Source organism: Massilia sp. UYP34 (genome assembly GCF_056279385.1).
Genome location: NZ_JBWBRF010000001.1, coordinates 56225 through 285307, shown reverse-complemented (window position 1 = coordinate 285307; position 229083 = coordinate 56225). Strand labels below are relative to the sequence as shown.

Annotated in this window: 193 protein-coding genes, 6 tRNA genes and 1 riboswitch (2 of these 200 only partly in view); of the genes, 133 read left to right on the top strand and 66 right to left on the bottom strand. The window is 65.8% G+C overall.

Annotation, left to right across the window (positions count from 1 at the left end; translation table 11 throughout):
* The 4 genes in view from gspD to ACZ9AQ_RS01240 are tightly spaced (at most 44 nt apart) and all read left to right on the top strand, a layout consistent with a single transcriptional unit that may run on beyond the window.
* Nucleotides 1-1231, top strand: partial view of a type II secretion system secretin GspD gene (gene gspD, locus ACZ9AQ_RS01255; RefSeq protein WP_429201392.1) — the 3' portion only. Its footprint begins 1223 nt before the window's first position; only the last 1231 of its 2454 coding nucleotides appear in the window; its start codon lies off the left edge, out of view; the stop codon is at nucleotides 1229-1231.
* A 3-nt stretch (nucleotides 1232-1234) separates the two neighbouring features.
* Nucleotides 1235-2656: a type II secretion system ATPase GspE gene (gene gspE, locus ACZ9AQ_RS01250; protein WP_429201394.1), complete on the top strand. Its 1422-nt coding sequence runs from the start codon at nucleotides 1235-1237 to the stop codon at nucleotides 2654-2656.
* 44 nt (nucleotides 2657-2700) lie between these two features.
* Entirely contained in the window at nucleotides 2701-3921 is a 1221-nt protein-coding gene (gene gspF, locus ACZ9AQ_RS01245; RefSeq protein WP_429201396.1) for a type II secretion system inner membrane protein GspF, read from the top strand.
* A gap of 4 nt (nucleotides 3922-3925) precedes the next feature.
* Complete coding sequence (locus ACZ9AQ_RS01240) at nucleotides 3926-4651, top strand: type II secretion system protein N (protein WP_429201397.1); 726 nt, start codon at nucleotides 3926-3928, stop codon at nucleotides 4649-4651.
* A 52-nt stretch (nucleotides 4652-4703) separates the two neighbouring features.
* Here ACZ9AQ_RS01240 and ACZ9AQ_RS01235 read toward each other — a convergent pair whose 3' ends face one another.
* The 11 genes from ACZ9AQ_RS01235 to ACZ9AQ_RS01185 form a co-directional block, all read right to left on the bottom strand.
* On the bottom strand, nucleotides 4704-5435 hold the full coding sequence (locus tag ACZ9AQ_RS01235; protein WP_429201399.1) for a helix-turn-helix domain-containing protein: 732 nt from the start codon (nucleotides 5433-5435) through the stop codon (nucleotides 4704-4706).
* 152 nt (nucleotides 5436-5587) lie between these two features.
* Nucleotides 5588-5791: a hypothetical protein gene (locus ACZ9AQ_RS01230; RefSeq protein WP_429201401.1), complete on the bottom strand. Its 204-nt coding sequence runs from the start codon at nucleotides 5789-5791 to the stop codon at nucleotides 5588-5590.
* A 31-nt stretch (nucleotides 5792-5822) separates the two neighbouring features.
* Nucleotides 5823-7163, bottom strand: a complete 1341-nt coding sequence (gene hslU / locus ACZ9AQ_RS01225) for an ATP-dependent protease ATPase subunit HslU (protein ID WP_429201403.1) — start codon at nucleotides 7161-7163, stop codon at nucleotides 5823-5825.
* A gap of 13 nt (nucleotides 7164-7176) precedes the next feature.
* Nucleotides 7177-7713, bottom strand: a complete 537-nt coding sequence (hslV, locus tag ACZ9AQ_RS01220; protein WP_429201404.1) for an ATP-dependent protease subunit HslV — start codon at nucleotides 7711-7713, stop codon at nucleotides 7177-7179.
* A 254-nt stretch (nucleotides 7714-7967) separates the two neighbouring features.
* Complete coding sequence (locus ACZ9AQ_RS01215; RefSeq protein WP_429201406.1) at nucleotides 7968-9245, bottom strand: STAS domain-containing protein; 1278 nt, start codon at nucleotides 9243-9245, stop codon at nucleotides 7968-7970.
* Nucleotides 9246-9451: 206 nt separating this feature from the next.
* Nucleotides 9452-9901 carry an RNA polymerase-binding protein DksA gene (dksA, locus tag ACZ9AQ_RS01210; protein ID WP_429201408.1) on the bottom strand — a complete coding sequence of 150 codons (450 nt, stop codon included), beginning with the start codon at nucleotides 9899-9901 and terminating at the stop codon, nucleotides 9452-9454.
* 261 nt (nucleotides 9902-10162) lie between these two features.
* Nucleotides 10163-11239 (bottom strand): CobW family GTP-binding protein, encoded by a 1077-nt coding sequence (locus ACZ9AQ_RS01205; protein WP_429201409.1) that lies wholly within the window; start codon nucleotides 11237-11239, stop codon nucleotides 10163-10165.
* A 155-nt stretch (nucleotides 11240-11394) separates the two neighbouring features.
* Nucleotides 11395-12315 carry a tyrosine recombinase XerC gene (locus tag ACZ9AQ_RS01200; protein WP_429201411.1) on the bottom strand — a complete coding sequence of 307 codons (921 nt, stop codon included), beginning with the start codon at nucleotides 12313-12315 and terminating at the stop codon, nucleotides 11395-11397.
* A gap of 10 nt (nucleotides 12316-12325) precedes the next feature.
* Entirely contained in the window at nucleotides 12326-12991 is a 666-nt protein-coding gene (locus tag ACZ9AQ_RS01195; protein ID WP_429201412.1) for a DUF484 family protein, read from the bottom strand.
* 118 nt (nucleotides 12992-13109) lie between these two features.
* On the bottom strand, nucleotides 13110-14390 hold the full coding sequence (locus tag ACZ9AQ_RS01190) for a porin (protein ID WP_429201414.1): 1281 nt from the start codon (nucleotides 14388-14390) through the stop codon (nucleotides 13110-13112).
* Between the two features lie 218 nt (nucleotides 14391-14608).
* On the bottom strand, nucleotides 14609-15658 hold the full coding sequence (locus tag ACZ9AQ_RS01185) for a porin (protein ID WP_429201416.1): 1050 nt from the start codon (nucleotides 15656-15658) through the stop codon (nucleotides 14609-14611).
* A 516-nt stretch (nucleotides 15659-16174) separates the two neighbouring features.
* Here ACZ9AQ_RS01185 and ACZ9AQ_RS01180 point away from each other — a divergent pair.
* Complete coding sequence (locus ACZ9AQ_RS01180) at nucleotides 16175-17878, top strand: tetratricopeptide repeat protein (protein WP_429201418.1); 1704 nt, start codon at nucleotides 16175-16177, stop codon at nucleotides 17876-17878.
* Nucleotides 17879-17896: 18 nt separating this feature from the next.
* Here ACZ9AQ_RS01180 and dapF read toward each other — a convergent pair whose 3' ends face one another.
* Genes dapF through ACZ9AQ_RS01165 form a run of 3 tightly spaced genes read right to left on the bottom strand, consistent with a single transcriptional unit; the run spans nucleotide 17897 to nucleotide 20567 of the window.
* The gene (gene dapF / locus ACZ9AQ_RS01175; RefSeq protein ID WP_429201420.1) at nucleotides 17897-18757 is read right to left on the bottom strand and encodes a diaminopimelate epimerase; all 861 of its coding nucleotides are present in this window, start codon (nucleotides 18755-18757) and stop codon (nucleotides 17897-17899) included.
* 17 nt (nucleotides 18758-18774) lie between these two features.
* Entirely contained in the window at nucleotides 18775-19638 is an 864-nt protein-coding gene (locus ACZ9AQ_RS01170; protein WP_429201421.1) for an LpxL/LpxP family acyltransferase, read from the bottom strand.
* Complete coding sequence (locus ACZ9AQ_RS01165; RefSeq protein ID WP_476108110.1) at nucleotides 19635-20567, bottom strand: lysophospholipid acyltransferase family protein; 933 nt, start codon at nucleotides 20565-20567, stop codon at nucleotides 19635-19637. Before ACZ9AQ_RS01165 ends, ACZ9AQ_RS01170 begins: the two co-directional genes overlap by 4 nt.
* A 117-nt stretch (nucleotides 20568-20684) precedes the next feature.
* On the opposite strand from ACZ9AQ_RS01165, the gene metK reads away from it, so the two are divergent.
* From metK to metF, 4 genes are all read left to right on the top strand, one after another.
* On the top strand, nucleotides 20685-21851 hold the full coding sequence (metK, locus tag ACZ9AQ_RS01160) for a methionine adenosyltransferase (protein WP_429201425.1): 1167 nt from the start codon (nucleotides 20685-20687) through the stop codon (nucleotides 21849-21851).
* A gap of 213 nt (nucleotides 21852-22064) precedes the next feature.
* Nucleotides 22065-22159: riboswitch (S-adenosyl-L-homocysteine riboswitch) on the top strand.
* Between the two features lie 29 nt (nucleotides 22160-22188).
* Nucleotides 22189-23613 carry an adenosylhomocysteinase gene (ahcY, locus tag ACZ9AQ_RS01155; RefSeq protein ID WP_429201427.1) on the top strand — a complete coding sequence of 475 codons (1425 nt, stop codon included), beginning with the start codon at nucleotides 22189-22191 and terminating at the stop codon, nucleotides 23611-23613.
* Between the two features lie 137 nt (nucleotides 23614-23750).
* Nucleotides 23751-24107, top strand: a complete 357-nt coding sequence (locus tag ACZ9AQ_RS01150) for a phage holin family protein (RefSeq protein ID WP_429201429.1) — start codon at nucleotides 23751-23753, stop codon at nucleotides 24105-24107.
* Nucleotides 24094-24924, top strand: coding sequence for a methylenetetrahydrofolate reductase [NAD(P)H] (gene metF / locus ACZ9AQ_RS01145; RefSeq protein ID WP_429201430.1), 831 nt, complete (start codon nucleotides 24094-24096; stop codon nucleotides 24922-24924). Before ACZ9AQ_RS01150 ends, metF begins: the two co-directional genes overlap by 14 nt.
* Nucleotides 24925-25034: 110 nt before the next feature.
* On the opposite strand, the gene ACZ9AQ_RS01140 is transcribed toward metF, so the two are convergent.
* Complete coding sequence (locus ACZ9AQ_RS01140; protein ID WP_429201432.1) at nucleotides 25035-25667, bottom strand: 5-formyltetrahydrofolate cyclo-ligase; 633 nt, start codon at nucleotides 25665-25667, stop codon at nucleotides 25035-25037.
* 113 nt (nucleotides 25668-25780) lie between these two features.
* On the opposite strand from ACZ9AQ_RS01140, the gene ACZ9AQ_RS01135 reads away from it, so the two are divergent.
* The 6 genes from ACZ9AQ_RS01135 (at nucleotide 25781) to ACZ9AQ_RS01110 (ending at nucleotide 33114) form a co-directional block, all read left to right on the top strand.
* Complete coding sequence (locus tag ACZ9AQ_RS01135) at nucleotides 25781-27766, top strand: lytic transglycosylase domain-containing protein (protein WP_429201434.1); 1986 nt, start codon at nucleotides 25781-25783, stop codon at nucleotides 27764-27766.
* 2 nt (nucleotides 27767-27768) lie between these two features.
* Nucleotides 27769-28749 (top strand): complex I NDUFA9 subunit family protein, encoded by a 981-nt coding sequence (locus ACZ9AQ_RS01130; RefSeq protein ID WP_429201436.1) that lies wholly within the window; start codon nucleotides 27769-27771, stop codon nucleotides 28747-28749.
* A gap of 114 nt (nucleotides 28750-28863) precedes the next feature.
* The gene (locus ACZ9AQ_RS01125; protein ID WP_429201438.1) at nucleotides 28864-29583 is read left to right on the top strand and encodes a glutathione S-transferase family protein; all 720 of its coding nucleotides are present in this window, start codon (nucleotides 28864-28866) and stop codon (nucleotides 29581-29583) included.
* Nucleotides 29584-29585: 2 nt separating this feature from the next.
* On the top strand, nucleotides 29586-30689 hold the full coding sequence (locus ACZ9AQ_RS01120; RefSeq protein ID WP_429201791.1) for a multifunctional CCA addition/repair protein: 1104 nt from the start codon (nucleotides 29586-29588) through the stop codon (nucleotides 30687-30689).
* 110 nt (nucleotides 30690-30799) lie between these two features.
* Nucleotides 30800-32431 (top strand): DAHL domain-containing protein, encoded by a 1632-nt coding sequence (locus tag ACZ9AQ_RS01115; RefSeq protein ID WP_429201440.1) that lies wholly within the window; start codon nucleotides 30800-30802, stop codon nucleotides 32429-32431.
* 32 nt (nucleotides 32432-32463) lie between these two features.
* Complete coding sequence (locus ACZ9AQ_RS01110) at nucleotides 32464-33114, top strand: GNAT family N-acetyltransferase (protein ID WP_429201442.1); 651 nt, start codon at nucleotides 32464-32466, stop codon at nucleotides 33112-33114.
* A 62-nt stretch (nucleotides 33115-33176) separates the two neighbouring features.
* On the opposite strand, the gene ACZ9AQ_RS01105 is transcribed toward ACZ9AQ_RS01110, so the two are convergent.
* The gene (locus ACZ9AQ_RS01105; protein WP_071360791.1) at nucleotides 33177-33686 is read right to left on the bottom strand and encodes an Lrp/AsnC family transcriptional regulator; all 510 of its coding nucleotides are present in this window, start codon (nucleotides 33684-33686) and stop codon (nucleotides 33177-33179) included.
* A gap of 171 nt (nucleotides 33687-33857) precedes the next feature.
* On the opposite strand from ACZ9AQ_RS01105, the gene ACZ9AQ_RS01100 reads away from it, so the two are divergent.
* From ACZ9AQ_RS01100 to ACZ9AQ_RS01090, 3 genes are all read left to right on the top strand, one after another.
* Nucleotides 33858-37448, top strand: a complete 3591-nt coding sequence (locus tag ACZ9AQ_RS01100) for an indolepyruvate ferredoxin oxidoreductase family protein (RefSeq protein WP_429201444.1) — start codon at nucleotides 33858-33860, stop codon at nucleotides 37446-37448.
* 143 nt (nucleotides 37449-37591) lie between these two features.
* Nucleotides 37592-39208, top strand: a complete 1617-nt coding sequence (locus tag ACZ9AQ_RS01095; RefSeq protein WP_429201446.1) for a S41 family peptidase — start codon at nucleotides 37592-37594, stop codon at nucleotides 39206-39208.
* Nucleotides 39209-39361: 153 nt separating this feature from the next.
* The gene (locus ACZ9AQ_RS01090) at nucleotides 39362-41131 is read left to right on the top strand and encodes a M14 family metallopeptidase (RefSeq protein ID WP_429201448.1); all 1770 of its coding nucleotides are present in this window, start codon (nucleotides 39362-39364) and stop codon (nucleotides 41129-41131) included.
* Nucleotides 41132-41183: 52 nt separating this feature from the next.
* Here the strand turns inward: ACZ9AQ_RS01090 and ACZ9AQ_RS01085 are convergent, their stop codons facing one another.
* The 5 genes from ACZ9AQ_RS01085 to ACZ9AQ_RS01065 all read right to left on the bottom strand — a co-directional run bounded on the left by ACZ9AQ_RS01085 (nucleotide 41184) and on the right by ACZ9AQ_RS01065 (nucleotide 44773).
* A complete protein-coding gene (locus ACZ9AQ_RS01085) occupies nucleotides 41184-41717 on the bottom strand; it encodes a SixA phosphatase family protein (protein WP_429201450.1) in 534 nt (177 codons plus the stop codon).
* Nucleotides 41718-41765: 48 nt separating this feature from the next.
* The gene (locus tag ACZ9AQ_RS01080; protein WP_429201451.1) at nucleotides 41766-42521 is read right to left on the bottom strand and encodes a 2'-5' RNA ligase family protein; all 756 of its coding nucleotides are present in this window, start codon (nucleotides 42519-42521) and stop codon (nucleotides 41766-41768) included.
* A 102-nt stretch (nucleotides 42522-42623) separates the two neighbouring features.
* Nucleotides 42624-43571 (bottom strand): tRNA 2-thiocytidine(32) synthetase TtcA, encoded by a 948-nt coding sequence (ttcA, locus tag ACZ9AQ_RS01075; protein ID WP_429201453.1) that lies wholly within the window; start codon nucleotides 43569-43571, stop codon nucleotides 42624-42626.
* Entirely contained in the window at nucleotides 43568-43966 is a 399-nt protein-coding gene (locus ACZ9AQ_RS01070) for a dihydroneopterin aldolase (RefSeq protein ID WP_429201454.1), read from the bottom strand. Before ACZ9AQ_RS01070 ends, ttcA begins: the two co-directional genes overlap by 4 nt.
* A gap of 9 nt (nucleotides 43967-43975) precedes the next feature.
* Entirely contained in the window at nucleotides 43976-44773 is a 798-nt protein-coding gene (locus ACZ9AQ_RS01065) for an SDR family oxidoreductase (protein ID WP_429201456.1), read from the bottom strand.
* Between the two features lie 57 nt (nucleotides 44774-44830).
* Between ACZ9AQ_RS01065 and ACZ9AQ_RS01060 the strand changes: the two genes are divergently transcribed.
* From ACZ9AQ_RS01060 to rpoC, 17 genes are all read left to right on the top strand, one after another.
* Complete coding sequence (locus tag ACZ9AQ_RS01060) at nucleotides 44831-45979, top strand: class I SAM-dependent methyltransferase (protein ID WP_429201458.1); 1149 nt, start codon at nucleotides 44831-44833, stop codon at nucleotides 45977-45979.
* 132 nt (nucleotides 45980-46111) lie between these two features.
* A complete protein-coding gene (locus tag ACZ9AQ_RS01055; RefSeq protein WP_429201460.1) occupies nucleotides 46112-47074 on the top strand; it encodes a J domain-containing protein in 963 nt (320 codons plus the stop codon).
* Between the two features lie 179 nt (nucleotides 47075-47253).
* Nucleotides 47254-48900 carry a response regulator gene (locus tag ACZ9AQ_RS01050; RefSeq protein WP_429201462.1) on the top strand — a complete coding sequence of 549 codons (1647 nt, stop codon included), beginning with the start codon at nucleotides 47254-47256 and terminating at the stop codon, nucleotides 48898-48900.
* Between the two features lie 13 nt (nucleotides 48901-48913).
* Nucleotides 48914-50458 carry an HDOD domain-containing protein gene (locus ACZ9AQ_RS01045; protein WP_429201464.1) on the top strand — a complete coding sequence of 515 codons (1545 nt, stop codon included), beginning with the start codon at nucleotides 48914-48916 and terminating at the stop codon, nucleotides 50456-50458.
* A gap of 320 nt (nucleotides 50459-50778) precedes the next feature.
* A tRNA-Tyr gene (locus ACZ9AQ_RS01040) sits at nucleotides 50779-50863 on the top strand.
* Between the two features lie 38 nt (nucleotides 50864-50901).
* Nucleotides 50902-50975 (top strand) — tRNA-Gly (locus ACZ9AQ_RS01035).
* 33 nt (nucleotides 50976-51008) lie between these two features.
* Nucleotides 51009-51083 (top strand) — tRNA-Thr (locus ACZ9AQ_RS01030).
* 85 nt (nucleotides 51084-51168) lie between these two features.
* Nucleotides 51169-52359: an elongation factor Tu gene (gene tuf / locus ACZ9AQ_RS01025; protein WP_429201466.1), complete on the top strand. Its 1191-nt coding sequence runs from the start codon at nucleotides 51169-51171 to the stop codon at nucleotides 52357-52359.
* A 108-nt stretch (nucleotides 52360-52467) separates the two neighbouring features.
* Nucleotides 52468-52543 (top strand) — tRNA-Trp (locus tag ACZ9AQ_RS01020).
* 36 nt (nucleotides 52544-52579) lie between these two features.
* Nucleotides 52580-52966 (top strand): preprotein translocase subunit SecE, encoded by a 387-nt coding sequence (gene secE / locus ACZ9AQ_RS01015; RefSeq protein WP_429201468.1) that lies wholly within the window; start codon nucleotides 52580-52582, stop codon nucleotides 52964-52966.
* 1 nt (nucleotide 52967) lies between these two features.
* Nucleotides 52968-53588 carry a transcription termination/antitermination protein NusG gene (gene nusG, locus ACZ9AQ_RS01010; RefSeq protein ID WP_429201470.1) on the top strand — a complete coding sequence of 207 codons (621 nt, stop codon included), beginning with the start codon at nucleotides 52968-52970 and terminating at the stop codon, nucleotides 53586-53588.
* A 111-nt stretch (nucleotides 53589-53699) separates the two neighbouring features.
* Nucleotides 53700-54131, top strand: a complete 432-nt coding sequence (gene rplK, locus ACZ9AQ_RS01005; RefSeq protein WP_429201472.1) for a 50S ribosomal protein L11 — start codon at nucleotides 53700-53702, stop codon at nucleotides 54129-54131.
* Nucleotides 54131-54832 (top strand): 50S ribosomal protein L1, encoded by a 702-nt coding sequence (rplA, locus tag ACZ9AQ_RS01000; RefSeq protein ID WP_429201473.1) that lies wholly within the window; start codon nucleotides 54131-54133, stop codon nucleotides 54830-54832. The genes rplK and rplA overlap by 1 nt, the downstream gene beginning before the upstream one ends.
* 327 nt (nucleotides 54833-55159) lie before the next feature.
* Nucleotides 55160-55690 (top strand): 50S ribosomal protein L10, encoded by a 531-nt coding sequence (gene rplJ, locus ACZ9AQ_RS00995; protein WP_429201475.1) that lies wholly within the window; start codon nucleotides 55160-55162, stop codon nucleotides 55688-55690.
* Between the two features lie 60 nt (nucleotides 55691-55750).
* Entirely contained in the window at nucleotides 55751-56128 is a 378-nt protein-coding gene (rplL, locus tag ACZ9AQ_RS00990) for a 50S ribosomal protein L7/L12 (RefSeq protein ID WP_290425720.1), read from the top strand.
* A 299-nt stretch (nucleotides 56129-56427) separates the two neighbouring features.
* Nucleotides 56428-60537, top strand: a complete 4110-nt coding sequence (gene rpoB, locus ACZ9AQ_RS00985) for a DNA-directed RNA polymerase subunit beta (protein ID WP_429201477.1) — start codon at nucleotides 56428-56430, stop codon at nucleotides 60535-60537.
* Between the two features lie 228 nt (nucleotides 60538-60765).
* Nucleotides 60766-65010, top strand: a complete 4245-nt coding sequence (gene rpoC / locus ACZ9AQ_RS00980) for a DNA-directed RNA polymerase subunit beta' (protein WP_429201479.1) — start codon at nucleotides 60766-60768, stop codon at nucleotides 65008-65010.
* A gap of 66 nt (nucleotides 65011-65076) precedes the next feature.
* Here rpoC and ACZ9AQ_RS00975 read toward each other — a convergent pair whose 3' ends face one another.
* Nucleotides 65077-65946, bottom strand: a complete 870-nt coding sequence (locus tag ACZ9AQ_RS00975) for a class I SAM-dependent methyltransferase (protein ID WP_429201481.1) — start codon at nucleotides 65944-65946, stop codon at nucleotides 65077-65079.
* Between the two features lie 372 nt (nucleotides 65947-66318).
* Here ACZ9AQ_RS00975 and sodC point away from each other — a divergent pair, with 372 nt between their 5' ends.
* Nucleotides 66319-66840 (top strand): superoxide dismutase [Cu-Zn] SodC, encoded by a 522-nt coding sequence (sodC, locus tag ACZ9AQ_RS00970; protein ID WP_429201793.1) that lies wholly within the window; start codon nucleotides 66319-66321, stop codon nucleotides 66838-66840.
* 61 nt (nucleotides 66841-66901) lie between these two features.
* On the opposite strand, the gene ACZ9AQ_RS00965 is transcribed toward sodC, so the two are convergent.
* The 4 genes from ACZ9AQ_RS00965 to ACZ9AQ_RS00950 form a co-directional block, all read right to left on the bottom strand.
* Nucleotides 66902-67750, bottom strand: a complete 849-nt coding sequence (locus ACZ9AQ_RS00965) for an alpha/beta fold hydrolase (protein ID WP_429201483.1) — start codon at nucleotides 67748-67750, stop codon at nucleotides 66902-66904.
* 169 nt (nucleotides 67751-67919) lie between these two features.
* Nucleotides 67920-69536 (bottom strand): M28 family peptidase, encoded by a 1617-nt coding sequence (locus tag ACZ9AQ_RS00960; protein ID WP_429201485.1) that lies wholly within the window; start codon nucleotides 69534-69536, stop codon nucleotides 67920-67922.
* Nucleotides 69537-69607: 71 nt separating this feature from the next.
* On the bottom strand, nucleotides 69608-71872 hold the full coding sequence (locus tag ACZ9AQ_RS00955; protein ID WP_429201487.1) for a M28 family peptidase: 2265 nt from the start codon (nucleotides 71870-71872) through the stop codon (nucleotides 69608-69610).
* Nucleotides 71873-71993: 121 nt separating this feature from the next.
* On the bottom strand, nucleotides 71994-72656 hold the full coding sequence (locus ACZ9AQ_RS00950; protein WP_429201488.1) for an energy transducer TonB: 663 nt from the start codon (nucleotides 72654-72656) through the stop codon (nucleotides 71994-71996).
* Between the two features lie 387 nt (nucleotides 72657-73043).
* Here ACZ9AQ_RS00950 and ACZ9AQ_RS00945 point away from each other — a divergent pair, with 387 nt between their 5' ends.
* The 4 genes from ACZ9AQ_RS00945 to ACZ9AQ_RS00930 are packed head-to-tail and all read left to right on the top strand — an operon-like array spanning nucleotide 73044 to nucleotide 77890.
* A complete protein-coding gene (locus ACZ9AQ_RS00945) occupies nucleotides 73044-73694 on the top strand; it encodes a response regulator (protein WP_123071681.1) in 651 nt (216 codons plus the stop codon).
* A 4-nt stretch (nucleotides 73695-73698) separates the two neighbouring features.
* Nucleotides 73699-74655, top strand: coding sequence for a hypothetical protein (locus tag ACZ9AQ_RS00940; protein WP_429201490.1), 957 nt, complete (start codon nucleotides 73699-73701; stop codon nucleotides 74653-74655).
* Complete coding sequence (locus ACZ9AQ_RS00935) at nucleotides 74652-76193, top strand: sensor histidine kinase (RefSeq protein WP_429201492.1); 1542 nt, start codon at nucleotides 74652-74654, stop codon at nucleotides 76191-76193. The genes ACZ9AQ_RS00940 and ACZ9AQ_RS00935 overlap by 4 nt, the downstream gene beginning before the upstream one ends.
* Before the next feature lie 5 nt (nucleotides 76194-76198).
* The gene (locus tag ACZ9AQ_RS00930) at nucleotides 76199-77890 is read left to right on the top strand and encodes a M14 family zinc carboxypeptidase (protein WP_429201494.1); all 1692 of its coding nucleotides are present in this window, start codon (nucleotides 76199-76201) and stop codon (nucleotides 77888-77890) included.
* Nucleotides 77891-78122: 232 nt separating this feature from the next.
* Here ACZ9AQ_RS00930 and ACZ9AQ_RS00925 read toward each other — a convergent pair whose 3' ends face one another.
* The 3 genes from ACZ9AQ_RS00925 to ACZ9AQ_RS00915 form a co-directional block, all read right to left on the bottom strand.
* The gene (locus ACZ9AQ_RS00925) at nucleotides 78123-79931 is read right to left on the bottom strand and encodes a DUF885 domain-containing protein (RefSeq protein ID WP_429201496.1); all 1809 of its coding nucleotides are present in this window, start codon (nucleotides 79929-79931) and stop codon (nucleotides 78123-78125) included.
* Between the two features lie 16 nt (nucleotides 79932-79947).
* Nucleotides 79948-81075: a branched-chain amino acid ABC transporter substrate-binding protein gene (locus tag ACZ9AQ_RS00920; RefSeq protein WP_476108109.1), complete on the bottom strand. Its 1128-nt coding sequence runs from the start codon at nucleotides 81073-81075 to the stop codon at nucleotides 79948-79950.
* Nucleotides 81076-81162: 87 nt separating this feature from the next.
* A complete protein-coding gene (locus ACZ9AQ_RS00915) occupies nucleotides 81163-81648 on the bottom strand; it encodes an Lrp/AsnC family transcriptional regulator (protein ID WP_429201500.1) in 486 nt (161 codons plus the stop codon).
* Between the two features lie 149 nt (nucleotides 81649-81797).
* Between ACZ9AQ_RS00915 and ACZ9AQ_RS00910 the strand changes: the two genes are divergently transcribed.
* The 3 genes from ACZ9AQ_RS00910 to ACZ9AQ_RS00900 all read left to right on the top strand — a co-directional run bounded on the left by ACZ9AQ_RS00910 (nucleotide 81798) and on the right by ACZ9AQ_RS00900 (nucleotide 92610).
* Entirely contained in the window at nucleotides 81798-83363 is a 1566-nt protein-coding gene (locus tag ACZ9AQ_RS00910) for an aminotransferase class V-fold PLP-dependent enzyme (RefSeq protein ID WP_429201502.1), read from the top strand.
* Nucleotides 83364-83552: 189 nt separating this feature from the next.
* A complete protein-coding gene (locus ACZ9AQ_RS00905) occupies nucleotides 83553-91730 on the top strand; it encodes a GH36-type glycosyl hydrolase domain-containing protein (protein WP_429201503.1) in 8178 nt (2725 codons plus the stop codon).
* A gap of 10 nt (nucleotides 91731-91740) precedes the next feature.
* Nucleotides 91741-92610: an outer envelope protein gene (locus ACZ9AQ_RS00900; protein WP_429201505.1), complete on the top strand. Its 870-nt coding sequence runs from the start codon at nucleotides 91741-91743 to the stop codon at nucleotides 92608-92610.
* A 10-nt stretch (nucleotides 92611-92620) separates the two neighbouring features.
* On the opposite strand, the gene ACZ9AQ_RS00895 is transcribed toward ACZ9AQ_RS00900, so the two are convergent.
* Complete coding sequence (locus tag ACZ9AQ_RS00895; protein ID WP_429201507.1) at nucleotides 92621-93604, bottom strand: LacI family DNA-binding transcriptional regulator; 984 nt, start codon at nucleotides 93602-93604, stop codon at nucleotides 92621-92623.
* Nucleotides 93605-93631: 27 nt separating this feature from the next.
* On the bottom strand, nucleotides 93632-95971 hold the full coding sequence (locus ACZ9AQ_RS00890; RefSeq protein WP_429201508.1) for a GH92 family glycosyl hydrolase: 2340 nt from the start codon (nucleotides 95969-95971) through the stop codon (nucleotides 93632-93634).
* A 408-nt stretch (nucleotides 95972-96379) separates the two neighbouring features.
* Between ACZ9AQ_RS00890 and ACZ9AQ_RS00885 the strand changes: the two genes are divergently transcribed.
* Both ACZ9AQ_RS00885 and ACZ9AQ_RS00880 read left to right on the top strand, forming a co-directional pair.
* Nucleotides 96380-96598, top strand: a complete 219-nt coding sequence (locus ACZ9AQ_RS00885; protein WP_429201510.1) for a hypothetical protein — start codon at nucleotides 96380-96382, stop codon at nucleotides 96596-96598.
* Between the two features lie 48 nt (nucleotides 96599-96646).
* Nucleotides 96647-98251: a CehA/McbA family metallohydrolase gene (locus ACZ9AQ_RS00880; RefSeq protein WP_429201512.1), complete on the top strand. Its 1605-nt coding sequence runs from the start codon at nucleotides 96647-96649 to the stop codon at nucleotides 98249-98251.
* A gap of 3 nt (nucleotides 98252-98254) precedes the next feature.
* Here ACZ9AQ_RS00880 and ACZ9AQ_RS00875 read toward each other — a convergent pair whose 3' ends face one another.
* Nucleotides 98255-98830, bottom strand: a complete 576-nt coding sequence (locus tag ACZ9AQ_RS00875) for a TMEM165/GDT1 family protein (RefSeq protein ID WP_429201513.1) — start codon at nucleotides 98828-98830, stop codon at nucleotides 98255-98257.
* A gap of 176 nt (nucleotides 98831-99006) precedes the next feature.
* On the opposite strand from ACZ9AQ_RS00875, the gene ACZ9AQ_RS00870 reads away from it, so the two are divergent.
* Both ACZ9AQ_RS00870 and ACZ9AQ_RS00865 read left to right on the top strand, forming a co-directional pair.
* Nucleotides 99007-100863, top strand: coding sequence for a M1 family metallopeptidase (locus ACZ9AQ_RS00870; protein WP_429201515.1), 1857 nt, complete (start codon nucleotides 99007-99009; stop codon nucleotides 100861-100863).
* Complete coding sequence (locus ACZ9AQ_RS00865) at nucleotides 100860-102485, top strand: serine hydrolase (RefSeq protein ID WP_429201517.1); 1626 nt, start codon at nucleotides 100860-100862, stop codon at nucleotides 102483-102485. Before ACZ9AQ_RS00870 ends, ACZ9AQ_RS00865 begins: the two co-directional genes overlap by 4 nt.
* Nucleotides 102486-102690: 205 nt before the next feature.
* On the opposite strand, the gene ACZ9AQ_RS00860 is transcribed toward ACZ9AQ_RS00865, so the two are convergent.
* Both ACZ9AQ_RS00860 and ACZ9AQ_RS00855 read right to left on the bottom strand, forming a co-directional pair.
* Nucleotides 102691-104313 carry a S1C family serine protease gene (locus ACZ9AQ_RS00860; protein WP_429201519.1) on the bottom strand — a complete coding sequence of 541 codons (1623 nt, stop codon included), beginning with the start codon at nucleotides 104311-104313 and terminating at the stop codon, nucleotides 102691-102693.
* 122 nt (nucleotides 104314-104435) lie between these two features.
* Nucleotides 104436-105221, bottom strand: coding sequence for a class I SAM-dependent methyltransferase (locus tag ACZ9AQ_RS00855; protein ID WP_429201521.1), 786 nt, complete (start codon nucleotides 105219-105221; stop codon nucleotides 104436-104438).
* 376 nt (nucleotides 105222-105597) lie between these two features.
* Here ACZ9AQ_RS00855 and ACZ9AQ_RS00850 point away from each other — a divergent pair, with 376 nt between their 5' ends.
* The 10 genes from ACZ9AQ_RS00850 (at nucleotide 105598) to ACZ9AQ_RS00805 (ending at nucleotide 118921) form a co-directional block, all read left to right on the top strand.
* Nucleotides 105598-107232: a TldD/PmbA family protein gene (locus ACZ9AQ_RS00850; protein WP_429201523.1), complete on the top strand. Its 1635-nt coding sequence runs from the start codon at nucleotides 105598-105600 to the stop codon at nucleotides 107230-107232.
* Nucleotides 107233-107245: 13 nt separating this feature from the next.
* A complete protein-coding gene (locus ACZ9AQ_RS00845; protein WP_429201524.1) occupies nucleotides 107246-108580 on the top strand; it encodes a TldD/PmbA family protein in 1335 nt (444 codons plus the stop codon).
* 150 nt (nucleotides 108581-108730) lie between these two features.
* On the top strand, nucleotides 108731-110368 hold the full coding sequence (locus ACZ9AQ_RS00840) for a TldD/PmbA family protein (protein ID WP_429201526.1): 1638 nt from the start codon (nucleotides 108731-108733) through the stop codon (nucleotides 110366-110368).
* A gap of 10 nt (nucleotides 110369-110378) precedes the next feature.
* Nucleotides 110379-111716: a TldD/PmbA family protein gene (locus tag ACZ9AQ_RS00835; protein WP_429201527.1), complete on the top strand. Its 1338-nt coding sequence runs from the start codon at nucleotides 110379-110381 to the stop codon at nucleotides 111714-111716.
* A 15-nt stretch (nucleotides 111717-111731) separates the two neighbouring features.
* Nucleotides 111732-112355, top strand: a complete 624-nt coding sequence (locus ACZ9AQ_RS00830; RefSeq protein ID WP_005663557.1) for a DUF4159 domain-containing protein — start codon at nucleotides 111732-111734, stop codon at nucleotides 112353-112355.
* A 3-nt stretch (nucleotides 112356-112358) separates the two neighbouring features.
* Entirely contained in the window at nucleotides 112359-113363 is a 1005-nt protein-coding gene (locus ACZ9AQ_RS00825) for an AAA family ATPase (protein ID WP_429201530.1), read from the top strand.
* Nucleotides 113364-113377: 14 nt separating this feature from the next.
* A complete protein-coding gene (locus ACZ9AQ_RS00820; RefSeq protein ID WP_429201531.1) occupies nucleotides 113378-114262 on the top strand; it encodes a DUF58 domain-containing protein in 885 nt (294 codons plus the stop codon).
* 18 nt (nucleotides 114263-114280) lie between these two features.
* On the top strand, nucleotides 114281-115264 hold the full coding sequence (locus tag ACZ9AQ_RS00815) for a BatA domain-containing protein (protein ID WP_429201533.1): 984 nt from the start codon (nucleotides 114281-114283) through the stop codon (nucleotides 115262-115264).
* Entirely contained in the window at nucleotides 115248-117353 is a 2106-nt protein-coding gene (locus ACZ9AQ_RS00810; protein WP_429201535.1) for a hypothetical protein, read from the top strand. Before ACZ9AQ_RS00815 ends, ACZ9AQ_RS00810 begins: the two co-directional genes overlap by 17 nt.
* Nucleotides 117350-118921 (top strand): hypothetical protein, encoded by a 1572-nt coding sequence (locus ACZ9AQ_RS00805; RefSeq protein WP_429201537.1) that lies wholly within the window; start codon nucleotides 117350-117352, stop codon nucleotides 118919-118921. The genes ACZ9AQ_RS00810 and ACZ9AQ_RS00805 overlap by 4 nt, the downstream gene beginning before the upstream one ends.
* A gap of 65 nt (nucleotides 118922-118986) precedes the next feature.
* Here ACZ9AQ_RS00805 and ACZ9AQ_RS00800 read toward each other — a convergent pair whose 3' ends face one another.
* The gene (locus ACZ9AQ_RS00800) at nucleotides 118987-121422 is read right to left on the bottom strand and encodes a TonB-dependent receptor plug domain-containing protein (protein WP_429201539.1); all 2436 of its coding nucleotides are present in this window, start codon (nucleotides 121420-121422) and stop codon (nucleotides 118987-118989) included.
* A gap of 349 nt (nucleotides 121423-121771) precedes the next feature.
* Between ACZ9AQ_RS00800 and ACZ9AQ_RS00795 the strand changes: the two genes are divergently transcribed.
* Together ACZ9AQ_RS00795 and ACZ9AQ_RS00790 are read left to right on the top strand one after the other, a co-directional pair.
* The gene (locus tag ACZ9AQ_RS00795; protein WP_429201541.1) at nucleotides 121772-121969 is read left to right on the top strand and encodes a hypothetical protein; all 198 of its coding nucleotides are present in this window, start codon (nucleotides 121772-121774) and stop codon (nucleotides 121967-121969) included.
* Between the two features lies 1 nt (nucleotide 121970).
* Nucleotides 121971-122477 carry a hypothetical protein gene (locus tag ACZ9AQ_RS00790; RefSeq protein WP_429201542.1) on the top strand — a complete coding sequence of 169 codons (507 nt, stop codon included), beginning with the start codon at nucleotides 121971-121973 and terminating at the stop codon, nucleotides 122475-122477.
* Here the strand turns inward: ACZ9AQ_RS00790 and ACZ9AQ_RS00785 are convergent.
* The 8 genes from ACZ9AQ_RS00785 to ACZ9AQ_RS00750 form a co-directional block, all read right to left on the bottom strand.
* Nucleotides 122440-123210, bottom strand: coding sequence for a spermine/spermidine synthase domain-containing protein (locus ACZ9AQ_RS00785; RefSeq protein ID WP_429201543.1), 771 nt, complete (start codon nucleotides 123208-123210; stop codon nucleotides 122440-122442). The two genes, ACZ9AQ_RS00790 and ACZ9AQ_RS00785, sit on opposite strands and share 38 nt — an antisense overlap.
* Before the next feature lie 44 nt (nucleotides 123211-123254).
* Nucleotides 123255-124625 (bottom strand): sensor histidine kinase, encoded by a 1371-nt coding sequence (locus tag ACZ9AQ_RS00780; protein ID WP_429201545.1) that lies wholly within the window; start codon nucleotides 124623-124625, stop codon nucleotides 123255-123257.
* A gap of 16 nt (nucleotides 124626-124641) precedes the next feature.
* A complete protein-coding gene (locus tag ACZ9AQ_RS00775; protein WP_429201547.1) occupies nucleotides 124642-125973 on the bottom strand; it encodes a sigma-54-dependent transcriptional regulator in 1332 nt (443 codons plus the stop codon).
* Nucleotides 125974-125998: 25 nt separating this feature from the next.
* Nucleotides 125999-127231, bottom strand: coding sequence for an ABC transporter permease (locus tag ACZ9AQ_RS00770; RefSeq protein ID WP_429201549.1), 1233 nt, complete (start codon nucleotides 127229-127231; stop codon nucleotides 125999-126001).
* 16 nt (nucleotides 127232-127247) lie between these two features.
* Complete coding sequence (locus ACZ9AQ_RS00765; RefSeq protein ID WP_429201551.1) at nucleotides 127248-128555, bottom strand: ABC transporter permease; 1308 nt, start codon at nucleotides 128553-128555, stop codon at nucleotides 127248-127250.
* 9 nt (nucleotides 128556-128564) lie between these two features.
* Entirely contained in the window at nucleotides 128565-129290 is a 726-nt protein-coding gene (locus ACZ9AQ_RS00760) for an ABC transporter ATP-binding protein (RefSeq protein WP_429201553.1), read from the bottom strand.
* A 25-nt stretch (nucleotides 129291-129315) separates the two neighbouring features.
* Nucleotides 129316-130581: an efflux RND transporter periplasmic adaptor subunit gene (locus tag ACZ9AQ_RS00755; protein WP_429201555.1), complete on the bottom strand. Its 1266-nt coding sequence runs from the start codon at nucleotides 130579-130581 to the stop codon at nucleotides 129316-129318.
* Nucleotides 130582-130740: 159 nt separating this feature from the next.
* Nucleotides 130741-132516, bottom strand: a complete 1776-nt coding sequence (locus ACZ9AQ_RS00750; protein ID WP_429201557.1) for a YbhB/YbcL family Raf kinase inhibitor-like protein — start codon at nucleotides 132514-132516, stop codon at nucleotides 130741-130743.
* A gap of 231 nt (nucleotides 132517-132747) precedes the next feature.
* On the opposite strand from ACZ9AQ_RS00750, the gene ACZ9AQ_RS00745 reads away from it, so the two are divergent.
* The 4 genes from ACZ9AQ_RS00745 (at nucleotide 132748) to ACZ9AQ_RS00730 (ending at nucleotide 136163) form a co-directional block, all read left to right on the top strand.
* Entirely contained in the window at nucleotides 132748-134337 is a 1590-nt protein-coding gene (locus ACZ9AQ_RS00745) for a MutS-related protein (RefSeq protein ID WP_429201795.1), read from the top strand.
* A gap of 122 nt (nucleotides 134338-134459) precedes the next feature.
* A complete protein-coding gene (locus ACZ9AQ_RS00740) occupies nucleotides 134460-134951 on the top strand; it encodes a hypothetical protein (protein ID WP_429201559.1) in 492 nt (163 codons plus the stop codon).
* A 22-nt stretch (nucleotides 134952-134973) separates the two neighbouring features.
* Complete coding sequence (locus ACZ9AQ_RS00735) at nucleotides 134974-135204, top strand: hypothetical protein (RefSeq protein WP_429201561.1); 231 nt, start codon at nucleotides 134974-134976, stop codon at nucleotides 135202-135204.
* The gene (locus ACZ9AQ_RS00730) at nucleotides 135201-136163 is read left to right on the top strand and encodes an alpha/beta hydrolase (RefSeq protein WP_429201562.1); all 963 of its coding nucleotides are present in this window, start codon (nucleotides 135201-135203) and stop codon (nucleotides 136161-136163) included. The genes ACZ9AQ_RS00735 and ACZ9AQ_RS00730 overlap by 4 nt, the downstream gene beginning before the upstream one ends.
* A gap of 20 nt (nucleotides 136164-136183) precedes the next feature.
* On the opposite strand, the gene metE is transcribed toward ACZ9AQ_RS00730, so the two are convergent.
* Nucleotides 136184-138475 carry a 5-methyltetrahydropteroyltriglutamate--homocysteine S-methyltransferase gene (gene metE, locus ACZ9AQ_RS00725; protein ID WP_429201564.1) on the bottom strand — a complete coding sequence of 764 codons (2292 nt, stop codon included), beginning with the start codon at nucleotides 138473-138475 and terminating at the stop codon, nucleotides 136184-136186.
* A 101-nt stretch (nucleotides 138476-138576) separates the two neighbouring features.
* Between metE and ACZ9AQ_RS00720 the strand changes: the two genes are divergently transcribed.
* From ACZ9AQ_RS00720 to ACZ9AQ_RS00685, 8 genes are all read left to right on the top strand, one after another.
* Entirely contained in the window at nucleotides 138577-139458 is an 882-nt protein-coding gene (locus ACZ9AQ_RS00720) for a LysR family transcriptional regulator (protein ID WP_429201566.1), read from the top strand.
* Nucleotides 139459-139777: 319 nt separating this feature from the next.
* Nucleotides 139778-140161 (top strand): 30S ribosomal protein S12, encoded by a 384-nt coding sequence (gene rpsL, locus ACZ9AQ_RS00715; protein ID WP_005663517.1) that lies wholly within the window; start codon nucleotides 139778-139780, stop codon nucleotides 140159-140161.
* A gap of 137 nt (nucleotides 140162-140298) precedes the next feature.
* Nucleotides 140299-140769, top strand: a complete 471-nt coding sequence (gene rpsG, locus ACZ9AQ_RS00710; protein ID WP_429201568.1) for a 30S ribosomal protein S7 — start codon at nucleotides 140299-140301, stop codon at nucleotides 140767-140769.
* A gap of 129 nt (nucleotides 140770-140898) precedes the next feature.
* On the top strand, nucleotides 140899-143004 hold the full coding sequence (gene fusA / locus ACZ9AQ_RS00705; protein WP_429201569.1) for an elongation factor G: 2106 nt from the start codon (nucleotides 140899-140901) through the stop codon (nucleotides 143002-143004).
* 74 nt (nucleotides 143005-143078) lie between these two features.
* Entirely contained in the window at nucleotides 143079-144269 is a 1191-nt protein-coding gene (gene tuf, locus ACZ9AQ_RS00700; RefSeq protein ID WP_429201466.1) for an elongation factor Tu, read from the top strand.
* Nucleotides 144270-144460: 191 nt separating this feature from the next.
* Nucleotides 144461-144778 (top strand): 30S ribosomal protein S10, encoded by a 318-nt coding sequence (gene rpsJ / locus ACZ9AQ_RS00695; RefSeq protein ID WP_010394389.1) that lies wholly within the window; start codon nucleotides 144461-144463, stop codon nucleotides 144776-144778.
* A 231-nt stretch (nucleotides 144779-145009) separates the two neighbouring features.
* Complete coding sequence (locus tag ACZ9AQ_RS00690; RefSeq protein ID WP_429201573.1) at nucleotides 145010-145876, top strand: hypothetical protein; 867 nt, start codon at nucleotides 145010-145012, stop codon at nucleotides 145874-145876.
* Nucleotides 145873-146463: a hypothetical protein gene (locus ACZ9AQ_RS00685; RefSeq protein WP_429201575.1), complete on the top strand. Its 591-nt coding sequence runs from the start codon at nucleotides 145873-145875 to the stop codon at nucleotides 146461-146463. Before ACZ9AQ_RS00690 ends, ACZ9AQ_RS00685 begins: the two co-directional genes overlap by 4 nt.
* A gap of 52 nt (nucleotides 146464-146515) precedes the next feature.
* Here ACZ9AQ_RS00685 and ACZ9AQ_RS00680 read toward each other — a convergent pair whose 3' ends face one another.
* From ACZ9AQ_RS00680 to ggpS, 9 genes are all read right to left on the bottom strand, one after another.
* The gene (locus ACZ9AQ_RS00680) at nucleotides 146516-147835 is read right to left on the bottom strand and encodes a TerD family protein (protein ID WP_429201577.1); all 1320 of its coding nucleotides are present in this window, start codon (nucleotides 147833-147835) and stop codon (nucleotides 146516-146518) included.
* On the bottom strand, nucleotides 147832-148746 hold the full coding sequence (locus ACZ9AQ_RS00675; RefSeq protein WP_429201579.1) for an HpcH/HpaI aldolase/citrate lyase family protein: 915 nt from the start codon (nucleotides 148744-148746) through the stop codon (nucleotides 147832-147834). Before ACZ9AQ_RS00675 ends, ACZ9AQ_RS00680 begins: the two co-directional genes overlap by 4 nt.
* Nucleotides 148739-149836, bottom strand: a complete 1098-nt coding sequence (locus ACZ9AQ_RS00670) for a cysteine protease StiP family protein (protein WP_429201580.1) — start codon at nucleotides 149834-149836, stop codon at nucleotides 148739-148741. The genes ACZ9AQ_RS00675 and ACZ9AQ_RS00670 overlap by 8 nt, the downstream gene beginning before the upstream one ends.
* Nucleotides 149833-150591: an HAD family hydrolase gene (locus tag ACZ9AQ_RS00665; RefSeq protein WP_429201582.1), complete on the bottom strand. Its 759-nt coding sequence runs from the start codon at nucleotides 150589-150591 to the stop codon at nucleotides 149833-149835. The genes ACZ9AQ_RS00670 and ACZ9AQ_RS00665 overlap by 4 nt, the downstream gene beginning before the upstream one ends.
* Nucleotides 150569-151768, bottom strand: coding sequence for a phosphoribosyltransferase domain-containing protein (locus ACZ9AQ_RS00660; RefSeq protein WP_429201584.1), 1200 nt, complete (start codon nucleotides 151766-151768; stop codon nucleotides 150569-150571). The genes ACZ9AQ_RS00665 and ACZ9AQ_RS00660 overlap by 23 nt, the downstream gene beginning before the upstream one ends.
* Nucleotides 151765-152796 carry an ATP-grasp domain-containing protein gene (locus ACZ9AQ_RS00655; protein WP_429201586.1) on the bottom strand — a complete coding sequence of 344 codons (1032 nt, stop codon included), beginning with the start codon at nucleotides 152794-152796 and terminating at the stop codon, nucleotides 151765-151767. Before ACZ9AQ_RS00655 ends, ACZ9AQ_RS00660 begins: the two co-directional genes overlap by 4 nt.
* Before the next feature lie 93 nt (nucleotides 152797-152889).
* Nucleotides 152890-153465: a TerD family protein gene (locus tag ACZ9AQ_RS00650; protein WP_429201588.1), complete on the bottom strand. Its 576-nt coding sequence runs from the start codon at nucleotides 153463-153465 to the stop codon at nucleotides 152890-152892.
* Nucleotides 153466-153873: 408 nt separating this feature from the next.
* Nucleotides 153874-154986, bottom strand: a complete 1113-nt coding sequence (locus tag ACZ9AQ_RS00645) for a mechanosensitive ion channel family protein (protein ID WP_429201590.1) — start codon at nucleotides 154984-154986, stop codon at nucleotides 153874-153876.
* A gap of 49 nt (nucleotides 154987-155035) precedes the next feature.
* Nucleotides 155036-157354, bottom strand: a complete 2319-nt coding sequence (gene ggpS / locus ACZ9AQ_RS00640) for a glucosylglycerol-phosphate synthase (RefSeq protein ID WP_429201592.1) — start codon at nucleotides 157352-157354, stop codon at nucleotides 155036-155038.
* A 404-nt stretch (nucleotides 157355-157758) separates the two neighbouring features.
* Here ggpS and ACZ9AQ_RS00635 point away from each other — a divergent pair.
* The 30 genes from ACZ9AQ_RS00635 (at nucleotide 157759) to dsbD (ending at nucleotide 174381) form a co-directional block, all read left to right on the top strand.
* Nucleotides 157759-157835, top strand: a tRNA-Val gene (locus ACZ9AQ_RS00635).
* A 273-nt stretch (nucleotides 157836-158108) separates the two neighbouring features.
* Nucleotides 158109-158765, top strand: a complete 657-nt coding sequence (gene rplC / locus ACZ9AQ_RS00630) for a 50S ribosomal protein L3 (RefSeq protein ID WP_290420458.1) — start codon at nucleotides 158109-158111, stop codon at nucleotides 158763-158765.
* A 2-nt stretch (nucleotides 158766-158767) separates the two neighbouring features.
* A complete protein-coding gene (rplD, locus tag ACZ9AQ_RS00625) occupies nucleotides 158768-159388 on the top strand; it encodes a 50S ribosomal protein L4 (protein WP_005663467.1) in 621 nt (206 codons plus the stop codon).
* Entirely contained in the window at nucleotides 159385-159702 is a 318-nt protein-coding gene (rplW, locus tag ACZ9AQ_RS00620; protein ID WP_123069936.1) for a 50S ribosomal protein L23, read from the top strand. The genes rplD and rplW overlap by 4 nt, the downstream gene beginning before the upstream one ends.
* Nucleotides 159702-160529, top strand: a complete 828-nt coding sequence (gene rplB / locus ACZ9AQ_RS00615; protein WP_429201594.1) for a 50S ribosomal protein L2 — start codon at nucleotides 159702-159704, stop codon at nucleotides 160527-160529. The genes rplW and rplB overlap by 1 nt, the downstream gene beginning before the upstream one ends.
* Nucleotides 160530-160538: 9 nt before the next feature.
* Nucleotides 160539-160814: a 30S ribosomal protein S19 gene (rpsS, locus tag ACZ9AQ_RS00610; RefSeq protein WP_123069938.1), complete on the top strand. Its 276-nt coding sequence runs from the start codon at nucleotides 160539-160541 to the stop codon at nucleotides 160812-160814.
* The gene (gene rplV, locus ACZ9AQ_RS00605; RefSeq protein ID WP_170976705.1) at nucleotides 160811-161143 is read left to right on the top strand and encodes a 50S ribosomal protein L22; all 333 of its coding nucleotides are present in this window, start codon (nucleotides 160811-160813) and stop codon (nucleotides 161141-161143) included. Before rpsS ends, rplV begins: the two co-directional genes overlap by 4 nt.
* Nucleotides 161144-161154: 11 nt before the next feature.
* Nucleotides 161155-161982 carry a 30S ribosomal protein S3 gene (gene rpsC / locus ACZ9AQ_RS00600; protein WP_123069939.1) on the top strand — a complete coding sequence of 276 codons (828 nt, stop codon included), beginning with the start codon at nucleotides 161155-161157 and terminating at the stop codon, nucleotides 161980-161982.
* A gap of 2 nt (nucleotides 161983-161984) precedes the next feature.
* Nucleotides 161985-162404 carry a 50S ribosomal protein L16 gene (rplP, locus tag ACZ9AQ_RS00595; RefSeq protein WP_005663456.1) on the top strand — a complete coding sequence of 140 codons (420 nt, stop codon included), beginning with the start codon at nucleotides 161985-161987 and terminating at the stop codon, nucleotides 162402-162404.
* 12 nt (nucleotides 162405-162416) lie between these two features.
* On the top strand, nucleotides 162417-162608 hold the full coding sequence (gene rpmC, locus ACZ9AQ_RS00590) for a 50S ribosomal protein L29 (RefSeq protein WP_123069940.1): 192 nt from the start codon (nucleotides 162417-162419) through the stop codon (nucleotides 162606-162608).
* Nucleotides 162605-162877 (top strand): 30S ribosomal protein S17, encoded by a 273-nt coding sequence (gene rpsQ, locus ACZ9AQ_RS00585; RefSeq protein ID WP_005663453.1) that lies wholly within the window; start codon nucleotides 162605-162607, stop codon nucleotides 162875-162877. The genes rpmC and rpsQ overlap by 4 nt, the downstream gene beginning before the upstream one ends.
* A 237-nt stretch (nucleotides 162878-163114) precedes the next feature.
* Nucleotides 163115-163483 carry a 50S ribosomal protein L14 gene (rplN, locus tag ACZ9AQ_RS00580; protein WP_005663451.1) on the top strand — a complete coding sequence of 123 codons (369 nt, stop codon included), beginning with the start codon at nucleotides 163115-163117 and terminating at the stop codon, nucleotides 163481-163483.
* Nucleotides 163484-163492: 9 nt separating this feature from the next.
* Nucleotides 163493-163807: a 50S ribosomal protein L24 gene (rplX, locus tag ACZ9AQ_RS00575; RefSeq protein WP_091877211.1), complete on the top strand. Its 315-nt coding sequence runs from the start codon at nucleotides 163493-163495 to the stop codon at nucleotides 163805-163807.
* A 6-nt stretch (nucleotides 163808-163813) separates the two neighbouring features.
* On the top strand, nucleotides 163814-164353 hold the full coding sequence (gene rplE / locus ACZ9AQ_RS00570; protein WP_005663447.1) for a 50S ribosomal protein L5: 540 nt from the start codon (nucleotides 163814-163816) through the stop codon (nucleotides 164351-164353).
* Nucleotides 164354-164357: 4 nt separating this feature from the next.
* Nucleotides 164358-164663: a 30S ribosomal protein S14 gene (rpsN, locus tag ACZ9AQ_RS00565; RefSeq protein WP_123069943.1), complete on the top strand. Its 306-nt coding sequence runs from the start codon at nucleotides 164358-164360 to the stop codon at nucleotides 164661-164663.
* Between the two features lie 14 nt (nucleotides 164664-164677).
* Nucleotides 164678-165073: a 30S ribosomal protein S8 gene (gene rpsH / locus ACZ9AQ_RS00560; RefSeq protein ID WP_123069944.1), complete on the top strand. Its 396-nt coding sequence runs from the start codon at nucleotides 164678-164680 to the stop codon at nucleotides 165071-165073.
* Between the two features lie 10 nt (nucleotides 165074-165083).
* Nucleotides 165084-165617, top strand: a complete 534-nt coding sequence (rplF, locus tag ACZ9AQ_RS00555) for a 50S ribosomal protein L6 (RefSeq protein ID WP_429201598.1) — start codon at nucleotides 165084-165086, stop codon at nucleotides 165615-165617.
* Nucleotides 165618-165628: 11 nt separating this feature from the next.
* Nucleotides 165629-165991, top strand: coding sequence for a 50S ribosomal protein L18 (gene rplR / locus ACZ9AQ_RS00550; protein ID WP_123069946.1), 363 nt, complete (start codon nucleotides 165629-165631; stop codon nucleotides 165989-165991).
* A gap of 12 nt (nucleotides 165992-166003) precedes the next feature.
* The gene (rpsE, locus tag ACZ9AQ_RS00545) at nucleotides 166004-166522 is read left to right on the top strand and encodes a 30S ribosomal protein S5 (protein WP_005663437.1); all 519 of its coding nucleotides are present in this window, start codon (nucleotides 166004-166006) and stop codon (nucleotides 166520-166522) included.
* 11 nt (nucleotides 166523-166533) lie between these two features.
* Nucleotides 166534-166713 (top strand): 50S ribosomal protein L30, encoded by a 180-nt coding sequence (rpmD, locus tag ACZ9AQ_RS00540; RefSeq protein ID WP_429201601.1) that lies wholly within the window; start codon nucleotides 166534-166536, stop codon nucleotides 166711-166713.
* A 28-nt stretch (nucleotides 166714-166741) separates the two neighbouring features.
* Nucleotides 166742-167173, top strand: a complete 432-nt coding sequence (gene rplO, locus ACZ9AQ_RS00535) for a 50S ribosomal protein L15 (RefSeq protein WP_137172335.1) — start codon at nucleotides 166742-166744, stop codon at nucleotides 167171-167173.
* A gap of 28 nt (nucleotides 167174-167201) precedes the next feature.
* On the top strand, nucleotides 167202-168536 hold the full coding sequence (gene secY, locus ACZ9AQ_RS00530; protein WP_429201602.1) for a preprotein translocase subunit SecY: 1335 nt from the start codon (nucleotides 167202-167204) through the stop codon (nucleotides 168534-168536).
* Between the two features lie 20 nt (nucleotides 168537-168556).
* Entirely contained in the window at nucleotides 168557-168775 is a 219-nt protein-coding gene (gene infA / locus ACZ9AQ_RS00525) for a translation initiation factor IF-1 (RefSeq protein WP_005663428.1), read from the top strand.
* A gap of 37 nt (nucleotides 168776-168812) precedes the next feature.
* Complete coding sequence (gene rpmJ, locus ACZ9AQ_RS00520) at nucleotides 168813-168926, top strand: 50S ribosomal protein L36 (protein WP_005663407.1); 114 nt, start codon at nucleotides 168813-168815, stop codon at nucleotides 168924-168926.
* Between the two features lie 14 nt (nucleotides 168927-168940).
* Nucleotides 168941-169306 carry a 30S ribosomal protein S13 gene (gene rpsM, locus ACZ9AQ_RS00515; protein ID WP_429201607.1) on the top strand — a complete coding sequence of 122 codons (366 nt, stop codon included), beginning with the start codon at nucleotides 168941-168943 and terminating at the stop codon, nucleotides 169304-169306.
* Nucleotides 169307-169320: 14 nt separating this feature from the next.
* The gene (gene rpsK, locus ACZ9AQ_RS00510) at nucleotides 169321-169725 is read left to right on the top strand and encodes a 30S ribosomal protein S11 (protein WP_005663404.1); all 405 of its coding nucleotides are present in this window, start codon (nucleotides 169321-169323) and stop codon (nucleotides 169723-169725) included.
* A 283-nt stretch (nucleotides 169726-170008) separates the two neighbouring features.
* On the top strand, nucleotides 170009-170632 hold the full coding sequence (rpsD, locus tag ACZ9AQ_RS00505) for a 30S ribosomal protein S4 (protein WP_429201609.1): 624 nt from the start codon (nucleotides 170009-170011) through the stop codon (nucleotides 170630-170632).
* A gap of 297 nt (nucleotides 170633-170929) precedes the next feature.
* Entirely contained in the window at nucleotides 170930-171907 is a 978-nt protein-coding gene (locus tag ACZ9AQ_RS00500; protein ID WP_005663401.1) for a DNA-directed RNA polymerase subunit alpha, read from the top strand.
* A 127-nt stretch (nucleotides 171908-172034) separates the two neighbouring features.
* Nucleotides 172035-172430 (top strand): 50S ribosomal protein L17, encoded by a 396-nt coding sequence (gene rplQ, locus ACZ9AQ_RS00495; RefSeq protein WP_005663400.1) that lies wholly within the window; start codon nucleotides 172035-172037, stop codon nucleotides 172428-172430.
* Between the two features lie 127 nt (nucleotides 172431-172557).
* On the top strand, nucleotides 172558-174381 hold the full coding sequence (gene dsbD, locus ACZ9AQ_RS00490) for a protein-disulfide reductase DsbD (RefSeq protein ID WP_429201612.1): 1824 nt from the start codon (nucleotides 172558-172560) through the stop codon (nucleotides 174379-174381).
* Nucleotides 174382-174418: 37 nt separating this feature from the next.
* Here the strand turns inward: dsbD and ACZ9AQ_RS00485 are convergent, their stop codons facing one another.
* Nucleotides 174419-174970 (bottom strand): Spy/CpxP family protein refolding chaperone, encoded by a 552-nt coding sequence (locus ACZ9AQ_RS00485; RefSeq protein WP_429201614.1) that lies wholly within the window; start codon nucleotides 174968-174970, stop codon nucleotides 174419-174421.
* A gap of 195 nt (nucleotides 174971-175165) precedes the next feature.
* On the opposite strand from ACZ9AQ_RS00485, the gene ACZ9AQ_RS00480 reads away from it, so the two are divergent.
* From ACZ9AQ_RS00480 to ACZ9AQ_RS00460, 5 genes are all read left to right on the top strand, one after another.
* Entirely contained in the window at nucleotides 175166-175894 is a 729-nt protein-coding gene (locus ACZ9AQ_RS00480) for a response regulator (RefSeq protein ID WP_429201615.1), read from the top strand.
* Nucleotides 175891-177261, top strand: coding sequence for an ATP-binding protein (locus ACZ9AQ_RS00475; protein WP_429201617.1), 1371 nt, complete (start codon nucleotides 175891-175893; stop codon nucleotides 177259-177261). The genes ACZ9AQ_RS00480 and ACZ9AQ_RS00475 overlap by 4 nt, the downstream gene beginning before the upstream one ends.
* Before the next feature lie 130 nt (nucleotides 177262-177391).
* On the top strand, nucleotides 177392-178606 hold the full coding sequence (locus ACZ9AQ_RS00470; protein WP_429201618.1) for an efflux RND transporter periplasmic adaptor subunit: 1215 nt from the start codon (nucleotides 177392-177394) through the stop codon (nucleotides 178604-178606).
* Nucleotides 178603-181737, top strand: a complete 3135-nt coding sequence (locus tag ACZ9AQ_RS00465; protein ID WP_429201620.1) for an efflux RND transporter permease subunit — start codon at nucleotides 178603-178605, stop codon at nucleotides 181735-181737. Before ACZ9AQ_RS00470 ends, ACZ9AQ_RS00465 begins: the two co-directional genes overlap by 4 nt.
* A gap of 201 nt (nucleotides 181738-181938) precedes the next feature.
* Entirely contained in the window at nucleotides 181939-182880 is a 942-nt protein-coding gene (locus ACZ9AQ_RS00460; protein WP_429201621.1) for a hypothetical protein, read from the top strand.
* 87 nt (nucleotides 182881-182967) lie between these two features.
* Here ACZ9AQ_RS00460 and hemB read toward each other — a convergent pair whose 3' ends face one another.
* Nucleotides 182968-183975 carry a porphobilinogen synthase gene (hemB, locus tag ACZ9AQ_RS00455; RefSeq protein WP_429201622.1) on the bottom strand — a complete coding sequence of 336 codons (1008 nt, stop codon included), beginning with the start codon at nucleotides 183973-183975 and terminating at the stop codon, nucleotides 182968-182970.
* 19 nt (nucleotides 183976-183994) lie between these two features.
* Nucleotides 183995-184741, bottom strand: coding sequence for a ribosome biogenesis GTP-binding protein YihA/YsxC (yihA, locus tag ACZ9AQ_RS00450; RefSeq protein WP_429201623.1), 747 nt, complete (start codon nucleotides 184739-184741; stop codon nucleotides 183995-183997).
* A 145-nt stretch (nucleotides 184742-184886) separates the two neighbouring features.
* On the opposite strand from yihA, the gene ACZ9AQ_RS00445 reads away from it, so the two are divergent.
* From ACZ9AQ_RS00445 to ACZ9AQ_RS00425, 5 genes are all read left to right on the top strand, one after another.
* Nucleotides 184887-185561: a c-type cytochrome gene (locus tag ACZ9AQ_RS00445; RefSeq protein ID WP_429201624.1), complete on the top strand. Its 675-nt coding sequence runs from the start codon at nucleotides 184887-184889 to the stop codon at nucleotides 185559-185561.
* 113 nt (nucleotides 185562-185674) lie between these two features.
* Complete coding sequence (locus tag ACZ9AQ_RS00440; protein ID WP_429201625.1) at nucleotides 185675-187768, top strand: cytochrome c biogenesis protein ResB; 2094 nt, start codon at nucleotides 185675-185677, stop codon at nucleotides 187766-187768.
* A gap of 24 nt (nucleotides 187769-187792) precedes the next feature.
* Nucleotides 187793-188971: a c-type cytochrome biogenesis protein CcsB gene (gene ccsB / locus ACZ9AQ_RS00435; RefSeq protein ID WP_429201626.1), complete on the top strand. Its 1179-nt coding sequence runs from the start codon at nucleotides 187793-187795 to the stop codon at nucleotides 188969-188971.
* 86 nt (nucleotides 188972-189057) lie between these two features.
* On the top strand, nucleotides 189058-190047 hold the full coding sequence (msrP, locus tag ACZ9AQ_RS00430) for a protein-methionine-sulfoxide reductase catalytic subunit MsrP (protein WP_429201627.1): 990 nt from the start codon (nucleotides 189058-189060) through the stop codon (nucleotides 190045-190047).
* Nucleotides 190047-190670, top strand: coding sequence for a protein-methionine-sulfoxide reductase heme-binding subunit MsrQ (locus tag ACZ9AQ_RS00425; RefSeq protein WP_429201628.1), 624 nt, complete (start codon nucleotides 190047-190049; stop codon nucleotides 190668-190670). The genes msrP and ACZ9AQ_RS00425 overlap by 1 nt, the downstream gene beginning before the upstream one ends.
* Nucleotides 190671-190761: 91 nt before the next feature.
* Here the strand turns inward: ACZ9AQ_RS00425 and ACZ9AQ_RS00420 are convergent, their stop codons facing one another.
* From ACZ9AQ_RS00420 to lptM, 3 genes are all read right to left on the bottom strand, one after another.
* Nucleotides 190762-192750, bottom strand: a complete 1989-nt coding sequence (locus tag ACZ9AQ_RS00420) for an acyltransferase family protein (RefSeq protein ID WP_429201629.1) — start codon at nucleotides 192748-192750, stop codon at nucleotides 190762-190764.
* Between the two features lie 346 nt (nucleotides 192751-193096).
* Nucleotides 193097-194380 carry a diaminopimelate decarboxylase gene (lysA, locus tag ACZ9AQ_RS00415; protein ID WP_429201631.1) on the bottom strand — a complete coding sequence of 428 codons (1284 nt, stop codon included), beginning with the start codon at nucleotides 194378-194380 and terminating at the stop codon, nucleotides 193097-193099.
* Nucleotides 194380-194571: an LPS translocon maturation chaperone LptM gene (lptM, locus tag ACZ9AQ_RS00410; protein ID WP_429201633.1), complete on the bottom strand. Its 192-nt coding sequence runs from the start codon at nucleotides 194569-194571 to the stop codon at nucleotides 194380-194382. The genes lysA and lptM overlap by 1 nt, the downstream gene beginning before the upstream one ends.
* A 41-nt stretch (nucleotides 194572-194612) precedes the next feature.
* On the opposite strand from lptM, the gene cyaY reads away from it, so the two are divergent.
* The gene (cyaY, locus tag ACZ9AQ_RS00405; RefSeq protein WP_429201635.1) at nucleotides 194613-194942 is read left to right on the top strand and encodes an iron donor protein CyaY; all 330 of its coding nucleotides are present in this window, start codon (nucleotides 194613-194615) and stop codon (nucleotides 194940-194942) included.
* A gap of 178 nt (nucleotides 194943-195120) precedes the next feature.
* Here the strand turns inward: cyaY and ACZ9AQ_RS00400 are convergent, their stop codons facing one another.
* Nucleotides 195121-197457 (bottom strand): penicillin-binding protein 1A, encoded by a 2337-nt coding sequence (locus tag ACZ9AQ_RS00400; protein ID WP_429201637.1) that lies wholly within the window; start codon nucleotides 197455-197457, stop codon nucleotides 195121-195123.
* A gap of 320 nt (nucleotides 197458-197777) precedes the next feature.
* Between ACZ9AQ_RS00400 and ACZ9AQ_RS00395 the strand changes: the two genes are divergently transcribed.
* The 9 genes from ACZ9AQ_RS00395 (at nucleotide 197778) to ACZ9AQ_RS00355 (ending at nucleotide 208892) form a co-directional block, all read left to right on the top strand.
* Nucleotides 197778-198845, top strand: coding sequence for a pilus assembly protein PilM (locus ACZ9AQ_RS00395; RefSeq protein WP_429201639.1), 1068 nt, complete (start codon nucleotides 197778-197780; stop codon nucleotides 198843-198845).
* Nucleotides 198842-199474, top strand: a complete 633-nt coding sequence (locus tag ACZ9AQ_RS00390) for a PilN domain-containing protein (protein WP_429201641.1) — start codon at nucleotides 198842-198844, stop codon at nucleotides 199472-199474. Before ACZ9AQ_RS00395 ends, ACZ9AQ_RS00390 begins: the two co-directional genes overlap by 4 nt.
* Nucleotides 199471-200184 carry a type IV pilus inner membrane component PilO gene (locus ACZ9AQ_RS00385; RefSeq protein ID WP_429201642.1) on the top strand — a complete coding sequence of 238 codons (714 nt, stop codon included), beginning with the start codon at nucleotides 199471-199473 and terminating at the stop codon, nucleotides 200182-200184. The genes ACZ9AQ_RS00390 and ACZ9AQ_RS00385 overlap by 4 nt, the downstream gene beginning before the upstream one ends.
* Nucleotides 200181-200732, top strand: a complete 552-nt coding sequence (locus ACZ9AQ_RS00380; RefSeq protein WP_429201643.1) for a pilus assembly protein PilP — start codon at nucleotides 200181-200183, stop codon at nucleotides 200730-200732. Before ACZ9AQ_RS00385 ends, ACZ9AQ_RS00380 begins: the two co-directional genes overlap by 4 nt.
* Nucleotides 200729-202936, top strand: a complete 2208-nt coding sequence (locus ACZ9AQ_RS00375; RefSeq protein ID WP_429201644.1) for a type IV pilus secretin PilQ — start codon at nucleotides 200729-200731, stop codon at nucleotides 202934-202936. The genes ACZ9AQ_RS00380 and ACZ9AQ_RS00375 overlap by 4 nt, the downstream gene beginning before the upstream one ends.
* A gap of 28 nt (nucleotides 202937-202964) precedes the next feature.
* Nucleotides 202965-204863, top strand: a complete 1899-nt coding sequence (locus tag ACZ9AQ_RS00370; protein WP_429201645.1) for an Ig-like domain-containing protein — start codon at nucleotides 202965-202967, stop codon at nucleotides 204861-204863.
* Nucleotides 204864-204926: 63 nt separating this feature from the next.
* Complete coding sequence (gene aroKB, locus ACZ9AQ_RS00365) at nucleotides 204927-206579, top strand: bifunctional shikimate kinase/3-dehydroquinate synthase AroKB (RefSeq protein ID WP_429201647.1); 1653 nt, start codon at nucleotides 204927-204929, stop codon at nucleotides 206577-206579.
* 4 nt (nucleotides 206580-206583) lie between these two features.
* Nucleotides 206584-207735 carry a deoxyguanosinetriphosphate triphosphohydrolase gene (locus ACZ9AQ_RS00360; protein WP_429201648.1) on the top strand — a complete coding sequence of 384 codons (1152 nt, stop codon included), beginning with the start codon at nucleotides 206584-206586 and terminating at the stop codon, nucleotides 207733-207735.
* A 140-nt stretch (nucleotides 207736-207875) separates the two neighbouring features.
* Complete coding sequence (locus ACZ9AQ_RS00355; protein ID WP_429201650.1) at nucleotides 207876-208892, top strand: Fe(3+) ABC transporter substrate-binding protein; 1017 nt, start codon at nucleotides 207876-207878, stop codon at nucleotides 208890-208892.
* Between the two features lie 89 nt (nucleotides 208893-208981).
* Here the strand turns inward: ACZ9AQ_RS00355 and ACZ9AQ_RS00350 are convergent, their stop codons facing one another.
* Complete coding sequence (locus tag ACZ9AQ_RS00350; RefSeq protein ID WP_429201652.1) at nucleotides 208982-210619, bottom strand: ABC transporter permease; 1638 nt, start codon at nucleotides 210617-210619, stop codon at nucleotides 208982-208984.
* A 118-nt stretch (nucleotides 210620-210737) separates the two neighbouring features.
* Here ACZ9AQ_RS00350 and ACZ9AQ_RS00345 point away from each other — a divergent pair, with 118 nt between their 5' ends.
* Together ACZ9AQ_RS00345 and ACZ9AQ_RS00340 are read left to right on the top strand one after the other, a co-directional pair.
* The gene (locus ACZ9AQ_RS00345; RefSeq protein ID WP_429201654.1) at nucleotides 210738-211706 is read left to right on the top strand and encodes an IS1595 family transposase; all 969 of its coding nucleotides are present in this window, start codon (nucleotides 210738-210740) and stop codon (nucleotides 211704-211706) included.
* Nucleotides 211707-211752: 46 nt separating this feature from the next.
* Nucleotides 211753-212802, top strand: a complete 1050-nt coding sequence (locus tag ACZ9AQ_RS00340; RefSeq protein ID WP_429201656.1) for an ABC transporter ATP-binding protein — start codon at nucleotides 211753-211755, stop codon at nucleotides 212800-212802.
* Nucleotides 212803-212811: 9 nt separating this feature from the next.
* Here ACZ9AQ_RS00340 and mutY read toward each other — a convergent pair whose 3' ends face one another.
* From mutY to mutM, 3 genes are read right to left on the bottom strand one after another with little or no spacing between them, the layout of a single operon-like run.
* Entirely contained in the window at nucleotides 212812-213936 is a 1125-nt protein-coding gene (mutY, locus tag ACZ9AQ_RS00335) for an A/G-specific adenine glycosylase (protein ID WP_429201658.1), read from the bottom strand.
* Nucleotides 213933-215867 carry a dynamin family protein gene (locus ACZ9AQ_RS00330; RefSeq protein ID WP_429201660.1) on the bottom strand — a complete coding sequence of 645 codons (1935 nt, stop codon included), beginning with the start codon at nucleotides 215865-215867 and terminating at the stop codon, nucleotides 213933-213935. Before ACZ9AQ_RS00330 ends, mutY begins: the two co-directional genes overlap by 4 nt.
* A gap of 26 nt (nucleotides 215868-215893) precedes the next feature.
* Complete coding sequence (gene mutM / locus ACZ9AQ_RS00325; RefSeq protein WP_429201662.1) at nucleotides 215894-216727, bottom strand: bifunctional DNA-formamidopyrimidine glycosylase/DNA-(apurinic or apyrimidinic site) lyase; 834 nt, start codon at nucleotides 216725-216727, stop codon at nucleotides 215894-215896.
* Between the two features lie 151 nt (nucleotides 216728-216878).
* Here mutM and ACZ9AQ_RS00320 point away from each other — a divergent pair, with 151 nt between their 5' ends.
* The 6 genes from ACZ9AQ_RS00320 (at nucleotide 216879) to ACZ9AQ_RS00295 (ending at nucleotide 222437) form a co-directional block, all read left to right on the top strand.
* Nucleotides 216879-218702, top strand: a complete 1824-nt coding sequence (locus ACZ9AQ_RS00320; RefSeq protein ID WP_429201663.1) for a tetratricopeptide repeat protein — start codon at nucleotides 216879-216881, stop codon at nucleotides 218700-218702.
* A 79-nt stretch (nucleotides 218703-218781) separates the two neighbouring features.
* Nucleotides 218782-219375 (top strand): lipoprotein insertase outer membrane protein LolB, encoded by a 594-nt coding sequence (lolB, locus tag ACZ9AQ_RS00315; protein WP_429201664.1) that lies wholly within the window; start codon nucleotides 218782-218784, stop codon nucleotides 219373-219375.
* 3 nt (nucleotides 219376-219378) lie between these two features.
* Nucleotides 219379-220278 carry a 4-(cytidine 5'-diphospho)-2-C-methyl-D-erythritol kinase gene (gene ispE / locus ACZ9AQ_RS00310; RefSeq protein ID WP_429201666.1) on the top strand — a complete coding sequence of 300 codons (900 nt, stop codon included), beginning with the start codon at nucleotides 219379-219381 and terminating at the stop codon, nucleotides 220276-220278.
* 78 nt (nucleotides 220279-220356) lie between these two features.
* Nucleotides 220357-220433 (top strand) — tRNA-Gln (locus ACZ9AQ_RS00305).
* 145 nt (nucleotides 220434-220578) lie between these two features.
* Nucleotides 220579-221529, top strand: coding sequence for a ribose-phosphate pyrophosphokinase (locus tag ACZ9AQ_RS00300; RefSeq protein WP_429201667.1), 951 nt, complete (start codon nucleotides 220579-220581; stop codon nucleotides 221527-221529).
* A gap of 320 nt (nucleotides 221530-221849) precedes the next feature.
* Nucleotides 221850-222437, top strand: coding sequence for a 50S ribosomal protein L25/general stress protein Ctc (locus ACZ9AQ_RS00295; RefSeq protein WP_429201669.1), 588 nt, complete (start codon nucleotides 221850-221852; stop codon nucleotides 222435-222437).
* Here ACZ9AQ_RS00295 and ACZ9AQ_RS00290 read toward each other — a convergent pair.
* Nucleotides 222385-222717 (bottom strand): hypothetical protein, encoded by a 333-nt coding sequence (locus ACZ9AQ_RS00290; RefSeq protein ID WP_429201671.1) that lies wholly within the window; start codon nucleotides 222715-222717, stop codon nucleotides 222385-222387. The genes ACZ9AQ_RS00295 and ACZ9AQ_RS00290 overlap by 53 nt on opposite strands.
* Here ACZ9AQ_RS00290 and pth point away from each other — a divergent pair.
* Complete coding sequence (gene pth / locus ACZ9AQ_RS00285; RefSeq protein ID WP_429201673.1) at nucleotides 222710-223294, top strand: aminoacyl-tRNA hydrolase; 585 nt, start codon at nucleotides 222710-222712, stop codon at nucleotides 223292-223294. The two genes, ACZ9AQ_RS00290 and pth, sit on opposite strands and share 8 nt — an antisense overlap.
* 32 nt (nucleotides 223295-223326) lie before the next feature.
* On the opposite strand, the gene ACZ9AQ_RS00280 is transcribed toward pth, so the two are convergent.
* Nucleotides 223327-225225, bottom strand: a complete 1899-nt coding sequence (locus ACZ9AQ_RS00280) for a DUF3857 domain-containing transglutaminase family protein (protein ID WP_429201675.1) — start codon at nucleotides 225223-225225, stop codon at nucleotides 223327-223329.
* A 95-nt stretch (nucleotides 225226-225320) separates the two neighbouring features.
* Between ACZ9AQ_RS00280 and ACZ9AQ_RS00275 the strand changes: the two genes are divergently transcribed.
* The 3 genes from ACZ9AQ_RS00275 to ACZ9AQ_RS00265 all read left to right on the top strand — a co-directional run.
* On the top strand, nucleotides 225321-226406 hold the full coding sequence (locus ACZ9AQ_RS00275) for a patatin-like phospholipase family protein (RefSeq protein ID WP_429201677.1): 1086 nt from the start codon (nucleotides 225321-225323) through the stop codon (nucleotides 226404-226406).
* Between the two features lie 150 nt (nucleotides 226407-226556).
* Entirely contained in the window at nucleotides 226557-227648 is a 1092-nt protein-coding gene (gene ychF / locus ACZ9AQ_RS00270; protein WP_429201679.1) for a redox-regulated ATPase YchF, read from the top strand.
* A gap of 124 nt (nucleotides 227649-227772) precedes the next feature.
* On the top strand, nucleotides 227773-229083 hold the start of the coding sequence (locus ACZ9AQ_RS00265) for a DEAD/DEAH box helicase (protein WP_429201681.1). 1797 nt of this gene lie beyond the right edge of the window; the window shows 1311 of its 3108 coding nt (coding positions 1-1311); its start codon is at nucleotides 227773-227775; its stop codon lies off the right edge, out of view.

Sequence of the window (229083 nt, the reverse complement as noted above, 5' to 3'; positions counted from 1 at the left end):
GGTGTACCGCAACCTGCGCTCCGTGATCGACCAGCTCGACGTGCGCCGGGCCCAGGTCTACATCGAGGCGCTGGTGGTCGAAGTCACCTCCAACAAGGCGTCCGAATTCGGCGTGCAGTGGATCGGCGCCACCGGCGACTCCGACAGCCGATACCGTTTCGGCGGCCTGCAGAACTTCACCGGCGGCGGCGCCAACAACAGCATCGTCAACCTGGCGCTGGCGGCGGCCCAGGGCACGGGCGGCACCAACGGCGCCGCGCCGCCGGTCTTGCCGACCGGCCTGACCTTCGGCCTGTTCCGCCAGGTGGGCGGCGAACTCGGCCTGGGCGCGGTGGCGCGTGCGCTGGAAACCGACGGCAACGCCAACATCCTGTCGACGCCGAACATGATCACGCTCGACAACGAGCTGGCGACCATCAAGGTCGGCCAGAACGTGCCGATCATCACCGGCTCGTTCGCCACCAACAGCACCACCGGCGGCGGCAACCCGTTCCAGACCGTCGACCGGCAAGACGTGGGCCTGCTGCTGCGCGTGCGGCCGCAGATCTCGGAAGGCGGTACCATCAAGATGGCGATCTACCACGAGAATTCGAGCGTGGACGCCTCGACCCGCAATGCCGAGTCGGGCCTGACCACGAACGTGCGCGCGATCGAGAGCAATGTCCTGGCCGACGACGGCCAGATCATCGTGCTCGGCGGCCTGATCGAGGACAGCGAAGGCGATGGCGAAGAGAAGGTGCGCGGCCTGGGCGACATCCCGGTCATCGGCAACCTGTTCAAGTACCGCACCCGCAGCCGCGTCAAGACCAACCTGATGGTGTTCCTGCGGCCGGTTGTGGTGCGCAGCAAGGAAGCCTCGAATTCGATCGCGATGGACCGCTACGACTACATGCGCGCGGCCGGCGCCGCCGCCCAGCTCGAATCGACGCCGGTGCTGCGCGACCTCGGCGCGCCGCAACTGCCGCCGCTGGTGGAAGGCCAGCCGCCGGTCGGCGGCGGCATGGCGACCGTGCCGGTCCAGCGCCAGCCGGCGCCGAACGCGGCGCCGGGCGCCTCCAACGATGGCGCGCCATCGCGCCATCAGGGCACTGCGCAGGGCACTGCGCAGGGCACTGCGCGGGGAACCGCGCCGGGTGCGGGCGTGTCTGAACCAGGATCGGGCGCAGTCATGCCCGGCGCTGCAGTGCCAAACGCGCCAACACGTCCGGTGCAGCAGCCGAACGGGGAGTGAATCATGAACAATCTCTTGCCCTACGCTTTTGCCCGCGACCACGGGGTGCTGGCGCGCGGTAATGGCGAACCGGGCCAGAGCGTCGAAGTGCTGGTGTCCGGCAACACGCAGCCATCCGCCATCGCCGAGGTGTCGCGCCGTTTCGGCCGCATCCAGCTGCGCCGCCTCGACCGCGACGAGCTCGATGCGGCCATCGCCGGCGCCTACGCCGGCGGCGGCGGCGACGCGTCGCAGGTGGTCGACGAATTCGACGCCGACCTCGACCTGACCAAGCTGCTGCAAGACGTGCCCGCCATCGAAGACCTGCTGGAATCGTCCGACGATGCGCCGGTGATCCGCATGATCAATGCGCTGCTGACGCAATCGCTGCGCGAAGGCGCGTCCGACATCCACATCGAGCCGTTCGAACAGACCTCGGTGGTGCGCTTTCGCATCGACGGCGCGCTGCGCGACATCGTGCGCCCCAAGAAGGCGATCCACGCCTCGCTGATCTCGCGTATCAAGATCATGTCGCAGCTCGACATCGCCGAGAAACGCCTGCCGCAGGATGGCCGCATCACCCTGCGCGTGGGCGGTAAACCAGTCGACGTGCGCGTCTCGACCCTGCCGACCGGCCACGGCGAACGCGCCGTGCTGCGTCTGCTGGACAAGGAAGCGGGGCGCCTCGACCTGTCGCACCTGGGCATGGCCGAAGACATGCTGCCGCAGTTCGACCGCCTGATCAACCAGCCGCACGGCATCGTGCTGGTGACCGGCCCGACCGGTTCCGGCAAGACCACCACCCTGTACGCGGCGCTGTCGCGCCTGAACGCGTCCACCACCAACATCATGACGGTGGAAGACCCGATCGAATACGACCTGAACGGTGTTGGCCAAACGCAGGTCAATGCCCGCATCGACATGACGTTCGCGAAGGCGCTGCGCGCCATCCTGCGGCAAGACCCGGACGTGATCATGATCGGCGAGATCCGCGACCTGGAGACGGCGCAGATCGCGGTGCAGGCCTCGCTCACCGGCCACCTGGTGCTGGCCACCCTGCACACCAACGATGCCGCCTCGGCAGTGACGCGCCTGCTGGACATGGGCATCGAACCGTTCCTGCTGTCCTCGTCGCTGCTGGGCGTGATGGCCCAGCGCCTCGTGCGCAAGCTCTGCTCGCAATGCAAGACCTTCGACGGTTCCGCCTGGCATGCGGTCGGCTGCGAGCGCTGCGGCCACACGGGCTATCACGGCCGGGTCGGCGTCTACGAGCTGCTCGAAACCACCGAAAAGATTCGCGCCCAGATCCACAACCGCGCCTCCGAGGCCGAGATCCGCGAAACCGCGCTGGGCACCGGCATGAAGACCATGCGCGACGACGGCGAACGCTGGCTGGCGGACGGCACCACCACGCGCGCCGAACTGGTGCGCGTGACCAAGGATTGACAGGCGAGCATGAGGATGGAATTCGCGAGGATGGGAACTGACTGATGCCGGCATTTCGCTACGAAGCCGTTGACCTGGGCGGCGCCACGCGCAAGGGCGTGGTCAACGCCGACAGCCCGCGCGCGGCGCGCGCCGACCTGCGCACGCAAGGCCTGACGCCTCTGAGCGTCGAGGCAATTGCTGCTCAGGTCGACGCGGCCGGCGTCGCCCGCGCGCGCGGCATCGGCGAGCGCCTGTCGCAGAACGAGCTGGCCCTGTTCACGCGCCAGCTGGCCAGCCTGCTCGAGGCCGGCCTGCCGCTCGAGCAAGCCTTCACCGCGCTGCTCGAGCAGGCCGAGCGCGCCTATATGCGCGACCTGATCGCCTCGATCCGCTCCGAAGTCATCGGCGGCTCGTCATTCTCCACCGCGCTGTCGCACCACCCGCGCGACTTCGCCGAGATCTACCGGGCGCTGGTCGCCTCGGGCGAGCAGATCGGCCAGCTCGCGCGCGTGCTGTCGCGCCTGGCCGACTACATCGAGCGCCGCAACGCCCTGGTGCAGAAGGTGCGGCTGGCGTTCACCTATCCGGCGATCGTGACCGTGGTCGCGTTCGCGATCGTGATTTTCCTGCTCACCTATGTCGTGCCGCAGATCGTCTCGGTGTTCGCCAACACCAAGCAGAAGCTGCCTTTCCTCACCGTGGTCATGCTGGCCGTGTCCGACTTCGTGCGCGCCTACGGCATCTATTGCGCGATCCTGATCGGCGGCGCGTTCTGGCTGTGGCGGCGCGCGCTGCGCAATCCCGACCTCAAGCGGCGCTGGCACACCTGGCTGCTGACGGCCCCCATCTACGGCAAGTTCGAGCGCAGCCTCAACACGGCGCGCTTCGCCAGCACCCTGGCGATCACCACCGGTTCCGGCGTGCCGATCCTGCGCGCGCTCGACACCAGCCGCGAAACCCTCTCCAACGTGGCGATGCGCGAACTGGTCGAGCAGGCCACCGCCAGCGTGCGCGAAGGCGTGAGCCTGGCGCGCGCGCTGTCGGCGCAAAAACACTTTCCACCGATGCTGGTGCACATGATTCGCGCCGGCGAGATCACCGGCGAACTGCCGGCCATGCTCGAGCGCGCCGCCAATGCGCAGCAGGCCGACCTCGAGCGCCGCACGCTTACCATCGCCGGCCTGCTGGAGCCGGTGCTGATCCTGGCCATGGGCCTGGTGGTGCTGCTGATCGTGCTGGCGGTGCTGATGCCGATCATCGAAATCAACCAGCTGGTGCAGTAAAACAATGGCAGTCAATACTATGAACAAGCGTTTGCCTCTTCTACTCAGCCTGCTTGCCCTGATTCTGCTGGCGGCCTCGATCGCCTTCTGGGTGCTGCAGCTGTACAAGCCGGAGCAGCGGCCGCTGGCGGCGGCGCCGGTCGCCACCCAGCCTCCGCCCAGCCCCGAGGCGGCGGCAACGCTGTTCGGTGGCCAGCCGAGCGCGGTGATTTCCAATTTCCAGCTTACCGGCGTGGTGTCGGCCGGCGCCGACAGCGCGGTCATCCTGGTGGCCGACGGCCAGCCGTCGAAGGCGGTGCGCGTCGGCCGCGAAATTGCGCCAGGCGTGACCGTGGCCGAAGTGCATCGGCGCTACGTGATGCTGTCGGATGGCGGCGTGATGAAGCGGGTGGAACTGGCGGTCGATACCGGCCAGTCGACCTCGGTCACGCCGCCGGAGCCGCGCATGATGCAGCAGATGCCCCAGCCGATGACTGGGGCGCCGGGCATGGAACCGCAGAGCGCGCCGGGCGTGGTCAGCGCACCGCCCGTCATGCACAGCGTGCCGCCACCGGGCGGCGGTCCGCAGGGCACGCCGACCACGCCGGAGAATGCGCAGCTGCCGCCAGAGTCGCAAGAGCCGCAGGATCCACCGCCGGAGCAGGGCGACCCGACCCAGCAAAGCGGCAATGTGCAGATGCCGCCGAATGCGCCGCCGATGAACCAGACCCAGCAGCCGATCACCCAGTAAGGACGGCGGCGTGGCGCCAGGCCGTTATCGCATCTTCAGCGCACCGCGCCCATCAGCGGCGCAGCGCGGTGAAGGCCGCCAGTTCCCATGACCTGAACCCCAGCAACAAGGTATAGCCCTCGCGTTCCCCGGCCGGCAGGCGCCGGTCGTTCAGGTGCAGCCGCGCCAGTTCGGCCGCCAGTTGCTCGATCTTGAGCGACAATTCTTTTGCGCTGGCATGCGACAGCCGCGCCGGCAGGCACATCAGCGCCTCGCCCGCGCCGTCGAAGCGGCCGGCAAAATAGTCCGGCACCACGTGTTCGCGGAAGAAGTGCTGCACCGGCCCATCCGGCAGCCAGCGGAATGCGTTCGACACCCGCAGCTGGTAACGGTTCAGCGGCTTGAGTTCGATCAGTCCCAGCCGGTCGAGTTCGGCGAGCAGGGTGATGCACTCGGCCTCGCTCAGCTTGTAGGTATCGACGACCTGTTCCACGTTCCAGTGGCCGAGGCAGCAGATCGCCATCAGCAGCAGGCGCGGATTGGCCACCAGCGAGCGCTCCTGCGGCAGGCTCAGGGCATCCAGCCGGGGCCGGGTATCGAGCGCGCCGCGCAGCAAGTCTTCCAGCGGGATCCCGGTCGCCTGGCAGATCTCGGCCAGCCGCGACAGCGCCATGTCCTTCTGGCCGAACATGCGTTTCACGCTCGATTCGCTCACGCCGATGCGCTCGGCCAGCAGCTTGTAGGTGATGCCGGCCGCGCGCAGGCGGGCGCGCAGGGCGTCGAGGATCAGGTCGGGTGAACTCATGGTATCCGTGGAAAATGGGGACGGTCGACTCTACCGTTGAATGGCAACGCGGACAAGGCGCATGCGACGAACGGCACGTCGGGCCGATGGACGAAAAAAAGCGGACACCGAAGTGTCCGCAAGGGGAAGGTATGTATCGTGTCGGCGCAGGTTCAGTCGTCCTCGTCCAGCACCAGCCTGGCTTTTTTGAGGGCCTGCCTGGCTGCATGCCGCTCGCTCGACAGCGGCTTGGCATGCGGCCCGGCCGCGCGCGCCTTGGCCAGCGCCGCGACCGGGTTGCGCGGCTTGCCGAACTGCTGCGAAGGCTCGACGCGCAAGCGCATCTTCTGCCGTGTCGCCAGTGCCTTGTTCGCCATGCGGCTTCCCTAAAAAAATTACAGCCGCTGCTTACAACACATAGCGCGACAGGTCTTCGTTGACCGCCAGCGCATCGAGCCGCTCGTTGACATAGGCCGCGTCGATCCGCACCACCTGGTCTTTCTCGGACCCGGCGCTGAACGAGATCTCTTCGAGCAGCTTTTCCATCACCGTGTACAGGCGGCGCGCACCGATGTTCTCGGTGCGTTCGTTGACCGAGAATGCGATCTCGGCCAGGCGGTGGATGCCTTCGTCCAAGAACTCGATCGTGACGCCCTCGGTCGCCAGCAGCGCCTCGTACTGCTTGGTCAGGCTGGCATGGGTCGAGGTCAGGATGCTCTTGAAATCGTCGATCGACAGCGATTCGAGTTCGACCCGGATCGGAAAGCGCCCCTGCAGTTCCGGGATCAGATCCGACGGCTTGGCCAGGTGAAACGCGCCCGAAGCGATGAACAGGATGTGGTCGGTCTTGATCATGCCGTACTTGGTGTTCACCGTCGTACCCTCGACCAGCGGCAGCAGGTCGCGCTGCACGCCAGCGCGCGAGACGTCGGCGCCGCCGTTCTCGGAGCGGGTCGCGATCTTGTCGATCTCGTCCAGGAACACGATGCCGTTCTGCTCGACGTTGGCGATCGCCTTCTGCTTGAGCTCGTCCTCGTTGAGCAGCTTGCCCGCTTCCTCGTCGACCAGGAGCTTCATCGCGTCCTTGATCTTGAGCTTGCGCGGCTTCTTGCGCGCATTGCCCACGCCGGCGAACATCGACTTGATCTGTTCGGTCATTTCTTCCATGCCCGGCGGCGCCATGATTTCCATCTGCGGCGCGGCATCGAGCACCTCGATCTCGATCTCGCGGTCGTCGAGCGACCCTTCGCGCAGGCGCTTGCGGAAGGTCTGGCGCGTGGCCTCGCCTTCCTTCGCGTCGCCGTTGCCGCCGCTGGTGTTGAAGCCGAAGTCGCGCGCTGGCGGCACCAGGATGTCGATGATGCGGTCCTCGGCCGCGTCCTCGGCGCGCTGGCGCACCTTCTTGGCTTCGCTGGCGCGGGTCTGCTTGATGCCGATGTCGATCAGGTCGCGGATGATGGTGTCGACGTCGCGCCCGACATAGCCCACCTCGGTGAACTTGGTCGCTTCGATCTTGATGAACGGCGCGTCGGCCAGCTTGGCCAGGCGGCGCGCGATCTCGGTCTTGCCGACGCCGGTCGGGCCGATCATGAGGATGTTCTTGGGCGTGATCTCATAACGCAGGCTCTCGTCGACCTGCTGGCGCCGCCAGCGGTTGCGCAGGGCGATGGCGACCGCCTTCTTGGCCTTGCCCTGGCCGACCACATGCTTGTCGAGTTCGGAAACGATTTCAGGAGGGGTCATGTTCATGATGCTGCTCATATCAATCCAGGGTCTCGATGATGTGGGACATGTTCGTGTAGATGCACAGCTCGCCGGCGATGGTGAGCGCTTTCTTGACGACTTCGGCTGGCAGCATGTCGGTGTTCTCATACAGCGCCTTGGCGGCGGACTGGGCGTAGACGCCGCCCGAACCGATGGCGCCGATGCCGTCTTCCGGCTCCAGCACGTCGCCGTTGCCGGTGATGATCAGGGTCGACTCGCGGTCGGCCACCAGCAGCATCGCTTCCAGGCGGCGCAGCACGCGGTCGGTGCGCCAGTCCTTGGCCAGCTCGACCGATGCGCGCAGCAGGTTGCCCTGGTGTTTTTCCAGCTTGCCTTCGAAGCGGTCCAGCAGGGTGAATGCATCGGCCGTGCCGCCCGCGAATCCGCACAGGACCTTGCCCTGGTACAGCTTGCGCACCTTGCGCGCCGAGCCCTTCATGACGACGCTGCCCAGCGTGACCTGACCATCGCCACCCAGCGCGACCTGGTTGCCGCGACGCACACTGACGATGGTTGTACCGTGAAATTGTTCCATTTTGACCTCGTGATGTTCTAGCCAACAGCAAGTGGGGATCGTGCGTGGGATTGCAAGATTAGCTCAGCCTTAAATGCTCCAGGCAAATGTGCGCCCGGCGCGGGCAGCGGGCTGTACGCTGTCCGCACGCCAATCAATGGAGCAGCCCACGATGTTCTTATTTTTCTCCAACAAGCTCGGTTGCCTCGGATCGATCCTGGTGTCGCTGGCCGTGACCTTGCTGCTGTTGCTCGCCTTCGGTTGGCTCTAAACTATCAATAGCGGTGCGGATACAGCCGCACGCCGTCGCCCGCGCCGAGCAGGCGCAGCAGGGTGGCGACGAGATGGCTCAGTTCGCGCAGCTCGACCGCGCGGCCGGCGGCGCCGTGCGCGTCCAGCCGCGCCAGCAGGCTCCCGGCGCCGGCATAGTCGATGCGCGCCAGCCGCGAGCAATCGAGCACCAGCGTCTCGCGCTCCTGGGCGTAGGCATCGATGGCCGCCAGCAGGGCGCCTTCCGCACCGCTCACGACGGCCGGCAACATGAAGCGGTCGCCATGGCCCGGCGCCGGCGCGGCGGTGGACACGTAGAGCGGCGCCTCGAACGAGGGCGGCGACACCTCGTAGGTGACGCAGTAATCCATCGCCGCTTCCTCGAACTGTTTTTCGCGGCGGGTCAACAGCAGCAGCTCGAGCAGCAGCAGCCAGGGCGCCGGGCTGGCGCCGCGCTGGCCGACGACCAGCGTCGGACGCAGGATATCGAGCAGGGTATCGGCGCCGGCCAGCACCAGCTCGCGGCCGTCAGTCTGCTGACGGCGCAGTGCCTGCAGCGCCGCCAGCAGGCTGGCGGCGCCATCGGCGTCGATCGCCGTTACCCGGCCGAAATCGAGGCGCACGACCGGCGAGCGCGCCTCGAGCACGCGCTTCAGGCGCCCGGCGACGCCGGCGTCGATCGCGGGGGCGAAGGCTTCGACCGCGGCCACGTTGGCGCCGGCGCTGGGGAGGGAACCCGGAGGAACCGTTTCAGGCGCGGCCGGCAGCGGCTTCCAGGCCGGCGGCGAGGTCTCGAAATGGCTGGCGTAGTCGATGGCCACGCTTTCGAACGCGGCTTCGCGGCCATCCGCCTGGTACAGGTCGAACAGCATCCACCACGGCAGGCGCTCGGCGCGGCCCAGGGTCGGCAGGCAGGCGCGCAGCAATTGTTCGGCGGCGTCCGACTGGCCGTTGGCATACAGGATGGCGCTTTCGTCGATTGCCGGCGCACTGGCGGGCGCCGCGCTCAGGGGCGGCGCGTCGGGTTCCGGATGCGCGATGCTGCCGGCAGGGCGCCGTACGCCGCTGCCCCAGGCCGGCTCGTCGTCGAACATGTCGGAAGCGAAGGCGAGCTCGATCTCGTCGATCTTGGCGGCGGTGGCGCGCGCGATCTCGCGCTGGCGTTCGCGCTCGGCCTCGGTGTCCAGGCGCGACGGCTCGCCGTGCAGGCGCGACTCGGGGGGCGGCCAGTCGCGCCCGTCCATGATGTCGTTCTTTCTCTTCAGGAAGGAGAAAAGCCCCATGCTCACCGTTGTCAATTAGGCCAGACGTGCTGACCATAGCACGAACCCCGGGCCTGTGTGCTGAGCACACACCGCCCAGGGTAGTGTATCCGATGGGAAACGATAGCATATGCATGGCGCCTGAAACGTGCGCGCTCATGCAGGACGCGCAAACAAAAAAAGCATGCGACGGGTCGCATGCTTTTTCTGGTAGGCACGACGATAAATCAGTCGCCGTACAGTTTTTGCTTCAGTTCACGGCGCTGCTGGGCTTCCAGCGACAGCGTGGCGGTCGGGCGGGCGATCAGGCGCGGAATGCCGATCGGTTCGCCGGTTTCTTCGCACCAGCCGTATTCGCCGCCATCGATCGACTGCAGCGATTGCTGCACTTTCTTGAGCAGCTTGCGTTCGCGGTCGCGGGTGCGCAGTTCCAGCGCATGTTCTTCCTCGATCGTCGCCCGGTCGGCCGGGTCGGGAACCAGGACGGTTTCGCGCAGGTGTTCCGTGGTTTCACCGGCGTTCTTCAGCAATTCCTTCTCGAGTTCCTGCAGACGGTTCCTGAAGAACGCGAGCTGGGCCGGATTCATGTAGTCGTCATCGCTCATCGCCCGAATCTCTTCTTCCGTCAGGAGGCGTTCTTCGGGCTGGGCGGTATTCGGTTTCGTTGTTTTAGTCATGATGCCTTCGATACGACAGAGGTTTTCATTTTATCAGTCTGCCAACTTCATCCCCGATAGGGTGTGCGTGAGGCAGGCTGCCTTGATGGCGACCTGGCGCCATCCCTTCTCTGGCCGCGCCGCATATGCAGCAAGGACAGTTCGCTACAGTAGGCTGGCGGCTAGTATATAGCGCACCGGTCCGTCCGGGGAGTCGGCCGCGACAAACTGTCGCGACGGGTCGTCATGTGACCTTGAACCGGCCGGGCAAACCGATATAGTTTATACCAAACATTGTTCAAGTCCGCGGATAAATACGTCTTTCGGTAAATTTTTACCAATAAAGACCATCTTGGTGGCGGGGGTCTCGCTCTCGCCCCATTTCGGTCCCACGTCGCTGCCCATGATCTGGTGCACGCCCTGGAACACCACCTTGCGGTCGACGCCTTCCATCCGCAGCACGCCTTTGTAGCGCAGCATTTGCGGACCGAATACCTGCACCAGGCTGCCCAGGAATTGCTCCAGGCGTTCCGGGTCAAAGGCGCGTTCGCTCTTGAACACGAAGGCGGCGATGTCGTCGGAGTGGTGGCCGTGGTGGTGGTCGTGGTTGCAGGCTTCGCCGTGCGCATGGTCGTGGCCGCAGTGAGCGTGGTCGTGACCGTGCTCATGGTCATGCTCACTGGCGTGATCGTGGTCTTCCTCGACCTTCAGGAAGTCGGGATCCAGTTCCAGCTTGTCGTTCAGGTTGAAGCCGCGCAGGTCGAGCACGTCCGAGATCGGCGCGCGGCCGAAATCGCTGGTCGCGATCGGCGCGCGCGGATTGATGCGGCGCAGGCGCGCCTTCAGGGTCTCGACGGCGGCGGCATCGACCAGGTCGGTCTTGGACAGCAGGATCTTGTCGGCGAAACCGACCTGGCGCTGCGCTTCCTCGTTCTGGGTCAGCTGGTCCATCGCATGGCGGGCGTCGACCACGGTCACCACGGCGTCGAGCAGGTAGTTGGCGCCCACTTCCTCGTCGACGAAGAAGGTCTGGGCCACCGGGCCCGGATTGGCCAGGCCGGTGGTTTCGATCACCACCCGGTCGAAACTGATCTCGCCGGCGGCGCGCTTCTGTGCCAGGTTGTTCAGGGCCACGATCAGGTCGCCGCGCACGGTGCAGCAGATGCAGCCGTTGTTCATCTCGACGATCTGCTCGCTCGAATCCTGCACCAGGATTTCGTTGTCAATATTCTCCTGGCCGAATTCGTTTTCGATGACGGCGATGCGCATGCCGTGCTCTTCCTGCAGGATACGGTTGAGCAGGGTGGTCTTGCCCGCGCCGAGGAAGCCGGTCAGGATGGTGCTGGGAATCAGGTCCATTGGTACGCTACTCGTGTTGGGGGGTTGGACAAAAGAACCGGGGGATTATGCCGCAATTCCTGCAAGCTCACCATCAACCGTGTACGGGCTTGATCGAGTTCAAACCATCAACCCGGGGATGTGGCCGGAATGGTGCGCCTGCGCCGGCCGGACGATTACTTGGCCTTGGCGCGCGGGTGGGCCGCGTCATATACCTTCGACAGGTGCTGGAAGTCCAGCGCCGTATAGATCTGGGTCGAGGTGATGCTGGCGTGGCCGAGCAATTCCTGCACCGCGCGCAGGTCGCCCGACGATTGCAGCAGGTGCGAGGCGAACGAATGGCGCAGCACGTGCGGGTGCACGTGGAGCGGCGTGCCGGCGCGCAGCGCATGCTGCTTGAGGCGGTTTTGCACCACGCGCGGCGAGATGCGGGTAGCGCGCGCCGACAGGAACAGGGCGGCGCTGCCGTCGCGCGCGGCGGGCCGCACCGCCAGCCAGGCCGCCAGCGCCGCGCGCCCCGGGGCGCCGACCGGCACCCGGCGCATCTTGTTGCCCTTGCCGGTCACCACCACTTCGCCGGCCTGCAGGTCGAGCCAGCCGAGCGAGGCCGGCTGTCCGGCGCGCGCATCCTGCCAGGCGAAGTCGAGGCCGGCCAGTTCCGACACCCGCAGCCCGCTCGAATAGAGCAGCTCGAACATCGCGCGGTTGCACAGCTCGAAGGGTTCGGCGTGGCCGCGCGTGCTTGCTTCCATCAACTGCACGGCATCGTCGACGGCCAGCGCCTTGGGCAGGCTGCGCGGGCGCTTGGGTGCGTGCACCCCATCGACCGGGTTGGCGGCCAGCGGGGTCTGATTGGACAGCCAGGCATAGAAACCGCGCCAGCCGGACAGCTTGCGCGCGATCGTGCGCGGCGACTGGCCGCCGGCATGCAGCCTGGCCGCGTAGCGGCGGATGTCGGCATGGGTCAGCCGGGGCCAGTCGACGTGGCCGGCAAGTGCGGCCAGCTCGGCCAGGTCGCGCCGGTAGGCGTCCACCGTGTGCGGCGACAGCTGGCGCCCGGTGGCCAGTTCGCCCAGGTAGCGCGCGGTCCAGTCCATGGCCCCTGGCTCAGGCGCGCAGCGGCGCCAGCGCGGTGGTCGAGGTGGCGGCGATGTGGACCAGGAAATCGGTCGCCATCGCGGTCGTGAAGCGCGCCGGGTCGGGCGAGCCCAGCACCAGCAGGCCGAAGCTCTGGCCCGGCGGGCCCAGCGGCAGCATCACGGTCGAGCGGATCGATGCTGCATCGTCCAGCCAGCGCACCGCCTCGAAGTCGTTGTTCGGGCCGCAGTACGGCGCGCGCAGGCTGTTGGCGAAGATGCGCGCGTCGTCCGACACGCCCTGGGCGAACCATTCGCCGGCATGGTCCGGTGCCACGTTCCACAGGCGCAAGGTCACTTGCGGCACGACGAAATGGGTGCGCAGGCCGTCGGTCAGGTCGCGCGCCATGGCCGCGCCACCCTTTGACACCAGCAAGGCCTGGGTCCAGGCGTGGAAGCGGTTGGCGATGCCGGCGTTTTCCTCGGCGCGACGGGACAGGTCCGACAGGCGCAGTTCGAGCGCGCGGAACTTGTCGCGCATTACTTCCATCTGCCGCTCCTGCAACGACACGGCGCGGCCGGTGAGAGGACTCGACAGTTTTACTTCACCCAGCAGGCCGGCGTGCTCCTGGAAGAATTGCGGATGATCGATCAGGTATTGCGCGACAGCGGCGGCGTCCAGTGGTGCGATGCTCATGGGGAATTGGGTGGTGGAATGAATCAAACCATTTTACCCGACGCGGGCATGGCGCCGAAGTTTTAACAGATGACAAAAAAAGACGCCCGCAGGCGTCTTTTCGGGGAGCGGGAAACGGTCAGAAGCGGTGACGGATACCCATTTGCAGGGCGCGGCCGTCGGCGCCCGGTGTTTCGGTGAAGCCGCCCGGGTTGCCCGAAGTGCCCGGCGAATACTGCGCCTCGTTGTCGTTCTTGATGAAGGCGAGCGCCGTGTACAGGTCGGTGCGCTTGGACAGGTAGTAGTTGTAGCCCACCGCGTACAGGTTGGCGTCGCTGTTCGATGCCGTGCGGTCGTTCTGGTGCGCGTACGAGGCCACGATGCGGCCATTGCCTACACGATAGTGAACGCCGACCTGGTAGCTGTTGGCATCCTGCTGGGTGTTGGCGCTGATATTGGTCTGGAAGATCCTGAGCAGGGCATTCCGGGTGCCCTCCGGCACGCCTTGCGCGATCAGCGCCGGCACCACGGCCTGGTTCCAGCCGGCCAGGTAATCGGGCAGCAGCGCCGAATTCTGGTTGCGCTGGCTGTGGAAGCCGGCGAAGAATTTCCAGCTCTCGCCCAGGGTGTAGGAACCGCCGACCGTCATGGTGCGCAGGCTTGGACGGTTCTGCATGTCGTAGCCGTGGTTGTAGCCGACGCCGACGTCGAAGCCATTGGCTTTATAGGTGATCGCGCCGCCGCGGAACTTGTAATAACGGCCGAGGTAGCCGGAATTGCGCGCGCCATACATGACCGAACCGCCCAGGCCGTTCGGCAGGGCGATCCGGTACTGGATCGATTCCTGCGAGCGGATGTCGGCGCCCAGCGCGGTGAAGCCGGCGGTGCCGCCGGTGATGTGGCCCCAGGAGCCGGCGGTGCCCGATTCGAAGGCGTCGGCCATGTTGAACACCTCGTAGCCCGGGGTGTACATGCGGCCCAGCATGACGGCGCCGATCGGGGTGATCAGGCCGACCATCGAGGTGCGGTCGAACAGGGCTTTTTCCTGGTTGACGGCGGGCGCGCCCGGCGGCTGGATGGCCGCCTGCAGGCGGTCGCGGATGGCTTGCGGAATCTGGTTCATGCCGCGCAGCAGGTAGACGCCCGGATTGTCGTTCATCAGGGCCGGCTGCTGCGAACCGTTATCGAGTTCGACACGGGCCTCGAGATTGAAGATGGCCTTGTAGCCATTGCCCAGGTCTTCGCTCCCCCGGAGGCCAAGGCGGGAGCCGTCGGCGCCGCCACTATAGATCTTGGTCGGTCCGCCTTTTTGCCACATTACGCCGGCATCGGCGATGCCGTAGATCTGGACGCTGGTCTGAGCCAGGGCGGAGGATGCAAAGGTCGCGCCGAGCAGGGCGGCAATCAGGCTTTTCTTCATCGTGTCTCCATATTATTTTCTTGTCGCGATGTATGAGCTCGCTCTACCAATATGCCATTGCCATGGCGCACTGTACAGAACGGTCGTTCGCGAAAACGCCGGGAACGATCAGACGTTGTGAAAACGCTACATGGAGGAGGGATGACCCGGCGGCCGATGGTTGCTCCACGCCGCCCTGCGCGAGCGGCGGCGCGCTGCTTCCGCCGGCCCGCCAGGGTTCAGAACGCGTGGTGGATGCCGATGTCGTACTGGTTGACGGTGCCTGGACTGGTCAGCAGGCCCTTCTTGCGCGAGGCGTCGATGTACAGATAGGTGCGCTTGGACAGGCTGTATTCATAGCCCAGCGACAGCTGCCTGACCTTCTCCAGGCCATCGATGTCTTTCTGTCCATAGCCGGCCAGGAACTTGCCGGGGCCCAGCGTGTAGTTGGCGCCCACTACCCACGCGCTGGTGTCGCTGTTGAACGGGCGGGTATGCTCTTCGTCCAGCCGGGTGAACGTGCCCATGAGCTTGAGTTCCGGGGTCGCCTGGACCGAGGCGCCGACCGACCAGACCTTCGATTCGATCGCATTGCGCTCGTAGGCCGCCATCAGGGCGGCGGGGCCATTGTTGTAGGTGGCCGAGACCGAGAACGGATTGGCCGAGGCTTCGGCGCCGGCCGGATACTGCGGTGCGCCGGCGCTGCCGCGGCCGATCACGGCGACGCCGCCGTTGTTTTCCCTGGTCGCGATCGCGGTATTGAGCTGGAAGCCATTGACGAGCGGCGAGTTGTACCAGATGGCGTTCGACCAGCGGTTGCCCGAGGCGCCGACTGGGTCGAGCGGCTGCGAACTGTAGCCGGCGACGCTCAGGTCGGTATAGAAGCCGCCCGCGGTCGGGATCGCATGGAAGGGTTCGAAGTTGCCGATGGTTTCATGAAACGGGGTCAGGCCGCGGCCGATGCGCAGCATGCCGAAGCCGCCCTGCAGACCGACCCGGCTCTGGCCCTGGAACAGCTGGCGCTGATTGCCGCCGGGACCGATCTCGCTGCTGCCGGTATCCGGCTCGTACCGCATTTCAAGGTGGAACAGGGCCTTGAAGCCATTGCCCAGGTCTTCGGCGCCCCGGATGCCGAGGGTATTGGCGGCGCGCTTGCCGATGCTGACGTTCTCGCCACTGCGCTTGACGATGCCGGCATCGAGGTTGCCGTAGATTTGCACCGACGTCTGCGCATGGGCCGCGCCGGCGCAAGCGCCAAGCAGTGCGACGGCCAGGAGAGATTTCTTCATGTTGGGCATTCCCGGGATCGAGGTGAGCGCATGCATGGCGTCGAAGCCGGCCGCTCGGGTCACCTGATTGTTTCAAACTTCAGGGCTGGCTATTTGGTCAATTATCAGTGGCACGCTTGGTACATCGCTAATAAATCGCATCGTACTGTTGTATTTTCGAAACGTATTCGATACGCATGCCATCTGCCACAAGGCCGGCGGTTTTTGCGTCCGAGAAAAGGACGGCGGTGTTTTTTCCATGAAGCGGCCTCGGGCATGCTTCAATGTCTTGCGGCTGGAGCGGCCGGTTTCATCCGCTTAAACCAGCTTTGCGCCCCGTCAACTCACCCCGGAATCGAATCGAATCGCCGGCGGCAGCGGCTTAGACTTTGGCCAAATTTGCATGAGCGGCGACAGGCCCCGTCAATATTTCATCGATTGGCAAGCTCGCCAGGCCGGCTGGCGCCTTGGGGCCGGGCGGTCGTGCTGCCGTCGCCGCTACGTGTTGCCGACTCACTTTTTTCATGTATTCCAACGATGGCTAACCGCGAAGAATTGGCGATCATTCGCAACGCCCGCGCCGGGCAGGCGACGGCCCAGCTCGAGCTGGGCAAGCTGTATTTGTTCGGCAGCGCCGGACTCCCGCAGAGCCTGCCAACGGCGCTGCACTGGCTTGAACGCGCGGCCCGACAAGACTGCCCACCTGCCTGGCAGTTGATCGGTAACCATATTCCTCTTGAGCTTGCCCAGCATAACGCCGCGGCCGTCGCCCAGTGGTACGAGCGCGCCTATGACGACGGCAGCCTGCATGCCGGCCTGGTGTTTGCCCAGTTGGTGCTCGATCCTGCGGCGGCGCCATCCCAGCAGCATCCGAAGGCCGTGCAGGCGCTCGAGGACGCGGCGCGCGCCGGCTTCCCGCATGCGCAATGGTTGCTGTCGCAGCGACAGGGCAAGCCGCCCACGGCGCAGCCCGGCATGCGGACGGCGCCGTCGAGCGGCGCGGCGCGTCCGGGGCCCGCGTCCGGCGCCGTCGAGCGTCCGCCGGCGCCCGCGCCGGCGCCCCAGTCTGGCCAGGAGCGGACGCTGCGTCCGCCAGGCGCCGGCGCGGCGCAATACGCCGCGCTCGACGAAGCATGGGCGGCGCGCCGCTGGGACGTCTACCTCGAGCGCGCGCTGCCGCAGGCGCGCGCGCTGATCGGCGAGCGCGGCGAACAGGGGGACATGCGGCGTTTCGCGCCCGACGAGATCACCCTGCTGTCGCGCTGCGCGCGCCTGCTCGACCCGGCGTTCGATGGGGTCCAGGGCGTGCAGGCCCTGGACCCCGGCGCGGCGGCGGCGCGCTGCCAGCCGGGCGAACCTGCCGTGTTCTGGGAGCTCGCCGCGGCCGAGCATGACCCCCACGCCCAGCTGGCGCTGGGTCTGCGCTATGCGCGCATGCGGATCGATGGCAGGCGGTGCGGCGCTGGCGGCGGGACGGCGAGCGGACAGGTCGCGGATGCGCAGGTCGCCCACGCGCCCGTCGCCAACTTCAAGAAAGCGATCCGCTGGCTGAACCTGGCCGGCGAGCAGGGCCTGGCCGAGGCCTGGTATGCGCTGTCGCGCATCTATATCAAGCCCGAGTTTTCGCAGCGTAACGTGGCCGATGCGCAGCGCTACCTGCAGCGGGCCGCCGAGATGGGGTATCGCGATGCCCAGCTCGAATGCGGCCACAATGCCTGGCGCGCGCGCCGCGAGAACGAGAACAACGACGTGCGCGCCGTGTACTGGCTGCAGAAGGCGGCGGCCCAGGGCTCGCCCGAGGCCGTCGAGCTGCTGCGCAAGATCGCGCCGCGCGCCACGGCCGCGCCGTACACCGAGACCGGGCGGCTGCTGGCCAGCCACGCCGATGCGCTGGCGGCGCATCCCTTGCTGGCCGCGCGCATCGAGCTGGCGGCGCTGTTCGGCCTGTCGCGCGCCGAGGCGCTGCTGCTGGACGTGGGGGCCGCCGACCAGGGCCATTGCCTCGTCATCGATATCCGCGCCAGCTACGGGCGCAGCAAGCGGCGACTGGTGATGGTGGAATCGGCGCAACAACGCGAGGCGCTGGATCGCATCGTGCGCCTGTTCGAGCAGGTCGACTGCGGCCCGGCTGGGCCGGAAGGAAATTATCGGCAGCGGCTGTACCGGCTGCGCACCCTGCTCAATGTGCCGATCTCCGGCAGCGACGCCGACGGCGGCGCCGACATCGAGCTGGCGGCTTGAAGCAGAGGGCCTGGCCGCTCAGATCTCGACTTCGCCCTCGAACACCGAGACCGCCGGTCCGCTGAGGTAGACCGGCTGGCCCGCTCCCGCCCAGGCGATGCTGAGTTCGCCGCCGCGGGCCGATACGCGCACCGGCGAATCGAGCAGGCCGCGCCGGATGCCGGCGACCACCGCCGCGCAGGCGCCGGTGCCGCAGGCCAGCGTCTCGCCGGCGCCGCGTTCGTGGACGCGCAGGCGGATATGATGGCGGTCGACCACCTGCATATAGCCGGCGTTGACCCGTTTCGGAAAGCGCTCATGGTGTTCGATCAGCGGGCCGGTCTGCTCCACCAGCGCCGTGTCGACGTTGCGCACCACCTGCACCGCATGCGGATTGCCCATCGAAACCACCGAGATCGGCACGGCCTCGCCGCCGACCGGCAGTGGCCACAGCGTGTCCTCGCCCTCCGGCTTGCCGTTCAAGCCCGCGCTGTCGAACGGCACCTCGGCCGGATCGAGGCGCGGCGCGCCCATGTCCACCGTCACGCTGCCGTCGTCCTCCAGGCGCGGGCTGATAACGCCCGACATGGTCTGCACGCGGATGCTGCGTTCCCGGGTCAAGCCCTTATCGACCACGAAGCGCACGAAGGCGCGCGAGCCGTTGCCGCATTGTTCGACTTCGCTGCCATCGTTGTTGAAGATGCGGTAGCGAAAGTCCACGCCGTCCTCGCTCGGGCGCTCGACGACCAGGATCTGGTCGGCGCCGATGCCGAAGCGGCGGTCGGCCAGACGCTGCCACTGCTCGGCGCTCATGCCGTCGACGTCGATCTTCTGGTTGATGGCGTCGATCACGACAAAGTCGTTGCCCGCGCCGTGCATCTTGGTGAATGTCAGTTTCATGCTTGGTTCGATCCTGTTCAATCGTACAGCGAAGGTTCACCCGGCGGCCGGGTCTTGAAACGCTTATGCGTCCAGAAATACTGCTCCGGCGCCTCGCGCACGCGCTCCTCGATGAAGGCGTTCATGCGGCGGGTCGCTTCGACCATGTCGTCGCCAGGGTAATTGTCCCACGCCGGGTAGAAGCGCACGCGCCAGCCCTGGTAGTTCGGCAGATAGGTCGCGATCACCGGAATCACCTTGGCGCCGGTGGTCGCGGCGATGCGTCCCAGCGCGGTCAGGGTCGCCGCCTGCACGCCGAAGAAGGGCACGAATTCGGCATCCTTCTCGCCGAAATCCATGTCCGGCAGCATGAAATAGGGCAGGCCGTCGCGCAGCGCGCGCAGGATCGGCTTGATGCCTTCCTTGCGCGTCACCAGGCGCACCGGACCGTAGCGTTCGCGGCCGTGGCGCAGCAGGCGGTCGAAGGCCTCGTTCTTTTGCGGCACGTACATGCTGCACACCGGGATCACACGCGAGGCGACGCCGGCCACGTCCAGGCACACGAAGTGCGGGCACAGCAGGATCGTGGGACCGGCTTCCATCTCGGCCTGCGGCACCGCCGGTTCGACCTGGATCAGGCTGCGCACCCGCTCCTCGGGCGCCCACCACAGGATCGAGCGCTCGACGATGCTGCGCGCGTAGGCGCGAAAGTGCTGGTGCGCGATGCGGCGCCGCTCCCGCTCGTCCAGCTCGGGCATGGTCAGGCGCAGATTGGTCAGCGCGATGTGGCGGCGCCGGCCCATGATGAGGAACATCAGGCTGCCGATCGATTCGCCGATGCGGCCGAGGATGGGCAGCGGCAGGAAATGCAGCAGCCACAGGATTGCCAGCAACACCCTCATGCCGCGGCCTCGCTTTCGGGACCAGCCACGCCGTCCGGCTGCTTGTAGCGGTTGTAGCTCCAGAAATACTGGCTGGGCGCACGCGCGATCAGCTGTTCCATGGCGCGGTTGATCGCCGCCGCCTGGTCGGCGGCGCTGCCGCTCAGGTCGCCGTCGAATGGCACGAAGCGCACGATGTAGCCGGCGCCGCCCGGGCGCCGCTCGGCGTACACCAGCAGGATGTCGGCCTTGCCCAGCTGGGCCAGCTTGGCCGGCAGGGTCATCGTATACGCGTTGCGGCCGAAGAAGGGCGCCCACACGCCTTCGCCTTCTTGCGGAACCTGGTCGGGCAGCAAGCCGATCGGCTGGCCGCTCTTGAGGGTCTTGGCCAGGATGCGCACGCCGGACAGGTTGGCCGGCGCCAGGTGCAGGTTGTGGCGCGCGCGCGCGCCTTCGACCAGCGGCCGCAGCGCGTCCTTGCGCGGCGGACGATACATGACCGTCAACGCCGTCTTGAGCGCGATCTGCTGCGCCGTCATTTCGAAGCAGCCCAGGTGCGGCGTCAGGAACACGATGCCGCGGCCTGCGTCGAGTTTTTCCTGGACCAGTTCCCAGTTTTCCACCGTGGCATGCCTGGCAACCCGTTCCGGTTTGGCGCACCACACGAAGGCGAGTTCGATCGCGGCCTTGCCGGCCTCGGACACGGCCTGTTTCCAGTGCGCGTCATAGCCGGCCTGGGCCAGGTTGGCGCGCAGGCGGCGCTTGTACGACGGCGACAGCCAGTACACGAGCCAGCCCAGCGCGGCGCCCAGGGCGTGCAGCAGTGGCAATGGAAAAATAGATAAGATACGGAAAATGACTACTAGCATGTCGATTGATGGGTGTCGGATCTCGTCCGTATTTGTACGTGCGTTTCCACACCAAAATTCCAAGGAAGCGTAAAATACCACTTTATGCTGGATCCGCCGAGTTAACAGACAACTTGCGAAGCGGAATATAAATGTCGCTAAAGCGTCGCAGGCAACAGTTTGCTGCGGCAATTCATGTGAACAGTAACTGGAGCCTACATGTCGAACGACTACCTCTTTACTTCCGAATCCGTCTCCGAAGGCCACCCGGACAAGGTCGCTGACCAGATTTCCGACGCCATCCTCGACGCCATCCTCGAGCAAGACCCGACCGCGCGCGTCGCCGCCGAAACCCTGTGCAACACCGGCCTGGTGGTGCTGGCCGGCGAGATCACCACGCACGCCAACGTCGACTACATCTCGGTGGCGCGCAACACCATCAAGCGCATCGGCTACGACAATACCGATTTCGGCATCGATTACAAGGGTTGCGCCGTCATGGTCTGCTACGACAAGCAGTCGCCGGACATCGCCCAGGGCGTGGACGAAGGCGCCGGCATCGATCTCGACCAGGGCGCGGGCGACCAGGGCCTGATGTTCGGCTATGCCTGCGACGAAACGCCGGAGCTGATGCCGGCCGCCATCTATTATGCGCACCGCCTGGTCGAGCGCCAGTCGCAGCTGCGCAAGGATGGCCGCCTGCCATGGCTGCGTCCGGACGCCAAGTCGCAAGTCACCCTGCGCTACGTCGACGGCCGTCCGGTCGCGGTCGACACCGTCGTGCTGTCGACCCAGCACCATCCCGACGTTACCCATTCGCAGATCGAAGAAGCCGTCATCGAAGAGATCATCAAGCCGACCCTGCCGCGCGAGTGGCTGGACAAGACCCGCTTCCTGGTCAACCCGACCGGCCGCTTCGTCATCGGCGGTCCGCAGGGCGATTGCGGCCTGACCGGCCGCAAGATCATCGTCGACACCTACGGCGGCGCAGCCCCACACGGCGGCGGTGCGTTCTCCGGCAAAGACCCGTCCAAGGTCGACCGCTCGGCCGCCTACGCCGCGCGCTATGTCGCCAAGAACATCGTCGCCGCCGGCCTGGCGCGCCAGTGCCAGGTGCAGGTCAGCTACGCCATCGGCGTGGCGCGTCCGATCAACATTACCGTGTATACCGAAGGCACCGGCGTGATCCCGGACGAGAAAATCGCCGCCCTGGTCAACGAACACTTCGACCTGCGCCCGAAAGGCATCGTCCAGATGCTCGACCTGCTGCGCCCGATCTATTGCAAGACCGCGGCTTACGGCCACTTCGGTCGCGAAGAGCCGGAGTTCACCTGGGAACGCACCGACAAGGCGGCCGAGCTGCGCGCCGCTGCCGGCCTGGCGTAATTCGCTCGCGCCGTGGTGGGCCCGGCGAACGCTCGGGCTGCGCGGCGAACTTGGGTCCCCACCTTCGTGGGGACGACGTGCTTGCGTGCGTGTCCGAATTCGACCTGCGATATTCACGCAATCGCCATCAACGTCGTCCCCGCGGAGGCGGGGACCCAAGTCATTCGCACGCCGGCGAAGTATCCATGGCCGTTCAAGCGTGCTAAACTACCCCGTTCCGAGGAGCGTTGCGACAAGAGCTTGTTCCCGCGTAGGCGGGAAACACGTTATTGCCAGGCTCGGATATTCAGCAACCGCGCTCACGTTACTTTTTTCTAAACATTGAAAGGAGGGCGTGATGAGCGCCGTACTCAAAAATTCCCAAGACTACATCGTCGCCGACATCTCCCTGGCTGCCTGGGGCGAGAAGGAAATCCGCATCGCCGAAACCGAGATGCCGGGCCTGATGGCGATCCGCGAAGAATACGCCGCCACCCAGCCGCTGAAGGGCGCGCGCATCGCCGGTTCGCTGCACATGACCATCCAGACCGCGGTCCTGATCCGCACCCTGGAAGCCCTGGGCGCGCAAGTGCGCTGGGCGTCGTGCAATATCTACTCGACGCAGGACCACGCCGCCGCAGCCATCGCCTCGGTCGGCACGCCGGTGTTCGCCATCAAGGGCGAGACCCTGGACGAGTACTGGGAATACACCCACCGCATCTTCGAATGGCCAGGTGACGCATCTGGCCAGACCCACGCCAACATGATCCTGGACGACGGCGGCGATGCAACCCTGCTGCTGCACCTGGGCGTGCGCGCCGAGAAGGATATCTCGGTGCTGGACAAGCCGGGTTCGGAAGAAGAAATCTGCCTGTTCAACGCGATCAAGGGCCGCCTGGCGCGCGATCCGTCGTGGTACTCGAAGCGCCTGCCTGAAATCAAGGGCGTGACCGAGGAAACCACCACCGGCGTGCACCGCCTGTACCAGATGCATCAGGAGGGCAAGCTGGCCTTCCCGGCGATCAACGTCAACGACTCGGTCACCAAGTCGAAGTTCGACAACCTGTATGGCTGCCGCGAATCGCTGGTCGACGGCATCAAGCGCGCCACCGACGTGATGGTCGCGGGCAAGATCGCCGTCATCGCCGGCTACGGCGACGTCGGTAAAGGTTCGGCCCAGGCCATGCGTGCACTGTCGGCGCAGGTGTGGGTCACCGAAATCGATCCGATCTGCGCACTGCAGGCGGCGATGGAAGGCTACCGCGTCGTGACCATGGACTACGCCGCCGAACACGGCGACATCTTCGTCACCTGCACCGGCAACTACCATGTCATCACCGAGCAGCACATGCTCAAGATGAAGGACCAGGCGATCGTCTGCAATATCGGCCACTTCGACAACGAAATCGAAGTCGCCGCGCTCAAGAAGTATGAGTGGGACAACATCAAGCCGCAGGTCGACCACGTGATCTTCCCTAATGGCAAGCGCATCATCCTGCTGGCCGAAGGCCGCCTGGTGAACCTGGGTTGCGGCACCGGCCACCCGTCGTACGTGATGAGCTCGTCGTTCGCGAACCAGACCATCGCCCAGATCGAGCTGTTCATGAACACCGCGCAGTATCCGGTGGGCGTGTACACGCTGCCGAAGAAGCTGGACGAAAAAGTCGCGCGCCTGCAGCTCAGGAAACTCAACGCCCAGCTGACCACCTTGACCGCCGAACAGGCTGCCTACATCTCGGTGAGCCAGGAAGGCCCGTACAAGCCGGAACACTACCGTTATTGATCGGTAGCGGGTTGTAGTCATGCGAAACGTCCTTCGGGACGTTTCGCCGGGACGTTTCGCTTATCTAATCATCGTGCGCCGCATTCCCGTATTCCCCTGGTGCGTGCGGCGTACGCGTACCACGAAAGTCTGTACCGATGCGCTTGCTGATTACCTGGCTGATCAACGCCGCGGCCCTGATGGCCCTGCCTTACCTGATGCATTCCGTCGAAGTCTCCAGCATCGGCGCCGCCCTGATCGCGGCGCTGGTGCTCGGACTGGTCAATACCCTGATCCGTCCGGTGCTGGTGCTGCTGACCCTGCCGGTCACCCTGATTTCGATGGGCCTGTTTATCCTGGTCATCAACGCCTTGCTGTTCTGGCTCGTGTCGAACGTGGTCGGCGGGTTCCAGGTGGCGGGTTTCTGGTCGGCCTTCCTGGCAGCCATCCTGTACAGCATCATTTCGTGGACGCTTTCTACCTTGCTTCTTTCCGACAAAGATGGAAACTCCTGATTTCAGTATCGAGTTCTTCCCGCCCAAGACGCCGGAAGGCGCCGAAAAACTGCGCATCGCGCGTGAAAAGCTGGCCGGCCTCAATCCGAAGTATTTTTCGGTGACTTTCGGCGCCGGCGGCAGCACCCAGCAGGGCACGCTGGCGACGGTGCGCGAGATCCAGGCCGCCGGCCATGAGGCCGCGCCGCACCTGTCCTGCATCGGCGCCACGCGCGACTCGATCCGCGAGGTCCTCAAGCAGTACCAGGACAGCGGCATCCGGCGCGTGGTGGCCCTGCGCGGCGACCTGCCGAGCGGCTACGGCGGCGCCGGCGAGCTGCGCTATGCCAGCGAACTGGTGGAATTCATCCGCCAGGAAACCGGCGACTGGTTCCACATCGAGGTCGCGGCCTATCCCGAGATGCACCCGCAGGCACGTTCGCCGCAGGACGACCTGCAGGCTTTCGCGCGCAAGGTGCAGGCCGGAGCGAATGCCGCCATCACCCAGTATTTCTACAATGCCGATGCCTACTTCCAGTTCGTCGACAATGCGCGCAAGCTGGGTGTGGATGTGCCGATCGTGGCCGGCATCATGCCGATCACGAACTACATGCAGCTGATGCGTTTCTCGGACATGTGCGGCGCCGAGATCCCGCGCTGGGTGCGCCTCAAGCTGGCCAGCTTCGGCGACGACAGCGCCTCGATCAAGGCCTTCGGGCTGGACGTCGTGACCGGGTTGTGCGAACGCCTGCTGGCGGGCGGCGCGCCGGGGCTGCATTTCTACAGCATGAACCAGGCGGCGCCGACCACGGCGATCTGGCAGCGGTTGCGGGGTTGATCCGCGGCTGCGCATTACCGGTTGAACGCGTCGGCGGCAAAGCCGCCAACCCTACGTGAAGCGCAAGGTTTACCGTAGGGTTGGCGGGTTCTCCCGCCGACGCGTTCACATCACCTTCGCTCTGCCGCGCCGTTGTATTCCTCGGTAATCACGCTATCCAACGGCACATCGTGCGCGTCGCCATCGAACGCCACCAACTGGCACGCATACGCGATTCCCACCGTCGCCGGCCTTGGCGCCGGCGCCAGTGTCCGGTCATAGAAACCCCCGCCATATCCCACCCGATATCCCCGCGCATTGAAGCCCAGGCAGGGCACCAGCAATGCCGGCGGGCGCGCGATCATGCGCAATGCGCTCGGAACCGCCACGCCCAGCCGGTCCGTCACCGTCGGCTCACCAGGTATCCACTCGGTAAATCCCAACGGCGCATCGCGTTCGATTACTACCGGCAATGCCAGCCGTACGCCTGCTTGAGCTAATTGCGCGTACGCTGGACGCAAATCCGGTTCGCCGGCCAGCGGCCAGTACACGGCCAGCGTGTCGTGGGGATGCGCCTGCCACCAGGCAAGCACCTGCGCGCCGATGCGATCGTCCCAGGCGTGTTTGGTCGCCGGATCGATTGCGCGCCGCAGTGCCTTGAGGGTGTTGCGCAGCAGTGCCTTGTCCTGTTGTTGGGCAACATTACTGGCTGCCGTGTCTGGTAGTGCCGCGATGGCGCGTGGTATTCTTTGATCGCCGGTCATGGTTTCAATGCAGCGTAATGTGAGAGTTGTGGATGTTTCAATCGAAATTGTCAGCCAGCTTGTGGCCGGCCGCTATTGCCCTTGTTCTGTCCTGCGCACTGCCCGCAGGCGTGATGGCCCAGGAAGACCCCGATGCCCCCGCGCCCGACGTGGCGCTGCCGCCGATACCGGCCGGTGCGCCGTCGGTTCCCGGCGCCGGCACGGTGGGCGTTCCCGCCGCCGGGCCGGCCTTGGTGGCCGACAGCCGCGCCGATGACGACAACTTCATGCTGCTGCGCGAAGCGGCGCGCCAGAACGACGGCGCGCGCGTCAATGCGCTCGCCTCGCGCCTGCCGTCGAATTACTCGCTGGCATCTTACGTCGACTATTATCGTCTGAAACCGCGCCTCTCCGATGCAATCCAGGATGAGGTGCTGCAGGTGCTGCGCCGTCACGACGGCACCGCTGTTGCCGAGCAATTGCGCACCGAATGGCTGATGGAGCTGGGCAAGCGGCGCGAATGGAATACCTTCGAGCGCGAAGCCGGCGCGCTGGCCGGTGCCGGCAGCCTGCAAGTGCGCTGCTACGCCCTGCTGGCGCGCGCCGAACGCGGCGAGCGGGTGGCCGACGAAGCGCGCGCGCTGCTGAAAACGCCGGCCGGCTATGGCGACGCCTGCGCCGCCCTGATCGCGCAACTGGCCGGCAACGGCCAGTTCACCCAGGCCGATCTGCTGTGGCAGCTGCGCATTGCCGGCCTGGACAATACCACCGGACCCGCGCGCCGCGTCGCCGTGCTGCTGGGCCTGCCCGAAACGCGCGCCGTCCAGGCGGTCGACATGCCGGCGGTGGCGCTGGCGCGCGGCATCGGCACGACCCGCGCCGAGCGCGAGCTCTACCTGGTGGCGCTCGGCCGCATGGCGCGCACCACGCTCAAGCTCGCCGTCGCGAGCCTGGAAAAGAACGCGCCACAATTGTCCAGTGAAGAGCGCGCCATCGGCTGGGCCAGCGTGGCGCTGGCGGCCTCGATCGCGCTGGCGCCCGAGGCGCATGGCTACTGGGACCGCGCCAGGGGCGCCACGCTCACCGAATTCCAGATGCAGTGGAAGACCCGCATGGCGCTGCGCCGCGGCGACTGGAAGGAAGTACGCACCACCATCGAGGCGATGCCGCCGAACCTGCGCGCCGACTCCACCTGGATCTACTGGCTGGGCCGGGCCCTGCAGGCCGAAGGCCGCACGCAAGAGGCGCGCGCCTTGTGGCAGGGCATCGCCGCCCAGACCACCTTCTATACCCAACTGGCCCACGAGGAGCTGGGCAGGCAGGTGGTCGCGCCGCCGCCGGTGGCGCCGATCACGGCGCCGGAACTGTCCCAGGCGACCAATAATCCGAGCCTGCAGCGTGCATTGAAATTCTACCGTTTGAGCCTGCGCGCGGAAGGCAACCGCGAATGGAACTGGGGCTTGCGCGGGCTGTCTGAACGTCAGCTGCTGGCTGCCGCCGAGCTGGCGCGCCGCAACGAGCACCTCGACCGCATGGTCGAAACCTCGCTGCGCACACGCACCGAACTGAGCTACGACCAGCGCTTCCCGGCGCCCCATCTCGAGGTCCTCAAGCCTACCGCCCAGGGCCTGAGCCTGGATAAAGCCTGGGTGTATGGCCTCATCCGGCAAGAGTCGCGCTTCATCCGCGACGCCCGTTCCGGCGTCGGCGCCTCGGGCCTGATGCAGGTGATGCCCGCCACCGGCAAGTGGGTGGCGGCCAAGATCGGCTTGAACAACTTCGTGCACACCATGCTCACCGACCTGCATACGAATATCACGCTCGGCGCCAACTACATGAATATGGTGCTCGAGAACTTCGAAGGCTCGCAGGTGCTGGCCACGGCCGCCTACAACGCCGGCCCGGGCCGCTCCCGCACCTGGCGCGGCCGCCTCGACGCGCCGATGGAAGGCGCGATCTTCGTCGAGTCCATCCCGTTTACCGAAACGCGCGGCTATGTGCGCAACGTCATGGCCAACGCCACCAACTATGCCTCGATCTTCGAGGGCAAGCCGCAATCGCTGAAGGCGCGCCTGGGCACGGTCAGCCCGCGCCAGAGCGGCGGCTCGGTGCTGGACTGAGCATGACGATGGAGACGAGCGCGCGGCCACTGAACGTGGTGCTGATCGGCGGCACCGGCTTCATCGGCCAGCACCTGGCCGCGCGGCTGTCCGACGACGGCGTGGGCGTGCTGGTCCCGGCGCGCCATTATGAAAGCGCGAAGCAGCTGACCCTGCTGCCGGGGGTCGACGTCGAAGTGGCCAATATCCACGACGACGCCGTGTTGCGCAAACTGCTGGCCGGGCGCGACGCCGTGATCAACCTGGTCGGCGTGCTGCACGGCGGCCACGGCCAGCCCTATGGCGAGCGCTTTCGCCACCTGCACGTGGAGCTGCCGCGCCGCATCGCCGCCGCCTGCGCCGACGTGGGCGTGCCGCGCTACCTGCACATGAGCGCGCTCGGCGCCAGCGCTGCCAGTCCCTCGATGTATGGCCGTTCCAAGGCCGACGGCGAACTGGCCGCGCGCAGCCAGCCGACGGTGGCGGCCACGGTCTTTCGTCCCTCGGTGGTATTCGGTCCCGGCGACCATTTCCTCACCATGTTCGCGCGCCTGCAGCGCCACCTGCCGCTGGTGCCGCTGGCGGCCAGCCGCGCGCGCTTCCAGCCGGTGTACGTGGGCGACGTCGGCGCCGCCTTTTCCATCGCCCTGGCCCGGCGCGATTTGCGTGACGCCACGATCGAGCTCGGCGGCCCGGCCGTGTACATCCTGGCCGACCTGGTGCGGCTGGCCGGCCGCTTCGCCGGCCGCGAGCGCCCGGTGGTGGGCTTGCCCGACTGGGTGGCGCGCCTGCAGGCGCGGCTGTTCGAGCTGTTGCCGGGCGATCCCATCCTCAGCCGCGACAACCTCGATTCGATGCTGGTCGACAATGTCGTGGCCGACGACACCCATGCCTTGACAGCCGAGTCGCTGGGGATCAAGCTCACGGCGATCGAAGCGGTCGCGCCGCACTACCTCAACCGGCACGACCGCCTCGACGCGTATCGCGCCCATGCCAGGCGCTGAGGGGCTCCGTTCCGGGCGCCGTTCCGGGCGCCGTTCCGGTGTGCGGGACGCCAGCGTCCTGGCATATCGACGAGCGGCCGGCTCATGCACAACGACCAACCACAACGACCCACCATGCAGACCATTGAACGCGACCCCATCCTCGCGCGCACGCTCGACCAGACGCGCAACCCCGGCCTGACCTTAATCATCGGCAACAAAAACGTGTCCTCATGGTCGATGCGACCCTGGGTCGCGGCGGTCGCCTTCGGCATTCCATTCACTGAAGTCAAGGTCTTGCTCGACCAGCCCGACACCGCCAACCAGATCGCGCGCTACTCGCACGCGGGCCGGGTGCCGGTCTTGATGGCGGGCGACATGACGGTCTGGGACAGCCTGGCCATCGTCGAATACCTGGCCGAGCAGTTCCCGGACAAGGCCATGTGGCCGCACGACGTGGCCGCGCGCGCGCTGGCGCGCTCGGTCGTGGCCGAGATGCATTCCGGCTTCGGCGAGCTGCGTAACAGCATGTCGATGAACATCCAGGCGCGCCTGCCCGGCCGCGGACGCACGCCCGGCGCCCAGGCCGACATCGGCCGCATCTGCGAGATCTGGGAAGACTGCCTGTCGCGCTTCGGCCACCACCAGTACCTGTTCGGGGAGTTCTCGATCGCCGACGCCTTCTATGCGCCGGTGGTGTGCCGCTTCAAGACCTATGGCGTGACGCTGGCGCCGGCATTGCAGGCCTATTGCGACCGCGTGCTGGCCCACCCCGCGGTGGCGCGCTGGGTCGCCGAGGCCATGGCCGAGACCGACCCGACCCCGCTGCACGACGTGGATCTGCCGGGCGCATGACGATGCGCAGCTACGTCGTCGGCGGGGCCGTGCGCGACGCCCTGCTGGGCCTGCCGGTGAAAGACCACGACCACGTGGTGGTCGGCGCCACCCCCGAGCAGATGATCAAGGCCGGGTTTCGGGCCGTCGGCAAGGACTTCCCGGTGTTCCTGCATCCCGAGACGCAGGAGGAATACGCGCTGGCGCGCACCGAGCGCAAGACCGCGCCGGGCTACCACGGCTTCGTGTTCCACGCCGCCCCCGACGTCACCCTGGAGCAGGACCTGGTGCGGCGCGACCTGACCATCAACGCCATGGCGCGGGCCGAGGACGGCAGCATCGTCGACCCGCACAACGGCCGGCAAGACCTGCAGGCGCGCCTGTTCCGCCACGTGTCCGACGCCTTCGCCGAAGACCCGGTGCGGATCCTGCGCATCGCCCGCTTCGCCGCGCGCCTGCCCGACTTCACGGTGGCCCAGGACACCAATGTCCTGATGCGCCGCATGGTCGACGAGGGAGAAGTCGACGCCCTGGTGCCCGAGCGCGTCTGGCAGGAGCTGGCGCGCGGCCTGATGGAGCGCCGGCCGTCGCGCATGCTCGAGGTGCTGCGCGACTGCGGCGCGCTGGCGCGCATCCTGCCGGAGCTGGACGCGCGGTGGAGCGAGCCGGTGCTGCGCACGATCGACCACGCCGCCGCGCTCGGCCACCCGCTGGAAGTGCGCTTCGCCGTGCTGATGCGCGGCCTGGCCGCCGTCCCGCCGATCGAGGCCGTGAGCAAGCGCCTCAAGGTGCCCAACGAGTGCCGCGACCTGGCCGTGATGACGGCGCGCGAGTTCGATCTGCTTGGCCGCGCCCTGGCGCTGCCCGCCGACGCCATCGTCACGTTGTTCGAGCGCTGCGACGCCTTTCGTAAGCCGGAGCGCTTCGCCCGGATGCTGCTGGCGGCCGCCTGCGGGGAAGGCGAGCGGCCCGAGGGGCCGACCCTGCTGCGCGCCCTGGATGCGGCGCGCGCCGTGGATGCGGGCGCGGTCGCCGCGCGCCATGCCGAGCAGAAGAGCGAGATCCCGGGCGCCGTCCACCGGGCACGGGTCGAGGCCGTCGCCGAGGTGTTGCACCAAACCAACTAATCAGCCGTGTATTTACGCTGTTGGTTACATGTCGTTACACGGTGCGTGCTGTGCGGCCCATCGTTTTGCTATCCTTCAGTAACTGAAAATTGTTGCTTTGGAGAAAAACGATGTTCACCTTGCTAGCACGGCGTGCTGCGAGCTGGTGCCGGCGCCGTCGCGTGCTGCTGGCGAGCCTGGCGGTCATCTTCATGAGTGCGGTGCTGGTGTTTCTCTATGTCCGCACCGATGCGGTGGACCCGGAAATCCGCAACAGTGTCATGCTCGACCTGCGCGAGCTCGAAAAGCTCGACGCCGAATGGGATGCCAGCATCCTGCGCGCGCATACCGGACGCGCCGTCACCCCGCTCGACCTCACTGCGCAACTGCCGCGCATGCGCGAGCTGATGGCGCGCCTGGGCGGGACCGTGCCGCTCACCGGCGATAGGGCCGCCCAGTCCGCCTATGCCGCGTTGCAGGAGGCGCTGCAGGGCAAGGAACAACTGGTCGCCCAGTTCGCCAAGCACAATCCGCCGCTGCGGGCGGCGCTGCTGCACATGCCGCCGGCCGTGGCCGACCTCAAGACCGAGATTTCGGGCATCGAAGGCGCGCTGGCGCCGGGCCGCATCGTGGTGCGGCTCGACACCACCCTGAACGCTCTGCTGACCGACACCCTGCGCTACAACATCGCGCCGAACCCGGCGCTGGCGGCGCGCATCGATGAAATCCTGGGCAACGTGGCGGCCCAGCAGATCGCGTTCTCGCCGGCCGTGAACGACAAGATGGATGCGGTGATCGCCAGTGGCCGCGTGATCCTGGAAAAACGCCCGCTGGAAAACATGCTCGAGGCGCAGATCGCCGCAGTCGGCAGCGACGCCGCGCTCGATCGCCTGGAGCGCGAATTCGACCGTTCCTTCAATGCCGTGCTGCTGGAGCGCCAGCGCTTTCGCGGCTACCTGTTCGCCTACAGCGCCGTGCTGATGGTGCTGCTGGTGTACGCCGGCGCGCGGCTGCGCCGCAGCTACCGCATTATCGGCGTCGTCAACCGCCGCCTGCAGTCGGCCAACGAGACGCTCGAACAGCGCGTGGCCGAGCGTACCGCCGAACTCGAAGCGCAATCGCGCCAGCTCGAGCGCCTGGCCCAGCATGACAGCCTGACCGGCCTGATCAACTATCGCCAGCTGACCCGCCTGCTGGAGCGGGCGCTGGCGCGCGCCGACCGCCGCGACAGCGTGGTGGTGCTGATGTTCATCGACCTCGACGGTTTCAAGGCGGTCAACGATACCTGGGGCCATGCGGCCGGCGACCTGGTGCTGCAGATGGTCGCGCGCCGGGTGCAGGCCAGGCTGCGCGCCGAGGATGCGCTGGCGCGCCTGGGCGGCGACGAATTCGTGATCCTGCTCGAAGACGTGGCCTCGGAGGCCGGCGCACTGCGGGTGGCGCGCCTGGCGTTGGCCGAGATCGAATCGATCACCGAGGCCGACGGCCACGCGGTGACGATCTCGGCCAGCATCGGCATCGCCAGCGCGCGCGGCCAGGCGGGCGCCGCGCGCGGGCAGGAAGCCTTGCTGGCCGACGCCGACAAGGCCATGTACGCGGCCAAGCAGGCCGGGAAGGGGCGTTTCGTGGTCTGCCCGCAATCGCAATGGCTGGAGCAGGACCATCCGTCGGGACAGGCGCCGGACCGAGCACGCGACAATAGGGCAAACCCCGCGGCAGCCAGCCGGACCGATCGCGCCGCCAATGCCGACCCGATCGGCTAGAATCCATATGTTGCAGTCGTAAAGGTATCGAGATGCTGGACAACCCGTTACGCCGCTGGATCCAGGGCCTGAGAGGCAAGAAGGGCCAGCCGCCCGTGCTGGTCAAGGAACTGGGCGAACGCGACCGCCGTCGCGTGCTGCGCCACCTGCTGTCGCTGGACCGGGACGATCGCCTGCTGCGCTTCGGCAGCATGATCCCGGACGAACAGATCGCGGCCTACGTCGACAAGATCGATTTCTCGCGCGACATCGTGTTCGGCGTGGTCAACAATGTATTCCAACTGGTTGGGATGGGCCACCTGGCGTTCGCCTCGGCCGACGGGCGCAGGTCGACGACCAAGGACCAGGTGGCCGAATTCGGCGTCTCGGTGTCGAAGTCGGCGCGCGGCCAGGGCGTGGGCACGCGCCTGTTCCAGCGCGCGGCGATCTACTGCCGCAACTCCGACGTCGACACGCTCTACATGCAATGCCTGACCTCGAACCAGACCATGATGCACATCGCCAAGAAGGCCGGCATGCGCATCAAGCGCGAGTACGGCGAGGCCGACGCCCACCTCGAGCTGCCGCCGCCCAGCCCGGGCAGCGTGATGGCCGAGGCGCTGGAAGAGCAGTTCGCGTCGATCGACTACACGGTCAAGGCCAACACCCGCGCGGCGGTGAAATTTTTCACGCCGAAGAAATAGAAGGAAACCCGGGTCTCCGCCGACGCGGGGAGTCATTTCTGCCAGTGACAGAAATGACGAGGTCACACCAACGGCATCGCCGTCGTTTCCTTGATACGCTGCAGCGCGAAGCTCGACTTCACGTCCAGCACCGCCGGGTGCTTGAGCAGGGTGCCCATCATGAAGCGCGAGAAATGGTCCATGTCTTCGACGTGCACGCGCAGCAGGAAATCCATGTCGCCGGTCATCGCGTAGCAGGCCACGACCTCGGGCCAGGTGCCCACCGACACCGCGAAATCGTTGCGCGGCGACGTCGCCGGCAAGCCCGGCTGGCGGGTGGCGCTGGCTACTTCGCTGTGCTTTTCCAGCCGCACATTTACGTAAGCCAATAGCCCAAGCCCGATCTTGTCCGGGTCGAGCAGCGCCACGTACTGGCGAATGACGCCCGCTTCTTCCAGGCGTTTGATGCGGCGCAGGCAGGGCGAAGGCGAGAGGTTTACCCTTTCGGCCACGTCCTGGTTCGACAGCCGTCCATCGCTTTGCAAGATTTCCAGAATCTTGCGGTCTGTTTTATCCAGCTCAATCTTCGACATATCCACCCCAATGCAGACTTTTGTATGGCAATTTTATTGCGCAATTCAAGAAGACGGGGGAATTGTTTGGAATTTAATGCTTGGGGGGCAGGACTATACTGGCTCGCATACGGTCAGCGAGATGCAGGAAATGCGCCGCGACGTATCCGCCATGAGAATCTTGGAGACACCATGAACGCACCCACGGAGCGCGCCCACCTGGCGCCGCCGGAGCCATCCCCGCCCGCGCCTTCGCAGCCCACCCAACCGCAACACGACATCACGCTCGACGACAAGTGGACGCTCGAGCGCGGCCGCGCCTTCATGACCGGCACCCAGGCCCTGATCCGCCTGCCGATGCTGCAGCGCGAGCGCGACCTGAAGGCCGGCCTGAACACTGCCGGCTACATCACCGGTTACCGCGGTTCGCCCGTCACCGCCGTCGACCAGACCGCGATGAAGGCGAAGAAACACCTCGACGCCCACCACGTCAAGTTCCACCCGGGCATGAACGAAGACCTGGCGGCGACCGCGGTCTGGGGCACCCAGCAGACCAACCTCTACAAGGACGCGAAATACGACGGCGTGTTCGCCATGTGGTACGGCAAGGGTCCGGGCGTCGACCGCTGCGGCGACGTGTTCAAGCACGGCAACAATGCCGGCTCCTCCCGGCATGGCGGCGTGCTGGTGCTGGCCGGCGACGACCACGCCGCAAAATCGTCTTCCACCGCGCACCAGTCCGACCACATCCTGACCCACTGCGGCATCCCGGTGCTGTACCCGTCCTCGGTCCAGGAATACCTCGACTTCGGCCTGCATGCCTGGGCCATGAGCCGCTACACCGGCCTGTGGGTGTCGATGAAATGCGTGACCGACATCATCGAATCGGGCGCCGTGGTCGATCTCGACCCGGACCGCGTGCAGATCGTCACCCCGCTGGACTTCCAGCTGCCGCCGGATGGCCTCAACATCCGCTGGCCGGACGCCGTGCTGGACCAGGAAGTGCGGATGAGCAACCACAAATGGTATGCCGCGCTGGCGTATGCACGCGCGAATAAACTGAACCGCATCATCTGGGACAGCCCGCGGCCGAAGATCGGCATCATCACCGCCGGCAAGAGTTACCTGGACACGCGCCAGGCGCTGGCCGACCTCGGCATCGACGAGCAGGCCGCGCGCGACATTGGCCTGCGCCTGTATAAAGTCGGCATGACCTGGCCGCTCGAGGCCGAAGGCGTGCACGAGTTCGCGCGCGGCCTCGACGAGATCCTGGTGGTCGAAGAAAAGCGCCAGGTGATGGAATACGCGCTCAAGGAAGAGCTGTACAACCTGCCGGACGGCGAGCGTCCGCGCGTGGTCGGCAAGTTCGACGATACCGGCGAATGGAGCAACAGGAACCGCATGGGCCATGGCGACTGGCTATTGCCGGCGACCTATGAACTCAATCCCGCCCAGATCGCGCGCGCCATCGCGTCGCGCATCTCGCACTACTGCGCCGGCCATCCGGTGGCGGAGCGGGTCAAGGAACGCATCGTCTTCCTGGAAGCGAAGGAGCTGGTGCTCAAGAATATTCCGGCGAAGCCGAATCCGCAGACCGACCGCATTCCTTACTTCTGCTCGGGCTGCCCGCACAACAGCTCGACCAAGGTGCCGGAAGGCTCGCGCGCCATGGCCGGCATCGGCTGTCACTACATGGTGCTGTGGATGGACCGCGAAACGTCGACCTTCACGCACATGGGCGCGGAAGGCACGACCTGGATCGGCCAGGCCCCGTTCACCGACGAGAAACACGTGTTCGTGAACCTGGGCGACGGGACGTACTTCCATTCGGGCATCCTGGCGATCCGCGCCGCGGTGGCGGCCAAGGTCAACATCACCTACAAGATTCTCTACAACGATGCGGTCGCGATGACGGGCGGCCAGAACGTCGACGGCCCGCTCGACCCGGGCATGATCAGCCGCCAGATCGCGGCCGAGGGCGTCAAGCCGATCATCGTCGTCACCGACGAACCCGATAAATACCCGAGCGACTATGCCTGGGCGCCGGGCACCACGGTGCGCCACCGCTCCGAGCTGATGGATGTGCAGCGCGAGCTGCGCGAGATGCCGGGCGTGTCGGCCGTGATCTACGACCAGACCTGCGCGTCCGAGAAGCGCCGCCGTCGCAAGAAAGGCGAGTTCCCCGACCCGGCCAAGCGCGTCGTGATCAACGAGGCCGTGTGCGAAGGGTGCGGCGACTGCTCGGTGCAGTCGAACTGCCTGTCGGTCGAGCCGCTGGAAACCGAACTGGGCCGCAAGCGCCAGATCAACCAGTCCTCGTGCAACAAGGACTTTTCTTGCGTGTCGGGCTTCTGCCCGAGCTTCGTCACCGTCGAAGGCGGCGGCTTGAAGAAACCGAAGAAAGCGACGAGTTCCGAAGCCGCTCCGCCAGCCTTGCCGCTGCCGGCCATTCCGTCGGTCGCGACGCCGTACGGCATCCTGGTCGCCGGCGTCGGCGGCACCGGCGTGGTGACCGTCGGCCAGATCCTGGCCGTGGCGGGCCACGTCGAAGGCAAGGGCGCGATCGTGCTCGACCAGAGCGGCCTGGCCCAGAAGGGCGGCCCGGTGATGTCGCACGTGCGCCTGGCCGAGCGCCAGGCAGACCTGCATTCGACCCGCGTCGGCACCGGCAGCGCCGACCTGGTGATCGGCTGCGACCAGATCGTCACCGCCAGCCGCGACGCCCTGAGCCGCATGGGCGAGGGCCGCACCTGGGCTGCGGTCAACGCCAGCGGCGCCACCACCGCGGCCTTCGTCAAGAACCCGGACTGGCAATTCCCGGCCGAGGGCTCGCGCGGCGCCATCGAGCAGGCCTGCGGCAAGGGCAACGTCGACTTCATCGACGCCGGCCAGATTGCCACCGCCTTGCTGGGCGATGCGATCGCCACCAATATGTTCATGCTCGGCTACGCCTTCCAGAAGGGCCACGTGCCGCTGCAGGAAAATTCGCTGCTCAAGGCGATCGAACTGAACGGCGTGTCGGTGGCCTTCAACCAGGCGGCCTTCAACTGGGGCCGCAGCGCCGCGCACGACCTGGCCGCCGTGAGCCGCGCCGCCTTGCCGTCGAAGGTGGTCGAGTTCAAGCGCATCCAGACCCTGGACGACATCGTCAGCCGCCGCATCGAGCTGCTCACCGCCTACCAGGACGCGGCCTATGCCGGCCAGTACAAGGACTTCGTCGACCAGGTGCGCGCGCAGGAAGAAAAGCTCGGCAAGGGCACGCGCCTGACCGAAGCCGTGGCGCGCTACTACTACAAGCTGATGGCCTACAAGGACGAGTACGAGGTCGCGCGCCTGCACGCCGACCCGGCCTTCCGCGCCAAGATCGGCGCCATGTTCGAAGGCGACACCAGGCTGAAGTTCCACCTGGCGCCGCCATTGATGGCCAGGCACGACAAGGAAGGCCGCGCCATCAAGCGCGAGTACGGCCCGTGGATGATGAGCGCCTTCGGCGTGCTGGCGAAGTTCAAGGGCTTGCGCGGCACCGCCTTCGACGTGTTCGGCTACACCGCCGAGCGCAGGACGGAGCGCGCCCTGATCGGGCACTACCGCGAGACGGTGACGGCCCTGCTGCCGAAGCTGACGCCCGAGAACCTGGCGCAGGCGGTGGCGATCGCCAGCATCCCGGAAGACATCCGCGGCTACGGCCACGTGAAGGAGCGCCACCTGAAGGCGGCCAGGGAGAAAGAGGCGGCGCTGGTGGCGGCGTTTCATGCGCCGGGGGCGGCGCCACAGGCGGCTTGAGCGTGAACGCGTGGATGGTGCGGCCATTCACGCGTTCAATGTCAGGCCAGCGATTGTTCGCTTGATATCGGTCGTTGTGTCCTAGCCTCAACCGTTACAGTTGGTTGTATTCGACCCGGATATCGGCGTCTATAATCGGACGCATGAGCTCGCTACCTACCTCCGGCAAGACCTTTCCATTGCGTTTGATTTCCAGCGCGCTCGCCGCGCTGTTCGTCCTCGCCGGTTGCGGCGGTGGCGGCGGTTCTCCGAGCGTCGGCGCGCCCGCGCCCGCGCCGGTGGCGCAAGATCCGGGGCCCACGACGCCGGTCCCGCCACCCCCGGTCGCCACCGAGCCGACCCCGGAAGACCTGAACCCGAACCTGCTGGGCGACGCCTACGGCAGCTACTGGAACAAGTGCGCCGTCCCGCGCGCGGGCCTGGATGCGAGCGGCAAGCCGTATCCCGACGTGCAGGGCACGCTGCTGGACGAACTGAAATTCCTGCGCGCCTGGGCCAACCAGTACTACCTCTGGTACGACGAGATCCCGAACACCTACAAGATGGCCGACTTCAAGAGCGCGCTCGACTATTTCGCGGTGCTCAAGACGCCGGCCCTGACGGCCAGCGGCCAGCCGAAGGACCGTTATCACTTCACCTACCCGACCGCCGAGTGGGAAGCGATGCAGACCCAGGGCATCGACCTGGGCTATGGCATCACCTGGAGCCGCAACGCCGACGGCCGGGCGCCGCGCACCTGGCTGATCACGGCGGTCGAGCCGGGATCGCCCGCCGCTGCGGCCGGCCTGCTGCGCGGCGACATGCTGCTCAAGGTCGATGGCGTCGACTTCGTCAATGCCACCGACAAAGACGCGGTCGACCGCATCAATGCCGGCCTGTTCCCGGCGTCCGCCGGCGCCACCCACAGCTTCACCCTGCAGCGCGGCGGGGTGGCTTTTGATGCGACGATGGCCGGAGCCGAGGTCGTGCTCGCGCCGGTGAAGAACGTCAAGGTGATCGAGACCGCCAGCGGCAAGGTCGGCTACCTGACCTTCGACAACTTCAACGCCGTGTCCGAGAAACAGCTGTACGACGCCTTTGTCACCTTCCAGCAGGCCGGCGTCAACGACCTGGTGCTCGACGTGCGCTACAACGGCGGCGGCTTGCTGTACGTCGCCAGCCAGCTGGCCTACATGATCGCCGGCCCCGCGTCGACGAGCGGCAAGGTGTTCGAGCGCTCGCGCTACAACGACAAGACGCCGGCCTACCAGCCGATCATGTTCCGCTCGACCGCCTGGGGCTTCGCCTCGAGCAATCCGCTGCGTACCGGCACACCACTGCCCAGCCTGGGCCTGAAACGGGTGACCGTGCTCAGCACGGCGGGCACCTGCTCGGCCAGCGAATCGGTGATCAACGGCCTGCGCGGCGCCGACATCGAAGTGATCCAGATCGGCGGCACCACCTGCGGCAAGCCCTACGGCTTCACGCCGGTGCCGAACTGCGGCACGACCTATTTCTCGATCGAGTTCCAGGGCGTGAACCACAAGGGCTTCGGCGACTTCACCGACGGCTTCACCCCCACCTGCCAGGCGAGCGACGACCTGTCGCGGCCGGTGGGCGACCAGAACGAAGGCTTGCTGGCCACGGCCCTGGCCTACCGCGCCAATGGCGCCTGCCCGGTCTCGACCACGGCCAGGGCCCGCGTCGTGCCGACGCGGATCGTGCGGCCGGAGGCCAGGGAGATCTCGATCCACACCACGCCGGGCGCGCCGCCGCGCTAAGAACCTGCCGGGATAGGTTCTAAGCAAAACCCCTGTATTGACGGGCGGGCGGCGCCGCATGCCGCCTGCCCGTCGGGTTTCCATGGCTGAACTGTTGCGCTAAGAACACGTCTATAATCATCGGCTTCCTTCTGTCCTTGCCGGAGCTTGTCGATGATCCGTTCTGCGTTACTGCTGGCCCTGTTGTCGGCCATTCCCCTCAGCCAGTCTGCCCATGCCGCCCCCGACCTGACCACCGTGTCGGAGCGCTCGGGCTTCACCGCTACCGGCCGCTACGACGAGACGATCGCGCTGTGCGCCGCGTACCAGCAGGCGTACCCGAAGCAGGTGCAGTGCATCGATTTCGGCATCACGCCGGAAGGCCGCCCGATGAAGGCGCTGGTCGTGAACGGCAAGGGCGTGTTCACCCCGCAGGCGGCGAAGCAGCAGGGCCTGCCCGTGACCCTGATGCAGGGCGGCATCCATGCCGGCGAGATCGACGGCAAGGACGCCGGCTTCCTGGCGCTGCGCGAAGCGCTCGAAGGCCGCGCGGCCAAGGGCGCGCTCGACAAGCAGGTGTTCATTTTCGTCCCGGTGTTCAACGTCGATGGCCATGAGCGCTTCGGCAAGTGGAACCGCCCGAACCAGCGAGGCCCGGTCGAGATGGGCTGGCGCACCACCGCCCAGAACTACAACCTGAACCGCGACTACCTGAAGGCCGACGCGCCCGAGATGCAGGCCATGCTGGCGCTGGTGAACGCCTGGGATCCGCTGGTCTACGTCGACCTGCACGCGACCAACGGCGCCAAGTTCCAGCACGATATCTCGATCCAGGTCGAGCCGGTGTATTCGGGCGACCCGGGATTGCGCAAGGCCGGCCTGGCTCTGCGCACCAACGTGATCAAGGACATCGCCAAAGAAGGCTCGACGCCGCAGTCCTATTACATGTCGTTCGTGAAGCATGACGACCCGATGTCGGGCTTCATGGACAACGTGTCCGATCCGCGCTTCTCGACCGGCTACTTCCAGCTGCGCAACCGCATGGCGATGCTGGTCGAAACCCACTCGTGGAAGGAGTACCCGGTGCGCGTGCGCATCACCCGCAACACCGTGGTGTCGGTGCTCGACCAGGTGGCGAAGAACGGCAAACAATGGCAGCAGGCCGCGTATGCGGCCGACGCGCGCGCCGCCAAGCTGGGCAACCAGCCGGTGGCGCTGTCGTACAAGGCCTCCGACAAGAAGGAGATGGTCGATTTCAACGGCTACGCCTACACCCGCACGCCGTCGGAAGTCTCAGGCGCCCTGATGACGCGCTACGACGAAACCCGCCCGCAGGTATGGCGCGTGCCGCTGTGGCAGGACATCGTGGCCGATTTCCAGATCACCGCGCCGCGCGCCGGTTACATCGTCCCCGCCGCCTACGCCGCGATCGTGGGCGAGAAGCTGCGCCAGCACGGCGTCGAGTTCCGCAAGCTGGACAAGACGGTCGAGCGCTACGAAGCAGAGACCTTCCGCGCCGCCAAGGCCACCCTGGCCGCCGCTTCGGTCGAAGGCCACCAGCGCCTGACGGTGGAAGGCAAGTGGACGGCGGAAGCGCGTCCGGTTGCGGCAGGCTCGCTGTTCGTGCCGATCGCGCAGCCGAAGGCGCGCCTGGTGGTGGCGATGCTGGAGCCGCAGGCGCCGGATTCGCTGCTGGCCTGGGGCGCGTTCAACACGGCCTTCGAGCGCAAGGAGTACCTGGAAGACTACGTGGCCGAAGAGGTCGCGCGCGAGCAGATGGCGGCCGATCCGGCCGTGGCCAAGGCTTTCCAGGAACGCCTGGACAGCGATCCGGCCTTCGCCAGGAACCCGCAGGCGCGCCTGGAATTCTTCGCCAAGCGCCATTCGTCGTACGACGAGCGCCTGAACCTGTATCCGGTGCTGCGCGCGAACGTCGCTCCCTGACCCGGTAGTGCGTCGTTTTCGGGCGTCACATCTGCAATGACGCTCTGGATATTCAGGGTGGGACGGCGGATGCGGGCGGCGAGCTCAGGATGATCGTCCTGACCGCGCCGCTGGCCTGCGGCGTGAGCTGGTAGAGACGGTCGTACTCGTCGTCCCCGATGTCGAGGCCGGGCTCGCCGCCGAACAGGCGCACCAGTTCCGGCAAGGTGTTCGAGTGACCGACCACCAGCACGGGTCCGCGCAGCGCCTTCACCTGGTCGACCAGCGCTTTGGGCAGGGCCGGGTCGTACTGCGCGACCTGCAACCCCAGCTGCTGCGCCAGCGGCTGCGCGGTCTGCAGCGTGCGCGCGGTCGGCGTGCTGAAAATGGCCTGGATGCCGGTGCGGTACAGGATCGCCGCGATGTGTTGCGCGCGCAGATGGCCTTGCGGCGTCAGGGCCGGGTCCTTGCCGATGCTGGCCTTTTCGCCATGACGCACGAGGTAGATCGCGCTGGGCTCGGCCAGCGCCGCGCCAGGCAGGAGCACGGCAAGGGCAATGGAAATATTTCGCAGCAGGCGTGGGGTTCGGCGCAAAGGCAGGCGCATCGCGGTTTTCTCGAAGGTGAAGGTGACGCCAGCGTAGCACGGCGGAACTCAGGCTTGGATATCTGGGAAAGGACCGTCATGGATCCTAGCATCCCACTGCGGCGCGGCGAGGGGCAGCGTTGCCACCCGGACCAGTGACTCACTGGACATATACCAGTCATTGACCACCAGTTCGGCCTGCTCGATGCGCATGACGCCCAGCGGTGCGTCGCGCAGTGCGTGGAGCAGTGCGGCAAATCGCGCCGCATCGCGCAAGGGCTCGGTGAAACGAAACAGCGTCATATGCGCGGTCACCAGGCGATAGCGCCGGTCGAGCGCGCCGTCGAGGCCCCGCTCGCGCAAGGCGGTGCGCAGACGCTCGCGCAAGATTTCCAGCACTGGTCCGCGTGCAACACCGCGCGCCATCACCGCGCCGCGCGACAGCGCGATGCCGCCGAAGTCGATGTCGATCGCCTCGATGCCGTCCACGGCGGCCCGGACCGCGGCCAGATAGTCGTCCACCAGCGCCGGGTGGATGGCGACGCCGGCGCCGGCGGTCAGCAGCGACAGGATCGTCATGTGCAGATCGGCTGCCGGGTAACGATACTGCCGCGGCTCGGCGCCCGCCAGGCGGTCCAGCAGGCTGTCGATGCGGGTTTGCAGCGAGGGGTCGGGACGCGCGATCAGGCTGATGCCGCGGCGCGGGTCGGGACCCGCGGCAAGACGCGTGTCGCAGTCCACCTCTCCACGCGCGATCGCGCCGAAAGCGTGCTCCCACATCGTGTCGTAATGGGCCTGCAGGCTGCTGCCGGAGATGTCAGTCATCGCTTCGTACGATCGAGACAAAAAACGGGGACAAAACACGGGACGAAAAACGGGACGAAAAAAAAGCAGAGGCCCGGCCTCTGCTTTCATCCTACGCGGTCGTCAGAGCTGCGTTAGCGAAATCGTGTTCGTGGCCGGCGTCGAACACGGCTCCTCGTCGAACGCGATGTCGCCCAGGGGATTGGGCACGCCATCGGTCTTGAGGCCAACGAAGTCGAACAGATCGCGGTCCTGCAAATGCGACGGCACCACGGTCGACAGCGACGAGAAGATATTCTCGACCCGGCCCGGATGCTTCTTTTCCCACTCGCGCAGCATGTTCTTGATTTGCTTTCTCTGCAGGTTTTCCTGCGAGCCGCACAGGTCGCACGGGATGATCGGGAAACCCTTCACTTCGGCGTAGCGCTCGGTGTCGGCTTCCTTCACGTAGGCCATCGGGCGGATCACCATGTGCTTGCCGTCGTCCGACACCAGCTTGGCCGGCATGCCCTTCAGCTTACCGCCGAAGAACATGTTCAGGAAGAAGGTCTCGAGGATGTCGTCGCGGTGGTGGCCCAGCGCGATCTTGTTGCAGCCGAGTTCATCGGCCACGCGGTACAGGATGCCGCGCCGCAGGCGCGAGCACAGCGAGCAGGTGGTCTTGCCTTCCGGGACCAGGCGCTTGACGATGCTGTAGGTGTCCTGGTTTTCGATGTGATAGGGCACGCCGAGCTTGTCCAGGTAGGCCGGGAGAATATGCGCCGGAAAGTTCGGCTGCTTCTGGTCGAGGTTGACCGCGACGATGTCGAAGTGGATCGGCGCGCGCTCGCGCAGCGTGAGCAGGATGTCGAGCAGGGCGTAGCTGTCCTTGCCGCCCGACAGGCAGACCATCACCTTGTCGCCATCCTCGATCATGTTGAAGTCGCCGATCGCCTGGCCCACCAGGCGGCACAGGCGCTTGTGCAGCTTGTTGTTCTCGTGCGCGATCTTCTCTTGCTTCTTGACGTCGACTTCGACGCCTGCGGTCGGGAAGTCCGCTTCCACGACGCGCTCGACTACGGTTTCGTTCATGCTGCTTCCTTGATCTGGAACACTTCAACGCCGACGCCTTCGCAGTCGGCATACACATCCGGCTTCATCGTCGAGACACCGGCGGCGCGCACGCGCGGGTGCGCCAGCATCGCCTTGACCACGTCGTCGCACAGGGTTTCCTGCAGGTGGATGTGGCCCTTGGCGATGCGCTGGGCAATGGTCTCGCGCATGAAGTCGTAGTCGACCACTTCCGCCAGCTGGTCGGCCTTCGGCGTCGACAGCTCCAGCGGAATGTACAGCTCGACATTGATCAGGACACGCTGCTCGCCCTTCTTCTCGAAATCGTGCACGCCGATATTGATCATCACTTCGTAATTGCGCAGGAACAGCCGGCGGCAATCGCGCAAGCTCGGGTGGGACAGGGCGGACAACATGGGATAGCCTTATTTGTGGGAGTTATTCGATTCGGTCAGGAACATCACGTCGCGGCTCAGCGGCATCAGGTGCTGGCCGCCATCGACCAGCAGGGTGGTGCCGGTCAGCGCGCGCGCCGATGCGGCGTAGACCACGGCGTCGGCGATGTCCTGCGGGGTCGACGAGCGCTGCAGCGGCGTCATCTGGTGCGCCGCGGCGAAGCCTTGCTCGCTCTGGTCGCCCGAGACCATCGTGATGCCGGGGGCGACGCCGACCACGCGCACCTTCGGCGCCAGCGCCTGCGCCAGCATCGTGGTCGCCGTGTGCAGGGCCGCCTTGGACAGCGTGTACGACAGAAAATCCGGGTTGAGATTGTACAGTTTCTGGTCCAGCAAGTTGACCACGACGGCCTGTCGCCCGTCCGGGGTGGCGGCGTGCAATTCCTGCGCCAGCAGCACCGGCGCGGCCACGTTCGCCTGCATATGGGCATTGAGCAGCTGCCAGGAGAACTCGGTGGCGCTGTCGTATTCAAACAACGAAGCGTTGTTGACGACGCAAGACAGCGGCCCCAGCGCGGCGCTGGCCTGGCCGACCAGTTGCCGCACCGCCGCCTCGTCGGCCAGGTCGCATTGCAGCAGCGCGGCGCGCCGGCCAAGCGCCAGGATGGCGTCGCGCGTCGCGATGGCGTCGCTTTCGGAATGGCGGTAGTGCAGGGCGAGATCCCATCCGGCCTGGGCCAGGCCGAGCGCGATCGCGCGGCCGAGGCGGCGGCCGGCGCCGGTCACCAGCGCGACCCGGGGCAGGGAAATCGAAGGGCTGTCCGTCATTGATATGGTCGAAGGCTGTAAATTGTTGATAAAAGCTATTCTGGCTACAATGCCGGCATGTCCTTGCCCGCACCCGAACCTGACGCCCTGGCCGCGTCCCATTCCCTGCAACAACTGATCGCCGCTGACATCGCACAGCACGGCGGCGCGATCGCATTCTCTCGTTTCATGGAACTGGCGCTGTACGCGCCCAGGCTCGGGTATTACAGCGGCGGCGCGGCCAAGCTCGGCGCGAGCGGCGATTTCACCACCGCGCCCGAGATGACGCCGCTGTTCGGGGCGGCCGTGGCGCGCGTGGCAGCCGCTATTATCGCCCAAAGCGCGCCCGACATCATCGAGTTCGGCGCCGGCACCGGCCGCCTGGCGCGCGACGTCATCACTGCTCTGGCGCGCATTGGCGTTCCTGTGCGTTCCTACACCATCATCGAGTTGTCCGGCGAACTGCGCGCGCGCCAGCAAGCCAACCTGGCCGATCTGCCGCAGATGCGCTGGCTGGACGCCATGCCGGACCGGTTCAGCGGCGTGGTGCTGGCCAACGAGGTGCTCGACGCCATGCCGGTCGAGCTGGTGATCCGTACCCGCGACGGCTGGCGCCGGCAAATGGTCACGGTCGAGGACGGCGCCTTCGCCTTCGTCCAGGCGCCGCTGGGCGACGAACTGGCCGCGCAGCTGGCGCGCCAGGTGCCTGACCACGAGCAGATGATCGAGGGCTATGTGACCGAACTGCACCCGGTTGGCGCCGGCTTCATGCGCTCGCTGGCGGCGATGTTCGCGGGCGGCCGCGGCGCCGCCATCCTGGTCGACTACGGCTTCCCGGCCCACGAGTATTACCTCGACCAGCGCATCGGCGGCACCTTGATGTGTCATTACCGCCACCACGCGCACCCGGACCCCTTTTACTTGCCCGGCCTGCAGGACATCACGGCCCATGTCGATTTCACGGCGATGGCGCTGGCGTCCCAGGATGCCGGCCTGCCGGTGCTGGCCTATATGAGCCAGGCCGCCTTCCTGCTCGGCGCCGGGATCGGTGAACTGTTGCTGGAAAACGACCCCAACGACGCCAGGCAGTTCCTGCCCCTGTCGCGGGCCGTGCAAAAGCTGGTGTCTCCAGCTGAAATGGGCGAATTGTTCAAGGTGCTGGTGGTCGGACAGGACGTAGAATTGCCGGACGCAATCGTGCATGCGGACCGCAGCCATCGCTTGTAGACTTTATGATATCTTGCACAGCGGATACAAATCCGGCTAAGCTGTGCGATATTCCCGCGTCTCGTCACATGACGGGCTTCGGCCGAGGACAGACAAAACGCGCAGGGTAGAAGCGGGTAGACTTGACAGATCATGGGCAAGATTCACACACATTATGACAACCTGAAGGTGTCGCGTCATGCGCCCCAGGAAGTCATTCGTGCTTCCTACAAGGCCCTGAGCCAAAAATATCACCCTGACAAGAATCCGGGCGACGAAAAGTCCGCCCGCATCATGGCGGTCGTCAATACCGCCTACAACGTCCTGTCCGATCCCGTGCGCCGCAAGGAGCACGACGAATGGATCGCCGCCGAGGAGTGGGAAGTCGAGTGGCTGGAAAGCTCGAGCGCCAAGGAAGGCCAGCCGCGCAAGAACGGCGACAACTGGGATGGGCAGCCGCCGCCCAGGCCGCGCCGCAAGCGATTGTGGCGCGATCCGCGCTGGTGGCTCGGCATGTCGGGCTGCTTCGTGGCCGGCGCCGTCGTCGCCGTGCTGATGATCGAACAACAGCCGAACATTATCCCCAGCGCGCTGGCCTGGGGCGGCATTGCCCAGCCAGACCCCATCAAGACCGGCCGCGCCGACGCATTGGGCGTCGACGCCAGCGGTGACGACTGGGCCCGCCGCATCGGTCCGGACGGCGCCAAGGGCCCGCCGCCCGAGGTGCGCGCGCTCGCCGTCACCCAGCTGGCGGTGCCGGCCCGCGCCCCCGACTGCAGCACCGACCTGCAGACCCTGGCGTCGCCCAGCGGCGATCCGTGGCCGCTCGAATCGTCCTACCTGCCCGGCTACCCGGTCGGCAACGAGGGGGCGGAGATGCAGGTCGTGATCGACAACAGCGCCAACGCGGCGCCGGTGTTCGTCAAGCTGTACGACCTCGACCGCCGCGCCAACGTCAGGCACGCCTTCGTGCAGCAGCGCTCGAACTTCACCTTCGACAGGCTGGCCGCCGGCAAGTACGAGGTGCGTTACCAGAACGTGGTCGACGGCGCCAGCAAGTCCGAATGCGACAGCCGCCATACGGCCCTGCGCCAGGCCGCGGCCGATGTTCAATAAGCGGGCCTTGACAAGCTGGCTTCCATAAACAGGCTGTCGTTTTTTCGGCGTGCTGACGCTTTCTCGTGTCAGTACTTACCCAATTGCATTATTTTCGTTCCTCGCCGTAATATACTGGCCGATGCCGCGCGCCCATGCAGCCGCGGCGCCACGCCCAACGCAGGCTTATACGGAACATCATGAACGAACTGGAAGGCCTGACGGCCCTGATCATCGAGCCCCACGCGGGGATGCGGACCAGCATCCACAGCATGCTCACGCTGTGCGGCCTGACCCGGATCGAGCACGCCAGTAACGCCAACCAGGCTGTCAAGCACCTGGGCCTGCGCCAGTTCGACCTGATCCTGTGCGAATACGACCTCGAAGGCGGCCAGGATGGCCAGCAACTGCTGGAAGACCTGCGCCACCACAAGCTGATGAAGCTGGCCACCATGTTCTTCATGGTCACCGCCGAAGGCAACCACAGCAAGGTGGTCAGCGCGGCCGAACTGGCGCCGACCGACTACATCCTCAAGCCGTTCACCGCCGATCGCCTGCTCGAGCGCATCGCACGCGCCCTCGACAAGCGCAATGCCTTCCTGCCGGTGCACACCCTGATGGAAGCGGGCGACCAGATCGATGCGATCGCCGCCTGCGTCGAAGGCCAGCGCCTGCACCCGCGCTACGCGGTCGACTTCCTGCGCCTGCGCGCCGAGCTGCACATGTTCCTGGGCCAGGCCGACCAGGCCGAGCCGATCTATCGCCACCTGATCGAGATCAAGGCGATCGCCTGGGCCCGGCTTGGCCTGGCCAAGACGCTCTTCGTGCGCAAGCAGTTCACCGAGACGCGCGACATCCTGGAAGAACTGGTCGACACCAACCGCAACTTCGTCGATGCCTATGACTGGCTGGCGCGCACCCATGCGGCGGTCGGCGAATTGCAGAAATCGCAGTCCGTGCTGAGCGAGGCAGTGGCGGTGTCGCCGCATGCGGTGCGGCGCTTGCGCACCCTGGCCGACACCGCCTTCGAGGCGGGCGACGTCGATACCGCCGAAAAATCCTTGCGCCAGGTGGTGGCCAAGGCCAAATATTCCGAATTCCGCGACCCCGAAGATCACGTCAAGCTGGTGCGCACACTGGTGCACAAGGGCGATCCCGTCGGGGCCGCCGCCGTGGTGCGCGACCTCGACCGCACGATGGGCGGGCGCGCCAACACCGCGCTGTGCAGCGCGATCGCCTCGGCCCTGGTGCACGAGTACACCGGCAATGAGCAGCGCCTGGGCGAAGCGCTGGACACGGCCCTGGCGTCAAGCAAGGATGCGCCCAATCTGTCGCCCGAGCTCAAGCTCGAGCTGGCGCGTACCTGCATCGACAATGGCCGCGAAGAAGGCGCTTCCGAGATCGTGCGCGAGGTGATGAGCAATGCCTCGAGCGACACCATGGTCTCGCGCGCCATGGGCGTGCTGGAACAGGCCGGTAGAAGCGAGCTGGCGCAGACCCTCGCCCAGCAGAGCCGCCAGCAGGTGGTCGACCTGGTCGCCGGCGGCGCCGCGCGCGCCAAGGACGGCGACTACCACGGCGCGGTGAGGCTGATGCTGGAAGCGGCCACCAAGTTGCCGAGCAATCCGGCGGTGGCCTTCAATGCCGCGCTGGCGGTGCTGCGCTGCCTCGAGCACGAGGGCTGGGACAACCGTCTCGGCGCGCAGGTGCCGGGCCTGGTCGGCAATGTGCGCAAGCTCGACCCGCTCAATCCCAAGCTGCCGGCGCTGGCGGCGCTGCACCAGCAGGTGCTGAAACAATACAAACAGGGCGCGCACGCGGGCGCGCCGCTGCGCAAGGCCGGCTGAGCGGATCGACACCATGGCCGACATCTTCCAGGACGGCGCTGTGCGCCGCGTGCGACCCGCCCTGATGCGACAACTCAGCGGCACCGAACGCATGTTCACCCTGGGCGGCGCCGTCACGCAGGTGATCGGCATGGGGTATAGCGACGACCTGGGCACGGCCGACCTCGCGTATTACGTGGTGTCCGACGTCGCCCTGACCCAGCGTATCCTGCGCCTGTCCAACACGGTCCAGTACCGTACCCTGTCCGGTACGCCGGTGACGACGATCTCGCGCGCCATTTCCCTGCTCGGCTTCGACAATGTGCGCGCCGCCGCGCTGGCGATGCTGCTGGTCGATGCGCTCGACACCGCCGAGCACGGCGTGCGGGTGGAGCTCGAAGCCGCCCTGTGCGCCAGCCTGGTCGGCCGCGAGCTGGCGCGCCACAGCCCGATCCCCGGCGCCGAGGAGGCGGCGATCTGCGCGCTGTTCAAGAACCTGGGTCCGCTGCTGCTGGCCAGTCACGAACCCGAGCGCTACCGGGAAATCGCCGCGCTCGTGGCGGCCGGCAAGCACAGCTCAAGCCAAGCTGCGCAACTGATCTTGGGCTGCAGCTTTGAGACCCTGTCAGGGGCGATCTTGCGCGAGTGGCAGATGCCGGAGTTGATCGTGCGGGCGCAGGCGGCCCTTCCTCCGGGGCCGCTCGAGGTGGCTGCCGACCGCGACGAATGGATGCGGCAGGTGGCCGCCTTCAGCCGCGACGTGGCGCGCCTGATGGGGCGCTGCCACGATCCGGCGACCTCGCCCGAGGCCGGCGTGCTGCTCGCGCGCTACGGCATGGCGCTCGGCGTCGATGCGCCGCGCCTGGCGGCCCTGTTCGACGTGGCGCAGGAAGGCATGAACGGCATGCTGCAGAGCATGAACATGGAGCGCGCCCCGAAGACCGATCCGAAAGCCGGCAGCAGCCTGCCGAACGTGCTGGCGCTAGCCACCCTGGATGCGGGCGAGGACGACGAGGGCGAGTTCCACCCCAGCGGCAAGCCGAAGAATGCGCGCGACCTGCTGCTGGCGGGCGTGCAGGACGTGACCCTGCTGGGCGGATCCGGCGCCGGCGTCAACGACGTGGTCAATGCCGTGCTCGAAACCCTGTACGGCGCGCTGGGATTCCGGTTCGCCACCGTGTGCCTGCGCGATGCGCGCACCGGACAGTTCCGCGCGCGGGTGTCGCTGGGCGAGGGCAGCGTCGACCTGCAGGACGGCTTCGTATTCCCTTGCGCCTTTACCCGCGACGTGTTCCATCTGGCCTTGGAAAACGACGCCGACATGATGATCGCGGACGCCTTCAGCCCCAAGATCCGCGACCTGCTGCCGGCCTGGTACAAGACCCTGCTGCCGGACGCCGAGAGCTTCATCGTGCTGCCGCTGGTGGTCGGCAAGGCCAGGGTAGGGCTGATCTACGCCGACCGCATCTTCCCCGCGCCCGAGGGCCTGGCGCAGGACGAGACGGCGCTGATCAAGGCGCTCAAGGCGCAGGCGCTGACGGCGCTGGCGCCGGCGGATGCGAACCACCCTCAGCCTTGATCGACGTCGTTCCCCCGAAGGCGGGAACCTCATTGCGTTGCACGCCTCATCATCTTGTTCTTGCCTCGACACTGAGCACAAAGACTTGGGTTCCCGCCTGCGCGGGAACGACATTGTCTGGTCATGCCGAGGTGCCGGCGGAACAATTCCAGATCGGTTCATGAAGATTTTTTCGCACTTGGCAAAATCACCCTTGCAGCTTTACAGTCCGGCCGTTACAATCACGCCCCGAAGCAACGCTGTCAGGTGAAGTAGAAAATCTTCTACCAAAACCTGATTGACAGTACGTTGAGCTTGCTTCATACTCTGCGGTTCTTCGCGGTGGGGTGGCCGAGTGGTTAAAGGCAGCAGACTGTAAATCTGCCCTCTCTGAGTACGCTGGTTCGAATCCAGCCCCCACCACCAAAAAGAAGATCGTGAAGTCGAATTTGAAGTTGTACCTCGCGGGTGTAGCTCAATGGTAGAGCAGAAGCCTTCCAAGCTTACGACGAGGGTTCGATTCCCTTCACCCGCTCCAGTGTGTGCGGTGGTTTCTACATCGCAAAAATCAGCCCTTGTAGCTCAGTGGTAGAGCACTCCCTTGGTAAGGGAGAGGCCACGTGTTCAATCCACGTCAAGGGCACCAGAATTTTGTACGGCAGTCGCGTTGCACTCGTCCGTCAGGTGTGCCTGGTAATCCCCAAAATATCGTTAGATCTTAGGAGTCTGAAATGGCAAAAGGTAAATTCGAACGGACCAAGCCGCACGTGAACGTCGGCACCATCGGTCACGTTGACCACGGTAAAACCACCCTGACGGCTGCAATCGCTACCGTCCTGTCGAAGAAATTCGGCGGCGAAGCCAAGGCCTACGACCAGATCGACGCGGCTCCGGAAGAAAAAGCACGCGGCATCACCATCAACACCGCGCACGTCGAGTACGAAACCGAAAACCGTCACTACGCGCACGTTGACTGCCCAGGCCACGCCGACTACATCAAGAACATGATTACCGGTGCAGCGCAGATGGACGGCGCGATCCTGGTGTGCTCGGCCGCCGACGGCCCGATGCCACAGACCCGCGAGCACATCCTGCTGGCGCGTCAGGTTGGCGTTCCATACATCATCGTGTTCCTGAACAAGTGCGACCTGGTCGACGACGCGGAACTGCTGGAACTGGTCGAAATGGAAGTGCGCGAGCTCCTGTCGAAATACGAGTTCCCAGGCGACGACGTGCCAATCATCAAGGGTTCGGCACGTATGGCCCTCGAAGGCAAACCAGGCGAAATGGGCGAAGAGTGCATCACCCGCCTGGCTGAAGCCCTGGACACCTACATCCCAACGCCAGAGCGCGCTGTGGACGGCGCCTTCCTGATGCCAGTCGAAGACGTGTTCTCGATCTCGGGTCGCGGCACCGTCGTCACCGGTCGTGTCGAGCGCGGCGTTGTCAAAGTCGGCGAAGAGATCGAAATCGTCGGTATCGTCGACACCGTCAAGACCACCTGCACCGGCGTGGAAATGTTCCGCAAGCTGCTGGACCAGGGTCAAGCTGGCGACAACGTCGGCCTGCTGCTGCGCGGTACCAAGCGTGAAGACGTGCAACGTGGTCAAGTCCTGGCAAAACCAGGTTCGATCAAGCCGCACAACCACTTCACCGGTGAGATCTACGTCCTGTCGAAAGACGAAGGCGGCCGTCACACCCCATTCTTCAACAACTATCGTCCTCAGTTCTACTTCCGTACGACTGACGTGACCGGTTCGATCGAACTGCCAGCAGACAAAGAAATGGTCATGCCAGGCGACAACGTCTCGATCACCGTCAAGCTGATCGCACCGATCGCGATGGAAGAAGGTCTGCGCTTCGCAATCCGCGAAGGCGGCCGTACCGTCGGCGCCGGCGTGGTTGCCAAGATCCTCGCCTAAGTAGTCGGGTGATAGAGGGAAGCAGAAGCATTTCTGTTTCCCTCAAACAGCATTGCCAGCGAGCGCGCGCTTGTTGTATAATGTTGGATTCAGCAGCAAAGTTTTCGTAGGGGTGTAGCTCAATTGGCAGAGCGTCGGTCTCCAAAACCGAAGGTCGCGGGTTCGATTCCCTCCGCCCCTGCCACCGAATTCTGGTGCGCGGCACCGAAAGTAAAGAAGAATGTCTAATCAATCCGTGCAAACTGTCAGCACCTCGAATGACAAGTTCAAGGTCGCGCTGGCGGTGGTTGCAGCGATTGCAGGCGTCGTCGGGTTCTTCTACCTGACTGGCCAGAACAAACCAGCCTTGGTCGCCGCAGGCGCCCTCGTGGCTGGTTTAGTTTTTGCCGTCCTGCTTTTGTGGACTTCCACCACTGGTCGTGATTTCCTGAGCTTCGCCAAGGAGTCGGTGCGCGAGACCAAGAAGGTCGTCTGGCCTACCCGCCGCGAAGCCATGCAGATCACCGGCATCGTGTTTGCCTTCGTGGTCGTGATGGCGATTTTCCTGTGGGGCACGGATAAAATTCTCGAGCTCCTGTTGTACGACTTTGTCCTGGGTTGGAAATAACATGAGCGATAACGTGCAAGACAATGCACCTGTGCCGGGCGAAGTCCCGGCACAAGACGCTGCGGCTGCGCCGCTGAGCGTCCCGGTCAGCAACAAGCGCTGGTACGTCGTCCATGTCTATTCGGGCATGGAAAAGAGCGTGATGCGCGCACTGACCGAGCGCGTCGAGCGCGCCGGCATGCAAGAACAGTTCGGCCAGATCCTGGTGCCGACCGAGGAAGTCGTCGAGATGCGCAACGGTTCCAAAGCCGTTTCCGAGCGCCGCTTCTTCCCGGGCTACGTGCTGGTTGAGATGGAAATGACCGACGAAACCTGGCACCTGGTGAAGAACACCAGCAAGGTCACCGGCTTCATCGGCGGCAAATCGAACAAGCCGACGCCGATCCCAACGCGCGAGATCGACAAGATCATGCAGCAGGTGCAAGAGGGCGTCGAAAAGCCACGGCCAAAAGTGCTGTACGAAGTGGGCGAACAAGTCCGCATCAAGGAAGGCCCGTTCACCGACTTCAACGGCAACGTCGAGGAAGTCAACTACGAGAAATCGAAGGTGCGTGTCTCAGTCACCATCTTCGGCCGCTCGACTCCGGTGGAACTGGAGTTCGGGCAGGTAGAGAAAGTCTAAACGCTTTAATCGGAGCGTCGCAGCAGCTAGGCGGAATCCGGTAAGAGGAGCCCCGCCGAGACGAGTAGTCGTGGTGGGGCGCTACTACTCAAGTCAAGATAGGAGCCAGACATGGCAAAGAAAATCATTGGCTTTATCAAGCTGCAAGTTGCAGCTGGTAAGGCAAACCCATCCCCACCGATCGGTCCTGCACTCGGTCAGCGTGGCCTGAACATCATGGAATTCTGCAAGGCGTTCAACGCGCAGACCCAGGGTATGGAACCAGGCATGCCGATCCCGGTCGTGATCACCGCGTTCGCCGACAAGTCCTTCACCTTCGTGATGAAGACCCCGCCGGCAACCTACCTGATCAAGAAAGCCGCCGGCATCACCAAGGGCTCGGCCAAGCCGCACACCGACAAGGTTGCCAAGCTGACCCGCGCGCAAGCTGAAGAAATCGCAAAAACCAAGCAGCCGGACCTGACCGCCGCCGACATGGACGCAGCAGTGCGTATCATCGCTGGCTCGGCACGTTCGATGGGCATCACGGTGGAGGGTGTGTAATGGCTAAGCTGTCCAAGCGCGTCAAAGCAATCAAAGCAAAAGTGGACCGTAACAAGGTCTATGAGTTCGACAACGCTGTGTCGCTCATCAAGGAATTCGCCACCGCCAAGTTCAACGAGTCGATCGACGTCGCCGTTCAACTGGGCGTGGACCCGAAGAAGTCGGACCAGGTCGTCCGCGGTTCGGTCGTGCTGCCAGCTGGCACCGGCAAGACCGTGCGCGTCGCCGTGTTCGCTTCGGGCGACAAGGCCGAAGCTGCCAAGGCAGCCGGCGCCGACGTGGTCGGCATGGAAGACCTGGCAGAGCGCGTGAAGGCCGGCGACATGCCGTTCGACATCGTCATCGCTTCGCCGGACACCATGCGTATCGTCGGTACCCTGGGTCAGATCCTGGGCCCACGCGGCCTGATGCCGAACCCGAAAGTCGGCACCGTGACCCCGGACGTCGCTACCGCCGTCAAGAACGCCAAAGCCGGTCAGGTCCAGTACCGTACCGACAAGGCAGGCATCGTCCACGCGACCATCGGCCGCAAGTCGTTCAGCGACGCAGATCTGAAGACCAACCTGGTCGCCCTGATCGACGCCCTGAACAAGGCCAAGCCGGCCACCTCGAAAGGCGTGTACCTGCGTAAGGTCGCCCTGTCGTCGACCATGGGCGCTGGCGTCCGTGTCGATCACGCTTCGATCTCGGCTGCTGCCTAACTGGATCCAAGCGACGGTGCTTGCACCGTCGTCCCCGCGCAGGCGGGGATCCAAGTTGCTCTACCGTATTAAGTCGTCACAATTGTGGCGCGCATCTTTGGGCTGTCGGGGCTAAATATCGCTCCGGCAGGCAATCAAAGACCGTTGGGCCGAAAGCAGAGGTTGAGCTGACGGTTAATAGACCACCCAACGCAGATGGTGTACCCGAACAAGTTTTGTAGTCCAGCTGTGTGAGTTCATCCGCTCAGTTTTAAGACTTCTTAACTTCGGACGCCGTGTGTTCGAACCGATATGGACATCCGTTCATATCATTTAAGGAGATTGACCGTGGGTCTTAATCTGAATGACAAAAAGGCCGTCGTCGAAGAAGTTTCCGCAAAAGTAGCATCTGCGCAAACCATCGTCGTGGCTGAGTACCGTGGCATCCAGGTTAGTCACTTGACCAAGCTCCGTGCAACCGCACGTGCCCAGGGCGTGTACCTGCGTGTTCTGAAGAACACGCTGGCTCGCCGCTCTGTCGAAGGCACGCAGTTTGCCTCGCTGGCTGATTCCATGACCGGTCCGCTGATCTACTCGATCTCGGACGACGCCGTTGCAGCAGCAAAAGTCATCAACGACTTCGCTAAAACCAACGACAAGCTGGTCATCAAAGCCGGTAACTACGCAGGTAAGCAGCTCGACGTAGCTGGCGTTACCGCGTTGGCAAGCATTCCGTCCCGTGAAGTCCTCATCTCGCAGCTGTTGGGCGTCATGCTGGCACCGGTGTCGGGCTTTGCACGTGGTCTGGCTGCACTGGCAGCGAAAAAAGGCGAAGGTTCCGAGGCCGCTCCGGCAGCCGAAGAAACCGCTGCAGCTTAAGCGCAGCCTTTTTTCTCAAGTACTAACTGAACTACACACAAATCAAAACTGGAGTTTCAAATGGCAATTAGCAAAGACGATATCCTGAACGCAGTGAGCGAAATGTCCGTCATGGACCTGAACGAACTGGTCAAGGCATTCGAAGAGAAGTTCGGCGTGTCGGCAGCTGCAATGGCAGCACCGGCAGCTGGCGGCGCCGCTGGCGGTGCAGCTGCTGCTGAAGAGCAGACCGAATTCAACGTCGTGCTGACCGAAGTCGGCGCGAACAAGGTCGGCGTCATCAAGGCCGTCCGCGAAATCACCGGTCTGGGCCTGAAAGAAGCCAAGGACGTGGTCGACGGCGCACCGAAGACCGTGAAAGAAGCCCTGCCGAAAGCTGACGCTGAAGCCGCCAAGAAGAAGCTGGAAGAAGCTGGCGCCAAGGCCGAACTGAAGTAATCCATATGCACCGGGCACTTGTTAAGAGTGCCCAGCGCGGGAGTCAAAGCTTGCAAAACCTGCCGGAAGGCAGGGGATGCTGCTTTGGCTCTTTTGTCGTCCCTGCGGCAAACGTCGCGGTTTACATGGCGGCAGGGAATAAGTAATGCCCCGTTTCAGCAGCATCGTATCACAGCAGTTTGCTTGTCCTTTTCATCTGGCGCGAAAGAGTAAGAGACTTCAGGGCTTGCGTGTGGTAGTGGCGTTCGCCACTGGCAATTCCTGAATTCTCCATCCTTTCTGTCACTCACGGAGTGTCCATGCACTACTCATTTACTGAGAAGAAGCGCATTCGCAAGTCGTTCGCGAAGCGCGCCAACGTTCACAACGTTCCTTACCTGCTGGCTACCCAGCTGGAATCCTACGAGAACTTCCTGCAGGCCGATTCCGTCCCGTCCTCGCGTAAGAGCGAAGGCCTGCAATCGGCCTTCTCCTCGATTTTCCCTATCGTGTCGCACAATGGTTTTGCGCGCCTCGAGTTCCTGTCGTATGTGCTGGGCGACCCCGCGTTTGACGTGAAAGAGTGCCAGCAGCGTGGCCTGACCTTCGCGTCGCCGCTGCGCGCCAAGGTGCGCCTGGTGATCCTGGACAAGGAATCGCCGACCAAGCCAGTCGTCAAGGAAATGAAAGAGCAGGAAGTCTATATGGGCGAACTGCCGCTGATGACCACGAACGGTTCGTTCGTGATCAACGGCACCGAGCGCGTCATCGTCTCCCAGCTGCACCGTTCGCCTGGCGTGTTCTTCGAACACGACCGTGGCAAGACCCACTCGTCGGGCAAGCTGCTGTTCTCGGCCCGCATCATTCCTTACCGCGGTTCGTGGCTGGACTTCGAGTTCGACCCGAAAGACATTCTGTTCTTCCGCGTCGACCGTCGCCGCAAGATGCCGGTCACGATCCTGCTGAAGGCCATCGGCATGACGCCGGAGCAGATCCTGGCGAACTTCTTCGTCTTCGACAACTTCACCCTGCGTAACGACGGCGGCGAACTCGAGTTCGTCTCCGAGCGCCTGCGCGGCGAAGTCGCGCGCTTCGACATCGTCGATCCGAAGTCGGGCAAGACCATCGTCACCAAGGACAAGCGCATCAACGCCAAGCACGTGCGCGACATCGAAGCCGCCGGCATCAAGTCGATCTCGGTGCCAGAGGATTACCTGCTGGGCCGTGTGCTGGCCAAGAACATCGTCGACCAGGACACCGGCGAGATCATCGCCGTGGCCAACGACGAGCTGACCGAAGAACTGCTGGGCAAGCTGCGCGACGCCGGCGTGACCGAGATCCAGACGCTGTACACCAACGATCTGGACCAGGGCGCCTACATCTCGCAGACCCTGCGCACCGACGACACCGCCGACCAGACCGCCGCACGCGTGGCGATCTACCGCATGATGCGTCCTGGCGAGCCGCCAACCGAAGAATCGGTGGAAGCCCTGTTCAACGGCCTGTTCTACATGCCGGAACGCTACGACCTGTCGGCTGTCGGCCGCATGAAGTTCAACCGCCGTATCGGCCGTGACGAACTGACCGGCGACATGACCCTGTCGAACGAAGACATCCTGGCCGTGATCAAGATCCTGGTCGAGCTGCGCAATGGCCGCGGCGAAGTCGACGACATCGATCACCTGGGCAACCGCCGCGTGCGTTGCGTCGGCGAACTGGCGGAGAACCAGTTCCGTGCCGGCCTGGTGCGCGTGGAACGCGCCGTCAAGGAACGCCTCGGCCAGGCCGAAGCGGACAACCTGATGCCGCACGACCTGATCAACAGCAAGCCGATCTCGGCCGCGATCCGCGAATTCTTCGGTTCGTCGCAGCTGTCGCAGTTCATGGACCAGACCAACCCGCTGTCGGAAGTGACCCACAAGCGCCGCGTCTCGGCACTGGGACCGGGCGGCCTGACCCGCGAACGCGCCGGCTTCGAGGTGCGCGACGTGCACCCGACCCACTACGGCCGCGTGTGCCCGATCGAAACGCCTGAAGGCCCGAACATCGGCCTGATCAACTCGCTGGCTCTGTACGCCCGCCTGAACGAATACGGCTTCCTGGAAACCCCGTACCGCAAGGTCGAGGATTCGAAAGTCACCGACAAGATCGAATACCTGTCGGCGATCGAAGAAGGCCGCTACATCATCGCCCAGGCGAACGCGGCGATCAGCGAAGAAGGCCGTCTGGTCGACGAACTGGTCTCGGCGCGTGAAGCCGGCGAAACGATCCTGGTCTCGCCAGAGCGCATCCAGTACATGGACGTCGCCCCGGGCCAGATCGTGTCGGTCGCAGCTTCCCTGATTCCGTTCCTGGAGCACGATGACGCGAACCGTGCACTGATGGGCGCCAACATGCAGCGCCAGGCCGTGCCTTGCCTGCGTCCGGAGAAAGCCGTGGTCGGCACCGGCATCGAGCGCACCGTCGCGGTCGACTCGGGCACCACCGTGCAGGCTCTGCGTGGCGGCGTGGTCGACTACATCGACGCCGGTCGCGTGGTCATTCGCGTGAACGACGATGAAGCGCAGGCTGGCGAAGTCGGCGTCGACATCTACAACCTGATCAAGTACACCCGTTCGAACCAGAACACCAACATCAACCAGCGTCCGATCGTGCAGGTTGGCGACCGCGTTGCCCGTGGCGACGTGATCGCCGATGGCGCATCGACCGACCTGGGCGAGCTGGCACTGGGTCAGAACATGCTGGTGGCGTTCATGCCGTGGAACGGCCTGAACTTCGAAGACTCGATCCTGATCTCGGAAAACGTGGTCAAGGACGACCGCTACACCTCGATCCACATCGAGGAACTGAGCGTCGTCGCCCGTGACACCAAGCTGGGCGCGGAAGAAATCACCCGCGACATCTCGAACCTGGCGGAAAACCAGCTGGCGCGCCTGGATGAATCGGGCATCGTCTACATCGGCGCCGAAGTGCAGGCTGGCGACGTGCTGGTCGGTAAGGTCACCCCGAAAGGCGAGACCCAGCTGACGCCGGAAGAAAAACTGCTGCGCGCGATCTTCGGCGAAAAAGCGTCGGACGTGAAAGACACCTCGCTGCGCGTGCCTTCGGGCATGGTCGGCACCGTGATCGACGTGCAAGTGTTCACCCGCGAAGGCATCCAGCGCGACAAGCGCGCCCAGCAGATCATCGACGACGAGCTGAAGCGTTTCCGCCTGGACCTGAACGACCAGATGCGTATCGTGGAAGGCGATGCCTTCGAGCGTCTGGAGCGTATGCTGGTCGGCAAGATCGTCAACGGCGGTCCGAAGAAGCTGGCCAAGGGCGCGGCGATCACCTCGGAATACCTGGCGGACCTGGACAAGTTCCACTGGTTCGACATTCGTCCGGCCGATGACGACACCGCGAACGCGCTGGAAGCGATCAAGGAATCGATCAACGAGAAGCGTCACCAGTTCGACCTGGCCTTCGAAGAGAAGCGCAAGAAGCTGACGCAAGGCGACGAGCTGCAGCCTGGCGTGCAAAAGATGGTCAAGGTCTACCTGGCCGTCAAGCGCCGCCTGCAGTCGGGCGACAAGATGGCGGGCCGCCACGGTAACAAGGGTGTGGTCTCGCGTATCGTGCCGGTGGAAGACATGCCGTTCATGGCGGACGGTCGTCCTGCCGACGTCGTGCTGAACCCGCTGGGCGTTCCGTCGCGTATGAACGTCGGTCAGATCCTGGAAACCCACCTCGGCTGGGCTGCGAAGGGCCTGGGCTGGCGCATCGGCGAAATGCTGCAGGCGCAAGCGAAGGCGCAAGACGTGCGCACCTTCCTGGGCAAGATCTACAACGAAACCGGCCGCAAGGAAGACCTGGACAGCTTCAGCGATGAAGAAATCCTGACCCTGGCGAGCAACCTCCAGAACGGCGTGCCGTTCGCGACCCCGGTGTTCGACGGCGCCCACGAGGAAGACATCCGCCGCATGCTGGACCTGGCGTTCCCGGACGACATCGCTGCCCATCTGGGCATGACGCCGTCGAAGAACCAGGTCACCATGTTCGACGGCCGCACCGGCGAAGCGTTCGAGCGCAAGGTCACCGTCGGCTTCATGCACATGCTGAAGCTGCACCACCTGGTCGACGACAAGATGCACGCGCGTTCGACCGGCCCGTACTCGCTGGTGACGCAGCAGCCGCTGGGCGGTAAAGCCCAGTTCGGTGGCCAGCGCTTCGGTGAGATGGAGGTGTGGGCACTGGAAGCGTACGGCGCATCGTACGTGCTGCAGGAAATGCTGACTGTGAAGTCGGATGACGTGAACGGCCGTACCAAGGTGTACGAGAACCTGGTCAAGGGCGACCACGTGATCGACGCGGGCATGCCGGAATCGTTCAACGTGCTGGTCAAGGAAATCCGTTCGCTGGGTATCGACATCGATCTCGAGCGCAACTAAGCAGGGCCAGCATGGCCGCCAGCCTTCGGGCTTGGCCTACGCTGTTAAAGCCGTCGTTCCCGCGCAGGCGGGAACCTAAGCCCGGTCAATGGCCGGCAAACTTGGATCCCCGCCTGCGCGGGGATGACGGTTTTAAGGGTTAGGTGGGTAAAGCAAGCGCCGGCGAAAATCGGCGAGAAGCGGCGGCAGTAGTACTCAGTACAGAATCAATCACCTTTGGAGTGATACATGAAAGCACTGCTCGATCTATTCAAGCAAGTTCAGCAAAACGAAAGTTTCGACGCCATCAAGATCGGCCTGGCGTCGCCTGAAAAAATCCGTTCGTGGTCGTTCGGCGAAGTCAAGAAGCCGGAAACCATCAACTACCGTACGTTCAAGCCTGAGCGCGATGGCCTGTTCTGCGCCAAGATCTTTGGCCCGATCAAGGACTACGAATGCCTGTGCGGCAAGTACAAGCGCCTGAAGCACCGCGGCGTGATCTGCGAAAAGTGCGGCGTCGAAGTCACCCTGGCTAAAGTGCGCCGCGAGCGCATGGGCCACATCGAACTGGCGTCGCCGGTCGCCCACATCTGGTTCCTGAAGTCGCTGCCGTCGCGTCTGGGCATGGTCCTGGACATGACCCTGCGCGATATCGAACGCGTGCTGTACTTCGAAGCATACGTCGTCACCGATCCTGGCATGACCCCGCTCAAGAAGAGCCAGATCATGTCGGAAGACGACTACGCCGCCAAGTACGAAGAATACGGCGACGACTTCACCGCATTCATGGGCGCCGAGGGCATCCGTGAACTGCTGCGCTCGATCGACATCCACCGCGATGCCGAAGCGCTGCGCGTGGAGCTCAAAGAGTCGAAATCCGAAGCCAAGATCAAGAAATACGCCAAGCGCCTGAAAGTGCTCGAGGCGTTCCAGCGTTCGGGCATCAAGCCTGAATGGATGATCATGGAAGTGCTCCCGGTCCTGCCGCCGGAGCTGCGTCCGCTCGTCCCGCTGGACGGCGGCCGTTTCGCCACGTCCGACCTGAACGACCTGTACCGCCGCGTCATCAACCGTAATAACCGCCTGAAGCGCCTGATGGAACTGCGCGCGCCGGAAATCATTACGCGTAACGAAAAGCGCATGCTGCAGGAAGCAGTGGACTCGCTGCTGGACAACGGCCGTCGCGGCAAAGCGATGACCGGCGCCAACAAGCGTCCGCTGAAGTCGCTGGCCGAAATGATCAAGGGTAAGGGCGGTCGTTTCCGTCAGAACTTGCTGGGCAAGCGCGTCGACTACTCGGGCCGTTCGGTCATCGTGGTCGGTCCACAGCTGAAACTGCACCAGTGCGGCCTGCCGAAGCTGATGGCCCTCGAGCTGTTCAAGCCGTTCATCTTCAACAAGCTGGAACTGATGGGTCTCGCGACCACCATCAAGGCCGCGAAAAAGCTCGTGGAAGTTCAGGAACCAGTCGTTTGGGACATCCTGGAAGAAGTCATCAAAGAACACCCGGTCATGCTGAACCGTGCGCCGACGCTGCACCGTCTCGGTATCCAGGCGTTCGAGCCGGTCCTGATCGAAGGCAAGGCAATCCAGCTGCACCCGCTGGTCTGCGCGGCGTTCAACGCCGACTTCGACGGTGACCAGATGGCAGTCCACGTGCCGCTGTCGATCGAAGCGCAGATGGAAGCGCGTACGCTGATGCTGGCGTCGAACAACATCCTGTTCCCATCGAACGGCGAACCGTCGATCGTCCCGTCGCAGGATATCGTGCTGGGTCTGTACTACGCGTCGCGCGAGGCGATCAACGCCAAGGGCGAAGGCATGATGTTCCCGGACGTGTCGGAAGTCATCCGCGCGTACGACAACAAGGAAGTCGAACTGGCGACCCGCATCACCGTGCGTATCGTCGAGTTCCCGAAGAACGCCGAAGGCGGCTTCGACCAGACGCTCACCCGCTACGAGACCACCGTCGGCCGTGCGATCCTGTCCGAGATCCTGCCGAAAGGCCTGCCGTTCTCGGTGCTGAACCGCTCGCTGAAGAAGAAGGAAATCTCGAAGCTGATCAACACGTCGTTCCGCAAGTGCGGCCTGCGTGCGACCGTCGTCTTCGCGGACAAGCTGATGCAGTCGGGCTTCCGCCTGGCGACCCGCGCCGGCATCTCGATCGCCGTCGACGACATGCTGATCCCGGACGTCAAGAAGGGCATGATCGCGACCGCCGAAGCCGAAGTGAAGCAGATCGAGCAGCAGTACGCTTCGGGTCTGGTCACCGCCGGCGAGCGTTACAACAAGGTCGTCGACATCTGGGGCAAGACCTCGGATGAAGTCGGCAAGGCGATGATGGACCAGCTCAAGATCGAGCCGGTCACCAAGCGCGACGGCACCGAAGGCACCCAGGAATCGTTCAACGCGATTTACATGATGGCCGACTCGGGCGCCCGTGGTTCGGCAGCCCAGATCCGCCAGCTGGCGGGTATGCGCGGCCTGATGGCGAAACCGGACGGTTCGATTATCGAAACGCCGATTACCGCGAACTTCCGCGAAGGCCTGAACGTTCTGCAGTACTTCATCTCGACCCACGGCGCTCGTAAAGGTCTGGCGGATACGGCGCTGAAGACCGCGAACTCGGGTTACCTGACTCGTCGTCTGGTGGACGTGACGCAAGATCTGGTGGTGATCGAAGACGATTGCGGCACCAACAACGGCACCCACATGAAGGCGCTGGTCGAAGGTGGTGAAGTCATCGAAGCCCTGCGCGACCGTATCCTCGGCCGCGTGACCGGCACCGATGTCGTCAATCCTGAAACCCAGGAAACCTTGTACGAAGCCGGCACCTTGCTGGACGAAGACATGGTCGAAGAGATCGAACGCGTCGGCATCGACGAAGTGAAGGTCCGCACTCCGCTGAACTGCGACACGCGCTTTGGCCTGTGCGCCAAGTGCTACGGTCGCGACCTGGGCCGCGGCATGCTGGTCAACAGCGGCGAAGCAGTCGGTGTGGTTGCAGCGCAGTCGATCGGTGAGCCGGGTACCCAGCTGACCATGCGTACCTTCCACATCGGTGGTGCGGCATCGCGCGCGGCAGTGGCATCGTCGGTCGAAGCCAAGTCGAACGGTACGGTCCGCTTCACCGCGACCATGCGTTACGTCACCAACGGCAAGGGCGCGCAAATCGTCATTACCCGTTCGGGCGAAGTGCTGATCACCGACGACCACGGCCGTGAGCGCGAGCGTCACAAGGTGCCGTACGGCGCGACCCTGCTGGTCAAGGATGGCCAGACCGTCAAGGCTGGTATCGCCCTGGCGACCTGGGATCCGCTGACCCGTCCGATCATCACCGAGTACGCCGGTACGATCCGCTTCGAGAACGTCGAAGAAGGCGTCACCGTCGCCCGTCAGGTCGATGAAGTGACCGGTCTGTCGACCCTGGTGGCGATCGATCCGAAGCGCCGCGGTTCGGGCAAGGTGCTGCGTCCGCAGGTCAAGCTGCTGAACGAAGAAGGCCAGGAAGTGAAGATCGCCGGCACCGAACACGCCGTGACGATCGGCTTCCAGGTCGGCGCGCTGATCATGGTCAAGGACGGTCAGCAAGCGACCGTGGGTGAAGTGCTGGCACGTATCCCGACCGAATCGCAAAAGACTCGCGACATTACCGGTGGTCTGCCGCGCGTTGCCGAACTGTTCGAAGCACGTTCGCCGAAAGACGCGGGCATGCTGGCGGAAGTCACCGGTACCGTGGCGTTCGGTAAAGAGACCAAGGGCAAGCAGCGCCTGGAAATCACCGACATGGACGGCAACAAGCACGAGTTCCTGATCACCAAGGACAAGCAAGTGCTGGTCCACGACGGTCAAGTCGTGAACAAGGGCGAGATGATCGTGGACGGCCCAGCCGATCCGCAAGACATCCTGCGCCTCCTGGGTATCGAAGCGCTGGCCCGCTACATCGTGGACGAAGTGCAGGACGTGTACCGTCTGCAAGGCGTGAAGATCAACGACAAGCACATCGAGGTGATCGTTCGCCAGATGCTGCGTCGTGTTCAGATCACCGAAGCTGGCGACACCGACTACATCGTCGGCGAGCAGGTGGAGCGTTCGGAACTGCTGGATGCGAACGACCGCGTGAACGCTGTCGGCAAGCTGCCGGCGCAGTACGAAAACGTGCTGCTGGGTATTACCAAGGCATCGCTGTCGACCGACTCGTTCATCTCGGCCGCATCGTTCCAGGAAACCACCCGCGTGCTGACCGAAGCGGCGATCATGGGCAAGCGCGACGGTCTGCGCGGCCTGAAAGAGAACGTCATCGTCGGCCGCCTGATCCCTGGCGGCACCGGTCTGGCATTCCACCGCGCCCGCAAGGAGAAGGAAGTGTGGGAAGCGGAAGAGCGCCAGGCACTGCTGCAGCAAGAGAAAGCCAATATGGCTGCCGAGCTGCAGGCGATGGAAGACCAGCAGACTGCACAGGCTTCGGCCGAGCAGCATAACGACGGCGAGTGATCGCGTAAGTTGTTAGTGAAAGCGGCACCCTGAGGGGTGCCGTTTTTTTTGCCTGTATTAAAGACTTCAGGACGCGATGAGCATCACGGTATGCCCGACCTCCAGTCTTGGGTTCGTCCTCAGCGCAGCTCGCACAAGGTATCTACGCAATGCCGGGATCCGAACTATTCGGCCCAGTAGCCGGTAACGTTTGCTGTTATCAATCAGGCGAGGACGGTAGAGCCCGAATCGTGCCAGCGCGTGATAGGCCAGCGTCGTCGCATGCCATTCCTTGTGGAAGTCGGCAACGGGTTCATGCCAAATATCGGCTTGTTCGAAGCCTTCGCTGTGGGCAAGATTGGTCAGTGCTCGGTCAGTCCAGCGCGTTACGTGATGCGGCGGCATATTGAGCGGAGAATTTGGAGCGATGGCCAGGAAGCTGTCCTGGGCTGGTACGGCGATCATCAGCGTTCCACCGGGCTTGAGCGCCTGAACACAGGCATGGAAGAACCGTTTGGGATGCTCGACGTGCTCCAGCACCTGGAACGCGCACACGATGTCGTAGCGAGGGCTGGCGGCGGCATGCTCCTCGACCGGCTGTTTCCTGACGTCCAGCCCGGCCGCACGCGCTTTGTGCACGGCTTCGTCATTGAATTCGAGCCCGGTGTACCGGATCGATTGCGGCAACCAGCGCCGGAATGCTCCCTTGCCACAGCCGACTTCGAGGACCGAGCTATCCTGGCGAATCAGCGTCGCCGCATGGGCGTATTCCGGTTTGTCGTCCTGGTAGTACCAGTCCTGCGTCTGCAACTGCTCGTAGAAGAGACCATCGCCCACGCAGGGGGGATCGAAAAAGCCCAGTTCGCAATGGTTGCAGTGGCATAAGGTGATGCTGCCGCCATGAAGATAGGCGCTGACGTCGATGCCTTTCTGCTTATAGCTGCGGATCAGATCCATCCGATCGACAGAGTCGACGGCCTCGGTATCAGCGGCACTGCATGCTGGACAAATGCGCTCAGGCACAACGTCCTCTCAGAGTTCTGGTCACCCAGGTGACGTTGCCGGTCAGCGTAGCAAGCGGGGAATGCGCCAATCTGGCCGTCCTCAAACGTGCGCACTTGCGTGTCGGCGCGCCATTCGATCGCATCCAGACATTTCGGCCCCACGTAACTCCTCGACGTAACTCCTGTATCCCGCCAAAACTGGAAGAAACCGAACAGAGCCGCTGCCGCCAGTCGAACCCAAGTCAGCCGGACACCCCTACGCATGAGAATGATCTACACTAGGTTAGCTTTTTACTATCCCTGAAGATCTTCCAAGGAGCAAATGATGAAAATGCGATGGATGAGCGCCGTCCTGCTGAGCGCCGTATGCGCTACCGCCAGTGCCGCCGACAATACCGTGACCCTCAAGCTGGCCACCGACAAAGGCGATGGCGCCAGCGTGGGCACCGTGAAGCTCAGCGAAACCAAGTATGGCGTGGTACTCACGCCCGACCTCAAGGACCTGCCGCCCGGCCTGCACGGCTTCCACATCCACGCCAACGGCAGCTGCGCGCCGAACCAGGCCGACGGCAAGACCGTCCCGGCCGGCGCGGCGGGCGGCCACCTCGATCCGGCCAAGACCAATAAGCACGGCACCCCATGGGGCGACGGCCATCTGGGCGACCTGCCGGCGCTGACGGTCGATGCCAAGGGCATGGCCACCAATCCGGTCCTGGCGCCGCGCCTGAAGATGTCGGACATCAAGGGCAAGGCCCTGATGGTCCACGTCGGCGGCGACAACCACTCCGATCATCCGGCGCCGCTGGGCGGCGGAGGCGGCCGCATGGCGTGCGGCGTGATCCAGTAAGCCGCGAACTTGCACTGAAAGCGGATGGCGGCGCATGGCGCGCCGTCCGCCGCTCGGTCCATCAGTCCGCGCGCAAGCGCCCGCGCAGCCACACCAGGCTCGACGCGGCGTAGTTCATCACCGAGATATGCCCATCCTCCGGCTGCTGCCACAGCTCGGCTGAGCGGCAGTGGCGCGCCAGCCATTCGCTGTGCGAGGGCGGCGCCACGCGATCCTGCATCCCATGCACGAACAGCGCCGGACAGGCGATGCGCGTGCAATCGAACCCCCACGGCGTCATATACGCGATATCGTCGTCGATCAAGCCGTCGTTCCCCTTGGCCAGCGCCGGTCCCACCACGCTGTCGAACCATGACCACGGCCCCGCCAGCGCATCCCAGTCTTCAGGCGTGAACATCTCGCGGTCGAACGCGAGCCCCAGCGCCTCATGATATGCCTTGGCCGCGCGCCCCTGCGCTGCCGCGCGCAGCGCCGCCGCCCCGTATGCGCCCATGCCCTTGAACCAGTCGAGCCCCTGCGCGTCGGGCGGCGCCAGGCCCGCGATGCTCACCGCGCCCACCACCCGTTCGGGCAGCAGGGCGGCGCACGCCAGCGCATGCGGCCCGCCGCCGGAATGCCCCATCACCGCGAAGCGCTTGACGCCCAGCCGGTCGGCGATGCGCTCGACGTCGAAGGCGGCCGAGGCGACGTCGCGCCCAATGCGCTCCGACGAGCCGCCATAGGCCGGGCGGTCGTAGCCGATCCAGCGTATGCCGAGCTGCGCCGCGAGGGCGAACAACGGCTCGGGCGGGCGGCCGATGTTCGGCGTGCCGTGGTGCCAGAACACGGCCAGCTCCTGCTCGCCGGGTGGCGCCAGGTCGTAGAAGTGCAGCGTACGTCCGTCGCCGAGCACCAGGTCGTCTTCGCGCATCGTGCGCCTCTTTCGTCGGTGGATCGAAATCGTTGGCCCCAAACGGTCGTTCCCGCGGGGGCGGGAACCTAAGTTTCTCGCGTTACGAAGACGCTGGCAAACTTGGGTTCCCGCCTGCGCGGGAACGACGTGCTACTGCTGACTAAAACTTGAAGCCTGGCGGCTGCGATTACTTTGCAGCGCGCGCCTTGCCGAACGGATCGCCTTCCTTCCACGCCGGCATCTGCGGCGCGTCGGCCACCGCGCGGCCCAGGTTCAGCGTGTACTGCGCCTGCTGCACCATGCCCGACAGGTCCCAGCTCGGATCGTATTCGTCCGACGCCTGGTGGTATTTGTCGCGGTAGGTCGCGGCCTTGGCGTTGTTGGCCTCGACGTCCTTCACCCAGCTGCGGCCCGCGCCCACCGAGAACGCCGGCACGCCGGCCTTGGCGAAGCTGAAGTGGTCGCTGCGGAAGTAACCGCCGGCCAGGTCAGGCCTGGGCTGCGCGACGGTCAAACCCATCGCTTGGGCGGCAGCAGCGGCCATCGCGCCCAGTTCGGTACGCTCGCTGCCCGGCACGCTGACGTCCTTCACCGGGCCCACCCAGTTCAGGCTGTCCAGGTTCAGGTTGGCGGCGGTCTTGGCGATCGGCCACAGCGGCTTGGCGACGTAGGCGGCGCTGCCCAGCAGGCCTTGCTCTTCGGCGGCCACCCACAGGAACATCTGGCTGCGCTTGGCCGGGTGCTTGACGGCTTGCTCCGCCATCGCCAGCAGCGCGCCGGTGCCCGAAGCGTTGTCGACCGCGCCATTGAAGATGGTGTCTCCCTCGGTGCCCTGCTTGCCCATGTGGTCCCAGTGCGCGGTGTAGATCACCACTTCGTCCTTGAGCTTTGGATCGGTTCCCGGCACCACGCCGGCCACGTTGAACTCTTCGAGCTTGCGCACCTGCGCGCGCGCGGTGCCCTTCAGGCGGGCCTTCAGGGTCACCGGCTTGAAGTTCTTGTCTTCGGCGGCTGCGCGCAGTTTATCCAGATCCTGGCCGGCGGCGGCGAACACCTTGCGCGCGGTGTCGTCGGTCATCCAGCCCTGCACGCCGGTGCCCACTTTCCCTTCGGTGAGCTGGAAGCGCTCGGCGTTGGCCCAGCTGTTCTGCACCACGCTCCAGCCGTACGAGGCCGACTTGTCGGTGTGGATCAGGATGGCGCCGGCCGCGCCCTGGCGCGCCGCTTCCTCGAACTTGTAGGTCCAGCGGCCGTAGTAGGTCAGGCCCTCGCCGTTGAAGCGGTTCGGTTCCGCCGCGGTCGGCATCGGATCGTTCACCATCATCACCAGCACCTTGCCCTTCAGGTTCATGCCCTTGAAGTCGTTCCAGCCGCCTTCTTCCGGCGCCACGGTGCCGTAGCCGACGAAGACCAGGTCCGCGTCCAGCTTGTGCTCGGCCTTGCCGTCGCCCGGGCCCCAGACCCAGTCAGCGCCGAACTGCAGCGGCAGCGCCTTGCCGCCGGCGGTGATCGCGATGTCGCTCTTGGCCGGCAGCGAACGCACGCCGGCGATCTTGACCGCCTGACGGAAGCTGTCGCCGTTGGCCGGCTTCAGACCGGCGGCCTTCGCCTGCGCCTCGAGATAGGCGACGGTCAGCTCGCCGCCGCGCTGGCCGGTGCCGCGGCCTTCCATGGCGTCGGCGGACAGGTGGGCCAGGTGCGCGCGCAGCGGCGCTTCCTGGACATTTTGCGCATGGGCCGGATAGGCCAGCGCCAGGCTGCCGGCGAGGGTGGTAAGGACGAGGGAAGAGACGATCTTGTACATAAAATCCTGCGACTTGAGTTGATCGGGAAGGGCACATTCGTGGTGTGCGCGGGACATTCTATGACAAGTCCTTAAAAAAAACGCAGGATATCGGTCGACATCGTCATTCCCGATTGCCCCCGTAAATACGGTTCGCCTTCGTCGCGCGGCGGTAGCAGATGCCGCGGCACGCCGGGCATGCGCTCTTGCACGGTGATCGCGAAAATCTCGTCGGGCGCGCTCTCGATCTCGAAGTGCAGCACCCGGTCTTCCATCCCGTACAGCGACAGCAGCCACGGCGCCTCGCTGGACGTGAGAGGCGCGCCGTCGAGCCGCGAGCGCAGCGCCTTGGCGCCCGACATGCGCAGCTCGATGTGCGGCGCGCGGTTTTTTGAACGCACAGTGAACGTGCCGCGCCGCACCTTGCCGACGGTATCTCGCAGCGCGACCACGCTATTACGCAGGACGAAGCACTCGGGGAAGGCGACCGCATCCTCGCGCGGCGCTTCGGCATACCACTGGCGCGGGCTGTTCCAGCCGAAGACTTCGACGAAGATGGTCGGCTGCCGGCCGGGGAACAGCCGGCGGCGCCAGTCGTCCAGCGGCTGCTCCGGCAGCAGCCAGTAAGCGCGCCAGGTGTTCGCGTCCTTGTAGTAGACCAGGTGTTCGAGGCCATCGGACGCGGGCGGCAGCGGGGCGCGCGGCGCCGCCTGTCCCGGCAGGGCAAAGCAGCTTGCGGCCAGCAGCGCCAGCGCGGCGGCGACGGCCGGCGCGACGGACATCACCAGCAGCAGGCTGGCGAAGCACAGCATCGGCAGCGCCATCAGCATCGGCGGCAGGTACAGGTGGTGCGGCGCAAGCAGCAGCCAGGCGTCACGCAGCGCCGGCGCAAACAATGCGGCGGCCGGCGCCAGGGCGGCCACCAGCACCAGCAGCCGCACGGCGAAGGCCTGGCGCCGGCCCCAGGCCGAGTGCAGGACGAGGAAGGCGGCCAGCGCCGCCGCCAGCGGCCAGGCCAGCACGTAGGCGGCGCCGGGCAAGAAGAACACGACCAGCAGCAGCGTCAGCGCGGGCCAGGCCAGCGCGCCGAGCACCGTCGCCGCGGCGCCGACGCTGCGGCGCAATATGTACAGCCCAGCGACGAAGACGCAGCTTGCTACGGCCATCACCATCAGCGGCAGGCGCTGCTCGCCCGCGAGGCCGGCGGCGGCAATCTCTTCGCGCCAGGTCCAGCTGCCCACGCGCACCACGAGCAGCAAAAAGCACACGCCGAACACGCCTTGCGCCGCCTCGGTCGCGCCGTCCGCGCCGAACAGGCGGCGCCAGGCGAACCCCAGCATCAGGCAGGACAGCGTCGCCGACGCCCAGGAGAGCCAGGCCGCGTGCTGCACCAGGCCCACGACGGGCAGCGAGAAATAGGCGACGGCGCTCTGCGTCCCGCGTTCGAGCGGCGCGTCGCCGTAGGATCGCGCCAGGCGCAGCATCGCGTCGCCCAGCTGCCGTGGATTTCCTTCGCCGCCGGCGAACAGCAGCACCGGCGTATCGAGCGCCGCCAGCGGACCGAGGTGCGGCGCGTCGTTCAGCATGCGCGCCAGGGTCGTCTCGAGCGAGGAGCCGCGCAATTCGGGCGCGGCGCGCATCCAGCCGGCCAGCGCGGCGCCGCCCGCGCCGCTGGTCTCGACCATGCGCAGCCCGGCGGCGCCGGAAGGATCGAACTTGAGCGCCAGGCCGATGCTGGCGGCCAGCGGATGCTGTTCGACGAAGCCCTTGGCGCCCAGCGCGCCGACGTGGTGGCCGTCGGTGAACAGCAGCACGACGTCGCTGGCGGGCGGCGCGGCGCGCAGGGAGCGCGCGGTTTCGAGCAGGGCAGCCATCGTGACGGCGCCGTGCGCCGCTTTGTGCACCGCGTTGCCGCTGTCGTAGTGGGCCGTGAGCAGCAGCGCCGGGCGGCGGCCCCCATCCGGGGCGCTGCCGGGAATCCTGGCGACGACGTTATGGACGACGCCGACCGTGTTGTGGATGGCGCCAAAATAGTAGACGACCGACTTGCGCACCGTGGCGCGCTGCACCGCCGGCGCCAGGCCCATCGCCCGCAGTTCGGCCAGCAGATAGGCACGCGCCTGGGCATTGCCTTCGGTCGCGATCGAGCGTGGGGTGGCCGCCAGCACCTGTATGTGTCTCTGCATGCGGGCGTTCCAGCCGCCGGCCGCAATCTCCGCCTGCGGCTCGGGCGGGGGCGGCGCCGTCAACGCCATCCAGCCCAGCACGGCCAGGACGGCCAGTCCCAGGCAGCCGGCCAGGGCGTGCATGAAACCCGTTAGATGGTGCGCCGGCATCGGCGTGCTTGCTGCATCCATGTGTTCTCTCTCCATTGTTGTTGTGATCGGATGTGGCCTGCGCAAGCGTCCATGCACCTGTCATAGGGACGAAAAAAAGCCCGCCGATGAAGTGGGGCGGGCCAAAAGAGGAAAGGGGTGTTTATTCCAGTGTCCAGACGTAGGCGAGCTGCGCCCACCCGGCTTCGGCTGTGCCTCCGTTCATCGCCGGCTGGAAGGTGCACAGGCTCAGGGCATTCACGGCGGCCCGATCGAGCTCACGCGAGCCGCTGGAAGACTGGATGCGCGAGTCCTGCACCCGGCCATCGGGCCCGACCAGCAGCGCCAGGGTCACGGTCCCGGTCTCGCCATTGCGCGCAGCGCGCACCGGATAGTCGGGTTTAGCGCAGCCGTTGGCGTCGGCCAGCACGGCGCTGCGCATCTGGCCGCTGTTCGACGACGGCTCGGCGGCCGGCTGTGGCGGCGCATCGGACTGGGTTTGCTGGGCCGGTTCAGGCGACGGCTCCGTAGTCGCTTCCATCACCTGCTCGAGCGGCGGCGCGGGCACCTCGACTTCCACATCCGGCACCACGATTTGGGGCGGCGCGGCCTTGGCGACGGGCTTCGGCGGTTCGGGCGGCGGGGCAGGCGGCGGCGTCTCCGGCTGGATCCACACCAGCTTGTCTTCCAGCATGGCAGGCAGCGAAAGCGACTTGGCGTTCATCGTGCTGATCACGCCCATCGCCACCAGCACGTGCAGGCCGGCCACCAGGGCGAACTTGCCGGCCTTGCCGCCGGCGCCGTGATTGATGTCAGAAAAATGCATGGCAACCTCCTTTATTCGTCCCGCCATCCGTCGGGATCGGCAGGTTTCCTACCTTGGAAGAATGCATATCTACAGCTCGTTGGAATCAATATATGCTATGTCCTAGCAATTTGCAAATCCATAATCTAGTAATTTTGTTTCTAGTTGTGTGTGCGCCAACGTGCCAAGCATCCCCATCGGTAGGGTGCACGCCTCCGCCGTCCACGCGTCCAGCAAAAGGAAGTGCGCGCAAAACGCATGCCGAAGCGCACAAAATCTCCCTGCCTTTCCATTCGCTTCGCCGCCCGTTGTATGAAATAATTCCTCACTGTGCCGTGGCTTTTCGCCCCGGCCACCGCAACGCCAGCCACTGGCACCGCACACCGGCCACGCGCCAGGAGAATCAAATTGGCAGAACAGAACAAACCCATCCGCGTCATGCTCGCGGATGATCACCCGATCGTCATGACCGGTTTCGCCATGTCGCTGGAAGCGGCGGGCATGCAGGTGGTGGGGCAGGCCAAGACCCCGAGCGAGGCGACCGCGCTGTACGCCGCCGAGCATCCCGACGTGGCCGTGCTCGACATGCGCTTCGGCACCGAGCTGACCGGCATGGACGCGGCCCAGGCCATCCTCAAGTCCGACCCGTCGGCCAAGATCGTCTTCCTGAGCCAGTTTGACCAGGACAGCCTGATCAAGGAAACCTACCGCCTCGGCGCGCACGCCTTCGTCACCAAGGATTGCGACCCGGCCGACCTGGCCACCGCAGTGCGCCACGCCCACGAGGGCAAGCTGTACTTCCTGCCGCACATCGCCTCGCGCCTGGCCAGCATGGCGGTGCGCGGCGAAGTCACGCCGCAGTCCCAGCTCGACGAGCGCGGACTGGAAATCTTCAAGCTGATGGCCGAGGGCATGACCAATGCCGAGATCGCGGAGCGCCTCGACCTGTCGACCAAGACCATCAGCAACATCAGCCAGTCGATCAAGGAAAAGCTGGGCGTGCACCGCCAGGCCAGCATCACGCTGCTGGCGGTCAAGCACGGCCTGATCGAGCCCTGACGCGATGGCCATCCTCCCGCGCCGCATGCCCCACCAGCGCCCGCGCGCGCCCGCGCTGGCGCCGCTGCTGGCGATCGCCTTCCTGCTCCTGCTGTCCGCCGGCGGCGCGCATGCGGCCCAGCATGCCGAGCGTGAGCGCGAACGCGAAGAAGCGCAGGGCTTCCGTTTCCAGATCCTGACCGGCGACGACAGCGCCGTCACCCACCGCATCGCCGACGACCTGTACAAGCGCCTGGTGCCCACCTTCGCCGCCTTTCGCACCGAGCTGGCGCAGAAGCGCCGCATGCTGTACGTGGCGATCGGCCCGACCGCGCTGCGCGACGCGCTGTCGCGCCGCTGCGATTGCGTGGTGATTTCGGCCTACACCTCGAGCCAGGTGTGGCGCACGCTGACCGCGCGACTGCCCAAGCCGCGCCGCATGGCCATGACCGCGATCTATGCCGAGCCGGCGCCGAACGATCAGATGCGCCTGGCCGAACTGCTGTACGGCCGCCCGGTGCGGGTCGGCGTGCTGCTCGGCCCCGACACCGCCTTCCTGAAGCCGGCGCTGACCGACGCCACCGAGATCCAGATGTATACGCCGGGCGAAGACCTCAATCACACGCTCAACAGCATGACGCGCGCCGAGACCCTGCTGGCGCTGCCCGACAGCGACATCTACAACGCCGAGAACGTGCGCAACATCCTGCTCTCGACCTACCGCCGCAAGCAGGGCGTGATCGGCTTCTCGGCCGACATGGTCAAGGTCGGCGCGCTGGCCACCACGTATTCCGAGATCGAGGAGATCAACGCCCAGGTGGCCGAGCTGGCCGCCGACTTCGTGCGCACCGGCGAGCTCGATCCGCCGCAGTTCCCGCGCTACTTCCGCACCATCATCAACGAAGGGGTGGCCAGTTCGCTCGACCTGCGCGTGACCGACGCCGCCCGTAACTTCGCACGGCGCGCGCCGGCCGTGCAATGAACCTGCGTTTCTGGCGCGGCTGGGGTGTCGGACGGCGCATGGCCGTCATCACCATGCTGCCCGTGATCCTGCTGTTCACCTCCTTCGTCTGGTATTCCTGGTATGCGCACCGCGCCCAGGTGGCCGAAGAGCTGGCCGAGCGCGGGCGCATCCTGGCGCGCGCGCTGGCCGAGACCTCCGAATACAACGTCATCTCTGGCAACCTGTCCGACCTGCGCCTGACCATCAACGGCCTGGTGCAGTCCGACCGCAGCATCTATAAAGTCGACGTGATCGACGGCAGCGGACGCGCCGCGGTGCGCGTGGTGTCCGAGTCGGCCAGCGACGCCCAGGCCCATTACTACGAGGCGCCGATCCGCAAGCAGGTGGTGTGGATCAACCTGTTCTCGGACAACGGCACGCCGCACGTGTCGGCATCGAGCGATTCGCGTCCGCCCACGCTCACCACCGAAGTCGTCGGCTGGGTGCGGGTGACGATGTCGCCGGCAAACATGATGGCCAAGCAGACCGACCGCTTCCAGATCGAGCTGTCGATGGCGGCGCTGGCGCTGGCCGCGAGCGGCATCCTGGCCTGGGTGCTGGCGCGCTCGCTGATCGTGCCGCTGCGCGAGGCGATCGGCACCTTGCGCCAGATCCGGGGCGGCAACTACCGTGTCCACCCGCCGGTCACCACCGGCGGCGAGATCGGCGAGCTGCAGGCCTCGATCGGCGAGATGTCGCTGGCGCTGGACGAATCCAAGCGCGACCTCGAGAACAAGGTGGCCGAGCGCACGCGCGACCTGCTGGCCTCGCGCAACGAGGCGCTGCGCGCCGACGCCGACAAGCGCAAGCTGATCCAGAAGGTCAACGAGATCATCGAGGACGAGCGCAAGAGCATCGCGGTCGAGATCCACGACGAGCTCAATGCGTCGTTGATCGCGGCGCGCCTCGAGGCGCAGGCGATCGGCCTGCTGGCGGCGAAGGCCCCGCCCGGGCCCGAGGTCGACGAGATCCGGCGCAAGTCCGAGGCCATCACCAAGCTGGCGCTCGACCTGTACGCCAACGGCCGGCGCCTGGTGCGCCGCCTGCGTCCCGAGGTGCTCGACATGCTGGGCCTGCACGGCGCGGTGGAAGAGATGGTGCGCCACTACGACACCACGTCCGGCTGCCGCTTCGACCTGCACAGCGAGGGCGATTTCGCGCGCCTGTCGAACGAGCTGGCGATTTCCGCCTATCGCATCGTGCAGGAGGCCCTGTCCAACGTCATGAAGCACGCCGCCGCGCGCTCGGCCCATGTCAGCCTGCTGCTGGACGAAGGCAAGGGCATGCTGCGCATCCGCGTGGTCGACGACGGCGCCGGCTTCGACACCGCAAGCGCCTCGGAAGGCATCGGCATCATCGGCATGCGCGAGCGCGCCTATGCGCTGCACGGCACGATCGAAGTGCGATCCAGCCCGGGCGAAGGCACCGACGTCGCGATCGCGCTGCCGCTCAACCTGCCGGTCCAGGCGCCAGGTGCGCCGGCGACGATTTCCGAAGCATCCACCTCACAACGATAAGATCCATGTCCACCGAACTGCTGACGCCCTTTGAGAAGGGCAACCTGAACCAGACCACCACCTGGAGCGAGTGCATCGCCTGGTACGAAGACCTCGCGCGCCGTTTTCCTGCGGTGCTGCGCTTCGAGAAGGTGGGCGTGTCGGATGCGGGCGTGCCGATCCACGCGGGCGTGGTCAGCAGCGACGGCGTGTTCGACGTCGAGGCGATCAAGCGCGCCGGTCGTCCGGTCTTCTTCAACAACAACGGCATCCACCCGGGCGAGCCGGAAGGCGTCGACGGCTGCATGGCGATCGTGCGCGACTTCTGCCTGCAGAGCGCCAAGCGCGCTGCGCTGGGCCGCACCGTGTTCCTGTTCGTCCCGCTGTACAACGTGGACGGCAGCTTCAACCGCGCCGACACCTCGCGCGTGAACCAGGACGGGCCGGAGCAGTTCGGCTTTCGCGGCAACAGCCGCCACCTCGACCTGAACCGCGACTTCGTCAAGTGCGATACCTCGAGCGCGCGCACCTTCAATCGGCTGTTCACCCTCTGGGATCCGGACGTGATGGTCGACACCCACACCTCGAATGGCGCCGACTACAGCTACACGATGACCCTGATCCACACCCAGGCCGACAAGCTGGGCGGCGGCCTGGGGAGTTTCCTGCGCGCCGAGATGCTGCCCGCGATCTACGCCGGCATGGATGCGCGCGGCTGGCCGACCTGTCCCTATGTGAACCCGGTCAAGGACAGCCCGGACCACGGCATCGCCGAATTCCTCGAGACGGCGCGCTTCTCGACCGGCTACGCGGCGCTGCACCACACGATCGGCTTCATGCCCGAGACGCACATGCTCAAGCCGTTCAAGGACCGCTACGCGTCGATGGTGGCGCTGGTCGAAGTGGCGCTGGAGTTCACGGTCAAGAACGCCGACCGCATCCAGGCGCTGCGCCGCGCTGCGCGCGAGGAAGGCCGCAAGCGGGCCGAATGGCCGGTGCGCTGGAAGATGGACGAGGCCAATCCCTCGCGCGTGCGTTTCAAGGGCTACGAGGCGAAGTACAAGAAGAGCGTCATCGGCGACTACAGCCGCCTGTACTACGACCGCAGCAGCCCGTGGGAACGCGACATCGCCTACTACAACAGCTTCCCGGTCGACGTCGCGGTGCCGGCGCCGCAGGCCTATGTGGTGCCGCAGCAGTGGGTAGAGGCGATCGAGCGCCTGGAGTGGAATGGCGTGCGCATGGAGCGGGTCGCGGCGGACCGCCTGCAGGAGGTGGCGTACTACCAGATCGCATCGGTGACCTCGCGCCCGTCGGCCTACGAGGGCCACATGTTCCATGACGAGGTGGCGCTGGACCGGCGCACCGGGCATGTCTTGCTGCGCGCCGGCGACTACATCGTGCCGCTGGACCAGGACCGGGCGCGCTATGCGGTCGAGACGCTCGAGCCGCTGGCCCACGACAGCTTCTTCCGCTGGGGCTTCTTCAACAGCGTGCTGGAGAAGAAGGAGCACTATTCGGATTACGTGTTCGAGGACGAGGCCGAGAAGCTGCTGGCTGAGGAGCCCGAGTTGGCGGCGAAGTTCGCCGAGTGGAAGGCCGCCAATCCGGGCCTGCTGGGCAGCCAGGAAGCGGTGCTCGACTTCATCTACGCCAATTGCGCGCGCTATCGCGAGCCGGAGTGGAACCGCTATCCGGTGTTCATGATCGCGAGGTAGGGTTGGCGGCTACGCCGCCGACGCGGTGATGGTTGGCCGCGAGATCATCCGGCGCGAGAGCGGAGCCGACACCAATCGACGCGCAACGTCGTCCCCGCGAAGGCGGGGACCCAAGGTCGCTCGCGCAGCCACTGCAATCAATCATAGCGGCGGCGCGAACAAATTGGGTTCCCGCCTTCGCGGGAACGACGCTGGCTGGATTTGCGGCAGTGCGGCAGCAGTGCGGCGATCCTTACTTCGACGCCGCGATCCACCGGTCGACCTTCGCCTCCAGCACCGCCAGCGGCAAGGTGCCTTCGTCCAGCACCACCTCGTGGAATTTCGGCAGGCTGAACTTGTCGCCCAGCGCCGCCTGCGCACGCTGGCGCAGTTCCATGATCTTCAGCGAACCGATCTTGTACGCCAGCGCCTGGCCCGGCATCACCATGTAGCGCTCGATCTGCGCGCGCGCTTCCAGTTCCGAGTAGCCCAGCGTGTCGCGGAAGTACGCGATCGCCCGGTCGCGGCTCCAGCCCTTGCTGTGGAGGCCAGTGTCGACCACCAGGCGCGCGGCGCGCAGCATTTCGTCGTTCAGGTGGCCGAAGTAGTCTTCCGGCTGTTCGAACAGGCCCATCTCCTTGCCCAGGGTCTCGGCATACAGCGCCCAGCCTTCGGTGAAGGCGGTGTTGCCGCCGAACTTGCGGAAGTTCGGCAGGCCCAGTTCCTGCAGCAGCGCGATATGGAAGTGGTGGCCCGGCTGGCCTTCGTGCAGGTACAGGGTGACCATGCCGGTGCGGCCATACTTGGTCGGGTCGTTCACGACCGACCAGAACACGCCCGGACGCGAGCCGTCGGCGGCCGGCGCCGAGTAGTGGTCCGACGCGGTCTCGCGCGTCAGTTCCGGCTCCAGCCGCACTTCCAGCGGCGCCTTCGGCATCAGGGTGAACAGGGCAGGCAGCTTGGCGCGCACTTGCGTGTCCAGCTTCTGGAACACCTCGATCACTTGCCGGTCCGTGGTGAACGGCTTGTACTTCGGCTGCTCGGACACCCACTTCGGCAGGCCGGCGGCCGGGCCGCTGTAGCCCATCTTCGGGCCGATCTTGCCGTATTCGCCCTGGATGCGCGCCACTTCCTTCAGGCCGATCGCGTGGATCTGCTCGGGCGTCATGTCGGTGGTGGTCATCGCCGCCACGCGCGCCTTGTACCACTCGGCGCCGTTCGGCAGCGCGTTCCAGCCGGCGGTGGTGCGGGTCTTCGGCAGGTATTCCTTCTCGACATAGCTGGCCAGGCGGTCCAGGGCCGGATTGAGCTTGCCGACCGTCGTGCGGTAGGCATCAAGCAGGCTGCGCTTGTCGGCAGCCGAGAAGCCTTCCGGCAGCTTCTTGATCGGGGTGTAGAAGATGCTGGCTTCCGCGCTCTTGGCCTGCAGCTGCTTGAGCTGCGGCAGCAGCGACTGCATCGGCTCGCGCGGATGCACGATGCCGCGCTTGACGCCTTCGCGCATGTTCGCGATCGACTGGTCGATGTAGGCGACCATCTGGTCCAGGCGGCTCAGGTAGTTGCGGTAATCCTGCGGCGTGGCGAAGGGCTGGGCGCCCTGGCCGCCGGCGTAGTTCGCCATGAACACCGGCATGTTGAACATCTGGTCCACCGGCAGCAGGTGCTCGGGGAAGGCGCCCAGGCGCAATGCGGTCTCGAGCTCGAACTTGACGACGTCGTAGCTGGCCTGCTCGTGCGCGTTCAGGCGCTCGCGCGGGATTGCCGCCAGGCGCTTCAGGTAGCCGCGGTACAGCGCAAACTGCGCTTCGCGCTTCTGCGGCGCGATCGACAGGCCGAGCTGATCGAAGAAGCGGCCGTCGCCGCTCTCGGTCGCCCACACCGGCTCGAAGCGGGCATAGGCCTCGTAGTACTCGTCGACCAGCTTGGCGATCGCCTTGCCGGCGTCGGTCGTGGCGACCTTCTGGTTGGCGGGCGCGGCGTCGAGCGCAGGCGCGGCCTGGACCGATGCGCATGCGAGCAGGGCGCCGATCGCCAGCGCGCCGAGCTTGAAGTTCTCTCTCATTTTTTTCCTTGTCGGGTCAGTAGCTGGCCAGCGGCGTCAACGCGCCGTTCTTGAAGGTGTAGACCGTCACCGCCGTCTTCTTGAGGTTGCCCTTGGCGTCGTAGCCGTAGGCGCCGACCACGCCCTGGTAGCTGATCGCGTGCATCGCGGCGCCGACCTGCCTGGCGTCGACCGACTTCGCCTGCTGGATCGCCTGGGCGATGAACCTGGTCTGGTCGTAGAACGAAGGCGCGTAGACGTCCGGATCGCGGCCGAAGCGCTTCTTGTAGCTGGCCAGGAAGCCCGGGCCGCCCGGCTGCTGGGCGACGATGGCGCCGGCCTGCGCGCAGCGCACGTTCTCGCCGACCGCTTCGCCGCCCAGCCGGGCCATTTCGGGGCTGCACAGGGTGTCGCCGCCCAGCAGCGGCACGTTCAGGCCCAGCTGCTTCATCTGGCGCGCCATCGGGGCGGCCTGCGGGGCGTAGCCGCCGAAGAAGATGGCGTCCACCTTCTTGGCGCGCAGCGAGGTCAGGATGGCGGCGAAGTCGCTCGCCTTGTCGTTGGTGAATTCGTGGCCCGCGACCTTGATGCCGGCTTTCTGCGCCTGGCGCTTGAATTCCATCGCGATGCCCTGGCCGAACGCGGTGCGGTCGTCGATCACGCCGACGTTCCTGACCTTGAGTTCCTTGGCGGCATAGCCGGCGACCGACGCGCCGACCTGCGTGTCGCTGGCCACGATGCGAAACACCGTCGGGTAGCCGGCGGCCGTGATCTTGGGGTTGGTGCCGACGGTCGACATCAGGATGCCGTTGTCGTTGTAGACGCGCGAGGCCGGAATCGCCACGCCCGAGTTATATGGGCCGAGCACGTATTTGACGCCGGCGTCGGCGAATTTCTGGGCCACGGTCACGCCCTGCTTCGGGTCGCCCGCATCGTCTTCGGACTGCAGTACGAAGCGCAGCACGTTGCCGCCTACCTGGATCTTCTGCGCGTTGAGTTCTTCGATGGCGAGGCGCACGCCGTTTTCATTGTCCTTGCCGGCGAAGGCGTTGGAACCCGACAGCGGGCCGCTCACGCCGATCTTCACGATTTGTTCAGCGGCGGTTGCCTGGAGGGCGAACAACGCCGCCAGCGCCAGCGGCGCCATCTTTATTTTCGATCGCATTCCCTTGGTCTCCGTTGATGTCAACGGCCGCCATCATCGCACGATTCGCACGACCGGCGAAAGCGCCAGGCGTCGCCGTAAACACGCTCAGGCCGGCACGCCGTGCGAGATCAGTTCGAGCGGCAGGGCGGTGGTCGACTTGATCTGTTCCATCGAGAAGGCGGACGACACGCCGGTCAGGCGCGCGGTCTTGATCAGCTTTTTATAGAAGCGGTCGTAGCCGGCGATGTCGGTGGTGACGACCTTGAGCAGGTAGTCGACGTCGCCGCTCATGCGGTGGAACTCCAGCACCTCGGGCAGGGCGATCACGGCGGCGGCGAAGCGCGCCAGCCATTTTTCGTCGTGCTCGGTGGTCTTGATGCTGACGAACACCGTGACCGGCAGGCCCACCTTTTCACGATTGACGATGCTGACGCGGCTTTCGATATAGCCGTCTTCCTCGAGGCGCTTGACGCGCTTCCAGCAGGGCGTGCTGGACAGGCCGACCTTCTCGCTCAGGCCCGAGATGGAAAGCGTGGCGTCCGCCTGCAAGGCGGCGAGAATCGCACAATCAAACTTGTCGAGTGAGTTCATATTCCGCAAAGCATGTTTATAAGAATAATTATTCTATTAACAGCCCACAAATGGAGAAATTTGGGACGTTTCGATTGGCGTAAATCCGTACCATATTACTGGACAATAACGTGTTGTGCGACACCTTTTTATGTTTTTGGCAGCTAATCATGATCACCGAAATCTACCTCGACACCAACGCGACTTCGCCGCTGCTGCCTGCCGCCGCCACCGCCGCCATGGCTGCGCTGCAGGAGTGCTTCGGTAATCCGAGCAGCAGCCATGCGAGCGGCCTGCGCGCACGCGCGCTGCGCGAGAGCGCGCGCGCCTGCGCACGGCGGGTGCTGGGCGCCCCGAGCGGACGGCTGATGTTCAACAGCGGCGCCACCGAGGGCATCCAGACCGCGGTGCTGTCGGCGCTGTGCGCGCTACGCGAACGGCGCGCAAGCGGCGAAGAGTGGGCAAACATCGTGCTGGTCGGCGCCACCGAGCACAAGGCGGTGTCCGAGAGCGTGGCGCACTGGAACCGGCTGCTGGGTCTTGGGCTCGAACTGCGCGTGCTGCCGGTCGACGCCGACGGCCGCCACCGCCTGGACGTGCTGCGCGCGCTGGCGCCGCGCCTCGCTTTTGTTTGCACCATGGCCGCCAACAACGAGACCGGCGTCGTGTCCGACCTGGACGGCATCGCCGCGGTGCTGAGCGATACGGCCAGCCCGGCGCTGTGGCTGGTCGACTGCGTGCAGGCGCTCGGCAAGCTGCCGCTGCACCTGGGCGCGAGCCGCATCGACTACGCGCCATTCTCCGGCCACAAGCTGCATGCGCCGAAGGGCATCGGCATGCTGTACGTGCGCGAAGGCGCGCCGTTCACGCCGCTGATCTGCGGCGGCGGCCAGGAAGACAACGGGCGCTCGGGCACCGAGAACATGGCCGGCATCGCGGCGCTGGGCGCGGTGCTGGCAGCGCTGGAGCGCGGCGACACCTTTCTTGGCCTCGAAGAACTGCAGGCGCGCCGCGCGCGCCTGGTGGACGCCTTGACCCGCGCCTTTCCCGGCATCGTATTCAACGCGCCGCTGACGCATGCGCTGCCTACCACGCTCAACTTCTCGGTCCCCGGCGTCGCCAGCGCCGAGCTGCTCGACCTGTTCGATGCCGCCGGCATGCGCGTCAGCGCCGGTTCGGCCTGCGCCGCGTCGAAGGCCGCGCCGAGCTATGTGCTCGACGCGATGGGCTTGCCGGCCTGGCGTAGCGCGTCGGCGGTGCGCCTGTCGATCGGGCCGCTGCCGGACGACGCCGCGCTGGAGCTGGCGTGCGAACGCATCGCGCGCTGCGGGGCGGCGCTGGCAATGCCGGCAGCAGCGTCGGCAGCAGCGTCGGCCACGGCGGCGGCGGCGCTCGAGGCGGCGCATCCTGACGCCGCGCTGGACGCCGGCATGGAGCTCGACGCGATCGCGGCGCGCGGCTGGCTGGCGGCCCATCCCGACGCCATCGTGGTCGACGTGCGCGACGCGCGCGAGCACAGCGTCGCCGGCCAGGTGGAACTGCACGGCCGCATGGCGCTCAACGTGCCGCTGGCGAGCGTGAAGGAACATGCCGCCGCCTGGCTGGGCGCCGGGGCCCGTCCCTTGCTGTTCGTGTGCCGCAGCGGCGCACGCAGCGCCCGCGCCGCGCGCACCCTGCGCGCCATGGGCCATCCGCGCGCCTGCTCGCTGGCCGGCGGTTTCGCGCTCGCCATCTGACTCTCCCCGGCCGCCTGCCAGCTCGGCAGGCGGTGTGTGTACGCCAGCGCACGGTGACGTTCCGGTCCCTTCCATAGCATGGAGTCAGCCGTGCGCGCCCAGCATCATTTGTCTGGCCTCTTGCCCCGATAACCCCGGGTGTCCGTCCTCCGGCGGTCCGCCGCGCACGCCTCCATCCCGAGGTCCCCATTGACAGTTGAGAACGACAAGATGCCCGCCGGGCAGCATGCTCCCCATGGCGCCGGCGACACGGCCCCCATGGCGCCGCTGGCCGCGAATGCGGAGGGCATCGTTCGTTCCTGCGATACGCTGGACCGCGTCATGCGCGCCGGGTTCGCGCTGCCTCCCGCCGGCGCACGCCTGCTCGATGGCTACCATCTGCTCGACACCCAGCTGCGGCTGGCGCGCGCGCAATCGCGGCAGGTCGCCGCCAGCTTGCGCACGGCCGTTGCGGATGGCGCGGCGCGTGTCCAGGGCCTCGTGACCGATGCGCTGGCGCGCGCCGACGGCGTCGTCGACACCGAGGAGCTGGCGCGCCTGCTCGCCGCCAGCCAGCAGGACGCGCCGTTGCGCGTCGCCGAACTCGACGCGCTGCCCGCGCTGCTGCGTCTCGCGCTGATCGACCGGCTGGCCGCTTTGGCGGCGCGCGCCGCGCATGCCTGCGCCGGCCGCGAACGCGCCGCCGCCTGGGCCGCGCGTTTCCTCGACACCGCCGAGACCCGCCCGGGCGACCTGGTGCTGCTGTTCGCCGACATGGCGCGCAGCGAAGACGCGGACAACGGCGCTTTCGTCGCCGAACTGGCGCGCCGCCTGCAGGGCCGCGGCGCACCGCTGGCACAGGTAGTGGACTGGATCGACGCGCGCCTGGCCGATGGCCAGGGCAGCATCGCCGGATTGATGCAGGACGAGAGAAGCGAAGAGGCGCAGGACGCCGTCGCGGCCGGCAACGCCCTGGCCAGCCTGCGCGCGCTGGGCGGCGTCGACTGGCGCGCTTTCGCCGAGCGCCTGGGCGTGGTCGACGCGCTGCTGCGGGACGATCCGGACGGCAGTTATGCGCGCATGGACGGCGCCACGCGTGACCGCTACCGGCACACGGTCGCGCGCCTGGCGCATTCCCTCGGCGTGAGCGAGGCCGCGGTCGCGCAAGAGGCGCTCGCGCTGGCCGGCGTCCATCGCGCGCCGGGCGAGGGCGGGCTCGATACGCGCATTCGCCACGTGGGGCACTACCTGGCCGGCCCTGGTCTGGCGGCGCTCGAGGCGAGGCTGCGCGGACGGCGTGGATGGGCGCCGCGCGTTCGCGCCGCATTGCAGGGCGCTTGCCCCGGCATGCATAGGGGCGCCACGGCGGCGCTGGCCCTGCTGTTCATGGGCGCGGGCCTGGTCCACGCCTGGCAGGGCGGGGCCAGCGCGCTGCTGCTGCTCCTGATGGGCATCCTGGCGCTGCCGGTCGCCGGCGCCCTGGCGCGCGCCCTGATGGGCATGGCCCGGCGCTGGCTGGCCCGGCCCCAGGCCACGCCGCGCATCGACGTGGCGGCCGGCATTCCCATTGAAGCGCGTACGCTGGTGGCCGTGTCGGCGCAGCCGGACGACGCCGCGCAACTCGTGGCACTGTGCGAAGACCTCGAAGTGCGCTACCTCGGCAACCGCGATCGATATTTGCGTTTCTGCCTGCTGCTCGACCTGCCCGATGCGCCTGAAGCAACGCAGTCTCTGGACGCCGCCCTGCTGGCCCAGGCGGGCCACGCGATCGAGGCGCTCAACCGCAAGCACGGCGCGCGCGCTGGCGCTGAGGCCGGTCCCTTCATGCTGCTGGCGCGTGCGCGCACCTGGAGCGAAGACCAGCAGGCCTGGATCGGCCGCGAGCGGCGGCGCGGCCAGCTGGCCGACCTGAATGCCTGGCTGTGCGGCGAGCGCGAACGCTTTGCGCTCGCGGCCGGCAATCTGGGCGCAGCGGCCGAGATGCGCTACGTGATCGCGCTCGATGCCGATACCGGCCTGCCGCGCGACGCCGCGCGCAGCCTGGTGGCGGCGATGGCGCACCCGCTTCACCGGCCGCTGCAGGACGAAACGGGCCGGGTGCTGGAAGGCCATGCCATGCTGCTGCCACGGCTCGCCACCGCCTTGCCGCACCTGGGCGCCATGCGCTACCAGCGCCTGTGGCCTGATGGCGGCCAGGGCTGGGCCGCGATCTACGACGTCGACGCCTGGCGCCGCGCGATGGGGCCCGAGCTGCGCGACGAAGGCCGGGCAGAACCCGGCTGGGTCGAGGAAGACCGCCTGCGCGCCGCGCGCGTGAGCGACCTGCGGCTGGACGCCGCGCATCCGGACAGTTATGGCGAACACGTGCTGCGCCGCCATCGCGCCCTGCGCGCCGCCTGGCAGGAAGCGCGCCGCCTGGGGCGCGGCGCCGACCGCCTGCGCGCCGCGCGGGTGCGCGTGCGCCTGTCCGACGCGTTGGCCGGGAGCCTGGCCGCGCCGGCGTCGATCGCGCTGCTCGTGTTGTGCTGGAGCCTGCTGGCCGCGCCCGTGTTCTGGACCGCGGCCATCCTGGCGCCGCTCTGGCTGCCGGCGCTGCTCGACATCGTGGCCACGCTGGCCAGCCGCGCGGCTGGCGCGCCCCTGCGCCAGCACCTGGACGCCTGGGCGCGCGGCGCGCGCACGACCCTGGTGCGCGCCGCGCTGGCGCTGGCCTTCCTGCCGCACCAGGCCTGGCTCGACGCCGACGCGGTCGCGCGCGGCCTGTGGCGGCGCGACGTGAGCCGCCGCAAGCTGCTCGAACTGCGTCCTCCGGCGCTGGCGCGCGCCAGCGGCGCGATGGAGAACAACTGGCGCACGATGTGGTTCGCGCCGCTGCTGGCGGTCGGCGTCGCCGTGCTGCTGACCTTCGCCAACCCGTATGCGCTGTTCGCCACCGCGCCGCTGCTGCTGGTGTGGTTCCTGTCGCCGGTGCTGGCCTGGTGGGTCAGCCAGCCGGCGCGGCGCGGCATGCGCCTGGCGAAGGGGCAGACCCCATTCCTGCGCACGCTGGCGCGGCGCAGCTGGGCCTTCTTCGAGCAGCACGGCGCGACCAGGCACGGCCTGGCGCCGGAAGCCGTGTACGACCATTCCGAACTCACCGTCGACGAGCGGGTGTCGCCCTCCAGCATGGGCTTGACCCTGCTGGCGACCCTGAGCGCGCGCGACTTCGGTTATCTGCCGCTGGGCGGCCTGCTCGCGCGCAGCGAGCAGGCGCTGGCGTCGATGGCCTTGCTGGAACGCTGGCATGGCCACCTCTTCCAATGGTATGACGGCGTCACGCTCGCTCCGGTCGAGCCGGCCCATGTCGATACCGCGGCCAGTGGCGGCCTGGCGCTGGCGCTGCGCACCTTCGCCGCCGGTCTCGATGAGTTGCCGGACCGGCCGGTCCTCGACGCCGCCGCGCTGGACGGCATCCGCGCCACGTTGTGCGTGGCGCGCGAGCATGCGCCGCCCGGCCTGTTGCCGGCGCTGGACGCGCTGGACGAAGCGCTGGCGCCCGGCCGTTCCCGCGCCACGGATACCTTGCCGGGCCTCGCGGACTGCCTGCGCACGATCGCGGCCAGGGCGGCCGAGCTGGACGCCGGCTTGCCGGGCGACGCCGCCCCTGCACTCTGCGCCTGGACGGCGCGCCTGGCGCGCCAGTGCGCGGCGCAGCTGGACGACCTGCATGCGCTCACGCCCTGGACCCGCGCGGCGCAGGAATACGTGCTCGACGCCGGCCTGACCCGCATCCCGACCTTGCGCGAGCTGGCCGCGCTCGAGCCGCCGGGCGGCAACCAGGGCCTGGCCCAGTTGGTCGCACAGGGGCGCGCCTGCGCGCGTGAACGCATGGAAAAGATCGCGCGCCTGGCCGCGCAGGCGCGGGAAGCGGCGCGCATGGATTTCGGCGTGCTGGTCGACCCGTCCACGGGTTTGCTGGCCAAGGGTTGTCACGTGCGCGAGGGGCGGCAGGGGCGCCTGGATGGCGACGCCTGCGACCTGCTGGCGTCCGGGGCGCGCATGGCCAGCTTCGCCGCCGTCGCCCAGGACCAGTTGCCGCAGCAGCATTGGTGGTCGCTCGGCCGTCCCTTGCGCATGACTGGGGCCGGCGCGCTGCTGCTGTCGCGCGCGGGTGCGCTGGAGGACTATCTGGCGCCGCATCTCATGATGCCATCGTGGCGCGACACCCTGCTCGACGACGCCGGCCGGGCCGTGGCGCGCCTGCAGGCGGCTCACGCCAGGGGCCGGGGGCTGCTGTGGGGCTATACCGAGTCGGGCTGCAACGCGGTCGACGCGGCGGCGCGCTACCGCGTGCAGCGCTTCGGCCTGGACGCCGCGGCCCTGCAGCGGCGCGCGGGCGACGACCTGGTCGCCGCGCCCCATGGCGCCGCGCTCGCGCTGGCCGCGGCGCCGGTGCTGGCGGCGGCCAACCTGCGCCGCATGGCGGCGCAGGGCCTGCTGGGAGAGACCGGCTTCTACGAGGCGCTCGACTATGCGCCGGCGCGCCTGCCGCAAGGCGAACGCCAGGCGGTGGTGCGGGCCCAGTTCGCGCGCCACCAGGCCGTGATCCTGCTGGCGCTGGCGCGCCACCTGCAAGGCGAACCGATGCAGCGCCGCTTCGCGCGCGATCCCGAACTGCGCGCCGCGCTCGGCCTGCTGCAAGAGGCGGCGCCGGCGGCAGGCGCCGAGCCGCCCCTGCGCATCGATGCCGGCGTGGCGCCCGATGGCGTCGCGGCGAGCCGCCCCTACGCGCGCGTGCTCAAGCCGGATGCTTCGCCGCTGCCGGAAGTCCAGCTGCTGTCGAATGGCCGCTACCACCTGAGCGTCGACAGCGCGGGCGCCGGCGCCAGCTGTTGGGGGGGAGATGGGGCAACGCGCGCCGGGCTGACGCGCGCCGGCGCCGGCGAGACCGGCCTGGCCGTGCACGTGCGCGATACGGCTTCCGGCGCCACCTGGGCCAATGTCCTGCTGCCCGGCGCGCCGGCGCCCGACGAGGTCGAGGCGGTGCTGGCCGAAGGGCGGGCCAGCCTGCGCCGCGTGGACCACGGCATCGAGATGCGCACCGACGCGGTGGTGGCGCCGGGCGACGACGTCGAGCTGCGCCGCATCCGCATCGTCAATCGCGCGCTAGAAGCGCGCACCCTGGAACTGACGGGCTGCGTGGCGCTGGCCGGGCCGCCGCTGGAAGAGGGCGGCCGCAGCAGTATCCGCATCGAGTTCGACGCGGCCGTCGACAGCCTGCTGTGCGTGACCGCGCCAAGCGCGCCCGTGGTCGTGCACCGCATGACGGTGCGCGAGGTGGCGGGGCAGCCGAGCGTGGAAACGAATCGCGCGCGCTTCATCGGGCGCGGCCATGACCTGCGCGGCCCGCAGGCGGTCATGGAGGGCGGCGCGCTGCCCGGCCTGGACCCCGAGCCCGACCAGGCGCTGCTGGCGCTGCGGCGCAGCGTGACCCTGGCGCCGCAGCAGGAGATCACGGTCGACCTGGTGCTGGGCGCCGCCTCCAGCCGCGCGCTGGCGCGCGAGCTGGCGGCGCGCTACGGCGTCGCTCATGAGGTCGACCATGCGATCGAGGCCGCCTGGACCCTGGCCCAGGCCGAGCTGCGCCGCGCCGGGATCGGCGAAGCCGACGCCCAGCTGATCAACCGCCTGGCCGGCTGCCTGCTGCAGCCGGCGCCGGCGCTGCGCGCCGATCCCGCCGTCATCGCGCGCAATCTGCGCGGGCGGGCCGACTTGACCGCTTACGGCGTCACGGGCGACTTGCCGGTGCTGCTGCTGCAACTGGGCGAGGGAGAGGACACCGGGCTCGCGCGCCAGCTGTTGCAGGCCCACGGTTACTGGCGCGGCCACGGCCTGGCGGTCGACCTGCTGGTCCTGTGCGACAGCCGCGCGGCGCGCGAAGCCCTGATGCACCTGGCGGCGTCGCTGGTCGATCCGTCCAGCTTCGACCAGCCTGGCGGACTGCATCTGCACCTGAAGGAAGAGGTGCCGCGCGAAGACCGCATCCTGCTGCGCTCCGCCGCCAGCGTGCTGCTCGCGGGCGAGCGCGGCGACCTGGCCGACCAGTTGCGCCGCGCCGAGCGCGCGGGGAGCGCGGCGGCGCCGCCATTCGTCGCCACCGCGCCGGCGCAGGCATGGACCACGGCGAATCTGCCTTCGCCCTCGACCGGGGCCGCGCCGGAGCCCGTCAACGGCGCCGGCGGCTTCACGCCCGACGGCGGCGAATACGTGGTGCGCAGCAGCCCGGGCGCCGCCACACCTGCGGCGTCCGCCGCGCCCTGGATCAACCTGCTGGCCAACGACGCCTTCGGCAGCATCGTCTCGGAGCGCGGCCATGCCGTCAGCTGGAGCGGCGAGCGCGCCACGCGCCTGACGGCGGGGGACGAAGAGGCGATTGCGCCGCAGGGTGGCGAAGCGTTCTACCTGCGCGACGAAGATAGCGGCGCGGTCTGGTCGCCGACGCCGTGGCCGGCGCCGTCGCCGGAGGCGTACACGACGCGCCACGGCATCGGCTACAGCGTGTTCGAGCACCGTGCCCATGGCATCCATTCCGAGCTGCGCTGCTTCGTTGCCCAGGATGCGCCGCTCAAGTACAGCGTGCTGCGCCTGCGCAACGACAGCGATGCGCCGCGCCGCCTGAGCGCGACCGGATACGTGGAGTGGCTGCTGGACGAACGCGACGCGCCGCCCGGCCTGCAGGTGGTGACCGGGCGCGATCTCGCCAGCGGCGCGCTGTTGGCGCGCAATGCCTTCGGCGCGGGTTTCCAGGACAAGGTTGCGTTCTTCCACGTCGACGCCGAGCAGGTCGCAGTGACTTGCGACCGCCAGGAATTCATCGGCCGCCTCGGCGCCGCCGCGCGGCCGGCGGCGCTGGGCCGTGCCGGGCTGTCGGGCAACGCCGGCGCCGGCTTCGACCCGTGCGCGGCGCTGCAGGTCGGCGTTACCCTGGCGCCGGGGGCCGAGTGCGAGCTGGTGTTCGTGCTGGGCGTGGCCGGCCCCGGCAGCCTGGACGCCAGCGCGGTCGTGCAGCGCCATGGCACGGCGCAGGCCGCCGCCGCCGCATGGCGGCGCCTGCGCGACTGGTGGGACCACACGCTCGGCGCCGTCACCGTGCACACGCCCGACCCCGGCTTCGACCTGCGCGTCAACCGCTGGCTGCCCTGGCAGGCGATCGGCGCCATGATGGGCGAGCGCGACCCGGCGTTGCGGCTGCAGTCGGCCCTGGCCTGCGCCCACGCCCGCCCCGAGCTGCTGCGCGAGGCCGTGTTGCGCGCCGCGCCTGCGTTCACGGCCGGGGCCAGTGTCGAGGACTTCCTGTGGCTGCCGTACGCGTTGACGCGCTATCTCACGGTAACGCAAGACCATGCGCTGCTGGCCGTGCGCCTGACGGAACGTGACGATCTGTACCAGCACTGCGTGCACGGCCTGCGCGGCTGCCTGCGCTTCGGGCCACGCGGCCTGCCGCCGGCGGCGGGACGCCTGCATGAGGAAGGGGTGGCCGGCCGCGTCGAAAGCGTGCGCCTGGGCTTCTTCATGGCGGCCGTGCTGCAGCGCTTCGCCGAGGTGGCCGACCGGCGCGGCGACTTCGGCTTCGCCACCACGTGCCGCGGCGCGGCGCTGGCGCTGCGCGCGCAGTGCGAGGAACACGGCTGGGATGGCGACTGGTACCGCTGGACCTGGCTGGACAGCAGCAATGCCCTCGGCTCGATCGCCAACGCCGCCTGCCGCGTCGAGCTGTCGACCCAGTGCTGGGCGCTGGAGGCCGGGGCGGCGCAGGGGCCGCAGGCGCTGCGCGCGGCGGTGCAGCGCCTGCGCGTCGACGGCGCCATGCCGCGTTGCGATCCGCCGGTGGATGGCGAATGGAGCGAGCGCGTGCCGTCGAGCCCCGGCCAGGATCACCGCGCCACCGCCTGGGCCGCGGCTGGACTCGCACGGCTGGGCGAGTCCAGCCGCGCATGGCAGCTGGCGCGCATGCTCGACCCGATGGCGCATGGCGACGGGCCGCCTTACCTGATGAGCGGCGGCCTGCGCACGATCGCGCCGCATGCCGGGCGCGCCATCGGCGGCTTCGCCACGCCGGCGGCGGCATGGACCTGGCTGTTGCTGTTGGAAACGTTGCTGGGCCTGGAGCGCCACGGCGACGCGCTGCGCTTCGCGCCGCGCCTGGCGCCGGGCTGGGACGGGTTCAGCATGCGCTACCGTCATCGCGGCGCATTCTACGAGATCACGGTGCGCGCCACGGACGGCGACGAAGAAATGTTGCTGGACGGCCAACCCTGCCCGGATTGGAGCATCGCGCTGCGTGACGACCGGCGTGACCACAAGGTAGAATTGCTGGTTGCGCGCGCGCCCGGCGCGCCGGAAGCATAGGATCTAGATCATGAACATCGTCACCCGCGCCCTCGGCTGCGGCGTCTGCCTGCTGGCCGCGGGGTTTGCGGCCGGCCCCGCGCAGGCGCTCGACTGGAGCGATACCGCCATCAGCTGGCGCTACGGCAGCCGCTTCGCCGAGCCCTTCAATCCGGACCACATCGACAAGCACGTGCTCGCGCTGACCCATGCCAGCGGCTACAAGTACGGCAGCAACTACTTCAACCTCGACTGGCTCAAGTCCGACCGCAACGATCCACGCTCGCTCGGCGGCAGTTCCGGCGCCGAGGAAGCCTATCTGCTGTACCGCCACACGCTCGACATCGGCGCGCTGAGCGGGCGCGAGCTGCGCTTCGGGAAGGTGAAGGGCGTCGGACTCACCGCCGGCTTCGACCTGAACACCAAGCGCGACGTCGGCTACAACTCGCGCAAGCGCATGCTGGTGGTCGGGCCGACCCTGATGTGGGACGTGCCGGGCTTCCTCAGCACCAGCATCCTCCTGATCCGCGAAAGCAATGCGCCGAGCGGCGCCTTCGCCCCGATCTCCGAGGTGCGCGGGCGCTACAAGTACGAAAACCACCCGATGCTCAACGTCAGCTGGGGCATCCCGCTGAACGAACGCTGGGCCTTCGAGGGCTATGCCAACTTCATCGCCGAGAAGGGGCTGGACGAAACCGGCAACCCGACCGGCGCCGAGACGAATATCGACATGCAGCTGATGTACGACGTTGGCGCCCACTTCGGCCAGAAGAAGAACCGCTTCCGCGTCGGCCTCGAGTACCAGTTCTGGAACAACAAGTTCGGCAATACGCGCGCGGCCACCGGCGGGCGCGGGCAACGCGCCAGCACGCCGATGATTCGCGCCGAATACCACTTCTGACGGCGAGCGCTCAGTCGTCGTTGCTGCTCGCGCGCACCACCATCTGCACCGCGAGCGTCTGTTCCAGGCTGGCGCCATCCGCCCGCTCGAGCAGCGAATCGACGCCCATCCGCCCCAGCAAGTCCTTGTCGATCTGGATGCTGGTCAGCGGCGGGATCGCGCTGGAGGCGGCGCTGATGTCGTCGAAGCCGACGATCGCGATGTCGTGCGGGATCTTCAGGCCGCGGTCCAGGCAGTGGCCCATGGCGGCCAGGGCCGTGCTGTCGTTGTAGCAGAACAGCGCGTCCGGCCGCGGCGCGCGCGCCAGCAGGGCGTCGACCGCCTGGCGCACGTTCTCGAGGTTGTTGCCGATGCTGGGCAGCTGGACCTCGAGGTCGGGGTCGGCCAGCATGCGCGCCTCGAACAGCGCCTTGCGAAAGCCGCGGTAGCGTTCCAGGATGCTGTGGTGGGCCAGCGGGCCGGTGAGCATGGCGATGCGGCGCCGGCCCTGCCGGATCAGGTGGCGCGTGGCCAGGTAGCCGCCCAGGGCGTGGTCGGGATTGACCGAGCGGTAGCCGGGCAGGCGCATGTCGAGCAGCACCAGGGGCTTGCCGGTGTCGCGTAGCGCAGCCACCAGTTCCGGCTCGAAGAAGCCGGCGCACAGCATGGCGTCGGGCTGGTGCAGGCGCACCAGGTCGAGCACCGGCTCGGCCGGGCCCACCACCACGAACGACAGCGCGATGCCGCGCTTGCGGCAGGCGTCCTCGGCGCCATGCAGCACCGGCAGGTAGAACGGGCTGGCCGACTGCGTGTTGTGCTGGCGGTGCAGCAGGAAGGCGATGCGGCGCACGTCGCCTTCGCGCAGCTTGGCGAAGTCGTAGCCCATCTCGCGCGCCACCGCGCAGATGCGTTCGCGCGTCCTGTCGGTCAGCCCGTCCTGGTTCTTCAACGCGCGCGAGACCGTGCCGATCGAGTAGTCGGTGGCGCGGGCGATGTCGCGGATCGTGACGGCCATGGCGCGCTTCTCCTGTCTATTCTGCGATCAGTACCTGGTCTGCGTGTAGGGACGGGCGTTATGCTCGTTGCCCCAGTCCTTGTTCGGCGTGGCCTGCATGGTGAACACCAGTTCGCCGCCGGCCATGATGTCCTCGTGGCGGATGAAGGTGCGCATCAAGGGCTTGCCGTTGAGCGTCACGCGGCCGACGTAGCCGTTGGCATCCGACAGGTGATCGGCGCGCACCGTGAAGCGCTTCCCGTTCGGCAGGTCGAGGGTCGCCTTGTCCAGGAAGGGGCGGCCGATCACGTACTCGTTGCTGGCCGGGGCCACCGGATAGAAGCCGAGCGCGGTGAAGGCGAACCAGGCCGACATCTGGCCCAGGTCGTCGTTGCCCGACAGGCCGTCCGGCTTGTCGCTGTATTGGGTGGCCATGATGTTGGCCAGGCGTTCCTGGGTGCGCCATGGCGCGCCGGCGTAGTTGTACAGGTAGGCCACGTGGTGCGAAGGCTCGTTGCCGTGGGCGTAGTGGCCGATCAGGCCCGAGATGTCTTCCATGTGGGCGTACACGGTCTCGTCGACCTTGGCGTCGAACACCTGGTCGATCTTGCTCACCAGCCTGGTGTCGCCGCCCAGGAGGGAGATCAGGCCGGCGTTATCGTGCGGCATGTACCATGAATACTGCCAGGCGCTGCCCTCGGTATAGTCGCTGCCGAAGTTCGACTGCTCCGGATTGAACGGGGTGCGGAATTCGCCGGTGGACTTGCGCGCGCGGATGAAGCCGGTCTCCTTGTCGAACACGTTGCGGTAGTTCTGGGCGCGCTTGTAGTAGCGGGCCGCGATGTCCTTCTTGCCCATCTTCTCGGCCATGCGCGCGATGGTCCAGTCGTCGAAAGCGTATTCGACGGTCTTCGATGCGGCTTCCTTCTCGAGGTCGATCGGCACGTAGCCCAGCTTCATGTAGTGTTCCAGGCCGCCGTAGGGACCGTATTCGGCGCTGGCCGTCATCGCGGCCAGGGCCTTGTCGGCGTCGAAGCCGCGGATGCCCTTCATGTAGGCGTCGGCGATCACCGGCACCGCGTGGTAGCCGATCATGCACCAGGTTTCCAGGCCGTGGAACTGCCATACCGGCAGGATGCCGTAGGGGCTGTGCTGCTGCGAGGCGATCAGCGAGTTCACGAAGTCGGCGTTGCGCTGCTCGGGCGCGACGATGGTGAGCAGCGGGTGCAGCGCGCGGTAGGTGTCCCACAGCGAGAAGGTCGAGTGGAAGCGGAAGTTCTTCGCCTTGTGCACCTGGTTGTCCGGGCCGCGGTAGCTGCCGTCGAGGTCCATGAACAGCGACGGCGCCAGCATGCTGTGGTACAGGGCAGTGTAGAACTTGGTGCGCATCGGGCCTGCGGCCTCGACCTTCACCGCGCCCAGCGCGTCGTTCCAGGCCTTGCCGGCGCGCGCGCGCTCCTGGTCGAAGTCCCAGCCCGGCATCTCGGCCAGGTTGGCGATCGCATTGTCTTCGCTCACCGCCGACAGGGCGACCTTCACCAGCAGCGTGCCGTCCTGCGGCACGCCGAAGTTGAAGTCGGCCATCAGCTGCTTGCCTTCGACCAGCGCTTTATCGAGCGGCGTCTTGCCGGGCGGGGCGAAGCCGCGATAGGGGATCGCTTCTTCGCGGTTCAGAAGCTGGCGGGTGTCGATCGGGCGCGAGAACTGGATCGCGAAGTGCACCTGGCGGCCGGGCGCCCAGCCGCGCGTCTCGCGCATGCCGGTGATGGTGGTGCTGTTGCGCACGCGCAGGCGTGCCCACAGGTTCTTCTCGTCGTAGTTGTAGATGCTGGTGCGCAGGTCGAGCAGCACCTTGGCCGGCTCGCCGGCCTTGAATTTATAACGGTGCAGGCCCACGCGCTCGCTGGCGGTCAGCTCGACGTCGACCTCGTGGTCCTTCAGGCGCACGGCGTAGTAGCCCGGTTCGGCCTGTTCCTGGTCGTGCGAGAAGCGCGACCGGTAGCCCGAGAACGGGCGCTCCGGGTAGCCCGGCTCCAGCTTGGTCTCGCCGCTGTAGGGCATCAGGAGCACGTCGCCCAGGTCGGAGTGGCCGCTGCCCGAGAAGTGGGTGTGCGAAAAGCCGAGGATCGAGCTGTCGGCGTAGTTGTAGCCCGAGGCCCACGGATAGCTCTGGCGGAAGTGGCGGTGCTGGGTGTCGGGGCTGAGCTGCACCATGCCGAACGGGCGGCTGGCGCCGGGGAAGGTGTGGCCGTCGCCACCGGTGCCGATGAAGACGTTCACGGCTTCGGCCGGGCTGCCCGGTGGGGCGGCCAGCGCAGGAGTTGCACTAAACAGGAATGCCGCACCGGCGGCGATCGAGAGTTGTCCGAAATTGAGTCTGGCTGTCATGAGGTCTCCACGCTTGGCAGCAGCGATGGGCGCCGCCTGTTATAGAACCTACCGGGATAGGTTCTTAGTTGCACTATATCCAAGTGCAACTTATATGTGGAGACTAGTTTCCGGGCAATCCTTACCGTGTTTTAACCCATCTGTTTAGCCGGTTTACTAAACATTTCGCGCGGCGCCTGGCGACCGCTTTGATTTCAGCCAGGGTGTCCGGAGACGCCAGTGACGTCACGCCGATGCCGGTCAGGGCAGGGCGCGCCAGGCCGAGGCGGCGCACCAGGATCGGCGCCACGGTCTCAGGGGGCTAGCCGATCTCTCCGCGCACGTACACGCGCAACTGCAGGATGCGCGATCCCGAACACGCCGTCGCAGGGCAGCAGGCGCGAATGGCATGAAAGCGACTGGATCCAGTTGCAGGCTGACCGCCTGCTGCGAGACGTCCAGGTGCTCGGCCGCCGCCGGGATGGTGGCAAAGCGGTGCAGGGCGTCGAGCGTGCGCAGGTGGGCGATGTCGAGCTTGTCGATCATGGTGTCGGGTCCGTGGCCGCCAACATAACCGGCTATCGCGCACGCTGCAAGTTGCCATTGTTGAATTTTGTCAAAAAAACATGGATGAATGACAATTTTTAGAGGAGGCTGCTCAATATGAACGAGGCATGAAATTGCAAAAATTGCATCATGAAAACCTCATTCATCTCCTCCGCTCTGGCCCTGTCGCTGTGCTGCAGCCTGGCGCAAGCCGCCCCTGCAGAACACCAGGAATTCGAAGCCACCCTGCTCGCGCCGTTCCAGGCCGCCGCGGCGCGGACCTTTACGTTGAGCTTCGCCTATCCCGGCCTGGCGCGCAAGGACATGGTCGACTGGCGGGTGGAACTGGTTCGCCCCGATGGCCGCGTCGCCCTGCGCTGGCGTGGCGCGGTTCCGTTCACGGGCGAGGCGATGACGGTCGCCGTGCCCTGGTCGGGCCGTCTTGGACTGGCGCCGGCGCCGAGCGGGATCTACCGCGTCCGGCTGCGCGCGACCATGCGCGGCGACGCGCACGAAGAAGCCGAGCAGGATTGGGAGATCGCGGTCGGCGCGCCACCACTGCCCGCCATGCCGGCATTCGCGCCCCTGCCGCGCGCCTTCCAGGCGGCCGCCGTGCCGGCGCCCGGGGCGCTGCCCTATACGGTCTATCTCGGCAACCTGCACAGCCAGACCAACCACAGCGACGGCGGCGCCGACGTCGCCGAATGCAAGGGCTCGCAACCTCCCCGGGAGGGGCCGCACGGCCCGGACGCCGCCTTCGCCTACGCCAGGGAGCGCGGCCTCGATATCCTGGTCGCCTCGGAACACAACCACATGTACGACGGCTCGGAAGGCAGCGCGCCGGACGCCGACCCCGCCGCCGCCAGGGCCCTGTACCGCGCCGGCCTGGAGAGCGCCGCCGGCTTCTCCGGGAAGCACCCTGACTTCCTCGCCGTGTACGGCCTGGAATGGGGCGTCATCAACAACGGCGGCCATATCAACATCTTCAACAGCGACGAGCTGCTGGGCTGGGAGACCAATGCCAAGGGCGAGCTGATGGCCGACACGCGCACCTCCAAGGGCGACTATGCGGCCCTGTACACCCTGATGCGCGAGCGCGGCTGGGTGGGGCAGTTCAACCATCCGGCGCACGCGGGCCAGTTCCAGGTCGACGGCGTGCCGCTGGCGTATACCGAGGACGGCGGCGAGGCGATGGCGTTGTGCGAGGTGATGAACAGCACCGCGTTCTCGACCAACGTCAGCGAGACCGAGACCCGGCGCAGCAATTTCGAAGGCGCCTGCAACCGCTTGCTGGAAGCGGGTTATCGGCTGGCCTTCAGCACCAACCAGGACAACCACTGCGCCAACTGGGGCGCGTCCTTCACCAACCGCACCGGCGTGCTGCTGCCGCATGGCGCGGCCGTGAACCGCGCGACTTTCGTCGAGGCGCTCAAGGCGCGCCGCGTGTTCGCGACGATGGACAAGGATTCGCAGCTGGTCCTCTCCGCGAACGGCCGCCTGATGGGCGAGCGCTTCACCAACCGAGGGCAGCTCGCGCTGGTGGCGAACTTCGCCAGCCTGAAGGGCAGGAAGGTCGCCGCGGTCGCGATCATGGAAGGCGTCCCGGGCCGCAAGGGCACGGTCACGCAGATGTCGGACCAGGCCGAGACCACCTTCACCCCGAGCCCGGGGGCGCACTTCTATTATGCGAAGGTGACCCAGGACGACGGCAACGTGCTGTGGTCGGCGCCGGTGTGGGTCATGCAGGAGGAGTGAAGACTAGAACCCCAGCCCTTCGCCCATCCCCAGCAGGGTCGCGATGCCGAGCACCGCGAAGATCAGCGCCGCGATGCCATGCACCAGCTTCAAGGGCACGCGGTTCGCGATGCGCTCGCCGAAGTATACGGCCGGCACGTTGGCAAGCATCATGCCGAAGGTGGTGCCGGCGACGATGGCGGCCATCGATTCATAGCGCGCGGCCAGCGCGACGGTGGCGATCTGGGTCTTGTCGCCCATCTCGGCAACGAAAAAGGCGATCAGGGTGGTCAGGAACACGCCGTATTTCGCCAGCTGCGCTTCCTCGGCGTCGATCTCGTCCGGCGTCAGTACCCACGCGGCCATGGCGAGGAAGGACAGGCCCAGCACCCAGCGCATCACGCCGGGACCCAGCAGCTCGCTGACGAGGGCGCCGACAGCGGCGGCGAAGGCGTGGTTGGCCACGGTCGCGACAAGAATGCCGAACACGATCGGCAGGGGGCGGCGAAAGCGCGCGGCGAGCAGGAAGGCCAGCAACTGGGTCTTGTCGCCGATCTCGGCGAGGCCCACGATGCCGGTCGAGACGAGAAAGGCGTCCATCAGTCGGGTGAAGCAGGAAGAAGGCCGCGATCATAGCAGAGGCGGCTCTGTTTCTGCCGCTTCGCCCGCATATTGATCGCGCATGACCGCGGCCGGCCCGCGCTTTCGCTGGCCAGGCGTGCATGCTATCCTGCTCCCGCCTCGGCCTGCCGGGCCGACCTTCCCTGCGAGAGACCATGAACCAAAGCACCCTGCTGCGCGCCAGCACCGCAGCCTTCCTGAGCGCCTGGAGCGCCTACGCCTTCGCCCTCGATCCCCTCAGCTACGCCAGGTACGACCAGGTCAAGACCACCGCCCTGCACCTGGACCTGAAGGCCGACTTCGCGAAGAAAAGCCTGGACGGCTACGCCGAGCTGACCCTCGACTGGCTGGACAAGAAGGCGACCACGCTCGACCTGGACACGCGCGAGCTGACGATCTCGAAGATCGAGGCGCAGGATGCGAAAGGCGCCTGGCGCCGCGCCGACTACTCGCTCGGCAAGTTCGACGAAGAGAAGGGCCAGCCGCTGCACGTCAAGTTGCCGGGGCAGCAGAAGAAGGTGCGCATCCACTACCGCACCGCGCCGACCGCCACCGCGCTGCAATGGCTGCAGCCGGTGCAGACGATGTCGGGCAAGTACCCGTTCATGTTCAGCCAGTCGCAGGCGATCAATGCCCGTTCCTGGGTGCCGATCCAGGACACGCCGGCGGTGCGCTTCACCTACAGCGCGCGCATCGAGGCGCCGCAAGGCCTGCGCGTGGTGATGAGCGCCGATAACGACATGCAGGCCACCGGCAAGGGGGGCTGGAAGTTCAACATGCCGCAGCCGATTCCTTCCTACCTGCTGGCGATCGGCATCGGCGAGCTCGAAGCCGCCACGCTCGGCGGGCGCACCGGCGTCTATGCCGAACCGCAGCGCATCAAGGCGGCGCAGTACGAGCTGGCCGACACCGAAAAGATGGTGGAGGCGGCCGAGAAGCTGTACGGCCCGTATCGCTGGGGACGTTACGACATGCTGGTCCTGCCGCCGTCGTTCCCGATCGGCGGCATGGAAAACCCGCGCCTGACTTTCCTGACCCCGACCATGATCGCGGGCGACCGCAGCCTGGTCGACCTGATCGCCCACGAGCTGGCGCACAGCTGGTCGGGCAACCTGGTGACCAACGCCTCGTGGAAGCACTGGTGGCTCAACGAAGGCTTCACCACCTACGTCACCACCCGCATCCTGGAGGAGATCTACGGCAAGGAAGTCGCCCTCATGAACCTGCAGCTGGAGCAGGAAGAGGCGCTGGAGATGCTGAAGGACCTGCCTCAGCCCAAGCAGGCGCTGGTTTCGCGCCAGCCGGACACCTCGGCCGAGCACTACCCGGACACCTCGCTGGCCTATCCGAAGGGCGCCTGGTTCCTGCACACGCTCGAGCAGCGCGCCGGCCGCGCCGCCTTCGACACCTTCCTGCGCGGCTGGTTCGACGGCCACGCCTTCCAGAGCGTGACCAACGACCAGTTCCTGGATTACCTGCGCAAGAACCTGCTGGCGAAAAATCCGAAGATCATGAGCGAGGCCGAGCTGGACGAATGGATCCACGGTCCCGGCATCCCGGCCAGCGCGCAGCGCGCCGTGTCGCAGCGCCTGGCGCGGCTGAACGCCTCGATCGACGGCTGGATCAAGGGAACGGTATCGACCGGGCAGTTGAAAGCCAGGGACTGGAACGCCGTCGAGTGGATGAAGTTCCTGAACGATATCGACAACAAGGCCGATGCGAAGAAGCTGGAAGAACTCGACCGCGCCTATGACCTGGCCAACACGAAAAACAACGAAGTCGCGTTCCGTTTCTACCGCGCATCGGTGCACGCCGGTTACCGCGCCGTGCGGCCGCAGCTCGAAGCGTTCCTGATGAGCGTGGGCCGCCAGAAGTTCGTGGTGCCGCTGTACGCCGCGCTGCGCGAGAAGCCCGATGATCGTGCCTGGGCCGAAGGCATCTACAGGAAGGCGCGCGAGCGTTACCACCCAGAGACGCAATCGAGCGTCGACAAGGCGATGGGCAAGCAATGATGAGCATGAACCGACTCGCCGGCGCGCTGCTGCTGGCGTCGTGCGCGGCCGCCGTCGCTGCACAGAGCGCCTCTGCCCAGACTGCCGCCGCGCCAGCCGCCACCGCGGCGGCGCCTGCGTACAACCTGGAAGCCGACGTCAACCGGGTCCTGAAAACCTTCGACGTCCCCGGCATCGCCATCGCGGTGGTCAAGGACGGCAAGGTCGTCATCACCCAGGGCTTCGGCGTGCGACAACTCGGCGACCCGACGCCGGTCGACGGCAAGACCATCTTCGAGATCGCATCGAACTCCAAGGCCTTCACGGCGGCGGGGCTGGCGATGCTGGTCGACCAGGGCAAGCTGGCGTGGGACGACCCGGTCATCAAGCACCTGCCGGACTTTCGCATGTACGATGCGTACGTGACGGCCGAGATGACGGTGCGCGACCTGCTCACCCACCGCAGCGGCCTGGGACTGGGCGCCGGTGACCTGATGTGGTGGCCGACCACCACCTTCAGCACCGACGAAATCATCCACAACCTCCGCTACATCAAGCCGGCGACGAGTTTTCGCAACAGCTACGCCTACGACAACCTGCTGTACATCGTGGCCGGCAAGATCATCGCGCAAAAGTCCGGCAAGGACTGGGGTGCGACCATGCGCGAGTGGATCCTCGATCCCGTCGGGATGCAGGCCACCACCACCAGCCTGGAGCAGCACGAGCCGGGCATGAACGTGTCGGCGCCGCACAGCAAGATCGATGGCAAGGCGGCGGTGGTCAAGCCCATGCCGGTGGCGAACGCGATCGGCGCGGTGGGCATCAACACCAATGCCGAGGACATCGCGCGCTGGATGAACGTGCTGCTCGACCACGGCCGCGTGAAAACCGACGCGGGCGGCAAGGAAGTGCGCCTGTGGTCCGAGAAACAGGCGCGCGAGATGTGGACCGCGCAGACGCCGATGACGATCAATGAGCCGCGCCCGCCGCTGGCGGCGACCAAGCCGAACTTCTTCGCCTATGGCCTGGGCTTCCAGCTGCGCGACTACCAGGGCAAGCTGGTGGCGATGCACGGCGGCGCGCTGCAGGGCTTTTATTCGCGCGTGCTGCTGGTGCCGGAAGCGAAGCTGGGCATCGCGATCTTCACCAATGCCGAAAGCGGCCCGTCGCTCAATGCGCTGCAATACCGCCTGCTGGACCAGTACATGGGCGTGGCGCCCACCGACTGGATCGGCCGCATCGCCGAGGTCGACCGAGAAGCGCGCGAAAAGGAAGCGGCGCGCGTGAAGACCGAGACCGCCAGCCGCGCCAAGGCCTCCAACCCGTCGCTGCCGCTGTGGGACTACGAAGGCGAGTACGAAGACGCCTGGTATGGCAAGGCGACCGTCAGGCGCCAGGGCAGCAAGCTGGTGATGTCGTTCTCGCGCACGCCCGACCTGACCGGCGAGATGGAGCACTTCCAGCACGACACCTTCATCGTGCGCTGGAAGGAGCGCAACTTCAACGCCGACGCCTACGCGACCTTCTCGCTGGACCACGACGGCTCGATCGAGCGCCTGCGCATGAAGCCGGTGTCGACCGAGACCGACTTCAGCTACGACTTCCAGGACTTGCTGTTCACGCCGGTGAAAAAGGCGAAGTAAGACAAGGAAAAAGACAAGAAGACGCCCGCGGTGTGCGGGCGTTTTCTTGTGTGCTCGCGTTCGTGGCGGCGCATCGGCCTTGGGTTCCCGCCTCCGCGGGAACGACGTGCATGGGTAGCGGGCAAATAGTGCGTCCTCTAGCCGTATAAACTGGCACGTCGTTCCCGCGAAGGCGGGAACCCGAGTCAACAAGAACAGCGTTAGCCTACTTGCGCTCCCACACCTTCATCATGTCTTCCGACCCCTGCGACCTGATCCCGTTGTCCGACAGGATGGCCTCGGTTGCGGCCAGCGTGGCCTGGCGCGGCAGGATCATGGTCTCGCCGTAGCGCTGGTCGAAGCGCAGCACCACCTGCTCGTCCTTCAGGTCGCGCAGCAGTTCCACCAGATGGCGCAGGCTGCGCACGCTCTGGCCGTTCACCGATTCGATCACCGAGCCGAAGCGGTTGTTGTAGCCGCTCACCAGCTTGTGCGGGAAGAACGGCGCGCTGATCACCACCAGCTCTTCGCGCTCCGGCGTCGGCGAATCGCCGCGCCGCGTGACCAGGGGGCTGGCGTTGAAGGCGTAGGCGTTCATCCCCGGCGCGCTGCCGGCGACAAAGCTCATGAACTCGCTGGTGGCGCGCGAGAAGGTGATCGGGCCATAGATGAAGTAGGACGGATAGCCGCCATCGAGGTCCGAGATCAGGAGCGGACGCGGCCCGGTGGCCGGCACCTCGACCTTCATCTGCTTGCCGCCGCGGATGATCGTCATGGGCACCTTGCCGTTCTTCGCCACCTGCTGGATGCGGTACTGGAAGCGCACGCGCAGGTTCGAGCCCAGCTTGACCATGCCCTGGTTGTCGACCGCATGCTCGCCGATATGGGTGATCACGTCCCATTCCTTCAGCGGCCAGCTGGCGTCGACGCGGTAGGGGCGGTGCACCACCGCGCCTTCGACCGATTTGTCGAGCGCCAGGAACTGGCGCAGCGCCGGGTTCTCCAGCGTCTGCACGCTGTCGTGCAGCAGCGGCTTGCCGTCGTAGCGGCCGTCGGCCACGTCGCGCAGGAACAGTTCGATCTCTTCGTTCGGGATCACGTAGCCGATGTTCTGCGCATTGGCCGCGCCGGCGAAGGCCAGGCCGACCATGCGGTCGCCGGAGACCACCGGGCCGCCGCTGTTGCCGGGATTGATCGGGGCGTCGATCTGGATCCGCAGGCCCGAGCTGAAGGCGCCGTAGTTGACGAACTCCACGCGCGAGACGATGCCGGTGGTGGTCGACAGAGAATTGCCGCCGACCGGATAGCCGTAGGCGAACACCTGCTGGCGCACGTCGGGCAGCACGGGCGACCTCGGCACCGGCGGACGCTTGTCGAAGAAGGACGGGTCTTCCAGTTCCAGCACGGCCAGGTCGATGCCGCGCGCCAGCGCGATCACCCTGGCCGCCACCTTGTCGCCGGACTGGCTGGCCTGCACCTCCACCTGGCTGGCGTAGCCGACCACGTGGGCATTGGTCAGGATGCGCTTGCCCTCGATGATGACGCCGGAACCGGTGACCGAGCCTGGCGCCGCCTTGGCCCAGGGTTTATAGGGTTCGGGGCGGCGAATGGTGGCGAAGATCTTCACGACCGAGTTCTCGACCGCCGGCAGGACCGGCGCGGGCACGGCGCTCTTGGCGGCGCTTGAAGAAGCGACTGCGGGAGCAACGGCGGGCGCCGGGGCAGGCGTCGTGACGGGAGCGGGGGCAGGCATGGCCTGGGCTTCGGGCGGCGCGGTATCCTGGGCGTGCGCGGCGCCGCAGACGCCAAGGACGAAGGCGGCCAGGCTCAATGTCGGCAGGGGTTTCATGGTGTTCCTTCGGTTGGACGATGCAGGATGCCAGCGGAAGAATAACCACAGGCGCCGCAAAAGGAAATACGGGAATCGCCGCGGAGGATGGCCTGGCCTTCCTCCGCGACCAGGGCGGCGCGTTACTGCTTGACGAACTTGAGCGTCATGCGGTCGCTCTCGCCGATGGCGAGGTACTTCTCGCGGTCCTTGTCCTTGTTGGCCAGCACCGGCGGCAGGGTCCACACGCCTTTTTCATGGTCCGCGGTGTCCTTTGGATTGGCGTTCACTTCCGACTTGGCGGCCAGCTTGAAGCCGGCGCGTTCGGCCATGCGGATCACGTATGCCTCGTGCATGTAGCCGCTCGAGGCCTTGGCGTCCTGCTCCATCTTCGCCGGCAGGCGGTGCTCGACCACGCCCAGCACGCCGCCCGGCTTCAGGACCTTGTGCGCTTCCTTCAGGACGGTGATCACGGCGTCGTCGCCGTTGCCCAGCCAGTTGTGCAGGTTGCGGAAGGTGACCACCATGTCGACGCTGTTCGGCTGGCCCAGCGCGATGTTGCCCGGGGGCGCGAACTGGACCGGCGTGACCTTGCCGTACACGGCGCCATTGGCCGCCAGCTTGTCGCGGAAGGCCTTGCCGCCACGGCTCTCGGCGTCCGGCACGGCGCCATACAGCTTGCCGCCGTCGCGCAGGTAAGGCGCCAGGATCTCGGTGTACCAGCCGCCGCCCGGCGACAGCTCGATCACCGTCATGTTCGGCTTGATGCCGAAGAAGGTCAGGGTTTCGTAAGGATGGCGGTGGGTGTCGCGGGCCTTGCTGGCGGCGGCGCGGTGTTCGCCGGCGATGGCGGATTTCAGGGCGTCGTCGGCGTGCGCGGCGCCGGCAAGGCCGGTTGCCAGCATCGCGGCCAGGATCAGTCGTTTCATTGTGCGAGGTCTCCTTGATGGATGGGACGGCAGGTCAGGGCGCCGCCGTCGCCGCGCAGATGATCGAACAGGCACGGCCGACAGTCAAGCGTTCGTCGCAGTTGGGTATGCATGCCGTGTCCGGCGCTGTATTGACTGTCCGCGCACCACCCATCCGGACAGTCGGACACGCCGCGGACACTGCCAAACATGCGCATCGTTCAGTGCATCGGGGTGGCACAAAGATTGCCTATTCAAAACGCTAAGTCAATGCTATGGTTGAGAGGTTTGCCGAGTGGCACACAGGCAAATCCAAAACAAAAGCGATGTACATACAAGAGCGGCGCCGCGCTGTTGACGGAACCGCTGCCCGGAAGTAGGTCATTCAGGAGAACACATGGAACGCCGTACCTTTCTCAATCTCAGCAGCCTGGCCGCCGCCTCGGTGCTGCTGCCATTCGGTCGCGCGATCGCTGCCGAGGAACTGGTCAGCACGATGCCCGTCGCCGCCAAGAAGGCGCTGGCCGACGTCGCGCTGAACGCCGCCACCAAGGCCGGCGCCAGCTACGCCGACGTGCGCATCGGCCGCTACCTCAACCAGTTCATCACCACCCGCGACCTGAACGTCGAGAACGTGGCCAACACCGAATCGGCCGGCGTCGGCGTGCGCGTGATCGTGAACGGCGCCTACGGCTTCGCGGCGACCTCGGACATGTCGAACGACGGCATCGCCAACGCCGCGCGCCAGGCGGTGGCGATCGCCAAGGCCAACGCCAGGCTCCAGACCGAACCGGTGCAGCTTGCACCAGTCAAGGGCGTCGGCGAGGTCTCGTGGAGCACGCCGTACACCAAGGACTGGCGCACGGTGCCGATCGCGGAGAAGACCGACATGCTGATCGCCGCCAACAAGGCGGGCATGGAAGGCGGCGCCAACTTCATGCGTTCGATGCTATTCCAGGTGAATCAGCAGAAGTATTTCGCGTCCACCGACGGCTCATACATCGACCAGGACGTGCATCGCCTGTGGGCGCCGGTGTCGGCCACCGCGGTCGACAAGGCCACCGGCAAGTTCCGTTCGCGCGACGGCCTGAGCTCCCCGGTGGGCAAGGGCTATGAATACTTCGACGCCCGTCCCGAGCACAAGATCAAGGCCGCCGGCGGCGTCGCCACTCTGTACACCGACAGCTACGACATCGTCGAGGACGCGCGCGCCGCGGGCCGCGACGCCAAGCGCAAGCTGACCGCCAAGTCGGTCCAGCCGGGCAAGTACGACCTGATGCTGTCGCCGGAACACCTGTGGCTGACCATCCACGAGAACGTCGGCCACCCGACCGAACTCGATCGCGTGCTGGGCTACGAGGCCAACTACGCAGGCACCAGCTTCGCCACGGTCGACAAGCTGAAGTCGAAGAGCTTCAAGTACGGCGCCCCGATCGTCAACCTCTTCGCCGACAAGGTTTCCCCGGGTTCGCTGGGCGCGGTCGGCTACGACGACGAAGGCGTCAAGACCAAGCGCTGGGACATCATCAAGGACGGCATCCTGGTCAACTTCCAGGCCACGCGCGACCAGGCCCACATCATCGGCGAGAAGGAATCGCACGGCTGCTCGTACGCGGACGGCTGGAACACGGTGCAGTTCCAGCGCATGCCGAACGTGTCGCTGGCGCCGGGCAAGGCGCGCCTGACCCCGGACGAGATGGTCAAGGGCATCAAGAAGGGCATCTACATCATCGGCGACGGTTCGTTCTCGATCGACCAGCAGCGCTACAACTCGCAGTTCGGCGGCCAGCTGTTCTTCGAGATCAAGGACGGCAAGATCGGCCAGATGCTCGAAGACGTGGCCTACCAGTCGAACACCCAGGAATTCTGGGGCGGCTGCAGCGCCATCTGCGACGAGCGCGACTGGCGCATGGGCGGCTCCTTCTTCGACGGCAAGGGACAGCCGCCGCAGATCAGCATCGTCTCGCACGGTTCGTCGACCGCGCGCTTCAACGGCATCAACGTGATCAACACCGCTCGCAAGATCGGCTAAGGCAGGGACGCACATGAGCATCTTGACCCAGGAACAAACGAAGAAGATCAGCGACCGCGTGATGTCGCTGACCAAGGCCGACGAGTGCATCGTCAACATCGAAGGCAGCACCATCGGCAACATCCGCTTCGCCCGCAACGCCGTCTCGACCGCCGGCCTGGCCGACGACACCCGCATCCAGGTGCAGGTCGCCTTCGGCAAGAAGCAGGGCACGGCCACCATCAACGAATTCGACGACAAGTCGATCGAGCGCGCCGTGCGCCGCGCCGAAGACCTGGCGAAGCTGGCGCCGGACAACCCGGAATTCATCCCGGCGATCGCCAAGACCGCCTACAAGCCGTCCGACACCTTCGTGCAGAAGACCGCCGACATCGATCCGGAATACCGCGCGCAGGCCGCTGCCTACGCGATCGAGGGCTGCCGCAAGCGCGGCCTGGTCTCGGCCGGTTTCTTCACCGACCGTACCAGCTTCGAGACCGTCGCCAACTCGAACGGCCTGTTCGGCCACCAGGTCGCGACCTCGCTCGACTTCACCCTGACCGTGCGCACCGAGGATGGCCGCGGTTCGGGCTGGGTCAAGCGTTCGGCGCGCGACGTCACCAAATTCGACCCGCGCGAAGCGGCCGAGATCGCGATCGAGAAGGCATTGCGCTCGAGCGACGCCAAGGCGCTGGAACCGGGCCGCTACACCGTGATCATGGAGCCGGCCGCCACCTCGGACCTGCTGTCCTTCATGCTGGGCGGCTTCGACGCGCGCCGCGCCGACGAGGGCCGCAGCTTCCTGTCGAAGGCCGGCGGCAAGAACCGCCTGGGCGACAAGCTGTTCGACAGCCAGGTCAACATCTGGTCCGACCCATGGGACAAGGACGTCGCCGTGCTGCCATGGGATAACGACATGCTGCCGCGCGAACGCGTGGAGCTGGTCAAGGACGGCAGGATCAACGCCCTCGATTACTCGCGCTACTGGGCGCAGCAGAAGAAGCAGCGCGCGGTGGGCGCGGCCGGCAACATCATCATGGCCGGTACCAACAAGACCACCGAGGAACTGATCGCCAACACCAAGAAGGGCGTGCTGGTCACCCGCACCTGGTACATCCGCATGGTGGACCCGCAATCGGTGCTGCTGACCGGCCTGACCCGCGACGGCACCTTCTACGTCGAGAACGGCAAGATCAAGCATCCGATCAAGAACTTCCGTTTCAACGAGAGCCCGGTCTCGATGCTGAACAATATCGAGGAAATCGGCCGGCCCGCCGTGATCGGCGCTGACGAAGCGCGCTACTCGATGCTGATCCCATCGATGAAGATCCGCGACTTCAACTTCACGTCGCTGTCGGACGCGGTCTAAGCCCGCGCCCCCTCGGCACACCGTCGTTCCCGCGGAGGCGGGAACCCAAGTTCGCATGCGCTTGCCACTACGCTGAGAACTTGGATCCCCGCCTGCGCGGGGATGACGGGTACACGCTAACATTAGTGTGAACGCAAACGGATAACACACATGGAACGTCGACAATTCCTGCAGATCGGCGCCGGCACCGCTGGCGCCCTGCTCATTCCGGTATTCGGCAACGCGATCGCGGCCGAAGACCTGCTCAAACCGATGGCGGCCAGCGCCAAGAAGGTCCTGGCCGATACCGCCATGGGCGCGGCCACGCAAGCCGGCGCGTCCTACTGCGACGTGCGCATCGGCCGCTACCTGAACCAGTTCATCGTCACGCGCGACCTGAACGTCGAAAGCATCAACAATACCGAATCGAGTGGCGTGGGAGTGCGCGTGATCGCCGACGGCGCCTATGGCTTTGCCTCGACCAACAGCATGACCATGGACGGCGTCGCCCATGCCGCGCGCCAGGCGGTGGCGATCGCCAAGGCCAACGCCAGGCTGCAGACGGAGCCCGTGCGCCTGGCGCCGGTGAAGGGCGTTGGCGAGGTGGCGTGGTCCACGCCGATCAAGAAGGATTGGCGCGCCCTGCCGGTCAAGGAAAAGGCCGACATGCTGATCGCCGCCAACAAGGCCGGCCTGGATGCGGGAGCGAACTTCATGACCGCCTCGCTGTTCCAGATCAACCAGCAAAAATACTTTGCATCGACCGACGGCTCCTACATCGACCAGGACGTGCACCGCCTGTGGGCCCCGATCAACGCCACCGCGGTCGACAAGGCCAGCGGCAAGTTCCGTTCGCGCGGCGGCCTGGGCGCCCCGGCCTCGATGGGCTATGAATATTTCGACGCGCGTCCCGAGGACAAGGTGCGCGCCGCCGGCGGCGTCACCACGCTCTACACCAAGTCCTACGACATCGTCGAGGATGCGCGCCTGGCCGGCAGGCAAGCGCGCGAAAAGCTGACCGCCAAGTCGGTCGAGCCGGGCAAGTACGACCTGGTGCTCAGCCCCGAGCATCTGTTCCTGACCATCCACGAAAACGTCGGCCACCCGACGGAACTGGACCGCGTGCTCGGCTACGAGGCCAACTACGCCGGCACCAGCTTCGTGGGTCTGGACAAGTGGCAGAGCAAGAAATTCAAGTATGGCGCCGAGCGCGTCAACTTTGTCGCGGACCGCACCACGCCGGGTTCGCTCGGCCTGATCGGCTACGACGACGAGGGCGTGCCGGCCAAGCAGTGGGACATCATCCGCGACGGCATCCTGGTCAACTACCAGGCCACGCGCGACCAGGCCCACATCATCGGCGAGAAGGAATCGCACGGCTGCTCGTATGCCGACAGCTGGAGCACGGTGCAGTTCCAGCGCATGCCGAACGTCTCGCTGGAGCCGGGCAAAGCGCGCCTGACGCCGGACGAGATGGTCAAGGACGTCAAGAAAGGCATCTACATCCTGGGCCGCGGTTCCTACTCGATCGACCAGCAGCGCTACAACTTCCAGTTCGGCGGCACGCTGTACTACGAGATCAAGAACGGCAAGATCACCGGCCCGCTCGAGGACGTGGCGTACCAGGCCAATACCCAGGAATTCTGGAATGCCTGTTCGGCCATCTGCGACGAGCGCGACTGGCGCATGGGCGGCTCCTTCTTCGACGGCAAGGGCCAGCCGAGCCAGGTGAGCGCGGTGTCGCACGGATCGAGCACCACGCGCTTTAACGGCATCAACGTCATCAATACCGCACGCAAGATCGGATAAGGAGACCAGGATGAAATCCCTGAACCAGGAACAAGCAAAACGCCTCACCGATCGCGTGCTGTCGCTGTCGAAGGCCGACGAATGCACCGTGGCGATCGAAGGCAACCGTGTGGGCAACGTGCGCTTCGCGCGCAACAGCGTGTCGACCGCCGGCCTGACCGAAGACATGCAGCTGAACGTGCGCGTGGCCTTCGGCAAGCGCAGCGGCAGCGCCGCGATCAACGAATTCGACGACAATTCGCTGGAAAAAGCCGTGCGCCGCGCCGAGGAACTGGCCAGGCTGGCGCCGGAAAATCCCGAATTCATGCCCGCCATCGCGAAGCAGGAATACCGCTCCACCACCACCTTCGTGCCCAAGACCGCGGCGATCGACCCGGACTTCCGGGCCGAGGTGGCGGCCATCTGCATCGAGCTGGCGCGCAAGAACAAGCTGGTCACCGCCGGCTTCTTCACCGACAGCACCCGGTTCGCGACGATCGGCAACTCGAACGGCGTGTTCGGCCACCAGGACTTCACCGACCTGTCGTTCAGCCTCACCGCGCGCACCGAGGATGGTCGCGGTTCGGGCTGGGTGACGCGCTCGGCGGTCGACGCCGCGCGCTTCGACGCGCGCGAAGCGGCCGAAGTGGCGATCGAGAAGGCGCTGCGATCGCGGGAGGCGCGCGCGCTGGAGCCTGGCCGCTACACCGTGATCCTGGAGCCGGCGGCGACCTCGGAAATCCTCGGCAATATGTTCAGCGCTTTTGACGCGCGCTCGGCCGACGAGGGCCGCAGCTTCCTGTCGAAAGCCGGCGGCAAGAACCGCCTGGGCGACAAGCTGTTCGACAGCCAGGTGAACATCTGGGCCGACCCGTGGGACAAGGACGTGCCGGTCGCGCCGTGGGACAACGAATCGCTGCTGGCGCGCGAACGCACCCAGCTGGTCAAGGATGGCCGCGTGGCCTCGCTCGACTACTCGCGCTACTGGGCCCAGAAGACCGGCCAGCGCGCCACCGCGGGCCACGGCAACATGATCATGGCCGGCGGCACCAAGTCGCTGGAAGAGCTGATCGCGGGCACCAAGAAGGGCATCGTGGTCACCCGCACCTGGTATATCCGCATGGTCGATCCGCAGTCGCTGCTGCTCACGGGCCTGACCCGCGACGGCACCTTCTACGTCGAGAACGGCAAGATCAAGTACCCGCTCAAGAACTTCCGCTTCAACGAGAGCCCGGTCACGATCCTGAACAATATCGACGAACTGGGCAAGCCGCAGATCATCGGCGGCGACGAAGTGCCGTTCCAGATGGTGCTGCCGCCGATGAAGGTGCGCGACTTTAACTTCACCTCGCTGTCCGACGCGGTCTGACGGTCGCGAACTTCCATGGCGAGTTACGACTTCTACTTCACGCGTCTGATGTATGAATCGGGCAACTGGGACGTAGATATCCGCATGCCCAGCAACGTGCTGAACTCCCTGGTGGAGTACACCACGTTGCGGGTGGATACGACGGAGCGCATGGTCGCGCTGTCGGATCCGAAGATGCTGCAGGCACCGTTCTGCTACCTGGCCGGCCACAAGCTGGTGCAGTTCACCCCGGCGGAACGGAGCAATTTCGAGAAGTACGTGCGCGGCGGCGGCTTCGTCTTCGTGGACGACTGCAACCACGACATCGACGGCCTGTTCGCCAAGTCGTTCGAGGCCGAGATGGCGAAGATCTTCGGGCTGCATGCGCTCAAGAAGATCCCGAACAACCATCCGCTGTACTCGTGTTTCTTCAAGTTCGAGGACGGGCCGCCGACGACGTCGATGGAACTCAATGGCTGGGGCGACGACCTGGTGCACGAGTACCTGAAGGCGATCGAGATTGGCGGGCGCGTGCGCGTGCTGTACTCGAACAAGGACTATGGCTGCGAATGGGATTACGACTTCCGCAACAAGCGGTTCCTCGCGGTCGACAACACCCGTTTCGCGGTGAACATCATTCAATATGCGTTGGGAGCATGACCAGTGTCGCAACAAGATGCAGTAGCGTGGAATGAACAGGATATCGCCGCCCTGACGGCGAAAGTGGGCGCATTGAAGGCCAGCATGGCGCGCGTGATCATCGGCCAGGAAGACGTGGTCGACCTGCTCGTCACCTGCCTGCTGGCGGGCGGCCACGCGCTGGTCGAAGGCGTGCCGGGGCTGGGCAAGACCCTGCTCGTCAAGTCGCTGGCGCAGGCCACCGACATGCAGTTCCGCCGGGTGCAGTTCACGCCCGACCTGATGCCGTCGGATATCGTCGGCACCGAGATCCTGGAAGAAGACGCGGCGACCCGCCAGCGCGGGTTCCGTTTTCAGCCCGGCCCGGTGTTCACGCAAGTGCTGCTGGCCGACGAGATCAACCGCGCCCCGCCCAAGACCCAGTCGGCGCTGCTGGAGGCGATGCAGGAGCGTTCGGTGACCTTCGCCGGCCAGACCCATAAACTGCCGCGTCCCTTCTTCGTGCTGGCCACGCAGAACCCGATCGAGCAGGCCGGCACCTATCCGCTGCCCGAGGCCCAGCTCGACCGCTTCCTGCTGCGCATCGACGTGGTCTATCCGACCGAGGACGAGGAAGTGCTGATGGTCTCGCGCACGACCCATGCGGGCCTGCTCGATGCCGAGCCGGTGATGGATGTCGAGACCCTGCTGCGCCTGCAGCAGCTGGTGCGCGACATCGCGATCGGCGACCACCTGGTGCGCTATGCGACGCGCCTGGTGCGCGCCACCCGTCCGAGCGAGACCACGGTGGAGGCGGTGAAAAAGCACATCGGCTGGGGCGCCGGCCCGCGCGCCGGCCAGGCGCTGGTGCTGGCCTCCAAGGCGCGCGCGCTGATGCAGGGCCGCCTGGCGGTGACCCGCGACGACGTCCAGGCCATGCTGCTGCCGGTGCTGGCGCACCGCGTGCTGCGCAACTTCGAGGCCGAGGCCGACGGCATCGCCATCGCCGACGTGCTGCAGGCGCTGCGTAACGAAATCAAGGTGCCATAACCGGCGTTCGAACCATGTCGTTAGCGAACACCGCGCTGATCGCGCACACGCAAAAGCTCGACCTCGTGATCCGCCACGTGCTGGCGGGCCTGGGCCACGGCATCCACGCCGGCCGCGAGCGCGGGGCGGGCGTCGAGTTCTCGGAATACCGCGCCTACGTGCCCGGCGACGAGTGGCGCCGTGTCGACTGGAAACTGGCGGCGCGCGCCGACCGCTACTTCGTGCGCGAGGCCGAGCGCGACAGCCACGTGGCGGTCTGGCTGGTGCTCGACGCCAGCGCGTCGATGGCCGAACCAAGCCGCAGCACCCCTGGCCTCAACAAGCTGGCCTACGCGCGCGCGCTGCTCGGCTGCGTCGCCGCGATCGCGCAGCGCCAGGGAGATGCCTTCGGCCTGGTGGTGCTCGGTGGCGGCAAGGTGGCGTTCACGCCGGCCCTGCGCGGGCCGCGCCACCTGCAGCGCGTGCTGTCCCAGCTCCAGCGCGCCGAACCCGATGGCGACCTGCCGGATACCGCGACCCTGAAGGCGAGCCTGCACTTCGCCCAATCGCCGAGCGCGATCTACGCGGCCAGCGACCTGCTCGACTGGCCGTCGCCGCTGTCGGTGGCCTTGATCCGCCTGCGCCAGATGCGCCACGACGTGCGCGTGCTGGGCCTGCAGACCCAGGCCGAGATCGACGCCAGCTTTTCCAGCGAGCTGGCCTATCGCGATCCGGAACGCGAAGAAGGCGTGTTCCGCTTCGGCGCCGACCTGAAGGAAGGCTACCGCCGCAACCGCGAAGAACATTTCAACGCCGTCACGGCGCAGTGCCGCAAGAACGATATGCCGCTGACGCTGGCCGCGATCGAGCAGTCGCCGGTCGAGGTGCTGCGGCGCTGGTTGCGGCGTCCCGGAAGGTAACCCAGTGAAGATCACGCCATGAATGCACTCTGGTGGCTCGCGCTGCCTGTTCTCCTCCTGCCGATCTGGTGGCACCGCAAGAAGCGCGTGCAGAACCAGGCGGCCCTGATGTCGACCGCGCGCTTCCTGCCGCGCGCCGAGCCGCGCCAGACCCGCGTCTGGCGCTGGAGCGACCCGCTCTTGCTGCTGGTGCGCTGCTTGTTGCTGGCGGTCCTGATTGCCTGGCTGGCCGACCCGGTCTATCCGTGGCGCGGCGATACAGTCGTGGTGACGCAAGGCGCCGACCCCGCATGGGTCGAACGCGAGACGGCGCAAGCCGGCCTGGCGAACGCCGAGCGCGTCACGCTGACCGCCGCGCAAGCGCTGGGCTGGGTACACACGCACGAACGCGAATGGCAGCGTGACGCGCGCCTGATGGTGCTGGGCGACGTGCCGATGCCGGCCGCGAAGCCGGTGTTTGGCCGCCAGGTCGAGGTACGCACCCAGGCCAGCGCGCCCGTCAAGGTCGAGCGCCACGTCTACATCGCCAGCGAGCGCGCGGCCGAATGGCGCCGCATGTTCGCGGCGCAGGGCGGTCCCGATACAGTCATCGTCGACGACACGCCGGGCGCCGCGACCTCGCTGATCGTGTGGGACCGGGCCGAGGCGCCGCCCGCCGCGCTGCGCGCCCCGTTGTGGTGGGTGACGCAGCCGTCGACCTTCCCCGAGCTGGCCAAGCCGCGCGTGCTGGACGGGCTGCGCTACGCCGACAGCGCGCGTGGCCGCCTGTGGCATCATGCCGACTGGCCGCCGCGACATCCCGACGCCGCCCGCGCGCTGCTCGACGACTGGCAGCGGCTGCACGTCGGCCCGCGCCCATTCATGATGGCGTCGCAAGTATTCACGGCAAGCGACGCCGCCAATGCGCCGGGACCGGGCGGCGCGCTGCGCGGCGTTCTGCTGGCCGTCCTGGCCGCACTTTTTGTACTGGAAAGGAGTCTCACGCATGCACGGAGGCGTTGAGATCACCAAACGGGTATGGCGCGCAGCCCAGCTGCGCCGCCTGCCGCTGTGGATCGGCGGCGCGCTGCCGTGGCTGGCGATTCCTTCGGGACCGGGCCTGCTGGCCTGGGCCGGCTGGTGCGCGCTCGACTGGGTCAAGCTGCGCCGCCGCGTCACCTTCGAGTGGACCGCCTGGCTGGACGGCGCCGTGCCCGAGATGGAAGACAGCGCGGCCCTGCTCGAGGGGGCCGATTCGCCGATCGCCCGCCTGCAGCAGCAGCGCCTGTTCGACCGCCTGGACGCCGTCATCTCGCCGGCCCAGCTGCGCCGGATCGTCAGGCAGCATGTGTCCGCCGGCTATCCGATCATCCTGGTCAGCGCGGTGCTGGCGGGGATGGTGTGGTATGCGACCACCAGGCCCTCGGAAGCGGGCAGCGCAGCGCCAGCGGGCCCGGTGAGCAGCGCGAGCGCGGCCACGCTGGCCGGGCTCACCATCAAGCTGGCGCCGCCGGCTTATACCGGCATCAAGGCGTCCGAATCGGGCCCGGGCGACCTGCAGGCGCCGGAGCAGACCGTCGTCAGCTGGTGCCTGAAGGACGGCACCGCCGGGGACAACCGGATCGAACTGGGCAACGGCGAGGTGCTCGAGCCGGGCAAGGCGTGCGCGCGCTGGACCGCCACCGAGTCGGTGGTGTGGCGCTGGCGCGGCCAGCGCCACACGCTGCGCGTGATTCCCGATCAGCCGCCCGAGATCACGGTGCTTGCTCCGACCCAGATGATCCAGGACCTGCGCGAGAACGCGACGGGCGCCGCGATGGCGATCCGGATCCGCGACGACTACGCGATCCGGCGCGCCACCCTGCACATGACGCTGGCGCGCGGCAGCGGCGAGAACGTCAAGTTCACCGACCGCGAGATGCCGCTGCCGGCATCGAGCGACCCGAAGCGGCGCGACTGGTCGAAGCAATGGTCGCTCGCCGAGCTGGAGATGGAACCGGGCGACGAGCTGTATTTCTTCGTGCGCGCGACCGACAACGCCGGCAGGCCCCAGACCGTGCAGTCGCCCACCTACACCGTGCGCCGGCCGGCGCCGGAACAGGAAGCGGAAGAAGAGAGCGCGGCGATGCCGTCGCTGGTCAAGCCGGCGTCGCTGCGCAGCCAGCGCCAGATCATCATCGACACCGAACAGCTCATCGCCGATATGCGCGGCACGAAGATGGCGGCGGACGACGTACGCGACCGCAGCGAACGCATCGCCAACGACCAGGCGCAGCTGCGCCGCCGCTATGGCCAGTTCCTGGGCGAGGAATCGACGCTGTTCGCCGACAATGCCGGTTCCGGCACCGGCGGCGCGCAACAGCGGGACGAGCACGACGACCATGAAGGCCATGACCACGGCCCCGGCGAGCATCCGCAAGAGGAAAGCCACGGCCACGACCACGGCAGCCCGAACACCCGCAAGAGCGCCATCGTGAACGAGACCCAGCACATCCTGGAAACCTATGGCCACGCCCACGACGAGGCCGAGAACGCGACGATGTACGACGAGGGCACCAAGAAGGTGCTGCGCCGCGCGCTGGTCGCGATGTGGGATGCCGAGAAGTCGCTGCGCGCGATCGCACCGAAGACCGCCTTGCCGCCCGAGCACAAGGCGCTGGAAGCGATCAAGGAATTGCAGCAGGCCGAGCGCATCTACCTGCACAAGACCGCCTTCACCCCGCCGCCGATCAAGGAAGAAAAACGCATGACCGGCGAAATGGCGGGCGCCGCCAGCTACCGCCGCGAACAGGCGGCAGACGGTTCGCCGCTGCCGGAAGAGCTGCGCGCATTGGTGGCCGCCCTGTCCGGCGCGCCGTCCGGTGACACAGCGCTGCCTTCGCTATGGATGCGCACTGCCAACGACTGGGTGCGCACGCGCCTGAAGGACGACGAACAGCGCCTGGCCGCCCAGCGCGCGATCCAGGACGTGGCCGACGGCTGCATCGCCTGCCGCCCGGTGCTGCGCGCCTGGCTGCGCACCGGCGCCGGCGAGGGCCGGGTGCTGCTGCAGGGCAGCGGCAAGGTCGAGACCCCGTTCGCACGCCAGTGGCGCGAGGCGGGCGCGCCATGAACCAGACCCTGCTCATCGGCCTCATCGCCCTGGCCGGCGTCGTCAGCGCCGCGCTCTACCTGCGCCGCCGCCAGTGGCTGGACGCGCTCTTGATCGTCGTCGCGGCCGCCGCCCTGGGCCTGTTCGCGGCCGAGCTGCGCGTGCCCGGCGAGGCCGGCCGCACGCTGGCCATCGACCCGGCCGCGCCGCCGCTGTCCTTGTCGGCCTCGCTCCAGGGCGTGAATGCCCTGACCTTGAACGGCGACGGCCTGCGCGGCGCCGCATGGAACGATCTGCCGGCCCTGCCGCTCGCCTGGCAGGCGCCCAAGGGCGGCGCGCTACGCCTCGAGTTTCCGAGTCAGGTAGCCTTGGGCCGCCTGTTCACCCTGACGGTCGAGCGCGAAGCCAAGACCGGCAGTAAAGACGAGATCCAGGAAGAGATGCGCCTGGAACTGCTGGCCGAGAACGGCCAGCCGATCGCGCAGGCGCGCGGCGCGGGCAACCTGACCGTCGAATGGATGCCGCCGGTGGCCGAGCGCGTCGTCCTCAAGGCGCGCCTGCTGGATGCGAAGGACAAGGTGCTTGCCGAAGGCCCGGTGCCATTCACCGTGCACGAACCGGTCCAGTTGCAGGTCGTGGGCCGCTTCGGCGCGCCGTCGTTCGACCTGCGCGTGCTGAACGACCTGCTGGCCGGCAGCGGCGCACTGCTCGACTGGCAGGTCACGCTGGGCCGCGACGTCACCCGTACCGAGACGCCGCGCGAAGAGATGACGGCGCCGAACCTGATGGTGATCGATGCCGCCCGTTTCGAGCGCATGGGCGCCGGCGAACGCGCGTCCCTGCTCGAGCGCGTGGCCGCCGGCATGCCGCTCCTGGTGCTGGGCGGGAACGCGAACGATCCGGGCGTCTGGTCGCGCACCCTGCAATTGCCGCTGCGCGCGCAGCCGCTGGGCGGCAAGCTCGATGCGCCGTTGGAAATGCCGCTGGCGCCGATGCTGCCGGCGGCGCGCGACGCCGGCCCCTGGACCGGGTCGAGCGACATGGTCTGGACCCGCGACTGGAAGAAGGGCCGCATCGCCTGGCTGGGCGTGAGCGAATGGCACCGCCACGCGATCGCCGAACCGCGCAAGCTGGCGCTGTGGTGGCAGGGGGTGCTCGACCGCGTCGGCGTCGAGCGGCGCCAGGAAACCGAATGGCTGGCGCCCGCCGAGATGCCGCTGCCCGGCCAGCGCCTGGAAATCTGCGCCCGCGGCGTCGATGGCGAGGTCGCATTCCCGGAACTGAAACAAAGCTTGCGCTGGCAAGCCCGCGCCGATCGCGTCGATGCTTCCTGCGTCGCGCTGTGGCCGCAAAAACCCGGCTGGCTGCCGATGGCGGACCGCAAGGCGGGCGCGCACGCCGTCTACGTGTATGCGCAAGACGACTGGCCGCAATGGCAGGCAATGCAAAAGCGCGACGCCACCGCGCGCTACGCCGCCCGCACGGCGCAGCCGCCCGGCGACGGGCCGACACGCCCGATGCCGGCCTGGCCGTTCGCCCTGGCCTTCGCCGCGGCGATGCTGTCGCTATGGTGGCGCGAGCGCCGCTGATACGCCCCGGAGTCGCCGCGTGCGACTCCGTTGCAGCCCGCGTCCGGCGCGCCGGCCGGCCCCTCTCAGAACGTGTAGTCCGCCTTCACGTAGGCCGAGCGCCCATTCATGCCGAACGGGCAGGTTTCCCAGCAGTGCGTGAAGCCCAACTGCGGGAAAGGCGCCGCGCGCTCGGGATCCCAGCGCGTCGGATAGGTGTCGAACAGGTTGTTCACGCCCGCCGACAGCGCCAGGTTCTTGTTGAAGGCATAGCGCCCGGTCAGGTCGACGATCCACTTCGCTTCCCAGGTCTGCACGAACGGCGCCGTGAACCCCTGGCCCTGCACCGCGCCGAAGTAGTTGGCGCGCGCCGTCAGGTTCCACGGTCCGGTGGTGTAGTCGGCCGACACCACGTGGTGCTTGCGTGGCTGGCCGCGTTCGATCAGCGTCACCTGCGCGTCGTCGAACAATTGGGCACCGGTGAGCACCGGCGACTGCGAATGGCGGTCGTCGACCTCGGTCTTGTTGAAGCCCAGCTGGCCCGACAGCACCAGGGTCGAGCCCTGGCCACGGATGGTCTGCTGCGCCACCAGGTCGAGGCCGGTGGTGGTGGTGTCGATCGCATTGGTGAAGAACTGGGCCTGGCCCACGCGCAGCGGATCGAGGATGTTGCGGATCGGGCAGGCGGCCGGCGTCGGGCAGGGGCCGGACTCCGGTGCGATATTGCTGGAGAAGACGATGCGGTCGTCGATCTTCGTGCGGTAGACGTCGGCGGTGAGCGAGAAGCCCTGGGTCGGGCGCAGGATCATGCCGATGCTGGCGCTCTTCGAGGTTTCTTCCCGCAGCGGGGCGATGCCGAAGGCGCGCGTGACGGCGCTGTCTTCGCGCGCGGTCAGGGTCTCGGTCAGCACGCCGGCGGCGTTCAGGTTGGTCGACACCGAGCTGTAGAACTTCTGCTGCACGCCCGGCGCGCGGAAACCGGTCGAGGCGCTGCCGCGGATCCCGACGGTGCGGCTCGGGTCCCAGCGCAGGCTCAGCTTGCCGATCGTGGTGTTGCCGAAGTCCGAATAGCGTTCGTGGCGCGCCGCGGCGCCGAGCGTGACGTTGGCGCCGAACTGGCGCTCCAGGTCCAGGTAGTAGGCGGTATTGTGGCGGCCCTCGTCGACCGCGGTGCCCGGGGTGTAACCGGGGAAGCCCTGGATGCCCGAGGCGGCGATGCCGCCGTTCTGGTCGCGGATGACGATGGCGGGATTGTTGCTGCGGCCGTACTGGTACGAGACCGGATCGCCGGCCTCGATCTCGTAGTTGTCGCGCCGCCATTCGAAGCCGGCGGCCACGAACAGCTCGCCGCCCAGCACGTTCACCGGGCCCTTGAAATCGAGGTTGAAGGTGGTCTGCTCGAACTTGAGCGTGCCGGTGTCGGCCGACGTCGGCGACTCGCCGTTCTCGTACCAGTAGCTGACGTTGACCGAGTTCCGTTCGTGGAACTTGAGCTGGCTGCGGCCATGGTTGACGCTGGCGTCGGCGTTCCAGCCGTTCGGCAGGTCGTGGCGGTAGCCGACGGCGAGCGAGGCGTCCTGCACGGTGGTCACGATATTCGGCAGGAAGCCATTCGGATAGAGCGCGGGCACGTTGCGCGAATCCTCGGCCGGGCGGAAGAAGCCGCCCGAATCGCCCTTGCGTTTCGAGGCGCCGCCGAAAGCGTACAGTTCGCCGCCGGCGGTCGGGATGGCCGAATTCATCCACAGGTAATAGTCCTTGGCGTTGCTGTCGCCCAGGCGCTGGGTCACGCGCGGCGGGCTGACGCGCAGGGTGTCGGGACCCGCGCGGTTGGTCTCGTCGCGCTTCCTGGCCTCGACCGACAGGTTCAGGTAGCCGCCGTCGGCCCCCAGCGCGAAGCCGCGGTTGGCGCTGGCCGAATAGGTGTCGCCGTCGCCTTCGTCGGTGGTGCCGGCGCTGGCGCTGAGCGTGCCGTTGCCGGCGCCCTTCTTGAGGATGATGTTGATGACGCCCGCGATCGCGTCCGAGCCATACTGCGCCGCGGCGCCGTCGCGCAGCACCTCGATCGACTGGATCGCCGACAGCGGGATCGCATTGATGTCGGTGCCGGCCGAGCCGCGGCCGATGGTCTGCTGCACGTTGACCAGGGCTTGCTGGTGGCGGCGCTTGCCGTTGATGAGCACCAGGAGCTGGTCCGGGCCCAGGCCGCGCAGGGTGGCGGGGCGGATGATGTCGGTGCCGTCGCTCACGAAGGTGCTGGTGAAATTGAACGAGGGGTCGAGGTCTTGCAGCACCTTGCCCAGTTCGAGCGTGCCGGCGGACTGGATGTCCTTGCTGTTGATGAGGCCCACCGGAACCGCGGTGTCGAGCGCGGTCTTGGCCTGGGTGCGCGAGCCGAGCACCACGACTTGCGACATGCTGCTGTCCGTCTCCTGCGCGCCAACGGGCGCCAACGCCGCCATCAGTGCCGACGCCAACAGGGCGCGTTGCGGCAGTGTTTTCTTGTTCAACTTCCTGGTCATCCTCTCCCCCTGCATTGAGTGTTGTCATGTCATCCGCTTGACCGGATGTCATTTCATGTTAGCAACGGGTTCGCGATCTGCACTACGAAGTTATTGAAATAAGTAAATACGAAGGTGAACAGGTGGCACGGCTGTTGCATAAAAGAGACGTATTCTTTGAGTTCAAGGGATGTTCATGAGTTTCGGGTAATGCATTGAGAATAAACAAATTTTTGGTGAGAAATGTTGTGAGCAAGAGTTTGCTGGATTGTTACGTTCTTTAACAAGATTTCCAACGGTGTGCTGCCGAGTGGCTTTAGCATGTGATTTCAAGCCGGCGCTTTCGCCGCACTTCGTAGGCAGCCACATCATGATTCAACGACGAATCGACGAGCGGTCCGCGCTCGCTACCGAATATGCGTTGTTCCTGGCAGAGACGCGAGGCGTGTCGGCCGGGCTGATGTACCTCGAGAGCTGCAATGTCTCACGAGAGATCCTGCTGCGCGCCATGCAGGGTCCCGCCGCCCGCCGCAGCTGCGAGCGGCGTCAACGGCAACGGAACGACTAACATGAATATTACCCAGCTCTGCAAGCGCTACGGGCTGCAGCACCACGGCAGACTCGAAAGCGCCTGGGACGCCCACGGGCCGACCGGCATCGTGCTGATGCAGCTCTGGCACGCGCCCAACCAGAAAATCAGTGACCATCCGCTGCCCGGCGCGCAGCTGCGGGTGCGCTGCATGGAAGCCGGCCAGGCCGAACGGTCCGACGAAGCAGCGCGCGCCGCCCGCGTGCGCAGCATCGCGGCGCTGGAGGAGGGCGCGCGCGGCTTTGCCGCCATGTCGATCCCGCCGAGCCAGTCGCGCGGCGCCGGCGCCTGGGCCAAGTACGTCAATCTGGAACGGGTGTTCCCGGTGCTGGCGCTGGAACGCGAACCCTGCGGCGCGGTGTTCGCGGTGCTCGGCGCGCCCGTGCCGGCGTCCGAACTGGGCGTGGGCGGCCAGCTCCCGGAACGCCGTGCGCCCGCGCCGTGCCAGATCACGCGTGATCGCGCATCCACTCTTTCAGACCGTTGACCCAATTCCTGGCCGGCAGGTTCAGGCGCCGCTTGACCTCGCCGGCGCGCTCGTACAGCAGCGCGAAGTCGATCTCGGGCGCCTCCCGGAAGGCCAGCACCACCACGTTCGCGTCATGCACCTCGGGCAGCCAGGCGACAGCGTCGAACACCTGCTCCATGTGCAGGAAGTTCTTGTCATAGTTGCTGAAGTCGCCGAACACATTGGCGGTCATGATGCCGCCCGGCGCCAGGCAATCGCGGCAGCCCTGGTAGAACTCGACCGAATCGAGCACCGGGCCGCGCGCGTCCTGGTCGTACAGGTCGACCTGCAGCACGTCGAACTGGCCATGGTTGCCGCGGTCGAGCACGAAGTCGAGCGCATTCATTTCGCGCACGTCCAGGCGGGCATCGTTGTCGGGCAGGCCGAACAGCGCGCGGCAGATCGCGATCACGTTGGGATTGAGTTCGACCGCCGTGACCTTCGCCTCGGGAAAGCGCTGGTAGCAGAACTTGGTGAGCGCGGCGCTGCCCAGCCCGAGCTGGGCGATGCGGCGCGGCGCGCGCTGGAACAGCGTCCACATCATCATCATCTGCACGTATTCGAGCTCGATCGTGTCCGGCTTGGCGAGGCGCATCGCGCCCTGCACCCAGGAAGTGCCGAGGTGCAGGAAACGCACGCCTTCGAATTCGTCGATGGTGGCGGGCGGATGGCCGGGCTGGGCGAAGCGGGGATCGGTGGTGGACGGCGGCATGGTCGAGCGGCTGGAAAATCAACGCCGATCTTACCAGAGACGGTTCATGAGGTGGATGGCAGCGCCGGCAGGAACAGCGTCACCGCCAGCCCGCCGCCGTCGCGGTTGGCGAGCAGGATGCGCCCGCCATGTGCCTCGGCGATCTCGCGCGCCAGCGCCAGCCCCAGGCCGGTGCCGCTGCGCTTGGTCGAATAGAAGGGCACCAGCGCCTGGGTCAGCACCGCCTCGCTCATGCCGCTGCCGCGATCGAGCACGTCGATGCGCAGCTGGTCCTGCACGCGCCGCACCTGCAGCTGGACCTGCTCCGGCCTGGATCCTGACTCGTGCGCGTTCTTGAGCAGGTTCAGGAGCGCCTGCTCCAGCTGGGCGGGGTCGACCCGGGCAGGGTCCGGCGGCAGCTCGCCCTCGACGGCAAAATCGACCTGGCCGGTCAGGCGCGCGACCAGTTCCGGCCACGGGCAGGCTTCCAGGCGCGGCGCCGGCAGCTTGGCGAAGCGCGCATAGCCGAGGATGAAGCTCTCCAGGTGACGGGTGCGTTCGCCGATGGTCGAGAGGATCTGCGGCAGGCGCTCCACCTGCCCGCGCCGCACCAGCTCGGCGCCGGAATGCGCGAGCGAGGCAAGGGGCGCCAGCGAGTTGTTGAGTTCATGGCTGATCACGCGGATCACCTTCTTCCAGGTCTGCACTTCCTGGCGCCGCAGTTCGGCCGTCAGCTGGCGCAGCAGCAGCAGCTCGTGGCGCCGCCCATTCAGGTTGAAGGTGCTGCGCGCCAGGTGATAGACCTCTTCGCTTTCCCCTTCGCCGGCGCTGAACAGGCCGTCGCCGCCGCGCGCCAGCGCTTCGCGCAGGGCCGGCGCGGCGTTGTCGAGCACGGCGCGCAGCGCATGACCCTCGAGCTTGCGCCCATGCGCCAGCAGCTGGCGCGCGGCGACGTTGGCGTAGACGATGACCCCTGAATGCGCGCCGGCGTGGGACGCAGAATCGGCCACCAGCAGCATCGCCACCGGCGTGTTCTGCACCATCGAGTCGAGCAGCAGTTCGCGCTGGGCCAGGCCCAGGCGCTGCTCGCGCAGCACGGCGCCCAGCCGGTTGTGGGCCGCGATCAGGTCGCTCAGCTCATCGTTGTGCGGCCAATGCAGGCTGAAGGAAAAGTCGCCGTCGCGGTAGCTGTCGACCGTCCCCTCCAGCGCGCGAAACAGCGACAGGATGGGCTGGATTTGCGCGCGCAGGGTGATGATCGCGACCGGCAGCAGTCCGAGCAGGCACAGGCCCGCGACCAGCAGCGGGCGGCCGGGGAACAGGGCGTCCAGGCCCAGCGCGGCCAGCATGCCCAGGACGAGCAGGGTGCCGACCAGCGCCGACAGGCGCGTGACCAGCGAGAACCTGGCCCGGCCCGGCGCCTGGCTCATGCGCATTCGCTCATGAATGCACTCATGGACGTGGAATCGCCAGCCGCTCCATGCGGCGGTACAGCGCCTGGCGCGACAGTCCGAGTTCGTTCGCCGCCTGCGCCACCACGCCGCCGGCGCGCGCCAGCGCCCCCACGATGGCGTCGCGGTCGGGTTCCGTGTCCTGGGCCGGCAGGCTGGCGGCCGGCAGCCCGAGATCGGTCGCCCTGATGGTGTCGCCGCTCGACAGCAGGTTGGCGCGCGCCATCACGTTCTTCAGTTCGCGCACATTGCCGGGCCAGGGGTGGGCCAGCAAGGCCGCTTCGGCCGCCGGATGCAGGGTCTTGCCGCGTTCCAGGTACGACTGGGCCAGCGGCAGGATGTCGCCCGGACGGCTCGCGAGCGGCGGCAGGCGCAGCTCGATCACGTTCAGGCGGTAGAACAGGTCTTCGCGGAAGGTCCCGGCGCGGATCATGGCCGCCAGGTCGGCATTGGTGGCGCTGATCACGCGCACCTTCACCTGCCGCTCGCGGTTCGAGCCGAGCCGCTCGAAACGGCCGGTTTCCAGCACCCGCAGCAGCTTCATCTGCCCGGCCAGCGGCAGGTTGCCGATTTCGTCGAGGAACAGGGTGCCGCCGTCGGCGGCCTCGAACTTGCCTTCGCGCGCCTTCGAGGCGCCGGTATAGGCGCCGGCGTCGGCGCCGAACAGCTCGGCCTCGATCAGTTCGGACGGCAGGGCGCCGCAGTTGAGGACCACGAAGGGGCCGTCGGCCACCGTCGAATTGGCCTGGATGATCTCGGCGATGCGTTCCTTGCCGGTGCCGTTGGGCCCCGTGATCAAGACCGGCACGAAGGCAGCAGCCACCTGGCAGGTCAGGTGCAGCACGCGTTCGGTGGCCGGATCCTGCCACACCAGGCCGCGCAGATCGAAGTTCAGTTCGAGCTCGCGCCTGGCCTTGCGTTCGCGCTGCAGGCGGCTGGCAAGCAGCCGGTTGGCCTGGCCCAGCTCGATCAGGTTGCTGACCGTGGCCAGCAGGCGCTCGTCGTTCCAGGGCTTGGACAGATAGTCGGCGGCGCCAAGCTTGACCAGGTCGACCGCCGCGTCCAGGTGGGTCCAGGCGGTGAGCAGGATCACCGGCAGGTCGGGATGACGCAGGCGGATCTCGCGAAACAGGGCCACGCCTTCCTCGCCCGACGTGGTGTCGGCCGTGAAGTTCATGTCCTGGATTACCAGATCGACCGGCTCGCGGCCGAGGAGGTCCAGGCCTTCCTCGGGCGAGGCCGCGCGCAGCGCCGCGATGTCGTGCAGCGAGAACAGCACCTCGAGCGCCATGGCGACGGCGGCGTTGTCGTCGATGATGAGAACGGTGGGCATGGCCGCAAGCATAGCATCCTCGCGGTCAAGTACTGCGGGTGGCCAGCGCCGGCGAGATGCTGGCCGCGCGCCATGCCGGGCCATAGGCGGCCAGGATGCCGATCGCCCAGAACAGCAGGGCGCCGGCGGCCAGGTAGGGCAGCGGCAGCCGTGTCATTTCCAGCTCGCTCACCAACAGCTGGTTCAGGCCCACGCCCAGCAGCACGCCGCCGAACACGCCGCCGCTGGTGATCAGGACGTTCTCCACGATGAAGTAGCGCAGGATGTCGATTTTGCGCGCGCCGAGGGCGCGCCGCACGCCGATCTGCTTGCGGCGCTGGGTCACCCACAGGCTGGCCATGCCGACGATGCCGCTGCAGGTGATCAGGAGCAGCAGCGCGCTGACCGTCACCAGCATCCATGACAGCGCCATGTCGGCGCGGTAGCGGTCCTTGCGGTCGGCTTCGACCGTCTTGATGCGCAGGATCATCGGCGTGGCCGACGATTTGCGCAGCGCCAGTTCGGCTTCCCGCATCACGCGGTCGCGCTGGCCCGGCTCGGCGCGCATGGCGTACATCGTGCCCGGGCGGCCATACATGAATTCGGGGATCAGGATCGAATACTCCCCATCCATGCCCACTTCGGCATGCACGGTCTGCAGGCGCTCGACCACGCCGACCACCTGTGCCCCGCGCGCCCCGTTGCCGGTGCCGAAGTACATCATCTTGCCGACCGCCGGCGCGCCTGGCCACAGCTTCTCGGCCAGCGCCTTCGTCATGAGGATGGTTTCCGGCAGCCTGTTCTCGAGGGTCTGGTTGACCTCGGGGATTTCGTGCGGCAGGAAGTCGCGGCCCTCGACCAGTTTCAGGCCGAGGGTCTTGACCATCGATCCATCCGCCAGATAGGTCGAGGCATAGGCGCTCTCGCGCTCCTGGCGCGGATCGGCGGAGACACTGGTGGTGCCGCCACTTTGCGACATCGGCATCTGCGACGCCTGGCCGGCCGATACCATGCCGGGCACCGAACGCAGCACCTCGAGCTCGCGCTTGATGGTGGCCAGCATCTGCTCCGGCGTGTCCTGGTTCAGGTTGCGCACCGCGAAATAGAAGGTCGCGGCTTCGTCGGCCAGGCCGGAAGGGCGGGCCGCCACTTCGCGCCGTTCGTTGACGATGTGCAGGGCGTTGGCCAGGATCGCCAGGCTCAGGGCGACCTGCATCGCCACCAGGATCGGGCCGGTCTTGTTGCGCAACAGCGCGGACAGGATGGGTCGGATTTCCATGTTCATTCTCCGAAGGTCATTGCGATTTGAGCTGGATGGCCGGTGTCACCTGGCAGGCGCGCCAGGTCGGCAGCAGGCCGGCGATCAGCGAGGCGCAGACCGACAGCACGAAGGTCAGCGCCAGCATCTGCCAGTCCATGCGCGCCACCGCTGCCATACTCTTGCTTTCCATGCCGATCAGGGCCAGCGCGCCGAAGGCCAGCGCCAGTCCCAGCACGCCGCCGGCCAGGCCGACCACCCCGGTCTCGAGCAGGAACTGGCGGAAGATGTCGCGCCGCGAGGCGCCCAGCGCGCGGCGGATGCCGACCTCGGAGGCGCGCACCGAGAACTTCGCCAGCAGCAGGCCGACGGTATTCACCAGGCACAGGAGCAGGAAGCCGAACGCCAACCAGGCCGACAGCCGGGTATCGTTGCCCACCACCTTCTGCTTTTCCATCCATTCCATCACGTCGTACAGCTCGACCGGCGCCTGGCGCTTCAGGCGGCCCAGCTTGCGCTGTTCGCTCGCATAATTTTCGAGGAAGGCATGCAGGTCGGCGCGGTCCATGGCTGAGCGCGTCTCGAGCCAGAGCTGAATCCAGGTGCATTCCGAGGCCAGCAACGAGGCATAGCCGGAATCGCGCGACTCGCTGCAGTTGACGCTGCCATAGGGCTGCATCTCGCGCCGCACCGCGGTGGGGAAGGGAATCATGAAGTCCTCGCCGGTGGCGGGGCCGCTGCCGATCAGCTTGTAATAGCGCGGCATCGGATTCCACTCGTCGAGCACGCCGACCACGGTGAAAGGTTCGCCGCCCATGCGCAGGCGCTGGCCAACCGGGTTGGCGTCGCCGAACAGCTTTTCGGCCACCGCGCGATTGAGTACCACCACGTTGGCGCCGCGCGCCTCGTCCTCGGCGCTCCATGCCTGGCCATGCAGGAAGGGCACCTCGAACATGGCGAAGAACTCGCGCGTCGGCGCCAGGCCGTAGCCGGTAAAGGCCGGGATGTCGGCGCGCGGCGGCTCGATCGGCATGCCGGTGCCGAACAGCGCCGTGCCACGGTCGCCCGGCTTGGCGCGCAGGAGGTTCGTCGCATCCTTGTAGGTCATCTGCATGTCGATGTGCTCGGAACCTGGGATATAGCCTTCGGGTTGGGCGTTGTCGATGAACGGCACGAACAGGCGGTCGCTCTTCGATGGGATCGGGTCGCCCGACATCGCGTGCAGGATGGTAAGCGTCGAGACGCTGGCGGCCACGCCGACCGCCAGGGTCAGCACCATCAGCGCGGTCAGGTAGCGGTTGCGGCGCAGGCTGCGCACGCCGAGCTTGAAGTAATAGCCGAACATGGCCGCTCCTTATGCCGGCACCGAGGCGTGGGCCGGGGCGTGGCCATCCACCAGCGACGGCCCGCGCCGCACCAGGTCGGACACCTGGCCGTCGATGATGTGCACGTTGCGGTGGGTGCGCACCGCGAGCTCCGGATCGTGGGTCACCATCAGGATCGTGGTGCCGGCGGCGTTGATCTCTTCCAGCAGTTCCATCACGCCGCGCGCCATCTGGGTATCGAGGTTGCCGGTCGGTTCGTCGGCCAGCAGCAGCTTGGGCGAGCCGGCCAGCGCGCGCGCGATCGCCACGCGCTGCTGCTGGCCGCCCGACAGCTCGGCCGGGTAATGCCGCATGCGCGAGGCCAGGCCGACCTTGGCCAGCGCGTCCTCGATGCGCTCCTTGCGCTCGCGCGCATTGAAGCCGCGGTAGCGCAGCGGCACGTCGACATTGTCGAACAGGTTCAGGTCGGGGATCAGGTTGAATCCCTGGAAGATGAAGCCCAGCTTCTCGTTGCGCAGGCGCGAGCGGGCCGCGTCGTCCAGGCCTTGCACGTTGACGCCGTCCAGGACGTATTCGCCCGAGGTGAATTCCTCGAGCAGGCCGGCGATGTTCAAAAAGCTGGTCTTGCCGGAGCCGGACGGCCCGGTGACGGTGACGAACTCGCCCTGGCCGACGTGGATATCGAAGCCGCGCAGCGCGTGGGTCTCGATCATGTGGGTGCGGTACACCTTGGAGAGGTTGGTCATGCGCAGCATGGTTGGCTCCTTGTTCTGGAAAATGTCAGTTGATCGAAACACGTGCGGCGTTCTCGAAGGCGTCGGTGCCGGCCACCACGATCCGGTCGCCGGCCTTCAGGCCGGACAGGATCTCGACCGCCGAGATGCTGGTGGCGCCGACCTGGATCGGAGTGCGCACGGCGACCCCGTCGCGCATCACGTAGGCATGGCGGCCGCCTTCGTTTTCCACGAACGGGCCGCGCTGCACCATCAGGACGTCCGGTTTTTCCTCGATCAGCAGGCGCGCGCTGACGCGCTGGCTCTGGCGCAGGCCCTTGGGCTGCTCGCCGTCGAAGCGTACCCGCGCCAGCACCTGGTTCTTGACCACCTCGGGCGACAGCGCCGACAGCTTGCCGGTGGCGCGGCCCGACGGCAGCGTGATCTCGGCGCTCATGCCCAGGCCCAGGTCGCCGGCATAGGTCTCGGGCACCTCGACCTCGACTTCGAGCTTGGACAGGTCGACCAGGGTCATCAGCGGGGCATTGGCGATGACCACCATGCGGTTCTGGACGTTCAGGGTGCCGATGAAGCCGTCGACCGGCGCGCGCACGGTCAGCTCGTCGACGCGGCGCTGGGCATTGGCCATCGACAGGCGCGCGCGCTCCATCTCGTTGGTCTTGGTGCGGATCGCCAGCTGGACGTCGTCGCCTTCGAGCGCGGCCGCCTGCGCCGCGTGCCTGGCGCGGATGCCGGCCGAATCGAGCGCATCCTGGGCCTTCTGGTAGTCGATCTTGGCGATGATGCCGACCACGCCCACGCTGTCGTAGCGCTCCACCGTGCGCTGGGCCGACAGGCGCTCGATTTCGGCGGTGTCGGCTTCGCGCCTGGCCAGCAGCTTCTGCTTGCTGGCCAGGATCTGCTGGCGCGCCACCTCGGCCTTGAGCTGTTCGTAGGTCGAGACTTCGCGCTTGAGGGCGTCGGTCAGGTCGGGCGACTCCAGTACCGCCAGCACGTCGCCCTTCTTCACCGTGTCGCCGGCGGCGACCTTCAGGTTGACCGTGGCGGGGGCGGTGGAATACAGGGTCGGGCTGACGGCGGCCACCACGCGGCCGTTGACGGCGGCGTCGCGCACCAGCGTGCCGCGCTGGACTTCGGCGATGCGCACGCGGCTGGCGGAGACGGAATGTTCGCTGCCGCTCCAGGCGGCGAACACGGCGACGCTGGCGGCCAGCAGGGCGGCGGCGGCGCCGATCAGCAGCGCGCGGCGCTTGAAGGTGTGGGACGCCGACGGGGCAACGACGGCGTCTTGTTGCGATGTATCGCGAATCATGTTGTGTCCAGTAACGACGGGCTGCCTGTCGTTACAGCACAATCCATGCCAACTTGTAAGTCATTGATTCATAAAGAGGCCGCGCCGGACACCGCTGTCCGCGGTGTCCGTCCGGTCCGGCGCGGTCGTTCGCGGACAGAGCGGTCCGCGTCCGGCCGCTTATTTTTGCGGCTGCTGTTTCTGGCCGTACCTGCCGACGACCTCGCCCTTGGCCAGCACATGGCCCTTCATCGCCGCCAGCACCTGGTCGCGGTCGGCGCCGAAGGGGACGTCGAGCATCCTGTCGAGCGCATAGACCTGGAAGTGGTAGCGGTGCGCCGCCTCGCCGGCCGGTGGCTTGGGCCCGTAGTAGCCGGGCGCGCCGCGCGTGGTGCGGCCCTGCAGCACGCCGTCCGGGTCGGACAGGCGGGCCTGCTCCTGCACCCCTTCCGGCACGCTGGTGATGGTGGCCGGGATGTTCCACATCACCCAGTGCACGAAGGGCGTGACCGGCCTGGTGTCCGGGTCTTCCATGATGACCGCGTACGACTTCGCGCCTGCCACGGCTTTCCAGGACAGCGCCGGCGAGACGCCGTCCGCGTACTCGGTGTAACGCTCGTCCATCATCCCGTTGTTGCCGAAGCTCGGCGACGAGACGCTCAGCTGGCCCCGGGCCTCGGTCTCGGGCCGCTGGTTCGCCAGCGGGACCTTGTTGCCCTTGTTGACCTGCTGCTCCATGGGGCCGGCCGGCGCCTTCGGCGGGGCGGCGGCCGCCTTTGCGCCGGTGTAGGCGATGCGGTAGATCACGCCATTGGCGTCGTCCGCCATCAGGAGCGAGCCATCTTTTGCCAGCGCCAGGCCGACCGGACGCGCGATATGGGTCTTGCCGCCGTCCGTCAGAAAGCCGGTGACGAAAGGCTCGACCGATTTGGGCTGGCCGTCCTGGTAGCGCACGCGCACGATCTCGTAGCCCGACGCCGGCACCCGGTTCCACGAACCGCGCATGGTGACGAAGGCGTCGCCCTGGTATTCGCCCGGGAAGGCGCTGCCGGCGCCCCAGACCCACTGCATCGGCGCCGCATGGGCGGTGTAGCCCAGCACCATCGGCGTGCTGCGTTCCTTCCACTGCTGCTTGGTGATCTCGCCCTGCGGCGTGCTTTGCGGGTAGATGTCGCCGGCCCCGTACACGTGCGGCCAGCCGTACTGCTTGCCCAGCTCGATCTTGTTGATCTCTTCGGGCTGCACGTCGTCGCCCAGGAAATCGATGCCGTGGTCGAAGCCCCACAGTTCGCCCGTGGTCGGATGCCAGCCGAAGCCGATCAGGTTGCGAAGGCCGCTGGCGAAGATGGTGCGGCTCTTGCCGTCGGGTGACACGCGCAGCAACGTCGCGTTTTCCACATTGCTCTCGTTGCAGGTATTGCAGGTGCTGCCGACGCTCAGGTACAGCATGCCGTCCGGGCCGAAGGCCATGGTGCGATTCGGGTGCTGGCCCGAATCGGGCAGGTCGCCGATCAGCATCTTCAGTTCGCCCAGGCGGCCGTCGGGCTGGATGTCGGCCACGAACAACTCCTTGACGGTGACCAGGTACAGCTTGTTGTCGCGGATCGCCAGGCCGTGGGCGCCGGCGCGGTTGGCCACCGTGACCGGCGCGCCGTCGGCGCGGCCGTCGCCGTTGGCGTCGCGCAGCAGCAGCACGTCGCCCTGGTCGCGCCGGCTCACGTAGACGTCGCCGTTCGGCGCCACCGCGACGATGCGCGCATTCTTGAGGCCCGTGGCGAAGGCGCTCACCGTGAAGCCCTGTGGCGCCTTGAGCGCCTTGATGCGCTCCGGCGTGGCCTCCACCTTGTTGGGCTTCCAGACGTTGATCTTGGTGGAGAACATGGTGCCGTCGCCCTGCTGGGCGGTGGCGGAACCGAACACCATGCACAGCGCGGCTGCGAGCGAAGCGCGTTTCATCGAGGGCCTGCCTTTCTTGGTCATTATGAGTGGGAGCCTTGCCGATTGATCGTGCCAGCGATTCGGAACACGGTATGTTGGGAAACGTACATTGTCGGATTCAATGTCGCATTACCCGTAGCGGGTAATTTCGTCTAGAAAATGTTTTCGATCTTGCAAGTTAGCAATCCCGCCCGTATGTTGGATTGGCACCCGGCGCCGCCGGTTCTCTCCCAAGGACAGACCTTGTCGATGTTCGACCGCCTGCTCGACCTCTGGCGCAGCGTCGCGCCAGTGACTGAACCGCCACCGCGCCACTTCTTTACGCCAGACGACGTCGGACGCCTGCACCGCCTCGATGGCGCCGCAGGCATCGACGACCAGACCTGGGACGACCTGCTGGTCGCTTCTTTCGAAGACAGGCTGGCGCCCGACGCCAGCATTTTCGGGCGCCAGGTATTACACCGGCGCCTGCGCGCCGGCATCGACGATGCCGCGTGCACGGTGCAGCGCACCCGCCTGCAGGCGCTGATGGATGATCCGGCCCGGCTGGACGCGATCGACGCCAGCCTGCGCATCCTGCGCCATGCCGACGCCGAGGTGGCCGGCCTGCTGTTCCGGGATGCGGCGCCGACCATCCCGTTCTGGTCGCGCTGGCTATGGCTGCTGTCGCTCGCGCTGCTGTTCTCGCTCGCGGCCCTGGTCACCCTGCCGTTCGGCTGGGCGCTGACGCTGGCGGCTCTCGCCCCCTTGATGGCGCTGCAGATCCGCTATCACCAGTCGGTAGAGGAGTGGGCCGCCGCCATCCGCGCGCTGCATGCGCTGCTGCGCGCGACCAGCCTGCTGGGCAAGCAGGGCGGGCCGCTGCTCGAGACCTTCACGGAGGTGCGCACCAGGGCCGAACGCCTGCACCTGCGCCTGGCGCGTTCGCCGAGCCTGAGAATGATCCCGGCTGCGAAGCAGTATGCCGACTGGTTCGCGGCCGCCAATGTGGCGCACTACTTCAAGACGCTGCGCATCGTGCATGCCGAGCGCGCCTTCCTGCGCGAATCCTACCTCGCTTGTGCCAACCTGGAGGCCGACGTCACGCTGGCGCGCCACCTGGCATCGAGCGGGCGCTGGTGCTGGGCCGAGCGCGGCGATCCGCGCACGCTGGTACTGGAGGGCGGCATCCACCCCTTGATGGAAAAGCCGGTTGCGCTATCGGTGGTCCTGAACGGCAAGGGCGCCTTCATCTCGGGCCAGAACGCGTCGGGCAAGAGCACCTTCCTGCGCATGGTGGGCCTGAACGCGATCGCGGCGCGCGCCTTCGGTTTTTGCTACGCGACGCGGGCCTGCCTGCCGGCGCTGCCGGTGCGCGCCAGCATGCAGAATGAGGATTCGCTGCTGGGCGGCGAGAGCCTGTACATGGCGGAGCTGCGGCGGGCGAAGGAATTGCTGGATGTCGCCGGCCAGCCGCCCGGCATCTGCCTGATCGATGAGGTGTTCCGCGGCACCAATCACCTGGAGTCGGTATCGGCGGCGTGCGCCGTGCTGGAACAGCTGGCCGGACGCGACCTGGTGCTGGTGTCCTCGCACAACCTGGTGCTGGCGCCGCTGCTGCGCGAGAAGTTCGAGCCGTTCTTCATCGATACGGCCAGCGGCCGCCCGGTACTGGCGCCGGGCGTGCTGCGCAACCCGAACGGCATCGCGCTGCTGGCGAGCCAGGGTTTCGGGCCACGCGTCGAGAAGCGGGCGGCCGAGGTGGCGCGCTGGTTGAGCAGCCACCTGGTGGAGCCCGAGCCGCCGCACGCTTCCAGCTTCAAGGCCCGGGCGACGCCGCTGAACGCCACCGCCGTGTAGTTCCGGGCGCCGTCCGGCATGCGCCTGAAGCCCGGAAATGGCAGGCCCGGGGAGAATCCGCGCATATTCCTTTCTACGAGAAGTGGTATCTTCACGGTCAAGGCCATTTTCGAAGAAGAGGAATGAGCGCCAGCCTGGTTCTGCATATCGTCTGTCCAACCCAGAAGCGCGGCTTTGCCGCGTGCATGTCCTTTTGCTTCGTCTGTCTGCTGGCCTATGGCCTGGCGAGCGGCGCGCGGCACGACCTGTCGCTCGGCGTCGCCATCTTCGCCGCCTGCGCGCTGGCCATCGTCAGCGTGGCCGCCTGGGCGCTGTACCGCAACTTCGTGTTCCGGGATGAGCTATATATCGCCCCTGCGGGCGAGCTGCCGCCGATCGCGCTGGCCTTCCGGCCCGACGAGATCCGCGCGGTGCGGCTGCTGCCGCCGCCGGAGGCTTGGACGCCGGAAGCCAAGTGGGACGCCCTCGGCTTCGGCCATGGCCGGATCGAGATCGAGACCGCGACCCATCGCTACCACTTCGGGGCGGGGCTCGATCAAGAAGCGGCCGCGGCGGCGCTCGAACGGATCCAGGGTTTCTGCCTGGCGCAGCGCGGCATGCCGGTGGCGGCGTGAATGATACTGAGTGAGGAATGCTATGTCGGAGCTTGAAAAGAAGTGGTGGTTTTCCGGTATCGTGGGCGGGTTGACCACCTTTGCGACGCTGTTCCTGATGTCGACAGCCGGCCTTGCGCCATTTGAGTACACCGCTGCCCAGTGGGCCGTCTGGTTCCTGTGCTTCGTCGGTCTGCAGCGTTGTATTTCCTTCCTGGGCTGGTTGACGGTCCTGATGGCCTCCCCCAAGACGATCACCGCGGGGCGGAAATGAGATTCGCACCCAGCTTCGCTGCGGCCCTGCTGCTGTTCTTCGCCGCCGCTCTCGCCTCGGCCCAGTCGACCGAAGAACACATTGCGCTGGACACGCCGACCGGCCGCATCGCCGGAACGCTGCAATTGCCGGCCGCCCTCGAGGGCAAGCCGCGGGTGGCCTTGATCATCGCCGGTTCCGGCCCGACCGACCGCGATGGCAACAATCCCCTGATCCCGGGTCGCAACGACAGTCTCAGGATGCTGGCGGTGGCGTTGGCCGCGGAGGGTATCGCGTCGCTGCGCTACGACAAGCGCGGCGTGGCCGCCAGCCTGCCGGCCGCTCCGGCGGAATCCGAGCTGCGCTTCGAGACCTATGTGGACGACGCCGCCGCCTGGATCGCCAGGCTGAAGGCCGACCCGCGCTTCGGCGCGGTGGCCGTGATCGGCCACAGCGAAGGCTCCCTGATCGGCATGCTGGCGGCGCAGCAGGCCGGCGCCGCGGCCTTCGTCTCGATCGCCGGCATCGCCGATGGGCCGTCCACCGTCCTGCGCAAGCAGCTGGCCGGCAAGCTGCCGCCCGGGTTGAACACGGAGAGCGAGCGCATCCTGACGGCGCTCGAGGGCGGAACCACGGTCGACCAGGTGCCGCCGGCGCTCATGACCCTGTACCGGCCGAGCGTCCAGCCCTACATGATCTCGTGGTTCAGGTATGTGCCGGCGCAGCGCATCGCCGCCTTGACCATGCCGGTGCTGATCGTCCAGGGCAATACCGACATCCAGGTGGAGGTCGCCCAGGCCAATGCCCTGTACCGCGCCAAGCCGGATGCGACCCTGGTCATCGTCCCCGGCATGAACCATATCTTCAAGCACGTGCGGGCCGACCCGGCGCTGCAGGCGGCGGCCTACGGCGACCCGTCGCTGCCGGTGTCGCCGCTGCTGGTGAAGGCGGTCGGCGACTTCCTGAAAAAGGTCAACTGAGGTCCAACTGAGGGCCGGCCTCAGGCGGCGCGCAGGGTATGCGCCGCCGCCACCATATTGCGCAGCGCCGGCAGCACTTCTTCCCAGTTGCGGGTCTTGAGGCCGCAGTCGGGATTGATCCACAGGCGTTCGGCCGGGATGCGGATGGCGGCCTTGCGCATCAGGTCCACGATGTGGTCCTGGCTCGGGATGTTCGGCGAATGGATGTCGTACACGCCCGGTCCGATCTCGTTCGGATAGTCAAAATCGTCGAAGGCGTCCAGCAGTTCCATATCCGAGCGCGACGTCTCGATCGTGATCACGTCGGCATCCATGGCGGCGATCGCGCCGATGATGTCGTTGAACTCGGAGTAGCACATATGGGTGTGGATCTGGGTCTCGTCCGCCACGCCGTTGGCAGTGATGCGGAACGATTCGACCGCCCAGTCGAGGTAGGCCGTCCATTCGGCGCGCCGCAGCGGCAAGCCTTCGCGCAGGGCCGCCTCGTCGATCTGGATCACACGCACGCCGGCGCGCTCCAGGTCCAGCACTTCCTCGCGGATGGCCAGCGCCAGCTGGCGGCAGCTCACCGACCTGGGCTGGTCGTCGCGCACGAACGACCAGTTCAGGATCGTCACCGGGCCGGTCAGCATGCCCTTCATCGGTTTGTCGGTCAGCGATTGCGCATAGGTGGTCCATTTGACCGTCATCGCCTGCGGCCGGCGCACGTCGCCGAACAGGATCGGCGGCTTCACGCAGCGCGAGCCATAGGATTGCACCCAGCCGTTCTGGCTGAAGGCGTAGCCGTCGAGCTGCTCGCCGAAGTATTCGACCATGTCGTTGCGTTCGGCCTCGCCATGCACGAACACGTCCAGCCCCAGCGCTTCCTGCTCGCGCACGCAGCGCGCGATCTCGGCGCGCATCGCTTCTTCATACGCCGCCGCCTCCAGTTCGCCCTTTTTATGGGCATTGCGCGTCTGGCGGATCGCCGCCGTCTGCGGGAACGAGCCGATGGTGGTGGTCGGGTAGCTCGGCAGCCGGAGCAGGGCGGCCTGTTTGCGGCTCCTTTCGGCGTGGCTGCTGGTGCGCCGGCCCAGCTCGGGCGTGATCGCGGCCAGCGCCTGCGCCACGTCCGGGTTCGACACGCGCGTCGAGGCGCGGCGGCGGTCGATCGCGGCGGCGTTCTCGACCAGTTCGAGCTGCACCTGCGAGCGGCCATGGTCGAGCGCATGGGCCAGGATGCGCAATTCTTCCAGTTTCTGCACGGCGAACGCGAGCCAGGAGCGGATCTCGGGGTCAAGCGCGGTCTCGTTCTGCAGGTCGACCGGCACATGCAGCAGCGAGCACGAAGGCGCGATCCACAGGCGCCCACCCAGCCGGCGCTGGACCGGCTCGAGCCATTCGAGGGTCGCGTGCAGGTCGGTCTTCCAGATGTTGCGACCGTCGATCACGCCGAGCGACAACACCTTGTCCTGGCCCAGGGCCTCGATGGCCGGCGCGATCTCGGCGCGGGCATTGATCGCATCCAGGTGCAGGCCGTCCACCGGCAGCGCGCAGGCCAGCGCCAGGTTGTTATCGAGGCGGCCGAAATAGGTCGCCAGCAGTAATTTGACGCCGCTGTGCTGGAGCAGGTCGTAGGCACTCGCGTAAGCGGCCTGCCAGCGCGCATCGAGTTCGGTGACCAGCGCCGGCTCGTCGATCTGCACCCATTCGATGCCTTGCGTGACGAACCAGGCCAGCAGCTCGGCATACACCGGCAGCAGCCGGGGCAGCAGGTCGAGCCGGTCGCTGCCATCCTTGGTCTTGCCCAGCCACAGATAAGTCAGCGGACCGATGATGACCGGCTTCGCCTTGACGCCCAGCGTGCGCGCCTGGGCCAGCTGTTCGTCCAGGCGCGCGGTATCGAGCCTGAAACTGGTGTCGGCGGCGAATTCGGGGACGATGTAGTGGTAGTTGGTGTCGAACCACTTGGTCATTTCGCCGGCATGCACGCCGCCGCAGGCGTGGTCATGGTCGCCCTGGCTGCGGCCGCGCGCCACCCGGAAATACGAATGAAGCGACGCGTCGAGCGCATCGCCATGGTGCGCATGCGCGCGCGCCGGCACGTTCCCGAGGGTGAAGCTCATGTCCAGCACCTGGTCGTACAGGGAGAAATCGCCGACCGGGGCGAAGTCGAGCCTGCCCTGCTGTTGCCAGTGGCGCTGGCGCAGCGCTGCGGCCTGGGCGCCGAGTTCCTGGGCCGAGGCTTCGCCTTTCCAGAAACGTTCAAGGGTAAATTTCAGTTCGCGGCGCGCGCCGATGCGTGGAAAGCCGAGGGTGTGGGTAGTCGTCATGTGGAAGTCAGCCTGATGAATGGATGAGTTCATCATAGGCCGCTTGACCCATGAATAAAATTGGTATGATTTCATCCATCCATTAATTCTGCTCATGTGACATGATCGAACGCATCCATTTGTCCCTGATCCGTGAGGTCGACCGGCGCGGCTCGCTGACCGCGGCCGCCGACGTGCTGTGCCTGACGCAGTCGGCCCTGAGCCACACGGTAAAGAAGCTCGAGCAGCAGCTGGGCACACCGGTCTGGACGCGCGAGGGCAGGGCGCTGCGCCTGACCCAGGCCGGGCGCTACCTGCTGGCGCTTGCCGAGCGGGTGCTGCCTCAGCTCGAGCATGCCGAGCGCCTGATGCACGAATACGCGCGCGGCGAGCGCGGCACCTTGCGCATCGGCATGGAATGCCATCCCTGCTACCAGTGGCTGTTGAGGGTGGTGGACCCTTACCTGGCGGCGTGGCCCGAGGTCGATGTCGACGTCAAGCAGCGTTTCCAGTTCGGCGGCCTCAAGGCCCTGCACGGCTACGAGATCGACCTGCTGGTCACGCCCGATCCGCTGTTCAAGCCGGGGCTGCGCTTCGTGCCGGTATTCGACTACGAGCAGGTGCTGGTGGTGGCGCGCGGCCATCGGCTGGCCGACATGGCGCATGTGGCGCCGGCCGATCTGTCGAACGAGGTGCTCATCACCTATCCGGTCGACGTCGAGCGGCTCGACATCTATAACCAGTTCTTCCTGCCGGCCGGCTGCGCGCCGCGCCAGCGCAAGACGATCGAGACCACCGACATCATGCTGCAGATGGTGGCCAGCGGTCGCGGCGTGGCGGCGCTGCCGCGCTGGCTGGTGGAGGAATACGCGGGCCGGATGGCGGTGGCGCCGGTGCGGCTCGGCCGGGACGGCGTGTTCAAGCAGATCTTCCTGGGCACGCGCGAAGTCGATGCCGGCACGGCCTACCTGGAAGCGTTCGTGGCCATCGCGCGGCAAACGTAAATGCCCGCAGGCATGGTTTGCACCGTCGTGGGGTGGAGCCCGTCGCGGTGATGCCACATTTCTCCTGGTTTACCGGCCGGGCCGTCCGGGCAGGCTTGACGGAGCGGCAAATTGGTTGACCTGCCGTCACATTCAGCGTATATTCGCGAGTTCTCGTTTTTATTCTGCACATCGTATACGCATTCGCAGCCGCTCCTTTTGTCGAGTGGCTTTCCGCGCCTGCGCTGTCAGTTCTCACGGGACTAGGTTTAGTCCCCGGGCCAGCATGTTCGCCGTCTCGGGTCGTCAATTCAGTAGCAATTTTGTTGGATTAGGAACGATGCCAACCATCAATCAACTGATTCGCAAGCCGCGTGAAGCCGCGGTTGTGAAGAGCAAGTCGCCGGCACTGGAAAACTGCCCGCAAAAACGTGGTGTGTGCACCCGTGTGTACACCACCACCCCGAAGAAGCCTAACTCGGCGCTTCGTAAAGTCGCTAAAGTGCGTCTGACCAACGGTTTCGAAGTCATTTCGTACATCGGCGGTGAAGGCCACAACCTGCAAGAACACAGTGTCGTGCTGCTGCGCGGCGGTCGTGTGAAAGACTTGCCAGGTGTGCGTTACCACATGGTTCGCGGTGCACTGGATACCCAGGGCGTCAAAGACCGTAAGCAAGCGCGCTCGAAGTACGGCGCCAAGCGTGCCAAGGCTGCGAAGAAGTAATCTTCGAGGTGCGTGTCATCGACACGTCACATTAATTAGATAAGTTGAGCCGGCCGCAAGGCCGAGTAAGTGAAGGGTCATGAGGGCCTTTCGCGAGTGCGGAATCCGCACTCAACTGAAGACAGGAAGGAATTGAAATGCCACGTCGTCGTGAAGTACCCAAGCGCGAAATCCTGCCGGATCCAAAATTCGGCAACACCGATGTCGCCAAATTCGTCAACGTTCTGATGCTGTCCGGCAAGAAGTCGGTTGCAGAAAACATCATCTACGGTGCATTCGAACACATTCAATCCAAGTCGGGCAAAGACCCGCTGGAAGTGTTCACGACCGCGATCAACAACGCTAAACCGATGGTGGAAGTCAAATCCCGCCGCGTCGGTGGCGCCAACTACCAGGTGCCAGTGGAAGTTCGTCCGGTTCGTCGTATGGCGCTGTCCATGCGTTGGTTGCGCGAAGCCGCAAACAAGCGCAGCGAAAAATCCATGCCGCAACGTCTGGGTGGTGAACTGCTGGAAGCGGCCGAAGGCCGTGGCGGCGCAATGAAGCGTCGTGACGAAGTGCACCGCATGGCAGAAGCGAACAAGGCGTTCTCGCACTTCCGCTTCTAAAAACATGGGCAGACCGCAGGGGGATTTTTCTCCTGAATATGCCCCTGCAGTATCTGTTGTTCAGGCCGGGCTCATTTTGATCATCAAGATGATGCTCGGTTTTGTCCATTCAAAGATTTAGGAAAAATTATGGCACGCAAGACCCCCATCGAGCGCTACCGCAATATCGGTATTTCGGCTCACATCGATGCTGGTAAAACCACCACCACCGAACGCGTCCTGTTCTACACGGGCGTCAACCACAAGATCGGCGAAGTGCACGATGGCGCAGCGACGATGGACTGGATGGAGCAGGAGCAAGAGCGCGGCATTACCATTACCTCGGCAGCGACGACCTGCTTCTGGAAAGGTATGGCTGGTAACTTCGAGCCTCACCACATCAACATCATCGACACCCCGGGCCACGTTGACTTCACCATTGAAGTCGAACGCTCGATGCGCGTGCTCGACGGCGCCTGCATGGTTTACTGCGCAGTCGGCGGCGTGCAGCCACAGTCGGAAACCGTGTGGCGTCAGGCTAACAAGTACAAAGTTCCACGTCTGGCCTTCGTCAACAAGATGGACCGTACCGGCGCGAACTTCTTCAAGGTCTACGAGCAGATGCGCGCTCGCCTGAAGGCGAACCCGATCCCTCTGCAGATCCCGATCGGCGCGGAAGAGAACTTCCTGGGCGTGGTCGACCTGGTCAAGATGAAAGCAATCATCTGGGACGAAGCTTCGCAAGGCATGAAGTTCGACTACCGCGACATCCCTGCGGAACTGGTCGATCAAGCCAACGAATGGCGCGAGAAGCTGGTCGAGACCGCTGCTGAAGCCAGCGAAGAGCTGATGAACAAGTACCTGGAAGAAGGCGATCTGTCGGAAGCAGAGATCAAGGCCGCCCTGCGCCAGCGCACCATCGCGTCGGAAATCGTTCCGATGATGTGCGGTACCGCGTTCAAGAACAAAGGCGTGCAGGCAATGCTGGACGCCGTCATCGAATACCTGCCGTCGCCAGTGGACATTCCACCAGTGGCCGGTACCGATGAAGACGACCAGCCGGTCACCCGCAAGGCCGACGACAACGAGAAATTCGCTGCACTGGCATTCAAGATCATGACCGACCCGTTCGTGGGCCAGCTGATCTTCTTCCGCGTCTATTCGGGCATGGTCAATTCGGGCGACACCGTCTACAACCCGGTCAAGGGCAAGAAGGAACGCCTGGGTCGTATTCTGCAGATGCACGCCAACCAGCGCGAAGAAATCAAGGAAGTGCGCGCCGGCGACATCGCCGCTGCGGTCGGCCTGAAAGAAGCGACCACGGGCGAAACCCTGTGCGATCCTTCGGCTGTCATCACCCTGGAAAAGATGGTCTTCCCTGAGCCTGTGATTCAACAGGCAGTCGAGCCGAAAACCAAGGCCGACCAGGAAAAAATGGGCCTGGCGCTGAACCGCCTGGCACAGGAAGACCCGTCGTTCCGCGTGCGTACCGACGAAGAATCGGGCCAGACCATCATCGGTGGTATGGGCGAGCTGCACCTGGAAATTATCGTTGACCGCATGAAGCGTGAGTTCAACGTGGAAGCGACCGTCGGCAAGCCACAGGTTGCATACCGCGAAACCATCCGCAAGGCAGTCACCGACGTCGAAGGCAAGTTCGTCAAGCAGTCGGGCGGTCGTGGTCAGTACGGTCACGCAGTGCTGTCGATCGAGCCGCAAGAGCCAGGCAAGGGCTTCGAGTTCGTCGACGCGATCAAGGGCGGTGTGATTCCTCGCGAATACATCCCTGCAGTCGAAAAAGGTGTGCGCGAAACCCTGACCAGCGGCGTGCTGGCTGGTTACCCGGTGGTCGACGTCAAAGTCACCGTGACCTTCGGTTCGTACCACGACGTCGACTCGAACGAAAACGCGTTCCGCATGGCGGGCTCGATGGCGTTCAAGGACGGCTGCCGTAAAGCAAGCCCGGTCATCCTCGAGCCAATGATGGCCGTGGAAGTGGAAACGCCTGAAGACTACGCCGGTTCCGTGATGGGCGATCTGTCGTCGCGTCGCGGCATGGTCCAGGGCATGGACGAAATCCCAGGCGGCGGCGGCAAGATCATCAAAGCCGAAGTGCCACTGTCGGAAATGTTCGGTTACTCGACCTCGCTGCGTTCGGCGACCCAGGGCCGCGCGACCTACACGATGGAATTCAAGCACTACTCGGAAGCGCCGAAGCACGTGATCGACGCCATCGTCACCGCGAAGTCCAAGTAATACATCATGGGGGGATGGGACGTCCCATCCCCCCTGTAAACAAAATATATCGTTTCTCTTAAAGGAATTAGGAAATGGCAAAAGGTAAATTCGAACGGACCAAGCCGCACGTGAACGTCGGCACCATCGGTCACGTTGACCACGGCAAAACCACCCTGACGGCTGCAATCGCTACCGTCCTGTCGAAGAAATTCGGCGGCGAAGCCAAGGCCTACGACCAGATCGACGCGGCTCCGGAAGAAAAAGCACGCGGCATCACCATCAACACCGCGCACGTCGAGTACGAAACCGAAAACCGTCACTACGCGCACGTTGACTGCCCAGGCCACGCCGACTACATCAAGAACATGATTACCGGTGCTGCGCAGATGGACGGCGCGATCCTGGTGTGCTCGGCCGCCGACGGCCCGATGCCACAGACCCGCGAGCACATCCTGCTGGCGCGTCAGGTTGGCGTTCCATACATCATCGTGTTCCTGAACAAGTGCGACCTGGTCGACGACGCGGAACTGCTGGAACTGGTCGAAATGGAAGTGCGCGAGCTCCTGTCGAAATACGAGTTCCCAGGCGACGACGTGCCAATCATCAAGGGTTCGGCACGTATGGCCCTCGAAGGCAAACCAGGCGAAATGGGCGAAGAGTGCATCACCCGCCTGGCTGAAGCCCTGGACACCTACATCCCAACGCCAGAGCGCGCTGTGGACGGCGCCTTCCTGATGCCAGTGGAAGACGTGTTCTCGATCTCGGGTCGCGGCACCGTCGTCACCGGTCGTGTCGAGCGCGGCGTTGTCAAAGTCGGCGAAGAAATCGAAATCGTCGGTATCGTCGACACCGTCAAGACCACCTGCACCGGCGTGGAAATGTTCCGCAAGCTGCTGGACCAGGGTCAAGCTGGCGACAACGTCGGCCTGCTGCTGCGCGGTACCAAGCGTGAAGACGTGCAACGTGGTCAAGTTCTGGCAAAGCCAGGTTCGATCAAGCCGCACAACCACTTCACCGGTGAGATCTACGTCCTGTCGAAAGACGAAGGCGGCCGTCACACCCCGTTCTTCAACAACTATCGTCCTCAGTTCTACTTCCGTACGACTGACGTGACCGGTTCGATCGAACTGCCAGCAGACAAAGAAATGGTCATGCCAGGCGACAACGTCTCGATCACCGTCAAGCTGATCGCTCCGATCGCGATGGAAGAAGGTCTGCGCTTCGCAATCCGCGAAGGCGGCCGTACCGTCGGCGCCGGCGTGGTTGCCAAGATCCTCGCCTGATTCATCAGGCTGGATCTTTGATGAGATGCCCTTCGGGGCGTCTTGTCAGCACAACGATGGGGGCAGACTTTTTGGTCTGTCCCCATCTGTTTGAGCGGGAACGATGATATACTCCCGCCTCTTGAGCAGTACCGAAGTACCTTTACCACATTGCCGGCAGCAAGCCGGAACGTTCTTTTAAAGGAATTAGCATGTCCGCTCCAAACCAGAAAATCCGTATCCGCCTGAAAGCGTTCGACTACAAGCTGATCGACCAGTCCGCACTGGAAATCGTCGAGACCGCCAAGCGCACCGGCGCCGTCGTCAAGGGCCCGGTCCCACTGCCGACCCGCATCCAGCGTTTCGACGTGCTGCGTTCCCCGCACGTGAACAAGACCTCGCGCGACCAGTTCGAAATCCGTACGCACCAGCGTCTGATGGACATCGTGGACCCGACCGACAAGACTGTTGACGCGCTGATGAAGCTGGACCTGCCAGCTGGCGTCGACGTCGAAATCAAGCTGCAGTAATACAAAATCAGGTGCCGGCGGACGCTTCCGCCAGCGCTGCAAGGGCCGGATCGACCTTCAACGGGCGATCCGGCCCTTGTCGTTTCAGGCGCTCGCATGCGCTTTGCATGAACTGCACGCAGCTGCACCTCAATCGTTGTTCGCCCCGCGCCGGCATGATGTAATCGATTGGTTTCGTACTCCGATTGCCGCCGCATGCCCCCGCTTCCCTTCGTCCAGAGCCTTCGGACTATGTCCTGGCGCGACCTCGCCGCCTGGGGTCTCGTCGCCATGTTCCTGGTTTCCATCGCCAAGTGGCTCGCACCCGACGCCGCCAGGCCTTTCCTGCGCAATGTCGCCCTGGCGCTGCCCATGTTGCTGCTGGCGGCCAAGGACATCGCCCACGCGCCGGACGCCTGGCGGCGCCTGCGCAGCGCGCATGCGGCCCGGGCGCCATGGCATACGCGGGTGACGGCGCTGCTGCCGCCGGAACTGGTGGGGATGCTGAGGCTCGACCGCCTGCTGTGGGTCGGCTGCGTCATGCGCCTGCGGCGCCAGCCTGCCCCATGCGCGCTGCCGGACGGCGTTGCGCTGACCTATCTGGAACGCGGTGGCTACGGCGCCGCGACCGCCGTCGTCTTCGTCAGCCTGCTGTTCGAGCTGCCGGTCCATGTCCTGCTGCTGAACCTGTTCGTCGAGGATGCCGGCACGCTGGCCCTGCTGCACGTGCTGGGCGCCGTGGCCGTGCTGTACACGTTGGCCTGGGTGCTTGGCGACCGCTGGCATATCGGGGCAGGGCGCCACGTCATGACCGACGACGCGCTGCACCTGCGCGTGGGCGCCCGCGCCGAGGGCGTGCTGCCGTTCGCGGCGATCGTGCGCCTGGAGGTGGTGGACTCGCCGCTGCCGATCTGGCGCCGGCGCCATGGCGTGGCGAGCCAGGACACCTTGCTGGTGACGCCGTTCGACCGGCCGAACTGCGTGCTGGTGCTCGGCGAGGACGCGCGCATCGACATCCTGCACTGGCAAGCGCAGAAGTGCTTGCCGCGTTACGTGTTCCTGTATCTCGACCGGCCCGAACTGCTGGCGGCGCGGCTGCGCCGGCGGGACGAAGCTTGATCCGGGCCGCCCCTGGCGCGCCCGTCGCGCTGGCGCATATCGGGTTCGTGCTCGCGTTGCTGCCTTTCGCGGAAACGCCCGATGCGCGCCACGCGGACGCCCCCGTCGACTATGTCGCGGTTGTTTTCATTCCGGCTTCGCGGCCGCCGGTGGCCGCGGCGGCGCCCGCGCCGCTCCCGGTCACGGCAGCGCCAAGGCGCCGGCCGGATCGCATGAGGGCGCGAGCCGAAGAGATGACAGCGCCACCGGCGCCGCTGGCTGCGCTGCCCGCGATGTCCGCGATGCCCGCGCTGCCGCCGGCGACGGACAGCCAGCAGACGCTGGCGCCGGCCCGGACCATCGATATGGAATCATTGCGCGCCGCGGCGCGGCAGGCGGACGGCGCGCGGGCGCCGACCGCGCCGGAAAGCCTGCGCGAATCCGGACAGATGCGCGCCAGCGACGACGGTGCGCTGGCGCGCGCGGTGCGGCGGGCGAAGCGACCCGATTGCCAGACCAAGTATGCCGAGGGCCGAACGACGGTCAACCTGCTGCTGCTGGTGCCGCTCGCCATCGAGACGATCACGGACAAGGGCTGCAAGTGGTAGCAGCCCCTCTCCGGGCAAGCGCTTGTTTGCTGCCCGCTTGGTTGCTGCCGGCTTACTTGCTGCCCGTCTTCCAGCGCATCCCGAACCCGTAGTGCCGGTCCATCAGCTCGTGCGCGCTGGTCATGCCCTGCTGCTGGAAGTATTCGGCCAGCTTGGTGATCACCAGGTTGCCGCCCCGGTTCTCGATCAGCGCGATCGCACACATGATCTGGCGGTCGCCGCCATCCAGCCTGACCTCGACCGGCGCCTGGCCCGGCGCCGACACCGTCACCACGCCATTGGTCACGCCCCAGTTGGCCGCGCCTTCGTAGATGAAGGAAAAGATCACCGCGCGCTTGATCTTGTCGAAGCGCTCGCCGTTGATGAACAGGTTCTCGCCATTGGCGGCGGCGCCGGTGCGGTCGTCGGCATCCAGTTGGATGAACGGTTCGCGCTCGTAGTCGCCGAAGGTGTTGCCGAGCGCCTGCACCAGGCCGCGGCGGCCGTCGGCCAGCTCGTACATGCAGCCCAGGTCGAGATCGATACCGCTGCGGCCCTTGCGCGCGGCGCCGGCCTTGTTGGCCATCTCGCCGGCCTTGTTCGCGAGGTCGCCCGCCATGCTGGTGAGGCGGTCGAGGAAGCCGCCGCCGCGCGCGGCCGAGGACGGCGGCGGGGGCGAGGCCGGCGGCGGCGCGATCGCCGCCTGGTTCCAGTTCAGGTTGACGTGGATGCGGCCGTAGCCGCCGCCGGGGCGCTTGTCGAGCGAGATCTTGTCGCCGCGCTTGTCGAGCGTGATTTTGGACAGCGATACCGCCGGCTTGGGCGCGGGGGCAGGTGCCGGTGCCGGTGCAGGCGTCGGGGCAGGCGCGGCCGGCGTCGGCGATCCCGCCTCGGCGCCGCCGAAGTGCTGCAGCAGCGCCGACAGGCCGCCATTGAAACCCTGGCCGACGGCGCCGAAGCGCCACAGGCCGTCGCGGCGGTAGAGTTCGGCCACGATCAGGGCCTTCTCGTCGCCGAAGTCGGCGCCCGACCACGGGAAGCGCACCGCGCTGCCCAGGGTGAGTGCGCTGGCGCCCAGCGTGCGCATGGTGGCCGCGCCGTCGATCGCCGCCACGAACACGAGTTTCGTGATCGAAGGGGGCAGCGCGTCGAGGTTGACCGCGAAGCGGGCGCGGCCGCCGCCCAGGTCCAGGCGCACCGCGCCTTCGGGGCTGGCCAGCTGGTTGTAGAACACCATGTAGCGGTCGTCCGACAGCTTGTCGTTGGCGTCGAGGCCGAAGCAGGATACGTCGACCGAGGCGCCGTTGGCGGCGATCTCGATGGCGACATCGAAAACATGGCCGGTGCCGAGGTCGGCCAGCTTGCCTTTCTGTCCGCGTCCAAATGTAGTCATGTGGGTTCTCCTTCCAGGAATGGTTTATGGCCCAGTTCGGCGCGTGAGCCGAACAGGCGTGATTGCTCGAGGGTGCGCTCGGCCCAGGCGCGGTGGGTGGCGACTTCCTGCATCGCGTCGTCCATGCGGAACACCGCCGGGCTCGAAGCGTCGAGGATGGCGCGCGCCACCGCCAGGTCTTGCGGCGTCACCTTGAAGTGTTGCTCGATCGGGGCGATCTGGGTCGGGTGGATTGCGGTCTTGCCGACCATGCCGTGGGCCAGGTCTTCGATCACTTCCTGGTCCAGCAGTTCGGGCAGGTCGAGGTATTCGAACACCGGCGCGGTCAGCATGAAGCCGTAGGGACGGAAGGTCGTCACCAGGCGCGAAATCACGGGCCCGAGCGGCGTGCGGTACAGCGTCATGCCGCGCGGGCGGCGCAGGCCGAGCAGGGCCAGCAGGTCGTTGCCGCCGATGCGCAGCGCCAGGATGCGGTGGCGCACGCCCGGCGCTTCCAGGGCGGCGCGCAGGCCCTGCATCTCGCCGTCGTCGAAGGCCTCGGCCGTCTCCAGGGTCGGCATCAGGACGTGTCCGGTGTGGCGCACCAGCTTGAAATAGCTGTCGAAGTTGCGGCGTGTGATCTTGGGCAGCACGAAGCCGGTCAGCTTCTCGGCGCCGGGCATGGCCAGCACGCGCGCCAGCACCTCGGGGTTGCGCACCCGCACGAAGCGGTCGGCCGCCACGTCCAGGCGCATGTTCGCCAGCACCACCGACAGGTTGAACAGCGACCAGGAGAGTTCCCGGTCGGCGATCGAATCCTCGGTGCAGAAGATCAGCGAGCGCGCGTGCGGCAGGCGCTCGCCATTGGCGATCGCGGTCAGGTTCTTGTGATTGGCCGGCACGTACAGCGACGCGCCCAGTGATTTAGCCATCCGATGCACTCCTGATCAGGGATACGGCGTGATAGGGCAGGTGCGGGTCGATCTCGACCGGCACGCGTTTTTCTTCGGCCAGCACGGCCAGGTGCGCCACTTCGGCGGCGGCGGGGTCGCGCAGCACGACCAGGCGCGGCACGCGGCGCAGCAGCACGCGCGTGGCTTCGCCGATGCCGGGCTTGACCAGGTTGACGTCGGCGATGCCGAAGCGCCGCATGGCGGCGCCGATGTAGCTTTGGGAGCGCGCGCGCGCGGCCGCGGCGTCGATCGGTTCCGCGCGCGGCAGCGTGTCGGATTGCGCCAGCGCCAGCCGCACCAGCTCGTCGGCGAACGCCTGCGAACGGTCCACCGCCGCGAACTGTTCGTAGAACACGCAGCCGTGGAAGTCGTCGGTGCGCATGTCGTCGCTCATGACGGTGCGGCTCACCAGGCCCGACACCGTGGCGTTCAGGATGCTCGACGGGATCAGGTAGTCGTCGCACGAGGCCGCGCAGGCGGCGGCGCCGGCCAGGTCGGACAGCACGTGCAGGCCGGCGTCGATGTGGGTTCCGTGGCGCACGTTGAACACTTCGACCGAGCCGGCCAGCTCGCGCGCGATCACGCCCTTGCCGGTCCAGCCGTCGAGGAAGACGATGGAATCGGGCGGGTGCCCATGCGCCAGGATGTGGCGCAGGGCGGCGGCGTCGATGCCGCGGTCGCGCACGATCGACACCGAATAGTGCACCGCGTCGCGCCCGAACAGCTCGCGCAGCAGGCGGGCGACCACCACGCCGACCGGGGTGCCGGCTCGCGCCAGCGACACCAGCGCCAGCCGGTGCAGCGGGCGCGCGGCAATCAAGCGGGCCAGGCGCAGGCAGTCGCGCGCCATGCGCGCATTGTTGGCGCGGCAGGCCTCGTCGAACAATGCCATGTAGCGCGCCGACGGCTGCGACTCGGGCGACAGCATCTGGCTGTAGTGGCGCCGGCCGCTCTGGATCAGCGCCTCTTTCTCGGCGACGTCGACGAAGCCTTCCTGGGCCATGCGGCGCAGCAGGAAGCTGACCTCGCCCTTGCGGTAGCTGCCGGAGAAGTCTTCCCAGTCGCTCACAGCGCCCCCACCGTGACGCCGGCGAGCTGGGTGCCGCGCGGGATGATGGCGTAGTCGCAGGCGGCCATGAAGCGCGCGTCCGAGCGGCTGTCGCCCATGCCGAAGGTGACGATCTCGCCGAATTCGAGTTTCAAGCGTTGGGTGACGTGGGCCACCGCGTTGGCCTTGTTCAGCGCCTTGGGCAGGATGGCCAGGTTGTTGCCGTTGCGATGGATGAAGTAATCGCGGTCGCCGTCGGCGATCCAGGGCCGCACCACGTCTTCCTCGAGCGGCGCCAGGCGCCTGGCCTCCTTGTCCGGATCCTTCACCACCAGGAAGAACGGGGTGCCGAAATCCTCGATCATGCGCGCGCGGCCGCCATAGCCGGTGCGCGCGCCATGGTCGTCGATGTGGGCGGCCAGCGCCAGCAGGCCAGGCAGCGCGGCGTGCATCGCCGTGCGCATGCCGTCCAGCCAGGGCTGGTCGACCGCGCCGCCCGGCTCGAGCACCACGCCGCCATAATTGATGACGGCGTAGCTGTCGAACGGCAGGGACACGCGGCGCAGGCCGTCGAGGTCGCGCGCGGTGGTCGGGATCATCGTCATCCCGTCCTGCAGCAGGGCCAGCAAGGAACGCTGGGCCGGCGTGGTATACGAACAGATGCTGCCGTCCTTGTAATAGGAGGCCGGCTCCAGCGCGCCCGGGGCGTGCGCGCCGCATTTGCCGATGGTCTGGAACAGCGTATCGTCCAGGTCAGCGAACAGGAACTTCTTCAACGTGGTCCTCGGACTGGAAGTGGAATAGGCGCGCTTGCAGCTGGCCGGCGAGCTGGAACAGCGCGGGGCCGGGCGCGGTCTCGTGGCAGACCAGCACGTGGTCGTACTGGCCGGGCGCGACGTTGTACAGGTAGTTGGCAATGCCCTCGCCGTAGTTGTCGGGGAAGGTCAAGGCATGCGCCACCGCGCCCCAGGCGAGGATCGGCGAGCGCGTGGTCGATTGCACCACCACGTCGACGCCGTGGCGCTGCAGGGCGGCGCCGAACAGGGTCGAGACGTGCATGAATTCGCCGGTGCCCAGCACCAGCACCCGGCTGCCGGGTGCGAACCCGGCAGCCAGGCGCGCCGCCAGTTGCTCCGGCGCCCGCAATGCCCGCCCCGTGCCGAGGCGGCCGAAGGCGGGGCTGGCGCCGCGGTCGGCGTGTTCTTCATAGCGCTGCGCCAGGCCCTGGTCGGGCGGCAAGGGCCCCTGGACGAAACTGAATTCGCCCTCGACCAGCGCGCCGCTCGTCACCGGCATGCCGAAGCGGGCGTCCAGCAGCCCGGTTGCGGCGCGGCCCATGAAATTGGTGATGGTGGCCAGGTGCACCCGCTCCAGGCCCGGATTCAGGCGGCGGCAGGCGGCGGCCAGGTTGACGAAGGTATTGCCGGTGCTGGCCTCGTCGTCGACCAGCACCAGGGTGCGCGCGGCCAGCAGCAGTTCCCGAAGCGCCGGCTCCTGCGGCGTGTGCAGGAACTGGCGCGGCGCATGGCTGTGCGCTTCCTCGAATTCGATCAGCGGGCCATCGCCGACCCGGTAGCGGGTGGTATGCAGGAACAGCGCCTGCTCGCCCGGATGGGCGCGCAGCCAGGCTTCGAACACGCCCTGGCCCAGGCCGATTGCGGTCTCCGCCATGGCGATGAACACCACCGGGCCTTGCACCGTGCCGCCGAGCGGCGGCACGGTCGCCGCCAGGCGCTCGTGCACCATCAGCATGTCGCTTGGCCGCGCCGGCCAGTGCTTGCCCAGCACCTTGCTCAGGAACAGGAAGCCGCGCTTGGCGTTGGCGCGCGCGGCGAAGCCGAGCAGGGCGTCGAGTTCGGACGCGCCGCTGTCGATGCGCAGGTCGAGCGTGCCCGTTGGTAGCTCGACCTGGAGTTCAATACCTTGAACAGGAACCGGGAGCGGCGCGTTCATGCCAGCTCCGTCGCGACGCCGACTTCGGCCACGCGCATGCCATGGCGCGGCGCCGGAATCTCGAGACCGTCGTAGCCCTCGGCGAAGCCGCGCAGCGCGATATACGGCAGGTTGGGGCCGGCCAGGCAGGCCATGCCGATCCCGCCCGACATGCGCGGATTGATCTCCAGCAGGCGCGGGCGGCCGCCGCCTTCGCGGAACTGGACGTTGAACACGCCATTGAGCTGGTAATCGGCGGCCAGGCGCGCCGTCGCATCCAGGATGTCCTGGCGCATGTCGATCAGCTGCCCGCCGCCGGCTTGCGGCAGCTTGCGGCGCACCACGCTCGTGACCAGGCGCCCATGGTCGCCCACGCAGTCGACGCTGTATTCGGGGCCGTCCAGGAATTCCATCAGCAGCATCGTCTTGAACGGGCCCGATGCGGCGACCAGCTCGCCCAGCCCGCGGCGCAGGTCCTGGTAGCCGATGTGGTACTCCACGCCGCCAAGCAGCAGCGCGGCGCTGCTGCGCGCTTCGTCGACGATGGCGAAGCCCAGGCCATAGATGCCGTGCGCCGGCTTGACGCACAGCTTCGCATGCTGCGGGCGCAGCTCGGCATAGGCGGCGTCGAACTGCTCCAGGGTCGTGAAGGGGCGGAAGGCCGCCACCGGCGCGTCCGGCAGCACCGTTGCGGCATAGAAATCGGCCTTGTCGTGGATGCGCTTCAGTTGCGCCGGCGGGGCGGCGCTGAGCACGCGGGTCTGGATGTCGGCGAAGCGTGCATGTTCGGCCGCCAGCAGGGTGGCTTCGCGGCCCGGCACGAAGATGTCGATGTGATGGTCGCGGCAGAACCGGAGGCACCAGTCGACGTAGGCGTCGCCCTTCAGGCCGGTGGGCTCGACGTAAAATTCATGGGCCAGGCGCGCGGCCGGCGCGTGGCGGTTGGCGTTGCTGTGGATAATGGTGAAACGGCCTTCGGTATCGGCCTCGCGGATCAGCTTGATCGCCGCATTCACGGACGAAAACGTCCTGTTGTACCAGACGCGCATGTGGTTTCTCTTGATGGATGATCGGCCACTGGCGTGGCGTTGCTGGTCCGCGCCGGGAGGCGCGGACCGTCAGGGAAGCTCCCTGTGTGACTCTTAGGCGTTGACGCCGAACGAGCGTGCCAGCGGACCGAGGCCGCCCTGGAAGCCCTGGCCGACGGCGCGGAACTTCCATTCGCTGCCGGCCCGGTACAGCTCACCGAAGATCATTGCGGTTTCGGTCGAGCTGTCCTCGGACAGGTCGTAGCGTGCGATCTCGGCTTCACCGGCCGCGTTCAGGCAGCGGATGTAGGCCTTGCCCACCTGGCCGAAGTTCTGGCGGCGCGCGTCGGCGTCGTGGATGGTGACGCAGAACGAGACCTTGTCGACCTCGGCCGGCACGCGCGCCAGGTCGACGGTCAGCTTCTCATCGTCGCCGTCGCCCTGGCCGGTGGTGTTGTCGCCGGCGTGGACGACCGAGCCGTCGCTCGATTTCAGGTTGTTGTAGAAGATGAAGTCGGTATCGCCGCGGACCTTGGCATCGGCCTTCAGCAGGAAGGCGCTGCCGTCCAGGTCGAAGGCGGATCCGTCGGTCGAGCGTGGATCCCAGCCCAGGCCGATGATGACCTTGGTCAGGCCCGGTGCTTCCTTGCTCAGGTTGACGTTGCCGCCTTTTTGCAGACTGATTGCCATGCGAACTCCTTTTCCGTTGAGGGATGAAATGGACGACGATGCCGCCGTCGCCATCGGGGATGCATCCGCCAATATAGGCGGTAATTGCTCAATTGTACATGGGGCTGGACCGCGCGAATTTCAACATTGTCCATAGAGAAATGCGCGTACTTACACCCCGCCTGGCTCCGGCAATGTCACATTCGCGGATGGGGCGGATCGGGCAGGAAGGGGCCGGCTACCGGCAACCGGGGACGCCGGCTGGTCGGGCAGCCGCAGCAGGCGCAGCGCGCTGTCGGTGCGTCCGCCATGCGGACATGAGCTCGGCCGTATCGGAAGGGCTGTTGTCGAGCGGGTGTCTGCATGGCGATCCGCAGACCGGCCGGCTGGTTACCTGGCCGGCCGGTCTGCGGAATCGGGAGGGCCTGATCACGCCGCCCTGGCCTCGGCCCCGGCATGATCGGGCAGGGCGCTGACCGGCGCCGGCGCCAGGTCGGCCGACGCCTGCGCGCGTTGCAGCTGCACGGTCTGCGCCGGCAACGCCAGCGACACCCCGCGTTCCTTCAGCCCGGCCAGGATGCGCAGGTAGATCTCCTGCTGGATGTCCATGTAGACGGCATAGTCGGTGTTGTCGACGTAGTACACCACTTCATAGTTGAACACCGGCGCATTCAGGCCCGCCAGGTGGGCGCGGTCGAAGCGCACCGGTTGCTGGGCGCAGACGATGTCCTTGACCATGGCCGGCAGCTCGCGCAGCACCGGTTCCGGCGTCCGGTGCGAGACGCCGAACTGGAACACCACGCGGCGCGATTCCATGCGGCGCAGGTTCTGGATCCGGCTCTTGAGCAGGTCGTTGTTGGAAAACACGATCTGCTCGCCGCCCAGGCTGCGCACGCGGGTGGTCTTCAGGCCGATCTTCTCGACCGTGCCCAGCATCTTGTCGACGATGATGAAGTCGCCCACCACGAAGGGCTTGTCGAGGACGATGGAGAGCGAGGCGAACAGGTCGCCCAGGATGCTCTGCACCGCCAGCGCGATGGCGATGCCGCCGATCCCCAGGCTGGCCACCAGGGTGGTGATGTTCACGCCCAGGTTGTCCAGCACCATCAGGGCCACCACCGCCCACAGCGCCACCCGCACCAGGAAGGCGATGGCGGCCGCGGACGTGATGCGGTCCGGGTCTTCGTTGCGCTGGGCGCGGGTCGCCGCCAGCCAGGTGCGCAGCGCGCGGTCGCCCCAGATCGCGACCTGGAACAGCACCGCGGTGATGGTGACGCGGCCGATGAACAGGTGCGCCGTGTCCGGCAGGGTCAGGAAGCTGGCGCCGGCGTAGATGCCGACGATGACCAGCACCAGCAGCTTGGTCGAACGCAGCGCGGCCACCGCGATGTCGTCCCATTTGGCGTCGGTGCGCGCGGCAAGCGCCGCCAGGCGCCGCGCCAGGATCGATTTGACGGCGTCCAGCCCGGCCGCCACGGCCGCGATTACGACCAGCGCGACCAGCCAGTCGGCAACCGGATTGTTGAGGATGACGTATTCCATCACGGGTTCATTTCCCTTTCATTCAATGTTCGAACTCAATGTTTGAACCTCAGGCGGCGGAGCGCTCGTCCTGCGCGCCATCCGCGCCGGATGCCGACAGCGCCGTCAGTGCGGCCAGGAAGTCGTCGCCCCAGCGCGCCACGTCGCGGTCGTTCACGATCGCCGCCATGCGTCCGGATCGGTAGGCCACTTCGTCCGCGCCCATGGTCAGCGCATGGTACAGGGTCGTGCTCATCGCATTGCGGTCATACGGGTTCACCAGCAGCGCGCCGTGCAGCTCGACGGCCGCGCCGGCGAATTCGGACAGCACCAGCGTGCCCGGACGCCCGACGGCGTGGCGGGTGGCCACGTATTCCTTCGCCACCAGGTTCAGGCCGTCGCGCAGCGGCGTAATCCAGGCGACGTCGCAGGCGGCATAGTGCGCCACCACTTCCTCGAACGGCAGCGAGCGGTAGAAGTAGCGTACCGGCACCCAGTCCAGCGTCGAGAAGCGGCCATTGATACGGCCCACGGTGCGGTCCAGCTCCTCGCGCAGGCTGTCGTAGATCTCCATGCCCGACGCCGCCGGCGTGATGATGTTGATGAGCATGACCTTGCCCAGCAGCTCGGGATGCTGTTCGAGCATGCGCTCATACGCCTGCAGCTTTTCCAGCGATCCCTTCACGTAGTCGAGGCGCTCGATCGAGATGATGCCGGTGCGGCCGTCCAGGTAGTCGTCCCATTCGGCGATCTGGCGCCCGATGTCGTCGCTCTTGACCAGGTCTTCGATCAGGCCGGCGTTGGTGCCCACCGGATGGGCGCCCAGCGTGACCCGGCGTCCGCCCACTTCGAGCGCGGTATGCATGCGGTCCACGCCCAGCGCGCAGCCGAAGGTCAGGTAGCGCGGCGCGCACGGCACGGCGGCAAGCACCTCGACCGGCGCGCAGGAGCGCGCGGCGTCGACGAAGTTCTCGACGTAGCGCGGAATGTGGAAGCCCACGTAGTCGCACTGCAGCAGGCTGCCGATGATGTCGTTGCGCCAGGGCAGGATGTTGAACACGTCGCTGGAGGGGAAGGCGGTATGGTGGAAGAAGGCGATCGTCAGGTCCGGGCGCAGCGGGCGCAGGAAGGCCGGCACCATCCACAGGTTGTAGTCGTGGATCCAGGCGGTGGCGCCGGGCGCGGCTTCGCGCGCGGTCTGCTCGGCGAACAGGCGGTTCACCTCGAGGAAGCGCTCCCAATGGTCCTGGCGGAATTCGGCTTTATCGGGGAAGGAGAAGATGATCGGCCAGAACGCCTCTTTCGAGAACTTCTTGTAGAACTGGTCGATGTCGTCCGCCGTCAGGGGAATCCGGGCCGCCTTGAGCTGCGGGTAGCGCCCCTCGTCGACGGCCACGTGCGGGATGAATCCGGTCGGCGTCCGGCTGGCCTGCTGCGACCAGGCGACCCACGAGCCCTTGCGCCCGCCGGCGAAGAAGCTGAGCAGGGTCGGCATGATGCCGTTCGGGCTTTTCGGGCGGCGCTGGTACGTGACGCCGCCTTCCATCACTTCGTCATAGGGCAGGCGGTGGTAGACCATCACCAGTTCGGCCTCGCCGTAGGAGATCGCGTCGTGCGCCACGACGTCGCCGTCCAGGCGCAGGCCATGGCGGCCGAAGGCCTGCAGGATGCCGCCGCAGCCGGCGGCGTCGGCCACCACCACGCGCGGCATCTTGCGCACCGCCTGCACCAGCGCCGGTTCGGCGGCGCCGACCACCACGCCGCGGAACCCCGCCTCGAACATCGACAGGTCGTTCAGGGTGTCGCCCGCCACCACGATATGGGCCGGATCGAAGCCGGCGACTTCGGCCAGGCGCCGCACCGCGACGCCCTTGCCGACGCCGCGCGGCAGCACGTCCAGGTAGCGGCCGGCCGAGAACAGCAGGTCGCAGCCGAGGGCGTCGACGGCGGCGCGCAGCGCGGGCGTGATGGCCTCCTCGGTGGCGTAGAAGGATACGCGGCGTTCCTGCGGCACCGACTGGCGCACCAGGTCGGGAAAGCCGGCCAGCGCTTTCAATACCGCCTGGGTGCCCGGCCAGCGCGCCGCGATCTCGTGCGCCAGGGGTTCGACCGGCCGCAGGTCGGCGTCGACGATGGTGGCGCCGACGTCGGCGACGATGTAGTGGGGACGCGGCACAGTCGGGTCGGACAGCAGGGGAATGACGGTTTCCAGGCCGCGGCCGGTGACGAACACCAGCTTCGCCTCCGGCAGGGCGCCGGAAAACAGTTCGCGGATGCGGCGCCGCGCCTCGTGGGTGCCGGCCAGCAGCGTACCGTCGAGATCGGTAGCCAGGACCAGGCGTGAGGGATCGAGCTGGCGTGGCCAGTGGCGTGTTTCAATGACAGTCATTCTCATCCTTTGCAGCGATGCGTCCGCCCATGAATCAGGGGATCGGGTGGCGGACCGGGTCTGAGCCCGCGATGCTCGCCAGGGAGGCGCGCGGGCCAGAGAAAGGCGGGATGCGAAAAAGGCGCTCTCTTCTATAGGAATGCGCAATCGACACATCGGGAACCGCCAGGCGGAAAAGGGGCGGGCAGCGCCGGCATCGATGCCGGAAATCACGTACGCCAGGAGCGCGCGACGCGGCCGACCCTCGGAAAGCATTTGTACAATAGCATTTCGAGGCGTCATCTTCAACCCGCGATTCGCCTGGGCGTCCCCGGCGCCGCCGTGGAGACATGAACGGAAATTGACGAGCACGCGAAAAAAACTATTGCAAAACTTGAAGCCCAGCTCGTATAATTCGGCTCCCCGGGCGGTTAGTTCAGCTGGTTAGAATACTTGGTCGACATCCAAGGGGTCGCAGGTTCGAATCCTGCACCGCCCACCAGACTTCCAGATCGCAGGCTCCCAGCAATGGTCGTAGCCTGTAGAGAAAAGGCGCAGCGGTGCGCCTTTTCTGTGCCGCTCGGCTAGAGCGGATTCTTCTTTCTCCAGTGACTGCGAAAAGCGCAACAGGCCGGATTTGACTCCGATTTTTCCTGTTGCGCCGAAGCCTTTTGCGCGCTATACTAGCCGGCTTCGGTATGGGCCTGTCTTTTTTGCCCATATTTTTTAGTAGTTCAACTACCCCCGCCCAATCGTAGGTGGGAATGGAGAAAAAATGAGCCTGGGCCTCCTCGGTCGCAAGGTTGGCATGATGCGTATCTTCACGGATGACGGCGATTCGATCCCTGTCACTGTGCTGGACGTGTCGAACAACCGTGTCGCACAAGTCAAAACCCCTGAAACTGATGGCTACACCGCAGTTCAGGTCGTCTACGGTCAGCGTCGCGCTTCGCGCGTGAACAAGGCTGCCGCCGGTCACTACGCCAAAGCTGGCGTCGAAGCCGGTACGATGCTGAAGGAATTCCGCATCGATTCCACCAAAGCCGCCGAACTCAAAGCCGGTGACACCATCGATGCTTCGATGTTCGAAGTGGGCCAGAAAATCGACGTGCAAGGCACCTCGATCGGTAAGGGCTACGCCGGTACCATCAAGCGTCACAACTTCGCCTCGGGTCGTCAGACCCACGGTAACTCGCGTTCGCACAACGTTCCTGGCTCGATCGGTATGGCCCAGGATCCAGGCCGCGTGTTCCCAGGCAAGCGCATGACCGGTCACATGGGCGACGTTACCGTCACCACGCAGAACCTGGAAGTCGCGCGTATCGACACCGAGCGTCAGCTGCTGCTGATCAAGGGTGCCGTTCCTGGCGCGAAGAACGGCCAAGTGGTCGTCAAGCCAGCTGTCAAAACCAAAGCCAAGAAAGGAGCGTAAGCATGGAACTGAAGCTCCTGAATGAGCAAGGTCAAGCTGGCGCCAACGTTGCAGCAACCGACGAAGTGTTCGGTCGTGAATACAACGAAGCCCTGATCCACCAGATCGTCGTCGCCTACGCTGCCAACGCACGTAGCGGCAACCGCAAGCAGAAGGACCGTGAAGAAGTCCACCACACGACCAAGAAGCCATGGCGCCAGAAAGGCACCGGCCGCGCTCGTGCTGGTATGTCGTCGTCGCCTCTGTGGCGTGGCGGTGGTCGTATCTTCCCGAACACCCCGGACGAGAACTTCTCGCACAAAGTCAACAAGAAGATGTTCCGTGCAGGTATCTGCTCGATCTTCTCGCAACTGGCTCGCGAAGGCCGCCTGAACGTGGTCGAGAACCTGTCGATCGAAGCTCCAAAGACCAAGCTGCTGTCGCAAAAACTGCAGACCATGGGTCTGGAATCGGTCCTGGTGATCACCGACACCATCGACGAGAACCTCGAACTGGCATCGCGCAACCTGCCGCACGTGCTGGTCGTCGAGCCGAAGCACGCTGATCCGATGTCGCTGGTGTTCTACAAAAAAGTCCTGGTCACGAAAGCTGCTCTGGCCAAGATCGAGGAGATGTACGCATGAGCGCCGCAATCAAATTCAGCGAAGAGCGCCTGATGAAGGTGCTGCTGGCTCCGATCATTTCCGAGAAGGCTACCTTCGTTGCGGAAAAGAACGAGCAGATCGTGTTCAAGGTCCTGCCTGACGCGACCAAGCCAGAAATCAAGGCTGCCGTCGAGATGCTGTTCAAGGTCGAAGTGGAATCGGTGCAAACCGTGAACCGCGAAGGCAAGCAAAAGCGTTCGGGCCGTTTCACCGGCCGTCGCAACCACACCAAGCGTGCTTTCGTGTGCCTGAAGCCAGGCCAGGAAATCAATTTTGTCGAGGAGGCTAAATAATGGCACTCGTAAAGATGAAGCCAACCTCCCCAGGCCGTCGTGGCATGGTGAAAGTTGTGACCGAAGGCCTGTACAAAGGCCGTCCGCTCGCAGCCCTGGTTGAAAAGAAATCGAAAACTGCCGGCCGTAACAACAACGGTCACATCACCACCCGCCATAAAGGCGGTGGTCACAAGCAGCACTACCGTCTGGTCGACTTCAAGCGCCAGAAGGACGGCATTCCTGCCAAGGTCGAGCGTATCGAATACGACCCGAACCGTACCGCGCACATCGCACTGCTGTGCTACGCGGACGGCGAGCGTCAGTACATCATCGCCACCAAGGGCATGGCTGTCGGCGACAGCGTCATGAACGGCTCGGAAGCGCCGATCAAGGCCGGTAACTGCCTGCCAATCCGCAACATCCCGGTCGGTACCGTGATGAACTGCGTCGAAATGCTGCCAGGTAAGGGTGCCCAGATGGCCCGTACCGCCGGCGCCGGCGTCGTGCTGATGGCCCGTGAAGGCACCTACGCCCAGGTTCGCCTGCGCTCGGGTGAAGTCCGTCGCGTGCACATCGAGTGCCGTGCAACCGTTGGCGAAGTCGGCAACGCCGAACACAGCCTGCGCAAGATCGGTAAGGCTGGCGCGATGCGCTGGCGCGGTGTTCGTCCTACCGTCCGCGGTGTGGTCATGAACCCGGTCGATCACCCGCACGGTGGTGGTGAAGGTAAAACTGCAGCCGGTCGTCACCCAGTGTCGCCATGGGGCCAGCAGACCAAGGGCAAGCGTACGCGTTCGAACAAGCGCACGTCGTCGATGATCGTTTCGCGCCGCGGCAAGAAATAAGGATAAAAAATGACTCGTTCATTGAAAAAAGGGCCGTTCATTGACGCCCACCTGGTGAAAAAAGTCGAGACCGCGCAAGCGACCAAAGACAAGAAGCCAGTCAAAACCTGGTCGCGCCGCTCGACGATCTCGCCAGACTTCATCGGTCTGACGATCGCCGTGCACAACGGCAAAGTGCACGTGCCTGTGTACGTGTCGGAGAACATGGTCGGCCACAAGCTCGGCGAATTCGCGCTGACCCGTACGTTCAAGGGCCACGCCGCTGACAAGAAGGCGAAACGATAATGGAAACTAAAGCAATCCTCAAAGGCGTGCGCCTTTCGGAACAAAAAGGCCGCCTGGTCGCCGATCTGATTCGTGGCAAGAAAGTTGACGCAGCACTCAACATTCTGCAATTCAGCCCGAAAAAAGGCGCGACCATCATCAAGAAGGTTCTCGAGTCGGCGATCGCCAACGCGGAACACAACGATGGCGCCGACATCGACGAACTGAAAGTGGTTCAGATCTATGTCGAAAAGGGCCCGATCCTGAAGCGCTTTACTGCACGTGCAAAAGGCCGCGGTGATCGCATTTCTAAACAATCCTGTCACGTTTACGTGACTGTCGGTAACTAAGGAGTCATACGATGGGTCAGAAAATCCACCCAACCGGCTTCCGCCTGGCGGTCACCCGTAACTGGGCATCGCGCTGGTATGCTGGTAACGGCAACTTCGCTTCGATGCTGCAGGAAGACCTGGAAGCCCGCGCTTTCCTGAAAAAGAAGCTGAAGAACGCTTCGGTCGGCCGCATCGTCATCGAGCGTCCTGCCAAGAATGCACGCTTCACCATTTACTCGTCGCGTCCTGGTGTCGTGATCGGTAAAAAAGGCGAAGACATCGAAGTGCTGAAGACCTCGCTGGCCAAGATCATGGGCGTGCCTGTGCACGTCAATATCGAAGAGATCCGCAAGCCAGAGATCGATTCGCAGCTGATCGCCGATTCGATCTCGCAGCAGCTCGAAAAGCGCATCATGTTCCGTCGCGCCATGAAGCGTGCGATGCAAAACGCAATGCGCCTGGGCGCCGTCGGCATCAAGATCATGTCGTCGGGCCGCCTGAATGGCATCGAAATCGCACGTACCGAATGGTATCGCGAAGGCCGTGTGCCACTGCACACCCTGCGCGCCGATATCGACTACGGCACCAGCGAAGCATCGACCACCTACGGCATCATCGGCGTCAAGGTCTGGGTCTACAAGGGCGACCGTTCGGTCACCGGCGAAGCACCAGTCATCGACACCCCGCCAGATGAGAAGAAGCCACGCGGCCCACGTCGTGACGACGGCAAGCCATCGCGCGGTCCACGTCCAGCCGGCGGTGCACGTCCAGCTGCCGCGCCAACCGTGCGCGCTCGTCCAGCTGTCAAGCTGGCGACCCCGGCTGCCGCTGCACCCGCTGAGAAAGCAGGAGAATAAGCATGCTGCAACCATCGCGCAGGAAGTATCGTAAAGAGCAGAAGGGCCGTAACACCGGCATTTCGCACACCCGCGGCACCGCGGTCTCGTTCGGTGAGTTCGGTCTGAAGGCAGTTGCCCGCGGCCGTATCACCGCACGCCAGATCGAAGCGGCACGTCGCGCCATGACCCGTCACATCAAACGTGGCGGTCGTATCTGGATCCGTATCTTCCCGGACAAGCCGATTTCGAACAAGCCGGCCGAAGTCCGTATGGGTAACGGTAAGGGTAACCCAGAGTACTACGTCGCTGAAATCCAGCCAGGCAAAGTCCTGTACGAGATGGACGGCGTCGCTGAAGAACTGGCGCGCGAAGCGTTCCGCCTGGCCGCTGCCAAACTGCCACTGGCTACCACTTTCGTGGTTCGCCAAGTTGGCCAATAACAGGAGTTGAATATGAAAGCATCGGAACTCCGCGGCAAAGACCAGGAAGCGCTGCAGAAGGAGCTGAACGAGCTGCTGAAGGCCCAATTCGGTCTGCGCATGCAAGTCGCCACCCAGCAGCTCGGTAACACCTCGCAGCTGAAGAAAGTACGTCGCGATATCGCGCGTGTGAAGACTGTGATGAACACGAAGGAAGCCAAATGAACGACACCACTAAAACGGCGCTGAAGCGTACGCTGGTCGGTAAAGTCGTGTCCGACAAAATGGACAAGACGGTAACCGTCCTGATCGAACGTCACGTCAAGCACCCGCTGTACGGCAAGATCATCGTGCGCTCGAACAAGTATCACGCGCACGACGAAGCGAATGAAGCGAAAATCGGTGACACCGTCGAGATCGCAGAAGGTCGTCCGATCTCGAAGACGAAGGCGTGGACTGTGACCAAAGTGTTGCAAGTCGCACAGGTACTGTAAGTACCCATAAAATTTGTCTTGCGTGGCCCGCTGGTATCTGGGATACTAGCGGGCTTCGTTCATGTGTTGCCGCAGTTATCCCCCGCGGTACAGCGGCCTGTAACGAAAGTGTATTTGGAAAGTCCAATCACCCAAACATGGGGCTCCAGCAGGGGCGTCATGGCGGGACCAAGACTGACCGCAGGCCCACGGTTCTCCGTGGGGTTTTCTACGGCTTAAGTTGGGAAAGAAACTACTATGATTCAAACCGAAAGCCGGCTCGAAGTAGCCGACAACACCGGTGCCAAGGAAGTTCTGTGCATCAAGGTGTTGGGTGGCTCGAAGCGCCGTTACGCGAGCATTGGCGACATCATCAAGGTCACCGTGAAAGTCGCAGCCCCACGTGGCCGCGTCAAAAAGGGTGAAATTTACAATGCCGTGGTTGTGCGTACCGCCAAAGGTGTGCGCCGCCAGGATGGTTCCCTGGTCAAGTTCGACGGCAATGCCGCTGTCCTGCTGAACGCCAAGCTGGAGCCAATCGGTACCCGTATCTTCGGACCAGTCACGCGCGAACTGCGCACTGAAAAGTTCATGAAGATCGTGTCGCTGGCACCTGAAGTTCTGTAAGGATTCGACATGGATAAGATTCGTAAAAACGACGAAGTCATCGTTCTGGCCGGTAAGGACAAGGGCAAGCGTGGCGTCGTTCAGAAGCGTGTAGACGCTGAACACGTCATCGTCGAAGGCGTCAACGTCGCTAAGAAAGCGACCAAGCCTAACCCGATGACCGGTGTTACTGGTGGTATCGTCGACAAGACTATGCCGATTCACGTGTCGAATGTCGCGCTGTTCAACGCTGCGACCGGCAAGGCAGATCGCGTTGGCTTCAAAGACCAGGACGGCAAAAAAGTCCGCGTCTTCAAGTCGAGCGGCGAAGTAGTGAAAGGGTAAGAAGAAATGGCCCGTCTCCAAGCAATTTACAAAGACAAAGTCGTTGCCGAGCTGACCGAGAAATTCGGTTACAAGTCGGTGATGGAAGTGCCGCGTCTGACCAAGATCACCCTGAACATGGGTCTGTCGGAAGCAGTCGCTGACAAGAAGATCATCGAGCACGCCACCGGCGACCTGACCAAGATCGCTGGCCAGAAGCCAGTCGTGACCAAGGCTCGCAAGGCAATCGCAGGTTTCAAGATCCGCGAAGGCTACCCGATCGGCACGATGGTGACCCTGCGCGGCGCCCGCATGTACGAATTCCTGGACCGTTTCATCACCGTGGCCCTGCCACGCGTGCGTGACTTCCGTGGCGTGAGCGGCAAATCGTTCGATGGTCGTGGCAACTACAACATCGGTGTCAAAGAGCAGATCATCTTCCCAGAGATCGACTACGACAAGATCGATGCACTGCGCGGCATGAACATCTCGATCACCACGACTGCTAAGACCGACGAAGAAGCCAAAGCGCTGCTCGCCGCCTTCAAATTCCCGTTCAGGAACTAAGAGCATGGCAAAACTTGCACTGATTAACCGCGAACAGAAGCGTGCAGACCTGGTGGAGAAATTCGCCCCGAAGCGTGCAGCTCTGAAAGCAATCATCGACGACCAGTCGAAGTCGGAAGAAGAACGTTACGAAGCGCGCCTGAAGCTGCAGGCGCTGCCGCGTAACTCGGCACCGACCCGTCAGCGTAACCGCTGCGCCATCACTGGCCGTCCACGTGGCACTTTCCGTAAATTCGGTCTGGCACGTACCAAACTCCGCGAATTCGCCATGAAGGGCGAAATTCCGGGTATGACCAAAGCAAGCTGGTAATAGGAGAATATGCAATGAGTATGAGCGATCCTATCGCCGATATGCTGACCCGCATTCGCAACGCACAAGTTGTTCAGAAAACCACGGTCGCAATGCCGTCGTCGAAAGTCAAGGTTGCCATTGCCAACGTCCTGAAGGACGAGGGTTACATTGAAGATTTCGCAGTGTCGTCGGCTGACGGCAAATCGGAACTGAAAATCGGTTTGAAGTATTACACTGGCCGTCCGGTCATCGAGCGCCTCGAGCGCGTGTCCCGTCCTGGCCTGCGTATCTACAAGGGCAAAGACGAGATCCCAACCGTCATGAACGGCCTGGGCGTGGCAATCGTGTCGACTCCGCAAGGCGTCATGACTGATCGCAAAGCACGCGCTACCGGTGTCGGTGGCGAAGTGATTTGCTACGTGGCTTAAGGAGTAGACGATGTCTCGAGTAGCTAAGATGCCAATCGCAGTCCCAGCCGGTGCCGAAGTCGCGATCAACGCGTCGTCGATCACCGTCAAGGGCCCGCTGGGCACCCTGACCCAAGCCCTGAACGGCCTGGTCAAAGTGGAAAACAACAATGGCACGCTGACCTTCGACGTGATCGACGATTCGCGTGAATCGAACGCCATGTCGGGCACCCTGCGTGCACTGGTCAACAACATGGTCACCGGCGTCACCAAGGGCTTCGAGAAGAAGCTGAACCTGGTCGGCGTGGGCTACAAGGCAGCAGTGCAGGGCAACGCCCTGAACCTGTCGCTGGGCTTCTCGCACCCGGTCCTGCACGCGATGCCTGAAGGCGTCACCGCAGCGACCCCGACCCCGACCGAGATCCTGATCAAGGGTATCGATCGTCAAAAGGTCGGCCAGGTTGCCGCCGAAGTTCGCGCTTACCGCTCCCCTGAGCCTTACAAGGGCAAGGGCGTCCGTTATTCGGACGAAGTGGTCAAGCTTAAAGAAACCAAGAAGAAATAATCGGAGCAGACATGGACAAGAAACAATCCCGTCTGCGTCGTGGCCGTCAGACCCGCATCAAGATCGCCCAGCTGGGTGTGAACCGTCTGTCGGTTCACCGCACCAACCTGCACATCTACGCGAACCTGATCAGCCCGGACGCAAAAGTACTGGTGTCGGCTTCGACCCTGGAAGCGGAAGTGCGCGCCGAACTGGCTGGCCAGACCGGCGCTGGCGGCAACGCTGCAGCAGCTGCCCTGGTTGGCAAGCGCGTCGCAGAAAAAGCACTGAAAGCAGGAATCACCGAAGTTGCGTTCGATCGCTCGGGTTTCCGTTACCACGGTCGGGTGAAGGCGCTGGCGGAAGCCGCGCGTGAAGCCGGTCTGAAGTTCTAAGGAAGAATCGTCATGGCAAAAATGCAAGCGAAAATGGCAAGCGACAAGCCGGATGATGGCATGCGCGAAAAAATGATCGCGATCAACCGCGTGACCAAAGTGGTCAAGGGTGGTCGTATCATGGGTTTTGCAGCGCTGACCGTTGTCGGTGACGGCGATGGCCGCATCGGCATGGGCAAGGGCAAGTCGAAGGAAGTTCCAGTCGGCGTGCAAAAAGCGATGGAAGAAGCCCGCCGCAACCTGATCAAGGTGCCACTCAAGAACGGTACCCTGCATCACACCGTGTCCGGTCGTCACGGCGCCTCGCGCGTCATGATGATGCCAGCGAAGCCTGGTACCGGCGTGATCGCTGGTGGCGCAATGCGCGCTATCTTCGAAGTGATGGGCGTGACCGACGTGGTCGCCAAGTCGACCGGTTCGTCGAATCCTTACAACCTGGTGCGCGCAACTCTCGACGGCCTGTCGAAGATGAGCACCGCGGCTGACATCGCTGCCAAGCGCGGCAAGTCGGTCGAAGACATCGTCGGTTAAGGAGAACTCACATGGCAAACACCGTTAAAGTTCAGCTCGTCAAGGGCCTGATCGGTACCCGTCAAGACCACCGTGCCACCGTGCGCGGCCTGGGCCTGCGTCGCGTCAACTCGGTCTCCGAGCTGCAAGACACCCCAGCCGTACGTGGCATGATCAACAAAGTCTCGTACCTCGTGAAAGTTGTTTCGTAAGCCCTCGGGCTTGCGAACGGAGAAATCAATGGAACTCAATACCATTCAACCAGCTGACGGCGCCAAGCACTACAAGCGTCGTGTTGGTCGCGGCATTGGCTCCGGCCTGGGCAAGACTGCCGGCCGTGGTCACAAGGGTCAGAAATCGCGTTCGGGCGGCTTCCACAAAGTCGGCTTCGAAGGCGGTCAGATGCCTCTGCAGCGCCGTCTGCCAAAGCGCGGCTTCAAATCGCTGAACGCCACCTTCAAGGCTGAAGTGCGTCTGTCCGACCTGAACAACCTGGCTGTCGGCGACGTCGACATCCTGGTGCTCAAGCAGGCAGGCATCCTGTCGGTCGTGGCTCGCGACGTGCGCGTCATCCTGTCCGGCGAGATCACCAAAGCGGTGAACCTCAAGGGCCTGAAAGCGACCGCTGGCGCGAAAGCAGCGATCGAAGCAGCTGGCGGCTCGGTCGCGTAAAGCGGCCGCTGCCTGATCGGAGCAAAAATTGGCGACTAATTCACAACTTGGTAAAAGCGCCGCTTCCGGATTCCCCTGGGGCCGGCTGTGGTTTTTGCTTGGCGCATTGGTCGTGTACCGCATCGGTGCTCACATCCCGGTTCCCGGGATTGACCCGGTGCAGCTCGCTGCGCTGTTCAAGCAGAACGAGGGCGGCATCCTGGGCATGTTCAACATGTTCTCGGGTGGCGCCTTGTCCCGCTTTACCGTGTTCGCGCTCGGCATCATGCCTTACATTTCGGCTTCGATCATCATGCAGCTTGCATCGATCGTCTCGCCGCAACTCGAGGCGTTGAAGAAAGAGGGCGAGGCCGGCCGCCGCAAGATCACCCAGTACACCCGTTACTTCACGGTGGCACTGGCGTTGTTCCAGGCGTTCGGCATCGCAGTCGCGCTCGAGGCGCAGCCTGGCCTGGTCATCGACCCAGGTCTGGCGTTCCGCTTCGTGACCGTGGTGACCCTCCTGACCGGCACCATGTTCCTGATGTGGCTGGGCGAGCAGATCACCGAGCGTGGTCTTGGCAACGGCATTTCGATCATCATCTTCGCCGGCATCGCAGCAGGTCTGCCTTCGGCCCTGGGCGGCTTGTTCACCCTGGTCTCGAACGGCTCGATCGGCAGCTTCTCGGCCATCCTGATCGTGGTCCTGGTGGCTGCGGTGACGTATGCGGTGGTGTTCGTGGAACGCGGACAGCGCAAGATCCTGGTCAATTACGCCAAACGCCAGGTCGGCAACAAGATCTACGGTGGCCAAACCAGCCACCTGCCCTTGAAGCTGAACATGGCAGGCGTGATCCCGCCGATCTTCGCGTCGTCGATCATTCTGTTCCCGGCGACGATCGTCGACTGGTTCACGCGCGGCAAGGATTCGTCCGGCCCCGTGATCGGGTTCCTGAAGGATCTGGCGGCGTCGATGGCGCCAGGCGAGCCAATCCACGCGTTGCTGTATGCGGTGGCGATCGTGTTCTTCTGCTTCTTTTACACCGCGCTGGTATTCAACAGCAAGGAAACGGCGGACAACTTGAAGAAGAGCGGCGCGTTTGTTCCGGGCATCCGTCCGGGCGAGCAGACCGCGCGCTATATCGACAAGATCCTGATGCGCCTGACCCTGGCCGGTGCAGTCTATATCACCCTGGTGTGCCTGGTGCCGGAGTTCATGACCGCGCAGTGGAAGGTTCCCTTCTACTTCGGTGGCACGTCGCTCCTGATCATCGTGGTGGTGACGATGGACTTCATGGCACAAGTGCAGAACTACGTCATGTCGCAGCAATATGATTCCCTGCTGCGTAAGGCTAACTTCAAGGGTGGAGTTCCTACGCGATAAGCGGGGAGTGCATAGAGCGAATGGCAAAAGACGACGTCATCCAAATGCAAGGGGAGATCCTCGAGAATCTCCCAAACGCGACGTTCCGCGTAAAGCTGGAAAACGGCCATGTGGTCCTGGGGCATATCTCGGGTAAAATGCGGATGAACTATATCCGCATTCTCCCGGGTGACAAGGTGACGGTGGAGTTGACTCCGTATGACCTGTCCCGGGCCCGCATCGTGTTCCGCACCAAGTAAAAACATCATCAAGTAAACGAACCGAAGAGAGTGCAAAATGAAAGTTAACGCTTCAGTCAAGCGGATCTGCCGCAACTGCAAGATCATCAAGCGCAAAGGCGTGGTCCGTGTGATCTGCGTCGAGCCGCGTCACAAGCAGCGTCAAGGTTAATCGAGGAATAACGAATGGCACGTATTGCAGGGGTTAACATCCCAAATCATCAGCACACCGTTATCGGCCTGACGGCTATCTACGGTATTGGCCGTCCGCGCTCGCAGAAGATCTGCGACGCAACCGGTATCGCGACCACCAAGAAGGTCAAGGACCTGGACGATAACGAACTCGAGAAGCTGCGCGACGAAGTCGGCAAGTTTGTCGTGGAAGGTGACCTGCGCCGCGAGCTGTCCATGAACATCAAGCGTCTGATGGACCTGGGTTGCTACCGCGGCATGCGTCACCGTAAGGGCCTGCCGGTCCGTGGTCAGCGTACCCGCACGAATGCTCGTACCCGTAAAGGTCCGCGCAAGGCAGCTCAATCGCTCAAGAAATAATCTAGGAACCGACTATGGCCAAGCAACAAAGCAGCGCAGCAGCAGCACGTGTGCGCAAGAAAGTGAAGAAGAACGTTGCCGAGGGCATCGCCCACGTGCACGCTTCGTTCAACAACACGATCATCACCATCACCGACCGCCAGGGCAACGCCCTGTCGTGGGCAACCTCCGGTGGCGCCGGCTTCAAGGGTTCGCGCAAATCGACCCCGTTCGCGGCTCAGGTCGCTGCCGAAGCTGCAGGCAAGGTCGCTCAGGAATCGGGCGTGAAAAACCTGGAAGTGCGCATCAAGGGCCCAGGCCCAGGCCGTGAATCGGCTGTGCGCGCTCTGAACAACCTCGGCATCAAGATCACCGAGATCCAGGACGTTACCCCAGTTCCACACAACGGCTGCCGTCCGCCGAAGCGTCGCCGTATCTAAGACATCGGGACATCGGGCAATCGGAGCGCCGCCTGGCGTTTCCCGGCCCGGTCCGTGTCTGGAACACGACGCACGGGGCGCACGCCCCGTTGTGTTTTACGAGAACGCCGGTGCAGTTGCCCAGAAATGGGTTATACTGCCCGGCTCTTGTCGCCTGCCATCCCTGATGGCGGGCGATGTTGTAAGCCACGTCTGGCCTCATGCAGAGCCGGACTAGCGCCTGGGTGCATGGGGTTTGCCCATGCGTCTCTGGGGCGTGATCAAATATTAAAGGAAATCTAACGTGGCACGTTATATCGGACCAAAAGCAAAACTGTCGCGCCGTGAAGGCACCGACCTGTTCCTGAAGAGCGCACGTCGCTCGCTCGATTCGAAGTGCAAACTGGACGTCAAGCCAGGCCAGCACGGCGTCAAGTCGGGCGCCCGCACCTCGGACTACGGCAACCAGCTGCGCGAAAAGCAGAAGGTCAAGCGTATCTACGGCGTGCTGGAGCGTCAGTTCCGCCGCTACTTCGCCGAAGCGAACCGCCGCAAGGGCAACACCGGCGAAACCCTGCTGAAGCTGCTGGAATCGCGCCTGGACAACGTCGCTTACCGCATGGGCTTCGGCTCGACCCGCGCCGAAGCACGCCAGCTGGTGAGCCACAAGGCCTTCACCGTGAACGGCAACGTCGTGAACATCGCGTCGTACCAGGTCAAGACCGGCGACGTCATCGCTGTTCGTGAAAAAGCCAAGAAGCAAGTGCGTATCGCTGAAGCGCTGTCGCTGGCCGAACAAATCGGCTTCCCGAGCTGGGTCTCGGTCGACGCGAAGAAGCTGGAAGGCACCTTCCGTTCGTTCCCGGAGCGTAACGAAATCGCTGCCGACGTCAACGAAGCGCTGATCGTCGAACTGTACTCGCGTTAATTGACAAATCGAGCGGCGCGCCGCTCGATTTGTCATCCCCGCGAAGGCGGGGACCCAAGTTCTGCATCCGAAGTTGCAAACTTGGGTTCCCGCCTCCGCGGGAACGACATGGTGGTGGTGGTGCAAGCGCAGCGATCAAGGATCGGCCTTGCAGCGGACAGACAATCCCCGGATCGAAGTTTTCATCATTCCTGTCGCACAGAATCGTTTTACCCGCCTGCCATTGTGCAGGCGTTCTCTATAAAGCCATCAGCCTTATCGGTGTAACGAGCCGAGGGTATTGAAAAGGACTCATTCATGCAAAATAGTTTGTTGAAGCCACGTATCATCGACGTCGAAGCACTGGGCGCCGGCCACGCGAAAGTCGTGATGGAGCCGTTCGAGCGTGGCTATGGCCACACTCTCGGCAACGCACTGCGTCGCGTCCTGCTGTCGTCGATGGTGGGCTACGCGCCGACCGAAGTGACGATCGCTGGTGTCGTGCATGAATATTCGTCGCTGGATGGCGTGCAGGAAGACGTCGTCGACCTGCTGCTGAACCTGAAGGGCGTGGTCTTCAAAGTCCACAACCGCGATTCCGTCACCCTGACCCTGAAGAAGGAAGGCGAAGGCGCCGTCCTGGCTTCGGACATCGACCTGCCGCACGACGTCGAACTGATCAACCCTGACCACGTCATCGCCCACCTGACCGCAGGCGGCAAGCTGGACATGCAGATCAAGGTCGAGAAGGGTCGCGGCTACGTGCCGGGCAACGTCCGTCGCCTGTCGGAAGACACCAACAAGACCATCGGCCGCATCATCCTGGACGCATCGTTCTCGCCGGTGCGCCGCGTGTCGTACGCCGTGGAATCGGCCCGTGTCGAACAGCGTACCGACCTGGACAAGCTGATCATCAACATCGAGACCAACGGCGTCATCACCCCGGAAGAAGCGATCCGCCAGTCGGCGCGCGTGCTGGTCGACCAGCTGAACGTGTTCGCCGCCCTGGAAGGCACCGAAGCCGCCGCCGAAGCGCCGTCGCGCGCACCGCTGGTCGATCCGATCCTGCTGCGTCCGGTCGACGACCTGGAACTGACCGTCCGTTCGGCCAACTGCCTGAAAGCAGAAAACATCTACTACATCGGCGACCTGATCCAGCGTTCGGAAAACGAACTGCTCAAGACGCCGAACCTGGGCCGCAAGTCGCTCAACGAAATCAAGGAAGTCCTTGCTTCGCGCGGCCTGACCCTGGGCATGAAACTCGAGAACTGGCCACCAGCCGGCCTGGAAAAGTAATCAGAAGTTCTGCAGTACCCCGCCCGGGCACAGTGTTCGGGCGGATTCAACCTTGAACCGGTCCGCGGTCATGCGCAAGTGTGAACGATCGAAGAACTGGATTTAGAAAACACCGAAAGGAAATACCATGCGTCACCGTCACGGCCTTCGTAAACTGAACCGTACCTCGTCCCACCGTCTGGCAATGCTGCGCAACATGACTGTTTCGCTGCTGCGTCACGAAGCCATCAAGACCACCGTCCCGAAAGCCAAGGAACTGCGTCGCGTCATCGAACCGATCCTGACCCTGGGCAAGACCGACACCCTGGCCAACAAGCGCCTGGCCTTCGCTCGCCTGCGCGACCGCGAAATGGTCCAGAAGCTGTTCGCTGAACTGGGTCCGCGCTACGCCAACCGCAACGGCGGCTACCTGCGTATCCTGAAGATGGGCTTCCGCGTTGGCGACAATGCGCCTATGGCCTACGTCGAACTGCTGGACCGTCCAGAAGTCACCTCGGCTGAAGAAGCACCGACCGCCGAGTAATCGACTGTCACCGCAAAAAAGACCAGGCCTCGCGCCTGGTTTTTTTTCGTCCCTGCCAAGGATGAGTTCCGGCGCGAAGCGGGCAGGCGGTGTACCATGCCCGGTGCAGTAACTTCCACGAGAGACCATGGTTCGATTTTCCGCCCGCCGCCTGCTGCAGGCCTGCCTGACGCTATTCGCCGTCCTCGCCCTGTTTACCGCGCTGCCCGCCCGCGCCGAGCAGGACTTCCTCGATCCCGCCGTCGCCTTCCGTTTCGACGCGCGCATGGCGGACCCGCAGACCGCCGAGATCACCTACACCATCGCGCCCGCCTACTACATGTACCGCGAGCGCTTCGCGTTCCGGGCCAGCGGCGCCGGCGTCACGCTGGGCGAGCCGCAGGTCCCGCCGGGCAAGGTGAAGTACGACCCGACCTTCGAGAAGGATCTCGAGACCCATGCCGGCACCCTGGTCATCCGGATCCCGGTCGAGGGCACCGGTCCGTTTACGCTGACGGCCACCAGCCAGGGCTGCGCCGACGCCGGCCTGTGCTATCCGCCGCAGGAGCACAGCGTCAACCTCGGCGCGGGTGGCGCGCCGCCCGCGTCCGGCCTGCCGATCGGGGGCGCTGCGACGCAGGGCGGCATGTCGACGCCGTCGTCCGCATCGCTGGCCGATACGCCGGCAGCGGCTGCCGCTGCGCCGCAATCGGACCTGTCGACCATCGCCGGCATCCTCGGCGGCGGCAGCCTGCTGGCCATCGTGCCGGCCTTCATCCTGCTCGGCCTGGGCCTGGCGTTCACCCCCTGCGTGCTGCCGATGGTGCCGATCCTGTCATCGATCATCGTGGGCGAGGGCAAGCACGTGAGCCGTTCGCGCGGCTTCGCGCTGTCGCTGGCGTATTCGCTGGGCATGGCGATCGTCTACACCCTGCTCGGCGTCGCCGCCGGCCTGGCCGGTGAAGGCCTGGCCGCCGCGCTGCAGAATCCCTGGGTGCTGGGCGCCTTCGCGCTGTTGATCGTGGCCATGTCGCTGTCGATGTTCGGTTTCTATCAGTTACAACTGCCTAACACCTTGCAGACCCGCTTGACGCAGGTATCCAACAGCCAGCAGGGCGGCAAGCTGCTCGGCGTATTCATCATGGGCGCCATCTCGGCCCTGATCGTGGGTCCCTGCGTGGCGGCGCCGCTGGCCGGCGCCCTGGTCTACATCAGCCAGACGCGCGACGTCTTCATCGGCGGCGCGGCGCTGTTCTCGATGGCGGTGGGGATGAGCATTCCGCTGCTGCTGGTGGGCCTGTCGGCCGGAACGCTGCTGCCGCGGGTGGGGCCGTGGATGGAGTCGGTCAAGCGCCTGTTCGGCGTGCTGATGCTGGCGATGGCGATCTGGCTGGTGGCGCCGGTGATCCCGGGCGCGGCCCAGATGCTGCTGTGGGCGGCGCTGCTGCTGGGGTATGGCTTCTATCTGCTGCGCCATACCCGCCATTGGGCGGCGATGGCCTTCGGCGCGGCGTTCGCGGTGCTGGGAGCGACCCAGCTGGTGGGCATCGCCAGCGGCGGGCGCGACGCCTGGGCGCCGCTGGCGCACCTGGGCGGCGCGCCGCAGGACCACGCTCTGGCGTTCAGCCGCATCAAGACCGTGGACCAGCTCGACGCCGCGCTGGCGGCCAACGCCGGCAAGACCGTGATGCTCGATTTTTACGCCGACTGGTGCGTGTCGTGCAAGGAGATGGAAAAGTTCACCTTCGTCGATCCGGCCGTGCAGGAAAAGCTCGCCGATACCGTGCTGCTGCAGGTCGACGTGACGGCCAACGACGCCGACGACAAGGCCATGCTCAAGCGCTTCGGGCTGTTCGGGCCGCCGGGCATCATCCTGTTCGATGGCGCCGGCAACGAAATCCCGGACAGCCGGGTGATCGGCTTCCAGAACGCGGAGAAGTTCCTGGCGTCGCTGCAGCGGCTGCAACGGTAAGGTCGGCGGCAGCGCCGCCAACCCTGCCGGCGCTGGCTCACGCGTTCGCGCGCTGGCCGTGCTGGCCGTGATGGCCATGGTGACCGTGGTGACGCGGTCCCTTGCGGTGCTTGGCCTGCTCATCGAAGGTCTTGCGCTGCTCCGGCGTCAGCTGGGCATAGAAGCTGTTCAGGGCCGACAGCCGCGCCTCCATGCGCGCGGTGCGCTCCTTCTGCATCGCGATCTGCTTCTCCATGCGTTGCGGGGCAGTCAGGCTGGCCCAGGCGGCGCGGTCGGGACGGCCGGTGCGCTCGCCTTTATTTGGCGGCGCCATGCTGGCCACGAAGGCGTCCCAGGCCGGCTGCTGCTGCGCATTGAGCTTGAGCGCGTCGCGCAGCTTGGCCTGGCGTTCGGCGCGCTTCTGTTCCATCTTCGCGCGCCGTTCGCCGGCCTTGGCCTGCCATTCGGCCTTCTTGGCCAGGCGTTGCTCGGCCGTCAGGGCCGGCCGGCCTTCGGCGGGGGCGGCGGTCTGGGCCTGGACGCCGACAGTGGCGCAAGCCAGGCCGGCAGCGGTAAGAGCGATCACGAGGTTCTTGCGGAGGGTGTTCATGGTTCTTCCTTTGTGAGAGTCTGGTTGACGTGCATCCGAAACGCTCGCTGCACGGTTCCCATCTTGCGCACAAACTGTAACCGCGGGGTTTCCCCTGTCTCGGACATTGTATCAATATGTTTCGGGCCTATTTGCTTATACACAGCGATACAAAATGCTCGTCCGGGCTATGCATAAACTCGGATAATTGAGGTTATGGATACTCCCTCTACGATTCTGATCGTCGACGACGACCGCGACATCCGGAGCCTGCTGGCCGACTACCTCGAGTCGAACGGCTACCGGACGCTGGCCGCCGCCGATGGCAACGCGATGTGGAAGGCGCTCGACGAAACCCGCCCCGACCTCATCGTGCTCGACCTGAACATGCCCGGCGACGACGGGCTGACGCTGTGCCGCAAGCTGCGCGCCACCTCGACCCTGCCGGTCATCATGCTGACCGCCCGCAACGAGCCGCTGGACCGCATCCTCGGCCTCGAGATGGGCGCCGACGACTACCTGCCCAAGCCTTTCGAGCCGCGCGAACTGCTGGCGCGCATCCGCAGCGTGCTGCGCCGCTCGCACGCCATGCCGTCCAACACGCCGTCCGAGAACGTGCAGCAGATGCGCTTCTCGGGCTGGACGCTCGACCTCACCGCGCGCCACCTGCTCAACCCGGACGGCATCGTGATCATGCTGTCGGGCGCTGAATTCCGCCTGCTGCGCGTGTTCCTCGAGCACCCCAACCGCGTGCTCAACCGCGACCAGCTGCTCAACCTCACCCAAGGCCGCGACGCCGACCCGTTCGACCGCTCGATCGACATCCAGATCAGCCGCCTGCGCCAGAAGCTGGGCGAGGACGCGCGCATGCCCCAGATCATCAAGACGGTCCGCAACGGTGGCTACGTGCTGGCCGGCCAGGTGACGGTGGAGCCGGCAGCGTGAAGGATTTCTTCGGGTCGATGACGGGCCGGGTGTTCCTGACGCTGCTGCTGGGCGTGTGGATCTCGGCCGCGCTGACCCAGCTGGCGGCCGACTACCAGCGCTGGCGCGACTGGGAGCGCCAGCTCGACCAGCACCGGCTGGAGCGCGCTGAGCAATTGATCATGGCCACCGAGATCGTGCCGGCCGAGGCGCGCTCGATCTACCTCGAGGTCGCCAACCGTCCCGGCCTGGAGCTCGCAGTCAGCGACACCCAGCCGGCCCCGGCCCCGGCCACGACCTTCGCCCGCCAGCTGGCATCGCGCCTGGGCAAGGGCTACCGGGTCGAATCGGTCGTGGCCCGCCCGGCCGCCTGCGACACCGCACAGCGCGTGCCGATGATGTACGGGCTGCTCAGCATGGGTTATGGCGGCGCCTGCGAATCGCTCAACGTGCACCTGCGCGATGGCGCCGAGCTGCGCCTGTCGGTGCTGCCGCCGCGCCTGGTCCGGGACGGCGACACCGACCTGCGCGTCCTGGTGGCCCTGTTCATGATCAGCATCGCCGTGCTGGCCTACCTGGTGGCGCGCATGACCACCCGGCCGTTCAAGCAGCTGGCCCAGGCCGCGCAAGACCTGGGGCAGGACATCAACCGCCCGCCGCTCGACCTCACCGGCGCCAGCGAGATCCGCCAGGCCAGCGCCGCCTTCAATGCGATGCAGGCGCGCATCCGCCAGTACATCTTCCAGCGCACGCAGATGCTGGCCGCGATCACCCACGACCTGCAGACGCCGCTCACGCGCATGCGCCTGCGGCTCGAGAAGGTGGCCGACGGCGAACTGCAGGAACGCCTGATCGGCGACCTGTCGGCCATGCAGGAAATGGTGCGCGAAGGCCTGGTGCTGGCGCGCAGCATGGACACCACCGAGGCGATGCAGATGCTGGACCTCGATTCGCTGCTGGAGGCGGTGTGCGCCGACGCCAGCGACGCCGGCCAGGAAGTCACGCTGCAGGGCAAGGCCACGATGGCGGTGCTGGGCCGGCCGCTCGACCTGCGCCGCTGCCTGGGCAACCTGATCGACAACGCGGTGAAGTACGGCCGCGATGCGCGCGTCTGTGTCGACCGCGTCAACGGCGCCGCACGGGTGCGCATCCGCGACAGCGGGCCGGGCATTCCGAGGAGCGAACTGGGACGGGTGTTCGACCCGTTCTACCGGGTCGAGACCTCGCGCTCGCGCGAATCGGGCGGCACCGGCCTGGGGCTGACGATCGCACGCAACGTCACCGAGCAGCATGGCGGCACCATCACCCTGACCAACCATGCGGAAGGGGGACTGGAAGTGACCTTGATGCTGCCGGCCTACTATCCGAACAAATTGGTCAGCAAATAGCGAAGCGCCAAACGTAATACACCAAGCGGTAACAACACTGTGGGACAATGCGGCGCCCTCATCCAGGGCAAGCGGCAGGGCCGCCACGATCAATGATGGAGTCGCCGACAATGGGCGGCAAGGGACAAGAATGAAGAAGAAGAATGTCGGCGTCATCGCCGGAATTGCGGCGCTGGTCGTGGCTGGCGGCTGGTACATGAACCAGGGTAACGACGCCAAGGCGGAGGCAGGCGCGGGCCGGGGGCCGGGCGGCCAGCCGCCGGTGACCGTCAACGTGGTCGCGCCCGAGCGGCGCGACGTCGGCGTCGAACTGTTCGCCAACGGCACCGTGACCCCGGTGCGCACCGTCAACCTGCATCCCCAGACCGTCACCACGATCCGCGCCGTGCATATCCGCGAAGGCCAGTTCGTCAAGGAAGGCCAGCTGATGTTCTCGCTCGACGACCGCGCCGACCTGGCCAACGTCGCCCGCGCCGAAGCGCAAGTGGCGCGCGACTCGGCCACCCTGGCCGACCTCGAGCGCCAGTACAAGCGCAGCCAGGAACTGGTGGCGCAGAACTTCCTGGCCCAGAGCGCGCTCGACTCCCTGCTCAGCCAGGTCGAAGCCCAGCGCGCCCTGGTGCAGTCGAACCAGGCGGCGGCGCGCGCCACGCGCGTGAGCGCCAGCTACACCACGATCCGGGCGCCGATGACGGGCCGGGTCGGCGCCATCGACGTCCATCCGGGCACCCTGGTGCAGATGAGCACCTCGCTCACCACCATCACCCAGCTCGACCCGATCAACGTGTCGTTCACCTTGCCGGAATCGACCCTCGGCCCGCTGCTGGCGGCGCAGAAGCAGGGCAACGTCGAAGTGCGCGTCAACCAGGGCAACGGCGCGGGCAACGGCGCCGGCAGCGGCAAGGAAGAGACCCCACCGGTGGTCGGCCGCCTGAGCTTCATCGACAACGCGGTCGATCCGCAGGCCGGCACCATCCGCGTGAAGGGCGAGTTCGCCAACCGCGACACCACCCTGTGGCCGGGCCAGTACGTGACCGCCAACGTGGTGGTGCAAACGCTGAAGAATGCGGTGGTGATCCCGCAGAGCGCCATCATCACGGCATCCAACGGCACCTTCGTCTATGTGCTGGGCGAGGGCGACTCGGCGCGCCAGGTGCCGGTGCAGCGCGTCTACGCCTTCGGCGACCGCGCCGCCGTCACCGGCCTGAATGGCGACGAACGGGTCATCACCGAGGGCAAGCAGAACCTGCGTCCGGGCGGCAAGGTGCGCCTGGCAGGGCAGGGCGCCAGGCCGGCCGCGCCGGCCCCCGCGCCAGCGCCAACCAAGCAGGGCGAGCAGGCATGAATCTGTCCGAACTGTGTATCCGCCGTCCGGTGATGGTGGTGCTGCTGTCGCTCAGCCTGGTGCTGGTCGGCATCCTGTCGTACATGCAGATCCCGGTCGCGGCACTGCCCAGCTATAACACGCCGGTCATCAACGTCTACGCCAACCTGGCCGGGGCCAGCCCCGAGACGATGGCGTCCTCGGTGGCGCTGCCGCTCGAGAAGCAGTTCTCGACCATCGCCGGCATCAAGCTGATCACCTCGACCAGCACCCAGGGCGACACCAATATCGTGCTGGAGTTCGATAACGAGATCGACGTCGACAAGGCGGCGGTGGACGTCCAGGCGGCCCTGCTGGTGGCCCAGCGCCGGCTGCCGCTCGAGATGACCGAGATGCCGTCCTACCGCAAGGTCAACCCGGCCGACGCCCCGATCCTGTTCATGCACCTGACCTCGCCGTCGATGGACTTGTCGGAGCTGAACGACTACGCCGAAAACCTGATCTCGCCGGCGATCTCGACCGTGCAAGGCGTCTCGCAAGTCTCGATCAACGGCGGCAAGCGCTTCGCCGTGCGCGTGCGCGCCCGTTCCGACCTGATGAACGCCCGCAACATCTCGATGGACGAGCTGGCGGCGGCCCTGCGCGCGGCCAACTCGAACACGCCGCTGGGCATCCTCGACGGCCCGACCCAGGCGCTGACCATCCAGGGCGGCGGCCAGCTGATGCGGGCGGCCGACTTCGCCAACCTGATCGTCGCCACCCGCGACGGCCTGCCGGTGCGCCTGCGGGACATCGCCGACGTGCAGGACAGCTACCAGTCGGTCAAGGCCATGGGCAGCCTGAACGGCGAGCGCTCGATCTCGCTGATGGTGCAGCGCCAGCCGAACGCGAACACCGTGCAGGTGGTCGATGCGGTGCGGGCGCTGATCCCACGCTTTGAGGGGCAACTACCTGCATCTATCAAGATCGAGCTGGTCAACGACCGCTCGCTGTCGATCCGCGAAGCGATCCACGACGTCAACCTGACCCTGGGCGGCACCGTGCTGCTGGTGATCCTGGTGATCTTCCTGTTCCTGCACCGCGCGGCGGCCACCTTCATCCCGGCGGTGACGGTGCCGATCTCGCTGCTGGGCGCGCTGTCGCTGCTGTACTGGCTCGGCTACAGCCTGGACAACATCTCGCTGCTCGGTATCACGCTGGCGGTCGGCCTGGTGGTCGACGATGCGATCGTGGTGCTCGAAAATATCGTGCGCCATATGGAGATGGGCAAGAAGCCGATGGCCGCGGCCCTCATCGGCGCGCGCGAGGTGGGCTTCACCATCATCTCGATCTCGATCTCGCTGGTGGCGGTGTTCATCCCGATCTTCTTCATGCCGGGCGTGATCGGCCTGCTGTTCCGCGAATTCGCCGTGATCGTCGGCCTGGCGGTGCTGGTTTCGGCACTGGTCTCGCTGACCCTGGTGCCGATGCTGTGCTCGCGCCTGCTCAAGGATGGCGGCCACGTCGAGCCGAAAGACATGTCGTGGATCGGCCGCCGCTTCGAAGCCGGCTTCACCCGGGTGCGCAACGGCTATGGCCGCACCCTCGACCTGGCGCTGCGCCACCGGTTCGTGGTGCTGATGCTGGCGCTGGGCACCTTCGTGCTGACCGGCGTGCTGTATTCCACCATGCCGAAGGGCTTCTTCCCTGAAGAAGACATCGGCCAGATCCGCGTGATGGTCGAAGCGTCGGAAGACACCTCGTCGATGGCGCTGGCCGAGCTGCAGGGCAAGGTGGTCGACATCATCCGCGCCAATCCCTACGTGAAGGACACGACCTCGTTCAGCGGCGGCGGCAATACCGGCCGCATGTTCCTGGTGCTGAAAGACCGCGGCGAACGTCCGCCGATGGACCTGGTGATCGACGACCTGCGCAAGGCCACCCGCGCGGTGCCGGGCGTGCAGGTCTTCATGTCGCCGCAGCAGAACCTGCAGCTGGGCGGGCGCCAGAGCAAGGCGCGCTACCAGTACACGCTGCAGAGCGTGTCGGGCGGCGAGATCAATGGCTGGGCCGAGCGATTCCTGGAAGGCATGCGCAAGGACGAGCGCTTCCGCGACGTCAACAGCGACTCGCAGAACAAGGCGCTGCAGGCGACCGTGGACATCGACCGCGACAAGGCGGCGCTCCTGGGCGTGGAGATGGACGACATCCGCACCGTGATGTACGCCTCGTTCGGCGAACGCCAGGTCTCGACCATCTATTCGACGGCGGCGAGCTACTACGTGATCCTGGAAGCGGCCGCGAGCGACCGCTACTACGACGAGGCGCTGTCGCGGGTCTCGGTGCGCTCCAAGAGCGGCGAGCTGGTCAAGCTCTCCAGCATCGCCTCGGTGCGCCGCACGGTCGGCCCGCTGCAGGTCAACCACCAGGGCCAGCTGCAGGCGATCACCCTGTCGTTCAACCTGGCGCCGGGGGTGCCGCTGGGCGACGCCACCGCCGCCATCGAAGACATGGGCCGCGCCATGAAGCTGCCGGCCTCGGTCATCGCGACCTATGGCGGCGACGCCGCCGTGTTCCAGGACACGCAATCGAGCCAGCTGATCCTGATCATCGCCGCAGTCGGCGTCATCTACGTGCTGCTGGGTGTGCTGTACGAGAGCTATATCCACCCGCTGACCATCCTGGCCGGCCTGCCGTCGGCCGCCGTCGGGGCGCTGATCACCTTGTGGGTCTTCGACAAGGACCTGACGCTGATCGCCATGATCGGCATCCTGATGCTGATCGGCATCGTCAAGAAGAACGCGATCATGATGATCGACTTCGCGCTCGACGCCCAGCGCAACCTGGGCATGAGTCCGCAAGAGGCGATCCGCGAAGCCTGCATCCTGCGCTTCCGCCCGATCCTGATGACGACCCTGGCGGCGCTGATGGGCGCGCTGCCGATCGCGCTGGGCATCGGTGCCGGCGCCGAGCTGCGCCAGCCGCTGGGCCTGGCCGTGTGCGGCGGCCTGATCTTCTCTCAAGTCATCACCCTGTACATCACCCCGGTGATCTACCTGTACCTGGACCGCTACAGCGGCACCGGCCCGATGACCGACGAGCAGATCGCGAAGGCCGACCAGGAGCACGTGGCGCATCCGGCGGCGCCGGTCCACCCCGTGCACCCGGCCTGAGCGGCCACCACGTGCGCCGACCGGCCGCCAGTATTGGAAGCTGCACTGTCCGATACTGGCGGCCGGAAACATTTGGTAACAACCATCAACGCCCGGGATGGGAAGGCGAGGCGGCGCGCGTGATGCGTCGGCGCCGCAAAACAGTTAGACTGCGACTCTCTGCCGTTTTTTTAGACGTGGCTTCCAGGAAATCGATCGATCTTGCGTGACCATTCCCACACCTACGACCAGGACAGCGAAGTGTGTTCCCATTGCGGGCAGCCACTGCCGCCGCCAGGACTGCGCTATGGGCTGGGGCTAGCCTACGGGCGCAAGAAGCCGAGCCGCTACGGCGTGGCCGGCACGGTCGCCGTCCACCTGCTGCTGGTGCTGCTGTGGTTCTATGAGCCGAAGGAACCGGAGCAGCGCACGGCCCGGCCGGCCTCGGAAGACCAGGGCGACAGCCAGGTCGTCTATGTGGCGCCGCTGCAGGAAACCTCGCCCGTCGAAGCCGCGCCGCGGCCGACGCCGCGGCCCCTGCCGGCGCCGCCGGTGCCGCGTGTGGAACAGGAACGCATCATCGTCCAGCGCTTGCCGGACACCATCACGGTTCCCGACGAGCGTCCCGCGCCCCCGGCCCCGCCGCAACCGCAGCGCCAGCAGCCGCCCACCGAAGTGCCGCCCGACATGGACATGGCGGCCTATGTGAAAGCCCAGCGCGAGCGCCGCGGCGCGCCGACCGGCAGCGAAGTGCCGGCCCAGGAAAGCGACGCCGCGCGCGGCACCCGCAACGCGCTGGCGAACATCGCCGCCATCAACGGCCGCGGCACCGACGACAGCAACGAGACGGGCGGCATTTTCTCGGTGTCGAACAAGACCTTCAACACCATGGACCTCAAGTTCCGCGGCTGGAACCCGAGCTTCAAGCGGCGCTGGCTGACCGCGGTGACGGTGGAGCAGGGCAGCGAGCGCGACATCGAGACGGCCGTGATCAAGAAGATGATCGAGCTGATCCGGCGCGAGAAAAAGGGCGATTTCGAGTGGGATTCGCACCGCCTGGGACGCGTGGTGAAACTCAGCGCACGGCCGCAGGATACCGATCAGCTGATGACCTTCCTGTACAAGGAAATGTTCCCCGATTACAGGCCGGTGCCGGGCAGGTGATCGCGCCGCCTTTTCGTCGCGCCGCCTATTCATCGTGACAATAAAAAAACCGTGCCGAGGCACGGTTTTTTGTTGAGTGCGGTGCGATCAGCCTGCCTTCAGCTTGCGCGCGATATCCAGCGCAAAATACGTCAGCACGCCATCGGCGCCGGCGCGCTTGAACGCCATCATCGATTCCATCATGACCTTGTCGTGGTCGAGCCAGCCGTTGAGCGCGGCCGCCTTGAGCATCGCGTATTCGCCGCTGACCTGGTAGGCGAAGGTCGGCACCTTGAACTCGTCCTTGACGCGGCGCACCACGTCCAGGTAGGGCATGCCCGGCTTCACCATCACCATGTCGGCGCCCTCGGCCAGGTCGAGCGCGACTTCGCGCAGCGCCTCGTCGCTGTTGGCCGGGTCCATCTGGTAGGTGTTCTTGTCGGCCTTGCCCAGGTTGGCGCTGGAACCCACGGCGTCGCGGAACGGGCCGTAGAAGGCGGACGCGTACTTGGCCGAATAGGCCATGATGCGGGTGTGGATGTGACCCTGCGCTTCGAATGCCTGGCGGATGGCGCCGATACGGCCATCCATCATGTCCGAGGGCGCCACGATGTCCACGCCGGCCTCGGCGTGGGTGAGCGCCTGCTTCACCAGCATCTCGATCGTCTTTTCATTGACGATGTAGCCGTTCTCGTCCGGCAGGCCGTCCTGGCCATGGGTGGTATACGGGTCGAGCGCGACGTCGGTGATGACGCCCAGTTCCGGGAAGTGCTGCTTGAGTGCGCGCACCACGCGCGGCACCAGCCCGTCCGGGTTGGTCGCCTCGATGCCGTCATAGGTCTTGACCGACTGGTCCACCAGCGGGAACAGCGCCATGGCCGGGATGCCGAGTGAAACGCATTCTTCGGCGACTTTCAGCAGCAGGTCGAGCGAGACGCGTTCGACGCCCGGCATCGACGCCACCTGCTGGCGCTGGTTCTGGCCTTCGAGCACGAACACCGGATAGATCAGGTCGGCGGCGGTGATGGTGTTTTCGCGCATCATGGCGCGCGAGAACGGGTCGCGGCGCATGCGGCGCGGGCGGGCCGCCGGATAGGCGGAAGGTATGATGGTCATCGTGATCGTCCTTGCAAAATCAGGCGGCAGGCGTATCGTCGTCGTCCGCCGACGGCGCAGCACTTTCCTGGTTGCCGGTGTGGTCTGCTGCGTCTTCCTCTTCCGAGCTCAGCCCGGCCAACTCCAGGATCTTGGCGTCCGCTTCCTCGATGCCGATGCGCTTGAGCGCCGAGAACAGCTGTACGGTGAACGGAAAGCCATTGCCTTCCTCGTCAACATAGCTGTCGAGCACGGCGCGCGCTTCACGCAGGGCATTGGTCGACTCGTTGCGATTGAGCTTGTCGGCCTTGGTCAGGATGCAGTGGATCGGCTTGCCGGTCGGGGCGAACCATTCCAGCATCTGGACGTCGAGGTCGGTGAACGGACGGCGCGAATCCATGATCAGGATGAGCGCCGCCAGCTGGTCGCGGCGCTGGACGTAGTCGCCCAGCAGTTTTTGCCAGTGCAGCTTGGCGGTGCCCGAGACTTCGGCATAGCCATAACCCGGCAAGTCGACCAGCAGCGCTTCGATCTCGTCGACCCGGACCGCATCCTTGCGATGCTGGCCCACATGGGCGCCGCCGATCGAAAAGTAATTGATATGCTGGGTACGGCCGGGTGTCTTGGAAGCGAACGCCAGACCCTTCTGATTGGTCAGGATATTGATCGCTGTGGATTTGCCGGCGTTCGAGCGCCCGGCGAAGGCGATTTCCGGGACGTGCGTGTCGGGCAAATCGCGCAACTGGTTAACGGTCGTGAAGAACCGGGCTTGCCATAATCTGGACATTGGGAGAGGGATAAGAGGCTACGAAATGGCGTTTTGGAAACAAAGCTATTGTACAATAAGGGGTTGATTGCTGCTCCGCCCCTGGCGGTCACGATCGAAGGCGCTGCACTGAACTTTTCAACATTGACTTTTTCAAGGTGCGTTTATGAATCGCTTGTCGTCTCCCCTGCTCAAAACACTGTTGCTGGCTTCGCTCACTGTGTTCGGGGGATTACCGGCGGCGATGGCGGCGTCCGCCGCAACCGCGCCAGCGGTCAAAGCCGATCCAGCCAAGGGCGGCGTCTTGTACGAAACCGGCGACCCGGCACGCGGCCTGCCGTCCTGCCTGTCCTGCCACGGCGCGGCCGGCAATTCGACGATCGCGGTCAATCCGAAACTGTCTGGCCAGTTCGCGACGTATACCCACAAGCAGCTGGTCGACTTCACGACCGCGCACCGCCAGCAGCCCATCATGACGACCTATGCCAAGATGCTGACGGAGCAGGAGAAGAAGGATATCGCAGCCTGGCTCGCGACGCAGGCGCACAAACCGGGTGCGGCGAAAAACAAGGAAACCGTGGAGCTGGGCCGCAAGATCTATCGCGGCGGCATTGCGGAAAAAGGCGTGGCTGCCTGCGCCAGCTGTCATGGCGCCACCGCCAACGGCATCCCGGCGCAATACCCGCGCCTGGCCGGCCAGCACCAGGATTACACCACCGCCCAGCTGGAAGCATTCAAGACCGGCGCCCGCGCCAACAGCCCGCAGATGACGGTGCTGTCGCAACGGATGTCGCCGGAAGAGATGCGTGCAGTGGCAGACTATATCGCCGGCTTACGCTAAAAGTGTCGCTTTGGCGCTACGCATGAGCATGAGATGAACGGAAGAGGGCGGCAGCGTCGAGCTGACGCCCTTTTTTCCACGCGCGGGCCCGCGCAAGATGAAAGTTGTAGAGTATGAGCACCACCGGAATCGAACTGAACACCCGCCGCCGCTGGCTGGCCGACACCGTCGAGCTGATCTCGTCGATGCGCTTCGCGATCAGCCTGCTCACCATCATCTCCATCGCCTCCGTCATTGGCACCGTGCTCAAGCAGAACGAGCCGATGCCCAATTACGTGAACCAGTTCGGGCCGTTCTGGTTCGGGATCTTCGACAGGCTCGGCCTGTACAACGTCTATTCGAGCTGGTGGTTCCTGGTCATCCTGGTGGTGCTGATCGTCTCGACCGCGCTGTGTGTGGTGCGCAACACGCCGAAGATGCTGCGCGATATGCGCAGCTGGCGCGACAACGTGCGTGTCGAATCGCTGCGCAATTTCCACCACAAGGCCGAGTGGCAGGCGCCGCTGTCGCGCACCGCTCTGGCCGAGCAGAGCGCGTTGCGCCTGCGCCACGCCGGCTATGCCACCAAGATCGTCGAGAAGGAGGGCGCCACGTTGGTGTCGGCCAAGAAGGGCGCCGGCAACAAGTTCGGCTACATCTTCGCCCATTCCTCGATCATCGTGATCTTGCTCGGCGGCATGCTAGATTCGGAACTGCCCGTGCGTGCCCAGCAGTGGTTCTTCGGCAAGACGCCGTTCACCGGCAGCGGCGTGATCGCCGAGATCCCGGCCCAGCACCGCCTGGGCACCAGCAATCCCAGCTTTCGCGGCAATACCGCGATCGCCGAGGGCCAGACCAGCCATACCGCGATCCTGAACCAGCCGTCCGGCGTGCTGGTGCAGGAATTGCCGTTCGGGATCGAGCTCAAGAAATTCCACATCGAGTTCTACTCGACCGGCATGCCCAAGCTGTTCGCCAGCGACGTCGTGGTGCACGACCTGGAAACCGGCCGCACCTTCGAATCGACCATCAAGGTCAACCATCCGCTGATCTACAAGGGCATCGCGGTCTACCAGTCGAGCTTTGACGATGGCGGCAGCAAACTCAGGCTGACCGGTTTCCCGATGACGGGCGCCAGCGCGGCCAGCTTCCCGATCGAAGGCGAAGTCAATAGCGCTACCGAACTCACGTTCGGCAAGGACACCTATGCGGTCGAGTGGTCGGGCTTCCGTCCCTTTAACGTCGAGAACATTGCACAGGGTAACGACACGCGCGCGGTGAGCAAGAACACCTCGCTCAACGCGCAATTGAGCGCGACCCTGGGCAAGGCTTCGGGCGCGGCGGCCGACCCGGACGCCAACAAGGACCTGAAGAACGTCGGCCCCAGCGTGCAATACAAGCTGCGCGACCACACCGGCCAGGCGCGCGAGTACATGAACTACATGCAGCCGCTGACCCTCGAAGGCGCCCAGGTCTACCTGGCCGGCGTGCGCGCGAACCCGTCCGACAACTTCAGTTTCCTGCGCATCCCGGCCGACGAGCGCCACGGCGTGGGCGACTGGATGCGCCTGCGCGCGGCGCTGTCCGATCCGGCCGCGCGCCAGGAAGCGGCAACCCGCTACGCCAGCCGCGCGCTGAGCGCCGAGCAGCGCGGCGGCGCGCTGGCCGGCCAGCTGCGGGAGTCGGCCGCGCGCACGCTCGACATCTTCGCAGGCGCCGATGGCCGCGGCGGTTTCGTCGGCGTGGCCCGCTTCCTGGAACAGGTCCCGCAGGCCGAGCAGGAAAAGGCGGCCGGCATCTTCATGAAGATGCTCAACGGCGCGTTGTGGGAGCTGTGGCAGGTGGCGCGCGAAAGGAACGGCGACGCCCCCGCCGAGCCGCTCGAGGCCAGCGGCCGCTTCCTGCAACTGGCCACCAATGCCTTGTCCGACAGCTTCCTGTACGGCGCCCCGGTCTACTTGCAGCTGGACGATTTCACCGAAGTGAAGGCGTCGGTATTGCAGATGACGCGCTCGCCGGGTAAGAATGTGGTCTACTTCGGTTGCCTGCTGCTGACGCTGGGCGTGTTCGCGATGTTCTATATCCGTGAACGGCGCGTCTGGATCTGGGTGCGCGACGTGGATGGCGGCGGCGCACAGGCCCTGATGGCGATAAGCACCCAGCGCAAGACGCTCGATTTCGAGCGCGAGTACGAAGACTTGTCGGTCAAGCTGCCGCAACCGGCATAAGCAGGCGACGATGTGGAGAAAATGATGGAACTGGCCCAAACGAAAAATGGCGCTCCGGCGCGCTCGACCGACAAATACCAGGAAAAGGTCGGGTACTTTCGCCGCCTGAGCGCGGCCGACTGGCTGTACGGCGTCGCGCTGCTGGCGGCGGCCCTGTACGCACAGGTCCAGTACGGCCATTTCATGGACATCTATGAAGAAGTCATCCTGATCTGTACCGCGCCCGTGTTCGCGGCGCTGGGCTGGTACTGGAAGCCGATGCGCTGGCTGGTGCCGCTGGTCGGCGTGCTGTCGCTGGCTGCGATCTCGATGTACGGCGGCAACCTGGCGGCGGCCGAGCAGAAGTTCTTCCTGAAATACATGCTGTCGAGCGGTTCGGCCATCCTGTGGATGAGCGCGCTGTTCATGTTCTCCACCGGGTTCTATTGGGTCGGCCTGCTCAGCCGCGGCAAGTTCGGCGGCGGCGTCGGCGCCAACCTGTGCTGGGCCGCGATCGTGATCGGCTCGGTCGGCATGATGGTGCGCTGGTACGAAAGCTACCTGATCGGGCCGGACGTGGGCCACATTCCGGTGTCGAACCTGTACGAAGTGTTCATCCTGTTCGCGATCATCACCGCGCTGTTCCACCTGTACTACGAAGAACACTACGCCACCCGCCAGCTGGGCCCGTTCGTGATGCTGATCATCGCCGCCGCCGTGGCATTCCTGCTGTGGTACACGGTGTCGCGCGACGCCGCCCAGATCCAGCCGCTGGTCCCGGCACTGCAGAGCTGGTGGATGAAGATCCACGTCCCGGCCAACTTCATCGGCTACGGCACCTTCGCCCTGGCGGCGATGGTCGCCACCGCCTACCTGCTCAAGTCGCACGGCATCCTGGCCGACCGCCTGCCGTCGTTCGAGGTGCTCGATGACGTGATGTACAAGTCGATCTCGATCGGCTTCGCCTTCTTCACCGTCGCCACCATCCTGGGCGCCCTGTGGGCGGCCGAGGCCTGGGGCGGCTACTGGTCGTGGGACCCGAAAGAGACCTGGGCCCTGATCGTCTGGCTCAACTACGCGGCCTGGCTGCACATGCGCCTGATGACCGGCCTGCGCGGCCGCGTGGCGGCCTGGTGGGCGGTGGTGGGCTTGCTGGTGACCACCTTCGCCTTCCTGGGCGTGAACATGTTCCTGTCGGGGCTGCACTCGTACGGCGAGCTGTAATCCGTCGCGGCCAACGTTGGCCGCCTAACGCTGGCTTAAGCGAACTTGGTGTAATGTTGAAGCACCAATAGTTCGCGAGGCCAGTCATGCTCTTCAAACGCAATCCGAACGGGATCGACCTCCCGTTCCCGTCCGAGATCACGCCGCAAGCGGTGTACGAAGGGCGGCGCCAGTTCATCACCCGCATGGCGGCCACGGCGGCAGTCGGCAGCGGCATGTGGGAGATGGCCAACCGCGAAGCGTTCGCCCAGGCTGCAGCGAGCGGCGGCGCCCAGAAACTGGCGGCGCGCGCCAACGTGGCGCTGTCCACCGACGAGAAGCAGACCCCGTTCAAGGACGCCGCCGGCTACAACAATTTCTATGAGTTCGGCCTCGACAAGAGCGACCCGGCCGAGAACGCGCACACCCTGCGCACCCGCCCGTGGACCGTGCGCATCGAGGGTGAGGTCAACAAGCCGCTCACGCTCGACATCGACAGCCTGCTCAAGCTGGCCCCGCTCGAGGAACGCATCTACCGCCTGCGCTGCGTCGAAGGCTGGTCGATGGTCATTCCCTGGATCGGCTACTCACTGTCGAACCTGCTCAAGCAGGTCGAGCCGACTGGCAACGCCAAGTTCGTCGAATTCACCACCCTGGCCGACCGCAAGCAGATGCCGGGCCTGAGAAGCGGCGTGCTCGACTGGCCGTACGTCGAGGGCCTGCGCATCGACGAAGCCATGCATCCGCTGACCCTCCTGACCATGGGCATGTACGGCCAGGTGCTGCCGAACCAGAACGGCGCGCCGGTGCGCCTCGTCGTGCCCTGGAAATACGGCTTCAAGTCGGCCAAGTCGATCGTGCGCATCCGCCTGGTGTCGCGCCAGCCGCGCACCGCCTGGAACGACTCGGCGCCGCGCGAATACGGTTTCTATTCGAACGTGAACCCGAACGTCGACCATCCGCGCTGGTCGCAGGCGAGCGAGCGCCGCATCGGCGAGACCGGCCTGTTCCAGCCCAAGCGCAAGACGCTCATGTTCAATGGCTATGACCAGGTCGCTTCGCTCTACACGGGCATGGACCTGAAACGCTATTACTGATGGCGCTCCAGCTTTCCAATCAACAGGTCGGGTGGGTCAAGGTTGTCGTCTTCGTGCTGGCGCTGCTGCCGTTCGCGCGCCTCGTATGGGGGACGGCCACCGGCGCCTTCACCGATCCGCTGGCGGAGATCACCGGGACCAGCGGCGAATGGGCCTTGTACTTCCTGTGCATCACGCTGGCGGTCACGCCGCTGCGCCGCCTTTCGGGCTGGAACTGGTTGCTGAAACTGCGGCGCATGGTCGGCCTGTTCACCTTCTTCTATGCGCTGGTGCACTTCATCGCCTTCCTGTGGTTCGACCATTTCTTCGACGTCGCGGCGATGCTGGCCGACGTGGTGAAGCGGCCGTTCATCCTGGTCGGCTTCATCGCCTTCGTGCTCCTGATCCCGCTGGCAGCCACGTCGACCAATGCGATGATCAAGCGCCTCGGCGGCAAGCGCTGGCGATGGCTGCACCGGCTGATCTATGCGATCGGTCCGCTGGCGATCCTGCACTACTGGTGGATGAAAGAGGGCAAGAGCGACTTCGCGCAGCCGATCCTGTTCGGGGCCATCGTCGCCGTGCTGCTGGGGCTGCGCGTGTTCTGGCATGTCAGGCGCAAGCCACAAACTGTTGGCGTTTGACTGTACCCCGGCAAATTCCCGTAACCGGGGCGCATGACTGGCAGGATGCGTATGGACACCGTCTGCAGTCTGCGCGGCAATAAGACGAGCATTATTTTGCTGTTGCCAAGCGCTCGGCCGTCTGTCTGGACAGTTCTGCGCTCTGTTGTATGGCACGCCGGAGTTGTAATTGTGTTTCTGCAAGCCCAAATAATGCGATCGATCCCTCGTAAGATAAATGCCCTTCGTCACGATATAGGCTGACGTCGTCGATACGAGTACGGCAAAACTGATCGTCGCACAAGATGGCATCGAATCGCACGATTGGCAGATGTATTTCTTTCTCTACCCGATCAAGCAATGCTAATACGTTACCACTATGCTGCGCGTACTGTTCGCGTTTGATTCTGCATTGTTCATCGACGCCGCCAATCCACTGTCCTCGATCTCGCCGTTCCAGGCAACGACCAATATCGAAACCTGCTGAAGGAGGTGGTGCAACCAGAATGACATCACGCCCCAATGTGCGGATCGCACTGACAGTCCTCGCCAAACCTGCATGACCTTTTGGCAGCGTGCCTGTAACCTGAGTTGGTTCGTCACCCAGCGCAACCCGCTCAAGTACAGTCGTATTTCTCGTATATTGCGTCAGAGGGCTGGAAAGAATAACGGTATGAATCTCCGGGTTTTTCTTCAAATATGAAAGAACCGTATCATTGAACTCGATGCATTTTTTGGCCCAGCGCTCGCTATTGAACTCGATTGATGCCAAGCCAATCAACGGACCGCAACGTCCCATCGTGGCCTGCACAATGTGTTTCGGGTAGATGGATTTGTGTGACAAGCCCGGAATGAGATGCATCGCAAACGAGTCTCCCCATACAAGTACCGTCGGTGTTTCTGAATTTTGGCACGATTCGCTGGGAAGAAAATGCGTTGTACTTGCACATGCCGGCGCGAATCCCGTATTGGCGCGCCGGCTAAACGCATAGTCTTTTTCAGGATTTTTTGGAATAACAGCCTGTGCCACGCCCAAAGCCATTACTGTCACGCAGGTGGCCGCAATGGCAGGACGGTAGGAAACACGCAGATTGCCATGCCTGAACGGCTCTTCGACATGACGGTGCAGTATCCACGCCAGCAAGAACGACAAGACAATCAACGCGGCCCGGATCAAGTACTGGGTGAGCGTATTTTCATTGCCAAGTACGACGTTGTTATAGAAGGCAAAAATCGGCCAGTGAACCAGATAAAGGGAGTAAGAAATATCTCCCACCTTATGCAGTGTTTCGATGATCACGCCACGTTGTAACAAGGGATGGCGGGCCAGTATGACACCAAGTGTACCGAGACAGATCAATAATGCCTGCGGACCAGGGTGAAACGAATAGAACGTCAGGATGAGACAGGCCAGGAGCCCGAGTGCCGAAAAAATCGCCAGCTTTCCAGCAAGGACTCTGATCCATCGAAGCTCGATCAGAAACACGCCCAGTGAACCGATAAGCAGTTCCCATGCACGAGTCGGCAGCAGGAAAAACGTCGACGCCTCGCCTTTGTGGACGTAGCACAGGGCTATGCTGGCCATTGTCAGCAAGGCCAGGACAGGGAGCCAGGCTCGCCTGGGGAAAACCAGGAAGATCGCAGGAAGGATAAAGTAATATTGCTCTTCAACCGCCAACGACCAGACATGCAGAAGCGGTTTTAACTCGGCCGCGCCGGAAAAGTACCCTGATTGGTTCGTTAGTACAAAGTTGGCCGAGAAGGTCAATGCGCCGAATAATTGATGCCAAAAATCTGCGAGCTCCTGAGCACCAAGAATGAATGGCGCTGCTAGCGAGGTCAATAAGAAAGTGACAAAAGCTGCGGGCAGCAGCCGTTTCGCACGCCGAGTCAGGAACGACTTGTAGCTGAAACTATTATCCTCGACAGCCTTTTTGATCAGACTCGTAATCAAGAATCCCGACAGAACGAAGAAGATGTCCACGCCAAGATAACCGCCATCGAGTGCGCCTATTTTCGCGTGGTAGAAAACCACGGCAAGCACGGCAAGTCCTCGCAGTGCCTGAATGTCGGCGCGAACCCTAACGATTGACTGGGCCATACAAAATTCCGAGAAGTTATTAAAAATTGCAAGAAAGAATTATACTCATGACAATGAGTAGTGCAATATATTTAATTTTCTCATCATTTGACTTCAATCATTTGTGCCATAAATACATCACAAGGTGATATCTGATTGAAGGGAATTTACGTTTTCATCACGTTATCGACGGCTATAAAACCTTCGATGAACCGGAACAGGGCGTTCTCTGTCAGTGTTGATGGTCTGGAAGGTTGGCGCGATGGCGCCGTCATCTGGCGCTGCCCAATGGCCGCTGGCCGAAAGGCGTGGCGCACCACCGGAAGATGCCGGTGATGCGAGGAAGGAAAGCCGGTATGGTTTGCCGCTATGCCTGGGTGATCATGGTTTCGAGCGCAAACACCTCAGCCGGCGTCTCGCGCCGGCGCACCAGGTGGGTGACGCCACCATCGACGACCACCTCGGCCGCCCGGCCGCGGGTGTTGTAGTTCGACGCCATCGTCATGCCGTAGGCGCCGGCCGTCATGATGGCCAGCAGGTCGCCCGGTTCGAGCGCCAGCGCGCGCTCGCGCGCCAGCCAGTCGCCCGACTCGCACACCGGGCCGACGATGTCCCACACCAGTTTTTCGCCGTCGCGCGGGATCACCGCCTGCACGCCCATCCAGGCCTGGTACAGGGTCGGACGCATCAGGTCGTTCATCGCGGCGTCGACGATGCAGAAGTTCTTCTCGGCGCCCGGTTTCAGGAATTCGGTCCTGGTCAGCAGCACGCCGGCACTGGCCACGATCGAGCGGCCCGGCTCGAAGATCACCTTGATCGGCCGGCCGCCGTGTTTCTCCGCGCGCCAGGCGTCGATGCGCGCGAACAGGCGGCCCAGATAGTCGCCCACCGGCACCGGCGGCTTGTCGCCGGCCACGCCGTAGTCGACGCCGATGCCGCCGCCGATGTCCAGGTGGTGCAGGTCGATGCCCTCTGCATGCAGGGTGTCGATCAGCTCGATCAGCTTGTCGAGGGCTTCGAGCAGCGGGGCGTCGTCCAGCAGCTGCGAGCCGATATGGCAGTCGATGCCGACCACGTCCAGGTGCGGCAGGCTGGCGGCGGTGCGGTAGGTGTCCAGCGCATCGTCGAACGCCACGCCGAACTTGTTGGCCTTCAGGCCGGTCGCAATATACGGGTGGGTCTTGGCGTCGACGTTCGGGTTCACGCGCAGCGAGACCGGCGCGCGCATGCCGAGCTTGCCGGCGACCTCGTTCAGGCGGTGCAGTTCAGGGATCGATTCGACGTTGAAGCACAGGATGCCCTTTTCCAACGCAAGGTTCATCTCTTCAATCGTCTTGCCGACGCCTGAAAAAATGGTCTTGCCCGGGTCGCCGCCGGCCGCGATCACGCGCAGCAGCTCGCCGCCCGAGACGATGTCGAAGCCCGCTCCCTGGCGCGCCAGCAGGTCGAGCACGGCCAGGTTCGAGTTGGCCTTCATCGCGTAGCAGACCAGGGCGTCGCGGCCCTGGCAGGCGTCGTGGTAGGCGCTGAAGTTGTCGAGCAGGGCGGCTTTCGAGTAAACGTAGGTCGGCGTGCCGAATTGTTCCGCGATGGCGGACAGCGAGACGTTTTCGGCGTGCAGGACGCCGTCTTGGTGCGAGAAGTAGGACATCAGCGGTGCGGTGCGGGCGTGGAAGCGTTGTTCGAAGGGACGGGTTGGGGTGGCTGGTCGACCGGGGCCGCGGGCGGCGCCGATGCGGGCCTGGCCGGCGGCGTCGGCATGTACAGGTCGCCGGTCTGGCCGCAGCCCGACAGGGCGGCGAGCAAAACAGCGAACGGGAGAAGCGCAAGAGAGGACTTCACGATTAGAATCACGGTTTGATTAGCAGATTTTGGAGTGTAGCATGACCGAAACCGAATTTTTGGACCTTGCCGACCTGACCCTCAAGCAGATCGAGGAAGCCTTCGATCGCCTGAACGACGAGGACGTGATCGACGTCGAATGCAAACGCAGCGGCAATGTGCTGGAGATCGAGTTCATCGACAACGGTTCCAAGATCATCGTCAACAGCCAGGCGCCGCTGCAGGAAATGTGGGTGGCGGCGCGCTCGGGCGGCTACCACTACAAGCGCGTGGGCGACACGTGGCGCAATACGCGCGACGACAGCGAGTTCTTTGCGTCATTGTCGACCTATGCGAGCGAGCAGGGCGGGGCGCAGGTGTCGCTGGTTTGATCTGACGCTGGGGAGCCTGAGGCTCCCTTTTTTTGTTGGCGGAAGAAAGTCGTCCCCGCGAAGGCGGGGACCCAAGTTTGCCTGCACACCACTTAACTCAAACGTAGTGGCAGAGCTGGTGACTTGGGTCCCCGCCTCCGCGGGGACGACGTTGACAAGCCAACGATGAAGCGCGTGATCAGAACAACTCGTTCCTCACCGCATCACGCTCCTTCTGCTGCTCCGGCGCCGGCGGCGGGCCGACGTCCAGCGTCTCGACCCCGCTGCCCGGGGGGGTCTCGGCGTAATAGTAATCCGAACCGTACTGCACCAGCCCGGCCGGCACCTCGCGTTCGACGTTCGGCTCGCCCTTGAGCGCCTTCTGCATGTAGTCGATCCAGATCGGCAGCGCCAGGCCGCCGCCGGTCTCGCGCGCGCCCAGGTTGCGCGGCTTGTCGTAGCCCATCCAGGCGATGCCCACCACCTTCGGCTGGTAGCCGGCGAACCAGGCGTCGATCGAGTCGTTGGTGGTGCCGGTCTTGCCCGCCAGGTCGGTGCGCTTGAGCGCCATCGCCTTGGCCGCGGTGCCGTAGCGCACCACGTCCTTGAGCATGCTGTCCATCAGGAAGGCGTTGCGGGCGTCGATCACGCGGTTCGCCTCAATGCCGGCGCGCGCCGGGCGCGCCTCGGACAGCACCTTGCCGTCGCTGTCGGTGACCTTCGAGATCAGGTAGGGGCTGATGCGGTAGCCGCCGTTGGCGAATACCGCGTAGGCGCCGGCCATCTGCAGCGGCGTGGTCGCGCCGGCGCCCAGCGCCAGGGTCAGGTACGCCGGATTTCGCTCCGGCTCGAAGCCGAAGCGGGCCGCATATTCCTGGCCGTAGCGCGCGCCGATCTTGTTCAGGATGCGGATCGAGATCATGTTCTTCGACGAGGTCAGGCCGCGCCGCATGGTCATCGGGCCTTCGTACTTGTTGTCGTAGTTCTTCGGCGCCCAGGCCTGGCCGCCGGTCTGGCCGGCATCGAAGCTGATCGGGGCGTCGTTGACGATCGTCGCCGGCGACAGGCCGCGCTCGAGCGACGCCGAATAGATGAACGGCTTGAACGAGGAACCCGGCTGGCGCCAGGCCTGCGTCACGTGGTTGAACTTGTTGCGGTTGAAGTCGAAGCCGCCGACCAGGGCGCGGATCGAACCGTCCTCGGTATTGGCCGCCACGAAGGCCGATTCGACTTCCGGCATCTGGGTGATCAGCCACTTCGACTCGTCGTCCTGCATCACGCGGATCACGGCGCCGCGGCGCACGCGGCGGTTCGGGGCCGCCTTGTCGGACAGCCAGGCGCGCGCGAAGGCGAGGCCCGGACCGGTGATGGTGATCGTGTCGCCCGAGGCGATGGTCGCCTGGACTTGCGTCGGGGAGGCCTGCAGCACGACGGCGGCGATGATGTTGTCGCTGTCCGGATGCTCGGCCAGCTCGGCTTCGATCGCTTCATCCGCGTCAAGCTTGGCCCCCGGGATGTCGATGAACGATTCGGGGCCGCGGTAGGGGCGGCGGCGCTCGTAGTCCATCACGCCGCGGCGTAGCGCCAGGTAGGCGGCGTCCTGGTCGGCCTTGGTGATGGTGGTGAACACGTTCAGGCCGCGGGTATAGGTGTCTTCCTTGAACTGTTCGTAGACCAGCTGGCGCGCCATCTCGGCCACGTATTCGGCGTGCACGCCGAAAGCGGTGCTGTCCGACTTGATCTTGAGCGGCTCCGCCTTCGCCTGGGCGAACTGCGCATCGCTGATGTAGCCGAGCTGGTGCATGCGCTGCAGGATGTATTGCTGGCGGGTCTTGGCGCGGGTCGGGTTGACCACCGGGTTGTAGGCAGATGGCGCCTTCGGCAGGCCGGCCAGCATGGCCGCTTCGGCCACGCTGATGTCGCGCAGGTCCTTGCCGAAATAGATCTGGGCCGCCGACTGGAAGCCGAAGGCGCGCTGGCCCAGGTAGATCTGGTTCATGTACAGCTCGAGGATCTGGTCCTTGGAGAGGTTCTTCTCGATCTTCCAGGCCAGCAGGGCCTCGTAGGCCTTGCGCTTGAAGGTCTGCTCGGACGACAGGAAAAAGTTGCGCGCGACCTGCTGGGTGATGGTCGAGGCGCCCTGGCGCGAGCCGCTGGTGGCGTTGTGGAAGGCGGCGCGCAGGATGCCCCAGTAGTCGATGCCGCTGTGCTCGTAGAAGCGGTCGTCCTCGATCGACAGCACCGCCTTCTTCATGACGTCCGGGATGTCCTTGAAGTGGACCAGGGTGCGGCGCTCCTCGCCGAACTCGCCGATCAGGACGTTATCGGCCGTAAAGATACGCAGCGGCATCTTGGGCCGGTAGTCGGTGATGGTGTCCAGCGCCGGCAGGTTCGGGTAGGCCATCGCGAGGGCGAACACGACGACCAGCACGCCGATGGCGCCCAGGCCGAACAGGCCGGCGATGGCCATCAGGATCAGCCGCTTGGGGCTGAACTTCGAGGAGGAGGCAGAGGATGCCGCTTGTTTCTCTTTCATGCTGACTTTCGCTTTGTTGATCCGCCTCATTATAAGGCAGCGGTTTAGTGCCCGATACTCGCCAGAGCTTAAGAGAACTCAAAGGCAATATTGTCCTGGCAAGAAAACGCCGGAGTGTGGTGCGCACGCCCCGGAATAAAGTGTTCCAGTGCAGAAACTTCTTGTCCGTCGTCATCCTTTGTTGCTACGATCCGAAGCGGTGCTGCACGTAAGTATCGGATTTTTATAAGAAAGTTATAAGAAGTAAATAGCTGTTTTATTTACGACAACACCCAATTCCGGGCATTTCAAGCTCATTCTGCAGCCACAGGAGTGTATTGGTGATCAATCTGGGGTCCTTGTTTGGACAGTCGAGCCCGCCGATGGCCGGGCTCGATATCAGCACGTCCGGCGTCCGCCTGGTCGAGCTGGCCGACGCCGGCAAGGGTATCGTGCGCCTGGAGCGCTACGCCACCGAGGCGCTGCCGCGCGGCGCCGTGGTGGACGGCAATATCGAAAACATGGACCAGGTCGCCGATGCGGTACGCCGGGTCTGGAAAAAGAGCGGCACCCGCGCCCGCCACGTGGCGCTCGGCATGCCGCCCGCCGCCGTGATCACCAAGAAGATCATCCTGCCGGCCGGTTTATCGGAAGACCAGTTGGAAGTGCAGGTCGAGTCCGAGGCCAGCCAGTATATCCCGTTCGCGCTCGATGAGGTCAGCCTCGACTTCGACGTGATCGGCCCGGCCGCGAATTCGCTGGACGACATGGAAGTGATGCTGGCCGCCGCGCGCCGCGAGAAGGTCGAGGACCGGGTCGCGATCGCCGAAGCCGCCGGCCTCACCGCCACCGTGATGGACATCGAGTCGTACGCCGCGCGCAGCGCGCTCGAACACGCCGCCCTGCCGCGGCCGGACCAGATCGTGGCGCTGTTCCAGATCGGCGCCCACGCCACCCACGTGTCGGTGCTGCTGAACGGCGAAGCGGTCTACGAGCGCGAGCAGCCGTTCGGCGGCAATGCGCTGACCCAGGACATCGTGCGCGGCTACGGCATGGCGTTCGAAGAAGCCGAGACGCGCAAGAAGGCGGGCGACCTGCCCGAGAACTACCGCGCCGACATCCTGGCGCCGTTCCTGGACAGCGCGGCGCTGGAAATCACGCGCGCCATCCAGTTCTTCTACACCTCGACCCCGTATACCCGGATCGACCAGCTGTACCTGGCCGGCGGCTGCGCGCTGCTGCCCGGGATCCTCGACGTCGTGGCCGCCCGCACCCGCCTGCCGACGCTGCTCGCGGCGCCGTTCGAGGGCATGCAGCTCGGCGCCGGCGTGCGCGAACACCAGCTGCGCCAGGACGGCCCGGCCTATCTGGTCGCCTGCGGCCTGGCGCTGCGGAGGTTCGGCGCATGATCCGGATTAACCTGCTGCCCCATCGCGAGGCCAAGCGCAAGCAGAAGCAGACCGCCTTCGTCGCCCTGCTGGCGCTGGGCGGCGTGCTGGGCGCCATCGTGGTGATGCTGGTTGGCGCTTATAACGCCAGCCAGATCTCGGTCCAGAACCAGCGCAACGACGTGTTGAAAAAGGCCAGCGCGGAGTTGGACAAGAAGATCAGCGAGATCACCAACCTGAAGGAAGAGATCGCGGCCCTGCAGGCGCGCCAGCAGGCGGTCGAGGACTTGCAGGGCGACCGCAACCAGCCGGTCCACCTGCTCGACGAGCTGGTGCGCCAGACGCCGGAAGGCGTGCACCTGAAATCGGTCAAGCAGAGCGGCCAGCGCGTGATCCTGACCGGCAACGCCCAGTCGCAGGAGCGGGTGGCCGAGCTGCTGCGCAACCTGTCGAGCGGCTCGGCATGGCTGCAGAACCCGGACCTGACCGAAGTCCGGGCGATCACCCTCACCCAGGGCAAGACCAGCCGCAAGGTGGTCGAGTTCACGCTCGGCGTGTCGATCAAGCGCGCGCGCCTGAGCGACGAGGGCGAAGAAGCCGCGAGCGGCGCCAGGCCGGCCGCGGCCAGGCGCGCGGTGGAGAAGGCATGAACATCGACATCAAAGAACTCGGCGCCCGGCTGGCGGCGCAGTTCCAGGACCTGCAGGGCCGTTCGCCCGGCCAGTGGCCGCTGGCGCCGCGCCTGCTGTGCGCGGCCGGCGTGCTGGCGGCGGTGGTCGGCCTGGGCTACTACTTTTACTGGAGCGACCAGTTCGCGGCCCAGGAGCGCGGCGCGCGCGACGAGGAAAAGCTGCGCGCCGAGTACAAGACCAAGATGGCGCAGGCGATCAACCTGGAAGCGCTCAAGGCGCAGAAGGCGCAGGTCGACCAGTACGTGGTGCGGCTGGAGAAGCAGTTGCCGAGCAAGTCCGAAATGTATTCGCTGCTGTCCGACATCAACCAGTCGGGCGTCGGCCGCGGCCTGCAGTTCGAGCTGTTTAAGCCGGGCCAGGAAGTGGTGCGCGACTACTACGCCGAGCTGCCGATCGACATCAAGGTGAGCGGCCGTTACCACGACATGGGCGCGTTTGCCGCCGACATGGCCAACCTGCCGCGCATCGTCACCCTGAACAACCTGACCCTGTTGGCCGGCAAGGACGGCAGCCTGGGGCTGCAGGCGGTGGCCAAGACCTTCCGCTACCTCGACCAGGAAGAGCTGGCGGCCCAGCGCGCGACGCGCGCGGCCGAGAAGAAGAAGGGCAAGAAGGGCAAAGGGGCGACCAAGTCCGCGGCCAAGACCAAGACCGGGGGCAAGAAATGATGCGCGCACGAGTGACAGCGCTGTTGCTGGCCAGCGGTTTACTGGCCGCCTGCGGCGACGGCGGCGTGGGCGAGACCCGGGCCTGGATGAAACAGGTGGAAAAGCAGACCGTGCCGAAGGTCAAGCCGCTGCCGGAACCGAAGAACTTCGAGCCCTATGCCTACGATGCGCGCCAGGCGCCCGACCCGTTCGACCCCGGCAAGCTGCTGGGCGAGATGGCGCGCATGGCGCAGGCCAGCAGCAATGCCAACCAGCCCGATCTCGAGCGGCCGAAGGAATTGCTGGAGACCTTCCCGCTCGACACGATGCGGATGGTCGGCACGATCCAGAAGGGCGGCGTGCATTACGCGCTGCTGCAGATCGAGCGCTCCCTGTACCGGGTGCGCAGCGGCCAGCGGATCGGACAGAACTATGGGCGCGTCACGCGGGTGAGCGAGGGCGCCGTCGAGATCAGGGAATCGGTGCAGGACGCCACCGGCGACTGGGTGGAGCGCATGGCCCACATCGAGCTGCAGAGCCGCGCAGCAAACAAGGAGAGCAGTAAATGACCTTCAACGTCAAGATTCGCTTCGCCCCGCCGGCATGGCTGGCGCGCGCCGCGGCCGCACTCATGCTATTGACGTGCGCCGGCGCCGCCCTGGCCCAGGGCAATGCGATCGAGTCGATCACGGCCAACCAGCAGGGCAGCAACGTCGTCATCAACGTGACCATGCGCGAGGTCCCGGCGCGTGCGCCGATCGGCTTCGCGATCACCAACCCGTCTCAACCGGCAAGGATCGCGCTCGACTTCGGCGCCACCGCCAACGCCACCGGCAAGACGGTGCACGAGCTGAACCTGGGCGACGTGCGCAGCCTGAACGTGGTGCAGGCCGGCGAGCGTACCCGCCTGGTGCTGAACCTGGCGCGCGCCCTGAACTACGCGACCACGATCGACGGCAAGTCGGTGGTCGTGACCGTGGAAGGCTCGGGCGGCGTGGCGCGCGCGCTCGACGCCGGCGGCGTGCCGGTGGTGGCGGCGAGGCCGGCCGCGCTTCCCGCAACGCGTCCTCAATTGCGCGACCTCGACTTCCGCCGTGGCGCCAATGGCGCCGGCCGGGTCGTGGTGGACCTGCCCGCCAACCAGGTGGCGGTCGACGTGCGCCAGACCGCCAGCGGCGTGACCGTCGACTTCCTCAATGCGCGCCTGCCGGAGTCGCTCCGCCGGCGCCTGGACGTGACCGATTTCGGCACGCCCGTCACCCGCGTCGCGACCCAGGCCCAGGGCGACAACGTGCGCATGACGGTGGAAGCGCAAGGCGACTGGGAACAGTCGGTATTCCAGAGCGACTCCCAGCTCGTGGTCGAGGTGCGCAAGGTCGAGAAGGACCCGAATCGCGGCAGCCTGGGCTCGCGCGACAATCCGCAGGGGTATCGCGGCGAGAAGCTGTCGTTCGATTTCCAGGACGTCGAAGTGCGCGCCGCGCTGCAGGCGGTGGCCGACATCTCGGGCCTGAACATCATCGCCAGCGACTCGGTGACCGGTTCGCTGACCCTGCGCCTGAAGGACGTGCCGTGGGACCAGGCGCTGGACGTGATCCTGACCGCCAAGGGCCTGGACCAGCGCAAGAACGGCAACGTGGTGTGGATCGCGCCGAAGGAAGAACTGCTGACCAAGGAAAAGCTCGAGCTCGAGCAGCGCGCCCAGATCGCCGAACTCGAACCGCTGCGCTCCGAGATCTTCCAGCTCAATTACCAGAAGGCGGAATCGTTCCGCAACGTGTTCGGCCTGGACGCCGGCGGCGCCACCGCGGGCAGCGACGCGGGCGGGCGCAACCGTGTGCTGTCGCGGCGCGGCAGCGCGATCATCGATCCGCGCACCAACCAGCTGTTCGTGACCGACATCGCCGCCAGGATCGAGGACATCCGCAAACTGATCCAGAAGACCGACATCGCCGCGAAGCAGGTGCTGATCGAGGCGCGCCTGGTCGAGGCCAACGACGGCTTCTCGCGCAACCTCGGCGCCAAGCTGGGCTTCAACGACCTGCGCACCCAGCGCGGCGGCGACTCCGGCTGGCAGGTCAGCGGCAACGAGCGCGTCGCCATCGGCGGCAACCTGGCCGGCGTCGGCCAGGTCACGGGCCAGACCCCGGCGACCACCAGCATCGACAACACCACCATGGTCAACCTGCCGGCGGCCGGCATCGGCGGCATCCCGGCCTCGACGCTGGCGTTCTCGCTGTTCTCGTCGGCCGCGAATCGCTTCCTGAACCTGGAACTGTCGGCGCTGGAAGCCGACGGCAAGGGCAAGATCATCTCGAGCCCGCGCGTGGTCACCGAGGACAAGCAGGTCGCCGTGATCGAGCAGGGCGTCGAGCTGCCCTACGAGCAGGCGACCAGCAGCGGCGCCACCTCGATCTCGTTCAAGAAGGCCAACCTGCGCCTGGAAGTGACGCCGCAGATCACGCCGGACGGCAACGTGGTGCTGGAAGTGGACGTCAACAAGGATTCGAAGGGGGAAGAGACCCGCGCCGGCTTCGCGATCAACACCCAGCACGTCAAGACCAAGGTGATGGTCGAGAACGGCGGCACGGTGGTGCTGGGCGGGATCTACCAGCAGACCGAGCGCAACAACGTGACCAAGGTGCCGCTGCTGGGCGACGTCCCGCTGCTGGGCTACCTGTTCAAGACCACCGGCACCGAGCACAGCAAGACCGAGCTGCTGGTCTTCATCACCCCGAAGATCGTGAACGAGAACGTGGCGGGCGCGCGCTGAACCGACCTTAACCCCAAACGATAATAATATGAACAACCAACACATCAAGTACGGCAGCCTGGCGCTGCTCCTGGCCGCGACCCTGTCCGCCTGCGGCGGCGGCGGCGGCAATCCGGGCACCCCGGGCGGCAGCGGTGGTGGCGGCACCGGCGGCGCGCCGGTCGTGCCTGCCGCGCCGACCGTCGGCGTCAGCCTGGTCAATGCCGCGGGCGGCGCCAGCACCGCGCTCTCGGGCGCCACGCCGCTGACGGTGCGCGCCGTGGTGCTCGACGCCAGCAAGCGGCCGGTACCGAATGCGCTGGTCACCTTCACCACCGACGACGACCTGGCCGTGTTCGCGCCGGGCGCCGGCACCGCGCTGACCGACGCCAGCGGCACCGCGAGCATCACCATGCGGGTGGCCAGCCTGGCCGCCGGCGGCGCCGGCAGCGTCACGGCCAGCGCCACCGTGGCCGGCACCGCCATCACGAATTCCGCCAACTACGCGGTCAACGCCACCGCGCTGACCTTCAGCGCGCTGCGCCTGGCGCCGGCCAGCATCAATGCCTACGATTCGAGCCGGGTCTCGGTCGACCTGCTCGCCAATGGCGTCAAGTACATGGGCCAGGTCAACGTCAACTTCTCGTCGGCCTGCGTCGCTGCCGGCAAGGCCACGCTGGCCACCGTCGTCGCCACCAACAACGGCACCGCGGAGACGGTCTACCGCGACCAGGGTTGCGGCAACAGCGACACCATCACCGTGAGCGCCGACGGCGTCGCGACCCCGGCGACGGGGTCGCTCGCGGTCGCCCAGCCGAGCGCCTCGTCGGTGCAGTTCGTCGAAGCGCAGCCGACCGACAAGTCGATCGTGATCCGCGGCCAGGGCGGCATCAACCGCACCGAGACCGCGACCCTGCGCTTCCGCGTGTTCGACCTGTTCAACCGTCCGCTGGCCAACAAGCAGGTCGATTTCACCGTCGAGCCCGAGAACCTGGTCACCCTGAACAAGAAGACCGACCGCACCGACCAGAACGGTGAAGTGATCACCACCGTCAACTCGGGCGCCGTGCCGACCACCTTCCGCGTGCGGGCCGTGCTGCCCGGCACCGGCGCCGGCGGCCAGCCGGACATCTCGACGCATTCGGACACGATCGTCGTGACCACCGGCCTGCCGACCCAGCGCGCGTTCTCGATCTCCGCCACCAGCGGCAACGTGGATGGCTGGTCGTTCGACAGCGGCACCACGACCCCGGCCGCCACCGTCAACGTGCTGCTGGCCGACCAGTTCGGCAACCCGGTCGCGGATGGCACGCCGATCGTGTTCCAGACCAACCTGGGCGCCATCGGCACCTCGAGTTCGGGCGGCTGCGTCACCGTCAACGGCGGCTGCTCGGTTCCGTTCCGCACCCAGGCGCCGCGCGTCGCGCTGCCGAACACCCCGGTCACGCCATGCAATAGCGGTTCCAACGCGGCCCCGGACAGCACCCGTCCAGGCGTGGCGACGATCTGCGCCAGCACCACCGACGGCAGCAACGTCCAGGCCGTCAAGACGACGATCACGTTCAGCGACGAAACCCTGGCCAGCGCCTACGTCGATGGCGCCAGCTCGCAGTCGACCGGCGACCTGGGCAGCGCGAGCGCCAACGATCCGAAAGTGTTCCTGGTCCAGCTGACCGACCTGAACGGCAATCCGCTGCCGTCCGGGTCGACCGTGGCGGTCACGGGTCTGGTCAACGCCACCCTGGTCGACATCAGCCCGGCCCGGGTGCCGAGCATCTTCGCCATGCCGGGCGCCGGCCCGCAGGGCTCGTCGCACCGGATCACCCTGAGCGCCACCGGGCCCAAGCCCTGCACCACGGGCGCCCGGGCGACCTTCAATGTGGGCGTCACCACGCCGCGCGGCGACGTCAGTTCGCTGCCGTTCTCGCTGAACTTCACTTGTCCATAAAATTCGCGGAGAGACAGGCGGCCAGTCTATACTGGCCGTCTTATCATTAGAGCGGGTTTGGTAGTGCCACATCCCAAGAACGACAATATCTTCCTTGTTGGCCTGATGGGGGCAGGGAAGACCACGATTGGACGATTGCTTGCACGCAAGCTCAATCGCCGCTTCGTCGATTCCGACCACGAGATCGAGGCGCGCACCGGCGCCACCATCCCCTGGATCTTCGAGATCGAGGGCGAGGCCTGCTTCCGGCGGCGCGAAGCGGACGTGATCCGCGACCTCTCCAGCCAGCAGGGCCTGGTGCTGGCCACCGGCGGCGGCGCCGTGCTCGACCCGAAGAGCCGCGCCCTGCTGGCCGAGCGCGGCACCGTGATCTACCTGCGCGCCTCGATCGGCAGCATCCTGCAGCGCACCGCCAACGACAAGAACCGCCCGCTGCTGCAGACGGCCGACCCGCGCGCGAAGCTCGAAGAACTGTGGACCCAGCGCGATCCGCTATACCGCGAGATTGCGGACCTCGTCATCGACACCGGCCGTCCTAACGTACAATCGATGGTACAAACCATATTGGACCAGCTGGCGGCGCAAGAAATGGCTCGCGCGCGCCGGCATGCAAGGACATCGATGAACGAACAGGAACGCATCACCCTCAACGTCGACCTCGGCGAACGCAGCTACCCGATCGCGATCGGCCCCGGCCTGCTGGACGACGCCGCGCTGCTCGCGCGCCACATCGGCGGCAACAAGGTGGCCATCGTCACCAACACCACCGTCGCGCCGCTGTATCTGGCCAAGGTGGCCGGCCACCTGCGCGCGCTCGGGCGCGACGTGGTCGAGATCGTGCTGCCGGACGGCGAAGAGCACAAGAACTGGCAGTCGCTGAACCTCGTCTACGACGCGCTGCTGCAAAACAAATGCGACCGCAAGACCACGCTGGTGGCGCTGGGCGGCGGCGTGATCGGCGACCTGACCGGGTTTGCCGCATCGAGCTATATGCGCGGCGTGCCCTTCGTGCAGATCCCGACCACCCTGCTGTCCCAGGTCGACTCCTCGGTGGGCGGCAAGACCGGCATCAACCACCCGCTGGGCAAGAACATGATCGGCGCCTTCTACCAGCCGCGCGCTGTCATCGCCGACACCGCGACGCTCGACACGCTGCCGGCGCGCGAGCTGTCGGCCGGCCTGGCCGAGGTGATCAAGCACGGCGCCATCCTCGACGCGACCTTCTTCGACTGGATCGAGGCCAACGTCGGGGCCTTGCTTGCGCGCGAGCCGCAAGCGCTCGCCCACGCCATCGCGCGGTCCTGCGAGATCAAGGCCGAGGTGGTGCGCAAGGACGAACGCGAAGGCGGCCTGCGCGCGGTGCTGAACTTCGGCCATACCTTCGGCCACGCGATCGAGAACGGCCTGGGCTACGGCGAATGGCTGCACGGCGAGGCGGTCGGCTGCGGCATGGTGATGGCGGCCGACATGTCGGCGCGCCTGGGCCTGATCGAACCGGCCGCCGTGGAGCGCGTGCGCGCCCTGGTGCGCGCCGCCGGCCTGCCGGCCGTGGCGCCGGATCTTGGCGAGGCGCGCTGGATCGAGCTGATGGAAGTCGACAAGAAGAACGAGGGCGGCGAAATCCGTTTCATTCTCCTCAAGCCGCTCGGCAGCCCGTCGATCACCACGGTCCCGCTGGACATCCTGCGCTCGACCCTGGCGGCGTGCAGCGGCTGAGAGGATGACCATGGACGCGATGCGCAGCTTCGACGCGGGCCTGGCTCCCTACGCGGCGCACTCGTCGCAGTCGCGCGGCCGGCGCCACGCCGAACCGGGACCGGGCGCGCGCAGCGAATACCAGCGCGACCGCGACCGCATCATCCACTCGACCGCCTTCCGGCGCCTGGAATACAAGACCCAGGTGTTCCTGAACCACGAGGGCGACCTGTTCCGCACCCGGCTGACCCACAGCATCGAGGTGGCGCAGATCGGCCGCACCCTGGCGCGCAGCCTGCGCCTGAACGAAGACCTGGTCGAAGCCACCGCGCTCGCGCATGACCTCGGCCACACGCCGTTCGGCCACGTGGGCCAAGACGTGCTCAACGACTGCATGAAGGATTTCGGCGGCTTCGAGCACAACCTGCAAAGCCTGCGCGTGGTCGACCACCTGGAGGAGCACTACGGCGCCTTCGACGGCCTGAACCTCACGTTCGAGACGCGCGAGGGCATCCTCAAGCACTGTTCGCCCAACAATGCGCGCCAGCTGGGCGAGCTGGGCCAGCGCTTCCTCGACCGCAGCCAGCCCAGCCTGGAAGCGCAGCTGACGAACCTGGCCGACGAGATCGCGTACAACAACCACGACATCGACGACGGCCTGCGTTCGGGGCTGCTCACAATGGCCCAGATGGAAGAGGTGGAACTGTTCGCGCGCCTGCGCAGGCAGGTCGAGCTGCAATACCCTGGCCTGGCGGGACGGCGCGCGCTGTACGAGACGATCCGCCTGATGATCACGGCGATGACGGCCGACCTCGTGGAGACGTCACGACAGCGGATCCTGGACGCGAACCCGCAGACCATCGACGACGTGCGCGCCGCGGCGCCGCTGATCCGCTTCTCGGACACCATGCGCGCCGAGACCACGGCCCTCAAGCGCTTTTTGTACGCCAACCTGTACCGCCACTTCCAGGTCAACCGCATGCGGGTCAAGGCGAGCAGCATCGTGCGTGAACTGTTCCAGGCCTTCCTGGACGACCCGGTGCTGCTGCCGAACGACTACCAGGTCGACGGCGACCCGATGAAGCAGGCGCGCAAGATCGCCGACTACATCGCCGGCATGACCGACCGCTACGCGATCCGCGAGCACCGCCGCATCTTCTCGCTCGATCACTTCTGATCCGCGGCCATGGACCGGATGCCTGGGTCGGCGGCACCACGCCGGTCGGGCGCCCCGGCAACCCATTGAGTAAATGAGTATTATTTGCATCTGGCTGCGAGTTTTGTTAGGCTGAAGTTTTCAGCCATTTTAGGAACATCGTGCGTCCCACCAAAATCGCAGCAATTGTCCTGGCATCGTTGGTTGCTCTTCCGGCATTCGCCCAGGAAAAAGTCGTCAACTTGTATTCGGCACGCCATTACCAGACCGATGAAGCGCTCTACTCGGACTTCACGAAGCAAACCGGAATCAAGATCAATCGGATCGAGGCCGGCGAGAACGAGTTGCTCGAGCGCCTGCGCAACGAAGGCGCCTACAGCCCGGCCGACGTCTTCCTGACCGTCGATGCCGCCCGCCTGGGCAGGGCCCAGGCATTGGGCCTGTTCGCGCCGGTGACATCGAAGATCCTGAACGAACGTATTCCAGCCCACTTGCGAACCGATCAATGGTTTTCGTTCTCGCAGCGCGCGCGCATCATCGTGGTCAACAAGGCGAGCGTGAACCCGGCCGACGTGCAAAACTACGAGGACCTCGCGAACCCCAAGCTCAAGGGCAAGGTATGCGTGCGTTCCGGCGCCCATCCGTATAACCTGTCACTGGGCGCAGCCATGCTGTCGCACCACGGCGAGCAGAAGATGCAGGCCTGGGCCAAGGGCCTGGTGGCGAACTTCGCGCGGGCGCCGAAAGGCGGCGACACCGACCAGATCAAGGCCGTCGCTGCCGGCGAATGTGGCGTGGCCCTGGCAAATTCGTATTACGTCGCGCGCATGCTGCGCTCGACCAAACCGGAAGACAAGCAGGTCATGGACAACGTGACCGTCATCTGGCCGAACCAGAAGACGACCGGCGCCCACATGAATATTTCTGGCGGCGGGATGCTCAAGACGTCGCCCAACAAGGAGTCGGCCGTCAAGTTCCTGGAGTACCTGGCCTCGAACCAGGCGCAGATCTACTTTGCCGACGGTAACAACGAGTGGCCAGTCGTCGCGAGCGTCAAGACCAGCAATCCGGGGCTGGGGGCATTGGGTAACTTCAAGGCCGATACCATCAATGTGGGCGCGCTGGCGGCGAAGCAGGCCGAGGTCCAGAAGATCTACGACCGCGCCGGTTGGCGCTGATCGGTCCCCGCTGATCGGTCCCGCTTCGTGCCCGGGCCTGCCGGCCCCGCGATGCCGCCCCGCTTCAGGCCGGGCGGCATCGCGTCGTTTCAGCCCTGGCGGCGCCTGGCGATCTCACGGGTGATCAGCAGCAATGGCAAGACGCCGACGGCAACGATCGTCAACGCCGCCGTCGACGCTTCGCTCAGGCGCTCGTCCGAAGCGAGCATGTGGGCCTGCGTCGCCAGGGTATCGAAATTAAACGGGCGCATGACCAGGGTCGCCGGCAATTCCTTCATGACTTCCACGAACACCAGCAGGCCGGCGGTCAGCAGGCTGGTGCGCAACATGGGGATGTGCACGCGCGCTAACGTCGCAGATGCGCCATATCCCAGCGAACGCGCCGCGTCGTCCATCGACGTGGTGATCTTGCCCAGTCCCGCCTCCACCGTATGCAGCGACACCGCGAGGAAACGCACCAGGTAGGCATACACGAGCGCCGCGATGCCGCCAGTGAGCAGCAGGCCGGGATTATGGCCCGTCAGATCCGTGATGCTCGCCGCCAGCCAGCGATCGAGCCTGGTCACCGGCAGCAGGACGCCGACGGAGATCACGGTGCCCGACAGCGCATAGCCAAGCCCGACCAGGCGATTCAGGTGGCGATGGAAGCTGGCGCGCGCAGTGCGCGCGGCGTAGGCGAGCAATACCGCAATCGCCACGGCCAGTACCGCCGCCAGCGCGGCCAGTACAAAGCTGTTGCGGGCCAGTTGAATGAAGCGTTCGCCAAACTGGGCGTCGCCGCTGCTGATCGCCATGTGCAGCAAGGCCGTTGCCGGCACCAGGAAGCCGGCGGCGAGCGGCACGCTGCAGAACAGGACGGCGCCGAGGGCGCGCACACCGGTGAGCCGATCGCTCGGCTGGAGGGTCTGGCGGCTGCCGCTCACTTCGAAACGCGCGCGTCCGCGGCTGAGGTGCTCCATCAACAGCAGCAGCATCACGAAACCCAGCAATGCCGCAGCCAGTTGCGCCGCCGCCTCGCGGTCGCCCAGTGAAAACCAGGCGCGATAGATGCCGGTGGTAAAGGTCTGGACACCGAAGTACGACACGGCGCCGTAGTCGGCCAGCGTTTCCATCAGGGCCAGCGTGGCGCCGGCGACGATGGCGGGTCGGGCGAGCGGCAGCGCGATCGTGTAGAAGCGCCGCCAGGGCCCCAGTCCCAGCGAGCGGCCCACGTTGAGCATGGCGCTGGAACGCTCCAGGAACGTCGCGCGCGCGAGCAGATACACGTACGGATACAGCACGAACGTGAAGATCACCGCCGCGCCGCCAAGGGTGCGTATATCGGGAAACCAGTAGCTTCCCGGCGTGAGCGCGAAGGTGGCGCGCAGCCAGGACTGCACCGGACCGACGAACTGGAGCAGGTCGGTATAGGTGTACGCCATCACGTAGGTCGGCACCGCCAGCGGCAGTACCAGCGCCCATTCGAACACGCTGCGTCCCGGAAAATCGTGCATGGTGACCAGCCATGCGGCGCCGGTGCCGATCACGACCGTCCCGATGCCCACGGCCGCACACAGATACAGGGTGCTCACGATATACGAAGGGAGCACGGTATCGACCAGGTGCGTCCATGTCGGGCCGCCCGCGCCGGGAAGCAGGGACGCCGCGACGGTCAGCAGCGGCACTGCAATCAGGGTCGCAATGACCAGTGCCATCAGCTGCAGGGTGTTGAACGCCGGTTTAGCCATGATAATGTTAGGAAATAAACGAATTATAATGGCGCTGTCCTCGTTAGCTGTGGATGAGGATTGAACTGCTGAGCTGATCCGCAGTCCAATCCCGGTCGTCATCGATCGGGAGCGTACGATGAAAGCGCCAAAGTTTGCGCGGCTGTTCGCCCAGCTGCCAAAGCTGAACCAGCCGCAGCGCCAGAAGGTGCTCGCCGCCCTGCATCCGGCAGCCGGGCTGGACCGGGTGATCGCCCTCATCGGCGAGATCCGGTCAATAGGGCGGCGCTGTCCGGATTGCGCCTGCGAACGTTGCTACCGGCATGGCCAGGCCAACGACCTGCAACGCTATCGCTGCTGCTCGTGCGGCCGCACCTTCAACGACCTGACCGGCACGCCGCTGGCGCGGCTCAGGCTCAAGGGCAAGTGGCTCGCCTATCTCGAAGTGGTGCTCGATTCCCGCTCGGTCCGCTCTGCGGCCAAGCTTGTCGGCGTGCACCGCAACACGGCCTTTCGCTGGCGTCATCGCTTTCTCGACCGGGTCAAGGACGACCGCCCGGCGCGTCTCTCAGGCATCGTCGAGGCCGACGAGATGTTCCTGCTCGAATCGCAGAAGGGTGCACGCAAGCTCGACCGCCAGCCGCGCAAGCGCGGCGGCAGGGCTGCCCTGCGCGGAATCTCGCACCACCTCGACTGCATCCTGGTGGCGCGCGACCGCAGCGGCCAGACCATCGACGCCGTGACCGGACGCGGCGCCCTGAAGGCGGCCCAGCTGGTCAGGCACCTGCTGCCGAAACTCGACCAGCAGGCGCTGCTGGTGACGGACGCCAATGCCGCCTATGCCGCCTTCGCCCGTGCCCATGGCATCGCGCATCAAGCGGTTAATCTCAGTGCCGGCGAACGGGTGCGCAAGGGCGCCGAGGGCGCCATCCATGTTCAACACGTAAACGCCTACCACCGGCGCTTCAAGGAATGGCTGGCGCGCTTCCATGGCGTGGCGTCACACCGACTGCCCAACTACCTGGGCTGGCACTGGGCGCTCGATGGCGGGCGGGTGCCTTCTGTCGAGCAATTGCTGCGCATCGCATTCGGGGTCATCAACAGCTAATGGGTACAGCGCCATTATAATGGCTCCTTTTTCCGACTGGATCACGATGGCGCTTCTTGAACTGCGGCAGCTTTCTCATGCTTACGGCAAGCACACCGTCGTGGACGGCTTGTCGCTGCGCCTGGCGCCCGGTGAGATCGGCTGTCTGCTCGGGCCGTCCGGGTGTGGCAAGACCACGGTCTTGCGCTGCATTGCAGGCTTCGAGCGGCCCGATGCAGGACTGATCCAGGTGGGGGACGAAGTCGTCAGCTCGCCGGCCGGCCATGTGCCGGCCGAGCGCCGACGCATCGGCATGGTGTTCCAGGACTACTCGCTGTTTCCGCACTTGAGCGTGGCCGCCAATATCGCCTTCGGCTTGCGCGCCATGGCGCCGGCTGCGCGCAAGGCGCGCGTGGACGAGCTGCTGGTCCTGGTGGGACTGCCCGGCCATGCGGACAAGTATCCGCACGAGCTGTCGGGTGGCCAGCAGCAGCGCGTGGCGCTGGCGCGCGCCCTGGGACCGCGGCCGCGCCTGCTGCTGCTCGACGAACCTTTCTCCAGCCTCGATGTGGATCTGCGCGAACGGCTGGCGGCGGAAGTGGGCGCCATCCTGCGCGCCGAAGGCACCACCGCGGTGCTGGTCACGCACGACCAGCATGAAGCCTTTGCGATGGCCGACCAGGTCGGCGTCATGCACAACGGCCAGATCCAGCAGTGGGATACGCCCTATAACCTGTATCACCGTCCGGCCAACCGTTTCGTGGCCGATTTTGTCGGACAAGGCGTGTTCGTTCACGGCCAGGTGCTGCCAGGCGGCGCAATCCGCATCGAGCTCGGCGACCTGCCCCAGCCTGCGGCGGATAGCGCCGCGTCATGGCGCAGCGGCGACGCTGTCAGCGTGCTGCTGCGCCCGGACGACGTCGTGCACGACGACGCCAGCGAGGTGACGGCCGAAGTGGTCGCCAAGGCGTTTCGAGGCGCCGAATTCCTGTATACGCTCAGGCTCGAAAGCGGACAGGACGTCCTGTCCCTGGTGCCGAGCCACCATGACCATGCGCCGGGCGAACGCATCGGCATCCGCCTGGACCTCGACCACGTGGTCGCCTTCGCGTCCTGACTGCGCCGGTCAGCCGAACAGGCTCGGCCTTGCCAGGTCGCGCAGCAGTTTCTTGACCGGCGCCGGCAGCGGCGCCTCGCCGATCGCATCGAGCTTCCACCAGACATGGCCGGGCGCCGGCGCGGCGCGCGCCGCCAGCGTCACCGCGAACGGCGCGATGTGCAGCTTGTAGTGGGTGAAGACGTGCACCAGCGGGCTCAATGGCCGCACTTCGTCGAGCGTGCCGAAGGCGCCTGCCGCTTGCGCGACGCTGGCGGTGCAGACCGGCGGCGCATCCTCGTCCATCGCCACGTGCCCGCCCACTTCCGGCAGCGACAGCAGGCCGCCCCAGATGCCGGTCTGCGGGCGCTGTTCGAGCAGCACGTCGCCCCCGTCGATCACGACCAGCAGCGCGGTGCGTTTCTCGGGCGTCGCCTTCTTCGGTTTGCGCACCGGCAGTTCGGCGGTGCGGCCGGTGGCGAAGGCCACGCAGCGCGCCTGCAGCGGGCAGCGGCCGCAGTCGGGCCGCGAACGCGTGCACAGGGTGGCGCCCAGGTCCATCAGGCCCTGGGTGTAGGACTCGATGGCGCCCGGGTTGCCGGCCACCTCGGGCAGCAGGGCGTCGGCGCGCCGCCACAGCGCATCCTCGACCGGCTTGAGGCCCGGATAGGCGTCGATGCCGAACACGCGCGCGAACACGCGCTTGACGTTGCCGTCCAGGATCGCGGCGCGTACGCCGCTGGAAAACGCCGCGATCGCCGCCGCGGTCGAGCGGCCGATGCCGGGCAGGTCGGCCAGCAGCGCCGGGTCGCTCGGGAATACGCCGTCGTAGTCGTGCACCACGCGGCGGGCGCAAGCGTGCAGGTTGCGCGCGCGGGTGTAGTAGCCGAGGCCGCTCCAATGCGCCATCACGTCGTCGAGCGGCGCCTCGGCCAGCGCGTGGACGGTCGGGAAGCGCTCCAGGAAGCGGGCGTAATAGCCGAGCACCGCAGCCACCTGCGTCTGCTGCAACATGATCTCGGACAGCCAGACGCGGTAGGCATCCTGGGTGTTTTGCCAGGGCAGGGTATGGCGGCCGTGGCTGCGCTGCCAGTCGATCACGGCCTTCGAGAAGGTGGGGTCGGCCAGCTGGTCGAACTCGGTGAGGCGTTTCATGCGATATCGGGTGAGTGGCTTGGAGCCGCAAGTAAGGTGGTGACGCCGGCCGCGATGGCGGCCAGGTGCTGGCGCGTGGATTCGAGCTCGGCCTGGCCGTGCTCGAAGGCGCCGATCTTCTGTTCCAGGCTGTCGCTGGCGTCATGGATGCGCTGGACCGTGGCCTGGCGCTGGCGCAGGTTGTCGCGGTGCTGGCGGATCTGCGTTTCCAGCGGCGCGTTGGCGACCTTCAGCCAGGCTTCGACGTCGGCGTTGGCGGCGCGGTAGACGCGCCGCACGCGCGAGGCGATCGAATCGAAGAAGCGCTCGAGCAGCGTCGCGCGGCTGGTCATCAACAGGGTCGCGGTGCCGAACTGGCGCTCGAACAGCGTTTCGATGGCGTCGATCTCGTCGACGTGGCGGGTCAACGACAAGGTTTGCGGCAGCGCCAGCGACAGGCCGTGTTCGGCCGCGAAGCGGCGGTGCATGGCGTCCATCATCGACTTGATCTCGTCGACCTTGGCGCAGGCGTCGAGCAAGCCGGCGCGCGCGCCGGCGAAGTAGTTGCGCACCGGCGCGCGCATGCCGGTGGCGAAGCGGCTTGCCGCCATCGCGGCGCGCACCGTCTCGGTCCGGTCCTGCAGGCCGTCCATGCCGACCAGCGTGTACAGCTCGGTCGACAGGCGCGTGAACACGGCGCGCGTGCCCTGCAGCTTGAACAGGCCGGCGTCGAATTCCTTCTTTTCGGCCTCCACCCGGCGCACCATGTGGGCGATCATGCCCTGGTTCTTGCCGCGCAGGCTGCGCAGCTCCTGCAACTGCTCGACCAGCTCGCGCAGGCGCGCCGCCGCCAGCATCTGCTGGCCCGCCGCCAGGATCTCGAGGTCGGCGCGCAGCTGGCGCGCATTGATCGAGCGCCGCGCCGGGATCAGGTGGTGGAACAGCGCCGCTTCGAGCTCGCCCAGGCGGCTGCGCTCGAACAGGTCCATGTCGCCGCCGATGCGTCCGACCAGCGCCTTGTGGGCCGAGACCGGATAGACCTGGCCGGCGTCCAGCCCGAGCAGGCGCGCGACGTCGTGCTGCTGGCGCGCGATCTCGGCGTCGTTGGCCGCGCCGTCCTTGAGCTCGTCCCACATGGCGTCGATCTTGTTCAGCACCGCCAGCCGGCCCGGCCCGGCCCCGATATGGGTGCGCCAGACCTCGATGTCGCTGCGCGTCACGCCGGTGTCGGCGGCCAGCACGAACAGCACCGCGTGCGCGTTCGGGATCAGGTTCAGCGTCAGTTCCGGCTCGGTGCCGATCGCGTTCAGGCCCGGGGTGTCGAGGATCACCAGGCCCTGCTTGAGCAGCGGATGCGGCAGGTTGATGATGGCGTGGCGCCAGCGCGGAATGTCGATCGCGCCATCGATCGCGCCGTCCATGCCCAGGCCGGCGGCGAGGTCGGGATCCTGCGGGTCGAACAGGCCGTAGCGCTCGGCCTCGCCCGTCGCCACGCGGCGGGTCTGGCTGACCTGGCGCAGCGTCTCGTGCATCGCGCCAGGGGCGTCCAGGTCCAGCGGCAGCACGGTCCAGGCGCCGGGATCGTCGCGGTAGTCGCCCAGGGACAGCTGGCCGGCGCGGGTCTCGATCGGCAGCAGGCGTACGCAGGGCGGCAATTGCTCATCCCATAGCAGTTCGGTCGGGCACATGGTGGTGCGGCCGGCGCTGGACGGCAGGATGCGCTGGCCGTAGTCGGCGAAGAACAGGGCGTTGATCAGTTCGGTTTTACCGCGCGAGAACTCGGCCACGAACGCGACCGACAGCCGGTCGTCGCGCAGGCGTCCGAGCGCGCGCGCCAGCACCTGTTCGCCGCCGGCGTCGATCAGTCCGGCGTCGCGCAAGGCCTTGCCGTAACTCTCGAGGCTGGCGGCAACGCTGGTTCGCCACGCTCCATACTGTTGTAGATCCTGCATCGTTCAGCCCATAGCCCCTTGTATTCCTAGCGCTGGCACTGCGCGCAATAGAAGGTCGAACGCTGGCCCTGCTTGATCTGGCGGACCGGCGCCTCGCACTGGCGGCAGGGCACACCAGCACGATCATAGACGAAATATGTCTGCTGGAAATAACCAGACTGCCCATTTACGGCAATAAAGTCACGCAGGGTACTGCCGCCCTGGACGATGGCGGCGGCCAGGATGTCGCGGATCGCCTCGGCCAGCCGGTCGTAGCGCGCGCGGCTGATGCGCGAGGCGGGCGTCCGGGGGCTGATCCCGGCCCGGAACAGGCTCTCGCAGGCGTAGATATTGCCGACCCCAACCACGATGTCGCCGGCCAGCAGCACCTGCTTGATCGGCGCGCTGCGGCGCCGCGTTTCCCGGTGCAGCAGGGCGCCGTCGAAGTGCCCGCCGAGCGGTTCCACGCCCAGGCCGCGCAGCAGGATGTGCTCCTCCAGCGCGCCGTCCTCGTTGGCATGCCACAGCACGGCGCCGAAGCGGCGCGGATCGTGCAGGCGCAGCACCTGCACGCCATCGTGACCATCGACGACGAGGTCGACATGGTCGTGCTTGCGCGGTTCGATGCCCGGCGGCAGCACGCGCAGGTGGCCGGACATGCCCAGGTGGACGATCAGGGTGCCGTGCTCGAAATGGATCAACAGGTATTTGCCGCGCCGGCCGGTGGCCAGGATGCGGCGGCCGGCCAGCAGCGCGGACAGGCCGGGCGGGAACGGCCAGCGCAGGCCGTCGCGGCGGCAGACGACCTGCACGACGACGCGGCCTTCGATATGGGGCGCGACACCGCGCCGGGTGACTTCTACTTCTGGCAGTTCAGGCATGGGGGAGACGAATCGTGTAAAGTCGGGTTGCCGTCGCGGCCGGGCAGCTTGCGGGCCGGGCCGGCGCCAGGAATCCTGATGCAGCTCATGCGCGGCAGGCGCCTGCGCATGGGCGTAAAATCAAAACATCAACTCGGATTTTGGACTTGCTTTGAAAAACGCTTTCGCCATTGTAACCGTCTCCGGGCTGCTCGCAGGCCTGCTCTCGGGATGTGCTGTGTCGCCGCAACAGCAGTCGCTCGCCGCCGGCGAGCAGGCCATGTTCGGCCAGCAGCAATCCGCACCGCAAGAGGCCGAGCTGGACGCGGAAGAGCTGGCGGCCCGGCAAAAGGCCGAGGAAGAAGCGCGCCTGCCCAAGGTCGAACTCACGCCCGTCATGCTCGAGCAGCTGATGAAGGCCGAACTCGCGTTTCGCAACGGCGACTGGCAGGGGCCGTATCTGACCGTCTACAACCTGGCCCAGCGCACCCGCGATCCGCGCCTGGCGCGCCGCGCGGCCGAGATGGCGGTGGCCGCCAAGCAGGCCGACGACACCCTGGCCGCGGTGCGCCTGTGGTACCAGCTCGACCCGGAATCCGATGAGGCGACCCAGTATTTCGTCGGCATGGCGGTCACGTCCGACAAGATCGCGGAACTCGAACCGATCTTCGAGCAGCGCCTGCGCGAGGCGACGCCGGCCCGGCGCGGCGTGCTGCTGTTCCAGGTCCAGCAATTGCTGGGCCGTGCGCAGGACAGGGAAGCGGCAATCGCCATGCTCGAGCGCCTGATCGCGCCTTATGAGAACACGATGGAAGCGCGCGTCGTGCGCGCCCAGATCGCCCTGGTGCGTGACGACAAGGCGCTGGCCCGCCGCGAAGCCCAGGCGGCGTTGGCCGTCAAGCCCGACGCCGAGATCGCCCTCCTGATGCTGGCGCAGGTGACCGAGGACGAGGCCCAGGTGACGGCCTTGATGCAGAAATTCCTCAAGAGCTACCCGAAGGCGAACGAGGTGCGCGCCGCCTACGCGCGGGTGCTGGTCAACCGCAAGGATTATCCGGCGGCGCGGCGCGAATTCGAGCTGCTGGTCAAGGCCCAGCCCGAGAACGTCGCCCACCTGTATGCGCTGGGCATCCTGGCCACGCAGATGAACGACGCGCCCGGCGCAGAACAATATTTCACGCGCTTCGTGGAAATACTGGGGCGCAATCCGGAGGACGAACGCGATCCTTCGCGCGCGCTCCTGATCCTGTCGCAACTGGCCGAAGAGCGCAACGACCTGGCCGGCGCCCTGCAATGGCTGGACAAGGTGCCGGAAGGGACGGATGCGCAAACCCGCTTCAATGCCCAGCTGCGCCGCGTCCACCTGGTCGGCAAGGGCGGCGACGTGAACAGCGCGCGGCGCCTGCTGGCCGAGATCAAGACCGACGATCCGGCGCGCCAGGCCCAGCTCGCGGCGGCCGAGGCGCAACTGCTGCGCGACGCCGGCCAGCTGCAGGAAGCCTATGCGGTGATGGAAGCGGCGACCCGGCGCTTCCCGAAAAATCCCGACCTGCTGTACGACTTCGCGCTGCTGGCCGAAAAGCTGGGCAAGGTCGACGTGATGGAAGCGCAATTGCGTGAAGTAATGGCGCAGGCGCCGGACAATCACCACGCCTATAACGCCCTCGGCTATTCGCTGGCGGAGCGCAATGTGCGCCTGCAGGAAGCCTACGGCCTGATCGCCAAGGCGCTCGAGATGGCGCCGGACGACCCCTTCATCATGGACAGCATGGGCTGGGTCCATTATCGGATGGGCAACCTGGTGGAGGCCGAGAAATTCCTGCGCCGCGCCTATGATTTGCGCAAGGACCCCGAGATCGCCGTCCACCTGGGCGAGGTGCTGTGGCAGAAGGGCGATAAGTCGACGGCCGAAAAGCTGTGGCGCGAGGCGCGCGCCAAGGACCCGCACAACGACACGCTGCGCACCACGCTGGCGCGGTTGCGGCAATCCTTGTGAAATAATCGACCCTGGCGGCGGATGGCGCACAGCCGTCCGCCGCGTCCGGTTTCTTTATCATGCTCTCTTGAATTGTCCTATGCCGCTGACCCGACGTCTCACCTTGCTTGCCTTCGCCGCCGTTCTCGCCGGCTGCGCCACCGGCGCCGCCAACCGGTCCACGGCCACGGTCGGCGACTACCGCGACACCATCGACCTGTCGGGCAAGCTGTCGGTCAATTACCAGAAGGATGGCAGGCAGGAGTCGATCACCGGCAATTTCAACTGGGAACAGCGCCCCGAGGCGATCGACGTCGCCCTGATGTCTCCGCTGGGCCAGACGGTGGCCACGATCAATGTCACGCCCAATGCCGCGACCCTGGTCCAGGGCGGCCAGGAACGCACGGCAAGCGACATCGACAGCCTGACCCAGGAAACGCTGGGCTGGCCGCTGCCGGTGTCCGGCCTGCGCGACTGGCTGCAGGGCTATGCGCTGGACGCGCAGGGGCAGCGCTTTCGCGCCTCGCCGGCCAATAACAGCGTCACGACCAGGGATGGCTGGCGCCTGCGCTTCGTCGAGTGGCAGGATGCTGCCGCGGCCCAGCCGGTTCCGCGCCTGATCCAGGCCGAGCGCGCCGCCTCGGGCGACATCACCGACCTGGCGATCCGCATCGTCATCCTGCCGGCGGCCTGATCCATGCGTTCGCTGCACGATTGCCCGGCGCCGGCCAAGCTCAACCTGTTCCTGCACGTCACCGGCCGCCGCGCCGATGGCTACCACCTGCTGCAAAGCGTGTTCCAGCTGATCGACCGCGCCGACCGGCTGCATTTCGACCTGCGCGACGACGACCTGATCCGCCGCACCAACGAGGTGCCGGGCGTGCCCGAAGAGCAAGACCTGGTCGTGCGCGCGCTGCGCCTGCTGCAGGCCGAGTTTGCGCGCCGGCATGGCCGGCTGCCGCCGGGCATCTCGGTCAGGGTGGACAAGGTCTTGCCCATGGGCGGCGGGCTGGGCGGCGGATCGTCGGACGCGGCCACCGCCTTGATGGCGGCCAACGCCCTGTGGAAGGCTGGCCTGGGCCGCGAAGAATTGATGGCGCTGGGCTTGCCGCTGGGCGCCGATATTCCGTTTTTCCTGTTCGGCGAAACCGCGTTCGCGCAAGGCGTGGGGGAGGCGTTGCAGGCGGTGCCGGGTCCGGATTGCTGGTATGTGGTGATCGAGCCGGGTGTCGCGGTGCCGACGCCCGCAATTTTTTCTGCGCCAGATTTGACAAGAGATTCAAAGCCCGTCAGAATAGCGGACTTTTCCAGCCACCTCGATTCATGCAGTACGGTTGGGTTTGGGAAAAATGATTTGCAGGACGTGGCGATGCGCCTGTTCCCGCCGGTAGCAGAGGCGGTTGAATGGTTGAGCAGCCATGGCGATGCCAGGATGACTGGCTCAGGGGCGTGCGTGTTTTGCGCGTTCTCCAGCGAAGACGCTGCCGACCATGTGTTGGCGCAAGTGCCGGGCAAGTGGACGGCATGGAAGGCGAAGTCGTTGAAGACACACCCGCTGATGAAATCGCTCTTGCAAAATCAGGGAGTTATAGAATAAAATACTGCCTGTCGCAGCGCTGAGCAGCAAGATGTAGTGCCAAGCTACAACGCCCGCGGCAAGCAGTAACGATCGTGTAGGGGAATCGCCAAGTTGGTTAAGGCACCGGATTTTGATTCCGGCATTCCAAGGTTCGAATCCTTGTTCCCCTGCCAAAGTTTTCTTGATCTGTCGATGCCGAAGCGTCCAGCAAGAAATCGCGATACGGTGCCGAGCGCCGCATCAGCATGCTAATCAGCCGGTACAGCCGGCTGATTGTTTTTCTACCGTACAAACGCTTTTTACCCTTTTAGGACTCCCATGGCTTACGAAAACCTGATGGTTTTTACCGGCAATGCCAATCCGGCGCTAGCAGAGGGGGTCGCAAAAAGTCTCGGCATTCCTCTCGGTAAGGCAGTCGTCTCCAAGTTTTCCGACGGCGAAGTCATGGTCGAGATCAACGAGAACGTGCGTGGCAAGGACGTCTTCGTCCTGCAATCGACCTGCGCTCCGACCAACGACAGCCTGATGGAAATCATGCTGATGGTCGACGCCCTCAAGCGCGCCTCGGCCGGCCGCATCACCGCCGCCATTCCTTACTTCGGCTATGCCCGCCAAGACCGCCGTCCGCGTTCGGCGCGTGTCGCGATCTCGGCCAAGGTCGTCGCGAACATGCTCGAAGAAGCCGGCGTCGAGCGCGTTCTGATCATGGACCTGCACGCCGACCAGATCCAGGGTTTCTTCGACATCCCGGTCGACAATATCTACGCATCGCCAATCCTGCTGAGCGACCTGCAGAAGCGCAACTACGACGACCTGCTGGTCGTGTCGCCCGACGTCGGCGGCGTGGTGCGCGCACGCGCCCTGGCCAAGCGCCTGGGTTGCGACCTGGCGATCATCGACAAGCGTCGCCCGAAGGCGAACGTGTCGGAAGTGATGAACATCATCGGCGAAGTCGAAGGCCGCAACTGCGTGATCATGGATGACATGGTCGACACCGCAGGCACCCTGTGCAAGGCCGCCGAAGTGCTCAAGGAGCGCGGCGCCAAGAAAGTCGTTGCCTATTGCACGCACCCGGTCCTGTCCGGCCCGGCGATCGAACGCATCGCGAACTCGCCGCTGGACGAACTGGTCGTCACCGACACCATCCCGCTGAGCCCAGCCGGCGCCGCCTGCGGCAAGATCCGCCAACTGACCTGCGCACCGCTGCTGGCCGAGACCTTCAAGCGGATCGTCAAGGGCGACTCGGTGATTTCGCTGTTCGTCGACTAAGCTTTTTAGTCGCTGGTTTTCGCGGCGCGCCTGGCTCGATAGCCGGCGCGCCGTTGACGTATCAAAGCAAGTTGCAATACGCAGGTCGTTCCCGCGGAGGCGGGAACCTCATTTGCAAGCGCCTCGATGACGCTTGCAGTACTTGGGTCCCCGCCTTCGCGGGGACGACGCTGTCGTAGTGCTGCAGAAGTATCGATTTTCTTGAGCGCGCATTCCGGCGCTCGTTCTTGACCTCCCTGGTCGCGGGGATGGTCGCCACTGGGCAACCGGGCCGTGGAATTGTCTGCGGCATTCGGGCCCATTTATTTTTGGAGTTTCACATGAAAGTAGTCGCATTCAACCGCACTCAGCAGGGGACCGGAGCGAGCCGCCGCCTGCGCAACGCTGGCCAGACCCCAGGCATCATCTACGGTGGCACCGAAGCCCCGGCGCTGATCGCCCTGGACGGCAACGCGTTGTACCACGCGCTCAAGAAAGAAGCATTCCACGGTTCCGTGCTGGACCTGGAAATCGACGGCAAGACCCAGCAAGTGCTGCTGCGTGACTTCCAGATGCACGCATTCAAGCAACTGGTCCTGCACGCCGACTTCCAGCGCGTCGACACCTCGAAGCCGATCCACACCAAGGTCTCCCTGCACTTCGTGAACGCCGAAGTCTCGCCAGCAGTCAAGCTGAGCGGCGCCATCGTGTCGCACGTGCTGAACGAACTGGAAGTGTCGTGCCTGCCAGGCAAGCTGCCAGAGTTCATCGAAGTCGACCTGTCGAAGCTGGAAGCCGGCCAATCGATCCACACCGGCGACCTGGCCCTGCCAGAAGGCGTGACCGCGCTGACCCACGGCCAGAACCTGACCATCGTCACCACCTCGATCCCACGCGGCGCAGCAACTGCTGAAACCGCTGCCGAGTAATACCGGCTGATCGCGCCGCTTCGGTGGCGCATCGAAAAAACCCGCCACGGCTTGCCTGGCGGGTTTTGTTTTGTTGGGTTGGCGGCTTGCCGCCGACGCGGTGATGGTTGGCAGCGAGATCATCCGGCACGAAATCGGAACCGATCACAATCACCGCGTCGGCGGCGAAGCCGCCAACCCCACGGACATCGCTATGGCCTGCACCGAACATCGTTGTGCACGCCAGATAGCCCGTTTGAGCGATAATCGCCTTTTCCCCATAAGACCCACGCATGTCCATCCGTCTGATCGTCGGCCTCGGCAACCCTGGCCCGGAATACGAACAAACCCGCCACAATGCCGGCTTCTGGCTGGTCGACAACCTGGCCAACAGCCTGCCGGGTTGCCGCCTGCAGCGTGAATCGCGCTTCAACGCCCTGGTGGCCAAGACCGCGATCTCGGGCAACGACGTCTGGCTGCTCGAGCCGCAGACCTTCATGAACCGTTCGGGCCAGTCGGTCGGCGCGCTGGCGCGCTTCTACAAGATCAATCCGGACGAAATCCTGGTCGTGCATGACGAGCTCGACCTGATGCCCGGCGTCGCCAAGCTCAAGAAGGGCGGTTCCTCGGGCGGCCACAACGGCCTGAAGGACATCACCGCGGCCCTCGGCACCCAGGAATACTGGCGCCTGCGCCTGGGCATCGGCCACCCGCGCAGCCTGAACCTGCAGCAGGGCGTGGCCGATTTCGTGCTGCACCGTCCGCGCCGCGAAGAGCAGAGCCTGATCGAAGAATCGATCGACAAGAGCCTGCGCATCATCCCGCTCGCCTGCGAAGGCAAGCTCGACGTGGCGACGATGCAACTGCATACGGCCTGAGGCCGCGCTCGCCGCTTCCCCGGCTACCCGGCTCATCCGCCCCGCACCACGACCTGCGAGCGCAGGTCGCGCAGCATGCGCTCGAGCGCTGGCCGCATGCGCCGGTAGTCGTCGGGCGAACACGTGGCCGCCGTGTGCCTGAACTTGAGCTGGCGCCTGACCGTCACCAGCGCGCCGCGCCGCTGGTAGTGCGAGCGGTAGGCGAAGTTGGCATCAATCACCTTGACGGCGCGCGGCAGGGCCAGCACCTGGGCGCGCTTCGGCAGCTGGAAGCGCAGCTCGTCTTCGGCATCGATCGCCGGACAGACGAACTCCTGGCGCCGCTCGGGTTCCCGCGTGAACGCGAACACGGCGTCGCCCAATCCTCCCCAGAAGTTGTACGTGGTGGCCAACCCTGTCGGCCCCGGCAGTTGCGTGAAGCCGCTGCTGGCGCCGCGCAGCGACAGGGTGTAGTCGTCGGCCACGCTGTCGGTGTCGCCCGGCTCCAGCACGCCGCCGCCCTGTTGCCCCAGTCCTTGCAGCATGCGCTCGACGAAGCGGTCGCGCTCGGCCGCCGGCGTCGCGCGCACCACGCGCCGGTAGGGCTCGGCCTGGGCGCCGCTGCTGGTGCGGGTGACCTTGAAGCGGCTGCCGCCGTCGGGCTGGATGTCGAACTGGGTAAACGTGCGGCTGCGCGCCTGCTGAAAGAAAGGAATCATCGCGAACCCTCCCGAGCGCGCCAGCACCGCGGGCTTGCCGAGCAGCGCCGCCGGCAGGAAGCCGCCCGCCACCGATTCGGCGGTCGGATCGAGATACAGCTGCAGCGAAGGAATGTAGACGATCGCATGATTGAGCACGCCGAGCGTGGGCACGCCGGGCAGGCGATAGGCGTCGCCGTTATTGACCAGCGCCACCGTGCTGTCGATGCCGGAGCTGGCCAGCAGCGCCTCGAGCAGGGTCGCGTGGTCCTTGCAGTCGCCATAGCGGTTGGCCAGCACGCTCGATGCCGCATGCGGCACCACGCCGCCGGGGCCGAGATAGACGCCGACGTAGCGCACGTTCTTGCGCACCCAGTCGGAGAGGGCGATCGCGCGTGCGCGGCGGTCGAGGGTGGCGCCCGTGATGCTGGCCGCCAGCGCCGCCACCGTGTCGTCGGGCATGGCCTTGCCGGCGGCGCGCTCCTGGTAGGCGCGCGCGAAGGCGGCATAGTCGGCGAAGGTCGAGACCGCGAGCCGCTTGCCGTAGTCGAGATAGCTGACCGAATCGGCCTCCAGTCGCGCATTGTCGCCGTCGACGTAGCGCCAGGCATAGCGGCGCTTGCCGGGCGCGGGCGCGCCCATGCCCGTGGCCGGCGCCGTGGCAATCGCGTCGAAGCCGACCGCGTCGGCGTGCAGCGGCATCGAGGCCGGCATGTCGTAGACCAGGCGGAAGTCGCGCTGGCGCTGGAAGCGCGCTGCGGTCAGGTCTTCGAAGTGGCCGGGAAACAGCGGCGTGTGGCGCCGCACGACGTAGCGCACCACGACCTTGTCGCCGGCCTCGACGTCGGGGAACACGACGATCTTGAGCCGCGTGTCCTGGAACATCGGGGCGTCGAGCGAGGCGGCTTCTTGCTGGTCGCGGATCTGGTGCGGCTGCACCGCCAGGCGCCGGCCGTCGGCTTTCTCGGTGTGCGCCTCGACCGAGACGACGTCGTCGAGCGACTGGTTGTAGCCGATGTAGAACTGGGCGTGTTCGTGCAGCGCCGCGCGGTTGACGATGGTCTTGGCCTGCTCGACCGTGAGCGTGTAGGCGCCGCTGGCCTCGACCACGAAATGCTGGACGTGGCGGTCCACCACTACCGAGCGGTCGGTGCCGCTGTCGGCCTCGAGCGCGCTCGCCGATGCAGGCAAGCACAGTAATGGCAGCAATGGACACAGACGCAGACACAGCATGACGACGAAGCGCAGGGGCATGGCATTCTCCGGACACGCGACCGGCCCATGTTACGCAGCAGTACGGTCGCAGGATTGATCGGGCGCAAGTGCATGCTTCCTGCGATAATTTCGGCATGAAGGCGCTTACTTTTCATGCCGGGCCATCGGCCATGGCGCAGATCGCGGAACACGGCTTGCGGGCGCGGGACGTGGCCATCGTGCCGGCCGCCGCTGGCGGCCCCAAGGGGCTGATCTTCCAGTCGCTGGACCAATGGATGTTCGGAGAATGGTTCCCGTCGGCCCCGCGCGAACGCACGCTGATCGGCGCCTCGATCGGCGCCTGGCGCATGGCAGCCGCCTGTCAGAAGGATCCGGTCAAGGCCCTCGCCCTGCTGGGCGAGCTGTACGCGGGCCAGCGCTACACGAGCCTGAAGCCTTCTCCACAGGACATCGACGCGGTCGTCCAGGCCTTGCTGGGCGAACTGGTGCGCGGGCATGAAGACGACATCGTCAACCACGAGCATTACCGGCTGCACCTGTTGACCGCACGCGGGCTGCGTTCGCTGGCGTCGCCCGCGCACCGCCATGCCGAGATGCGCGGCTTCGTGTCGGCGGCGCTGCACAACGCCGGCTCGCGCGGCTGGCTGGCGCGCCTGCTGGAGCGGGTAGTGATCAGCGACGCGCGCAGCAAGGCGCCATGGCTGCGCGAGCGCTTCGACGGGTTCAATACGCACTTTTCGAACCTCACGCGCGCCAACCTGGCGCCCGGCCTGCTGGCATCGGGCACGCTGCCCCTGCTCATGAAGGCGGTGACCGGCATTGCCGAAGCGCCCGCCGGCAGCTACTGGGACGGCGGCATCATCGACTACCACCTGGCGCTGCCGTATTCGCGCGCCACGGGCGAGCTGGTGCTGTACCCGCATTTCAGCGAGCACATCGTGCCGGGCTGGCTGGACAAAGGATTCCCATGGAGAAGGGCAGCGCGCGGCGCCAATCGCGGCTGGCTCGACAACGTGCTGCTGGTGGCGCCGTCCAGGGAATTCCTGCGCACGCTGCCGCGCGCAAAACTGCCGGACCGCGCCGACTTCACCTTCTACGGGTTGAATCACGATGAGCGTGCACGCACGTGGAAGCGCGCCATCGGGGAAGGGGAGCGGCTGCGCGACGAGCTGGCCGAATTCGTCCTGCGGCCGGACCCGGGCCGCATCAAGCCGATCTAGCCGATCCAGGCTTGCCACAGTAGAAACCCCAGCGTTGCAACGGGCACGGAACGCGCCGTTTTTTGCGGCAGCCGGCCCTGTCCGGGTTACAATGCACGGTTTGGAGCGGTTCATCGATCGCTCGCGCTTATCGAATTAGGAATAGTATCCATGACCCTCAAATGCGGCATCGTCGGCCTGCCCAACGTTGGCAAATCCACCCTGTTCAACGCCCTGACCAAGGCCGGCATCCCGGCTGAAAATTACCCGTTCTGCACCATCGAGCCGAACGTGGGCGTGGTCGAGGTGCCGGATCCGCGCATTGACGCGCTGACCGCCATCGTCAAGCCGGAGCGCGTGGTCAAGGCGATCGTCGAATTCGTCGACATCGCGGGCCTGGTGGCCGGCGCGTCGAAGGGCGAGGGCCTGGGCAACCAGTTCCTGTCGCACATCCGCGAAACCGACGCCATCGTCAACGTGGTGCGCTGCTTCGAAGACCCGAACGTGATCCACGTGGCCGGCAAGGTCAGCCCGATCGACGACATCGAAGTCATCCAGACCGAGCTGGCGCTGGCCGACATGGGCACCGTCGAGAAAGCCATCCACCGCGAGCAGAAGAAGGCGCGCTCGGGCGACAAGGACGCGGCCAAGCTGGTCGCGTTGCTCGAACGCCTGATGCCGCACCTGAACGAAGGCCAGCCGGTGCGCACCATGGGCCTGGACAAGGAAGAGATGGCGATCATCTACCCGCTGCACCTGATCACCGCCAAGCCGGCGATGTTCGTGGCCAACGTGTCGGATACCGGTTTCAAGGACAACCCGCTGCTGGACCAGCTGACCGAGTTCGCCAACAAGCAGAACGCCCCGATCGTCGCCATCTGCGCCGCGATCGAATCCGAGATCGCCGAGATGGACGACGCCGACAAGGCCGACTTCCTGGGCGACATGGGCATGGACGAGCCGGGCCTGGACCGCCTGATCCGCGCGGCGTTCAAGCTGCTGGGCCTGCAGACCTACTTCACCGCCGGCGTGAAGGAAGTGCGCGCCTGGACCGTGGCGATCGGCGCCACCGCGCCGCAGGCCGCGGGCGTGATCCACACCGACTTCGAGCGCGGCTTCATTCGCGCGCAGACCATTTCGTATGATGACTTCCTGACCTACAAGGGCGAGGCGGGCGCCAAGGAAGCGGGCAAGATGCGCGCCGAGGGCAAGGAATACATCGTCAAGGATGGCGACGTGCTGAACTTCCTGTTCAACGTCTGATCCACCGGGCGCGCGAAGCGCCCGCCCACGACACAAGCCCTTCAATCCGAAGGGCTTGTTTCTTTTTGGCTTGGCAAAACAAAACAAGGCATGCCGTCTGGATACGGTTGAGCTACAGGAAAACATGAACGAAGCAGTCCAGAACCGTTTGCTGCCCTTGCCGTACTGGCGCGCCGCGCTGGCCGAAGTGAGCCTGCTGCATCCCGAGGTGGCGCCCGACAGCAAGCCGGTCGCGCTCGCGGAAAACGACGGTGCGTGGCGGGTCGCGCAAGCCGCGCCCGACCTGGCGGGCTGGATCGAGGCACAGTTCAATGCCAGCAAGCTGGAGCGGAGCGGCCGCATCCCCTTCGTGCTGATTCCGGCGCGCCTGGCGCTGGACGCGAGCCACGGCGCCAGGCAGGACGGCGCCGAGCTGCACAAGGGCGCGTCGGTGCTGTGCATTCCTTGCCTGCTCGATCGCCAGGGCCTGCTGTCGCCCGACCCCGAGCGCATGCCTTGGATCCCGCGCGAGCTGCTGGAACCGACCCTGGGGCGCACCTCGGTCGGCGCGCTGGCCAGCGTCGACGACTTCATCGGCGCGCTGCCGGAACAAGCCACCGGCATGGGCGACACCTTCCAGCTGGCGGCGCGCCTGTTCGCAGCCGTGACGGGGGTCGGGCTGCCCGCTCTGTCGTCACTGCTGCCGGCTGGGGAGGGGAAGCGGCTGCCGGATTTCGCGCTCCACGAGCACCGCCTGGTGTCGGGCTGGCACGGCATGCCCTACGAGCCGCCGGTCGTCGCGCGGCACCTCCTGAAGCTGTACGATCGCATCATCGCCGAGGGGCCGCCCACGCCGCTCCTTGACACCTTGCGCACCGTCGCCGCCAGCGCGGCGCGCGCGCCGCTGCCCTTGCAGCAGGCCGCGCCGTACGATGGCAAGACGGTCGGCCACATGCATCCGCTGCACCACCTGTCGCCGTCCCAGCGCACGGCGATGGTCGAGCTGCAGCGCCTGGGCGAGGGGCAGATCCTGGCGGTGAACGGGCCGCCCGGCACCGGCAAGACCACCTTGCTGCACAGCGTGGTCGCCCAGCTCTGGGTCGACGCGGCCCTGGCCGGCGGCGATTGTCCGCTGATCGTGGTCGCCTCGACCAATGTGAAGGCGGTCGAGAACGTGCTCGACAGCTTCGCGAAAATCGCGGCCGAGACCGGGCATCGGCGCTGGCATCCCTACGGGCGCGGCTTCGGGCTGTTCCTGGCGTCCGAATCACGCCAGAGCGCGCATCCGGCCTGCACCGGCAAGAGCCACCCCTTCGAGGAGTTCGAGACGCCGGACATGCTGGTGGCCGCGGAGCGCCATTACCTCGACTGCGCGGCCATGCATTTCAGGCGGCGCGGCGACGGCGTCGGCACCGTGGTCCACGACCTGCACGCCGAACTGAAAGGGCTCGCCGCG

Excerpts from the sequence above, each read along its gene's own strand:
- gspE (WP_429201394.1), top strand. The coding sequence starts at position 1,235 with ATGAACAATCTCTTGCCCTACGCTTTTGCCCGCGACCACGGGGTGCTG.
- gspF (WP_429201396.1), top strand. The coding sequence starts at position 2,701 with ATGCCGGCATTTCGCTACGAAGCCGTTGACCTGGGCGGCGCCACGCGC.
- ACZ9AQ_RS01240 (WP_429201397.1), top strand. The coding sequence starts at position 3,926 with ATGGCAGTCAATACTATGAACAAGCGTTTGCCTCTTCTACTCAGCCTG.
- ACZ9AQ_RS01235 (WP_429201399.1), bottom strand. The coding sequence starts at position 5,435 with ATGAGTTCACCCGACCTGATCCTCGACGCCCTGCGCGCCCGCCTGCGC.
- ACZ9AQ_RS01230 (WP_429201401.1), bottom strand. The coding sequence starts at position 5,791 with ATGGCGAACAAGGCACTGGCGACACGGCAGAAGATGCGCTTGCGCGTC.
- hslU (WP_429201403.1), bottom strand. The coding sequence starts at position 7,163 with ATGAACATGACCCCTCCTGAAATCGTTTCCGAACTCGACAAGCATGTG.
- hslV (WP_429201404.1), bottom strand. The coding sequence starts at position 7,713 with ATGGAACAATTTCACGGTACAACCATCGTCAGTGTGCGTCGCGGCAAC.
- ACZ9AQ_RS01215 (WP_429201406.1), bottom strand. The coding sequence starts at position 9,245 with ATGGGGCTTTTCTCCTTCCTGAAGAGAAAGAACGACATCATGGACGGG.
- dksA (WP_429201408.1), bottom strand. The coding sequence starts at position 9,901 with ATGACTAAAACAACGAAACCGAATACCGCCCAGCCCGAAGAACGCCTC.
- ACZ9AQ_RS01205 (WP_429201409.1), bottom strand. The coding sequence starts at position 11,239 with ATGGACCTGATTCCCAGCACCATCCTGACCGGCTTCCTCGGCGCGGGC.
- ACZ9AQ_RS01200 (WP_429201411.1), bottom strand. The coding sequence starts at position 12,315 with ATGGACTGGACCGCGCGCTACCTGGGCGAACTGGCCACCGGGCGCCAG.
- ACZ9AQ_RS01195 (WP_429201412.1), bottom strand. The coding sequence starts at position 12,991 with ATGAGCATCGCACCACTGGACGCCGCCGCTGTCGCGCAATACCTGATC.
- ACZ9AQ_RS01190 (WP_429201414.1), bottom strand. The coding sequence starts at position 14,390 with ATGAAGAAAAGCCTGATTGCCGCCCTGCTCGGCGCGACCTTTGCATCC.
- ACZ9AQ_RS01185 (WP_429201416.1), bottom strand. The coding sequence starts at position 15,658 with ATGAAGAAATCTCTCCTGGCCGTCGCACTGCTTGGCGCTTGCGCCGGC.
- ACZ9AQ_RS01180 (WP_429201418.1), top strand. The coding sequence starts at position 16,175 with ATGGCTAACCGCGAAGAATTGGCGATCATTCGCAACGCCCGCGCCGGG.
- dapF (WP_429201420.1), bottom strand. The coding sequence starts at position 18,757 with ATGAAACTGACATTCACCAAGATGCACGGCGCGGGCAACGACTTTGTC.
- ACZ9AQ_RS01170 (WP_429201421.1), bottom strand. The coding sequence starts at position 19,638 with ATGAGGGTGTTGCTGGCAATCCTGTGGCTGCTGCATTTCCTGCCGCTG.
- metK (WP_429201425.1), top strand. The coding sequence starts at position 20,685 with ATGTCGAACGACTACCTCTTTACTTCCGAATCCGTCTCCGAAGGCCAC.
- ahcY (WP_429201427.1), top strand. The coding sequence starts at position 22,189 with ATGAGCGCCGTACTCAAAAATTCCCAAGACTACATCGTCGCCGACATC.
- ACZ9AQ_RS01150 (WP_429201429.1), top strand. The coding sequence starts at position 23,751 with ATGCGCTTGCTGATTACCTGGCTGATCAACGCCGCGGCCCTGATGGCC.
- metF (WP_429201430.1), top strand. The coding sequence starts at position 24,094 with ATGGAAACTCCTGATTTCAGTATCGAGTTCTTCCCGCCCAAGACGCCG.
- ACZ9AQ_RS01140 (WP_429201432.1), bottom strand. The coding sequence starts at position 25,667 with ATGACCGGCGATCAAAGAATACCACGCGCCATCGCGGCACTACCAGAC.
- ACZ9AQ_RS01135 (WP_429201434.1), top strand. The coding sequence starts at position 25,781 with ATGGCCCAGGAAGACCCCGATGCCCCCGCGCCCGACGTGGCGCTGCCG.
- ACZ9AQ_RS01130 (WP_429201436.1), top strand. The coding sequence starts at position 27,769 with ATGACGATGGAGACGAGCGCGCGGCCACTGAACGTGGTGCTGATCGGC.
- ACZ9AQ_RS01125 (WP_429201438.1), top strand. The coding sequence starts at position 28,864 with ATGCAGACCATTGAACGCGACCCCATCCTCGCGCGCACGCTCGACCAG.
- ACZ9AQ_RS01120 (WP_429201791.1), top strand. The coding sequence starts at position 29,586 with ATGCGCAGCTACGTCGTCGGCGGGGCCGTGCGCGACGCCCTGCTGGGC.
- ACZ9AQ_RS01115 (WP_429201440.1), top strand. The coding sequence starts at position 30,800 with ATGTTCACCTTGCTAGCACGGCGTGCTGCGAGCTGGTGCCGGCGCCGT.
- ACZ9AQ_RS01110 (WP_429201442.1), top strand. The coding sequence starts at position 32,464 with ATGCTGGACAACCCGTTACGCCGCTGGATCCAGGGCCTGAGAGGCAAG.
- ACZ9AQ_RS01105 (WP_071360791.1), bottom strand. The coding sequence starts at position 33,686 with ATGTCGAAGATTGAGCTGGATAAAACAGACCGCAAGATTCTGGAAATC.
- ACZ9AQ_RS01100 (WP_429201444.1), top strand. The coding sequence starts at position 33,858 with ATGAACGCACCCACGGAGCGCGCCCACCTGGCGCCGCCGGAGCCATCC.
- ACZ9AQ_RS01095 (WP_429201446.1), top strand. The coding sequence starts at position 37,592 with ATGAGCTCGCTACCTACCTCCGGCAAGACCTTTCCATTGCGTTTGATT.
- ACZ9AQ_RS01090 (WP_429201448.1), top strand. The coding sequence starts at position 39,362 with ATGATCCGTTCTGCGTTACTGCTGGCCCTGTTGTCGGCCATTCCCCTC.
- ACZ9AQ_RS01085 (WP_429201450.1), bottom strand. The coding sequence starts at position 41,717 with ATGCGCCTGCCTTTGCGCCGAACCCCACGCCTGCTGCGAAATATTTCC.
- ACZ9AQ_RS01080 (WP_429201451.1), bottom strand. The coding sequence starts at position 42,521 with ATGACTGACATCTCCGGCAGCAGCCTGCAGGCCCATTACGACACGATG.
- ttcA (WP_429201453.1), bottom strand. The coding sequence starts at position 43,571 with ATGAACGAAACCGTAGTCGAGCGCGTCGTGGAAGCGGACTTCCCGACC.
- ACZ9AQ_RS01070 (WP_429201454.1), bottom strand. The coding sequence starts at position 43,966 with ATGTTGTCCGCCCTGTCCCACCCGAGCTTGCGCGATTGCCGCCGGCTG.
- ACZ9AQ_RS01065 (WP_429201456.1), bottom strand. The coding sequence starts at position 44,773 with ATGACGGACAGCCCTTCGATTTCCCTGCCCCGGGTCGCGCTGGTGACC.
- ACZ9AQ_RS01060 (WP_429201458.1), top strand. The coding sequence starts at position 44,831 with ATGTCCTTGCCCGCACCCGAACCTGACGCCCTGGCCGCGTCCCATTCC.
- ACZ9AQ_RS01055 (WP_429201460.1), top strand. The coding sequence starts at position 46,112 with ATGGGCAAGATTCACACACATTATGACAACCTGAAGGTGTCGCGTCAT.
- ACZ9AQ_RS01050 (WP_429201462.1), top strand. The coding sequence starts at position 47,254 with ATGAACGAACTGGAAGGCCTGACGGCCCTGATCATCGAGCCCCACGCG.
- ACZ9AQ_RS01045 (WP_429201464.1), top strand. The coding sequence starts at position 48,914 with ATGGCCGACATCTTCCAGGACGGCGCTGTGCGCCGCGTGCGACCCGCC.
- tuf (WP_429201466.1), top strand. The coding sequence starts at position 51,169 with ATGGCAAAAGGTAAATTCGAACGGACCAAGCCGCACGTGAACGTCGGC.
- secE (WP_429201468.1), top strand. The coding sequence starts at position 52,580 with ATGTCTAATCAATCCGTGCAAACTGTCAGCACCTCGAATGACAAGTTC.
- nusG (WP_429201470.1), top strand. The coding sequence starts at position 52,968 with ATGAGCGATAACGTGCAAGACAATGCACCTGTGCCGGGCGAAGTCCCG.
- rplK (WP_429201472.1), top strand. The coding sequence starts at position 53,700 with ATGGCAAAGAAAATCATTGGCTTTATCAAGCTGCAAGTTGCAGCTGGT.
- rplA (WP_429201473.1), top strand. The coding sequence starts at position 54,131 with ATGGCTAAGCTGTCCAAGCGCGTCAAAGCAATCAAAGCAAAAGTGGAC.
- rplL (WP_290425720.1), top strand. The coding sequence starts at position 55,751 with ATGGCAATTAGCAAAGACGATATCCTGAACGCAGTGAGCGAAATGTCC.
- rpoB (WP_429201477.1), top strand. The coding sequence starts at position 56,428 with ATGCACTACTCATTTACTGAGAAGAAGCGCATTCGCAAGTCGTTCGCG.
- rpoC (WP_429201479.1), top strand. The coding sequence starts at position 60,766 with ATGAAAGCACTGCTCGATCTATTCAAGCAAGTTCAGCAAAACGAAAGT.
- ACZ9AQ_RS00975 (WP_429201481.1), bottom strand. The coding sequence starts at position 65,946 with ATGGATCTGATCCGCAGCTATAAGCAGAAAGGCATCGACGTCAGCGCC.
- sodC (WP_429201793.1), top strand. The coding sequence starts at position 66,319 with ATGAAAATGCGATGGATGAGCGCCGTCCTGCTGAGCGCCGTATGCGCT.
- ACZ9AQ_RS00965 (WP_429201483.1), bottom strand. The coding sequence starts at position 67,750 with ATGCGCGAAGACGACCTGGTGCTCGGCGACGGACGTACGCTGCACTTC.
- ACZ9AQ_RS00960 (WP_429201485.1), bottom strand. The coding sequence starts at position 69,536 with ATGTACAAGATCGTCTCTTCCCTCGTCCTTACCACCCTCGCCGGCAGC.
- ACZ9AQ_RS00955 (WP_429201487.1), bottom strand. The coding sequence starts at position 71,872 with ATGGATGCAGCAAGCACGCCGATGCCGGCGCACCATCTAACGGGTTTC.
- ACZ9AQ_RS00950 (WP_429201488.1), bottom strand. The coding sequence starts at position 72,656 with ATGCATTTTTCTGACATCAATCACGGCGCCGGCGGCAAGGCCGGCAAG.
- ACZ9AQ_RS00940 (WP_429201490.1), top strand. The coding sequence starts at position 73,699 with ATGGCCATCCTCCCGCGCCGCATGCCCCACCAGCGCCCGCGCGCGCCC.
- ACZ9AQ_RS00935 (WP_429201492.1), top strand. The coding sequence starts at position 74,652 with ATGAACCTGCGTTTCTGGCGCGGCTGGGGTGTCGGACGGCGCATGGCC.
- ACZ9AQ_RS00930 (WP_429201494.1), top strand. The coding sequence starts at position 76,199 with ATGTCCACCGAACTGCTGACGCCCTTTGAGAAGGGCAACCTGAACCAG.
- ACZ9AQ_RS00925 (WP_429201496.1), bottom strand. The coding sequence starts at position 79,931 with ATGAGAGAGAACTTCAAGCTCGGCGCGCTGGCGATCGGCGCCCTGCTC.
- ACZ9AQ_RS00920 (WP_476108109.1), bottom strand. The coding sequence starts at position 81,075 with ATGCGATCGAAAATAAAGATGGCGCCGCTGGCGCTGGCGGCGTTGTTC.
- ACZ9AQ_RS00915 (WP_429201500.1), bottom strand. The coding sequence starts at position 81,648 with ATGAACTCACTCGACAAGTTTGATTGTGCGATTCTCGCCGCCTTGCAG.
- ACZ9AQ_RS00910 (WP_429201502.1), top strand. The coding sequence starts at position 81,798 with ATGATCACCGAAATCTACCTCGACACCAACGCGACTTCGCCGCTGCTG.
- ACZ9AQ_RS00900 (WP_429201505.1), top strand. The coding sequence starts at position 91,741 with ATGAACATCGTCACCCGCGCCCTCGGCTGCGGCGTCTGCCTGCTGGCC.
- ACZ9AQ_RS00895 (WP_429201507.1), bottom strand. The coding sequence starts at position 93,604 with ATGGCCGTCACGATCCGCGACATCGCCCGCGCCACCGACTACTCGATC.
- ACZ9AQ_RS00890 (WP_429201508.1), bottom strand. The coding sequence starts at position 95,971 with ATGACAGCCAGACTCAATTTCGGACAACTCTCGATCGCCGCCGGTGCG.
- ACZ9AQ_RS00880 (WP_429201512.1), top strand. The coding sequence starts at position 96,647 with ATGAAAACCTCATTCATCTCCTCCGCTCTGGCCCTGTCGCTGTGCTGC.
- ACZ9AQ_RS00875 (WP_429201513.1), bottom strand. The coding sequence starts at position 98,830 with ATGGACGCCTTTCTCGTCTCGACCGGCATCGTGGGCCTCGCCGAGATC.
- ACZ9AQ_RS00870 (WP_429201515.1), top strand. The coding sequence starts at position 99,007 with ATGAACCAAAGCACCCTGCTGCGCGCCAGCACCGCAGCCTTCCTGAGC.
- ACZ9AQ_RS00865 (WP_429201517.1), top strand. The coding sequence starts at position 100,860 with ATGATGAGCATGAACCGACTCGCCGGCGCGCTGCTGCTGGCGTCGTGC.
- ACZ9AQ_RS00860 (WP_429201519.1), bottom strand. The coding sequence starts at position 104,313 with ATGAAACCCCTGCCGACATTGAGCCTGGCCGCCTTCGTCCTTGGCGTC.
- ACZ9AQ_RS00855 (WP_429201521.1), bottom strand. The coding sequence starts at position 105,221 with ATGAAACGACTGATCCTGGCCGCGATGCTGGCAACCGGCCTTGCCGGC.
- ACZ9AQ_RS00850 (WP_429201523.1), top strand. The coding sequence starts at position 105,598 with ATGGAACGCCGTACCTTTCTCAATCTCAGCAGCCTGGCCGCCGCCTCG.
- ACZ9AQ_RS00845 (WP_429201524.1), top strand. The coding sequence starts at position 107,246 with ATGAGCATCTTGACCCAGGAACAAACGAAGAAGATCAGCGACCGCGTG.
- ACZ9AQ_RS00840 (WP_429201526.1), top strand. The coding sequence starts at position 108,731 with ATGGAACGTCGACAATTCCTGCAGATCGGCGCCGGCACCGCTGGCGCC.
- ACZ9AQ_RS00835 (WP_429201527.1), top strand. The coding sequence starts at position 110,379 with ATGAAATCCCTGAACCAGGAACAAGCAAAACGCCTCACCGATCGCGTG.
- ACZ9AQ_RS00830 (WP_005663557.1), top strand. The coding sequence starts at position 111,732 with ATGGCGAGTTACGACTTCTACTTCACGCGTCTGATGTATGAATCGGGC.
- ACZ9AQ_RS00820 (WP_429201531.1), top strand. The coding sequence starts at position 113,378 with ATGTCGTTAGCGAACACCGCGCTGATCGCGCACACGCAAAAGCTCGAC.
- ACZ9AQ_RS00815 (WP_429201533.1), top strand. The coding sequence starts at position 114,281 with ATGAATGCACTCTGGTGGCTCGCGCTGCCTGTTCTCCTCCTGCCGATC.
- ACZ9AQ_RS00810 (WP_429201535.1), top strand. The coding sequence starts at position 115,248 with ATGCACGGAGGCGTTGAGATCACCAAACGGGTATGGCGCGCAGCCCAG.
- ACZ9AQ_RS00805 (WP_429201537.1), top strand. The coding sequence starts at position 117,350 with ATGAACCAGACCCTGCTCATCGGCCTCATCGCCCTGGCCGGCGTCGTC.
- ACZ9AQ_RS00800 (WP_429201539.1), bottom strand. The coding sequence starts at position 121,422 with ATGACCAGGAAGTTGAACAAGAAAACACTGCCGCAACGCGCCCTGTTG.
- ACZ9AQ_RS00795 (WP_429201541.1), top strand. The coding sequence starts at position 121,772 with ATGATTCAACGACGAATCGACGAGCGGTCCGCGCTCGCTACCGAATAT.
- ACZ9AQ_RS00790 (WP_429201542.1), top strand. The coding sequence starts at position 121,971 with ATGAATATTACCCAGCTCTGCAAGCGCTACGGGCTGCAGCACCACGGC.
- ACZ9AQ_RS00785 (WP_429201543.1), bottom strand. The coding sequence starts at position 123,210 with ATGCCGCCGTCCACCACCGATCCCCGCTTCGCCCAGCCCGGCCATCCG.
- ACZ9AQ_RS00780 (WP_429201545.1), bottom strand. The coding sequence starts at position 124,625 with ATGCGCATGAGCCAGGCGCCGGGCCGGGCCAGGTTCTCGCTGGTCACG.
- ACZ9AQ_RS00775 (WP_429201547.1), bottom strand. The coding sequence starts at position 125,973 with ATGCCCACCGTTCTCATCATCGACGACAACGCCGCCGTCGCCATGGCG.
- ACZ9AQ_RS00770 (WP_429201549.1), bottom strand. The coding sequence starts at position 127,231 with ATGGAAATCCGACCCATCCTGTCCGCGCTGTTGCGCAACAAGACCGGC.
- ACZ9AQ_RS00765 (WP_429201551.1), bottom strand. The coding sequence starts at position 128,555 with ATGTTCGGCTATTACTTCAAGCTCGGCGTGCGCAGCCTGCGCCGCAAC.
- ACZ9AQ_RS00760 (WP_429201553.1), bottom strand. The coding sequence starts at position 129,290 with ATGCTGCGCATGACCAACCTCTCCAAGGTGTACCGCACCCACATGATC.
- ACZ9AQ_RS00755 (WP_429201555.1), bottom strand. The coding sequence starts at position 130,581 with ATGATTCGCGATACATCGCAACAAGACGCCGTCGTTGCCCCGTCGGCG.
- ACZ9AQ_RS00750 (WP_429201557.1), bottom strand. The coding sequence starts at position 132,516 with ATGAAACGCGCTTCGCTCGCAGCCGCGCTGTGCATGGTGTTCGGTTCC.
- ACZ9AQ_RS00745 (WP_429201795.1), top strand. The coding sequence starts at position 132,748 with ATGTTCGACCGCCTGCTCGACCTCTGGCGCAGCGTCGCGCCAGTGACT.
- ACZ9AQ_RS00740 (WP_429201559.1), top strand. The coding sequence starts at position 134,460 with ATGAGCGCCAGCCTGGTTCTGCATATCGTCTGTCCAACCCAGAAGCGC.
- ACZ9AQ_RS00735 (WP_429201561.1), top strand. The coding sequence starts at position 134,974 with ATGTCGGAGCTTGAAAAGAAGTGGTGGTTTTCCGGTATCGTGGGCGGG.
- ACZ9AQ_RS00730 (WP_429201562.1), top strand. The coding sequence starts at position 135,201 with ATGAGATTCGCACCCAGCTTCGCTGCGGCCCTGCTGCTGTTCTTCGCC.
- metE (WP_429201564.1), bottom strand. The coding sequence starts at position 138,475 with ATGACGACTACCCACACCCTCGGCTTTCCACGCATCGGCGCGCGCCGC.
- ACZ9AQ_RS00720 (WP_429201566.1), top strand. The coding sequence starts at position 138,577 with ATGATCGAACGCATCCATTTGTCCCTGATCCGTGAGGTCGACCGGCGC.
- rpsL (WP_005663517.1), top strand. The coding sequence starts at position 139,778 with ATGCCAACCATCAATCAACTGATTCGCAAGCCGCGTGAAGCCGCGGTT.
- rpsG (WP_429201568.1), top strand. The coding sequence starts at position 140,299 with ATGCCACGTCGTCGTGAAGTACCCAAGCGCGAAATCCTGCCGGATCCA.
- fusA (WP_429201569.1), top strand. The coding sequence starts at position 140,899 with ATGGCACGCAAGACCCCCATCGAGCGCTACCGCAATATCGGTATTTCG.
- tuf (WP_429201466.1), top strand. The coding sequence starts at position 143,079 with ATGGCAAAAGGTAAATTCGAACGGACCAAGCCGCACGTGAACGTCGGC.
- rpsJ (WP_010394389.1), top strand. The coding sequence starts at position 144,461 with ATGTCCGCTCCAAACCAGAAAATCCGTATCCGCCTGAAAGCGTTCGAC.
- ACZ9AQ_RS00690 (WP_429201573.1), top strand. The coding sequence starts at position 145,010 with ATGTCCTGGCGCGACCTCGCCGCCTGGGGTCTCGTCGCCATGTTCCTG.
- ACZ9AQ_RS00680 (WP_429201577.1), bottom strand. The coding sequence starts at position 147,835 with ATGACTACATTTGGACGCGGACAGAAAGGCAAGCTGGCCGACCTCGGC.
- ACZ9AQ_RS00675 (WP_429201579.1), bottom strand. The coding sequence starts at position 148,746 with ATGGCTAAATCACTGGGCGCGTCGCTGTACGTGCCGGCCAATCACAAG.
- ACZ9AQ_RS00660 (WP_429201584.1), bottom strand. The coding sequence starts at position 151,768 with ATGAACGCGCCGCTCCCGGTTCCTGTTCAAGGTATTGAACTCCAGGTC.
- ACZ9AQ_RS00655 (WP_429201586.1), bottom strand. The coding sequence starts at position 152,796 with ATGCGCGTCTGGTACAACAGGACGTTTTCGTCCGTGAATGCGGCGATC.
- ACZ9AQ_RS00650 (WP_429201588.1), bottom strand. The coding sequence starts at position 153,465 with ATGGCAATCAGTCTGCAAAAAGGCGGCAACGTCAACCTGAGCAAGGAA.
- ACZ9AQ_RS00645 (WP_429201590.1), bottom strand. The coding sequence starts at position 154,986 with ATGGAATACGTCATCCTCAACAATCCGGTTGCCGACTGGCTGGTCGCG.
- ggpS (WP_429201592.1), bottom strand. The coding sequence starts at position 157,354 with ATGACTGTCATTGAAACACGCCACTGGCCACGCCAGCTCGATCCCTCA.
- rplC (WP_290420458.1), top strand. The coding sequence starts at position 158,109 with ATGAGCCTGGGCCTCCTCGGTCGCAAGGTTGGCATGATGCGTATCTTC.
- rplD (WP_005663467.1), top strand. The coding sequence starts at position 158,768 with ATGGAACTGAAGCTCCTGAATGAGCAAGGTCAAGCTGGCGCCAACGTT.
- rplW (WP_123069936.1), top strand. The coding sequence starts at position 159,385 with ATGAGCGCCGCAATCAAATTCAGCGAAGAGCGCCTGATGAAGGTGCTG.
- rplB (WP_429201594.1), top strand. The coding sequence starts at position 159,702 with ATGGCACTCGTAAAGATGAAGCCAACCTCCCCAGGCCGTCGTGGCATG.
- rpsS (WP_123069938.1), top strand. The coding sequence starts at position 160,539 with ATGACTCGTTCATTGAAAAAAGGGCCGTTCATTGACGCCCACCTGGTG.
- rpsC (WP_123069939.1), top strand. The coding sequence starts at position 161,155 with ATGGGTCAGAAAATCCACCCAACCGGCTTCCGCCTGGCGGTCACCCGT.
- rplP (WP_005663456.1), top strand. The coding sequence starts at position 161,985 with ATGCTGCAACCATCGCGCAGGAAGTATCGTAAAGAGCAGAAGGGCCGT.
- rpmC (WP_123069940.1), top strand. The coding sequence starts at position 162,417 with ATGAAAGCATCGGAACTCCGCGGCAAAGACCAGGAAGCGCTGCAGAAG.
- rpsQ (WP_005663453.1), top strand. The coding sequence starts at position 162,605 with ATGAACGACACCACTAAAACGGCGCTGAAGCGTACGCTGGTCGGTAAA.
- rplN (WP_005663451.1), top strand. The coding sequence starts at position 163,115 with ATGATTCAAACCGAAAGCCGGCTCGAAGTAGCCGACAACACCGGTGCC.
- rplX (WP_091877211.1), top strand. The coding sequence starts at position 163,493 with ATGGATAAGATTCGTAAAAACGACGAAGTCATCGTTCTGGCCGGTAAG.
- rplE (WP_005663447.1), top strand. The coding sequence starts at position 163,814 with ATGGCCCGTCTCCAAGCAATTTACAAAGACAAAGTCGTTGCCGAGCTG.
- rpsN (WP_123069943.1), top strand. The coding sequence starts at position 164,358 with ATGGCAAAACTTGCACTGATTAACCGCGAACAGAAGCGTGCAGACCTG.
- rpsH (WP_123069944.1), top strand. The coding sequence starts at position 164,678 with ATGAGTATGAGCGATCCTATCGCCGATATGCTGACCCGCATTCGCAAC.
- rplF (WP_429201598.1), top strand. The coding sequence starts at position 165,084 with ATGTCTCGAGTAGCTAAGATGCCAATCGCAGTCCCAGCCGGTGCCGAA.
- rplR (WP_123069946.1), top strand. The coding sequence starts at position 165,629 with ATGGACAAGAAACAATCCCGTCTGCGTCGTGGCCGTCAGACCCGCATC.
- rpsE (WP_005663437.1), top strand. The coding sequence starts at position 166,004 with ATGGCAAAAATGCAAGCGAAAATGGCAAGCGACAAGCCGGATGATGGC.
- rpmD (WP_429201601.1), top strand. The coding sequence starts at position 166,534 with ATGGCAAACACCGTTAAAGTTCAGCTCGTCAAGGGCCTGATCGGTACC.
- rplO (WP_137172335.1), top strand. The coding sequence starts at position 166,742 with ATGGAACTCAATACCATTCAACCAGCTGACGGCGCCAAGCACTACAAG.
- infA (WP_005663428.1), top strand. The coding sequence starts at position 168,557 with ATGGCAAAAGACGACGTCATCCAAATGCAAGGGGAGATCCTCGAGAAT.
- rpmJ (WP_005663407.1), top strand. The coding sequence starts at position 168,813 with ATGAAAGTTAACGCTTCAGTCAAGCGGATCTGCCGCAACTGCAAGATC.
- rpsM (WP_429201607.1), top strand. The coding sequence starts at position 168,941 with ATGGCACGTATTGCAGGGGTTAACATCCCAAATCATCAGCACACCGTT.
- rpsK (WP_005663404.1), top strand. The coding sequence starts at position 169,321 with ATGGCCAAGCAACAAAGCAGCGCAGCAGCAGCACGTGTGCGCAAGAAA.
- ACZ9AQ_RS00500 (WP_005663401.1), top strand. The coding sequence starts at position 170,930 with ATGCAAAATAGTTTGTTGAAGCCACGTATCATCGACGTCGAAGCACTG.
- rplQ (WP_005663400.1), top strand. The coding sequence starts at position 172,035 with ATGCGTCACCGTCACGGCCTTCGTAAACTGAACCGTACCTCGTCCCAC.
- dsbD (WP_429201612.1), top strand. The coding sequence starts at position 172,558 with ATGGTTCGATTTTCCGCCCGCCGCCTGCTGCAGGCCTGCCTGACGCTA.
- ACZ9AQ_RS00485 (WP_429201614.1), bottom strand. The coding sequence starts at position 174,970 with ATGAACACCCTCCGCAAGAACCTCGTGATCGCTCTTACCGCTGCCGGC.
- ACZ9AQ_RS00480 (WP_429201615.1), top strand. The coding sequence starts at position 175,166 with ATGGATACTCCCTCTACGATTCTGATCGTCGACGACGACCGCGACATC.
- ACZ9AQ_RS00470 (WP_429201618.1), top strand. The coding sequence starts at position 177,392 with ATGAAGAAGAAGAATGTCGGCGTCATCGCCGGAATTGCGGCGCTGGTC.
- ACZ9AQ_RS00465 (WP_429201620.1), top strand. The coding sequence starts at position 178,603 with ATGAATCTGTCCGAACTGTGTATCCGCCGTCCGGTGATGGTGGTGCTG.
- hemB (WP_429201622.1), bottom strand. The coding sequence starts at position 183,975 with ATGACCATCATACCTTCCGCCTATCCGGCGGCCCGCCCGCGCCGCATG.
- yihA (WP_429201623.1), bottom strand. The coding sequence starts at position 184,741 with ATGTCCAGATTATGGCAAGCCCGGTTCTTCACGACCGTTAACCAGTTG.
- ACZ9AQ_RS00445 (WP_429201624.1), top strand. The coding sequence starts at position 184,887 with ATGAATCGCTTGTCGTCTCCCCTGCTCAAAACACTGTTGCTGGCTTCG.
- ACZ9AQ_RS00440 (WP_429201625.1), top strand. The coding sequence starts at position 185,675 with ATGAGCACCACCGGAATCGAACTGAACACCCGCCGCCGCTGGCTGGCC.
- ccsB (WP_429201626.1), top strand. The coding sequence starts at position 187,793 with ATGGAACTGGCCCAAACGAAAAATGGCGCTCCGGCGCGCTCGACCGAC.
- msrP (WP_429201627.1), top strand. The coding sequence starts at position 189,058 with ATGCTCTTCAAACGCAATCCGAACGGGATCGACCTCCCGTTCCCGTCC.
- ACZ9AQ_RS00425 (WP_429201628.1), top strand. The coding sequence starts at position 190,047 with ATGGCGCTCCAGCTTTCCAATCAACAGGTCGGGTGGGTCAAGGTTGTC.
- ACZ9AQ_RS00420 (WP_429201629.1), bottom strand. The coding sequence starts at position 192,750 with ATGGCCCAGTCAATCGTTAGGGTTCGCGCCGACATTCAGGCACTGCGA.
- lysA (WP_429201631.1), bottom strand. The coding sequence starts at position 194,380 with ATGTCCTACTTCTCGCACCAAGACGGCGTCCTGCACGCCGAAAACGTC.
- cyaY (WP_429201635.1), top strand. The coding sequence starts at position 194,613 with ATGACCGAAACCGAATTTTTGGACCTTGCCGACCTGACCCTCAAGCAG.
- ACZ9AQ_RS00400 (WP_429201637.1), bottom strand. The coding sequence starts at position 197,457 with ATGAAAGAGAAACAAGCGGCATCCTCTGCCTCCTCCTCGAAGTTCAGC.
- ACZ9AQ_RS00390 (WP_429201641.1), top strand. The coding sequence starts at position 198,842 with ATGATCCGGATTAACCTGCTGCCCCATCGCGAGGCCAAGCGCAAGCAG.
- ACZ9AQ_RS00385 (WP_429201642.1), top strand. The coding sequence starts at position 199,471 with ATGAACATCGACATCAAAGAACTCGGCGCCCGGCTGGCGGCGCAGTTC.
- ACZ9AQ_RS00380 (WP_429201643.1), top strand. The coding sequence starts at position 200,181 with ATGATGCGCGCACGAGTGACAGCGCTGTTGCTGGCCAGCGGTTTACTG.
- ACZ9AQ_RS00375 (WP_429201644.1), top strand. The coding sequence starts at position 200,729 with ATGACCTTCAACGTCAAGATTCGCTTCGCCCCGCCGGCATGGCTGGCG.
- ACZ9AQ_RS00370 (WP_429201645.1), top strand. The coding sequence starts at position 202,965 with ATGAACAACCAACACATCAAGTACGGCAGCCTGGCGCTGCTCCTGGCC.
- ACZ9AQ_RS00360 (WP_429201648.1), top strand. The coding sequence starts at position 206,584 with ATGACCATGGACGCGATGCGCAGCTTCGACGCGGGCCTGGCTCCCTAC.
- ACZ9AQ_RS00350 (WP_429201652.1), bottom strand. The coding sequence starts at position 210,619 with ATGGCTAAACCGGCGTTCAACACCCTGCAGCTGATGGCACTGGTCATT.
- ACZ9AQ_RS00345 (WP_429201654.1), top strand. The coding sequence starts at position 210,738 with ATGAAAGCGCCAAAGTTTGCGCGGCTGTTCGCCCAGCTGCCAAAGCTG.
- ACZ9AQ_RS00340 (WP_429201656.1), top strand. The coding sequence starts at position 211,753 with ATGGCGCTTCTTGAACTGCGGCAGCTTTCTCATGCTTACGGCAAGCAC.
- mutY (WP_429201658.1), bottom strand. The coding sequence starts at position 213,936 with ATGAAACGCCTCACCGAGTTCGACCAGCTGGCCGACCCCACCTTCTCG.
- ACZ9AQ_RS00330 (WP_429201660.1), bottom strand. The coding sequence starts at position 215,867 with ATGCAGGATCTACAACAGTATGGAGCGTGGCGAACCAGCGTTGCCGCC.
- mutM (WP_429201662.1), bottom strand. The coding sequence starts at position 216,727 with ATGCCTGAACTGCCAGAAGTAGAAGTCACCCGGCGCGGTGTCGCGCCC.
- lolB (WP_429201664.1), top strand. The coding sequence starts at position 218,782 with ATGCCGCTGACCCGACGTCTCACCTTGCTTGCCTTCGCCGCCGTTCTC.
- ispE (WP_429201666.1), top strand. The coding sequence starts at position 219,379 with ATGCGTTCGCTGCACGATTGCCCGGCGCCGGCCAAGCTCAACCTGTTC.
- ACZ9AQ_RS00300 (WP_429201667.1), top strand. The coding sequence starts at position 220,579 with ATGGCTTACGAAAACCTGATGGTTTTTACCGGCAATGCCAATCCGGCG.
- ACZ9AQ_RS00295 (WP_429201669.1), top strand. The coding sequence starts at position 221,850 with ATGAAAGTAGTCGCATTCAACCGCACTCAGCAGGGGACCGGAGCGAGC.
- pth (WP_429201673.1), top strand. The coding sequence starts at position 222,710 with ATGTCCATCCGTCTGATCGTCGGCCTCGGCAACCCTGGCCCGGAATAC.
- ACZ9AQ_RS00290 (WP_429201671.1), bottom strand. The coding sequence starts at position 222,717 with ATGGACATGCGTGGGTCTTATGGGGAAAAGGCGATTATCGCTCAAACG.
- ACZ9AQ_RS00280 (WP_429201675.1), bottom strand. The coding sequence starts at position 225,225 with ATGCCCCTGCGCTTCGTCGTCATGCTGTGTCTGCGTCTGTGTCCATTG.
- ACZ9AQ_RS00275 (WP_429201677.1), top strand. The coding sequence starts at position 225,321 with ATGAAGGCGCTTACTTTTCATGCCGGGCCATCGGCCATGGCGCAGATC.
- ychF (WP_429201679.1), top strand. The coding sequence starts at position 226,557 with ATGACCCTCAAATGCGGCATCGTCGGCCTGCCCAACGTTGGCAAATCC.